At 38.5% G+C, this 230,686-nt stretch carries 232 protein-coding genes, 1 other RNA gene, 6 pseudogenes, 1 riboswitch and 2 other annotated features (1 of these 242 cut by a window edge); of the genes and pseudogenes, 51 read left to right on the plus strand and 188 right to left on the minus strand.

What is annotated here, in order from left to right; genetic code table 11:
* Window positions 1-124 precede the first annotated feature (124 nt).
* Complete coding sequence (locus ACIQAA_RS00005) at window positions 125-2,668, minus strand: PAS domain S-box protein (protein ID WP_402613425.1); 2,544 nt, start codon at window positions 2,666-2,668, stop codon at window positions 125-127.
* 299 nt (window positions 2,669-2,967) lie between these two features.
* Here ACIQAA_RS00005 and yhfH (ACIQAA_RS00010) point away from each other — a divergent pair, with 299 nt between their 5' ends.
* From yhfH (ACIQAA_RS00010) to ACIQAA_RS00025, 4 genes are all read left to right on the plus strand, one after another.
* Window positions 2,968-3,102 (plus strand): protein YhfH, encoded by a 135-nt coding sequence (gene yhfH, locus ACIQAA_RS00010; RefSeq protein WP_082799471.1) that lies wholly within the window; start codon window positions 2,968-2,970, stop codon window positions 3,100-3,102.
* Between the two features lie 80 nt (window positions 3,103-3,182).
* Window positions 3,183-3,317, plus strand: coding sequence for a protein YhfH (gene yhfH, locus ACIQAA_RS00015; RefSeq protein ID WP_402613427.1), 135 nt, complete (start codon window positions 3,183-3,185; stop codon window positions 3,315-3,317).
* A 104-nt stretch (window positions 3,318-3,421) separates the two neighbouring features.
* Window positions 3,422-3,592, plus strand: coding sequence for a hypothetical protein (locus ACIQAA_RS00020; protein ID WP_402613429.1), 171 nt, complete (start codon window positions 3,422-3,424; stop codon window positions 3,590-3,592).
* Between the two features lie 19 nt (window positions 3,593-3,611).
* Window positions 3,612-3,863: a transcriptional regulator SplA domain-containing protein gene (locus ACIQAA_RS00025; RefSeq protein WP_335533789.1), complete on the plus strand. Its 252-nt coding sequence runs from the start codon at window positions 3,612-3,614 to the stop codon at window positions 3,861-3,863.
* A gap of 44 nt (window positions 3,864-3,907) precedes the next feature.
* Here the strand turns inward: ACIQAA_RS00025 and ACIQAA_RS00030 are convergent, their stop codons facing one another.
* The gene (locus ACIQAA_RS00030; protein WP_179597069.1) at window positions 3,908-4,093 is read right to left on the minus strand and encodes a cold-inducible protein YdjO-related protein; all 186 of its coding nucleotides are present in this window, start codon (window positions 4,091-4,093) and stop codon (window positions 3,908-3,910) included.
* Between the two features lie 102 nt (window positions 4,094-4,195).
* Here ACIQAA_RS00030 and ACIQAA_RS00035 point away from each other — a divergent pair, with 102 nt between their 5' ends.
* Window positions 4,196-4,330 carry a hypothetical protein gene (locus tag ACIQAA_RS00035; RefSeq protein ID WP_335533787.1) on the plus strand — a complete coding sequence of 45 codons (135 nt, stop codon included), beginning with the start codon at window positions 4,196-4,198 and terminating at the stop codon, window positions 4,328-4,330.
* Window positions 4,331-4,355: 25 nt separating this feature from the next.
* On the opposite strand, the gene ACIQAA_RS00040 is transcribed toward ACIQAA_RS00035, so the two are convergent.
* Window positions 4,356-6,287 (minus strand): endonuclease MutS2, encoded by a 1,932-nt coding sequence (locus ACIQAA_RS00040; protein ID WP_402613431.1) that lies wholly within the window; start codon window positions 6,285-6,287, stop codon window positions 4,356-4,358.
* 702 nt (window positions 6,288-6,989) lie between these two features.
* Between ACIQAA_RS00040 and ACIQAA_RS00045 the strand changes: the two genes are divergently transcribed.
* The 3 genes from ACIQAA_RS00045 to ACIQAA_RS00055 all read left to right on the plus strand — a co-directional run bounded on the left by ACIQAA_RS00045 (window position 6,990) and on the right by ACIQAA_RS00055 (window position 10,415).
* Window positions 6,990-7,694 carry a Crp/Fnr family transcriptional regulator gene (locus ACIQAA_RS00045; RefSeq protein WP_402613433.1) on the plus strand — a complete coding sequence of 235 codons (705 nt, stop codon included), beginning with the start codon at window positions 6,990-6,992 and terminating at the stop codon, window positions 7,692-7,694.
* A 94-nt stretch (window positions 7,695-7,788) separates the two neighbouring features.
* Window positions 7,789-8,388 carry an SCO family protein gene (locus tag ACIQAA_RS00050; RefSeq protein ID WP_402613435.1) on the plus strand — a complete coding sequence of 200 codons (600 nt, stop codon included), beginning with the start codon at window positions 7,789-7,791 and terminating at the stop codon, window positions 8,386-8,388.
* A 404-nt stretch (window positions 8,389-8,792) separates the two neighbouring features.
* Window positions 8,793-10,415, plus strand: coding sequence for an ABC-F family ATP-binding cassette domain-containing protein (locus ACIQAA_RS00055; protein ID WP_402613437.1), 1,623 nt, complete (start codon window positions 8,793-8,795; stop codon window positions 10,413-10,415).
* A 287-nt stretch (window positions 10,416-10,702) separates the two neighbouring features.
* On the opposite strand, the gene ACIQAA_RS00060 is transcribed toward ACIQAA_RS00055, so the two are convergent.
* Entirely contained in the window at window positions 10,703-10,834 is a 132-nt protein-coding gene (locus ACIQAA_RS00060) for a YuzL family protein (RefSeq protein WP_307194872.1), read from the minus strand.
* Window positions 10,835-10,933: 99 nt separating this feature from the next.
* Here ACIQAA_RS00060 and ACIQAA_RS00065 point away from each other — a divergent pair, with 99 nt between their 5' ends.
* From ACIQAA_RS00065 to modB, 3 genes are all read left to right on the plus strand, one after another.
* Window positions 10,934-11,176, plus strand: a complete 243-nt coding sequence (locus ACIQAA_RS00065) for a YkuS family protein (RefSeq protein ID WP_283861101.1) — start codon at window positions 10,934-10,936, stop codon at window positions 11,174-11,176.
* A gap of 143 nt (window positions 11,177-11,319) precedes the next feature.
* Window positions 11,320-12,102 (plus strand): molybdate ABC transporter substrate-binding protein, encoded by a 783-nt coding sequence (gene modA / locus ACIQAA_RS00070; RefSeq protein ID WP_402613440.1) that lies wholly within the window; start codon window positions 11,320-11,322, stop codon window positions 12,100-12,102.
* A gap of 5 nt (window positions 12,103-12,107) precedes the next feature.
* On the plus strand, window positions 12,108-12,773 hold the full coding sequence (gene modB / locus ACIQAA_RS00075; RefSeq protein ID WP_402613442.1) for a molybdate ABC transporter permease subunit: 666 nt from the start codon (window positions 12,108-12,110) through the stop codon (window positions 12,771-12,773).
* Window positions 12,774-12,803: 30 nt separating this feature from the next.
* Here modB and ACIQAA_RS00080 read toward each other — a convergent pair whose 3' ends face one another.
* On the minus strand, window positions 12,804-13,949 hold the full coding sequence (locus ACIQAA_RS00080) for a D-alanyl-D-alanine carboxypeptidase family protein (protein WP_402613444.1): 1,146 nt from the start codon (window positions 13,947-13,949) through the stop codon (window positions 12,804-12,806).
* 240 nt (window positions 13,950-14,189) lie between these two features.
* Between ACIQAA_RS00080 and ACIQAA_RS00085 the strand changes: the two genes are divergently transcribed.
* The 5 genes from ACIQAA_RS00085 to yidC all read left to right on the plus strand — a co-directional run bounded on the left by ACIQAA_RS00085 (window position 14,190) and on the right by yidC (window position 19,228).
* Window positions 14,190-14,642, plus strand: a complete 453-nt coding sequence (locus tag ACIQAA_RS00085; protein WP_402613446.1) for a cupredoxin domain-containing protein — start codon at window positions 14,190-14,192, stop codon at window positions 14,640-14,642.
* 328 nt (window positions 14,643-14,970) lie between these two features.
* Window positions 14,971-17,196: a formate C-acetyltransferase gene (pflB, locus tag ACIQAA_RS00090; protein ID WP_402613448.1), complete on the plus strand. Its 2,226-nt coding sequence runs from the start codon at window positions 14,971-14,973 to the stop codon at window positions 17,194-17,196.
* A gap of 62 nt (window positions 17,197-17,258) precedes the next feature.
* Complete coding sequence (gene pflA / locus ACIQAA_RS00095) at window positions 17,259-17,999, plus strand: pyruvate formate-lyase-activating protein (protein ID WP_402613450.1); 741 nt, start codon at window positions 17,259-17,261, stop codon at window positions 17,997-17,999.
* 119 nt (window positions 18,000-18,118) lie between these two features.
* A complete protein-coding gene (locus tag ACIQAA_RS00100) occupies window positions 18,119-18,424 on the plus strand; it encodes a hypothetical protein (protein WP_402613452.1) in 306 nt (101 codons plus the stop codon).
* 18 nt (window positions 18,425-18,442) lie between these two features.
* On the plus strand, window positions 18,443-19,228 hold the full coding sequence (gene yidC, locus ACIQAA_RS00105; protein WP_402613454.1) for a membrane protein insertase YidC: 786 nt from the start codon (window positions 18,443-18,445) through the stop codon (window positions 19,226-19,228).
* 44 nt (window positions 19,229-19,272) lie between these two features.
* On the opposite strand, the gene ACIQAA_RS00110 is transcribed toward yidC, so the two are convergent.
* Together ACIQAA_RS00110 and ACIQAA_RS00115 are read right to left on the minus strand one after the other, a co-directional pair.
* On the minus strand, window positions 19,273-19,863 hold the full coding sequence (locus tag ACIQAA_RS00110) for a GNAT family N-acetyltransferase (protein ID WP_402613456.1): 591 nt from the start codon (window positions 19,861-19,863) through the stop codon (window positions 19,273-19,275).
* Window positions 19,864-19,914: 51 nt separating this feature from the next.
* A complete protein-coding gene (locus ACIQAA_RS00115) occupies window positions 19,915-20,121 on the minus strand; it encodes a DUF6501 family protein (RefSeq protein WP_402613458.1) in 207 nt (68 codons plus the stop codon).
* Window positions 20,122-20,336: 215 nt separating this feature from the next.
* Between ACIQAA_RS00115 and sda the strand changes: the two genes are divergently transcribed.
* Window positions 20,337-20,462: a sporulation histidine kinase inhibitor Sda gene (sda, locus tag ACIQAA_RS00120; RefSeq protein ID WP_402615531.1), complete on the plus strand. Its 126-nt coding sequence runs from the start codon at window positions 20,337-20,339 to the stop codon at window positions 20,460-20,462.
* Window positions 20,463-20,547: 85 nt separating this feature from the next.
* Here sda and mnmH read toward each other — a convergent pair whose 3' ends face one another.
* The 17 genes from mnmH to ACIQAA_RS00205 form a co-directional block, all read right to left on the minus strand.
* The gene (mnmH, locus tag ACIQAA_RS00125) at window positions 20,548-21,630 is read right to left on the minus strand and encodes a tRNA 2-selenouridine(34) synthase MnmH (RefSeq protein WP_402613460.1); all 1,083 of its coding nucleotides are present in this window, start codon (window positions 21,628-21,630) and stop codon (window positions 20,548-20,550) included.
* Between the two features lie 504 nt (window positions 21,631-22,134).
* The gene (locus ACIQAA_RS00130; RefSeq protein WP_402613462.1) at window positions 22,135-27,540 is read right to left on the minus strand and encodes a GH32 C-terminal domain-containing protein; all 5,406 of its coding nucleotides are present in this window, start codon (window positions 27,538-27,540) and stop codon (window positions 22,135-22,137) included.
* Window positions 27,541-27,600: 60 nt separating this feature from the next.
* Window positions 27,601-28,218 (minus strand): YesL family protein, encoded by a 618-nt coding sequence (locus tag ACIQAA_RS00135; protein WP_402613464.1) that lies wholly within the window; start codon window positions 28,216-28,218, stop codon window positions 27,601-27,603.
* A 31-nt stretch (window positions 28,219-28,249) separates the two neighbouring features.
* The gene (locus ACIQAA_RS00140; protein WP_402613466.1) at window positions 28,250-29,737 is read right to left on the minus strand and encodes a glycoside hydrolase family 32 protein; all 1,488 of its coding nucleotides are present in this window, start codon (window positions 29,735-29,737) and stop codon (window positions 28,250-28,252) included.
* A 21-nt stretch (window positions 29,738-29,758) separates the two neighbouring features.
* Window positions 29,759-30,745, minus strand: coding sequence for a PfkB family carbohydrate kinase (locus ACIQAA_RS00145; protein WP_402613468.1), 987 nt, complete (start codon window positions 30,743-30,745; stop codon window positions 29,759-29,761).
* Between the two features lie 68 nt (window positions 30,746-30,813).
* Window positions 30,814-32,451, minus strand: a complete 1,638-nt coding sequence (locus ACIQAA_RS00150; protein WP_402613470.1) for an ABC transporter substrate-binding protein — start codon at window positions 32,449-32,451, stop codon at window positions 30,814-30,816.
* Window positions 32,452-32,483: 32 nt separating this feature from the next.
* The gene (locus tag ACIQAA_RS00155; RefSeq protein ID WP_179596606.1) at window positions 32,484-33,398 is read right to left on the minus strand and encodes a carbohydrate ABC transporter permease; all 915 of its coding nucleotides are present in this window, start codon (window positions 33,396-33,398) and stop codon (window positions 32,484-32,486) included.
* Window positions 33,399-33,413: 15 nt separating this feature from the next.
* A complete protein-coding gene (locus ACIQAA_RS00160; protein ID WP_402615533.1) occupies window positions 33,414-34,364 on the minus strand; it encodes an ABC transporter permease in 951 nt (316 codons plus the stop codon).
* A gap of 191 nt (window positions 34,365-34,555) precedes the next feature.
* Window positions 34,556-35,530 (minus strand): LacI family DNA-binding transcriptional regulator, encoded by a 975-nt coding sequence (locus tag ACIQAA_RS00165; RefSeq protein ID WP_402613473.1) that lies wholly within the window; start codon window positions 35,528-35,530, stop codon window positions 34,556-34,558.
* Window positions 35,531-35,664: 134 nt separating this feature from the next.
* Window positions 35,665-36,477: a Cof-type HAD-IIB family hydrolase gene (locus tag ACIQAA_RS00170; RefSeq protein WP_402613475.1), complete on the minus strand. Its 813-nt coding sequence runs from the start codon at window positions 36,475-36,477 to the stop codon at window positions 35,665-35,667.
* Between the two features lie 213 nt (window positions 36,478-36,690).
* Window positions 36,691-37,668: an ABC transporter permease gene (locus ACIQAA_RS00175; protein ID WP_402613477.1), complete on the minus strand. Its 978-nt coding sequence runs from the start codon at window positions 37,666-37,668 to the stop codon at window positions 36,691-36,693.
* The gene (locus ACIQAA_RS00180; protein ID WP_402613479.1) at window positions 37,668-39,227 is read right to left on the minus strand and encodes a sugar ABC transporter ATP-binding protein; all 1,560 of its coding nucleotides are present in this window, start codon (window positions 39,225-39,227) and stop codon (window positions 37,668-37,670) included. Before ACIQAA_RS00180 ends, ACIQAA_RS00175 begins: the two co-directional genes overlap by 1 nt.
* Before the next feature lie 102 nt (window positions 39,228-39,329).
* Entirely contained in the window at window positions 39,330-40,298 is a 969-nt protein-coding gene (locus ACIQAA_RS00185; protein WP_402613481.1) for an ABC transporter substrate-binding protein, read from the minus strand.
* A gap of 340 nt (window positions 40,299-40,638) precedes the next feature.
* A complete protein-coding gene (locus ACIQAA_RS00190; protein WP_402613483.1) occupies window positions 40,639-41,400 on the minus strand; it encodes a DeoR/GlpR family DNA-binding transcription regulator in 762 nt (253 codons plus the stop codon).
* Between the two features lie 605 nt (window positions 41,401-42,005).
* Window positions 42,006-42,734, minus strand: coding sequence for a twin-arginine translocase subunit TatC (tatC, locus tag ACIQAA_RS00195; RefSeq protein ID WP_402615535.1), 729 nt, complete (start codon window positions 42,732-42,734; stop codon window positions 42,006-42,008).
* Window positions 42,735-42,814: 80 nt separating this feature from the next.
* A complete protein-coding gene (locus tag ACIQAA_RS00200; protein WP_402613485.1) occupies window positions 42,815-43,000 on the minus strand; it encodes a twin-arginine translocase TatA/TatE family subunit in 186 nt (61 codons plus the stop codon).
* A gap of 549 nt (window positions 43,001-43,549) precedes the next feature.
* A complete protein-coding gene (locus ACIQAA_RS00205) occupies window positions 43,550-44,773 on the minus strand; it encodes a NosD domain-containing protein (protein ID WP_402613487.1) in 1,224 nt (407 codons plus the stop codon).
* Window positions 44,774-44,937: 164 nt separating this feature from the next.
* On the opposite strand from ACIQAA_RS00205, the pseudogene ACIQAA_RS00210 reads away from it, so the two are divergent.
* Window positions 44,938-46,371 (plus strand): annotated as a pseudogene (locus ACIQAA_RS00210) (IS6 family transposase).
* A gap of 718 nt (window positions 46,372-47,089) precedes the next feature.
* On the opposite strand, the pseudogene ACIQAA_RS00215 reads toward ACIQAA_RS00210, so the two are convergent.
* The 8 genes and pseudogenes from ACIQAA_RS00215 to trpE form a co-directional block, all read right to left on the minus strand.
* Window positions 47,090-47,335 (minus strand): annotated as a pseudogene (locus ACIQAA_RS00215) (group II intron reverse transcriptase/maturase); the annotation flags it as partial.
* Window positions 47,336-47,925: 590 nt separating this feature from the next.
* Window positions 47,926-48,711, minus strand: coding sequence for a tryptophan synthase subunit alpha (gene trpA / locus ACIQAA_RS00220; protein ID WP_402613489.1), 786 nt, complete (start codon window positions 48,709-48,711; stop codon window positions 47,926-47,928).
* Window positions 48,711-49,913, minus strand: coding sequence for a tryptophan synthase subunit beta (trpB, locus tag ACIQAA_RS00225; RefSeq protein ID WP_402613491.1), 1,203 nt, complete (start codon window positions 49,911-49,913; stop codon window positions 48,711-48,713). The genes trpA and trpB overlap by 1 nt, the downstream gene beginning before the upstream one ends.
* A complete protein-coding gene (locus ACIQAA_RS00230) occupies window positions 49,888-50,535 on the minus strand; it encodes a phosphoribosylanthranilate isomerase (protein ID WP_402613493.1) in 648 nt (215 codons plus the stop codon). Before ACIQAA_RS00230 ends, trpB begins: the two co-directional genes overlap by 26 nt.
* Window positions 50,532-51,320 (minus strand): indole-3-glycerol phosphate synthase TrpC, encoded by a 789-nt coding sequence (trpC, locus tag ACIQAA_RS00235; protein WP_402613495.1) that lies wholly within the window; start codon window positions 51,318-51,320, stop codon window positions 50,532-50,534. Before trpC ends, ACIQAA_RS00230 begins: the two co-directional genes overlap by 4 nt.
* Before the next feature lies 1 nt (window position 51,321).
* Window positions 51,322-52,347 (minus strand): anthranilate phosphoribosyltransferase, encoded by a 1,026-nt coding sequence (trpD, locus tag ACIQAA_RS00240; protein WP_402613497.1) that lies wholly within the window; start codon window positions 52,345-52,347, stop codon window positions 51,322-51,324.
* Window positions 52,319-52,930: an anthranilate synthase component II gene (locus ACIQAA_RS00245; RefSeq protein WP_402613499.1), complete on the minus strand. Its 612-nt coding sequence runs from the start codon at window positions 52,928-52,930 to the stop codon at window positions 52,319-52,321. Before ACIQAA_RS00245 ends, trpD begins: the two co-directional genes overlap by 29 nt.
* Window positions 52,927-54,309 (minus strand): anthranilate synthase component I, encoded by a 1,383-nt coding sequence (gene trpE / locus ACIQAA_RS00250; protein ID WP_402613501.1) that lies wholly within the window; start codon window positions 54,307-54,309, stop codon window positions 52,927-52,929. The genes ACIQAA_RS00245 and trpE overlap by 4 nt, the downstream gene beginning before the upstream one ends.
* Before the next feature lie 67 nt (window positions 54,310-54,376).
* Window positions 54,377-54,629, minus strand: a binding site (T-box leader).
* A 35-nt stretch (window positions 54,630-54,664) separates the two neighbouring features.
* Window positions 54,665-54,917: a binding site (T-box leader), on the minus strand.
* A 169-nt stretch (window positions 54,918-55,086) separates the two neighbouring features.
* Here trpE and bcbE point away from each other — a divergent pair.
* Entirely contained in the window at window positions 55,087-56,373 is a 1,287-nt protein-coding gene (bcbE, locus tag ACIQAA_RS00255; RefSeq protein ID WP_402613502.1) for a bacillibactin exporter BcbE, read from the plus strand.
* A gap of 47 nt (window positions 56,374-56,420) precedes the next feature.
* Here bcbE and ACIQAA_RS00260 read toward each other — a convergent pair whose 3' ends face one another.
* The 4 genes from ACIQAA_RS00260 to ACIQAA_RS00275 all read right to left on the minus strand — a co-directional run bounded on the left by ACIQAA_RS00260 (window position 56,421) and on the right by ACIQAA_RS00275 (window position 60,528).
* A complete protein-coding gene (locus tag ACIQAA_RS00260; RefSeq protein WP_402615618.1) occupies window positions 56,421-56,546 on the minus strand; it encodes a hypothetical protein in 126 nt (41 codons plus the stop codon).
* A 70-nt stretch (window positions 56,547-56,616) separates the two neighbouring features.
* Window positions 56,617-57,471 carry a DUF362 domain-containing protein gene (locus ACIQAA_RS00265; protein ID WP_402613503.1) on the minus strand — a complete coding sequence of 285 codons (855 nt, stop codon included), beginning with the start codon at window positions 57,469-57,471 and terminating at the stop codon, window positions 56,617-56,619.
* Window positions 57,472-57,540: 69 nt separating this feature from the next.
* The gene (locus ACIQAA_RS00270) at window positions 57,541-58,122 is read right to left on the minus strand and encodes a DMSO/selenate family reductase complex B subunit (protein WP_402613505.1); all 582 of its coding nucleotides are present in this window, start codon (window positions 58,120-58,122) and stop codon (window positions 57,541-57,543) included.
* A 12-nt stretch (window positions 58,123-58,134) separates the two neighbouring features.
* Window positions 58,135-60,528, minus strand: a complete 2,394-nt coding sequence (locus ACIQAA_RS00275; RefSeq protein WP_402613507.1) for a DMSO/selenate family reductase complex A subunit — start codon at window positions 60,526-60,528, stop codon at window positions 58,135-58,137.
* A gap of 256 nt (window positions 60,529-60,784) precedes the next feature.
* Between ACIQAA_RS00275 and ACIQAA_RS00280 the strand changes: the two genes are divergently transcribed.
* The gene (locus tag ACIQAA_RS00280) at window positions 60,785-61,078 is read left to right on the plus strand and encodes a DUF6509 family protein (RefSeq protein WP_402615538.1); all 294 of its coding nucleotides are present in this window, start codon (window positions 60,785-60,787) and stop codon (window positions 61,076-61,078) included.
* A gap of 41 nt (window positions 61,079-61,119) precedes the next feature.
* Here ACIQAA_RS00280 and ACIQAA_RS00285 read toward each other — a convergent pair whose 3' ends face one another.
* From ACIQAA_RS00285 to ku, 4 genes are all read right to left on the minus strand, one after another.
* The gene (locus ACIQAA_RS00285; protein ID WP_402613509.1) at window positions 61,120-61,323 is read right to left on the minus strand and encodes a cold-shock protein; all 204 of its coding nucleotides are present in this window, start codon (window positions 61,321-61,323) and stop codon (window positions 61,120-61,122) included.
* Window positions 61,324-61,445: 122 nt separating this feature from the next.
* The gene (gene cspD, locus ACIQAA_RS00290; protein ID WP_402615541.1) at window positions 61,446-61,646 is read right to left on the minus strand and encodes a cold-shock protein CspD; all 201 of its coding nucleotides are present in this window, start codon (window positions 61,644-61,646) and stop codon (window positions 61,446-61,448) included.
* Window positions 61,647-61,889: 243 nt separating this feature from the next.
* Window positions 61,890-62,852, minus strand: coding sequence for a nucleoside hydrolase (locus tag ACIQAA_RS00295; protein ID WP_402613511.1), 963 nt, complete (start codon window positions 62,850-62,852; stop codon window positions 61,890-61,892).
* Between the two features lie 134 nt (window positions 62,853-62,986).
* Window positions 62,987-63,907 carry a non-homologous end joining protein Ku gene (gene ku, locus ACIQAA_RS00300; RefSeq protein ID WP_402613513.1) on the minus strand — a complete coding sequence of 307 codons (921 nt, stop codon included), beginning with the start codon at window positions 63,905-63,907 and terminating at the stop codon, window positions 62,987-62,989.
* A gap of 129 nt (window positions 63,908-64,036) precedes the next feature.
* Here ku and ACIQAA_RS00305 point away from each other — a divergent pair, with 129 nt between their 5' ends.
* A complete protein-coding gene (locus ACIQAA_RS00305) occupies window positions 64,037-65,869 on the plus strand; it encodes a DNA ligase D (RefSeq protein WP_402613515.1) in 1,833 nt (610 codons plus the stop codon).
* Between the two features lie 45 nt (window positions 65,870-65,914).
* On the opposite strand, the gene dapF is transcribed toward ACIQAA_RS00305, so the two are convergent.
* The 6 genes from dapF to ACIQAA_RS00335 all read right to left on the minus strand — a co-directional run bounded on the left by dapF (window position 65,915) and on the right by ACIQAA_RS00335 (window position 70,220).
* Window positions 65,915-66,895, minus strand: coding sequence for a diaminopimelate epimerase (dapF, locus tag ACIQAA_RS00310; protein ID WP_402613517.1), 981 nt, complete (start codon window positions 66,893-66,895; stop codon window positions 65,915-65,917).
* Window positions 66,896-66,957: 62 nt separating this feature from the next.
* Window positions 66,958-67,737 carry a hypothetical protein gene (locus ACIQAA_RS00315; RefSeq protein WP_402613519.1) on the minus strand — a complete coding sequence of 260 codons (780 nt, stop codon included), beginning with the start codon at window positions 67,735-67,737 and terminating at the stop codon, window positions 66,958-66,960.
* A gap of 165 nt (window positions 67,738-67,902) precedes the next feature.
* Window positions 67,903-68,682, minus strand: coding sequence for an ABC transporter permease (locus ACIQAA_RS00320; protein WP_402613521.1), 780 nt, complete (start codon window positions 68,680-68,682; stop codon window positions 67,903-67,905).
* Entirely contained in the window at window positions 68,679-69,587 is a 909-nt protein-coding gene (locus ACIQAA_RS00325) for an ABC transporter ATP-binding protein (RefSeq protein WP_402613523.1), read from the minus strand. The genes ACIQAA_RS00320 and ACIQAA_RS00325 overlap by 4 nt, the downstream gene beginning before the upstream one ends.
* Window positions 69,587-69,787, minus strand: coding sequence for a PLDc N-terminal domain-containing protein (locus ACIQAA_RS00330; RefSeq protein ID WP_402613525.1), 201 nt, complete (start codon window positions 69,785-69,787; stop codon window positions 69,587-69,589). The genes ACIQAA_RS00325 and ACIQAA_RS00330 overlap by 1 nt, the downstream gene beginning before the upstream one ends.
* Window positions 69,788-69,896: 109 nt before the next feature.
* A complete protein-coding gene (locus ACIQAA_RS00335) occupies window positions 69,897-70,220 on the minus strand; it encodes a DUF4870 domain-containing protein (protein WP_402613527.1) in 324 nt (107 codons plus the stop codon).
* A 174-nt stretch (window positions 70,221-70,394) separates the two neighbouring features.
* Between ACIQAA_RS00335 and ACIQAA_RS00340 the strand changes: the two genes are divergently transcribed.
* Together ACIQAA_RS00340 and ACIQAA_RS00345 are read left to right on the plus strand one after the other, a co-directional pair.
* Window positions 70,395-71,519 carry an amidohydrolase gene (locus ACIQAA_RS00340; RefSeq protein WP_402613529.1) on the plus strand — a complete coding sequence of 375 codons (1,125 nt, stop codon included), beginning with the start codon at window positions 70,395-70,397 and terminating at the stop codon, window positions 71,517-71,519.
* A gap of 308 nt (window positions 71,520-71,827) precedes the next feature.
* Window positions 71,828-72,391, plus strand: a complete 564-nt coding sequence (locus ACIQAA_RS00345; protein WP_402613531.1) for a GNAT family N-acetyltransferase — start codon at window positions 71,828-71,830, stop codon at window positions 72,389-72,391.
* 49 nt (window positions 72,392-72,440) lie between these two features.
* Here ACIQAA_RS00345 and ACIQAA_RS00350 read toward each other — a convergent pair whose 3' ends face one another.
* Together ACIQAA_RS00350 and ACIQAA_RS00355 are read right to left on the minus strand one after the other, a co-directional pair.
* Window positions 72,441-72,599 carry a hypothetical protein gene (locus tag ACIQAA_RS00350; RefSeq protein ID WP_402613533.1) on the minus strand — a complete coding sequence of 53 codons (159 nt, stop codon included), beginning with the start codon at window positions 72,597-72,599 and terminating at the stop codon, window positions 72,441-72,443.
* Between the two features lie 101 nt (window positions 72,600-72,700).
* A complete protein-coding gene (locus tag ACIQAA_RS00355; RefSeq protein WP_402613535.1) occupies window positions 72,701-73,483 on the minus strand; it encodes an SDR family oxidoreductase in 783 nt (260 codons plus the stop codon).
* A 148-nt stretch (window positions 73,484-73,631) separates the two neighbouring features.
* On the opposite strand from ACIQAA_RS00355, the gene ACIQAA_RS00360 reads away from it, so the two are divergent.
* Window positions 73,632-74,096: an Hsp20/alpha crystallin family protein gene (locus ACIQAA_RS00360; protein WP_402613537.1), complete on the plus strand. Its 465-nt coding sequence runs from the start codon at window positions 73,632-73,634 to the stop codon at window positions 74,094-74,096.
* 233 nt (window positions 74,097-74,329) lie between these two features.
* Here ACIQAA_RS00360 and ACIQAA_RS00365 read toward each other — a convergent pair whose 3' ends face one another.
* Both ACIQAA_RS00365 and ACIQAA_RS00370 read right to left on the minus strand, forming a co-directional pair.
* Complete coding sequence (locus ACIQAA_RS00365) at window positions 74,330-74,779, minus strand: FixH family protein (protein ID WP_402613539.1); 450 nt, start codon at window positions 74,777-74,779, stop codon at window positions 74,330-74,332.
* Between the two features lie 2 nt (window positions 74,780-74,781).
* A complete protein-coding gene (locus tag ACIQAA_RS00370) occupies window positions 74,782-75,069 on the minus strand; it encodes a hypothetical protein (RefSeq protein WP_402613541.1) in 288 nt (95 codons plus the stop codon).
* Window positions 75,070-75,165: 96 nt separating this feature from the next.
* Here ACIQAA_RS00370 and ACIQAA_RS00375 point away from each other — a divergent pair, with 96 nt between their 5' ends.
* Window positions 75,166-75,408 (plus strand): DNA alkylation repair protein, encoded by a 243-nt coding sequence (locus ACIQAA_RS00375; RefSeq protein ID WP_307194834.1) that lies wholly within the window; start codon window positions 75,166-75,168, stop codon window positions 75,406-75,408.
* 47 nt (window positions 75,409-75,455) lie between these two features.
* Here ACIQAA_RS00375 and ACIQAA_RS00380 read toward each other — a convergent pair whose 3' ends face one another.
* Together ACIQAA_RS00380 and ACIQAA_RS00385 are read right to left on the minus strand one after the other, a co-directional pair.
* Window positions 75,456-76,277: a hypothetical protein gene (locus tag ACIQAA_RS00380; protein WP_402613544.1), complete on the minus strand. Its 822-nt coding sequence runs from the start codon at window positions 76,275-76,277 to the stop codon at window positions 75,456-75,458.
* 74 nt (window positions 76,278-76,351) lie between these two features.
* On the minus strand, window positions 76,352-77,284 hold the full coding sequence (locus tag ACIQAA_RS00385; RefSeq protein ID WP_402613546.1) for a CobW family GTP-binding protein: 933 nt from the start codon (window positions 77,282-77,284) through the stop codon (window positions 76,352-76,354).
* Between the two features lie 117 nt (window positions 77,285-77,401).
* Here ACIQAA_RS00385 and ACIQAA_RS00390 point away from each other — a divergent pair, with 117 nt between their 5' ends.
* Window positions 77,402-78,112 carry an AlbA family DNA-binding domain-containing protein gene (locus ACIQAA_RS00390; RefSeq protein WP_402613548.1) on the plus strand — a complete coding sequence of 237 codons (711 nt, stop codon included), beginning with the start codon at window positions 77,402-77,404 and terminating at the stop codon, window positions 78,110-78,112.
* Window positions 78,113-78,178: 66 nt separating this feature from the next.
* Here ACIQAA_RS00390 and ACIQAA_RS00395 read toward each other — a convergent pair whose 3' ends face one another.
* The 4 genes from ACIQAA_RS00395 to deoD form a co-directional block, all read right to left on the minus strand.
* A complete protein-coding gene (locus tag ACIQAA_RS00395) occupies window positions 78,179-78,940 on the minus strand; it encodes an LCP family protein (protein WP_402613550.1) in 762 nt (253 codons plus the stop codon).
* Window positions 78,941-79,052: 112 nt separating this feature from the next.
* Window positions 79,053-80,549, minus strand: a complete 1,497-nt coding sequence (locus ACIQAA_RS00400) for a lmo1851 family serine protease (RefSeq protein WP_402613552.1) — start codon at window positions 80,547-80,549, stop codon at window positions 79,053-79,055.
* Window positions 80,550-80,823: 274 nt separating this feature from the next.
* On the minus strand, window positions 80,824-81,624 hold the full coding sequence (locus ACIQAA_RS00405) for a M15 family metallopeptidase (protein ID WP_402613554.1): 801 nt from the start codon (window positions 81,622-81,624) through the stop codon (window positions 80,824-80,826).
* 104 nt (window positions 81,625-81,728) lie between these two features.
* Window positions 81,729-82,433, minus strand: coding sequence for a purine-nucleoside phosphorylase (gene deoD / locus ACIQAA_RS00410; protein WP_402613556.1), 705 nt, complete (start codon window positions 82,431-82,433; stop codon window positions 81,729-81,731).
* A 156-nt stretch (window positions 82,434-82,589) separates the two neighbouring features.
* On the opposite strand from deoD, the gene ACIQAA_RS00415 reads away from it, so the two are divergent.
* Window positions 82,590-82,724 carry a hypothetical protein gene (locus tag ACIQAA_RS00415; protein WP_283861149.1) on the plus strand — a complete coding sequence of 45 codons (135 nt, stop codon included), beginning with the start codon at window positions 82,590-82,592 and terminating at the stop codon, window positions 82,722-82,724.
* A gap of 41 nt (window positions 82,725-82,765) precedes the next feature.
* On the opposite strand, the gene ACIQAA_RS00420 is transcribed toward ACIQAA_RS00415, so the two are convergent.
* From ACIQAA_RS00420 to ACIQAA_RS00435, 4 genes are all read right to left on the minus strand, one after another.
* Window positions 82,766-83,074: a YodL domain-containing protein gene (locus ACIQAA_RS00420; protein WP_402613559.1), complete on the minus strand. Its 309-nt coding sequence runs from the start codon at window positions 83,072-83,074 to the stop codon at window positions 82,766-82,768.
* Between the two features lie 99 nt (window positions 83,075-83,173).
* Complete coding sequence (locus tag ACIQAA_RS00425; RefSeq protein WP_402613561.1) at window positions 83,174-83,944, minus strand: sporulation protein; 771 nt, start codon at window positions 83,942-83,944, stop codon at window positions 83,174-83,176.
* A gap of 12 nt (window positions 83,945-83,956) precedes the next feature.
* Window positions 83,957-84,754 carry a serine/threonine protein kinase gene (locus ACIQAA_RS00430; RefSeq protein ID WP_402613563.1) on the minus strand — a complete coding sequence of 266 codons (798 nt, stop codon included), beginning with the start codon at window positions 84,752-84,754 and terminating at the stop codon, window positions 83,957-83,959.
* A gap of 356 nt (window positions 84,755-85,110) precedes the next feature.
* Complete coding sequence (locus ACIQAA_RS00435; protein ID WP_081954691.1) at window positions 85,111-85,284, minus strand: YozD family protein; 174 nt, start codon at window positions 85,282-85,284, stop codon at window positions 85,111-85,113.
* A 180-nt stretch (window positions 85,285-85,464) separates the two neighbouring features.
* Here ACIQAA_RS00435 and ACIQAA_RS00440 point away from each other — a divergent pair, with 180 nt between their 5' ends.
* Window positions 85,465-85,632 (plus strand): hypothetical protein, encoded by a 168-nt coding sequence (locus ACIQAA_RS00440; RefSeq protein ID WP_402613566.1) that lies wholly within the window; start codon window positions 85,465-85,467, stop codon window positions 85,630-85,632.
* Window positions 85,633-85,635: 3 nt separating this feature from the next.
* Here the strand turns inward: ACIQAA_RS00440 and ACIQAA_RS00445 are convergent, their stop codons facing one another.
* The 12 genes and pseudogenes from ACIQAA_RS00445 to ACIQAA_RS00500 all read right to left on the minus strand — a co-directional run bounded on the left by ACIQAA_RS00445 (window position 85,636) and on the right by ACIQAA_RS00500 (window position 95,903).
* Window positions 85,636-86,346, minus strand: coding sequence for a hypothetical protein (locus ACIQAA_RS00445; RefSeq protein WP_402613568.1), 711 nt, complete (start codon window positions 86,344-86,346; stop codon window positions 85,636-85,638).
* A 159-nt stretch (window positions 86,347-86,505) separates the two neighbouring features.
* A complete protein-coding gene (locus ACIQAA_RS00450; protein WP_402613570.1) occupies window positions 86,506-87,789 on the minus strand; it encodes a TRAP transporter large permease in 1,284 nt (427 codons plus the stop codon).
* A gap of 13 nt (window positions 87,790-87,802) precedes the next feature.
* Complete coding sequence (locus ACIQAA_RS00455) at window positions 87,803-88,372, minus strand: TRAP transporter small permease (protein WP_402613572.1); 570 nt, start codon at window positions 88,370-88,372, stop codon at window positions 87,803-87,805.
* A 33-nt stretch (window positions 88,373-88,405) separates the two neighbouring features.
* The gene (locus ACIQAA_RS00460; RefSeq protein ID WP_402613574.1) at window positions 88,406-89,422 is read right to left on the minus strand and encodes a TRAP transporter substrate-binding protein; all 1,017 of its coding nucleotides are present in this window, start codon (window positions 89,420-89,422) and stop codon (window positions 88,406-88,408) included.
* Window positions 89,423-89,563: 141 nt separating this feature from the next.
* Window positions 89,564-90,400, minus strand: coding sequence for an SDR family oxidoreductase (locus ACIQAA_RS00465; RefSeq protein WP_402613576.1), 837 nt, complete (start codon window positions 90,398-90,400; stop codon window positions 89,564-89,566).
* Entirely contained in the window at window positions 90,400-91,476 is a 1,077-nt protein-coding gene (gene uxuA, locus ACIQAA_RS00470) for a mannonate dehydratase (protein ID WP_402613578.1), read from the minus strand. Before uxuA ends, ACIQAA_RS00465 begins: the two co-directional genes overlap by 1 nt.
* Window positions 91,477-91,518: 42 nt before the next feature.
* A complete protein-coding gene (locus tag ACIQAA_RS00475) occupies window positions 91,519-92,538 on the minus strand; it encodes a zinc-binding alcohol dehydrogenase family protein (protein ID WP_402613580.1) in 1,020 nt (339 codons plus the stop codon).
* 68 nt (window positions 92,539-92,606) lie between these two features.
* A pseudogene (locus ACIQAA_RS00480) lies at window positions 92,607-92,681 on the minus strand (LacI family DNA-binding transcriptional regulator); the annotation flags it as partial.
* A 139-nt stretch (window positions 92,682-92,820) separates the two neighbouring features.
* Entirely contained in the window at window positions 92,821-93,462 is a 642-nt protein-coding gene (locus ACIQAA_RS00485; protein ID WP_402615544.1) for a bifunctional 4-hydroxy-2-oxoglutarate aldolase/2-dehydro-3-deoxy-phosphogluconate aldolase, read from the minus strand.
* A 12-nt stretch (window positions 93,463-93,474) separates the two neighbouring features.
* Window positions 93,475-94,424: pseudogene (locus ACIQAA_RS00490) on the minus strand (sugar kinase).
* 121 nt (window positions 94,425-94,545) lie between these two features.
* Window positions 94,546-95,205 carry a GntR family transcriptional regulator gene (locus ACIQAA_RS00495; RefSeq protein WP_402615547.1) on the minus strand — a complete coding sequence of 220 codons (660 nt, stop codon included), beginning with the start codon at window positions 95,203-95,205 and terminating at the stop codon, window positions 94,546-94,548.
* Window positions 95,206-95,681: 476 nt separating this feature from the next.
* Window positions 95,682-95,903, minus strand: a complete 222-nt coding sequence (locus tag ACIQAA_RS00500) for a YozE family protein (protein ID WP_402613582.1) — start codon at window positions 95,901-95,903, stop codon at window positions 95,682-95,684.
* A 115-nt stretch (window positions 95,904-96,018) separates the two neighbouring features.
* On the opposite strand from ACIQAA_RS00500, the gene ACIQAA_RS00505 reads away from it, so the two are divergent.
* On the plus strand, window positions 96,019-97,122 hold the full coding sequence (locus ACIQAA_RS00505; RefSeq protein WP_402613584.1) for an AI-2E family transporter: 1,104 nt from the start codon (window positions 96,019-96,021) through the stop codon (window positions 97,120-97,122).
* A gap of 34 nt (window positions 97,123-97,156) precedes the next feature.
* Here ACIQAA_RS00505 and ACIQAA_RS00510 read toward each other — a convergent pair whose 3' ends face one another.
* The 9 genes from ACIQAA_RS00510 to ACIQAA_RS00550 all read right to left on the minus strand — a co-directional run bounded on the left by ACIQAA_RS00510 (window position 97,157) and on the right by ACIQAA_RS00550 (window position 106,862).
* On the minus strand, window positions 97,157-97,435 hold the full coding sequence (locus ACIQAA_RS00510; protein WP_402613586.1) for a YokU family protein: 279 nt from the start codon (window positions 97,433-97,435) through the stop codon (window positions 97,157-97,159).
* 10 nt (window positions 97,436-97,445) lie between these two features.
* Window positions 97,446-98,879, minus strand: coding sequence for a lysine 2,3-aminomutase (gene kamA, locus ACIQAA_RS00515; RefSeq protein WP_402613588.1), 1,434 nt, complete (start codon window positions 98,877-98,879; stop codon window positions 97,446-97,448).
* A gap of 131 nt (window positions 98,880-99,010) precedes the next feature.
* Entirely contained in the window at window positions 99,011-100,396 is a 1,386-nt protein-coding gene (locus ACIQAA_RS00520; protein WP_402613590.1) for a sigma-54 interaction domain-containing protein, read from the minus strand.
* A gap of 53 nt (window positions 100,397-100,449) precedes the next feature.
* The gene (gene ablB / locus ACIQAA_RS00525) at window positions 100,450-101,304 is read right to left on the minus strand and encodes a putative beta-lysine N-acetyltransferase (RefSeq protein WP_402613592.1); all 855 of its coding nucleotides are present in this window, start codon (window positions 101,302-101,304) and stop codon (window positions 100,450-100,452) included.
* A 68-nt stretch (window positions 101,305-101,372) separates the two neighbouring features.
* Window positions 101,373-102,794: an aldehyde dehydrogenase family protein gene (locus ACIQAA_RS00530; protein WP_402613594.1), complete on the minus strand. Its 1,422-nt coding sequence runs from the start codon at window positions 102,792-102,794 to the stop codon at window positions 101,373-101,375.
* Between the two features lie 72 nt (window positions 102,795-102,866).
* Window positions 102,867-104,135 (minus strand): peptidase, encoded by a 1,269-nt coding sequence (locus ACIQAA_RS00535; RefSeq protein ID WP_402613596.1) that lies wholly within the window; start codon window positions 104,133-104,135, stop codon window positions 102,867-102,869.
* Between the two features lie 34 nt (window positions 104,136-104,169).
* Window positions 104,170-104,835: a 3-oxoacid CoA-transferase subunit B gene (locus ACIQAA_RS00540; protein WP_402613598.1), complete on the minus strand. Its 666-nt coding sequence runs from the start codon at window positions 104,833-104,835 to the stop codon at window positions 104,170-104,172.
* Window positions 104,820-105,512, minus strand: a complete 693-nt coding sequence (locus tag ACIQAA_RS00545; protein WP_402613600.1) for a CoA transferase subunit A — start codon at window positions 105,510-105,512, stop codon at window positions 104,820-104,822. The genes ACIQAA_RS00540 and ACIQAA_RS00545 overlap by 16 nt, the downstream gene beginning before the upstream one ends.
* On the minus strand, window positions 105,513-106,862 hold the full coding sequence (locus ACIQAA_RS00550) for an aspartate aminotransferase family protein (protein ID WP_402613602.1): 1,350 nt from the start codon (window positions 106,860-106,862) through the stop codon (window positions 105,513-105,515).
* Between the two features lie 143 nt (window positions 106,863-107,005).
* Here ACIQAA_RS00550 and ACIQAA_RS00555 point away from each other — a divergent pair, with 143 nt between their 5' ends.
* Window positions 107,006-108,370 (plus strand): TrkH family potassium uptake protein, encoded by a 1,365-nt coding sequence (locus tag ACIQAA_RS00555; protein ID WP_402613604.1) that lies wholly within the window; start codon window positions 107,006-107,008, stop codon window positions 108,368-108,370.
* A 24-nt stretch (window positions 108,371-108,394) separates the two neighbouring features.
* Here the strand turns inward: ACIQAA_RS00555 and ACIQAA_RS00560 are convergent, their stop codons facing one another.
* The 3 genes from ACIQAA_RS00560 to ACIQAA_RS00570 form a co-directional block, all read right to left on the minus strand.
* The gene (locus tag ACIQAA_RS00560; RefSeq protein ID WP_402613606.1) at window positions 108,395-109,369 is read right to left on the minus strand and encodes a S66 family peptidase; all 975 of its coding nucleotides are present in this window, start codon (window positions 109,367-109,369) and stop codon (window positions 108,395-108,397) included.
* Between the two features lie 157 nt (window positions 109,370-109,526).
* Complete coding sequence (locus ACIQAA_RS00565) at window positions 109,527-110,993, minus strand: NAD(P)/FAD-dependent oxidoreductase (RefSeq protein WP_402613608.1); 1,467 nt, start codon at window positions 110,991-110,993, stop codon at window positions 109,527-109,529.
* Window positions 110,994-111,171: 178 nt separating this feature from the next.
* Entirely contained in the window at window positions 111,172-111,324 is a 153-nt protein-coding gene (locus tag ACIQAA_RS00570) for a YjcZ family sporulation protein (protein ID WP_402613610.1), read from the minus strand.
* A gap of 119 nt (window positions 111,325-111,443) precedes the next feature.
* Between ACIQAA_RS00570 and ACIQAA_RS00575 the strand changes: the two genes are divergently transcribed.
* On the plus strand, window positions 111,444-112,034 hold the full coding sequence (locus ACIQAA_RS00575; protein WP_402615549.1) for a DUF502 domain-containing protein: 591 nt from the start codon (window positions 111,444-111,446) through the stop codon (window positions 112,032-112,034).
* 98 nt (window positions 112,035-112,132) lie between these two features.
* Here the strand turns inward: ACIQAA_RS00575 and msrB are convergent, their stop codons facing one another.
* The 3 genes from msrB to rsgA all read right to left on the minus strand — a co-directional run bounded on the left by msrB (window position 112,133) and on the right by rsgA (window position 114,390).
* Entirely contained in the window at window positions 112,133-112,567 is a 435-nt protein-coding gene (msrB, locus tag ACIQAA_RS00580; RefSeq protein ID WP_402613612.1) for a peptide-methionine (R)-S-oxide reductase MsrB, read from the minus strand.
* The gene (gene msrA / locus ACIQAA_RS00585; protein WP_402613614.1) at window positions 112,557-113,099 is read right to left on the minus strand and encodes a peptide-methionine (S)-S-oxide reductase MsrA; all 543 of its coding nucleotides are present in this window, start codon (window positions 113,097-113,099) and stop codon (window positions 112,557-112,559) included. Before msrA ends, msrB begins: the two co-directional genes overlap by 11 nt.
* A 220-nt stretch (window positions 113,100-113,319) precedes the next feature.
* Window positions 113,320-114,390 carry a ribosome small subunit-dependent GTPase A gene (gene rsgA / locus ACIQAA_RS00590; RefSeq protein ID WP_402613617.1) on the minus strand — a complete coding sequence of 357 codons (1,071 nt, stop codon included), beginning with the start codon at window positions 114,388-114,390 and terminating at the stop codon, window positions 113,320-113,322.
* A gap of 305 nt (window positions 114,391-114,695) precedes the next feature.
* On the opposite strand from rsgA, the gene ACIQAA_RS00595 reads away from it, so the two are divergent.
* Window positions 114,696-115,442, plus strand: coding sequence for a DUF4397 domain-containing protein (locus ACIQAA_RS00595; protein WP_402613619.1), 747 nt, complete (start codon window positions 114,696-114,698; stop codon window positions 115,440-115,442).
* Window positions 115,443-115,472: 30 nt separating this feature from the next.
* Here the strand turns inward: ACIQAA_RS00595 and ACIQAA_RS00600 are convergent, their stop codons facing one another.
* The 6 genes from ACIQAA_RS00600 to ACIQAA_RS00625 all read right to left on the minus strand — a co-directional run bounded on the left by ACIQAA_RS00600 (window position 115,473) and on the right by ACIQAA_RS00625 (window position 121,435).
* Window positions 115,473-116,051 carry a YpmS family protein gene (locus tag ACIQAA_RS00600; protein WP_402613621.1) on the minus strand — a complete coding sequence of 193 codons (579 nt, stop codon included), beginning with the start codon at window positions 116,049-116,051 and terminating at the stop codon, window positions 115,473-115,475.
* Between the two features lie 6 nt (window positions 116,052-116,057).
* A complete protein-coding gene (locus ACIQAA_RS00605; protein WP_402613623.1) occupies window positions 116,058-116,882 on the minus strand; it encodes an SGNH/GDSL hydrolase family protein in 825 nt (274 codons plus the stop codon).
* 107 nt (window positions 116,883-116,989) lie between these two features.
* Window positions 116,990-117,538 carry an SCO family protein gene (locus tag ACIQAA_RS00610; protein WP_402615552.1) on the minus strand — a complete coding sequence of 183 codons (549 nt, stop codon included), beginning with the start codon at window positions 117,536-117,538 and terminating at the stop codon, window positions 116,990-116,992.
* 102 nt (window positions 117,539-117,640) lie between these two features.
* On the minus strand, window positions 117,641-118,801 hold the full coding sequence (locus ACIQAA_RS00615; RefSeq protein ID WP_402613625.1) for a Ger(x)C family spore germination protein: 1,161 nt from the start codon (window positions 118,799-118,801) through the stop codon (window positions 117,641-117,643).
* Complete coding sequence (locus tag ACIQAA_RS00620; RefSeq protein ID WP_402613627.1) at window positions 118,785-119,906, minus strand: GerAB/ArcD/ProY family transporter; 1,122 nt, start codon at window positions 119,904-119,906, stop codon at window positions 118,785-118,787. The genes ACIQAA_RS00615 and ACIQAA_RS00620 overlap by 17 nt, the downstream gene beginning before the upstream one ends.
* A gap of 11 nt (window positions 119,907-119,917) precedes the next feature.
* Window positions 119,918-121,435: a spore germination protein gene (locus tag ACIQAA_RS00625; protein ID WP_402613629.1), complete on the minus strand. Its 1,518-nt coding sequence runs from the start codon at window positions 121,433-121,435 to the stop codon at window positions 119,918-119,920.
* A 203-nt stretch (window positions 121,436-121,638) separates the two neighbouring features.
* On the opposite strand from ACIQAA_RS00625, the gene ACIQAA_RS00630 reads away from it, so the two are divergent.
* Window positions 121,639-122,526 carry an MBL fold metallo-hydrolase gene (locus ACIQAA_RS00630; protein WP_402613631.1) on the plus strand — a complete coding sequence of 296 codons (888 nt, stop codon included), beginning with the start codon at window positions 121,639-121,641 and terminating at the stop codon, window positions 122,524-122,526.
* A gap of 27 nt (window positions 122,527-122,553) precedes the next feature.
* Here the strand turns inward: ACIQAA_RS00630 and ACIQAA_RS00635 are convergent, their stop codons facing one another.
* The 4 genes from ACIQAA_RS00635 to ACIQAA_RS00650 form a co-directional block, all read right to left on the minus strand.
* A complete protein-coding gene (locus ACIQAA_RS00635; protein ID WP_402613633.1) occupies window positions 122,554-123,396 on the minus strand; it encodes a DegV family protein in 843 nt (280 codons plus the stop codon).
* Between the two features lie 132 nt (window positions 123,397-123,528).
* Window positions 123,529-123,780, minus strand: coding sequence for a DUF2535 family protein (locus ACIQAA_RS00640; RefSeq protein ID WP_402613635.1), 252 nt, complete (start codon window positions 123,778-123,780; stop codon window positions 123,529-123,531).
* Between the two features lie 232 nt (window positions 123,781-124,012).
* Window positions 124,013-124,756 (minus strand): twin-arginine translocase subunit TatC, encoded by a 744-nt coding sequence (gene tatC, locus ACIQAA_RS00645; protein WP_402613637.1) that lies wholly within the window; start codon window positions 124,754-124,756, stop codon window positions 124,013-124,015.
* Window positions 124,757-124,879: 123 nt separating this feature from the next.
* Window positions 124,880-125,074 (minus strand): twin-arginine translocase TatA/TatE family subunit, encoded by a 195-nt coding sequence (locus ACIQAA_RS00650; RefSeq protein ID WP_335520601.1) that lies wholly within the window; start codon window positions 125,072-125,074, stop codon window positions 124,880-124,882.
* A gap of 309 nt (window positions 125,075-125,383) precedes the next feature.
* On the opposite strand from ACIQAA_RS00650, the gene ACIQAA_RS00655 reads away from it, so the two are divergent.
* Window positions 125,384-125,623, plus strand: a complete 240-nt coding sequence (locus ACIQAA_RS00655) for a hypothetical protein (RefSeq protein WP_283861197.1) — start codon at window positions 125,384-125,386, stop codon at window positions 125,621-125,623.
* A 34-nt stretch (window positions 125,624-125,657) separates the two neighbouring features.
* Here the strand turns inward: ACIQAA_RS00655 and ACIQAA_RS00660 are convergent, their stop codons facing one another.
* The 24 genes from ACIQAA_RS00660 to ACIQAA_RS00775 form a co-directional block, all read right to left on the minus strand.
* Window positions 125,658-126,386 (minus strand): lysophospholipid acyltransferase family protein, encoded by a 729-nt coding sequence (locus tag ACIQAA_RS00660; protein ID WP_402613639.1) that lies wholly within the window; start codon window positions 126,384-126,386, stop codon window positions 125,658-125,660.
* Window positions 126,387-126,670: 284 nt separating this feature from the next.
* Window positions 126,671-127,171 (minus strand): dihydrofolate reductase, encoded by a 501-nt coding sequence (locus tag ACIQAA_RS00665; protein WP_402613640.1) that lies wholly within the window; start codon window positions 127,169-127,171, stop codon window positions 126,671-126,673.
* Window positions 127,168-127,962, minus strand: coding sequence for a thymidylate synthase (locus tag ACIQAA_RS00670; protein ID WP_402613642.1), 795 nt, complete (start codon window positions 127,960-127,962; stop codon window positions 127,168-127,170). Before ACIQAA_RS00670 ends, ACIQAA_RS00665 begins: the two co-directional genes overlap by 4 nt.
* A gap of 56 nt (window positions 127,963-128,018) precedes the next feature.
* Complete coding sequence (locus tag ACIQAA_RS00675; protein ID WP_402613644.1) at window positions 128,019-128,723, minus strand: anthrax toxin lethal factor-related metalloendopeptidase; 705 nt, start codon at window positions 128,721-128,723, stop codon at window positions 128,019-128,021.
* Window positions 128,724-128,963: 240 nt separating this feature from the next.
* Window positions 128,964-129,542, minus strand: coding sequence for a TerD family protein (locus ACIQAA_RS00680; RefSeq protein ID WP_402613646.1), 579 nt, complete (start codon window positions 129,540-129,542; stop codon window positions 128,964-128,966).
* Between the two features lie 62 nt (window positions 129,543-129,604).
* Window positions 129,605-130,231 (minus strand): TerD family protein, encoded by a 627-nt coding sequence (locus tag ACIQAA_RS00685; protein WP_402613648.1) that lies wholly within the window; start codon window positions 130,229-130,231, stop codon window positions 129,605-129,607.
* Between the two features lie 41 nt (window positions 130,232-130,272).
* Entirely contained in the window at window positions 130,273-131,337 is a 1,065-nt protein-coding gene (locus ACIQAA_RS00690) for a toxic anion resistance protein (RefSeq protein WP_402615556.1), read from the minus strand.
* Window positions 131,338-131,373: 36 nt separating this feature from the next.
* Window positions 131,374-133,011: a YceG family protein gene (locus ACIQAA_RS00695; protein WP_402613650.1), complete on the minus strand. Its 1,638-nt coding sequence runs from the start codon at window positions 133,009-133,011 to the stop codon at window positions 131,374-131,376.
* A gap of 460 nt (window positions 133,012-133,471) precedes the next feature.
* Window positions 133,472-134,272, minus strand: coding sequence for an HAD family hydrolase (locus ACIQAA_RS00700; protein ID WP_402613652.1), 801 nt, complete (start codon window positions 134,270-134,272; stop codon window positions 133,472-133,474).
* Complete coding sequence (locus ACIQAA_RS00705) at window positions 134,269-135,390, minus strand: cysteine protease StiP family protein (RefSeq protein ID WP_402613654.1); 1,122 nt, start codon at window positions 135,388-135,390, stop codon at window positions 134,269-134,271. Before ACIQAA_RS00705 ends, ACIQAA_RS00700 begins: the two co-directional genes overlap by 4 nt.
* Window positions 135,391-135,402: 12 nt before the next feature.
* Entirely contained in the window at window positions 135,403-136,740 is a 1,338-nt protein-coding gene (locus ACIQAA_RS00710; protein WP_402613657.1) for a phosphoribosyltransferase family protein, read from the minus strand.
* On the minus strand, window positions 136,682-137,878 hold the full coding sequence (locus tag ACIQAA_RS00715; protein WP_402613660.1) for an HpcH/HpaI aldolase/citrate lyase family protein: 1,197 nt from the start codon (window positions 137,876-137,878) through the stop codon (window positions 136,682-136,684). The genes ACIQAA_RS00710 and ACIQAA_RS00715 overlap by 59 nt, the downstream gene beginning before the upstream one ends.
* Before the next feature lie 76 nt (window positions 137,879-137,954).
* Complete coding sequence (locus ACIQAA_RS00720; protein ID WP_402613663.1) at window positions 137,955-138,725, minus strand: TerC family protein; 771 nt, start codon at window positions 138,723-138,725, stop codon at window positions 137,955-137,957.
* Between the two features lie 74 nt (window positions 138,726-138,799).
* A complete protein-coding gene (locus tag ACIQAA_RS00725) occupies window positions 138,800-139,381 on the minus strand; it encodes a TerD family protein (protein ID WP_402613665.1) in 582 nt (193 codons plus the stop codon).
* A 99-nt stretch (window positions 139,382-139,480) separates the two neighbouring features.
* Window positions 139,481-140,074, minus strand: a complete 594-nt coding sequence (locus ACIQAA_RS00730; protein ID WP_402613668.1) for a YpjP family protein — start codon at window positions 140,072-140,074, stop codon at window positions 139,481-139,483.
* Window positions 140,075-140,188: 114 nt separating this feature from the next.
* Window positions 140,189-140,962, minus strand: a complete 774-nt coding sequence (locus ACIQAA_RS00735; RefSeq protein ID WP_402613670.1) for a class I SAM-dependent methyltransferase — start codon at window positions 140,960-140,962, stop codon at window positions 140,189-140,191.
* A gap of 45 nt (window positions 140,963-141,007) precedes the next feature.
* Window positions 141,008-141,442, minus strand: a complete 435-nt coding sequence (locus ACIQAA_RS00740; protein WP_179596231.1) for a BrxA/BrxB family bacilliredoxin — start codon at window positions 141,440-141,442, stop codon at window positions 141,008-141,010.
* A gap of 63 nt (window positions 141,443-141,505) precedes the next feature.
* Window positions 141,506-142,642: a conserved virulence factor C family protein gene (locus tag ACIQAA_RS00745; RefSeq protein WP_402613673.1), complete on the minus strand. Its 1,137-nt coding sequence runs from the start codon at window positions 142,640-142,642 to the stop codon at window positions 141,506-141,508.
* Window positions 142,643-142,668: 26 nt separating this feature from the next.
* On the minus strand, window positions 142,669-144,558 hold the full coding sequence (locus ACIQAA_RS00750) for an ABC-F family ATP-binding cassette domain-containing protein (RefSeq protein ID WP_402613676.1): 1,890 nt from the start codon (window positions 144,556-144,558) through the stop codon (window positions 142,669-142,671).
* Window positions 144,555-145,205, minus strand: a complete 651-nt coding sequence (locus ACIQAA_RS00755) for an HD domain-containing protein (RefSeq protein ID WP_402613679.1) — start codon at window positions 145,203-145,205, stop codon at window positions 144,555-144,557. The genes ACIQAA_RS00750 and ACIQAA_RS00755 overlap by 4 nt, the downstream gene beginning before the upstream one ends.
* A gap of 71 nt (window positions 145,206-145,276) precedes the next feature.
* A complete protein-coding gene (locus ACIQAA_RS00760; RefSeq protein WP_179596239.1) occupies window positions 145,277-145,417 on the minus strand; it encodes a hypothetical protein in 141 nt (46 codons plus the stop codon).
* A gap of 61 nt (window positions 145,418-145,478) precedes the next feature.
* Window positions 145,479-146,327: a DegV family protein gene (locus ACIQAA_RS00765; RefSeq protein ID WP_402613682.1), complete on the minus strand. Its 849-nt coding sequence runs from the start codon at window positions 146,325-146,327 to the stop codon at window positions 145,479-145,481.
* Between the two features lie 131 nt (window positions 146,328-146,458).
* Complete coding sequence (locus ACIQAA_RS00770; RefSeq protein WP_402613685.1) at window positions 146,459-146,992, minus strand: hypothetical protein; 534 nt, start codon at window positions 146,990-146,992, stop codon at window positions 146,459-146,461.
* 18 nt (window positions 146,993-147,010) lie between these two features.
* Window positions 147,011-148,693, minus strand: coding sequence for a formate--tetrahydrofolate ligase (locus ACIQAA_RS00775; protein WP_402615559.1), 1,683 nt, complete (start codon window positions 148,691-148,693; stop codon window positions 147,011-147,013).
* Between the two features lie 195 nt (window positions 148,694-148,888).
* On the opposite strand from ACIQAA_RS00775, the gene metA reads away from it, so the two are divergent.
* Both metA and ACIQAA_RS00785 read left to right on the plus strand, forming a co-directional pair.
* Entirely contained in the window at window positions 148,889-149,797 is a 909-nt protein-coding gene (metA, locus tag ACIQAA_RS00780) for a homoserine O-acetyltransferase MetA (protein WP_402613688.1), read from the plus strand.
* Window positions 149,798-149,926: 129 nt separating this feature from the next.
* Window positions 149,927-150,139 (plus strand): DUF3892 domain-containing protein, encoded by a 213-nt coding sequence (locus ACIQAA_RS00785; protein ID WP_402613691.1) that lies wholly within the window; start codon window positions 149,927-149,929, stop codon window positions 150,137-150,139.
* A gap of 35 nt (window positions 150,140-150,174) precedes the next feature.
* Here the strand turns inward: ACIQAA_RS00785 and mntR are convergent, their stop codons facing one another.
* The 3 genes from mntR to ACIQAA_RS00800 all read right to left on the minus strand — a co-directional run bounded on the left by mntR (window position 150,175) and on the right by ACIQAA_RS00800 (window position 153,433).
* Window positions 150,175-150,597, minus strand: a complete 423-nt coding sequence (gene mntR, locus ACIQAA_RS00790; RefSeq protein WP_283861222.1) for a transcriptional regulator MntR — start codon at window positions 150,595-150,597, stop codon at window positions 150,175-150,177.
* A 66-nt stretch (window positions 150,598-150,663) separates the two neighbouring features.
* Entirely contained in the window at window positions 150,664-152,847 is a 2,184-nt protein-coding gene (locus ACIQAA_RS00795; RefSeq protein ID WP_402613694.1) for a DNA topoisomerase III, read from the minus strand.
* 304 nt (window positions 152,848-153,151) lie between these two features.
* Complete coding sequence (locus ACIQAA_RS00800) at window positions 153,152-153,433, minus strand: hypothetical protein (protein ID WP_307310611.1); 282 nt, start codon at window positions 153,431-153,433, stop codon at window positions 153,152-153,154.
* A gap of 273 nt (window positions 153,434-153,706) precedes the next feature.
* Between ACIQAA_RS00800 and cspD (ACIQAA_RS00805) the strand changes: the two genes are divergently transcribed.
* Entirely contained in the window at window positions 153,707-153,907 is a 201-nt protein-coding gene (gene cspD / locus ACIQAA_RS00805; protein ID WP_026563856.1) for a cold-shock protein CspD, read from the plus strand.
* A 97-nt stretch (window positions 153,908-154,004) separates the two neighbouring features.
* On the opposite strand, the gene ACIQAA_RS00810 is transcribed toward cspD (ACIQAA_RS00805), so the two are convergent.
* Window positions 154,005-154,190, minus strand: coding sequence for a zinc-finger domain-containing protein (locus ACIQAA_RS00810; RefSeq protein ID WP_402613698.1), 186 nt, complete (start codon window positions 154,188-154,190; stop codon window positions 154,005-154,007).
* Window positions 154,191-154,212: 22 nt separating this feature from the next.
* Window positions 154,213-154,869: a reverse transcriptase-like protein gene (locus tag ACIQAA_RS00815; protein ID WP_402613701.1), complete on the minus strand. Its 657-nt coding sequence runs from the start codon at window positions 154,867-154,869 to the stop codon at window positions 154,213-154,215.
* A 193-nt stretch (window positions 154,870-155,062) separates the two neighbouring features.
* On the opposite strand from ACIQAA_RS00815, the gene ACIQAA_RS00820 reads away from it, so the two are divergent.
* Window positions 155,063-155,470 carry a reverse transcriptase-like protein gene (locus ACIQAA_RS00820; protein ID WP_402613704.1) on the plus strand — a complete coding sequence of 136 codons (408 nt, stop codon included), beginning with the start codon at window positions 155,063-155,065 and terminating at the stop codon, window positions 155,468-155,470.
* Between the two features lie 5 nt (window positions 155,471-155,475).
* A pseudogene (locus tag ACIQAA_RS00825) lies at window positions 155,476-156,402 on the plus strand (DMT family transporter).
* 34 nt (window positions 156,403-156,436) lie between these two features.
* Here ACIQAA_RS00825 and ACIQAA_RS00830 read toward each other — a convergent pair.
* Both ACIQAA_RS00830 and ACIQAA_RS00835 read right to left on the minus strand, forming a co-directional pair.
* Window positions 156,437-156,718: a DUF6123 family protein gene (locus tag ACIQAA_RS00830; protein ID WP_402613707.1), complete on the minus strand. Its 282-nt coding sequence runs from the start codon at window positions 156,716-156,718 to the stop codon at window positions 156,437-156,439.
* Between the two features lie 15 nt (window positions 156,719-156,733).
* Window positions 156,734-157,240: a divergent PAP2 family protein gene (locus ACIQAA_RS00835; protein ID WP_402613709.1), complete on the minus strand. Its 507-nt coding sequence runs from the start codon at window positions 157,238-157,240 to the stop codon at window positions 156,734-156,736.
* An 86-nt stretch (window positions 157,241-157,326) separates the two neighbouring features.
* Between ACIQAA_RS00835 and sspL the strand changes: the two genes are divergently transcribed.
* Window positions 157,327-157,464: a small, acid-soluble spore protein L gene (gene sspL / locus ACIQAA_RS00840; protein ID WP_034674074.1), complete on the plus strand. Its 138-nt coding sequence runs from the start codon at window positions 157,327-157,329 to the stop codon at window positions 157,462-157,464.
* A gap of 107 nt (window positions 157,465-157,571) precedes the next feature.
* Here sspL and ACIQAA_RS00845 read toward each other — a convergent pair whose 3' ends face one another.
* The 14 genes from ACIQAA_RS00845 to ACIQAA_RS00910 all read right to left on the minus strand — a co-directional run bounded on the left by ACIQAA_RS00845 (window position 157,572) and on the right by ACIQAA_RS00910 (window position 175,754).
* Window positions 157,572-158,348 (minus strand): TatD family hydrolase, encoded by a 777-nt coding sequence (locus ACIQAA_RS00845; RefSeq protein ID WP_402613712.1) that lies wholly within the window; start codon window positions 158,346-158,348, stop codon window positions 157,572-157,574.
* Window positions 158,305-159,093, minus strand: a complete 789-nt coding sequence (locus ACIQAA_RS00850) for an ABC transporter ATP-binding protein (protein WP_402613714.1) — start codon at window positions 159,091-159,093, stop codon at window positions 158,305-158,307. The genes ACIQAA_RS00845 and ACIQAA_RS00850 overlap by 44 nt, the downstream gene beginning before the upstream one ends.
* Window positions 159,090-159,857, minus strand: a complete 768-nt coding sequence (locus ACIQAA_RS00855; protein ID WP_402613717.1) for an ABC transporter permease — start codon at window positions 159,855-159,857, stop codon at window positions 159,090-159,092. Before ACIQAA_RS00855 ends, ACIQAA_RS00850 begins: the two co-directional genes overlap by 4 nt.
* Window positions 159,854-160,144: a thiamine-binding protein gene (locus ACIQAA_RS00860; RefSeq protein WP_402613719.1), complete on the minus strand. Its 291-nt coding sequence runs from the start codon at window positions 160,142-160,144 to the stop codon at window positions 159,854-159,856. Before ACIQAA_RS00860 ends, ACIQAA_RS00855 begins: the two co-directional genes overlap by 4 nt.
* 11 nt (window positions 160,145-160,155) lie before the next feature.
* On the minus strand, window positions 160,156-161,157 hold the full coding sequence (locus ACIQAA_RS00865) for an ABC transporter substrate-binding protein (protein ID WP_402613721.1): 1,002 nt from the start codon (window positions 161,155-161,157) through the stop codon (window positions 160,156-160,158).
* 128 nt (window positions 161,158-161,285) lie between these two features.
* A riboswitch (TPP riboswitch) is annotated at window positions 161,286-161,397 on the minus strand.
* A 220-nt stretch (window positions 161,398-161,617) separates the two neighbouring features.
* Window positions 161,618-162,511, minus strand: a complete 894-nt coding sequence (locus ACIQAA_RS00870) for a 5'-3' exonuclease (RefSeq protein ID WP_402613724.1) — start codon at window positions 162,509-162,511, stop codon at window positions 161,618-161,620.
* Window positions 162,512-162,566: 55 nt separating this feature from the next.
* Window positions 162,567-163,394 (minus strand): sulfurtransferase, encoded by an 828-nt coding sequence (locus ACIQAA_RS00875; RefSeq protein WP_402613727.1) that lies wholly within the window; start codon window positions 163,392-163,394, stop codon window positions 162,567-162,569.
* 18 nt (window positions 163,395-163,412) lie between these two features.
* Complete coding sequence (locus ACIQAA_RS00880; protein ID WP_402613730.1) at window positions 163,413-167,084, minus strand: dynamin family protein; 3,672 nt, start codon at window positions 167,082-167,084, stop codon at window positions 163,413-163,415.
* Window positions 167,085-167,382: 298 nt separating this feature from the next.
* Window positions 167,383-169,011, minus strand: coding sequence for an acetate--CoA ligase (locus tag ACIQAA_RS00885; protein WP_402613733.1), 1,629 nt, complete (start codon window positions 169,009-169,011; stop codon window positions 167,383-167,385).
* A gap of 130 nt (window positions 169,012-169,141) precedes the next feature.
* Window positions 169,142-170,323 (minus strand): iron-containing alcohol dehydrogenase, encoded by a 1,182-nt coding sequence (locus ACIQAA_RS00890; protein WP_402613735.1) that lies wholly within the window; start codon window positions 170,321-170,323, stop codon window positions 169,142-169,144.
* Between the two features lie 570 nt (window positions 170,324-170,893).
* Window positions 170,894-171,499 carry a TetR/AcrR family transcriptional regulator gene (locus tag ACIQAA_RS00895; RefSeq protein WP_402613738.1) on the minus strand — a complete coding sequence of 202 codons (606 nt, stop codon included), beginning with the start codon at window positions 171,497-171,499 and terminating at the stop codon, window positions 170,894-170,896.
* Window positions 171,500-171,755: 256 nt separating this feature from the next.
* A complete protein-coding gene (locus ACIQAA_RS00900) occupies window positions 171,756-172,826 on the minus strand; it encodes a phosphotransferase family protein (protein ID WP_402613741.1) in 1,071 nt (356 codons plus the stop codon).
* Between the two features lie 335 nt (window positions 172,827-173,161).
* The gene (locus ACIQAA_RS00905) at window positions 173,162-174,196 is read right to left on the minus strand and encodes a zinc-binding dehydrogenase (protein WP_402613743.1); all 1,035 of its coding nucleotides are present in this window, start codon (window positions 174,194-174,196) and stop codon (window positions 173,162-173,164) included.
* A 124-nt stretch (window positions 174,197-174,320) separates the two neighbouring features.
* Window positions 174,321-175,754: an aldehyde dehydrogenase family protein gene (locus ACIQAA_RS00910; RefSeq protein WP_402615561.1), complete on the minus strand. Its 1,434-nt coding sequence runs from the start codon at window positions 175,752-175,754 to the stop codon at window positions 174,321-174,323.
* A gap of 497 nt (window positions 175,755-176,251) precedes the next feature.
* Between ACIQAA_RS00910 and ACIQAA_RS00915 the strand changes: the two genes are divergently transcribed.
* On the plus strand, window positions 176,252-177,202 hold the full coding sequence (locus ACIQAA_RS00915) for an alpha/beta hydrolase (protein ID WP_402613746.1): 951 nt from the start codon (window positions 176,252-176,254) through the stop codon (window positions 177,200-177,202).
* 228 nt (window positions 177,203-177,430) lie between these two features.
* Here ACIQAA_RS00915 and ACIQAA_RS32405 read toward each other — a convergent pair whose 3' ends face one another.
* From ACIQAA_RS32405 to ACIQAA_RS01070, 32 genes and pseudogenes are all read right to left on the minus strand, one after another.
* The gene (locus ACIQAA_RS32405; RefSeq protein WP_483874184.1) at window positions 177,431-177,550 is read right to left on the minus strand and encodes an SDR family oxidoreductase; all 120 of its coding nucleotides are present in this window, start codon (window positions 177,548-177,550) and stop codon (window positions 177,431-177,433) included.
* Between the two features lie 99 nt (window positions 177,551-177,649).
* Window positions 177,650-177,829 (minus strand): annotated as a pseudogene (locus tag ACIQAA_RS32410) (SDR family NAD(P)-dependent oxidoreductase); the annotation flags it as partial.
* Window positions 177,830-177,970: 141 nt separating this feature from the next.
* A complete protein-coding gene (locus tag ACIQAA_RS00925) occupies window positions 177,971-178,171 on the minus strand; it encodes an SDR family NAD(P)-dependent oxidoreductase (protein ID WP_402613749.1) in 201 nt (66 codons plus the stop codon).
* 55 nt (window positions 178,172-178,226) lie between these two features.
* Window positions 178,227-178,634, minus strand: coding sequence for a hotdog family protein (locus tag ACIQAA_RS00930; RefSeq protein ID WP_402613752.1), 408 nt, complete (start codon window positions 178,632-178,634; stop codon window positions 178,227-178,229).
* A gap of 34 nt (window positions 178,635-178,668) precedes the next feature.
* Window positions 178,669-179,124, minus strand: coding sequence for an FAS1-like dehydratase domain-containing protein (locus tag ACIQAA_RS00935; protein ID WP_402613755.1), 456 nt, complete (start codon window positions 179,122-179,124; stop codon window positions 178,669-178,671).
* Window positions 179,121-180,680: an AMP-binding protein gene (locus ACIQAA_RS00940; RefSeq protein WP_402613758.1), complete on the minus strand. Its 1,560-nt coding sequence runs from the start codon at window positions 180,678-180,680 to the stop codon at window positions 179,121-179,123. The genes ACIQAA_RS00935 and ACIQAA_RS00940 overlap by 4 nt, the downstream gene beginning before the upstream one ends.
* A gap of 119 nt (window positions 180,681-180,799) precedes the next feature.
* On the minus strand, window positions 180,800-181,213 hold the full coding sequence (locus tag ACIQAA_RS00945; protein WP_402613760.1) for a nuclear transport factor 2 family protein: 414 nt from the start codon (window positions 181,211-181,213) through the stop codon (window positions 180,800-180,802).
* Between the two features lie 112 nt (window positions 181,214-181,325).
* Window positions 181,326-181,751: a nuclear transport factor 2 family protein gene (locus ACIQAA_RS00950; protein WP_402613762.1), complete on the minus strand. Its 426-nt coding sequence runs from the start codon at window positions 181,749-181,751 to the stop codon at window positions 181,326-181,328.
* 638 nt (window positions 181,752-182,389) lie between these two features.
* Window positions 182,390-183,658, minus strand: a complete 1,269-nt coding sequence (locus tag ACIQAA_RS00955) for a TRAP transporter large permease (protein ID WP_402613765.1) — start codon at window positions 183,656-183,658, stop codon at window positions 182,390-182,392.
* A 92-nt stretch (window positions 183,659-183,750) separates the two neighbouring features.
* Window positions 183,751-184,308: a TRAP transporter small permease gene (locus tag ACIQAA_RS00960; protein WP_402613767.1), complete on the minus strand. Its 558-nt coding sequence runs from the start codon at window positions 184,306-184,308 to the stop codon at window positions 183,751-183,753.
* A gap of 84 nt (window positions 184,309-184,392) precedes the next feature.
* Window positions 184,393-185,454 (minus strand): TRAP transporter substrate-binding protein, encoded by a 1,062-nt coding sequence (locus tag ACIQAA_RS00965; protein ID WP_402613769.1) that lies wholly within the window; start codon window positions 185,452-185,454, stop codon window positions 184,393-184,395.
* Window positions 185,455-185,520: 66 nt separating this feature from the next.
* The gene (locus ACIQAA_RS00970) at window positions 185,521-185,721 is read right to left on the minus strand and encodes a hypothetical protein (protein ID WP_402613771.1); all 201 of its coding nucleotides are present in this window, start codon (window positions 185,719-185,721) and stop codon (window positions 185,521-185,523) included.
* A 123-nt stretch (window positions 185,722-185,844) separates the two neighbouring features.
* Window positions 185,845-186,975 (minus strand): amidohydrolase family protein, encoded by a 1,131-nt coding sequence (locus ACIQAA_RS00975; protein ID WP_402613773.1) that lies wholly within the window; start codon window positions 186,973-186,975, stop codon window positions 185,845-185,847.
* A gap of 133 nt (window positions 186,976-187,108) precedes the next feature.
* Complete coding sequence (locus ACIQAA_RS00980) at window positions 187,109-187,486, minus strand: Rieske (2Fe-2S) protein (protein ID WP_402613776.1); 378 nt, start codon at window positions 187,484-187,486, stop codon at window positions 187,109-187,111.
* A 114-nt stretch (window positions 187,487-187,600) separates the two neighbouring features.
* Entirely contained in the window at window positions 187,601-189,187 is a 1,587-nt protein-coding gene (locus ACIQAA_RS00985; protein WP_402613778.1) for an AMP-binding protein, read from the minus strand.
* Between the two features lie 32 nt (window positions 189,188-189,219).
* Window positions 189,220-190,806, minus strand: a complete 1,587-nt coding sequence (locus tag ACIQAA_RS00990) for an AMP-binding protein (RefSeq protein WP_402613781.1) — start codon at window positions 190,804-190,806, stop codon at window positions 189,220-189,222.
* A 95-nt stretch (window positions 190,807-190,901) separates the two neighbouring features.
* On the minus strand, window positions 190,902-191,318 hold the full coding sequence (locus ACIQAA_RS00995; RefSeq protein WP_402613784.1) for a Zn-ribbon domain-containing OB-fold protein: 417 nt from the start codon (window positions 191,316-191,318) through the stop codon (window positions 190,902-190,904).
* 53 nt (window positions 191,319-191,371) lie between these two features.
* Window positions 191,372-192,541: a thiolase family protein gene (locus tag ACIQAA_RS01000; protein WP_402613787.1), complete on the minus strand. Its 1,170-nt coding sequence runs from the start codon at window positions 192,539-192,541 to the stop codon at window positions 191,372-191,374.
* A gap of 137 nt (window positions 192,542-192,678) precedes the next feature.
* Window positions 192,679-193,083, minus strand: coding sequence for a nuclear transport factor 2 family protein (locus tag ACIQAA_RS01005; protein WP_307194719.1), 405 nt, complete (start codon window positions 193,081-193,083; stop codon window positions 192,679-192,681).
* A gap of 122 nt (window positions 193,084-193,205) precedes the next feature.
* Window positions 193,206-194,267, minus strand: coding sequence for an LLM class flavin-dependent oxidoreductase (locus ACIQAA_RS01010; RefSeq protein ID WP_307194718.1), 1,062 nt, complete (start codon window positions 194,265-194,267; stop codon window positions 193,206-193,208).
* Window positions 194,268-194,872: 605 nt separating this feature from the next.
* Entirely contained in the window at window positions 194,873-196,021 is a 1,149-nt protein-coding gene (locus tag ACIQAA_RS01015; RefSeq protein ID WP_402613791.1) for a CaiB/BaiF CoA transferase family protein, read from the minus strand.
* 58 nt (window positions 196,022-196,079) lie between these two features.
* Entirely contained in the window at window positions 196,080-196,841 is a 762-nt protein-coding gene (locus ACIQAA_RS01020; protein WP_402613795.1) for an SDR family NAD(P)-dependent oxidoreductase, read from the minus strand.
* A gap of 48 nt (window positions 196,842-196,889) precedes the next feature.
* Window positions 196,890-198,104 (minus strand): acyl-CoA dehydrogenase family protein, encoded by a 1,215-nt coding sequence (locus ACIQAA_RS01025; protein WP_402613798.1) that lies wholly within the window; start codon window positions 198,102-198,104, stop codon window positions 196,890-196,892.
* Between the two features lie 41 nt (window positions 198,105-198,145).
* Complete coding sequence (locus ACIQAA_RS01030; RefSeq protein WP_402613801.1) at window positions 198,146-198,943, minus strand: alpha/beta fold hydrolase; 798 nt, start codon at window positions 198,941-198,943, stop codon at window positions 198,146-198,148.
* Between the two features lie 40 nt (window positions 198,944-198,983).
* Window positions 198,984-200,051, minus strand: a complete 1,068-nt coding sequence (locus tag ACIQAA_RS01035) for an LLM class flavin-dependent oxidoreductase (protein ID WP_402613804.1) — start codon at window positions 200,049-200,051, stop codon at window positions 198,984-198,986.
* A gap of 190 nt (window positions 200,052-200,241) precedes the next feature.
* A complete protein-coding gene (locus ACIQAA_RS01040) occupies window positions 200,242-201,228 on the minus strand; it encodes a 3,4-dihydroxy-2-butanone-4-phosphate synthase (RefSeq protein WP_402613807.1) in 987 nt (328 codons plus the stop codon).
* A gap of 18 nt (window positions 201,229-201,246) precedes the next feature.
* A complete protein-coding gene (locus tag ACIQAA_RS01045) occupies window positions 201,247-201,789 on the minus strand; it encodes an NADPH-dependent FMN reductase (protein WP_402613809.1) in 543 nt (180 codons plus the stop codon).
* Between the two features lie 66 nt (window positions 201,790-201,855).
* Window positions 201,856-202,356, minus strand: a complete 501-nt coding sequence (locus ACIQAA_RS01050; protein WP_402613812.1) for a flavin reductase family protein — start codon at window positions 202,354-202,356, stop codon at window positions 201,856-201,858.
* A gap of 55 nt (window positions 202,357-202,411) precedes the next feature.
* Entirely contained in the window at window positions 202,412-203,203 is a 792-nt protein-coding gene (locus ACIQAA_RS01055; protein ID WP_402615564.1) for an enoyl-CoA hydratase/isomerase family protein, read from the minus strand.
* Between the two features lie 47 nt (window positions 203,204-203,250).
* Window positions 203,251-204,021: a 3-hydroxyacyl-CoA dehydrogenase gene (locus tag ACIQAA_RS01060; RefSeq protein WP_402613814.1), complete on the minus strand. Its 771-nt coding sequence runs from the start codon at window positions 204,019-204,021 to the stop codon at window positions 203,251-203,253.
* Between the two features lie 51 nt (window positions 204,022-204,072).
* On the minus strand, window positions 204,073-205,224 hold the full coding sequence (locus ACIQAA_RS01065; RefSeq protein ID WP_402613817.1) for a thiolase family protein: 1,152 nt from the start codon (window positions 205,222-205,224) through the stop codon (window positions 204,073-204,075).
* A gap of 336 nt (window positions 205,225-205,560) precedes the next feature.
* Window positions 205,561-207,321 (minus strand): sigma 54-interacting transcriptional regulator, encoded by a 1,761-nt coding sequence (locus ACIQAA_RS01070; RefSeq protein WP_402613820.1) that lies wholly within the window; start codon window positions 207,319-207,321, stop codon window positions 205,561-205,563.
* Between the two features lie 279 nt (window positions 207,322-207,600).
* On the opposite strand from ACIQAA_RS01070, the gene ACIQAA_RS01075 reads away from it, so the two are divergent.
* Both ACIQAA_RS01075 and ACIQAA_RS01080 read left to right on the plus strand, forming a co-directional pair.
* Window positions 207,601-208,659, plus strand: a complete 1,059-nt coding sequence (locus tag ACIQAA_RS01075; protein ID WP_402613823.1) for a phosphotransferase family protein — start codon at window positions 207,601-207,603, stop codon at window positions 208,657-208,659.
* 170 nt (window positions 208,660-208,829) lie between these two features.
* Window positions 208,830-209,159, plus strand: a complete 330-nt coding sequence (locus tag ACIQAA_RS01080; protein ID WP_402613825.1) for a hypothetical protein — start codon at window positions 208,830-208,832, stop codon at window positions 209,157-209,159.
* Between the two features lie 694 nt (window positions 209,160-209,853).
* On the opposite strand, the gene ACIQAA_RS01085 is transcribed toward ACIQAA_RS01080, so the two are convergent.
* Window positions 209,854-210,429, minus strand: a complete 576-nt coding sequence (locus ACIQAA_RS01085; protein WP_402613827.1) for an isoprenylcysteine carboxyl methyltransferase family protein — start codon at window positions 210,427-210,429, stop codon at window positions 209,854-209,856.
* Window positions 210,430-211,518 (minus strand): type III polyketide synthase, encoded by a 1,089-nt coding sequence (locus ACIQAA_RS01090; protein ID WP_402613829.1) that lies wholly within the window; start codon window positions 211,516-211,518, stop codon window positions 210,430-210,432. It lies immediately after the preceding gene.
* A gap of 708 nt (window positions 211,519-212,226) precedes the next feature.
* On the opposite strand from ACIQAA_RS01090, the gene ACIQAA_RS01095 reads away from it, so the two are divergent.
* The 3 genes from ACIQAA_RS01095 to ACIQAA_RS01105 are packed head-to-tail and all read left to right on the plus strand — an operon-like array spanning window position 212,227 to window position 214,538.
* On the plus strand, window positions 212,227-212,376 hold the full coding sequence (locus tag ACIQAA_RS01095; protein WP_063251174.1) for a cytochrome c oxidase subunit 2A: 150 nt from the start codon (window positions 212,227-212,229) through the stop codon (window positions 212,374-212,376).
* Between the two features lie 21 nt (window positions 212,377-212,397).
* The gene (locus tag ACIQAA_RS01100; RefSeq protein WP_402613832.1) at window positions 212,398-212,874 is read left to right on the plus strand and encodes a cytochrome c oxidase subunit II; all 477 of its coding nucleotides are present in this window, start codon (window positions 212,398-212,400) and stop codon (window positions 212,872-212,874) included.
* Window positions 212,874-214,538, plus strand: a complete 1,665-nt coding sequence (locus ACIQAA_RS01105; RefSeq protein WP_402613835.1) for a b(o/a)3-type cytochrome-c oxidase subunit 1 — start codon at window positions 212,874-212,876, stop codon at window positions 214,536-214,538. Before ACIQAA_RS01100 ends, ACIQAA_RS01105 begins: the two co-directional genes overlap by 1 nt.
* Window positions 214,539-214,559: 21 nt before the next feature.
* Here the strand turns inward: ACIQAA_RS01105 and ACIQAA_RS01110 are convergent, their stop codons facing one another.
* The 4 genes from ACIQAA_RS01110 to ACIQAA_RS01125 form a co-directional block, all read right to left on the minus strand.
* Window positions 214,560-214,961, minus strand: coding sequence for a DMT family transporter (locus ACIQAA_RS01110; protein ID WP_402615567.1), 402 nt, complete (start codon window positions 214,959-214,961; stop codon window positions 214,560-214,562).
* A complete protein-coding gene (locus ACIQAA_RS01115; RefSeq protein WP_402613838.1) occupies window positions 214,940-215,095 on the minus strand; it encodes a hypothetical protein in 156 nt (51 codons plus the stop codon). Before ACIQAA_RS01115 ends, ACIQAA_RS01110 begins: the two co-directional genes overlap by 22 nt.
* A gap of 64 nt (window positions 215,096-215,159) precedes the next feature.
* The gene (locus tag ACIQAA_RS01120) at window positions 215,160-216,668 is read right to left on the minus strand and encodes a carboxypeptidase M32 (RefSeq protein WP_402613841.1); all 1,509 of its coding nucleotides are present in this window, start codon (window positions 216,666-216,668) and stop codon (window positions 215,160-215,162) included.
* A 342-nt stretch (window positions 216,669-217,010) separates the two neighbouring features.
* Window positions 217,011-219,374 carry a nitric-oxide reductase large subunit gene (locus tag ACIQAA_RS01125; protein WP_402613844.1) on the minus strand — a complete coding sequence of 788 codons (2,364 nt, stop codon included), beginning with the start codon at window positions 219,372-219,374 and terminating at the stop codon, window positions 217,011-217,013.
* A 219-nt stretch (window positions 219,375-219,593) separates the two neighbouring features.
* Between ACIQAA_RS01125 and ACIQAA_RS01130 the strand changes: the two genes are divergently transcribed.
* The 5 genes from ACIQAA_RS01130 to ACIQAA_RS01150 are packed head-to-tail and all read left to right on the plus strand — an operon-like array spanning window position 219,594 to window position 222,346.
* Complete coding sequence (locus ACIQAA_RS01130; protein WP_402613847.1) at window positions 219,594-220,286, plus strand: Crp/Fnr family transcriptional regulator; 693 nt, start codon at window positions 219,594-219,596, stop codon at window positions 220,284-220,286.
* A gap of 26 nt (window positions 220,287-220,312) precedes the next feature.
* Entirely contained in the window at window positions 220,313-220,546 is a 234-nt protein-coding gene (locus ACIQAA_RS01135) for a DUF2249 domain-containing protein (protein WP_402613850.1), read from the plus strand.
* A gap of 24 nt (window positions 220,547-220,570) precedes the next feature.
* Entirely contained in the window at window positions 220,571-220,777 is a 207-nt protein-coding gene (locus tag ACIQAA_RS01140; RefSeq protein ID WP_402613853.1) for a DUF2249 domain-containing protein, read from the plus strand.
* A gap of 14 nt (window positions 220,778-220,791) precedes the next feature.
* A complete protein-coding gene (locus ACIQAA_RS01145) occupies window positions 220,792-222,036 on the plus strand; it encodes a hypothetical protein (RefSeq protein ID WP_402613856.1) in 1,245 nt (414 codons plus the stop codon).
* Window positions 222,037-222,049: 13 nt separating this feature from the next.
* Window positions 222,050-222,346 (plus strand): metal-sulfur cluster assembly factor, encoded by a 297-nt coding sequence (locus ACIQAA_RS01150; protein ID WP_402613859.1) that lies wholly within the window; start codon window positions 222,050-222,052, stop codon window positions 222,344-222,346.
* A 37-nt stretch (window positions 222,347-222,383) separates the two neighbouring features.
* Here ACIQAA_RS01150 and ACIQAA_RS01155 read toward each other — a convergent pair whose 3' ends face one another.
* The 8 genes from ACIQAA_RS01155 to ACIQAA_RS01190 all read right to left on the minus strand — a co-directional run.
* Entirely contained in the window at window positions 222,384-224,309 is a 1,926-nt protein-coding gene (locus ACIQAA_RS01155) for an ATP-dependent DNA helicase (RefSeq protein WP_402613862.1), read from the minus strand.
* A 66-nt stretch (window positions 224,310-224,375) separates the two neighbouring features.
* Window positions 224,376-225,518, minus strand: coding sequence for a THUMP domain-containing class I SAM-dependent RNA methyltransferase (locus ACIQAA_RS01160; RefSeq protein WP_402613865.1), 1,143 nt, complete (start codon window positions 225,516-225,518; stop codon window positions 224,376-224,378).
* A gap of 314 nt (window positions 225,519-225,832) precedes the next feature.
* Window positions 225,833-226,237: RNase P RNA component class B (gene rnpB / locus ACIQAA_RS01165), an RNA gene on the minus strand.
* An 80-nt stretch (window positions 226,238-226,317) separates the two neighbouring features.
* On the minus strand, window positions 226,318-226,620 hold the full coding sequence (gene gpsB, locus ACIQAA_RS01170) for a cell division regulator GpsB (RefSeq protein ID WP_402613868.1): 303 nt from the start codon (window positions 226,618-226,620) through the stop codon (window positions 226,318-226,320).
* A 113-nt stretch (window positions 226,621-226,733) separates the two neighbouring features.
* Window positions 226,734-227,291 (minus strand): SLOG family protein, encoded by a 558-nt coding sequence (locus ACIQAA_RS01175; protein ID WP_402615570.1) that lies wholly within the window; start codon window positions 227,289-227,291, stop codon window positions 226,734-226,736.
* A gap of 102 nt (window positions 227,292-227,393) precedes the next feature.
* Entirely contained in the window at window positions 227,394-227,855 is a 462-nt protein-coding gene (locus ACIQAA_RS01180; protein WP_402613871.1) for a CotD family spore coat protein, read from the minus strand.
* A 438-nt stretch (window positions 227,856-228,293) separates the two neighbouring features.
* Complete coding sequence (locus tag ACIQAA_RS01185) at window positions 228,294-229,547, minus strand: ribonuclease H-like domain-containing protein (protein WP_402613874.1); 1,254 nt, start codon at window positions 229,545-229,547, stop codon at window positions 228,294-228,296.
* Window positions 229,548-229,564: 17 nt separating this feature from the next.
* Window positions 229,565-230,686: the final stretch of a DEAD/DEAH box helicase gene (locus ACIQAA_RS01190; protein WP_402613876.1), read on the minus strand. Its footprint extends 1,155 nt past the window's final position; the window shows 1,122 of its 2,277 coding nt (coding positions 1,156-2,277); its start codon lies off the right edge, out of view; its stop codon occupies window positions 229,565-229,567.

A 230,686-nucleotide genomic window follows, 5' to 3' on the forward strand; every position in this document is an offset into this window, starting at 1 on the left:
GATACTCGCACTACCTGTCAGCTATACATTTCCGCCACAACGGCATGTTAGGGACTTTCACCCATAAGAGCGATGCGCTGCCAAGCGCACATAAAAAAACGGAAGAGAGGATCTTCCGTTTTCATCATGCTGGTTTAGCCGGCAGAAGGATATTAAAAGTTGTTCCTTTATTTGGTTCACTTTCAACGAACACTTTTCCATTATGATTTTCAATAATTTTAAAACTTACCATTAATCCTAGACCGTTTCCATTTTTCTTCGTTGTATAGAAAGGTTCACCCAGCTGTTTTAGTTTTTCTTTTGGTATTCCGACGCCTGTGTCCTGAATCGATATTTGAACATTGTTATCATGAATCATGGTTTTGACATGTAATTCGCCGCCATTTGGCATCGCTTCGAAACCATTCTTAATAAAGTTCAAAAACACCTGCTTTAAGCGATTTTCATCACACTCAATCTGGATAATGTCATGAGGGCAATCAAATGAAAGCTTCACATGCTTCTTCCTAGCTTCAAATTCAAGCAGTGATACTACGTTTTTAATCACTGGAACGACATTCTTTTCTTCTAATTCCACCATCTTCGGCTTTGCCAATACCATGAAATCTTCCACAATGGTATTGACCCGTTCAATTTCGTCGAGAATGATATTCATAAATTCTAAGCGTTCAGGGTCCTTTTCATCTAATGTAAGGAACTCTGCATATCCTTTCATAGATGTAAGCGGATTGCGGATTTCATGCGCCACTCCCGCTGCTAGTTGACCTACTGCTGCCAGCTTATCCTGGCGATGGAGAACTTCTTCTGATTTTTTACGTTCTGTAATATCATTACGAATCGCTACATATTGGTATGGCTTCCCATTTTCATTTAAGAAAGGAACAATGGTTGTATCTACCCAATAGTAGGTTCCATCCTTTGCTTTATTTCTAATTTCACCTTTCCAAACCTTGCCTTCACCAATCGTTTTCCATAGATCTTTAAAAAATAGTTTGGAATGATGACCAGAATTTAATATGTTATGATCTTTTCCAATAATCTCTTCCCGGCTGTACTTTGAGATCTCACAGAATTTATCATTTACGCTTGTAATCATTCCTCTGGCGTCAGTAAATGCCACAATAGTCGATTGGTCAAGCGCAAAACGAATGTCTGTATTATCTTTTATTGATTCTGTTAAATGTTCTTCTGCTCTTTTTCGGTCAGAAATATCGGTTCGAATGGCAACATATTGATATGGCTTTCCATTTTCATTAAAAAAAGGAACAATGGTTGTATCAACCCAATATAGTGTTCCATCTTTAGCACGGTTACATATTTCGCCTTTCCAAACATCTCCCTGACCAATCGTCCGCCAGAGTTCTTTGAAAAACTCCTTAGAATGCACGCCAGAATTTAATATCCTGTGATCCTCACCAAGTAATTCATCACGACTGTATTTCGATATTTCGCAGAACTTATCATTTACGCTCGTAATTTTTCCCTTATGATCGGTAATCGCAATGATGGAAGATTGGTCGAGCGCGAATGTGATATCCCGTGTTTCTTTAATAGATTCCAACAGTGCCTTTTCCGCTTTCTTTCGATCCGTTATATCAGAACGAATAGCGACATATTGTACCGGATTACCTTTTTTGTCTAAGAATGGGACGATGGTAGTATCTACCCAATAAATCGAACCATCTTTTGCTTTATTTCTAATTTCTCCCCGCCATATCTTGCCGGATTGAATCGTTGACCACAATTCCTGAAAAAACTCTTTTGAATGATATCCTGAATTTAGCAGGCGATGGTTCTTTCCGATAATTTCTTCCTTACTATACTTAGAGATTTCTTCAAACTTATCATTCACAAATACAATCGTTCCTACAGGATCTGTAATGGCCACAATTGTCGAAGCATCTAACGCCGCTTTGATATCCTTCAAGTTCGTATCGGATTCGGCAAGCTGCTTACTAATCAATGTACTCGAGGCTATTAATCCGCTAATAATTAAAACTGTCACAAACAATACTAAATATATTAAAAATGCCTCTTCATTGATTGATCCATTCACTGTATTTTTTGTTGAAATTATCGTTGAAGCTCTTTTTAAAAGAAAATGCCCTTCTGCAATTGCACATGAAATAATTAGAGCGCTAATTGGTTTTAACCAAGTTTGACTACCTTTTGAGAACGTTTCTGAAGAAAAAAGTATCCATAAAGAAAATAAAAAAGATCCAAATATCAATAGCCCGGAAAATACAAAAAGCGGAACATTGTAATCAATCGTCAGGTTCATTGCGTATATACTTATTATATGAATAGCAAAAACGGCTGTGGTTAAAAACAAACTTCCAAAAAATAAATGAATGGATTTAATTTCTTTCCTAAATAAAGGAATGAAAGCCATTCCTGAAAAGGCAATCCCTATAAAGATAGACAAAATCGTCAGGGGTATTTGGTAGCTAGATAAGCGATTAAAATCAGCAGCGATTAAGCCGACGAAATTCATTACCCATATCCCAACCCCCATTGCTAAAGAACCGCCAAGAAATAAAAACCTTTTATTATTCTTTGAATTCTTTATCAAAGTAAACATATCTAAACCTGTATATGATGCCATGATGGTTAACCCGATGGCGATAACAATTAAAAATGGATGAAATTCCCCCGATACTGTATCCATTTACAGCATCCCCCCTATGAACTAAACTCTTTCTACTCTGATTGTAAAGTAAACAATTCCGGCCGGGAAGTGTTTTTGTTCATAAAATTGTCGAATTTATATTATTTTAACCAAATATTCAACATACATAATATGAACCCTGCCTGCACAAAATGAAAAGGCAGGTTAAATGTATCAATTTTCAAAAAAAATAAAATATTTTTCAAAAAGGACTACACAAATTTGTTTTTTTTGATTATACTGTACTACAACAGATGAAATGTTTATAAACTGTATTAAAAAAGGAGGAGGATTTTACAATGTTAATGAATCCAGTTGAATTTTTCCGCACTTTGCCAAAAAAGGAATGTCCAGAATGCGGGCAGCATATGGAAGAACAAGCAGAAAGCTACTTAATGGAATGTGACCGCTGTTTAGCAAAAAGAGAAGAATAATTAGAAAAAATTTTTAAACGCACTGTACTACAACAAATAAAAAGGTAATAAACTGTATTAAAAAAGAGGAGGTTTTACCAATGTTAATGAGTCCAGTTGAATTTTTCCGCACTTTACCCAAAAAGGAATGCCCACAATGCGGGCAGCACATGGAAGAACAAGCAGAAAGCTACTTAATGGAATGCGATCGCTGTCTAGCTAGTAAAGACGAATAGGTACAGTAACGATACTCCCCAGACTGGGGAGTTTTTTTGTTCAAAAATAAGGAAGGAATAAACCCGATGGAGAAAGCAAAAGCTTAAAAAAGGAGGTGTTTGTAATGGGAAAGGAATCTAGTTCATCCAAGAAGAAGCAAACATCCATACATGGAGGTATTTATCCTTCAGAAAAATATGTTCCAGGTGAGTCAGTTGATCAACACAAGGAACTTCAGGACGCAAATATCATGATAACCGGTGATGAAATTCGCCAGCAGAATGAAAATTTGTAATGAAGGATGGTAAATGGATATGGATATTGTTGATATTTCTAGTGCTAAGCCTGGAGACGAAGTGTTTGTGATCTATCGAAATCCACATGTACCAACTGTTGCGAATATCAAACCTGCAGAAATTGTCGCTCACCCGAAGGATCCCAATGCACTTGCATTATTCCTAAACGAGACCTTTCATGTAATTGAAGATGATGATGCGCTCTTTCCTACTTCTGAATCAGCACAAAAGGCATTTGAGGGTCATTTCTTTGATTTTGGAGATGAATAAAAGACTGTCATTTATTTTGACAGTCTTTTTGAATACTTTCTTCTTTATATTTTCGGAAGCTCTCTAATTTCTGCAGCCATTTCGTTACCACACATTGGGCAAAGCAAGTCGTCCGTTACAAAATCCTTTCTCATCCAGCCGATACAAGCATTATCCATACAAGAATAGATTTCAGTTTCAAGCATAATTACTTCAACTTCTTCATCCTTAGCCCTTTTACCATAAAAAATGGGAACCGCCTCCTTTTTTTATAGTATGTACCAAAAATGTCCTTTTCATTGCTAAAAAAACAATCTTTACCATAAACAATATAAGGAAGGAATAAAATCTATATGAAAACGAACGAAAAAAAACTAACTGTAGTTGGAACGGATATTGAAGAAGTAAAGAGATTAAATAACCAGTCAGGCTTAAGTTATAATCAAGTGAAACAGCTGCTTGCAGAAAAATATGCAAATAAAAGGTAGCCTTCCGATTCGGAAGGCTTACTCTTTAGTTATCGCTATGTTCAATAATGATTTCACCATCATGCCTTTTGGATAGTATTTTACTTTTCTTCCGGTTTTCTTTCGACTCAAAAATGATATCAAAATCATAATCATCGGGGTAAAGTTCCTCAGCAGCGATATATAGTTTAATTCTTTTGTGATTAATGGCTATTTTTTCCCCTTTTACTTGCACAATATAGTTTCCTAGCTGGTCAGGACCGCTATAAACAATCCCGAATTCATTTGTCGGTGAAATCCTCACATTGTCCCCTTGACTGTATTCAGTTATATTTCCGTCAGGATTAACAACAGCTTTTTTTCTATTTTTGTATTTATTAACAATGACTTGTTTTTCTAATTCCTTCTGTTTCCAAATATCAGTTTCTATATTGTCATAGGTTTTCATTTCTTTATACGTGATTTGATGTGCTCTCTCAATGATTTTCGGATGAATTCCTAGCTTTAAGGCGATGGCAAACGCTTGACTCTCTCCTCCTCTGCCTATATTTAGCCGATAGGTGGGGCTGAGTGTCTCAATATCGAATTCCATTGATCCATTAATAAATCCCGGATGTCCTTCCGCAAACTCTTTTATTTCACTATAATGGGTCGTAGCTAATAGCACTGCTCCTTTATGATATAGCTGTTCTAATATCGCGGTTGCAAGACCCATTCCTTCCCCTGGATCGGTTCCAGAACCAAGCTCATCAAGAAGAACCAAACTCTGGTCATTGGTATCCTTGAGGATTTCAATGATGTTAACGATCCGTGAGCTAAACGTGCTTAGATTCTCAGTTATACTTTGACCGTCCCCAATATCCACTAAGATACGCTGAAATATACTTAGGTTACTTTCTTCGGAAGCAGGGATATGGAGTCCGCACTGTACCATGAGTGTCAATAATCCTACCGTTTTAATACTTACTGTTTTACCACCTGTATTTGGACCCGTTATGACGAGTGCACTTTTTCCCTCCATCATCTCTAATGATAATGGTACGGCTTTATCACCTAGGAGCGGGTGCTTTGCCTGCATTAACTTTATCTGCTTCTCATCATTAACCTTAACCTTAGCGCCATTAATGGACCTGCTATATTTCGCCTTTGCAAACAAAAAATCATAATGGACCATTGTTTCGATAGCTATACGAATTTGCTGCTCTTTCTCTTCAACGAGCCCCGTTAAGTAAGTTAGAACCTTTTGGACTTCAACATCCTCATCTGCTAGCAGCCACGTTAATTGTTCTTGATAAACAGCAATTTCTTCGGGTTCAATAAATAAGGTTGAACCTGAAGCAGAAGTATCTAACACAGCCCCTTTAATTTTATTTCGGTATTCCTTCTTAATAGGAATAACATATCTTCCATCTCTTTGGCTGACAACATTCTCTTGTAAATAGGTTTTATATTTGTTGGAGCGAATAAGCTGCATGGTTTTTTCTTTTAGCCGATCCTCATGAATAGTGATCTGTTTTCTTATCTTCAATAACTCTTTGGAAGCATAATCATCTACCCTGCCATTCCGGATACAACGTATAATTTCCTCTGCAAGGTCTGGCAGCTCCTCAATTGCTGCGACGTATGATGAAACTCTTGGTGCATAGTATTCTTTATCCTTCATAAACCGGCGCATTTTCCCACAACAATCTAAAAAATCATACAGCTTGGATAATTGATCAGGACGCAGCGCAGTCCCTTTGTTTAATTTTGATAAGATTTGCTCCATCCCGCCCAGTCCATGGACTGGAACACTTGAGCTCTTCTTGAGTATTTCAACTGCCTCAGAAACTTCATCTAACCATGCTTCAATTTGCTTCAGATGTGTAGACGGAGCTAGATTATAGATTTTTTCTTTTCCTTCATTTGTTAAAGCAAATTCGGCTATTTTCTGTTTAATTTCTTGTACTTCCAATACCTTAAATGTATGTGTATTCAATGATTTCCCTCCAAAATAAAAATAAAAATAGCCGCAATGAACAATGTCATTGCGGCTAAGCTAAATAAAACGAGTATTTTGCCCCGTTTTTATATACAGTATTTATCCATAAAAAAACTGTCTACAGGATTGTACACAGCAGCACGGAAAAAATCTTGTATGCTTGGTATGCCCATTGTTCTTAACTTCATTCCAATACCATACTCAAATAAACCTTCATTCATACTAAAAAATGAACAAGGCTGCAAAGGAATGAAAATATCCAATTGATTGGATTAGTTAAGAACGACACCTAACATACAACATACTCCCTTTATAAGAAAATATTGATTCTTTTTAAAGAATACAATAATCAGAAATAAATGTCAAAATGAATTAATGATTCGCCAATATTTTTATTAGTGGCTGTGTTAAACTAGGCTGTTGATTTGCGCTCCAGGCGCTATGCTTTCCGCGGGCTCGCCCGTGAGCCTCCTCGGTCGTACCGACCTGCGGGGTCTCACTCAGCTCGTTCATCCCGCAGGAGTCAAGCGCCTTACGCTCCAATCAACAGGTTCCAAAATCATCAGTCTACTTTAACACAGCCTTATTATATGTAAAACGTCAAAAATGTTTAACAATATCGACGTTAATTTGGCTATTTCTTTACTTTTTTTACTCTTATGATTAGATTAGGCCAAATAATGAGAACAGGTGGGAGATATGACTAAGGATACTCAAACAGAGAACCTTCTTACCAATGAATTAATTGAACTTTTACATGCTGCCGGTAGAATCATTGAAGTAAAAAAAGGATCTTTTCTGTTTCAAGAAGGACAGGCTGCTTCTGAAATGTACCTTATCCTTTCTGGACGGATACAAATATCAAAAATGAATGCAGAAGGCCAAGAACTATATTTACGCTTATGTTCTGAGCATGACATAGTTGGGGAGTTAACCCTCTTTACCGAAGACCCGCGTTATGTTTTCAATGCCAGAGTGATGGAAGACAGTCATGTCGCGGGTATTCAATTAGACTTCCTCGAAAAGGCTTTATTTCAAAACAGCAATCTTGGCTACCAGTTTATTAAGTGGATGAACGACCATATTAGAAGGACAATGACTAAATTCAGAGATTTAGTGCTTTATGGAAAAAAAGGCGCTCTCTATTCTACATTAATTCGACTTTCAAACAGCTATGGTTTGAACAAAGAGGATGGAATACATCTCACCGTGCCTATCACTACTCAGGATTTAGCTCATTTCTGTGGAACTGCCAGGGAAATCGTCAGCCGAATGCTAACTGAGTTGAAAAAGAAAAAGATTATTTCAATTCACCATAAAAAAATCATCATTCATAATCTCGATTATCTTAAACGTGAAAATGATTGTGAAAACTGCCCTGTATCCCATTGTACGATTGACTAGATGGTGCCTTGACAACAAAATGCAATTTTGTTCACGAAATATCCACATCTTTTTATAAAAAAATTCTTTATCTTTATTGGTAGGGGGGAGAAACATGAAAAAAATCTATTTAATCTGTAGTTTGGCATTGTTCTTATTGATTACTGCTGGAATCTCTTATTTTCTCATTCGAGATGCAAGTGCAAAAGTACCAGCTAATATCGCTTTAATGAACCAAAATGGAGAAACTCGCAATTTTGGAGAAGATAAAAAACTAAAACTTGTCGAATTTATCTATACCAATTGTCCAGATATTTGCCCCACTACTACTCAAAAGATGGTGCAATTAAAGAGTGATTTAGAAAAAAGCAATGTTTTCGGTAAAGAAATTCAGTTTGTTACGATTACCATTGACCCTTACCGAGACACACCGGAAGTGTTACAAAAATATATGAATGCTTTTGAAATTACTAATTCCGACAATTGGATTTTCCTAACGGGTGACCAGGAAAATATCAAAGCTGATCAAAAAAAGATTAGGGAAGTTGCAGAATCACTGCAGTTTCAATATAAAGACCCTGGTAATGGTCAATTTGTTCATACATCCTTTACCTATTTAATCGATGAAAACAATAAATATGTTTCTAAGTTCCCAATGGGAGAAGAGTTTGATAAACAGGAAGTCTATGAAGAGATTATGGATGAAATCGAATAAGAGAAAATAAAAAAAGCGGTTAGTCCTTGGGATTAATCGCTTTTTAATACCTATTTTAATTCACGGATGAGGGAAACTTTTTTATTTGCTGTAGAGATAATAGGTAGTTAGACTTTGGTTTTGTTAAACTTGCTTTTATTCCGGCCTGTTTTAACTTATTAACAAGATCAGTAAGCTGCTTTTTCGACATACTTCTCACCTACTTTATTCCTTCACTTCTTCTTTAAATAATTCTACAACAAAAATATGAATAAAGTGTGAAAACTAGGAAAAAAAATTAGAAAAATTTTCTGCAATATTTTTTAATATTTCCCATTAAACACTTTCATTCAACAAAGAATTCGCTCTTCACCCATTTTAATGGTATAATTAGTAGATATTTTGCTGTTGGAGGATATTATAAAATGATAACTGTAAGTAACGTAAGTTTAAGATATGGTGACCGAAAGTTATTCGAAGATGTAAATATAAAATTTACTCCTGGGAATTGCTATGGTCTAATTGGTGCAAACGGCGCTGGAAAATCAACATTTTTAAAAATACTTTCTGGAGAAATTGAATCACAAACCGGAACGGTTCAACTTGGTCCAAATGAACGGATGGCAGTATTAAAACAGAACCACTTTGAATACGAGGAACATGAAGTTTTAAAGACCGTTATTATGGGTCATGCAAGACTTTTTCAAGTAATGCAAGAAAAAGACGCCATTTACATGAAGGAAAACTTCACAGATGAAGATGGTATGAAAGCTGCTGAGCTTGAAGGTGAGTTTGCGGAATTAAATGGATGGGAAGCGGAGCCAGAAGCAGCGATTCTTTTAAAAGGTCTTGGTATTGGTGAAGACTTACATTATAAGAAAATGGCTGAATTAACCGGTTCTGAAAAAGTAAAGGTCCTTCTTGCACAGGCTCTCTTTGGCAGACCTGACGTTTTACTTCTCGATGAGCCGACGAACCACTTAGATATTAAGGCGATACAATGGTTAGAAGAGTTCCTGATCAACTTTGAAAATACAGTCATTGTCGTATCCCATGACCGTCATTTCTTAAATAAAGTTTGTACCCATATCGCTGATTTAGACTTCGGTAAAATTCAAATTTATGTAGGTAACTATGATTTTTGGTATGAGTCTAGTCAATTAGCTACACGACTAACTTCTGATGCTAACAAAAAGAAGGAAGAAAAAATTAAAGAGCTACAGGCTTTTATTGCTCGATTTAGTGCGAATGCTTCTAAGTCAAAGCAGGCTACTTCTCGTAAAAAGTTACTAGACAAAATTACACTAGACGACATTCGCCCTTCTTCCCGTCGATATCCATTCGTTGGGTTTACACCAGAACGAGAAATCGGCAATGACTTGTTAAGGGTTGAAGGTTTAACAAAAACGATTGATGGGGTCAAAGTACTCGATAATATCAGCTTTTTCATGAACAAGGGTGACAAAATTGCTCTTGTTGGGACAAATGAAGTAGCCAAGACTACCCTTTTCAAAATATTAATGGGTGAAATGGAAGCTGACAGCGGTACCTTCAAATGGGGTATTACTACGTCTCAAGCTTATTTCCCTAAGGATAACTCCGAGTATTTTGAAAACAGCGATTTAAATCTGGTTGACTGGCTTCGTCAATTCTCTCCAAAAGATGAAAGTGAGAGTTTCTTACGAGGATTCTTAGGAAGAATGCTGTTTTCTGGTGAAGAGGTACTTAAGAAATCAAGTGTTCTTTCAGGAGGAGAAAAAGTTCGTTGTATGCTTTCAAAAATGATGTTAAACGGAGCTAACGTATTACTTCTTGATGAGCCAACAAACCATCTTGATTTGGAATCCATTACGGCATTAAATAATGGTTTAATAAACTTTAAAGGGTCACTTATTTTCTCTTCACATGACCATCAATTTATTCAGACCATCGCTAACCGGATTTTTGAAATAACTCCAAGTGGATTAGTTGATAAGCAAATGACTTATGATGAATATCTTGAAAATAGTGAAGTTCAAAAGCAAGTTGCGGAGATGTACAATAAGTAAAATATTGAAGCGGACACAACTCGTGTCCGCTTTTTTTCTTTCTAAATTGGTCTGTTGATTGGTGCTCCATGCACTTCGCTTTCCGCGGGCGGTCTGGGGAGCCTCCTCGGCGCTTAAGCGCCTGCGGGGTCTCCCCTGCCCCGTCCTCCCGCAGGACATTGAATTACTTCCTTGAATCTGCCCACGCACGAAGAAAATGCGATAGCATTTTCGAGGAGTCTTCGTGCCTTCCGCACCAATCAACAGAGTGCCAAAAATTAATTCTTTCAATAACACAGATTTTCTTCCTAGTCTTTCTTCTGTTTTCTGCGTGATGAAGAGGCTTCTCTTGCACCTGTTTCTGTTGTTGTAGTTCCTTGGCCTTCTACTTGTGGTGACGCTAAGCCAATGGTGGATGGATCCTTTTTACGCTTTCCCATGATTACACCTCCTTTTTTAGTTTTTGAAGATTATCGTGACTTATACAGAATAATTCACTGGAACTTTGGCATGATAATCTACAGGAGGAGGTGTTTTGTATGGCAAGAATTGGAGTAGAAGAATCACTCACAGATGTTCTAGAAGCATTAAGGGAAAAAGGTCATGATGTAGTGCAGCTTAGACAGGAATCAGATGCACAAAATTGCGATTGCTGTGTGGTAACTGGTTTAGACTCAAATGTTATGGGAATGCAGGATACCTTTACAAAAGGTTCGGTTATTGAAGCGAATGGGATGAGCGCAGAAGAAGTGTGTCAGCAGGTAGAAAGCAGACTTCAATAGGTTCAAACAACATAGGACAATGATAGATCATACTTAAAACTGCCGCCCAGGCAGTTTTTTTCTTATTCCATACTTTTAGGAAGAATATACATTCGTTATAATAGATAAAAGAAACTTTGATAGATTTTGAGAGGAAGTATTGAATGAAGAACCCTATTCTTGTTGGTATGGTCATCTGTCTGTTATTTGCCCTATCGGCATGTTCACCAAAAGAATCTAAACAGACTGAACCTGTAGAACTAACCATTTCTGCTGCAGCCAGCCTTAATGAAGCACTAATCGAAATAAAAGAGAATTTTGAAAACGAAAATCCGCAGATGAAAATTTTATATAATATTGGTGGTTCTGGTGCATTGAAACAACAGATACTCCAGGGAGCACCGGTTGATCTTTTCCTCTCGGCTGCACATGACCCCTTTAATGAATTAACTCAAAAAGGATTAATTGATAAAAAAACTCAGGTTGATTTATTAAGGAATCAACTAGTTTTGGTCACCAACAAAGACAATCCTGCAAGCATAAACGGATTTTCTGATCTGAAGAGTAACCAAATCAATAAAATTGCCATTGGCATACCAGAATCTGTTCCAGCAGGGAAATACGCAAAACAAACACTCGAAAATCTGGGGCTTTGGGACACCCTCGAACCAATCGTTATTCAAACGAAGGATGTCCGTCAGGCTCTAACATATGTAGAAACTGGAAATGTTGATGCGGGTATTGTTTATATGACAGATGCCTATGTATCTGATAAAGTAAAAGTCGTGGCAGCTGCAGATGAACAAACGCATGATGCTATTATCTATCCTGCAGGCATAATAAAATCGTCAGCTAATAAACATGAGGCTGAATCATTTCTTTCATACTTACAAGGGAAAACAGCAAAAACTATTTTCGAAAAATATGGCTTTATTGTATTGGATTGATGATTATGTTTACTAGCGATTTTTGGTATCCCCTAAGATTCTCTCTTGAAGTAGCAGCAATATCGGTTATAGTTGTGAGTATTTTGGGGATTTTTTTTGCGAGACTATTATATAACAAGAAATTTAAAGGAAGGATGCTACTAGAAACTTTCCTCATGCTCCCTATTGTTCTCCCGCCCACGGTTATTGGTTTTTTATTGATCTACTTTTTTGGAAGAAATAGCCCAATTGGTGCTTTTATTGAGGACTTTTTTCAACATTCCCTCATGTTTACTCCTTTGGCAGCAATCATCGCATCGACTACGGTTGCTTTTCCACTTATGTACCAAGCAGTAAAGTTAGGTTTTCAATCCGTCGATAGAGATATTGAAGATGCGGCCGGTGTCGATGGCGGCAGCAGAATGAAGGTATTCTTATTCGTTTCCCTGCCACTGACGCTTCCATCGATTATATCCGGAATGATTATGAGCTTTGCTCGGGCGCTCGGTGAGTTCGGGGCAACTTTAATGTTTGCTGGGAATATACCAGGAAAAACACAAACGGCGCCAACAGCGATATATGTTGCAATGGAATCTGGTAATATGAAATTAGCTTGGTCCTTTGTTCTATCAATGGTGATGATTTCTTTCCTAATGTTATTAATTTCAAATATCATTCAAAAAAAGCCATGAAGAGGGATTCTCTTCGTGGCTTTTTGCGGCTTATTGTTTTTTCACATGTCTTTTTTTAACTCCAATAAATAATCCTGCAAGTGCAAATACGATCATTCCGTAAAAGATATTAATACCGTTCTGCTCACTAGAAAGCAGCTTTTCCTTTTTTACCACCTTAATTGGCTTCGGTTCTTTTACTTCAAGTTGTATAGATTGTGAGACTTGACCATTGTTTACTACTTCAAGCACTCCTTGCTCTGTAATGACTTCTTCAGAATTATCGACGTGCTCGGTAATGACAATATCATTTTTAGGGTAAAATTCTTTTTTATTTAGGGCAAATAACTCGTTTTGTCTAATAATACGGTGCGTAAAGCTAGAAAAACCGTATTCAATCAGCTTTTTAGTGTCGTTATACGAAGCCTTGCTGCTATCCGCTTTTAAAACAATCGCGGTCAGGTTTATATTTTTATTCTCTGCTGTTGTTGCCAATGTATGCTTTGATTCATTTACGAAACCTGTTTTTCCGCCTGTTATGCCTTCTACAGGAATTTCACCTTTTAACAGGCGATGATGAGTGAGCAGTTTCGTTTCCCACGATTCACTGCTCCATCCTAGCTCTTTTGTTCCAAAAATCTCTGTAAAAATGGGGTTCTGTTTTGCATAATTCGTTATTAAGGCTAAATCTAATGCCGTTGTATAGTGATTTTCATTAAACAATCCATTGGGATTCGAAAAATGGGTATCACTGACACCGATCTTCTCGGCTAAATACTTATTTATATTGTCGGTAAACTGTTCAACCGAACCATCTAAATGTTCGGCAATGGCTACGGCCGCGTCATTCCCTGAGTTAATCAGCATTCCTTGGATCAGCTTTTTTAATGGCACCCTTTCCCCTTCTACTAAATAAACCCTAGTCCCTTCTTCCTTTACCGCCCTTGCACTTACTGTGACCACATCATCTACCTTTCCCTTTTCGATTGCATAAATGGCTGTAGCAATTTTCGTCAAACTAGCAGGGTATAATCTTTCATCACTATTTTTACTATATAAAATGGCACCTGTTTCTGAATCTACTAGTACAGCAGCTTCACTTTTTATCTCTAGTGGCGGATTTTCTGCTGCGTATGCGTTAACTTCGTTCGATAAGATAAGCATCAAGATCATAAAAAATGAAACTAATTTTGACAATTTCCAACATCCTTACTTTTCATTTATCATCTGATTTTATCAAAATATTTTAGAATGTAAATATTTATAGGAGAATTGTTATTCAACCGAAAAGAGTTTGGCGTTATTCTGAAATAATTGCAGCTAAACTCAACTAAATGACAAAGAAAACTAGCAATAGAAAAAATTTTAAAAAAGAGACAAGTTTCCCTCCCTTCTCTGCATAAACATGAAATAGGACAAATTATTGGGGGGTTAATAATGAAATTTTTAGTATTAAAGAAAGATACACTAGTTTTCATTTTAGTAACAGCTTTCCTGCTCGTAACCATTTCTGCTTGGTTTTTGCTAAAAGCAGGAGATACTACCGTGTTTAATCAAACCGCGAATGAAGATATTAGAGAAATTCATATGGTCACAGTAGAGTTTAACAGTAAAACGAAAGACGGAAAGGAAATTGAAGTATACCGATGGGATCCAGGTACTATTCAACTGGACGCTGGAGAAAAGGTGAATTTATACATTAGTGGTGTTAACGGGGAAGAGCACCCATTCTATATTGAAGGTACCGACATCAAGGGTACAGTCAAAAAAGGTGAAGAAACAATGGTCCCTCTTCAAATTGATAAAGAGGGTACCTATCGTTTAATTTGTGAAGTCCATGGTGACAGAGACCATAATGGCCCAATGATAGCTGACATCATCGTCGATTAAAAGCAGGAGTTTTCTCTCCTGCTTTTTTAATTGTAATTGGGTATCTGTTTCATAGGTTTACACTATAAACACGTTGGTATTAGTGTTTTTTTCTTATATAACAGTTTTCGTTTTTATGCAAATAATTATAGTACAGTTTATACATAAGCCTCATGCCAATTATCATTTCGGAAATTTAAAACCTTGATAAATCAACCATTAAATAAGATTCACAATATGTTAACAATATACGTAACTTCATCCACAAAAAATCTGTTACACTTTAGTTAAGAAATAACAGCAACACTGTTATATTAAATTTCATACAAACTTACGAGGTGAAATAATAATGGACCAATGGAAAGGTTTTATTAAAGGTACTTGGGCAAAAGAAGTTAACGTACGTGATTTCATACTAAAAAACTATAATCAATACGAAGGTGACGATAGCTTCCTTGCTGGAGCAACTGACGCAACAAACAAGCTTTGGGAACAAGTAATGGAACTAACAAAACAGGAACGTGAAAAAGGCGGAGTCCTAGACATGGATACAGAAACTGTATCTACGATTACTTCTCACACTCCTGGTTACCTTAATGAAGAACTTGAAAAAGTGGTTGGTGTTCAAACTGACAAGCCCTTTAATCGTTCTATGCAGCCTTTTGGCGGCATCCGGATGGCTAAAGCAGCATTAGAATCTTATGGATACGAGCTAAATCCAGAAATCGAAAGATTCTTTACAGAGTTCCGAAAAACTCACAATCAAGGGGTTTTCGACGCTTATACAGATGAAATGATGTTAGCACGTAAAGCAGCGATTATTACCGGACTTCCTGATGCTTACGGCCGTGGCCGTATTATCGGTGACTATCGTCGTGTAGCACTATATGGTGTAGATTTCTTAATTAAGGAAAAACAAAAAGATCAAAAAAATACAAGCAAAGTAATGACAGAAGACAATATGCGTCTTCGTGAAGAAATTGCAGAGCAAATCCGCGCTTTGAAAGAGTTAAAAGAAATGGCCAGCAGTCACGGCTTTGATATTTCGCAGCCTGCAACAACTGCACAAGAAGCATTCCAATGGCTGTATTTTGGTTACTTAGCAGCAATTAAAGAGCAAAACGGCGCTGCCATGAGTCTTGGACGTGTATCTACTTTCTTAGATATTTATGTAGAAAGAGACCTTCAAAATGGCACTTTAACAGAAGTAGAAGCACAAGAATTAGTTGACCATTTTGTTATGAAGCTTCGTTTAGTAAAATTTGCTCGTACACCAGATTATAATGAATTATTCTCAGGTGATCCAACTTGGGTAACAGAGTCAATTGGCGGTATGGCTCAAGATGGCCGTTCACTTGTAACAAAGAACTCATTCCGTTTCCTTCATACATTAGATAACTTAGGTCCAGCTCCGGAACCAAACTTAACGGTTTTATGGTCACCACAGCTGCCTGAAAACTTTAAAAAATATTGTGCTAAAATGTCAATCAAAACGAGCTCTATCCAATATGAAAATGACGATATTATGCGTCCTGAGTATGGCGATGATTACGGAATTGCCTGCTGTGTATCCGCAATGGAAATCGGTAAACAAATGCAGTTCTTCGGTGCTCGTGCGAACTTGGCAAAAGCTCTTCTCTACTCCATTAACGGGGGTATGGATGAAAAGTTAAAAATTCAAGTAGGTCCACAATATCAGCCAATTACTTCAGACGTATTAAATTATGAAGAAGTAATGCAAAAGTTTGATCAAATGATGGAATGGCTTGCAGGGCTTTATATTAACACCTTGAATGTTATTCACTATATGCATGATAAGTATAGCTATGAAAGAATTGAAATGGCCTTACACGACTCTCAAATCTTACGTACAATGGCAACAGGCATCGCAGGATTAAGCGTAGTTGCTGACTCATTAAGTGCCATTAAATATGGTGAAGTAAAGGTAATTCGCGATGAAAACGGTCTTGCCGTTGATTTTGAAACAACCGGCGACTACCCTAAATACGGAAATAATGATGATCGTGTTGACAGCATTGCGGTTGAAATCGTTGAAACATTTATGAAAAAATTACGTAAGCACCAAACCTACCGTAATTCGGTTCATACTATGTCAATCTTGACGATTACATCGAACGTTGTTTATGGTAAGAAGACCGGTAACACACCAGATGGACGTCGTGCCGGCGAACCATTTGCACCAGGTGCAAACCCAATGCATGGCCGTGATACAAAAGGTACACTTGCTTCCTTATCTTCTGTTGCTAAACTTCCATACAGCTCAGCAATGGATGGAATTTCAAATACTTTCTCTATCGTTCCAAAAGCACTAGGTAAAGAAGAGGAAAGTCAGGTTCGTAACTTAGTTTCTATCTTAGACGGATATGCATTAAAAACCGGTCACCATCTGAATGTTAACGTATTTAATAAAGAAACATTAATGGATGCGATGGAACATCCTGAACTATATCCACAATTAACCATTCGTGTATCTGGATATGCGGTTAACTTTATCAAATTAACAAAAGAACAGCAGTTAGACGTTATTAACCGGACTTTCCACGAATCACTGTAAATTAGATTGTGGGACTCCTGTCTAAGGAGCTACTGCTTTAAAAATAAAGGGGGATCATCATCATGAACGGAAATATTCATTCTATTGAAACATTAGGAACAGTCGACGGACCAGGCATACGATATGTTGTATTTACACAAGGCTGCCTATTACGCTGCCAGTTTTGCCATAACGCTGATACGTGGGAAATCGGCAGCGGCAAACATATGACCGTTTCCGAAATCATAGATGATCTCATGTCCTACCTTCCCTTCATCCAATCTTCTGGTGGAGGAATCACTGTTAGCGGCGGTGAACCACTTCTGCAAGTACCGTTCCTTACTGAATTGTTTAAGGAATGTAAAAAGAAAGGAATTCATACGACCATTGATTCTTCTGGAGGCTGCTTCTCACACTCTAAACTGTTTATTGAACAGCTAGAAGAGTTATTACAATATACGGACTTAATTTTACTCGATTTAAAGCATGTTAATCGTAAAAAACACATTCAACTAACCGGAATGGCAAATGACCATATTCTTGAATTTGCCAAGTTTTTATCTGACAGTAAAGTACCAGTTTGGGTACGCCATGTCCTCGTGCCTACTGTTTCAGATGATCCAGAGGATCTTCAAAAGCTTGGAGAATTTATAGGAACACTGAAAAATGTACAAAAGATTGAAATACTTCCTTATCATAAGCTCGGTGTTTATAAATGGGAAGCACTTGGATTAGAATATCCATTAAAGCATGTAGAACCACCGACTGAAGAGAAAGTCCAATTTGGTTATGAAATGATCACTGCACACTGGGACAAACAGTAATTGAAAATAGAATGCTGCTCTACGCTAGAGCAGCATTTTTTGATTTTTTGAATAAATTGATTCTTGGCCCCTTCTCCTTTATACTCAATTCTATAGCAATAAAAGCGAGGTGATTATTTTTGTACCAACTGCTCATAGATTTTACAGATGCAAATGCGTTAGAAACACTTTATTTAAGCCTTTACTTTGGAGTCATTCTTAAATTACTTTGGGCATGGAATGTGGAATATTGCTTTATGGGTGCCATAAGTGAACCTGCACATACAAAAATCAATCACCCACTGTTTCTTTATAAGAAGAAGTGTAGTTTAAACAGAAATATTATTTTAAACCGCATTTTTAACTATATTCGTAGAAAAGAATGTTCACAGGATGATACAGAAGAACCTATTTCCTCCTTCCTATTTAAACTAATAACCATATAAACATTCTTAGGAGGAAATATGAAAAACAAAACATCTTTACCGGTTGTACTACTTTTAGCATTGACCACTTTATTACTCTCAGCCTGTTCAGCAGCAGACGGAAAAGGAGATGGATTCTTCCATACCTATTTTGTTGAACCATTTATTGTTTCAATACATTTTTTAGCTGAGTTTTTCAACGGAAACTATGGATTATCTATCATTCTTGTTACCTTAATCATTAGACTCGTATTAATGCCATTTATGCTTAAGCAATATAAAAATCAAATGGACATGAAAGAGAAAATGGATGTCATGAAGCCAGAGATGGAAGCCATCCAAAAGAAAGTCAAGGAAGAGAAGGATCCAAAAAAGAAACAAGAGCTGCAACAGGAATTAATGGGGCTTTACCAGAAGCATGGGGTAAATCCATTGAATATGGGCTGTTTACCACTTCTAATTCAAATGCCAATCCTAACGGGTTTTTATTACGCCATTCGTGGTTCTGAAGAGATTGCCACCCACCGTTTCTTATGGTTTAGTCTGGGACACCCAGATATCATTATTACCATTATTGCGGGTGTAATCTATTATTTCCAATTTAAAGTTTCGCAGTCAAGCATGCCTGCTGCTCAGCAGCAGCAAATGAAATTCATGGGACTCTTGTCTCCGCTTATGATTGTCATGTTTTCGATAACTGCACCAGCAGCACTGCCGCTATATTGGGCTGTCGGCGGTACGTTTTTAATTCTGCAAACATGGGTAAGCCGGAAGGTATATCAAAATGGAAAAAACACAGAAATGAAAGCTAGCACCAACCAATAAGCAGATGCAAAGTAAACAAAGCCTGGCATAATGCCTGGCTTTGTTTACTTTTCGCTCAGTTTTGCTTCTAATTCCTTTTTCACCGTATCCCATTCATCTTGAAGGATACTATAGAAAACAGTATCACGAACATATCCGCCCGATATTTTTCGGTCCTTTCGAAGTGTTCCTTCTTTGACTGCTCCTAATCTTTCAATAGCATTTTGGGAACGGAGGTTTCGGGAATCGGTTTTAAGCTGAACTCGCCTAAGGTTCCAGGTTTCAAATGCATGTCTTAGCAGCAGGTATTTACATTCAGTGTTTACTCTTGTTCTCCAAACATCAGGATGATACCATGTAGAGCCGATTTCTAGACTTTTATGTTCTGGTAAAATATCCAAGTATCGAGTACTTCCAATTATACGATTCTCCTGATTGACCACAATAAAGGTATAATCCGTACCCTTTTCTCTCTTTTGGATAGCCGAAGCAATCATCTGCTCCATCTCTTCTTTACTTCTTACAATCGTAGCCATATAGGTCCAAATTTCATCAGGTTTAGCTGCATCCCATAGTCCATCAAGATGTTCAATGCTGATTGGAACTAATCTGACATATTCCCCATTTAACTCAAAAAGCTCATTCCACAACTTCATTCCCTATCACCCCGTTACATAATTAAAAAAGAGACTGGCAGGCATGGCCCATCAGTCTACATTTTGGAAGTATTCTTTGTAAAATCCGCCGACTTTACCAGTATTGTCGATAATATAATAAAACTCTTCTGTTTCATTTTTAACATCATAAATTTTTCCGGCAGTTAATGCGTTATTTACTATGTATTTTTTTGCATCCGTATGAACACATTTTACTTGCTTTATGGTCTCACGCTCACGCCATGTTAAATGAATCATCCTCGCACCGATCCTTTCCGTTAACTATTCCTTAGTATAATCAAAAGCAACACTGTAGTGCAACTAAATTATCATTGAGTCTTTTGACTTATTTTATCTGTTTTTAATATGTCAAATTTGTGAAAAAGGTTCTCAAATGGTTAGAAAACGATTACAATAATAAAAACTGAATATTCAATCCATTATTCCGAGGGAGGCTTGCAAAGTTGAAAATAATGAGTAACGAGCTGTTAGTGGTGACGTATCGGGATGCTTTAAAATCTGGAAAGGAAAAAGAATGGATAAAGATTTTAAAAGATGAAATAAAACGTCGTGGATTGAGGCCATTTAAGAATCAATAAATATGGATATGATTAAGAACCGCCAGCCCCACGGCGGTTTTTTCATGCAAAAAAAAGGCCGGGTTATCCGGCCCTTTACAGTGGCTTAAATTTGACGTTCAAAAACTACCTTGTTTTTTACCATTAGTTTATCTATTTCTGCCATTACCTTTATTCCAGCATCATCAAAATCATCCGCGAAAACATCGATAAAGTTTCCATCATATTCTAGGGTTGCATGATCATAGCGCGGATCATAATAATGTTCGAGTAAAATGCCGATCATCTCTTGATAGTCCTTACTTTCTAAAGATTGGACTAACACTTTTTTCATTTCATTGTCTTTTATTCTTCTTAGAATCTTTTCAATTCCAATCGAGATTTGATCGTGGTACCAAGGCTCATTCTGATAAGGTAAAACGTACTCGTTTACCAGCTGCTTTACCCTTTGCCCTAGAGGGGTGTGGATATAGATATTGATTCCCGTCATTTTTTTATCCATAAGCTCTTCCGGCTGGACAGCTTTCCCAATCCGTTTACTTTCTGCTTCCATAACAAAATAAGTAGAACCTTGTATATCCTGAAGTCCTTTGTATAAAAGAGAATCAAAAGTCTTCTGATTATTACCCTCTCCGAGCCCAATCGTTCCAAAAATGGATCCTCGATGCGCAGCCATTTCTTCAAGATCAAGTGTTGGGTGCCCAAATGCTTTTAATTTCTTCAAAACTTCCGTTTTCCCTACACCAGTCAGGCCATGCAATACAATCGCTTTTTCGGGAACCATCGTGGGGATTTGCTGAAGAATGTATTGCCGATATGCTTTATATCCGCCTGTTAGACGCATCGCATAAATGCCGGCAAATTCTAAAAAGGTTACGACCGCTTTACTTCGCATTCCCCCGCGCCAGCAATGGACGATTAACTCTTCCCCATTTCCCATTGCGGCTTTTATTTGATGAAGCAGACTAGGTATTTTTGGTGAGACAAACTCCATGGCTCTCCATTTGGCCGTGGCTTGTCCTTCATGTTTATAGATGGTTCCAATTTCCTCTCGCTCTTTATCTGTAAATAAAGGAATGTTGATTGCTCCCGGAATTGCACCATCCTTAAACTCAATAGGTGCACGGATATCAATAATGACCGGATGCTTTATCGTTTGTTGTAATTCCTCAACCGTAATTTCCTTCATTTATTAACACCTCTTTTTATCTATCTCAATAACAAACAAAACTTCCAAGAATGGAAGTTTATAAACAAGAAAAGGGATATCCCTAAAATATGATTAAAATGCAATGAAGCTCAGTAAAAGTATAGACTAATTATATAGGAGATATACGAGGGTATCAAGCAGACATTCCTGCCAATTTAAAAGGATCGGGCAACAACCGAAAAAAAATCATTGAAACATTCTTACAAGACTCCTTCGTTATTAAGGGGACCTAGAACTTTATAAGTAATCCCCTTAGCCTTTTATTAGAATTTGTCGACAGCTTGAAATAAAAAGCCTCCAAATATTATTATTTGAAGGCTTTAAAAATATCAGATCTTTACTTTCGTTTACCCACAGTTAAGTTCAAAATGAGTATAAGATTGTGAAGATTATAAGATTGTAATTTAAATTAAAAATTTTATTTTTTGCAGGAAGAAAGTCAGAAAATGTTGTTAATACTGCTTAAGTCTTGAAGATTTCTACTTAAGGCTTTTCTTCAATTTGAACTGGAACATTTACATCATCTAAATTAATGTGGCCCCAACCACCAGTATGCTTATCAACTACTTGAATATATAGGTTTTTACCTTTATACTCTGATGCATCCCAAAAGACACGCCGATAGGATTCACCATTATGACCAGTGGCTTTCATTAGAATTTCATTTGTTTCTGCATTTACAAGTGCAACATAGAGAAGCTGCTCATCTGCCCCTCCGGAGGTTAAGAAATCAATTTGACCATCCCCCCCAAGAGTAAAGTTTTCAGATTTCAATACACCTGTAGCAGAATCACCACCATGATCAGGGTTAAAGCCCCATAAATGGTACCTATTTGGGTCTACCGATGTTGTTGCCTGCCCGAATGGACCACCCCAGCCCCAATCGATTTTATTTGTAACATGGTCATCAGTGAACGTATTTCCTTCCACAATGGTCCAGCCTGACAAATCACCAGTTTGAAAATCATGATTTGTTAATTCACCATGTGGAATTTCTTCATGTTCGGATTCATCCCCATAATACGCTGGGACGACGTTGTCACTATAAGCTGAGCCCATCTCATTTACTTTCATCGATACAATTTTAGCTGTTCCATTTTGACTCCACAGCTCGATTCCTAAAGCGTCCGCTCTCGTTGGATATGCTCTTGTGGTGATGCTTTTTTCGCCATTAGCATAGGCTTCAATCATGGATCTGTCTAAGAAGATATGAAGCTTTATATTTTCCCCGTCTAAAGAAAGGGTTCCGGCGCTGCTTGTTTTAGAGATGTCAGGATCTAAACTCATTTTAGAAGCATCTACACCAAATTGTTCGGATGATTCATCAAAATATAAGTTTACTTCTTCCGATGAATCAGAAGATTGACGTACTTTAATACCATACTTTTCATCCGAATTCGCTTTAATCTCAAGTGTAATTTCTAACATATCACCTTTGATACTCGCTAACCGCTTGTTCGCTTTTGAAATAGTCGAATTTCTAATATTTATAAGTTTTTCACCACGAAGTGACTCAAGTTCCTTAATCGGTTCAACTCCAAGCTCACCATTATCTAATAAAGACAATTCTAACGGTAAACCCGCGTTATGGGCCCATCCAGCATCATAATGCTGCCCATCCGTTCTTCGGTCTTGCGCAATGCTATAGAGAATAGAACGTCCTTGTTCATCAATCATCCCACTGGGTCCTGTAAAATGTTCACCGTAATCAAATAATTTGGGCTCTTCGTGATCCGGAATAAATTTATTGTTTACTTTGTCCCATGAACCAACCCAATGGAATACATATTTTACGTTATGTTCACTATAGCTTTTGAACCAAGGATTGATAAAGAAGGCATACTTTTGTTCACCATTTTCATCTTTTCCAATTGGAAGGAAGACCGGTAATTCCCATACATCACCTGTTTTCGGATAAGCCTTGGAATCTCCAGTAAAGAATGGACCAACATACTCCCAATTTTCCAAATCCTTTGATTTGTAAAGTAATGCTGACCCACCAACATTCTCGATACCGGAACCAACAATTTGATACCAAGTATCTCCGTCCTGCCAAACGAATGGATCACGGAATTGACCATACATCACTTTTCCTTCCTCTGCTGGTAAATCAGGCTGTTGGATTGTGACAGGTTTTTCGAGCATTTCCCATTTCTTGAGCATTGGATCTGTCACATCCACAGGCTTTGCTAAGCCTGTCATTTGATTCGGAGTCTTGCTATCATCTCCTGCGGTAAAAAATAATGCTGGTTCGCCATTTTTATCAAAAGTTGCCGAACCTGACCATACACCGTCTGGTGAAACTCCTGAAGGTGCTAAAGCAACAGGTGCATCTTCCCAATGAACCATGTCATCACTTACAGCGTGACCCCAATGGATTTGGTGCCAATATGGCCCCTGTGGATTATGCTGATAAAAAATATGATATTTTCCATTGAAATAAAATGGAGCATGTGGCTCGTTCATCCAATGACCTGGTGAAAGAAAATGATATTGTGGTCGATAACGATCTCCATCATACACACTTCGATCAAACGATAAATCCGGACTAGGCAATTGACGATTTTCAAAGCTGTCAATTACTTGAGTATAATTCGTTTTAATTTCTTCATCAGATAATGCTTTATTATAGATTTTTAATTCATCGATCATGCCGTTAAACATATTAGCCGTGAACGCGCTTATTACGGCAGCTGTATTGTGTTTACCTATTAAAAGATCGTTTTCAGAGGCGGTGATCGTTGCATTTCGTGGAGTATCCACTTCTCCTGCTAGTTCACCATTTAAAAACAACTTCATCTTTTTCGTGTCTTGATCAAAAGTGGCAACAATATAAGACCATTGATCTTTTTCAAGCACTTTATCTTCTCTGGCCCACACTTCTTTCCATTCTCCGTTTAGACCAGCTTGAAAGGACCATTTACCATGTCGGCCCATTCCTAAAATAAAGCCTTCCCCGCGTGCTTTGTTATGCTGATTAACGATAGCAGAAAGCTGACCTAAATCTCCCCATTCATAGGAACGAGGTGCTACCCAAGCTTCGATTGTAATGGCATCACTAGGCTGGGCAGATTTTTTTACAGCCTGCTTCATATAGGTAGAATACCCATCAAATAAAAGCGCATTATTGACCACCCCTTTCCTCCAAAGAGGATCGGTAGAAGGCTTATACTCTGCATCATTAAAGACATATTCAACCTTTAAATTCTCATTTTTGACTGTATCAAGAGCGGTATTCCCTTCTTTTTCGTCAAATTTCAAATGACTTAGAATTCCACGGCTTTTCACTTGAAAATCATCGAGGTTTAAATGGCCAAATCCTCCAGGATGTTGGTCAACTACTTTAATAAAGACCTGTTCCCCTAAATAGTCTGCCGCATTCCAAGTAACACGATTGTAAGCCTCAGATTCCGGTCCTGTCGCCTTAAATAACTCCTTACCATCCGAAGCACGGACGAGCGCAACATATAAGTCGTATTTTGTTCCGCCATCCATTTCATCTCCTCCTCCTAAAAGGAACGAGATTTCTCCATTACCCGATAAAGTAAAGGTGTTGGATGTTAGGCTTCCCGTTCTTCTATCCGTTTCTTCTGGGACGTCACCATGAAAGCCCCATAAATGATAATTTCCTTTATGTCCAAACGGAATTTGAGTGTCCCAATAGGTTAATTGATCAGTAACAGTTCCATCAAATGCATTTCCTTCCGCTGACCATCCTGTTAGATCTCCAGTTTCAAATCCTGGGTTTATTAGGTCGTCTGGAACTCTCTCATCTACATTGTAGACATGAAAATCATCGACATTAATATGGCCAAATCCTCCGGAGTGATAGTCGACAACTTTGATATAAAGAGCTTCACCAATATACTCTGAGGCATCCCAAGTTATTCTGCGATATTTTTCGGTATTTGCCCCCGTTGCCTTCATTAGTTCCTTGCCGGTGGCTGCATGAACAAGGGAAACATACAATGTATTAAGATCCTGTCCTCCGCCGACTAAGAAGTCAATGACCCCATTCCCCCCAAGGACAAAAGGAGATGACTTCATCATTCCTGTTCGTAAATCAGACTTGTCGTCGTTAGTCGCTCCTCGGAACCCCCACGCATGATAAGTACCATGGTGCTCAAACGGACCACCCCAAAATTCAGTAATATTAGAGACTGGTGCTCTAAACGCGGAGCCTGTAACGGTCCATCCGGATAAATCACCCGTTTCGAAATCAGGATTTTCGATTGTATTGGATAGGTTACCGACATCTACATCTTCTACATACCTAGTAAAATTTGCTTCTTTCAACGGATAATAGGAGAGCGAATTTATCGTTACTTCTCCGTCTTTTGCATATAACTCTATATTTTTACTGGATTCGCTTGGGAAGATTTGATTGGTAAATACGGTTGTACCCTCTTCAGCAAATACCTCGACAGATGAGCGGTCAACGAGAAGTTTCATATTCAAGATCCCATCTTTTACGGACAAGTTCGTCTGCTGGACAGAAGGGAAGCCTGGATGAAAATCTGTCTTACCTGACTGTCTTCGGTCTACAGCCAATTTGCCTTCTGCGATATTATAGGAAATCGTCGTAGCTTCATTGTCGCTTTTACGCACATGAAATCCTAATTCTTTTGCTGTTGTTTCATTAAGATTAAATTCCGCCTCAATCTCAAACATTTCAGCTTGAATATCATTTAATAGATTTTCAGAAGTGAATTTTTTATTCTCAATCTTTACTTCATTCGCTGTATCTCGTAAACTCGTTAATTCTTCGATTGGCTGTTGTTTTAAAAAGATCCCTTCCTCTTTCTGGACTAACGATAGCTCACGAGGAATGGTGGCAGAACCACGCCAGGTTGAAGTTGGAATTTGTCCAGCATATTGAGCAGGATTATTCATCCACCCAAGCCATATCCGGCGACCATCTTCTGGTTGGTTAACGGTATTGCTCCATGTTACAGCCGCGTAAAAATCAGCTCCGAAGTCTGCCCACTTTAATTCTTCCGTGGTTTCACCAGGAGTAAATGTAGTTCCATTAAAATCTCCAACATAGTAGTGCATACCGGTTCCACCAGTTGGTGTGGGATTAATACTTACTGTTAAAACCCATTTTGAGCCGGTTTGGTTTCGATTAGCGTCATATACTGGCAGCTCGAATAAATCCGGACATTCCCAAAGTCCTTGTTCCGCTGCTTTTGGATCGGAAAATTCACTTACTTTTTTCCAATCTAATAGATTACTAGATGAATAGAAATCAATTCGTTTCCCGCTCGTTATGACAAAGATCCATTGCTTGCTTTGCTCATGCCAAAAAACCTTTGGATCACGGAAAACACCTGACCCCCCACTGCTTGCCTTAAGATCATTAGGCATTGTTAGAACTGGATTTTGAGAAAGTGTTGTCCAAGTTCTGCCATTGTCCACACTATAAGTAGCGCTTACATGTTGGTTATCACCGCCAAGTTCACTTGTATAAAGTGCTACCATTGGTGGATTTTCTTTTGTCCCCAAACCAGAGGTATTTTGATAATCCACTACAGCACTGCCTGACCAAGCAAAACCATTTTCATCTGGATAGATCGCAATTGGGTAATGCTCCCAGTTTACTAAATCCTTACTAATGGCATGCCCCCAATACATCGGACCCCAAACTTTATCAGTGGGATTATGCTGATAAAATAAATGATATTCTCCGTTATAATATACCATTCCATTTGGATCATTCATCCAGTTTTTTATTGGTGAAAAATGATATCCTGGGCGATAGTTTTCGTTATTTTCCACCGGAAGTGTAGCAGCTTTAACACTTGTAAAATACGGTATAAACGATTGAATCGTCAATATAACAATAATAAACACATGGAGAAGTCTGTTCCCCTTTATGATTTGATACATGCCATCACCTTTTTTAGGAAAATTTTCATTACGTTTTGCTCTTTCCTGCTGTGCTGAGTATCACAAATCACGGTTAGATTTCTTCAGGTCAAGGATCTGATTAAACCATATTTGGCATAGGTAATAAACCGCGTAGGCTGTGAAACTACCGATGAATAAAATCGTAACTGGATAAAAATAGATTAGAGTGAAACACACTCCTACAATGACCAATAAAAGAATCGTTAAGACTGGATTCATAAGTGAGAAGAAAAAGGCATTCCGAATAATGAGTTTCCAGTTTAGTTGAAAATGGACCATAATCGGAAAAAGATAAATGGATAACGAACAGAACAACAAAATGCCAATAACTAAGATGATATAAAGAATAAGTTGAATAATCGAGGATTCTGGCTGAATGAGACGATAATCAAATAACAAGAAAATGCCGATCACAGTCCAAAGGACCGAAAGGATTGAACTTTGTTTAAAATTTTCCTTTAACATTACAAAGAAATGTTTAAACAAACCGTCCGTCTCGTTTTGAAAGATTCGTTTTCGAACAACACCAAACAAGGCTGCAGTAGCTGGGAAAAAGGTAATTAAGGGAAGCGAAGTAATGAACCATAAGAAATTTAATAGAACTAAGTCTACAACTGTATTCAATGTCTGAAATAATCTGCTATTAAAAATTTTCATTCTAGTATCCCCCAATTACCATTTCTCTTAATTACCGCCAAATTGATTTTAAAATATATAACTCTAACGAATGTAACTTAACTTCACCATTTTTCACAAAGAGTTCCATTTGTTTATTTTCTTCGTTTGGAAAGATTAGGTCGGTGATTACGGACTCTCCGTCATTTCCAAATAATTCTATTGAAGACCGATCAACAAAAATATGAAATTTTATCATTTTTTGAGATATAAGATTGCTATCATGTTTTCCTGCGAAGGAATCGTGGAAAGATGCCTCACCTGATTTTGTTCGATCTACAAAGAAACTTTTATTTTTAACATCATACCCAATGATCGTTTCTTCCTTGCTATTCTTACAAACCTTGAACCCAAATTCCGTTGCAGACCCTATTTGAAACTCCGCAATGATTTCGAATGTATTACTATTAACGTTGGATAGAAGATTTCCACCAGGTTTTACTGCTTCGTTTCGTAATGATACATTTTCAACCCGAAGACCTTGTAATTCACGAATCGGGCTTTGTACAAGACGAATACCTTCTTCAGTGGTCTTTAGTTCAAGGACTCTAGGAATCGTCATCGCACTTCGCCATTCTTTTGTGGGGGTTACATTTGCATAGCGCCAGTTACTCATCCAGCCAATATAAATCCTTCTCCCGTCTTCGGCTGGAACATCAGACCAACTAACTCCCGCATAATTATCACGCCCATGGTCAATCCATAATACGGTTTCAGGTGAGTTTTCATTTACAAACGAATGACCATCAAAATTACCAATAAAATATTGCGTTCTAGAGCCTTCCTGTAAGCTAGGATCATCACCTATACTGACAAATAACACCCACTTTTTCTGATTATCATCACCATCAACAGGTAGTTGAAATAGGTCGGGACACTCCCATACACCATCATGTGATCCATGTCCTTCACCAAACTCACTGGCAAACTCCCATGAAGTTAAATTTTTTGAAGTATAAATTCTAATGGTTTGGCCAGCTGCTAATACCATTACCCAACGATTGGTGTCACGGTGCCAGAACACCTTTGGATCACGAAAGTCTATTATAATTTCCTCTTGAAGAACAGGGTTTCCCACATATTTCGTCCATGTACGTCCATTATCTTTGCTAAAGGCAATACTCTGACGTTGTCTTGGACGATTAGAATCTGGATAAGTATCTGCATGTGTAAAGATTGCTACTAATCCTGATTTCCCATCAAAGAAGCCACTAGTGTCATTCCAATCGACGACGGCACTGCCAGAAAATATCATTCCATGCTCATCCGGTGCCAAACCGATTGGAAGGTGTTCCCAATGAACAAGATCTTTACTTACAGCATGTCCCCAATGCATTGGACCCCATGTAGTTCCATTTGGATGATATTGATAAAATAGATGATATTCTCCATTATAGAACACCATCCCATTTGGATCATTCATCCAATTACTCTCAGGTGAGAAGTGATATTGTGGACGATATTTTTCGAGATAATTCTGTTTTTCTATGACATTATTCATATAATTTCGTTCTTCCTTTCATTAATAGTCATTCCAAAATGAATAACTATTATTCTTTTTCAAAAAATCAACCAGTTGTTCCCTTGAAGGAATACTCGGGATTCCACCTTTCCCTTCTGTTGTAAGTGCTCCCATTGCATTTGCAAACGTAGCCATTTCTTCAAAATCAGCATGATTTAATAAATCTAAAGATTTATTCATAGTAAGTAGTTTATATAAGGCACCCCCAACGAAGGCATCTCCTGCTCCCGTTGTATCCACTACATTTGCTTTAAATCCTTCTTTGTTGCCATAAACATGCTTATTTCTATAAAAGCAGCCATTAGCTCCTAAGGTCACAAAGATCATAGATGTACCATATTGTTCCTGTAAAATATCTGTCCCTTTTAGCACATCACGATAACCTGTCAAAAATTCGAGTTCTTCCTCAGACAGTTTCACGATGTCTGCATACTCAAATCCCTTTTTTATTTGCTGCTTTGCCTCTTCAAGAGATTTCCATAACGGTATACGCAAATTAGGGTCATACGAAATCAATACTTTATGTTTTTTTGCAAATTCTAACGCAGTAATAGTTGCTGTCGCTGACGGCTCATTTGTTAATGATAATGAGCCAAAATGAAAAATCCGAGATTGTTTTATCGTCTCCTCATTGATTTCATTTTTATCCAGCAAAATATCCGCTCCAGGATTTCGGTAAAAACTAAAAGATCGGTCACCTTTCTCGTCTAAATGAACAAAGGCTAAGGTTGTATTTACCGTTTCAGAGAATAAGAGATTACTAGTATCAATGTTTTGTTCCTGCAGAACAGCCTTCAAAAAGTGACCAAATTGGTCATTGCCTACTTTCCCGATAAACGCCGTTTTCATATTTAATCGGGAGAGTACAACCAATACATTGGCTGGTGCTCCTCCAGGATTTGTTTCAAATAAGATATTTCCCTGATCAGAATGGCCTGTAGGTGTGAAATCAATTAATAATTCTCCTAAAGCCGTAACATCATACATATCTATCATCCTTTTTCTGCTTATCGAAAAGAAAAGCCAGACGGGTAGGAAGTCTGGCTATATAAGAATTATTGTTTGTTATAACGATCCAAGCCTTTTTGGTAAACATCCATTAATTTTTCAAGTCCCATATCGTTTAATTGCTTAACATACGCATCCCATTCTTTCTCAATTCCACCCTCTATCAACCATTGAGCTTCTTTTTGCTTCACAAATGTTTTGATTTCTGGCTCAATCGTGTTAATAATTTCAAGTTCCTCAGGGGTAAAGAAGATAGATGGATAGTTTTCTTGGACCATATGTGGTCTGTAATACTCATCTAGAATTGCTAATCTTTCTTTTGCTCTTGGCTCCATGTCTACCACACTGCCAAAGTGATCTTTCAAGACAACAAATGGACCACCTGGGGCAACCTTTTGACGCAATTCACCCATTGCAACGCCGGCAGGAAGCTCTTTATTTACTAACATACCATTTGCATCTTCCTCATAAATTTCACCGATTGGACCCCAGTTAATTTGAGCAGACATTTTTGGTTCATACAATTCATCCACCCAACGCATAGTTAGCTCAGGGTTTTTGTTCGCTGACGTAATAACGAAGGCATCTCTACCATACTCAGAATAATTTGAACGACCGATGACAATCTTGCCATCTTTACCCTTTAAAGGTGGTAAAACAACGTAATCTTTCACTCGATCTGTTCCCACTACTTCAGTATTTTCCCACCAGATGAAAGAGCCTAACGTTGGATCTTCTGTCTTCCCTTTTGCAAAAATTTGTTCCGTTTTTTGCGTTGCTACTTCAGGGTCAATTAAACCTTCTTTCACCCAGCCATTATAATAATTGATCGCTTCTTTAAATTCTGGCTGTACTGCTGCATAGATTACTTTTCCATCTCTCACGACGCGATGATCTGCTTCAAAAGATGAATCTGGCAAGCCAAATAATCCAATTAGGTCTCCCTCGTTACCGCACCAGCCGTTATACCAGAAAGTTAAACCAATTTCGTCTTGCTTTCCGTTACCGTTCGGATCCTTTTCTTTAAATGCTTTTAACACATCATGGTATTCTTCCAATGTTGTTGGCATTGCAAGACCAAGTTTATCTAACCAAACTTTATTAATAAACATAATGTTAGGCATTCCAACTAAATCCATTTCTTCCGCACGTGGTAAGGAATAAATATGTCCATCTGGTGCGGTTACAACTTTTTTCAAATCCGGTCTTTGCTCGAATAGCTTCTTTAAATTAGGTGCATATTTGTCGATTAAATCTTCTAGGGGTATAATAGTACCATTCTGACCATACTGTATGAGATCATGATCACTAAATCCTGACGCATAGAACGCATCTGGCAGGTCGCCACTTGCCAGCATTAAATTTTTCTTTTCTTGATATCCATCTCCAGGGATATTATTCCATTTAATCTTAACGTTCGTTGCTTCTTGAAGTTGATCAAAAATGACCATTTCTGAATAATCAGGTGCTAAGGCTGCCTTTGGTGAAACAATGTTTAACGTAACTTGCTTGTCAACAATCGGTAAACCTGTTTTATTAAAGGCAACCTTTTCTGCTTTTTTTGAGCCAGCTGACTCATTGTTAGTACATCCTGTTAAAGCGAGCGAAGCAGTTAAGCCCAGAACCAAAGCCATTGATATTTTCTTCTTGTTCTTCACCATTCTCTTCTTCATCGATTTAAGCATTTTGTTTCCCCCTCAATTTTATAAATTTTTTATTAACCTTTAATTCCGCCAATCATAACACCTTTAACAAAATACTTTTGGACAAAAGGATATACGATTAAGAGCGGAACAGAAGCAACAATAATTACACCATATTTAATCAATTCAGAAACTCTTTGTTTCGCTGCTAACGAATCTAGATCACTAATCATCATGGTTGATGCCTGATTTTGAATTAAGATATTTCGTAATATTAACTGCAGCGGATATAAGTTTTCATTATTCAAGTAGATTAGTGCATCAAAATAGGAATTCCAGTGGCCAACTGCATAGAATAACACCATTACGGCAACAATCGGTTTGGATAGTGGTAGGACAATCTTCGCGAAAAATTTCGCATCGGAGCATCCGTCCATTTTTGCCGCTTCTAATAGTTCATTTGGAATGCTTGTCTCAAAATAGGTTTTGGCTACAATCACATTCCAAACGGCTACTGCCTTTGGTAATATCAACGCCCACATGGTATTCAGCAAGCCTAAATTTTTTACTACTAAATAAGTAGGAATTAATCCTCCTGAGAAAAACATCGTCATCAGAAATAAGAACATGAACACGTTTCTTCCATATAAATCTTTTCGAGATAAGGCGTAAGCAGCCATTAAAGTGAATGCTACATTTACGAACGTACCAACAACCGTATAGATAATTGAGTTCTTATAACCGAGCCAAATCTTACTGTCTCTGAATATCCGTTCGTATCCTTCGAAAGTGATTTCCTTCGGCAGCAACCATACCTTCCCTTCGTAAATCATATTAGGATCACTAAAGGAGGCAATGACGATAAAATACAAAGGATACACTACCAATATTAAGATCATCGCGGTTAAGAAAACATTGATGATATCAAAGACCCTGTCTTCCTTCGATCTTCTAGTAATCTTCTTATTCTTCAAAGCTAGTAAACTCATAATCGTTGCACCCCCTTACCATAATCCTGTCCCTGATAATTTTTTCGCGAACTTATTTACCGCTATTAATAAAATTAAGTTTATCACTGCATTAAATAATCCTACTGCAGCAGCGAAGCTATATTGTGCTTGTTGTAACCCCATTTTGTATACATACGTTGGAATGATTTCTGCAGATGGCTGGTTCATAGGTGTTTGTAAAAGGTAGGCCTTCTCAAAGCCGATATTCATAATGCCGCCCACAGACAGGATTAATAAAATGACGGCCGTTGGCATAATGGCTGGTATATCAACATGAAAGATTCGCTGCCATTTATTTGCTCCATCCATTACTGCTGCTTCATGTAGTTCGGGGCTGACCCCTGCAAGTGCAGCCAGGTAAATAATCGCGGCCCATCCTGTTTCCTGCCAGACTCCGGATGCTATGTATAATGGTTTAAACCATTCTGGTTTTGCCATAAACGATATCGGATCTCCGCCAAATAACAGAATAATATTATTAATCAAACCGTTATTCGAAAAGAAAACAAAGATCATTCCTGCTAACACTACTACCGAGATAAAATGTGGTGCATATACGACCGTTTGAACAAAACGTTTGTATTTCTCGCTTCTAATTTGATTTAACATAAGTGCAAGGAATATCGGTAGCGGAAAACCAACGATTAATTGGACCACACTAAGTCCGAGTGTATTTTTAATCAGTGTCCAAAATTGAAAGGATTCAAAAAACCTTTCAAAATGTTTAAATCCTACCCACGGACTTCCCATAATCCCTTTTGTGGCTACAAAATCTTTAAATGCAATTAGAATGCCATACATTGGGAGGTAATGAAAAACAATAAAATAAATTAATGCGGGTAATAGAAATAAGTAGAGCTGGTAATTACTAAAAATCTTTTTAAACTTTAATCCTCTTTTTACTTTGGCATGTGAATCGATAACAGAATTTGCCTTCCTTGCCATTTCCATATCCTAGCCTCACTTTCACGTTTATTTTGTTATTTCTGCGCCTCTTATCATTTTTTGAAACGTTTCCAAATTGATATAAAAAAATTTGGTCTGTAATGTTATTCGCACATTTTATAAAAAGTACCCGCTCAATCTACAATCCTTACAAATTGAAACGTTTCCATTAAAGACCAAAATATAAAACCCTACGTCGTTTCTCCTCTTCTATACATGACAGGGATTCGATAAATCTCTTGCTCTAACAATTCACCCTCAATCTTTCTTAAGAGTAGTTTTACAGACATCCTTGCCATTTCTTCGACTGGCTGTCGAATCGTTGATAAAATAGGACGAAACAGTTTATTATCTTGAATACCATCATATCCGATTACTTTAACATCCTCTGGAGTTCGTAATCCATATAGCTTAGCTTTATCAATATATTTAGCAGCAAGTATATCAGTATTAGCAAATATTCCATTTACGTTCTGGTGGTGAGGCAGATTAAAGAAATTTTCAAAGAATGAATCGTCTTCATATACTTCATCATGTTCCTCATAGGTACTAAATTCGATCCCTTGTATCTTTGCCTCATCAATAAAACCTGACTTTCTTAGTAAAACTTCACTATAAGCTGAACTGGTTACTCCTAAGTAAGCTACTTTTGTAGCCCCTGCCTTCACTAGCTCCTGTAAAGCAATTCGACCGCCTGTATAGTTATCAGAAGTGACGCAAGTGATTTTTTTTCCCAAATGCCGGTCCAAGCTAATAATCGGAATATCTGTACTGACACTATCTTCTATATCATTATAGGTAATCCCTATAATACCGGCTACTTTATTCTGATTGAGCATATCTAAATAATAAAGCTCCTTGTCAGGCCTGCCACCACTATTGCAAAGCATCAATTTATAGCCTTCCCGATCCAGCTCATCTTCAATATAATAGGCAAGTTCCGAGAAAAATGGATGCCATATACTCGGAAGTAATAATGCAACCATTGTTGATTTTTGCATTTTAAAGTTTCTTGCTACTTCGTTTGGAATATAATTTAATTGTTTGATTGCTACATTTACTTTCTCACGTGTTTCGGACTTTACGGCTGGATGATTGTTGATGACTCGTGAAACAGTGCCAACTCCAACTCCCGCTAGTTCCGCAACATCTTTAATACTTGGCACTACCATACCTCCAGTAATAAAGTGATTTATTATTCTTATTTTGGAAACGTTTCACCATTTCCATAAACCTATAATATCACCATATTGGAAACGTTTCAACGTTTTTTTTTCAGAAAAATAAAATAAATTCCTTTTTATGATAGGATGTATTTTTTTAAAGCCTCTGCAACACCGTCCTGATCATTAGATAGTGTGATATCATCCGCAATTTCTTTAACTTGTATTGGTGCATTTCCCATAGCAATGCCAAGTCCAGCGAATTCAATCATATTAATATCATTATAGTTGTCGCCTATAGAAATAATCTCACTTCTTTGGATACCAAATTCTTTGCACAAAAATTCAATGCCAGAGGTCTTGGATGCGTGATTGGGCATAATTTCTAAATATGTAGATTTTGAGGGATAAATATTTAAATGAGTAGAAAGATATTTTTTCAGTTCTACATCCAATTTTTGTATTCTGTTATAATCAGCCATACATAAAATTTTATTTGCTCCCGTATTTTCTTGCTCCCATATTGAAAATAAATTTCTAAAATCAGTGATATTCGGAGTAATTTTTGTTATTTCACTCTCTTGTTTGGCCCATTCATCAAATTCTTCTATAAACCACTCATCATCCTTGTATAAACTAATATGGATGCCCAATTTTTTAACTATGGTATATACCATCTTAACCTTTGAAACAGGTATTGTAATGTTCAACTGCTGGTCACCATGATTCCAAATAAGAGCACCATTGTAACAAATAATCGGCTGTACAATATTTAGTTCTTTCTGTATAAACAGAATTCCTTTAGGCATTCTTGCCGAAACTAAGATGACCGGAATTTGTTTTTCATTTACGACTTTACGAATGACTTGTTTTGTGTGTTCCGTAATCTCATGCCTCGAATTCAATAAAGTTCCATCAATATCTAAACACACCATTTTGAACGTTTTCAAAAGAAAACCTCCTTGTTACTAACAGAATACGTTTAATCGGAAATTAATTCCCATGTTTACAAATACTTTATCATTAATCAATTCTCGGGTAATTTTTCAACTCTTTTTCTCATATCATAAAATCGCATCTTACATGTGAATCTCTCTCGTTTAGTTGAAATTTTAAGCCAGAAGGAGGCTCTTCTGGCTTTGTGTGTTTGAAGTTAATCTAAGTTATGTTCTGCTGCGTAATCTATCAAGTAATACGGCAATAACGATAACTATTCCTTTTACAACTTGTTGCCAGTAAAAATCAACGTTAAGCAAAGTCATTCCATTTGTTAATACAGCTACAATTAAAACCCCAATAATCGTACCTTGTATACGGCCACGTCCACCTACAAAACTAGTGCCCCCCAGAACAACAGCTGCTATCGCGTCCAGCTCAAATGCTATGCCTACCATGGGCTGCCCTGAAAACAAACGTCCTGCCATAACAACACCACTTATACCTGCAAGTAAGCCACTTATGGAATAAACATGGATCAATGTGCGATTAACCTTTATTCCTGTAAGATGCGCTGCTTCCTCATTACCACCAATCGCATAAACATGTCGTCCGAACATTGTGTATTTCAAAACGATGAACATTATGATATAAACAATTAACATGACATAAATAGGGGTAGGTATCCCAAGAATTTTACCTGCTCCGATGAACTTGAATTGCTCTGATGCCAAAACGACAGGATATCCCCCCGTTATAACATAGGCGAAACCTCTCAGGTAGGTCATACTACCAAGTGTCACGATAAAAGATGGCAGTTTGGGGACAGCAGTTAAAAAACCATTTATGGCCCCTGCTACATATCCAACTGCTGCACCTGCTAACATAGCCGCAACTGTAGGAATTCCAGCGTTTGAAAGTAATACAGAGATGACACCTGCCAACGCTAAGGTTGAGCCTACCGACAAATCAATGCCGCCTGTTAATATAACGAGGGTCATCCCAGCTGCTAGGATGGCAGTAATCGAGCTTTGCTTCAATACGTTCAAGATATTACTTGAATCCATAAAATTTGGTGCAAAAACCATCATAATGAGTATCAATAAAGCAAGAATGATTAACATGCCTAGCTGATTAAAAATCTTTTTTGAACGATCCTTGAACGAAACTACAATTGGACTAGACGTTTGTATGTTTGTATTCATCATTTAACCTCTCCAGTAGCATAGTACATAATTTTTTCTTGTGTCGCTTCATCACGAGACAATTCAGCTCTAAGTTTCCCCTCATGCATGACTAAAATCCGATCACTTACTCCTAGAACTTCGGGTAATTCAGACGAAATCATTAATACCGCAAGCCCTTGATCGGCTAGTTTACTGATAATTTTATGAATTTCTGTCTTCGCTCCTATGTCTACACCACGTGTCGGTTCGTCGAGGAGCAGCACTCTAGGACCGATAGATAGCCATTTAGCAATGACAACCTTTTGTTGATTCCCACCGCTAAGGCCCATTATGTTTTGTTCCTTTGAGGCCGTTCTTACACCTAATTCTTCAATATATCGGTCCGCATCCTGATTCATTTTCTTATACTGCAACAATTTAAATTTCCGATACGTTGGTAATTGTGCCATCAGAATATTTTCTTTTACAGATAAATTCGGTAATAACCCCTGCTCCTTCCTACTCTCAGGAACATGGGCAATGCCAAGTTTCATGGCTTCAATGGGACTTTTTATATGGACCTGCTGGCCATTCATGATGATTTGACCATTTGACAAATCGGATAAGCCAAAGATGGTTCTTATAAGCTCCGTCCTTCCGGCACCGACAAGGCCTGCTAAACCTACAATTTCACCAGGGTATAGTTTCAACGATATATCTTTCACAAACTTTTTGTCAGAGACACCTTTCAACTCAAGCACTGGTTTCCGTTCCTCAGGCCTAACCATACTATTGATTTTTTCTCTTACAAACAGCTCATTTAACTCTCTTCCTACCATAAGCCTTACTAAGTTCTTGGGATTTGTTTCTGATATCGGACCACTAGTAACCCACTGCCCGTCTCTAAGGACAGTAAAGCGATTTGAAATTTTAAATATTTCATCCATTCGATGTGAAATATATACGATCGCTACGCCTTTTCGCCTTAATTCTTCAATAATACCAAATAGCTTTTCTATTTCTTTATCCGTAAGGGAGGCTGTAGGTTCATCCATAATTAAAATCTCAGAGTTAAGGGATAAGGCACGGGCAATCTCAACCATTTGTTGTTGTGCTACACTTAGGGTAGATACATCCGCTCGAGGATCTAAAGTTGATCCGATTGATTTTAAAACATGCCCCGCCTTTTCATAGATTTCATTCCACTTGATTAGGCCAAACCTATTTTTCCTAAAGGTTGTACCCATCATAATATTCTCGCCAATGGACAAATTGGGTGATAGGCTTATCTCTTGGTGAATAACACTAATTCCCTTATTTCTAGCCTCCATTGGATTATTCCAATGCACTTCTTGACCTTTATATACAATCATGCCAGCATCAGGCTGATACACACCTGCCATGATCTTCATTAAGGTAGATTTCCCTGCACCATTCTCTCCCATTAGTGCATGAACTTCCCCTTTATAAAGTTCTATATTAACGTTTTGTAACACCTTAACACCGGAAAATTGTTTGTTTACTGCCTTCATACTCATGATAGGTGATCGTGTTTGTGATTGACGATTGGTATGTTCCTGTATTTGAGATACTGCCATTTATTCCACTCCCTAGGTCACTTTTTATGTGTTTTTTCTAGGATGTAAATATAGTGCTCTAGAAAGAGCACTATATATTAATACACCACTAAGGGGTATGGATTACCATCCCTTATAGGAATCAACATTTTCCTGAGTGATAAATTCAGTTGGAATAAGAACCTCTGACTCGACTTTCTCTCCATCAATGATTTTTAATGCCAAAGCGACACCATCGATCACCATCTGGTTAGGGAATTGTGCGGAAGTACCCGCAAAGCTTCCACCTTTTTTCAAAGCATCCACCGCTGCAGGTGCGCCGTCCACACTTACCACGAAGAATTCATCTTGTCTGCCTGCTTGTTCTTGAGCAATTTGTACTCCGGTAGCTTCTTCATCATTGATGGTAAAAACGGCATTGATTTCTTTATTTGCAGTAAGGATACCTTCCATTACCGTTAGTGCCTTTTCACGGTTTCCTTCACCGTTTTGTTTTGCAACAACCTTAATGTCTGGATATTTGCTAATCACTTCGTTAAAACCTTTTATTCGGTCTGTTACTGCAGAAACGGGAGGACCATCAATAATTACAATGTTACCCTTTCCATCAAGTTGCTTCACAAGGTACTCTGCCGCTAATCTACCTGCTTGAACGTTATCAGACATAACGACTGTGTCAATGCCACCCTCTGCAAAACCATCAAGAGCCACAACCGGAATGCCTGCTGATTTTGCTTGAGCAACCGCACCTGCGATACCAGCAGAATCAAATGGGCTCAACAAGATTAAATCAACTTTCTTTGTAATGAAATCTTCGATTTGTGCTGTTTGTTTCGCGAGGTCATGATCCGCACTTACCGTGATGACTTCCGCATCATACTTAGAAGCCACTTCTTTAGCACCTTTAGACATCGCTACGAAGAACGGATTACCTAATGTTGGAACAGTTAATCCAATTTTAAGTTTTTTATCAGTATCGTTATTTTTATCTTTATTATCAGAACCGGAAACGTTTTCATTATTGCCACATGCACTTAATAAGAATAAAGTGACAATTACTAGTACAATGCTAAAAATTTTTATATTTTTCATAGTGTGCAAACCCCCGAATAATAGTTAGTAAAAGATTTTTAAATAAGTCAATCCTTGTAAAAAAATCAGTTATGCTCTACTATGAAAATGAGTGCTAAAATTTCATTGATTTTAGTCAAACTCAAGCAAAGGTGTGATTTAGGGCTAAATTCCATTTGGTCGTGGGAGCCTGAATCGCATCTTTTTTTGTAAATTTTTTCTCATTTTCATACCTTACGTAAGAGCTGTTCCTACCCTTATCTTTATAGGCCTCACCTCCTAAACTTCAAACAAACCCCTTTAAACCGTTTTCATTTCCAAGCACTTTCATTTATCTTGGTAGTTTACTAGGCCACCATGATTAGACAATATGAACCGTAATACCCGCTTCATTAATGCGATTAACTACCGTATTAGGTGCTGCACTATCGGTTATTAAATAATTTATGTCATGAATATCCGCAAACTTTGCAAAACTTACCTGGCCTATTTTGGTATGGTCGGTGATGAGAATTACCTTTTTCCCGCAAGCGATCATCTTCTTTTTTGTTGCTGCCTCAGTTAAATTTGGGGTGGTTAAACCATTTTCAACATCAACACCATTCGTAGCAATAAAGGTTTTGTCTACACGGATTTGATCAAAACAAATCTCAGCTAAAGGACCGACTAACGCTAGAGTTTCAGAGCGTAGACTTCCTCCACATAAAACTACTTCTATTCCTGGTACATCCTTTAACTCGTTGGCACAGAGGATTGAATTCGTTACAACCCGTAGGCTTGAAAAGTTTCGTAGTTCTTGAGAAAGATAATAAGTAGTAGTACCAGAATCAAGTAAAATGCTTTCTCCGTTTTCAATAAACTTAGCAGCTTCCTTTGCTATAGCCTTTTTCTCTTCCTGAAAAGTCACTTCTTTCTCATTGTAAGTCGGTTCAAACGTCACACTTTGGAAAAGGACAGCACCACCATGTGTTCTTTTTAACAATTGGGCTTCCTCTAGTTCCTTTAGGTCCCTGCGAATGGTTGATTCAGACAAATTAAAGTAGCGGCTTAATTCTTGCACATCCACTCTAGAATTTTTGTTAAGTAAATCTAAAATGGCAGATTTCCTTTCTATACCGTACACAAAATCAATTCCCTCGTATTTTTTTAGAATGTAATGATTATTTTAGATGATTTATTTGAATGAATTTGCTTAATTATGCTCACTTTTGATTATATGTGTATTTTTTTCAAAATACAATATAAATTTGGAAAATTCACAAAAAGTTAAAGTGTATTTTCACAATTTGAGTGACATTAGATTTTGTAACAGGATAATTGAAATACATCATAGATATAGCTTTATTAATTCCGAAGCTGGAGAGCCCCAACTAAACGTTTTATCAAATATCTATTAAATTTGTATTACCACCATAGATTTTGTGTCAAAGATTATAGAATCATGTATAAAGGCAAATGAAAAATCCTCCCCTGAGTAAGGAGAGGATAATGAAAATAGACTCCTCGTATAGGAGCCCAGTTATTCGATGATTGTAATCATTTTCGACATCATATGTAACCAAATGATTTTTGGCCAACCGGCTTAATAAAGCTTGATACATTTCAATACTTAATGGCAGCTTGAACGGTAGTGGTACCAATCGCAACAGTACCTTCTATTTTTTTATGACTATTTCTGCCATAAAAAAGCTGATTCCTTACCTTATTTTAAAGAATCAGCTTTTTATTTTAATACAGATTCGCTACCTCATTCTTATCTTTTTTAGTCCTTTGCTGTCTTTTATAAACGAATTTAGATAGGCTGATACTACTTTCATATAAGAGTAATAAAGGTATAACCACCAGGATATCTGAAAGAAAGTCTGGAGGCGTAATCAAAATTGAAACGAAGATTAACAGAAAGTATGCATATTTCCTAACTTTTTGCAAACGGTATGGATTTAAAATACCTAAACTTGTTAAAAACATAATGACAACGGGAAGTTCAAACAGAAATCCAAAAGGCAAAGTCATGTGTAGCAAAAATTGGAAATATTTCTCCGTTGTAAAGAAGGTAGTAAACATATCATTTGATAGCGACATTAAAAAATTTAGTACAAGAGGAAATAGAATAAAGTAACCAAAACTAATTCCTAATATGAATAGAATAAATAGGCCTGGAATATAAGCGATGGTAACTCTGCGTTCTTTTGGTGTTAACGCTGGATTTACATACAACCAAGCTTGGTACGCAGCAACTGGTATAGTAGCTGTAATAGCAACAACACTTGCAATCATTAAATAAACGAGTAAGATATCACTCGGTCCTAACAGAGCCAGCTTAAATGGCAAGTCTTTAACTAACACATGATAAATATCTTGGACATATATAAATGCTAGGACTAAAGACAGCAGAAAGGCAACTAAAGTGATAATAATGCGTTTACGTAATTCCTCCAAGTGCTGAACTAAAAGCATGTTTTGATTTTCCAACCTAATCACTCCATGGAAAAGAAGATGTAAGACAGAACCTACATCTCCTATTATTATTTGGTTAGTTATTCTTTCTTATTAGATGTTTCTGAATTTGAGTTATCTGTTACAAGATCTCTGGTAGACTTTTTAAATTCTCTTAATGTTGAGCCAAATGCTCTTCCTATTTCAGGTAACTTAGAAGGACCGAAAATAATAAGGGCGATGGTTAAAATTAGTATTAATCCTGGTACTCCAATATTTTGAAGCATAATATTTCCTCCTAATTTTTCAAATGATTTTTTTAGACGCTTATATCATTTTTAGAATAGCTTCAGCAAAAAACTTGTTTAAATCAATATTCTTACCGAGTTTTTTTATACTTTTCTTTACTTTCTTTTCTCTTCGATTAGACCTTGAGTAGAGTTTTTTTAATTCTTTTAATGTTGAACCCGCTGCTTTACCGTTCTAGGGGAATTTTGTGGTCTTAACAAGATTAATGATATAGCTATAATAAGGACAGCACATTTAGATCCAATGATTTAAATGTGCTCCTTAAAATTTAACAAAAAATGCAGTAAAGTACATGATTTAAAGTCCAATTGCGAATCCAGAAAGATTTCCATAAGACAGAGGGTTCCTTATGACTTTAATGATCTTGAATGAGCATTTTTGTAATGACATAAATGACTTGTAAGATCGCCCCCCGCTCCTTAAGGTAATTCAACAAAATGAATGAATGTGCCCTCGCTTTTTGTGAGTGGCCTAAAAAAGAACGAATCGTTGTCGTACCCCAAATGGAGTTATAGCAGAGCAATAAATTACCAAACGATTGTTGTATTCGAATTAGCTTTATCTACATCAAGCGATGACGCAGAATGAACAATACGCGTATCCACGCATGAACCATTGACTACAACTTTGCGATTCGAAGACCTACCATAAATCTTGGTATTAGTCACCCAGTTTCCATTACCACCCATAATTAAGATACGAGTGTGAGTTTCTGGTTGATCAGAATTGATAGATGATGCAGTGATATGATTATCATTTCCATCAACATGAATCAGTCCATAAAGACCATCACGCCCAATAGGGTCCTGTAACCAGTTACCCGAAGATCTGAGCGCTTGCACTTTTCCAGAAAACAAATTTCCATCTCCTTTAATAATAACAGCACCAGTATAGTAGCTTTGGATATTATTTCCTGTAAACGTACAATTTTGGGCTCCTTTAGCTTCTAAACATACATGTCCATCAGGATAGATGTTGTTACCTACTATATTTGCCCAGTTAGGATTTTCTAAATATATACTTCTTCCTCCCGGTTGTGCTCCAAAGTAGTTATTGGCTACTAATAATTGCTGAGAAGAACCGAGCGAATGAAGTCCATCATGAACTTCTGAAATCCAACAGCCTCTTACTGTGAATGCGTCAGCTCCTACTGATCGTAAACCCATACCTACGGCGATTATTGAAACACCAATAATACGAACTGCATCATTATCATGTTCGATATTAACAGCAATTTGACCTTTACCTGTTCCACGACCTTGAATCAAAAAGTTTTCCAGTTGAATCGAAGATACTCGTGGTGCTCCAACACGTTTTTCAGAAACAATACCTGTTTGACAGTTTGTACCTAATATAAGTTTACTTCCTCCACCTGGATGATTTAGACCTGGTTGTTCTTCGTTGTCGACATGCGAACGTGTACCCGCATTAACGCCTCTGATTGTCACATAAGAGCGATTAATTTTAATTGGAGAATGAATCCACATTTCTCCTGCTGGTAATTCAATGACTCCTCCAGATGGAGGCATATTATTAATAAGATTATTAATAATTGGTGCGTTGTCAAAATTGGGGGTATTTAACTGTGCTCCATAATCTACTGGGTAATAGATCGTTTCGTTGGCAGCGCTTACTTTTGTTGCCTTAAAAGGAAAACCGCTTAAAAATGCTAATAACCCAACAGATAATCCTACTACAATGTTCCGTCGTTCTTTTGAATATGGCATTTGAATAGATTTATTTGTTTCCATATTACCCCTCCTAAGGAATTTACGTATCGTCAAAACTTTTATAAGAAATAGGCAATAAAATACCTTGATAGAGGGCTTTACAAGCAAAAAAAATTGCCCCCCTGAAATCTAAGGATAATTTAGGTTACCAAACACCCAACAACCTTAGAAAAGGAAGTGACAATTTGTACCCTCAAATTATGACCAATTTATTAACTTATATAAACTTTCAAGAACAAATATTTCGAACATTACTTACTTTATTGATAGGTAAAAGTATGTTTGACAAGCCAACAGAACAGCCAGTGAATAAACCCTATCGAAAACTTCAGGAGATGATCTCCCAATCATTAAAGTTCCAGAAAAGCTTGATTATCAAATTCTTATCACTGAGTACATAAAGAAGAACGGGAAACCACTTATACCTGTTCAAAGACGTAAGAATGCTAAAGTTTCCGTACCTAAATCCATGAACTGTCCAAAGTGTGGTGCTCCATCGGATTACCTTTATGCAATAATGGGGACAAAGGGCAGTATCAATGCAAGGTATGTTCCTGCCTTTTCAGCGATACGAATCGTTTTTCAAAGGAGGCCATTCTTAAGTATCCTCATTGTTCCAAGACTCTCGAGAAGTTCAAAGAAGGAAAAGATTTTCATGTGTTGAAGTGCAAAAATGATGACTGTCCCTGCTATCAAAAGAAACTAAATGGGATGTCTTCTAAAGAGAGGGACGGTTTAAAAAGAACCCTCAGACATTTAAAATAAGATTCATTTTCCGACGGTTCACATTGACTTCCAGCCTTATCCAAGGACTCACCTGAGATGTCAGTAGTTGATTTATCTAAGATTTATGCTTCACCCCATTCATTAGAATTGATACTAACCTATCATGTAAACTATGGTCTTTCTGCCCGTGAGACAGCTGCCAATATGCAGGATGTTAACGGTGCTCTCATTTCTCACCAGAAGATATTGAACTATGAAAATAGTGTTGCACTTTTGCTTAAGCCTTACGTGGATCACTATCCTTATGAACTTTTTGACCAATTTTGTGGTGATGAAACTTACATTCGAGTGAACGGACGCAGGCATTATTTATTTTCCTTTTTTGACGCTGTGAAAAAGATTATCCTTTCCTATCCGGTGTCAGCAAATCGTGATACGATGTCTGCCATTCGTTCGATAGATGAAGTCTTACTGAAGATGAAACGTTTCCAGAGAACATTACATTCGTCGTTGACGGAAATCCAATCTATCTTCTAGCCCAACACTTCTTCGCTCAACAAGACATTTCATTTGATGTGAAGCAAGTAATTAGTCTTACAAATGAAGACCCAGTCTCAAAGGAATACAGACCTCTAATACAGATGACCGAAAGACTCAATCGAACATTTAAAAGCAATTATCGCTCGACTCATGGGTTTGGATCAGAAAAAGGGTCCTTTTCTTTTGCCACTTTGTTTGTGGCCTACTTTAATTTTTTACGGTCACATGCATCCCTTGAAGGAAAAGTACCCGTAATAAACCCCCAATTACAAGGGCTTCCTACCATGCCAGCACGTTGGACAAAGCTTATAGAGTTAGCCCAACAATGGATGATCGAGCAACGGGTAGTCTAACTTTTTGTTTAGCAGAGCCCTTGAACTAAATTAGCAATCGTGTCAGCGAACTCTAAACAAACCGAACTTGCCAGTGGTTTAAAATGGAAAAAACAAGGGCTTATTTGGCATGTCTTCTATTTTGTTCCTTTCGCCCTTGATATCCTTCTGGTAAACCATTGGCGTGTTTGTCAAGAGCGATGCGTAGGATCACCACCTAAATAGTGGATAAGTTCTTGATACTATAGAACTTTTGACCCTAGCGGAATTTAATTAATAAAAACGATACTCATAGCAAGACAAATATTGAAGAATGTGAATGTTAACGCTTACAAATCCGTTACTGTATCACCTCCCTTAAGACGTTCTATTATGAGTCATTTTCCTTAAAGATGTGGGTGAATCATTTTGATTAATCTTCTTGATAGGAACTTCTTTTTGTTAGCGGTTTCAAAGATGTGGTAAGTAGAAATAGTGATTTTTCGTGGTTTAATACTCTGTTAAAACTGATTAAATTTGCTTGAATTTGGATGTTCTTGATTGAATTTGATTATATTATGCTTCTCGATAACTGTCAATATATTTGAGGAATTGAGTAAATTATATTAATAATGTTAAAGGTTAACTCTTCTCCCTATTTACAACTAATTACTTTTTATAATTCCCTTTGCGTTTTTAAACTTATTAAACTTTAATTCTGTCGTTTTCAAAAAACATTTTATAAAAAACTTATTTTTGTGAATCTCAATGTAAAGGTAAAAATTTTTAATAGAATGTTAAGTTTCGGGATTTCGACACGACGAATAGGAGAAGGTTGATAGTTACCTGTTCTCAGAATTTCCCGAAGGGAATCCCAGTTTTCATAGAGATGTCGTCGTAGGAATTTTACGGACATTCCATCTATGCCGTGACTTCCTTTGTTCTGCTATATCCGTTTTAGGGCAGTTAAGAGATTTTCCCGTGACAAGATTCGTTCCATTAACATAATGTTATTCCTTTCTACGTGAACGAAGGTTCTGTTTATGCCGGCTCTTGCCCCACCCTCCTAAAGTCCCCAGCGGATTCAGCGCTTCCTCCCTTAGGTAAGTCCTTTCGGATTGTCTGTGTTCAATGCAATTACCGAATGCGCAGTTTTATTCTTTCTTAATAGTTCAGTCCTTCCCATTCTTTCTCGAGTTAGAATGGTACTATGACCTCTGCTGACTTCTGATTGTTCAGCTATCCATTACTGGATAGGTTACCAAGTGTACTTGGCATATCAATTAGACCTCCCCGTGTAAGAGTACAGTCTTTCCCTCCATCTAACTGCTTCATTTACTCTGTACCACCTTCGGCAGTAAGGACTTTGCTTTGTACTGCAAGCTCATCCAATGGTACCTAGCCTTATATGAAGTTCGTGTTCCTCAGACCGGAGGTTTGCCGTTCGCTTCCTTCAGATTCCGCGTCACCACGGACACCCTTGCGTTAAGCTAACCATCACTATTGTCTTCATGGTTCGGGACTTTCACTCTAGAGACTGCACCCAAGCCGGGCGCACAGTAAAAAATCCACTCGCAATGGAGTGGATTTCTATTCTTAAATGATGTTTTTTTCAGGTTTGAGTACTGACATAAAGCTTTCAAGACTATCTAAATCATTTTTATTGAATAAGTCGACAATCTTACTGCCAACAATAACTCCATCACAATGGGGGATTAGGTCATTAATTTGTTTTTCGTTTGAGATACCAAATCCGGCGACAACTGGAATAGGGCTAATTTCCTTTACTGTCTTTAAAAATCCGACTACTTCTTGATCAAATTCATTTCTTGTTCCGGTTATTCCTTTTACCGTAACGGTGTATAAAAAGCCGTTACCTCGATTCGATATTTCTTTTATTCTCTCTTTGGGAGATGTCAACGTAACAAGTCGAATTAATTCAATCCCCCTATCCTCAAGCTCTGCTGCTAGAAGTTCTTCTTCTTCCATCGGAAGGTCTGGAATAATACAGCCATCGACTCCGGCATTTGCGATATCTTGTGCAAATGCAGAAATACCATATGAATAGATAGGATTTAAGTATGTCATAAGTACGATAGGGATGGACACTACTTCCCTTGCTTTTGTAAGTTCTGCAATAATTCCCCTTAGAGTCGTTCCATTTTGAAGTGCTCTAATACCGGCTTGTTGAATGGTTGGACCATCTGCTACAGGGTCTGAAAAAGGAACACCTACCTCAATCAAGGTGGCACCGAATTTTTCTAACGTGAGCAGATGCTCTGTTAGGTTATTAAGTCCCCCATCTCCACCCATAATATAGGGAATAAAAGCCTTCCGCTCTTGGTCTTTTAACACCTTAAAACTTTGTTCAATTCTATTCATTATGCTCTCTCCCTTTCTAACCTTTCTTTAACAGCTGTTACATCCTTGTCACCACGACCGGACAAGCAGACTACGATATGCTCGGTTTCCTTCATTTCAGCAGCAAGTTTAACAGCAAAGCTTACAGCATGAGCACTTTCAAGAGCAGGGATGATCCCTTCTAATTTTGATAAAAGCTGGAATGAATCCAGTGCCTCACTATCCGTAATAGAGCGGTATTGCGCTCTGCCGCTGTCTTTTAAGTAACTATGTTCTGGACCTACACCAGGATAATCAAGACCAGCTGAAATAGAATGTGCCTCGATAATTTGTCCATCGTCATCTTGTAGTAAGTACATTAATGCTCCATGAAGGACACCCGGTCTTCCTTTTGTGAGTGAAGCAGCATGAAAATCCGTGTCTGTCCCCTGTCCCGCAGCCTCTACACCATAAAGACTGACTTCTTTATCCTCTATAAACGGATGGAACATTCCAATGGCATTGCTGCCGCCGCCTATACAGGCCACAACCGCTTCTGGAAGCTTGCCTTCAAGTGCCGTGAACTGCTTTTTTGTTTCCTTGCCAATCACACTTTGAAAATCTCTTACCATTACCGGAAATGGGTGAGGTCCCATAACAGAACCCAAGAGGTAATGTGTATCCTCAACATGTTCAACCCAATACCTTAATGCTTCATTAACAGCGTCTTTTAATGTTGCGCTGCCTGAGGTGACACTGACAACCTTAGCGCCGAGCAGCTCCATACGAAAGACATTTAATGCCTGTCTCTTGATGTCTTCTTCCCCCATAAAAATAATACATTCTAGATTTAATAAGGCACACACGGTTGCAGTCGCAACACCATGCTGGCCAGCACCGGTTTCGGCAACAATTTTCCTTTTACCCATGCGTATAGCCAGTAAAGCCTGACCGATTGCATTGTTGATTTTGTGTGCACCTGTATGGTTAAGATCTTCTCTTTTAAGATATATTTGAGCACCACCCGCGTATTTCGTAAGATTTTTCGCATGATAAAGCGGTGTTTCTCTTCCTACATATTCTGTTAAGTAACCATCAATTTCTGCTTGGAAACTTGGGTCCTCTTTTGCGATTTGGTAGGCTTCATCCAGCTCAAGAACAGCCTTCATAAGTGTTTCCGGCACGAATCTTCCCCCGTAAATTCCAAATTGCCCTTTTTCATTCGGCAGTGTATATGACTTCATTTCTTGTTCCTCCTGTATGGCTCCCTTTAGCCTTATTAATAAATGATTGGATTTTATCAAGGTCCTTTTTCCCTTCGGTTTCCACACCGCTGCTGACATCGACCATATGCGGGTTAATCAGGCTTATCGCTTCTTCAACGTTATCTTCATGCAGTCCTCCTGCAAGAATCACCCTTTTATTCTTAAATTCGTTTGCAGAAATACAGGTCCAATCAAACGCCATTCCGTTGCCTCCCCTGTATTTGCCTTTTGGGCCATCAAGCAAAACGTATTCACAAGAGTATTCTTCCATTCTCTTTAAACTCTGGTCGCCGTGAATGCTTATTGATTTTATAATTGGGTATGTTATGGAATCGCAAAAGTCAGGAGTTTCATCACCATGTAATTGAACATGGGTGAGACCGACACTTGAAGCAATTTCCTCTATCATCTCTTTACCTTCGTTCACGAACACCCCTACTTTTAACACCTCTTTTGGTAAATGGGCGATGATTTCTTTTGCTTTTTCTAGTGAAATCTTGCGCTTGCTTTCTGCAAAAACAAAACCAAGTGCATCCGCTCCATAATCAATCGCGGCTAATGCTGTAGTAAGGTCGGTAATCCCGCAAATTTTCACTTTCATTTTAAGGTACCTCCTGCCAGTGGCAGCATAAAATCTTGGAAGGCTTTTGGCAGGTCTGGACTTTTCATCAGTGCTTCCCCAACTAAAATTCCATTAGCGCCTGCGTTTCGTACACGCTCCACATCTTCCTTTTTGTGTATTCCGCTTTCACTAATCAGAAAGGCACCTGCGTCCTTGATGGACTTCGCCAACGTTTCTGTTGCCTCCAGAGAAACAGTAAAGGTCTTCAAATCACGATTATTTACCCCTATTAATTGGGCTCCTAATGTAAGCGCCTTTTCCAATTCAGCTTGATTATGAACCTCTACTAATACCTCTAAATCAAGACCTCTTGCATATTGATACAGATTTCTTAGTGTAATCTCATCTAATGCAGCCACGATCAGCAGGATGATATCTGCACCATTCTTTGCCGCCATATCAATTTGACTTGTATCAATCATAAAATCCTTACAGAGGATTGGTAGATTTACCACTTCTCTAACAGCTCTTAAATCTGAAAAAGAACCTTTAAAGAAAGTTGTGTCAGTTAGCACTGAAATAGCGGAAGCTCCTGCCTGCTCATATCGAACTGCCTGTTCTGCCGGTTCTACTCCGTTGTTAATAATTCCTTTTGACGGAGATGCCCGCTTAAATTCAGAAATAATGGCAATTTCTTCGGCTTCCTGTAATTTTTTGATAAGAGATCTTTTAGGTTTTGATTGTATGTTCAGCTGATTTTCTTCTCTAAGTTTTTGGACCTCTTTTCGTTTCTCCTGAATGATACGGTCTAATATGGTTTCCACTTTATATCGCCTCTCTTTGAGCTTTTCGAGTCACTTCAATTAAACGATGTAATTTTTCATAGGCGGCTCCTGAGTCAATAACTTCCCTGGCAATATTAATTCCTTCAGAAATGGTTTCTGCTTTTCCACTTGTATAAATTCCTATTCCAGCATTTAATAGGACTGTATCTCGACAGGCACCCTTTTCTCCTGAAAGGACATTCTTAAGAATGATTGCATTTTCTTTGGAATCCCCGCCCTTAATGGCGCTGTTATCATATTGCGGCAGCCCTACTTCTCCCGGTACAAAGCTTTGACTGGAGATTACACCGTCTTCTAGAAGTGTTAGATGGTTCTCTCCCTGAAGTGATGCCTCATCCATAAATCCTGCACCGTTTATAACAACGGCACGTTTGCGGCCTAGATTTTGCAGTACCTCTGCAAAAACAGGGAGTAAGTCCCTTCGATAGACACCGAGTAACTGATAATCCAAATCAATCGGATTGGTTAGAGGACCGATAAAATTGAAAATGGTTGGGATTTTCAGTTGTCTTCGAACCATCATGACCTTTTTAAGTTTTGGATGTACATGGGGTGCGAACAGGAAAGCAATACCAAGTTCATCGAGAATTTCTTCTGTTACATCTACAGGTAAATTTAAGTTGATCCCTAAATACTCCAGCACATCTGCACTTCCGGTTTTGCTTGATATACTTCGGTTTCCATGTTTTGCAACAGGGATGCCAGCACCTGCAATCACAAAGGCGGAAGTCGTACTAATATTAAAACTCGATGAGCCATCCCCGCCCGTACCGCAATTATCTAGAACATTCGGAAACTTCTTACGAAAAGGAAGGGTGTTCTCTTTGAGTCCTTTCACAATGCCAGTAATTTCTTCTACTGTTTCCCCTTTGGATTTTAAACCCATTAAAAAGGCAGCAATTTCACTTTCAGATACCTCTTCACCTAATAGTAAGTCCATTGCCTCTTTCATTTGAGGCTCAGTGAAAGATTCACCTTCAGCTAACTGGAGTAAAAAATTCTTCATTTTTCTTCTTCCCTTCTATTTCAGATAAAAAGTTTTGGAGCATTTGCTTTCCAGATGGTGTGCCAATCGATTCGGGATGAAACTGTAAACCGAATACTGGATAATAACGGTGCTTGAGTGCCATTATTTCTTGATCATCAAGTGAATGGGCAGCACATTCCAATTCGGGTGAAAGCTTCTCCTTATCCACAACCAAAGAGTGATAGCGCATCACTTCTAACGGAGACGTCAAATAAGTAAAAATTCCATTACCATTATGTGTGATTTGTGATGTTTTTCCATGCTTTATAAAATTGGCTCTCCTTATTTCACTGCCAAATGCAGCCCCGATTGCTTGATGACCTAAACAAATACCCAATATTGGAATGTCTTGATATAACTTTTGAATGACCTCAATACAAATTCCCGCATCCTCTGGTTTCCCAGGACCTGGAGAAAGGATAATGGCCTTAGGATTCATTTCCTTTATTTGCTCAATGGTAAGTTGATTATTTCTAATGACCGTTACGCTTTCTCCTAATTCCCCTAAATATTGATAAAGATTGAAGGTAAAAGAGTCGTAATTATCTATTAATAAAATCATTGTTCACCCTCCAAAAAGGCTTTTAATTTATTTATCGTTTCTTCATACTCTGACTCAGGATTAGAGTCGTGTACAATCCCTGCGCCTGCCTGAATATAGGCAGTTCCCTCTTTCAAAATCATCGTCCGAATCGCTAGGGCAAAATCAATATTTCCGTTGGCGGATAAATAACCAATTGCTCCGGAATAAAGTCCCCTTTTTGATTTCTCCAATTTATTAATAATTTCCATCGCCCTGATTTTCGGTGCCCCTGAAACAGTCCCCGCAGGAAGACATGCTCCCAAAGCGTCAAGATTGCTATGGTCTGTTGTTAACGTACCACTTACCTCCGATACAAGATGGATGACATGACGGAACTTTTCAACCTGCATATATTTATCCACCGTTACAGAGCCAAATTCACAAACCCTACCTAAATCATTTCGACCGAGGTCAACGAGCATTTTATGCTCTGCCAATTCCTTTTCGTCACTCTTCAATTCTTTTTCAATTAAAAGATCTTCCTCATTTGTTTTCCCTCGTTTTTTTGTACCTGCGATTGGATTTGCAAACACCTGAGTTCCTCTAGTCTTGATAAGACTTTCCGGTGAAGAACCGATTACCGTATATCCATTGAAATCAATATAAAACATATATGGTGTTGGGTTATGAGCACGGTGCTTGCGATAGAGTGATAAGGGCGATCCTTGGAAAGACGACTTCATTCGTCTTGACAGTACCACCTGAAAAATATCACCCGCTTTTATATGCTCCTTTGCAATTTCTACATTTTCGATAAATTGTTCCTTTGATGTTTCTGACTCAAAGCCTGAAAATTTAAATGGTGTGTCATCTTGATAGATGGCAGGCTGCTTCAATTCTTCTATCCTTTGCTCCATCCTCTTTTCAAGTGAATCTCTTTCGCTTCCTTTCGAAAGTGAGGTACTGCAAATCGTAATTTTTTCTTCAAGGTGATCAAAAACAATAACTTCCTCATAAAACATTAAGTGGACATCCGGCATATTCAGTCCATTGGGAAACTCTTCCCCAATTACTTCAAATTGACGGATAATGTCATAACCTACATACCCGACTGCTCCGCCAATAAATGGGAAAGGTGCTTCATCCACCTGCGGCAGCAATGTTTTAATAATTTCTAATGGATTTCCTTGTAAAACCTCTTGTTCGCCATTTCGATATACTATTTGATTAGAGTCCCCTCTGGATATTAGCTCAAACGCAGGGTCTGAACCAATGAAAGAATAACGCCCAGAGTCATGGTACTTATGTGAACTTTCTAATAAGAATTTTTTGTCTCCGCTGATCTTCTGCAAAATAGAGATGGGTGTGAATGTATCCCCTTTTAATTCTTTTAAGAAAAAGCCATTTTTTGTTTTCATGTATTTGCATCCTTTCGTAATAAATAAAAAAAATCGTCCTCTATATACATAAAAAGTCTTTATGCATATAGAGGACGATTCTTATAACCGTGGTGCCACCTCCATTTGAAGCTGCGATCTGCAGCTTCCTCTTTCAGATACTGGACGATATAAACGTCCGATATCCTATCCTTTTAACGGTGGAACTCCGTGCGGCCCTACTTATGTTCAGGCAGCCTCTCACAAGTCCATTCCACAAATCCATTCTTACCGGGCTCTCACCTTCCCCAGCTCTCTGAAAAGAATTAAATAAGTGTACTCCTCTTGATCAACGATTTCTTTTTATAAAATTAAAAACAAAAAGGGCCCTCCATCCAAAAAGGACGGAAGACCCGTGGTGCCACCTTCATTAGCCAAAAATCAGCTCACTTTACCGATATCGAAGCAATTATTTGCTTGAATATCTGCCCCTTGTAACGATGAGGTTTTCGCCAAAGCCTACTGACCCTATAGGAGGTTCGGTTTGGAGGCTCCGAAGTCCATTCACTAATACGTCTACACTGACTTGCACCAGCCGTCAGCTCTCTAAAGAATTCGTAAAAGTTACTACTCTTCATCATTGCCCTTCATTTATTGATTTTTATATTAAACCATTTTAAACCTTACTGTCAACATTAATTTTTAGAAAATTCAATTTTAGGATATTCCATTTAAAGGATTGTTGTTTGATAGTTATTTTGAAATAAAGATGTCAATATTAACGTTAGCACATCATAATGAAGGCGGGATAGTAGAGAAATGGATCATATTGAACGATTATGCCCGAGTTCAGAGGCTGTGAGAAATAAATCCTCTTCAGCTGAAAAAAAGAAAAAACCAGGGGAACTATCCAAGCAAAAGTGGGCAATACTCTCACTTTCATCCATTCCGTTAGTGATGACCTTAGGTAATTCCATGTTAATACCAGTTCTGCCCTCAATGGAAAAAGAATTAGCCATCACAGCATTCCAAACGAGTATGATTATAACGGTTTATTCCGTCGTTGCGATTTTCTTAATCCCTGTTGCCGGGTATTTATCAGATCATATTGGAAGAAAAAAAGTAATTATTCCAAGTCTTATTATAGCAGGAATAGGCGGTTTAATTTCAGGATGGGCCGCTTGGAAGTTGGAAAACGCCTATTGGGTCATATTAGCCGGACGCGCCCTCCAAGGTGTGGGAGCAGCCGGAGCTATGCCAATTGTACTCCCATTGGTTGGCGACATGTTCAAAAATGAAGATGATGTAAGCAGTTGTCTAGGTTTAATTGAAACCTCTAATACATTTGGCAAGGTTCTGAGCCCGATTTTAGGTTCCTTGCTGGCAGGATTTATTTGGTTTTTACCTTTCTTTTCATTCCCAGTCTTTTGTACCATTTCGGTCATCATGGTAATGTTTTTAGTAAAGAGTCCAAAGACTCGAAAAACACCAATTCCATTCAAACAATTTTTTACAAATGTAAAGAAAACCTTTACTGAAAAAGGGAAATGGTTATACGCTATCTTTTTTATTGGCGGAATCTTGATGTTAGTTCTATTTGGTATACTTTTTTACCTTTCGGAAATATTCGAAACCAAATATGGAATTAAAGATCTGAAAAAAGGTTTATTTTTAGCATTGCCGCTTGGAGCACTTTGTTTGGCCTCCTTTATAGCAGGAAAAGCGATCAAAAAAAATAAGGTCCTAATGAAATGGCTCACCTTCGGTGGAATTATTGCAGCTGCTGTATCTATCCTCGCTCTTTGGTTTTCGATTAAGCTCTGGTTCATGCTCACTATGTTTTTAATAGCCGGAGTTGGCATCGGAATCGGTCTTCCATGTTTAGATGCCTTAATCACTGAAGGAATTGAAAAGGAAGAGCGTGGAACGATTTCTTCGATTTACAGTTCGATGAGATTTATCGGAGTTGCAGCCGGCCCTCCGATTATTGCCTTGTTAATGAAACAAGCAACTCACTGGATCTTTATAACACTTAGTGGACTCAGTATCATTGCAGCTTTTGTTGCTTTGATCGCTATAAAGCCTGGAGCTAAAAGTCAGAACTAAAAACGAGCGCTGGGACTTTCCCAGCGCTCTTCATCTTTCCCTAACCATTATGTGTGAGGCTTTTCTTTCTTAGCCTTTTTATTTTGTGGAGTCATTTCATTTGAGAACTCTGAGTTCGTTAAGCTTTTTGCGGTCTGCAGTCCAGATTTTGTTTTTATATTCCGTTTTGTCAACATTCTCACCACCCATGCTCAAGATGGCTTTAATTTAACCAAATGGAGTTATATCATACGGTAAAAATTTTTAATATGGACTAAGCCAGTCTGGATCACGATTGGCACAGACATGACATTTCTCTGTTTCTTTCCCAAAGGTGTAAAAGCTATGTCCACAGTCTTTACAAGTGTTAGAATGTACAGGTTCAAATTGTTCTTTTTTCCTTTTAATATCTGGATTTATTTCAATCGCATTTTCAGAACAAACATCGGTACAAGAAGTACAATTTACACACTTTCCATTTTCAATTACAAGTTTGTTATCCTTAATTTGAAATACGTCCTCCGGACAGAGTGAAAAGCATGCCTGACAGAGTGTGCATTGATTCTTATCCATTTTAACAGAGTAAAATTGAAAGTCAGGAAAATATTTAGTTATCTTCCAGTCATCCTGCTCCATTTGCCAGGATGCAGGAGCCATCCTTTTAGTAAGGCGTTTTCCTTCCTTTTGAAAAGAACCAAAGAAAGCTCTTCGTGAAAGCACCTCATCTCTAACCTTGCCGAAAACCGCAATGGGACTTTCATTGAGTAATTGTAAATGTTCATTTGCATTAGCTAATACTGCTTCCCATTCATGGTTTAATGGATAGGCAGCTTGAATCGATGTCATTCCTCTTTTTTTATAAATGAGCAATTCTTTTAATGAAGGTGTGCAGCTTTCATCAAAGACTAAGCTTCCTTTTTCGAAATAACGGTTACTCGCAATGCCCTCAATGGCAGATAACGGACAAGCAATCATACATTCCCCACATAATGTACACTTATTTGTATCAATGAGTATGACATCCTTTATTTCAATAGCGTTGTGTTCACAGTTTTCTACACAGTAAGTGCAAGTTGATTTCCGGTTCCGTACTCTTAAACATTTAGTGGTAACGTTCATTTCTTCATGTAAGCTCTCAAGCCAATTTACGAGGATTTACATCTTTTCACCAACTTATTTTCGGTTTCTTTAAATTAACCTAGCGTCGCGATGAGGTGTAAACACGATGTTCGGTTTCGTTATCGTCGGGCTGGGCATTCCTTTTATTTGTCTGATATCTCCGAATTTTTTTCGAAGTTCTTCTATTGGTCCAAATTCAATAGCTCCTAATGGACATGTTGCAACACAGACGGGGTCTTCCCCCTTTTCCTGAAGGTCCATACAGAAATTACATTTGTTCGATTTAAAGGTCTCTTTGTTGTACTGTGGTCCGCCATATGGACAAGCCTTGACACATAGTTGAGCACCAGCACAAATCTCCTGATCAATGGTAACGACTCCATTATCATTATTCTTAGTAATCGCACCTGTAGGACAGCTTAATAGACAAGCAGGCTGTTCACAATGATTACAGGCAATTGAAAAATAATATGATTTCACGTTATGGACAACTCCGCCATTTGGCTGCTGCACATAGGCTCCCTCTTCTTTCGTGTAAACCCTGCGAAAGTTGATCCCTACTTCTGTATTGTTTTTATCTTTACAAGCGACACTGCAAGCCTTACAGCCTTGACAGATACTTTGATTGATATAAAATCCTATTTGTCCCAAAATAATCCCTCCTTAAGCTTTTTTCACTTCAACAAGGTTTGTTAATTGCGGATTTGATTTTGCTAGAGGAGTCGGCCGCTGGGATGTTAACACGTTTACCGATCCCCTTTGGTCTATGCCTGTTTTGTCAGGTGTATACCATGCACCTTGTGGAATACCAGCCACTCCCGGAGTGATACGAGTTGTTACCTTCACATCAATATACAAGCTTCCCCGCTCATTACATACTTGAACTCTATCTCCATCCTTGATTCCACGCTTCTCGGCGTCTTTAGGATTTAACCACATTTCTTGCTTCGCTGCTTCCTCAAGCCACGGCATGTTATCATAAGTGGAATGACATCTTCGCTTATAATGCCAGCTAATGAGCTGTAATGGGTACTTCTCAATTAATGGATCTTCCGGGCCTTCCCATGAAGATATATATTTAGCAATCGCTGGTATCTCTTCATGCTGATTCATATCCCAAAGTGTTTTAGAGAATAATTCAATTTTTCCTGAAGGTGTTTCAAAAGGATTATTTTCTAGGTCATCAATTTGCGCTTTGAAGCCCACAAGCGGTTCATCAAATTTAAAATGGTGAACACCTTTTTCCCTGAACTCTTCAAATGTAGGGAAGTTTGGATCTAGCTCCTCACGTGTTCTCTTAACACTTTCTTTTACCAGATCGAGTATCGTCCTGCCCTCAGTAAATTGTTCCTTAACCCCTAATTTATCTGCTACATCTGCAAATACATCATATTCATTTCGACATTCATAAAGCGGATCAATCGTTTTATCACCAAAAACGACGTAATCACCAAAACACCAAGGCACCCCTATATCGTATCTTTCAAAAAAGGTTGTGCCAGGAAGAACAATATCTGCATATTTAGCACTTGGGGTCAAAAAAAGATCACTGACACAGATAAATTCTACTTTGCTTTCATCCTCTAATAAACTTGTTGTTTTATTAATATCAGCGTGCTGGTTAACCAGCATATTCCCTGCCATATTAAAAATCATTTTAATATTCGTTGTTAATTTATCTGTTCCTTGAAGACCGTCTGCTGCTGTCATCTCCGTGCCTTGTTCCACAGCCTTTGTCCAGAGAAAACAAGGAATAGAAGCCTTTACTGGATTTTCTACTTTAAATGGATAAACAATATCAGCCCGGCTCCAGTACCCTGTTCCAGCTGCCCAGCCCCCAAGTTTGCCTACATTCCCTGTAATACAAGCAAGCTGTGCACCACCGCGCATAAATTGTTCACCATATGCCTGCCTTTGTGCGGCCCAGCCTTGAATAAGTGCTGCTGGCTTTATCGTTGCATAATTTCTTGCGATTTCACGGATTTTTTCAGCAGGCACGCCGCATATTTTTTCTGCCCATTCTGGTGTTTTCACTACTCCATCTTTTTCACCTAACAGATAGCTTTTCACTGACTCTTCTTTTGCGATTCCTTCAGGCATATGGTCGCCATCAAACCCTATACAGTACTTATCAAGGAATGCTTGATTATGTAATTTTTCAGTTACTATCACATAGCCCATTGCGTCCATCATCGCGTTATCAGTTGTTGGTTTAATTGGGATCCACTCATCAGCAAATGCAATAGCGGTATCCGTATATCGAGGGTCAATTAGAATAATTTTTGCTCCGTTTTTCTTTGCCTGCATTAAATAATCACGATATGGAGTCGAGAAAATCATTTCTGAAGGATTTTGTCCCCAAAGAATAATGTACTTAGAATGTAATAAGGAATCAAAGCTGCTTCCTGAATTGTTCGTGCCATAGGTATAGGGTGTTGCCACATTTCCTGCCCCGGAACTATAGTCATTCCGGTAATTTAAGTAGCCTCCAGTTAGTGCTAATACCTTTCGCGCACTATTTCTGCCGCTATGCAGCCCCCAGCTTTGTCCAGAAGCGTAATTGACATATCTTGATTCCGGACCATATGTATCACCAATTCGTTTAATCTCAGAGGCAATCGTATCTATTGCTTCTTCCCATGAGATTCTTTCAAATTTGCCTTCGCCCCGCTTTCCTATCCGTTTCATCGGATACTTAAGACGGTCAGGGTGATAAAGCAGATTACGATAATTTCGTCCACGGACACACGCTCGAAGTGCAGGAATGCTTGGATCACCGCTTTCCTGAGTGTCGGTTGCTACACGTACCACTACACCGTCCTTTACATATGCCTTTATTACACAGCGGCCTCCACAATTATTGATACTGCAGGTCGAAACAACCTTATCCCACTCACTGGCACTTGCAACGTTTTCTTCTTCTTGTTTGTCGAGCAATAATTTTGTTCCTACGCCTCCAGCGATAACTGGGACACCTATTGCCCCCGACCATTTTAAAAATTTCCTGCGCTGCATTTTATTAGCCAATAAGCTCCTTACAGGATTATCTTTAGACATTGATAATTGCCTCCTTTTTCTTTGATTGTGAAAATATTCACAAGTAAGAAATGCAGTTTTCACCTAATTCTTTCACGTACTCCTATAACTCAATTTTACTTTATAGTTATTAAATAAATATTAAATTTCACATCGTTCACACTTATTTCATAATAATCATCCATATTTTGATAACAATTTGAGGTCGAATAGTGTCATTTGTTTCTTGTTAATCCCGAAATATGTATATAATAAAAAAGAAAATATTTTGCAAAGGATGATTTCATTGAATATAACTGGTCATACAGTTGAAAAACTTGTAGATCCATTTGGATTATTATCGGGCGACCGCTATGAATTTTTTCTTGAAATAGAAGTAGAGGAAGAGGATGAACTTTTCTCTGAAAAAGGTGTTGGAATTAAGGTACTGTTAATAATAGATGAAAAGGGACCTAGAATTTCCCATTATCATCTTTATGAAAGAGGCACAGAAAAGGTTTTAGACTTTGCTCTTGAAGAAGACGAGGAATTAACCGTGTTTAATTATTGTAAGGAAAACATTAATTCATAAGAAAAAGCAGAGGAATTACCCCCTGCTTTTTCTTATGGTTATTACATAAAGTTTTTACTATGATTATGAATGACCTGTAATTCTTTAGAGGTAAGGCTCATTTCACTTTTGCATATTGGACAGAGGGGCACTTCAGTGCTCTTAAAATTGTCACGAATCCAGCATTTACAATTATCTGAATTACATTCCCAAATTTTAGTTTCTTCAAGCTTTACTTCTTCATCATTTCTTCTACCAAACGCCAAAATGATCACCCCTTGTACTTTTTGCAAGACTGTTTGACACTTTGATTAAGATAAATATAACATCTTTATAAAGATAAAAAGGTGATGCCTTATCATTGCACCACCTTTTTATTTTTCATGAATTAAGCTTTAACTACGTTAGCAGCTTGTGGTCCACGAGCACCTTCAACGATTTCAAAAGATACTGATTGACCTTCTTCTAAAGATTTGAAGCCTTCTGTTTGGATAGCAGAGAAGTGTACGAATACGTCTTGACCGCCATCAGCTTCAATAAATCCAAATCCTTTTTCTGCATTAAACCATTTTACTTTACCGTTATTCATCAATAGAACCCCCAAAGATTTGTTCACTTTAAGCACATAACCATTTAAAAAATCAAAAAGTCGTAATGCACTGGGTAATAGACATCACCCACACATCGTGCAGTTACGACTACTTTAAACCAATAAATATTTACACGAACTTAAAAGCGTACCTTAATTATACCCTTTATAAGTCTAAAAGTCAATTAAATTTACAGTATAGCATACTAGCAAGCCACTAACTATAAAAAAACAACAGGATATTTATTTTTTTTCATACTCCCCTTTTAAAAAGACTTCCATAAAGTTTTCGACAAACTTTTGGATGTCAGCTTCCATAGCGATGAAATCTATAGTTTCTGGGGGCTCCGAATCGGGTTTTGGACGAAAATCAGCGATACTCTTCCCTTTTGCATTTCCAAATTCCTCTACCCTTACTCTTCGCGGTATATATTTGAAAATATCAGGATTGGTTATTGCCATTAAGGGGACAACATCATGAATGGGAGCACCTTTAATACCGGGAACATTTTTTTGATAGGCTTTAAAATAATAATCAAATGTCGGTTTTAGTAATGACCTAAAAGGTGTTGGACTGTTTTCTGTAAGAATTTCGACTACATCCGGCGTTATGATGGCTCTATTCGTAATATTCAATGGATAAAGATAAACATTATGCGCCTTTTCCATAACGATTCTTGCGGCAATGGAATCTGAAAAAAAGTTAGCTTCCGCTTCTGCAGTTATATTTCCTGGAACGAGAAATGCACCACCCATAATATAAAAAGCTGTTACATCCTTTAAAGCATTGTCACCGTATAGGATGAACATAAGTGCAAGCTCTGTTAATCTTCCAACATTTACGATGATAAGGCTGCCCTTATATTGATTAATGATTTCAAGGATTTTGTTAAAGTCATGAACCTCTACATTTTGAAAAGAATCAGGCGGCCTTATTGGTCCCAACCCCTCTGGTCCATGAATTTCCGGATAATACTGAACAGGTTCTCCCGATAACGGACCCGCTGCCCCAGCAATGATGGGAATATCCTCTCTTCCACCTAAATCAACTAAATAAGCCGAGTTCTTAACAGATTGTTCTTTTGGTGTATTCCCGTATCCACTAACAATAGCAACAAGGTTAATATTTGGGTTTAATAGTGCATACATGATTGCAAAAGAATCATCAACCCCAGGATCTGCAAACAAAAGCACATTATAAGCCATTGCCTCTCCCCCGCACATCTTCATTTTTCTTCATTCTTTCATCATAATATGTAAGAACTTGGATTCAAAGTACTATTACCTTTAAGGCGAAAGTCTCAAAAAACCGACTCGAGATTTTCGAATCGGTTTTTTACTTATGCTTCTTTTTTTACTTTTGGTGCTGCTTTTTTCCTTGGAGCTGCAGGCTTTTTGGCTATTGTTTCTTTTTTCGGTGCCGTTTCCCTTTTTATAGCTGTTTCCTTTTTTATTGCTGGTTCTTTTCTTACAGCACCTTCACTTCTAGGCTTAGTCCTATCAATGGAAGCCTGTAGTGCAGCCATTAAATCGGTAACGTTTGAAGGTGTCTCTTTAGCTGTTGGGGTGACAGTTTCTTGTCCGGTTCGTTTTGCTTCGATTAATTCTAATAATGCTGTACGGTATTCATCTGTATATTTTTCAGGTTCAAATTCGGTTGTTAATTGATCAATTAACATAATTGCTGTATCTAATTCTTTATCGGTGACCTTATCATCCGCTGGGACATTGGGAACGTCTCCCGCACGGCGGACTTCGTCTGGAAAATGAATCGTCTCCATAACCAGTGTATTTTCATACACACGAATGACAGCCATTTGCTCTTTTGACCGAATAATAATTTTTGCAATTCCAACCTTTTGTGACTCCTGAAGAGCTTTTCGAAGCAAGGAATATGCCTTCCCGCCACCTTCATTAGGGGACATATAATAACTTCGGTCAAAGTAGATAGGATCTATTTCTTCCATTTTGACAAAATCAATAATCTCTACAGCTTTTTCTTCGTTCTCCTTCCGAAGCTTTTCGAGATCTTCCTGGTCAAGCACCACGAATTTCCCTTTTGTATATTCGTATGCTTTAACAATGTCTTCAGGTTTTACTTCCTGTTCACATACAGTGCAAATCTTTTCATATTTAATCGGTGCATGGCATTTATTATGCAAAGTCCGAAGCTTAATGTCTTTATCCTCAGTGGCCGTGTGAAGCTTGATTGGAATATTTACAAGCCCAAAACTAATACTGCCTTTCCACATTGTATGCATGATGTAATTCTCCAATCTTTTTACTATTATTGTGGGTTTTCCTTTTAAAGAAATTCCTAAAAACATTTGGTAAAGGATGAATCATCGTGGTTTGAAACAAAATAAAGGAAAAAGAGAGGAAATAAATTAATGAAACCGATGCTGCCAACGCTAACCTTTGACCTAACACTTCAACCTGATTGGCTGTACGAGGTTAAATATGATGGATTTCGGGCGATTTTGGATTGGGATGATAACGGGATTACTCTAACCAGCAGGAATGATAAGCCGTTGCTGCCACAATTCCCAGAAATAAAAGAATTTCTCGAGCCTCTAGAGAAATTATTTCAACCTTTTCTTCCTCTTCGACTCGATGGAGAGCTGGTTTTACTTGAAAATCCTTATAAGGCCAATTTCTCTGCCATTCAGGTCCGCGGGAGGACAAAAGCTGCTAAAAAAATTGCTGAACAAGCTGCTAAAGCTCCTTGTCGGCTAATGGTTTTTGATATCCTGGTCCTGGCAGGCAAACCCCTGCATTCGAGTACATTTGACGAACGAAAGGCGAGGCTGATCGAACTATTTAAGCAGCTTGATTTTCCACTGGAAGCAGACCCCTACAGCGAGAATTTGCTGCAGCTAGTTGAGGCCCATAAGGATTTTTCAAGATTATGGGAAAACGTCGTTCTTCATGATGGTGAAGGGATTATTGCAAAACAGAAAAATAGCCTTTGGGAAGAAGGAAAGAGATCCTTACAATGGTTAAAATACAAGAACTGGAAATATGTCTCCTGCTTTATTACAGCATTCGAAAAGACGAATGGGTACTTTTATGTGGGAGTGTATAAAGATGGAAATACTCAGGGCATTGGTCAAGTGTTATTTGGCTTTAAACCGGATGAAAAGCAAGCTCTTCAAAGTACGATCAAGCAGAATATGGTTAGTGAAGACAATCAATTTATCTACGTTGAGCCTGCTATTTGTTTGGAGATTAAATATTTAGAGCTTTACGATAATCAGCTGCGCGAACCACATTTTCACCGCTTTCGTTTTGATTTAAAACCTATGGAATGTACATACGAACAATTTATCTTTAAGCAAAAAAATTTACCCGAGGATTTGGATATTACCCACCCCGATAAGCCGCTTTGGAAAAACCATGACATTCAAAAGGCAGATTTCATTCTATATTTAAGGGAAGTATCACCTTATATGCTGCCTTTTTTAGAAAATAGGATTTTAACAGTCATTCGTTATCCGCATGGAATGTTCGGAGAGCCTTTTTATCAAAAAAATTGCCCAGACTATGCACCCGATTTTGTAAAGACACATGTATCCGAAGGAATTGATTATATCGTTTGTAACAACCTAAAAACACTCATTTGGCTCGGAAATCAGCTTGCAATTGAATACCATATACCATTTCAAACGATTCACAGTAAGGGAGCGAGTGAAATTGTCTTTGATTTAGACCCTCCATCTAAGGAAGAATTTCACTTAGCGGTAAAAGCTGCATTGTTAATTAAAGAGGTTCTTGATCAATTAAATCTAATTGGATTTATTAAAACGTCTGGTAATAAAGGATTACAAGTTTATTTGCCTTTGCCTGAGGACGTATTTTCCTTTGAAGATACACGTTTATTCACAAGCTTCATTGCAGATTATTTGATTTCGAAGGATCCAGACTCGTTCACAACGGAACGAATGAAAAAGAACCGCGGCAACAGGCTTTACGTTGACTATGTTCAGCATAGTGAAGGAAAAACGATTGTAGCACCCTATTCCATGAGAGGAAATGATCATGCTGGTGTAGCCACTCCACTATATTGGGAAGAAGTGGATTATTCTCTAAATCCCGTCGATTTTAACATGGAAAATGCATTACATCGAATTAGAAAACAAGGTGACCCGTTTAAAAATTATTTTCAAACCAAATCGATTCAGGCCTTTGGACCGGTGTTGGAAGTGTTAAAGGCTAAGAAATAGTTAAGGTCACATAGAATCTCTCTATGTGACCTTAAAATTTAAATATTACAATCCAGCTTTCTGAAGATACTCTTGAGCGTCTGCCTGCAGTTTCTCATAGGTTGTCTGCTCGGTAAATTCTTCTTTCAAACTCACAGAAAAGGTTACACGTTCAAGGTCAGCATTAACCTGTGCTTGGTACATATACGTTGCATTACCGATTAAATCAATGCTGTAGTTTTCATCGTTTTCATGTACTACACATTGCACTCTGCCGCCATTATTATACACATTAATAATTTCTTCAACGCTATTCAGTCCTTGCAGGCATGTCACTAATGAGGAGGCTGACATGGCTGTTCCGCAGGCATTTGTGAAGCCAACCCCGCGTTCAAACGTGTTTACGTAAATGCTTCCCTCTACCAAAGAATTAACAAAGCTGACGTTCACGCCGTCAGGGAATAACTCATTTGGATTATTTACCTTCTCGCTAATCTCTTTTTGAACCCCGGATTTTAATTGTTCCTTATTTACTATCGAGATTAAATGCGGATTCGGAACCGCAAGCGCAGAAAATGTTAACTCCTGTGAAAGCTCTGGAATTTTCTTATTTAGTAAATTGGGTTGATTTATTTTCAATGGCAGGTCTTCCAAAAAGAATGAAACCGGTGAAATTTCAACTTGGTAGGTTGTCACATTTGGATGGATATCCTGTTGTTTACTCACCTTTAGATCAGCCTTCATGGTTTCAATAATCGCTTCATTTAGCCCCTTCATTTCACAAACATATCGAGCCACTAACCGCAGACCGTTACCACACATTGAAGCTTCTGAACCGTCCGTATTAAAAACCCGCATTCTTCCATCAGCATGATTACTATTCATGATAAAAAGAATACCGTCTGCCCCTAAATCGGAATTTCTATCACATAACAATGTAGCAATTTTCGCTCTTTCATCTTCTGAAAAGGAATAAGAATTCGTTATTTCATCAATTAAGAGAAAATCATTTCCTGATCCATGACCTTTAATTAATTCAATTTGCACTACCAAAACCTCCGCGTTTTTTTAACTTATTCTATCAAATATTCACGGAGAATGACACTTCCTTATCTCTCAATAAAATATTCATTGATCAAAAAAGACATCGTTAAAAGCTTGTCCTTTTCAGATAGGTTTTCAAATAGCGTAAGTACTGGTGTATTAGGCTCAGGAAATCGACCGCTCCATTCAAGAGGCATCCATCCTCGTCTCAGCCGTCCTACCTGCTGCCTCGACTGATTTAAGACACATTCATCCATAAAATATTTAGAACCTTCTACCGAGCCAATAAATTTACCTGACTCATCCATCATTTCTTTCTTGGTTTTCAACCATGTTAATCTCTCTTTTTCATAACAGCCTAAATATTTCTTGTTTTGATCATAGACTGCAATCATTAATGGTGTTGATTTTTTTATTCTATAAAATCCAACAGCCCCACCGTGGTTATCATAGAGTGCATATATTCTTGGTTTTCTAAAAATGCCCTTTTGTCGATATCTTTTAATCATTCCTGCCTGGTGTCCATCAGGAAAGAAGAGATGTACACTAGATTCTTGCTGGTTCATATAAACAACAACGAGGTGTCTCGCTGAAAATATATTTTCATAATAGCTGGTCGATTGAGGCATATTTCGATCAATTGTAATAGCTTGTTTCATTCTAAAGAGATAGATTTGAAAGCTAATAAAGCTGTAAATAACAAAAGGTATTGTTAGTAACATAATTTGATTGTTTTGGAAAAAATATAAATTTCCTACACCGATTATGATAGCGGGAACGAGCGCAGCTATGCTTCCATTTAAGGTAATATTGGCACTGTCACGGTAAAATTCATGTATTTTCATCCTGAAAACTCCTTATCTGCCCCTCTTATCTATATTCTATTAAACGTGGGACAAAAAAATGATAGGAGTTTTTCTGTGTATCCTCTTAAAATTTATTAGAAAAAAAGAAGCCGAATTACTGGCCTCTTCATTTCGAATTCTCTATTTTCATGCCAGAACAGCTAATTAAGCGGCAAGCTCTTTTTTCTTAAACAGGAACACACTTAACCATAAAAGGACAACAATGAGCAAGAGCGTTGTTAAACTTGCAGGCAGTGTATCATCAGGAAGATCCCCCGCTATAAGCAAAGCACTTGCATAACTAGTTAATTGCGAAGGGCTCCATTCTAGTAAGTGAGAAAATGCACTGCTTAGGATACTTACTACGAGAGCGAGTGCCAATGAGATAAATCCTGCCATTCCGGTCGACAAAAGAGCAGCACTAAAAAATACTGTAACCGTTAAAATAACCGTCAGCCATAATCCATACAAAACGAATGATTGGAAAAATTCTCCGATAGGCACCCAATCAAATAACTGCCCCGTATAATACCAGGTTGATATGTACCCTATAAATAAAGAAATCCACACAAGTAAAAGACTACCCGCCCATTTAGAAGTAACATAGGAAAAATAAGAAACCGGCTTTACAAGGATCATCGCTGCTACTCCATTTTTTCTTTCTCCCGCAATGATACCCATTGTGCCAAGAATAATGACTAACACCCCGATAGTCGAGTATTGGCTAAGACCCGAAGCTAATACAGCCCCTGCTGTTGGTTTTGGTATTTCAAAAATCGCTCCATCCGGCAGATTGCCAAATGATTTGACGATTTGCGGTAAATAATAACTTGTTAATGGTTCTGAAACACCTAATAAGATAAAGGTAATTGGAACCCAAATCCATTTGAAATTTCTCCACATTTCAAGAATCTCTTTTTGAAAAAGCGTCAACCATTGGCTCATTTCCCCACCACCTTCATAAATATATCTTCAAGGGTCATACTGCTTAGTTCAAATTTATCCAATTGCCAGTCGTTTTCCGAAATTAGTTTTAATAACTCTTTCCTCGCCAGCTCCACATTTGTCACAAACATACTTATCCTATTTCCCTCTGCCAAAATGGATCTTGTTAAAGGATGATTTTTAAGCACACTCTCTATTTCCTCCGTTTTCTTACGGAAAATCAAGTCTATCTTTGCCTGCTGGTGCCGTTCACGCAAATCATCCATTGTTCCGGATTCCACAATTTCTCCATTATGTAAAAATAGGATTTCATCACAAACTTCCTCTGCGTCATTCAAAATATGAGTGGAGAACAGAATCGTGGTCTCCTTTTTCAATCCTTCGAGGAGCTCCAATACTTCTCTTCTGCCAAATGGATCTAATGCAGACACAGGCTCATCCAACATGACAAGCTGCGGACGATGAATAATCGCCTGTGCAATACCGAGCCTTTGCTTCATTCCGCCAGAGTATTTCCCTACTCTCCTATTCCTTGCATCACTTATCCCAACCAGCTCCAGGAGCTCTAAGGAACGTTCCTTGGCCTCCTTACTTGTTAATCCACCAAGCTTACCGACATATTGAAGAAATTCCAATCCTGACATCCAGTCATAAAATACAGGGAACTGAGGCAGGTAGCCAATTAAGTGGCGAATATCTCCATCCTTTTTAGCGTCGCTAAAAGAAATAGACCCCGCAGTTGGTTTCATTAACCCTGAAAGCATCCGGAGTGTCGTTGTTTTACCTGCTCCGTTGGGACCCAAAAGGGCAATACACTTGCCCTTTTCAAGCACAAAATCCAGCCCCTTAATCACTTCATTACCTTGAAAACTCTTCTTTAACCCTTTAATTTGGATGAGAGACATTAATCATTTCTCCTTCCAATTACAAAATATAAAATTGGTCCAATAATGTTTACAAACACAATTATAAACACCCAAAGCAACTTCGGGCCATTTGTCTTTTCGATTCTGAATAAGTCCACGAATGATACGATTAATAAGATAAGCTGGATAAAAAATAATGGCGCTATCAATCCCCAGTTCATTCCTTTTAATAATTCCATGCTATTGCCCCCTTGGTTTTTTATTTATATATTGATATGACGTTTGAACTACAAAAACGTTCAAAACCCAGCAAAAAATTATTTTGCTGGGCTGGCCGGTCTATTTTTATTAATTTATAACTCTAAAAATTAATGGGAATCGATATTCATTTCCTTCGTACGCCTTAACTGCTGCAATGATTGTAAATACCAGGGCCATAATACCCAAAATCCATAATAAGAAAATGCCTACAAAAAGGAAAATTAAAATGCCGCTTATTACGGAATAAACTGTGTATGAAATGAAAAAGTTAAAATATTCTCTTCCATGATAATTAATAAATGATGACTCATCCTTCTTTAGTAACCAAATAACTAGAGGACCTATAATCGGAAAAAATAGACTAACAACATAGAGAATGGCCGCAAGCATTCTTTCTTCGCTTTTTATCATTTATGATTCCCCCAACGGAAAATTTTTTCTATCTTTCCCTAATACTTACGCTGCCATCAGTAAAAGGTTTCATCATTTTTTTGAAAAATCATTTATTTTCCACTATCAACTCAATCCTCCAGTTGATAAAATAGTAAAAATAATATTACCAGCGTGTAGAAAGGTTTAATGTTCATGAAAATACTTTTAAAAAATGCAACAGTTTATCCCATTACATCTGAACCACTAAAAAACAGTGATGTTCTAATTAATAATGGAAAAATCATAAAAGTTGGAAAAAATCTTCCGACCGATTCGACCGTTAAAATCATGGAATGTAATCAACTCTATCTTTTACCAGGCTTTATTGATGTTCATACCCATTTAGGTCTATATGATGAAGGAACTGGCTGGGCTGGAAATGACGCAAATGAGACCGCAGAAGCAATGACTCCTCATATTAGAGCCATAGACGGCGTCTATCCTTTAGATCCTGCCTTTTCCGATGCCATTAAAAGTGGAATCACCACCGCTCATGTCATGCCTGGAAGTGCGAATGTTATTGGCGGCACCACATCTGTGATCAAAACAACCGGGAAAAATGTAAATAAAATGATCGTCCAGGAAATTGCAGGTCTAAAGCTTGCATTAGGAGAAAATCCAAAAAGAATTCATAGCCAGGGGAATAATGACTCGATAACACGAATGGGCATTATGGGAATGCTGCGGGAAGCGTTCTATAAAGCAATCCATACGGATGACCCAGATAATCTAAGAGTAGCACCACTGGTTATGGCTTTAAAGAGGGAAATCCCAGTTAGAATTCACGCTCATCGTGCAGATGATATTATTACTGCATTGCGTCTCGCTGAAGAATTCAACCTAGATTTAAGAATTGAGCATTGTACCGAAGGACATTTAATTGCCAGTGAGTTTTCTGGCATGAATTTAAAAGTATCCGTTGGTCCTACATTAACAAGAAGATCAAAAATTGAACTTAAAAATAAAACCTGGAAAACCTATCAAGAGCTCACAAACAATGGTGTCGAAGTATCGATTACAACCGATCATCCCTATACACCTATTCAGTATTTGAATATATGTGCGGGGATTGCAGTTCGAGAAGGTCTTTCGGAGCAAAAAGCATTAGAAGGGATCACCATTTTACCCGCGAGAAATCTAAAGTTAGACCACCAATTAGGAAGCATTGAAGAAGGAAAAGATGCAGACTTAGTTCTATGGAGTCACCATCCTTTTCATTATTTAGCAAAACCAAAATGGACGATGATTAGTGGTGAAATCGTTTTCTCAGAACAGTAGAAATATGTTGAAATTTGCCAATAAATAAACTCGAAAAAACAACAAAAAACCTATTTATTTTTTTTATTTTTTCTAGTATGATACTCTAAGTGAAACCGAAAAAGGCCTAAAAATCTGGGGGTAAATCACATTATTTTTGCAGCAAAAAAAATGATATAGGGAAGGCAAATGGTGCGCCACCAGTAATACCTGGTTCTAGTGGGTTCGATTCCCACCCCGAAATTTTTTAGTTTATCTGAATAAAAAATTTCGTGGGTGGGCCGCTTCTTTAGACATGGGATCGGATTGCCCAAATGGAGGGAAATTCAATGCTTAAGAAACGAGATCTTCATGACAGCCATGTATTATTTGAACTGATGTCGCACCCAGATGTCTTCCCTTTTGTGCGTCAAAAATGTTCTTCTTATGAAGAATTCATCTTTATGACGAAACAAACAATTGAGGCTGAAGAGCGCGGTGAATTAATTTCGCGGACAATCCTTGATGAATGGGGTGCCCCTATCGGGACCATTAACCTTTTTGATATCGAAGATAATGCAGGATTTTTAGGTACATGGCTTGGGAAGCCATATCATGGGAAAGGTTATAACGCCCCTGCGAAGGATGCCTTTTTCCAAGAAGTTTTTTATACCTTAGGAATAGAAACCATCTTTATGAGGATTCGTAAAGTAAATATTAGGTCTATTAAGGCTGCAGAAAAACTCCCTTACGTTGTTAAGGCAAATGAAACGAGAAAATCACTTTACGACCAGTTGAATGCTGATGGTGATGTGTATGATTTATATGAAATACCTAAAGATCAATATTCCTTCTACCTCATGCGCAATAATGGTTCTGTACAAGAAGAACCATCACATTTGTTAGAAGCATAAAAGCAACCGGCTTTAGCCGATTGCTTTTTTCGTTATAAAGAGAATTACATTAATCCGTTATGTTTGGTTCCGTTGCGGAATTAACCTCACTAATACCCATATGGAGCAAAAATTCTTCTAGTTCCTCGTTCGTTAATGTTTCAAAACGACCATCATGAAAAAATACTTGAGTTTGATTGGGATTAATACGATTCATGTTAAAACTCATTTTATTTTGCTCCTTTCATAGATGTGTTACATCTATTATCCACAAAAGGAACTTATATCATTCCAAAAAATAGAATAGTTCAAAAAATTGTAAAAGGAACATTATTTTGACTGACCTTTTTGAGAATAAACTTTTCCGAGGACATCCATTCCTCCAGTGACAGGAATGATACTTCCAGTTATAAAGTCAGACTTTTCGTCAACAAGAAAGGAAATGACTCGCGAAATATCCTCCCCTGTTCCCTGTCTTCCAACTGGCACGCTTTCACTAAGGATCGCTTCCCCGATACCTTTCTCCTTCCAAGGAGATATGATATCCCCAGGGCAAACCATATTAGCCGTTATACCGTTTGCTGCTTCTTCGATTGCAATGGTTCTTGTCAGTGATGCCAGCCCTGTTTTTGCTGCAGCAAAAGCTGAACGGTAAACCCATCCAGGAGTGGTTTCCACTCTTTCAAATCCCATTGTGATGATTCTCCCCCATCGCCTCTCTCTCATAATAGGAATAATGGCTTTCGATAAATAAAAAACGGCATTTAAATTCCCATTGATCATATAATTCCATTCATCGAACGAGTATTCCGTCAGTTTCTTTCTTTCACGTACATAGGGTCCTGCATTATGAATGACAACATCGATGGAGGTAAATTCCGAAATAACTGTTTCAACAATTCTTGTACAATTTGCCTGAATGGCAACATCTCCTTGAATACAAATAATATCACTCCCGAATTTCTCTTCAAGCTCTTTTGAAAGAAGTATTGCTTCTTGGTTACTGTTTCGATAGTTAATAGCCAACTGATAGCCTTGTTTTGCAAGCTGGCAGGCAGTTTTTTTTCCTAAACCAGTAGCTCCTCCAGTAATTAGAGCGGTTTTTTTCTTCACGAGCCATAACCTCACAATAATGTTTTCTAAAACTATATGTTTGGAAGGCTTGATTATATTTTCAAATTTCTAGTTATTTATAACGCCAGCACCCTATGCTGCATAGTATAAGGTATCAATGCCCAGTGTGCTGAAAGGTGGGGAGTCTATGTTCCCGTTTAATTTTTTTCCTTTTAATAAAGATATGAAGAATAAGCTTCAGCAAATGAAACCTGATGAAATCGACCAATTTATCAAAGGAATTTTGGGAAATGTCATGCCTGCTCAATCCGGAAGCACCATGAATTCTCATGAATTCGTCAATCATTTTCGCCCCCAGCCCTCTCAGCAGGCAAATTCATTAAACGCTGCATCCTTTGAAACGCATGATTCTGTTTTTGTCAGGATCCCAATTAAGGATGAATCACTCCTTAAAGATTTGCGGATCTATCATACTGCAAACCAGTTGATGGTCGAAAACGTACCCGAGCGAGATGATAAACATTCCATCACGCTTCCAGCAATGGTAAAAAAGAAAGGCTCATCTGCAAAATTTAGAGACGGAATACTCGAGATCAAATTAATAAAATCACATGACATTCAATATTCCCAGATTGATGTGTCAGAAATATAAAAAGGAAAAGACAGTATATAATCCCTCAGCTGTCTTTTCCTTTTGGCTGTGTTAAACTGGGCTGTTGATTTGCGCTCCAGGCGCTACGCTTTCCGCGGGCTCGCCCGTGAGCCTCCTCGGTCGTCCCGACCTGCGGGGTCTCACTCAGCTCGTTCATCCCGCAGGAGTCGAGCCCCTTCCGCTCCAATCAACAGGTTCCAAAATCAACAGTATCCATTAACACAGCATTCTTTTTAATGCCCTTCCATATTCATATCATTCTTCGATTCACTTGGATCTTCTGGTTCACTAGGTGTTCCAACAACGAATACTTTTTTAGGCATGTTATGCATGTCTCTAGCGGTAACGTGAGAAATAATGTAATAAGTCCCTTCTTGCTGAAATGATTTTTCTAAACGATAGATTCCATCTGTGGTATGTTCCACCTTGATTTTTTCGTGCTTTTCATCTTTGGAACGCCAAATTTCAAAGGTCACCTCATCGGCGTCTTCAACATTTTCAGCTCCTTGGGTTACCTTTGCTTCAAAAACCATGGGTTCATTGACATTTCCTTTTTCAGGGTTAACCGTCAAATCCACCTCTACAAAATCAGGCAGCTCATCAGCCTTTTTCTCTTTATTATTGCATGCACTGATGCTCAATACAGATACAATGATAAGAATTAGAAATAAGTACTTTCTCATCTTTATCCCTCCTTTATTATTTGCTCCATAGCACCATTATGCAATTGTATGAGTGCTATCTTTGCTTCATTTGAGATTGTTGACCGTGTGATTCTGTTAATAGCAGAATAATATTTCTCGAACTTATTTTTACGAATTCTCGGATGGGAATTTTCATCGAGCAGTTCTCTTTTCACTGCTTCCTTTAGTGTGACTTCACTGCTTCTATCACTGGCAGCAAGCAAACGATTATTCCAAATCATGCGATATTCAGCTAATAATTCATCATAATTGAAGTCTCTACTCGTCATACACAGCCACCTCCATATATCCTCAATTGCATTGTTACATACTTTCTAACATTATTGCAAAAAATAAATATAATAATATTGTGAAAGGAGATAATCATGTCAACACCTTATAAATGTCCAAATTGTAAAACCAATCGAAGCCGTTTCAATATAATCCAACAAGTTTCTCAATCTGTAAAACTAGACCCCCAATCCGGTGAGGTCGTCAGAGAATACAGCGAAAACGATTTAGAACCCTTTCATCTTCCTTATAACGGACCAGATTATCGAATTCAATGTGCCTCCTGCGGGTTAATTGAGGACGAGAGGACGTTCATTAAATTTGGCCAGCAGGCTTAACATGAAAAAACACCTTTTCTTATTCGAAGTAAAGGTGTTTTTTCATGTTATTTTAAATCATTTTCTTTTAAGAACGATACAGAATCTATCTTCCAGGCTTCCATCGTGGAAAACCGCATTAAATGGATTTCTCCCCTATAGTGGAGCCTTCCTCTATTTTTTATAAACCAGTCAATTTCCACAGGTACATCCATGCTTATTTCCTGTCTTAAATCTTCGGCAGGTAATATCGGCATCCTTGTTATTCTGACGTTCTCAATTTTGCCTAGTACTGGCTTCCAATTAATTTTTTGCGCGCTGATTAACTTAGAAATATACACATCCTGCTGCTTTAAACCAGCGATATATGCTTCAACTGTTTCATATGGCGAGGCCATACTTAAGTACTCTTCGAGTTTTCCAGACGCCTTAAATATCATTAACATATGTGAAAGGTCCATCGCATTTGTTCGATGGGTGGTACTTCCGTAGAAGTGGATACAAAAATGCCCCGGAAAGTTATTTTTTAAAGCCCCAGCGCCATGCGGCATACCGTGCATAGATCCCGCAATCCATTGGTCCTTTCTAATCACGATAATGGCCCGCCGTTTCCAGCTCCATTTTCCACCGTAGATTTTTTTCATAACTTTTGTATCCTTCTGAGTCAATGGCTGTACATCGGCATGATGACTTCCCGCACGTCTTTGAACTTTAAACTTCTTGCCGGTTTCAATATCCAGGACGGTAAACTTTGAATACTTTGGCAAAACTTTATTGACTTCTTCCCATGGAAGCATTTCAATTTTGTAACTAACATTTGTGGCAGCATGAATCCCTTGACTATATAGGAGGAAAAGAATTACCATCACAAAAACTGTTTTACTCTTCATCTAATCCCCCTTTTAATGTTAAAAATAACTACATTAAAAGAATTACCTGAAGAAGAAATGTTCATTCATTATTCTTATTGGATATTGAAGGCATTTTCAAGTCTTTTGAGTTTCTCTTCAAGCTCTAACCATCGAATATTTTCACCTATGAACACTAAATTTAATGGTAAATTCATTTCTTCCTTCATAAAAAAAGGCATTCCATAAGAGTATTGAAAGAGATATGGTTTTGATGAAGGGTCAAATTTCAGATATCCTTTGACTCGATAAATCCTCTCTGGTAAATCCTTCAAAAATTCTTCGAATCCTGTGTGACTTATTGGCCCTTGAAATTGATAAACGAAGGTAGTTAAATTTAAGGCTGATTTAGAGAATGATGAACTCGTTTTTTTATCAAATGATAAAGTAAGTTTTCTCAATTCATCAATTGAAACCTGTGAAAAAGTGGTTAATAAACAACGTGCCGCTGAATTTATTCCCTGAATTTCAAAAATAATTTTCGCCTGCTCAGATTCTGACAGTTCATCCATTTTATTAATCAGAATGAAATCTGCATGTCTGACCTGCTCAAGCAGTAACTGTTGAAGCTGAGGTCCTAACGCCTTCCGATCCCTCCATCTTAATCCATCTACTGTCGTTACAATGCCTTTTATCGTAAATTGATCGGCAAATAATGGTGAAAGAATGGCGTCTAGAACTTCAACTGGGTGTGCGGCACCCGTTGTTTCGATATAAATGACTTCTGGTTTTTCATTTATTAATAAGCCCTGCAGCTGCGCTTCAAGTTTGTCCTGAATTGAACAGCAGATACAGCCTCCTAACAGTTCTTTCAAAGCGATATCCTCATCTCGAGCGACTTCAGAATCAATCGAGACCTTCCCCAGCTCATTCATCATGACAGCCGTTTTTCTGCCTAATAAACGCTCATTCTCAAGTAATCGCTTCAAAAGAGTCGTTTTCCCGCTTCCCAAAAAACCTGATAATATATAAACTTCAGTGTTGTGCATACTGCTTACCTCTTTTTCATCTGATATTACTTTTATTATATCTGAAATTGGGCTAACAACTAGATACAAACCGCTTATAATAATAGTAAAAAGAATATTCAGAAAGGACTATTCCTCATGATCTATGAGTATGTCTACCCAAAAAGTCTGCTGCATTTCATTAAGAACCCTTCACATGAATCGTTAAAGGACCTGCTGCTTCACAATACGGGAGAAACGGATTTTCTAGACTTTAAAACCAAATGGACAGAATTTTCTAAGATGGCAAAACATGTTCTGGCTATCGCAAATTCGGGTGGAGGCTGCATTATAGTCGGCGTCAGTCAAAATGATGAGGGTGCTATTGCTTTAACTGGCATAAACGAAGATGACTTCTTAGATAAAGCAGATATTGACAACAAACTGGCCAATTTACTGCCAAAATACTTAAAATACCGGACAGAAGATTTTCATTATAATAAGGATCAACCAGCCTTGAGTAATAAACGGTTCCAGGTACTCATTATTGAATATGATCCAAAATATGTTCCCTATACTTCGGTTGTTCAACGAAACGAGCTCCGTTATGGCGCCATTTATGTCCGACAAGGAACAAAATCACTAGAGGCAACCAATGACAAGCTCGTTGAAATCATACTTCGCAAAGTACAGTCTGGAGGTTCTGGCGTGAATGAATATACCCTAAAAGAGCACCTTGACCAGTTAAAGGAACTATATGAAGAGATGGCCTCACAAAAAGATAGCGAATATGGTCAATTTATTGCAGAATTGATAGAACGTAAAAAAGAAAGAATTCGGCAATTATTAGATGTCCTTCCCGATAATTGAGAAGTAAGAGAAAGAATCATTCGCCTTTTGTTTTGGTTAATATAACTCTTGTTCGTCTTCCAACATTTAATTTACCTTTTCTAACTCACCTCTTTGATTAACCGCCACTATGTTTATTTGTTCAATTGAAGTAACAGGGTCTATCACCACAGATAATCCTAAATCCATTAATTTTCCTTTACCAATGTCAGTAGTGACACTCTTTAAAGTCTCATTAACGATTTGCGGAGCTAAAGTAAGTATTTTTTCTGGAGATATTTCATTGATGATTTCTTGTTTTAAGGCCATAAATATCGGAGATAATTCGTTTGAGGAAATAGGATTCAGCTTTAGCTGCTCCAAATACCATACAAAATCCTCGCCCTTTAGTGTTTGGGCTTCACCAGCTAAATGCCCTTCTTTGGTCATTTCAATACCATTTGGTGCAAGCAAATCGATGACAGTACCTATACTATTCGAATCAAAGAGGACACAATAATCAATATCTACTTGATATTTTTCTTTTACCGCACTTTTCAGCTCGTCGATTTCAGCTTCATGTTCAATCATTGGAAGCAAGATCGTCCCATATTCGATTTTTTTGTTAGCTTTATCATATTTTAAAAGCATTCCTGGTTCTGTATTGGATGAAAGTGGTTCTGTCCTCTTTTCCATAATAAGATAGGTTTCAACCTTCACTTCACCTTTTGATGAGTCCTTTAATTTTTCTAGGATGGGGATACTCTTTTTTCCTTCCCCGTCATTTTCTGTACCACTCTGAAAAAAAGACTTTAACGGACCAAATCCGAAAAACGATAGGACGATTACGGCAATGATTAATTTTTTCATATTTAAAGTTCACCTAATTTCCGTTTATTTCATCTCCATTGTCGGAAAAACAGGCAAAGATTATACTTTCTTCACACAAAAAAGCCTGAACCAAACGGTCCAGACCTCTCCATTATTTCATTTCCTCTTTTAGCACTTCCACTGCCTTTTGAAGCTGCGTATCATTTGTTTCAATCATCTCTCTCAGTTTTTCCATTAATTTAATAGTGGAATCCCCTTTTAATACTCCATCAGCCGGCAAATTATTAGCGGTTTGGAAACTGCTTACAGCCGCTTGGGTTTTTTCATCAAAGAATCCATCTTCACGACCTGGATCAAAACCGATTGCCTTAAGCATTTTCTGTGCTGATTCAACCTCAGTTGAAGAGCTGGATAGCTTCAGCTCTTTATCCGGGTTAATAATTGGTAATGATGCGTATTCCGGAAGCGGAACTTCGAAATCTGGCTTAATACCCTTTTTATGAATCCAATTACCATTTGGCGTCAGCCATTTAGCCGTTGTAAATTTGATATTTGATTTATCAGGGAAATCCTTGGCCGTTTGAACGGTTCCTTTCCCAAAGGAGATTTCACCTACAAGCTTTACTCCTGCAGATTCACTTACTGCACCAGCAAGAATTTCTGAAGCGCTGGCACTGCCTTTATCAATTAATACCACTAATGGGAATTCAGGATTTCCATCATTTTGTGAAGGGTACTCCTCCGTTTTTCCATTACGGTCTTCTACTTTTAATATCAACTTCCCTTTTGGAACAAACATACTTGAAATACTGATGGCTTCATCTAATAATCCACCCGGATTTTGGCGCAGATCCAAGACTAACCCTTTCATACCTTCTTTCTGAAGTTCATTTAACTTGGCTGTCAGGTCCTTAGATGTATTCGTAGAGAAACTAGTAATTTGAACCTTAGCAATACCGTCTCCAACCATCTCGCCATAAACCGTTTCAATCGGAATATCATCACGAATAATCGGAACCTTTACCGGTGCGTCTGTTCCTGGCCGTTGAATCGTCAGCTCAACCTTTGTCCCTTTTTTACCACGAATGATCATTACTGCTTCTGTTGATGTCATTCCCTGCAGACTTTTCCCGTCAACTGCTGTAATGGTATCATTCGGTTTTAACCCTGCTTTTTCTGCAGGTGATCCTTTGATAGGGGAAACAATAGTAATATGTCCATCTTTCTCTTGGATTTCAGCACCTATGCCTTGGAAAGATGAATTGATAGAGCTATGAAAGTTTTCTGCTTCCTCCACGCTCATATAGTCTGTATAAGGATCATCTAAGGCCTTTACCATACCATCAATAGCCCCATTGATCAGTTTTTTCTGGTCAAGTTCCTCAAAATAACCGCTCTTAAGCGTATCATAAGCAGTGTAAAGTTTTTCAAATTCTGATCTTTCCGTACCTACTGTAATGACTTTTTCATCTCCAAACGATAAAGCAAATGTAGTTATTCCGGTAGATAGTAATACAAGGAAAAATAGAATCAATATAAAATGGAATTTCTTAATGTGCACATATCCAGTTTTTTTGTCTGTTATTTGTTCTTGTTCATGTTGTTCTTGTTCAACATTTTGTTCATCCAAAGCCTTCACCACTTTCATTGTTGAAAAAATAATATGTAAAACTAGCCCTTAAAGATTAGAATAACATCTTTTATTAAAAAATAACAAAGAAATGTTATTCCTAGGCTATGAATAAATGTGCCTGTTGATTTCCACTCCAGGCACTTCGCTTTCCGCGGGCGGTCCGGGGAGCCTCCCGCAGGAGTCTTCGTGCCTTCCGCTCCAATCAACAGGGTGCAAATACCACGGTCTGTTTTCAAAACCTTTTAATAAAAAACAGGCACATCCTGCTTTAGGCGTGCCGTTTGTATTTTTACATTTTCTTTACTTCATTAAAATACTCCTCTAGTGTCCAATTATGCTCGTACATAATGGTTGCGGGTTTGATTCCGACATAGCGAAAATGCCACGGTTCATACATATAGTTAGTGATGTCGATTTTCTCTTTCGGATATCTTAAAATAAACCCAAAGCGATGGGCGTTATCCTTCAGCCATTTTCCTTCTGTTGTGTCAGCGAAGGCTTCATTTAGATAAAATTTATTTGATTTGCTGGAAATATCCATTGCCAGCCCTGATTGATGCTCACTTGCACCCGGAATTGCTACTGCCTCGGCAGCTTTTTCTATTCCAACTCTATTTACTTCAGCTTCAAATAACGTTTTTTGCCGGCTATATGAACGGTAACCTGAAATGGCATACAGTTCAATTCCATTATTTGCAGCAGCAGTGAACATTTTCTCTAATGCTTCAGCGGCTTCTTTTCTCATTAAACTTTTTTCTATTTCCACCTCACCAAATGAAAATGTTACATCTGGTCTTACAAGGTCTTCTGGAGTGTAATCTTCAGGCAAGTAAAATTCTTTGTTAACCAATGCCATGACATTGGTAGAGTTTTGAATCACATTTTTACCGTCTACTTCTTTTATATCATTGAAAAATATTGATTCCAAACTAAGTGGATCATCATTAGGAGTTACATCTTCTTGTGACTGCTGATTTTTACCGGAGTCATCTGCAGTAAACGGAAGCTTATTTAGAAGTGAATTAATTTCACTGCAGCCGCTGATTAAAATAGTTGAGATACCAATCGTTAATAACGTTTTCCAACCCATATTTTCACCTGTCTATCTTTCATCGTCCTTTTTGCACTATATCTATTTTTACCAAAAAGGTCAATAAGAAAACCTCTTTCAAGCATTGAAAGAGGTCGTTTTTCCTATTCTTTTGTGGCAGCTTCTAATGCAACTTCAATCATATCGTTAAATGTTAGTTGTCTCTCTTCAGCAGTTGTTTCTTCACCTGTTAAAATATGATCACTTACAGTTAAAACTGATAACGCTCTGCGGTTAAATTTAGCGGCTAGCGTATATAATGCTGTTGTTTCCATCTCAATAGCAAGAATCTGATACTTAGCCCATTTTTCAAGTTCAGCATTGTCATTATAAAAAGAGTCTGCTGTGAAAATGTTCCCTACTTTTAAATTTAAACCTTTTTCCACTCCTGCATCATAGGCCTTTCTGAGTAGATCAAAGTTAGCACACGGAGCAAAATCGACGCCTCCAAAGGTCAAACGATTCATGTTGGAATCCGTTGAACTTGTCATCGCTAAAATAACGTCGCGAACTTTTACATCCTTTTGAATCGCACCACAAGTGCCGACACGGATCAAATTTTGAACATTGTAGCTGTTCATTAATTCATTCACATATATGGAGATAGAGGGAACTCCCATTCCTGTTCCTTGAACAGAAATTCTTTTCCCTTTATACGTACCAGTAAAACCAAACATATTTCTTACTTCGTTATAGCATTTCGCATCCTCTAAGAAGGTTTCTGCAATATATTTAGCCCTAAGCGGGTCTCCTGGCAGTAATACCGTTTCTGCAATTTCATTTTCCTTCGCACCAATATGTACACTCATAAAAAAATCCTCCAATCATTTAAGTGAAGTCATTTCCTCACACTTGTCAATATATCATAACCATTTTCGATTGAAAAACCTTTGATTGAAATGGTCATGATTTTTTTTATTTGTGGGAAGCTATTCTTAGATTATCCAAAGGAGGGACATTACATTATGGGAAAGAAGCATAGAGCACAAACGAATCGCCCAAAGAAAAATAATCACATTCCACCCGAGGCAATCATAGCAGAACATGAAGCACACGCAAAAGAAAATAGTGCTGCTGGCGGAAGAAAGAGCAGAGGTTAATTCACAAAACAAACCTAAGGAATTGCTCCTTAGGTTTTCATTTATCTTATAAGAATTCGATTTATAGACTGCCAGCCGCCGGGCTTTAATTGATAATAATGCTGTCCGCCGCGACCTTCATCAATTAAAACGATATCTCCAGTAGTTAGAAATCTTCCCTTATAATTCGATGGTATTCGATCGGTAACATTAAAGAGACTAAATGTTTCCTCCAAACAACTATCATGGTTACCTGCACGTATGAAGGTACGATAAACTTGTTTATACCCTTTGTATTCTCTGTACTTTGGAGTTTGAAAGATTGTCACATCATATTGAATATTAGCTCTTCTGGTTATCGCCTTGATCATCTTATCCCCTCCAATCATTAAAATAATTGTCATTACTTTAATAATTAGAGATGAACATAGGAGAATCCTTCAGAGAATTTCTTTTTTTTTTGTCGACGATTAAGAAAATCTCTGAATAACGCTTTGAATTTGCTGTTGAAGGTTTGGAATATCAGCAGATGTTACCGTAATTCTTACATTGGTTTCATCTAGACCTGCTGCTTCTGCAAATAATCCTCCCAATCCACGTGCACGACGATCAACCTGTAAAAGTAATTCGATTGCACCACTTCCCGATGGCCGCATTACTACTTCAAGCTCATCTAATCTACCACGGAAAGGTCCGGAGGTTGGTACATATTCAAATTCCTGTACAAATGGCAGGCGGCCGCGTACTTTGTATGAAGCTTCTTCACAATCTGCTTCACGCAAACGGAATCCAAGACCGTCCACTGCATTAAAGATTGCATTCATTAATTGATTCGGTACAACTTGAATATAGTCTTTATCACCAGGATCCACTGCGTTTTTAATATCTAAGCCTGTTGTAACCCAGATTTTAGACCTTCCAATGGACAGCGGCGTGTCTAGTGGAAGCTGAAAGGAAAAAGGAATTTCCTTTCTTTCATTTTTTCCAATTGTAAATGGACTGGTAATTCGGAAACGATCAATAGTAGCTGTGACATTATACTTTTTATCATCTGACTCTTTCAAATAGGTAGTATTTAATGATAAATATATATCATCTACCTGCTGGTCTACCTTTCCACCTCTGATTTCTACTACACCGTTAACCGTCTCCCCTGGCGTATACGTATCCCTCTCTAGCTTTGTGTCAACCGTAGCAGAACCTATTCCTACACTAGCAAATACCTTGTCAAAAAAAGACATTCTCATTTCCTCCTATTTTTCAATTAATGTATTTATATCTGACCTTACTTGTGCGCAGCTCTCATAGCAGTCTTCTATTTGTAAAAGCTTGCTTATGATACGCTTTGCCTGATGTGATATCTCCAATTCTTCTTCCCAGCTGCTTTCTTTCTTCTTTTTTGGAAAGGAATGGTTAGAGTATAATAAAAACAGCAAAAAATGACCAAGACCATAAAAGTCTGCCTGCGGATTTACCTCTTTTCGTAAATTCCGTTTTGTTTTTTTGTTTATACCACAGTCTTGATCACATTGCCGAGCAAGCCCTAAATCGATAAGGACAATCTCAGAACCATTTGCAATTACATTAGGAATCCGTATATCTCTGTGAATAAGCTGCTGTTCATGTAAATAGTTTATGAGCGCTAGAACATCATTGGCGATTTTAAAAGCCTCTTGTTCAGAATACTTATGGCCATCTTGAAAGATTAGCTGTTCAAAATTCTTTCCTTCAATATACTCCATCGTATAAAACGGAATACCTTTGTAACTGCCATCCTCGAAATACTGTGGAAACCCACGGTGCTTGATGGATTGAAGCAGCTTTTTTTCAATCTCAAATCCACTTTTGCCAGACATCGTGATTCTTTTATGGATACGTAACGCTTTTAACACTTTCTTTTGTTGTGACAATTGATCAAATACTAAGTAACTATTTCCGTAGCTTCCCACACCAAGATGGTCAATCACCTGGTAGCGGTGAGCGATGATTTCATTTTGAAGAAATCGGCTTTCTATTATGTTAGCCGCAAATAAGGTCAGTCTTTTAAACATATAAGTTTCTAACTGCTGAAAAAGCTCGAAAAGAAACTGCCGCTTTTATGCTTCTTTTTGTAGTGTTTATGGCCTAAGTGTTTATGTTTGTTGTGGTTCATTTTTTTCCAGGCATTACTTGAATGTGAATATTTTTGATGATGAGATTTGCTTCCTAGAATTGACTTTAAAATCTTTTTTAGCATCATCATTCCTCCTCAGCCTTGTTGTATGTAATACGGTAGAGAAATAGGAAAGTTTCACCCATTAAAGAAAATAATAAAAAAAATTTTCGCAAACAAAAAGCGAGCAGGTTCAAATGCTCGTCTTTCGTTACTTCTTATTATAAAGATGAATAAAGCATCGTGATATTTTACCTATTCATCTTCTACTTCTTCGTCGATAATACTTTTCTCGATGAGATACTCGAAGGTGATATCAGCGATTTCTTCCAATTCTTCTTCCGTAGGAACGTATCCTCTTTTCACCAGCTCATGAAAGAAAAATTCAGCAATCTCTTCCGTATCAATAAATACTTCAATTTCTCTCATAGCATCGCCCCCTTTTTACAGAATGTATGATGAATTCTGCTCATTCATGCTATTTACTTCTAGAAGAATCGGTAAATATTCTGCAGCTTAAACATAGAGAGCAAAATAAAAGATTAAATATGTCTTTTTTTCTTAGGACAAGCATAGGATGAATAAAAAGAACGATTATGAGGTGATAGTATGTCAAATCTACAAGCAAAATTTGAAGCTATTATTGAAGACGTCAATCAGGAGGATGGATTGATCATCACTGCCTATGAGAAGATTTTAGACGGTCTATTTTTTCTAATAAAATGGGGCGGGATTCCTTTGGTCATTTTCTTATTCGTCTCCATATCAAGCTGGTAGAAGCTAGACATGGCTTTTACCATCGTCATTTACGACACTTTTTAATTTTCTAAGAATGACACGCATAACTTGATAATACTCTTGGTCGTTGAACATGGTATATAGAATTTTGTAATCATTAAAAATATCTAATAAATTATCGATTAGCTGTTTTTTTTCCTTTTTTCGTTCGATTTCTTCAAGTTCTGCTTTTCTGACGATGTTTTTTTGTGTCTTAGAAATTGCGACCTGCTGCTTCTCTTCATTATTTACTAAGTAAAGAAGCCCTAACTTTTGAATAAACGTGTCCGCACTTTCAGCGTCAGCCACGAGTGTCATTTCTTCTTCACCCGCTTCTAGCCATTCCCCATCACTAATCCTTGAAAGTTCGTAGATTACATCTTCCCATGCATCTTCTTTGTAGCGCCAAATTTCTGTTCGAAACCCGACAATCTTAAACAAATCGGAGCCATAACCAGCGACCTGAACTAAATCTCCGAAAAAGAATTTGTATTCGATATCTATTTGTTCCTGTTCCACCAAAGTCCCTTCATATTCTGAAAGAAGCTGAAGTCCTGATTCAACAAAAAGACCATCACTTTTATTCACTTCGTATACATAATTTCCATCAATCAACTTGACATCTGTTACCTTGCCAACTGTACCATACATCGTTATCACGACCGTATCACCGACCTTATACTTCGGTATATTCCTTCTTTTCATATCCTCCATCCTCTCAATGATGAGTCGTGAATTTTGATTACAATAGTATATGCACACTTTGATGTATCGCGCACAATGGAGAAAAAGAAAAATCGCCTCTTTTTGCAGAGGCGATTTTCACTTATGTGATTAACTTTCTCACTTTTAGGGGTATGACCCCATGATGGCTTATTCCCCAGAGAAAAACTCCATTGGAACAGTTACTAATTCTGGAATAAAAATTAATAAGAATAAGATAACGATTTCGACAATCAGGAACGGGGTGATGGCCCTAATCAAACGTTCCATACTTATTTTACCTGCACCAACCGCAACATTTAGAACGGTTCCAACTGGTGGAGTTAGAAGTCCAATAACATTGTTCAATACAAATAATAGACCAAAATAGACTGGATCGATTCCTGCTGCTTCGACAACAGGCATTAACACTGGTGTTAAAATCAAGATGGTTGGATTTACGTCCATGGCCATACCGACCAATATAATAATGATATTAATCACGATTAAAAGAAGCAACGGTCGATCAATGAACGGGCTTAAAATCTCAGAAATTTCTTGTGGTACATTCCCTACTGCCATCAACCATGCAGATACCATCGCAGCCGCTGCTAACAACATAATAACACTTGATGTTTTCGCAGAACTAATTAAGCTCTCCATGACATCTTTTGGCTTCAGATCCCGATAGATAAACATACCGATGACCAAAGCGTATACAACAGCAACCACACCGGCCTCTGTAGGAGTAAAAATCCCACCTCTAAGACCAATTAATATACCAACAGGCATTAAAATCGCCCAAACCGCATCCAAACAAGCCTTCGCCATTTCTTTAAAACTAGCACGCGGCAGCGGTTTTACCTTGTCCTTACGTGCAACCCAAGCCCAAACAAGACATAGAGCAATGGCAATATATATCGAAGGAGCAATTCCTGCAATAAATAAATCCGTTACAGATACTCCTGCTGTTACCCCAAAGACAATCATTGGAACAGATGGAGGCATAATCGGCGACACAATGTTACCGCTTGCAATCAAAGCCGTCGAACGGCCGCGGTCATATCCAGCTTGTGACATCATTGGGATTAAGATGGCTCCTAATGCCGCAGTCGAAGCAACAGCCGATCCTACTAAACTAGCAAATAATAAAATGGCTAAAATAGAAACATATCCTAACCCGCCGCGAATATGCCCAACCATAGCAGTGGCAGCACGAACAATTCTTAGCGTTAGTCCGCCACGGTTCATTAAATCACCGGCTAAAATAAAGAATGGAATCGCCATTAAGGAAAAGCTATCGGCTCCAACAAACAAATTTTGTGCAATAATCTGCGTATCAAAATCCCCTAGGAAAAACATCATGAAGACACCGCTTAATAGCAGTGCAAAGGCAATTGGCATCCCTAAAGCCATTGCACCAATCAGACTTACTAAAAATACTCCCATTGTCATTGCCCATTCCCCCTTAGATGCTCATTTTTTTTTCAGAGTTGGTTTTATTGTCACTGTTAACCTGGTCAACAATATCATCCTCTTCCGATTCATGCAGAGTAACAAGTTGATCAATTTTATTTGGATCTTTAATCACCTTAACGATGTTCGCAATACAGTTAATTCCAATACACACAGCAGTCACAATCATAATGCTGAAAAGAACGGATAATGGAATTCCCGTTGCAGCAGCTCTTGCTTCCACACTCTGAACGACCATCGAATAAGTTCCTTGAACAAGCATACCCATGACAACAAGAATTAAAGCTTGATTGAGAAAATAGGCACCAATCTTTCCTTTATGCGGCAAACGTCGGACAACAATATCCATTCCTAAATGAGAATTGGATCGCATCGCTCCAATGGCACCAATAAAGGTAATAAACACAAACAAATAACGAGCAAGTTCTTCTGACCACACGAGCCCTGAATTAAATCCAGCACGTAAAATGACATTTAGAAATACGAATCCAACCATCAACGCCATCATGATGCCCAATAAATAATCTACATTTTTGAAAAGCTTATCTAAAATATTAGACATTTTCCTTCCCCCCTTGTTCGAAAACAAATTCTCCTACTCAACTGCCTGAATTCGTTTAATCAAATCTTTTGCCCAATCATATTTTTCATAAAGCACTTCATACACTGGCTCCATCGCCTTCACCAATTGCTCTCTGTCCTCTTCCGTTGGAACAACATAAGTTAAGCCTTCTTCCTCGAGGAACTTTCGATCTGCTTCGAGACTTTCTTCATATAAATCCCAGCTTTTATCCGATGTTGCATCCGCGATCTCTTGGAAAATTGCCTTTTCTTCCTTCGTCAACGTCTCCCAAAATTCATTGGACATCAACAATTCAATTGAGGATACCATATGGTTCGACTCATAAATATGATCTTGAACGTTATACCAGCCTTCTTGTCTAACCGTGGAAATTGGGTTGTCCTGGCCATCAACCACATTTTGTTCTAATGCAGTAAACACTTCCCCAAAATCCATAATTTGTGGATTTGCTCCGAGAGACTGTGCAACCTGAACGTGAATCGGGTTATTTGGCATTCTCAATTTAAGTCCTTTAAAATCTTCTACAGAGTTAATCGGTTTGCTAGAACTAAAAACACGTGCACCATTTGGATGCCATGATAAAAATTTAAGAGACTCCTGTGATTCTAAATTATCTGCAATATACTCTCCGACTTCTCCTTGATATACTTTTCTCGCATGCGCAACATCTCTAAAAATAAATGGAAAGTCAGGGGTCGACATCATTGGAACTTCACTCCACATAACAGTACCAACCGCTGTAACTTCCACGATACCGCTGCGAGTAAAATCATATAATTGCTTTTCTCCACCTATCTGACCAGAATGATAGATTTCCACATTAAATTTTCCATTTGTCTTTTTTTCAATTTCTGGTTCAAATACCTCCAACAATGCAACACTCACTGGATGTGTAGGTGCAAATGGTGTCCCCACTTTCACTAAAGTACTTTTGCTTGCCCCAGCAGCATTCGAACTACATCCTGATAGCGCAACCATTCCTGTCAATAGTGCAACCCCTAATAAACCCTTTACGAATTTCTTTTTCATTCCTTATTCCCCCCATCGCCTAACTCTGTTTAAAGCGCTGTCAATTCCACTCAAATAAAAAACATATTTTTTGAATTTTCTATCTTCTTTATCGAGAGCAGAATATAGGGGTTGACCCCTATATTCCAATATTTCAAATACCTATACCCCTGAATAGGCCATAAACCCGCCATCGACAGGAACGGTAATCCCTGTTACAAACCCTGAACATGACTCATCAACAAGCCAGATCAATGTTCCAAGAAGATCTTCAGGTTTTCCAAATCGTTTCATAGGTGTATGCGTAATAATTTTGTTTGATCGTGATGTAAGTGATCCATCTTCATTCAATAATAGATTACGATTTTGCTTCGTTAAGAAAAAGCCTGGTGAAATACTATTCACACGTAAGCCTGTTTCAGCAAAGTGGACAGCCATCCACATCGTGAAATTGTTGATGGCACTTTTGGCTGCACTATAAGCAGGTACCTTTGTCATCGGTGAATACGAACTCATAGATGAGATATTGATAATCGATGGAGCATCTTGTTCCAATAGTGCTTCCCCAAACACTTGGCTTGCTAGAAATGTCCCTGTAAAATTGCTCGCAAAAACCTGTGAAAAACCTGCTTCATCAAGATCAAAAAAGGTTTTGCCTCCCACTTTTTCTCCAAAGGTTTCATTTGCAGTAATGGCATCAGGATGGTTTCCACCGGCACCATTTATTAAAATATCAATTCTGCCAAATTGTTCAATGATTTCATCTCTTGCCTTTTCTAATGAGGAACGATCAAGGACATTCGCTGCTAACGCAATGACACTCCCGCCATTAGAGCGGATTTCTTCCGCGATTGTTTCCCCTTTTTCAACCGTACGATTTAAGATGGCGACTTTTACTCCGTGTCTTGAAAGTTCTCGGCACATTTCTGAACATAAAACACCACTTCCACCAGTGACAACTGCCACTCTTCCATTTAGCTGTTCATGTATAGGTAACATTACACGTTCTCCTTTCTCATTTTTAAATAGGCATCCCATAGACCGTTCAAATACATAATTCCAAGTGCTCGATCGTACAATCCATATCCCGGACGGCAATCTTCCTCCCATATATGCCGACCATGGTCAGGTCTTACATACCCCTCGTAATCTTGCTCAGCAAGCTCTTTGACCACTCCTGCAAGGTCAACCGAACCATCTGCAGTAAAGTGAGACGTTTCAATGAAATCACCATTATCAAATATTTTCACGTTGCGAAGGTGAGAAAATGGACAATACTTAGCATATTCCTTTGCAAGGGCCACCATATCATTTTTCGGGTTTGAACCTAAGGAACCTGTGCAAAAGGTAATTCCGTTTGCAGGAGAATTAGAAATGGATATTAGTTTTTTCAAACTTTCTCCCCCTGTCATAATACGCGGGAGCCCAAATAAGCTCCAAGGCGGATCATCCGGATGGATCGCCATTTTAATGTCACACTCTTCACATACAGGGAGAATTTCTAATAAGAAATAACGGAGGTTGTCCCAGAGTTTTTCTTCATCAATCTCTTTATACCCCTCAAACAATTCTTGAGTTGCTGCTAATTTTTCAGGTTCCCACCCAGCTAACGTCATTTTCGAAGAAGCACTCGTAAAGGTTTCGATTAACTCGTTCGGACCAAGAGTATCAAGCTTTGCTTTCTCATAAAATAGTGCTGTTGAACCATCTGGAAGCGGGTGAAATAAATCAGTACGGATCCAGTCAAAAACAGGCATAAAATTATAACAAATCACTTTTACGTTAAACTCACTTAAATTTCGAATGGTTTGTTTGTAATTTTCAATATAATAATCACGCTCTTGATTACCAAGCTTGATTGATTCATGGATATTTACACTCTCAACTACATCCGCATGAAAACCATATGATTGGATATAGTCGACTTCTTCTCGAATTTCATCAATCGTCCAAACTTCACCAACCTGTTTTTTATGTAACGCCCAAACAATTCCCTTTACATTTGGGATTTGTCTTATTTGTTCAAGTGACACGGTATCATTATCCCTGCCATACCAACGGAATGTCATATTCATAAAAAGGACACCTACTTTTTTAAATTAACTCTTTTGAAAAATCTACTCAAAAACGATAAGCGCTTTTCTTACAATGTCTGGATTTTTCTCTACAAAGGTAAAAGCTTCTTGTACATCACTTAACGCAAATTTATGAGTAATCAAGCCATTTTCCTTAAGTTTGTTTTCATTTAATAACGAAACAACTTTCTTAAATTGATATGTTTGAAGGCGGGACCCAACAATGGTTAATTCCTTCTTTGTGATTGGTAATTGTGGAATTTGCGATGGGCGCTCATCAAAACCAAGAACAACAACGGTACCTGCAACAGATGCGACTTTCAAACTCAACTCAAAAGTAGCTGGTAAACATACGGCATCAATGACAACGTTTGCACCTTCACCTTTTGTAAACTCCATTATTTTCTCTTCAATGGATTCGCTTCCGACATTAATCACAAAATCAGCGCCATTTTCTTTCGCAAAAGCAAGTCGTTCTTCTTTTAAATCAGACATGATGACTGTTGCTCCTGCAAGCTTCGCCAATTTCAAGACACAAATACCGATCGGTCCTGAACCCTGTATGAAAACAGTATCCCCATCTTCCACATTACCGCGCCATACAGCTTGAGCACCAATGGTATAAGGCTCGGCCAACACAATTTCATCCCAGTCCAGTGATGGATCAACAGCATGAAGCTGATTTTCAGGAAGAACAATAAACTCACGCATTCCTCCATCCTCATGAACTCCAAATACAGAAAGTTCGTTACATACATTTGGCCGTCCTTTACGACATGCATAACACTTACCACAATAACGGATTGGCTCTACGACAACATGATCACCCGGTTTTAGATTGGTTACAGCTTCACCAACTGTCACCACTTCTCCCGCCACCTCATGACCAACCACTCGCGGATAGATGGCAAGAGGATTGGTTCCATGGTAAATATGCATGTCAGATCCACAGATTCCTACTCGTTTGATTTTTACAAGTACTTCATTCGGACTGCAAATCGCAGGTTTTTCAACTTCTTCTAAAACAATTTCCATTGGCTTTGGAATACGAACAGCTTTCATTTACAAACACTCCTATTCTACTAATCTTTTGAGGAACAAAGTAAACTGCTGCACAAAGCAGCAAAGGAATTTATATACTGAGAAACCGTACTCTTGGAAACTCCCGCTTTTCTAGCAACATCTTTCATTGTGACTTTTTCAATCAGCATCATTTCAAAACCGATTTAGTAAATCGATTTAGGTAAAGTATAGATGAAAACACTTTCATTAAAAAATAACTTATTTATCTTGGTTATCTACTTGAAATTTTAACCATTATACTAAAATAACGATAGATTACTTTTATTGCTTTTTTGCTTCTTTAAATGCTTGACTGTAGGCACGTGCTGTCTCTTCTAACTGTGCTAGGTACTCCTCATTGATTTCCCGCTTTGTATTCACAAGGTTACTGCCAATCCCCGCCGCAACCGCACCGGCTCTCACAAAATCACCAATGTTTTCAAGATTTACCCCGCCAGTAGGCATTAACGGAATTTGCGGAAGCGGGCCATGGATATCTTTTAAATATTTTGGACCAAAAGCATGCGCTGGAAATACTTTGATTAGATCTGCCCCATTTTCATAGGCAGTTAAAATTTCTGTCGGTGTTAATGCTCCAGGAATACTAAGTACGCCATATCGCTTTGTCAACTTAATCGTTTCTATGTTCACCGTTGGCGAAAAAACAAATCTTGCACCTGCCATAATTGCTGCTCTTGCTGTTTCCGGATCAAGGACAGTTCCTGCCCCAGCAATGACTTCATCTCCAAGTTCAACCGCTAACTTTTCAATCGCGGAAAGAGCTCCAGGTGTTTCAAGCGTAATTTCTAAGGCTGTCACGCCGCCATTTTTTAACGCATTCGCAATTGGGATAATATTTTCTTCGGATGCACCACGAATAACGGCGACAATCCCCGTCTCTTTTATTTGATCTAGTAAAATAATAAAATCACTTTCCTATCGAATTACATCGTTTTCATTTTTAGTTGAAATTTGCTCGATTTCAAATCGGTCTGGCAGGCCTTCGACATATCCCTTGACCATGATTACATGTGCACCTACTGCATTTGCACGTTTAACGGCCTGTTCAATCGATAAGCAGTCTATCATTCCTGAAAGGAACCCTGCTGCAAAGCCATCACCCGCTCCAACTGGATCAACCACGTGTTTGACTGGGAAACCTGATACTTTTCTTGTTTCATTTTCCGTAAAATAAATAGCTCCCTCGCCCCCTATCTTTAACACAACAATGGAGGCACCTAACTGTAAAAAACGTTTTCCTATTTCTTTAGGATCATCGACCCCGAACATAAATTGCCCTTCCTCAATGCCTGGCAAAATAATATCTGCTTGGGAAGCAATTTTCAGCAAGACTTCTCTCGCTAAGCTTTCGACCCATAGTTTTTTACGAAGGTTTGGATCAAAAACGACCTTTACATTTCTCTCTTTTGCTATTTTGATTGCTTCATAGACCGTTCATGGCAGCTCTCGCTTAAAGCAGGAGAAATTCCAGTAATATGGAGATATTTTGCCTGACCAATATACTCTTTATCTAAGTCGTCCTTTGTCATCGTACTTGCCGCAGAACCTTTTCGATAATAATAAACATTGATCGCGCCTTCACGTTTATGTTCTTTAAAATACAACCCCGTTGGAGCTTCATCTGTTAGCTGAACCGTACGAACATCTACCCCTTCACCGCGGATAAACGAAAGCATGCCTTTCCCAAATTCATCATTTCCTACTTTGCTGATCCAGCCTGCCTGATGGCCAAGCCTTGCTAAGCCAATACCTACATTCGACTCCGCACCGCCATACTTCCTCGAAAACTGCTGTACAAACCGCATTGGGCCTTCCGTATCCGGAGTAAACAGCACCATCGTTTCTCCAATTGTTACAACGTCCAACGCTTTAACTCCCACCTTCGCCTATCACTTTTTTCATACACAAAAGACAGCGGATACAAAACTATATAAAATTGATGATCATAAAAATTATGCAATTTTCAATTTTATACTTTTTAGTTTGTTACTTAAAGTAAGTAGGATACTCTTTTCTAAGTTTTTCTTTATCCAAAATAATCATGGTTAAGTGTTCCTTCATCATATTAACAGCAGCTTCCTCCATGTTATTTTTAATGAATTTCACAAGAAGTAAATGCTGTTGATAGATGTTATCCCAATCTAAATTGGTGGCTAGGCGTAACATTCGTAATCGTTTAAAATGAGTGTTCATACTTTGAATCGAATTCCAAATATTGTTTTTATTGCACCCTTCAAATATGGTTTGATGAAATTCTTCATCTAGTTCAAAAAGCTTTTCATAATCTTTTTCCTTTATGGCCTTGTCTTGTCTCATTAAATTCATTTCTAACGAAAATTGCTTTTCCTCCGGAAAGGATTGACAAGCTAACTGAATAACCGCAACCTCTAAATGCTCTCTCATGAATCGTGCTTCTTCCACCAGATTTAAATCAATTAACGAAACGCACGTCCCCTTTTGAGGATAAATATCTAATAATCCATCTTGTGAAAGCTGAATGAAGGATTCTCTAACTGGTGTCCGGCTAACTTTAAATTTCTCCGAGATTTCTTTTTCAGAAATTTTATCGCCTGGTACAAGACGGAATTTTAATATTTCTTCCATAAGAAGAGAATAAATCTGTTCCCTAGTTGTACCCGCTTTCATTTTTGTATCTATAATTTTCAAATAATTTCTCCCCTTACTACCACACTACCATACTAGTATGTCGTTGATTGTAACATATCCATTTTCATTTGAGAAGCCGTTTTTTGAAAAAATTCAAACTATTCCTTTTTCCATCCTATTAAGAATAAAAGTAGAGGTAATTGTCCCCTACTCTCATACAACCTTTAATCACTGTATTCATGAAAAGCACATTGTTAATCTTAGTGACCATATTAGAGCCATTCTATTACAATGGTAACTTCAGCAGCTTCTTTTTTTGTATCATGATCTGCCAGTGTATTAGATGAGAACCAGATTTTTTTAATAAATGTTTTAAGGAAAGTATTACAATCTTCAGGATCAAGAATATCAATACTAACCAAGGTTGCAATGCTTTGTTCTATCGCGCACAATGGAGAAAAAGAAAAATCGCCTCTTTTTGCAGAGGCGATTTATAGGCATTTACATAAATTCAATTAACTTTCCGATAGCACATAAAGCTCCCAGGCTTCATCAAATATAGTCATGGACTCTAGATAATGACCATTAAATTCGAGGTAGGAACTGAGCTCGTGATAGTCTTCAGAGGTTTTTGGAAAGCTATGATCCAAAAAAGCCTCATTTGCAAACACACTGATGGCATCCTTTGGTTCCGGGTGCCGGTATTTCATTAAAAAGTGATAAAATGATTTATTCATACATAGCGCCTTTCTTTCTATCCTGCGACAAAAATTGATTTAACTTAAAGATACTATAACAGAAAAAGATTTGATATAATTTTACCAAATATATATAGAAACAGAGGTACATACATTGGCAAAGAAAAAATTTCAATATTGGTTAATTCAGGTCTTGTTAATTTTAACCATCATTTGGGTTTCAACTAAGATTTCCTTCTTATTTGAACCAATCGGAATCTTTTTTTCAACCATCTTTTTCCCCATTTTGATTACGGGCTTTCTTTATTTTTTACTTAATCCAGTTGTCAATTTTCTACAGCGTCATAAAGTTCCCAGGCTATTAGCCATCATTATCATTTATGTCGTCTTTATACTCCTTTGTGTCCTTGCGATTGGAAATTTAATTCCTGCTATTACAAAACAATTTACCGCACTAGCTAACGAACTTCCAGTATATGCAGACAAAACCATGAAATTTATTGACAGTGTCATGAAATCATCTGAATTTAAATGGATCATGGATGAGCAAAAGGATATTCTTGAGACGGTACAGGAAAGGCTTATAGAATTTGCCAATACCCTGCCAAACACGATTACTGGCAGCATTACGAACATTCTAGGTGTAATCACCAATATTGCGATTATTCTCGTTACAGTCCCTTTTTTATTATTCTATATGTTTAAAGATGGGCACAAGTTCCCTACAGCGATCTCGAAATTTCTTCCTGCAGCATACAGGCAGGAAGGTTTATCGATTCTGAAAGAGACTGGAGAGACACTCTCTGCCTATATTCAGGGACAGGTTACTGTAGCTTTGGCAGTGGGTACACTGGCATTTATCGGGTACCTGATCATTGATTTACCATTTGCACTCGTCATGGCCTTAATCGTAGCATTTACCAACATTATTCCTTATATCGGCCCAATTCTTGGAGGAGCACCAGCAGTAATTGTTGCTTTATTTGATTCACCTACGAAAGCATTATTAGTGGTTGTTGTAATTCTCATCGCGCAGCAGATTGAAGGAAATGTATTATCACCGCTTATTCTTGGAAAGAGCTTAGATACGCACCCAGCAACGATTATCATTATTTTACTGGCTGCCGGAAATTTGGCCGGAGTCCTTGGAATGGTGCTCGCAATCCCATTTTACGCAGTCATGAAAACCATTGTATTAAACCTGGTTAAATTTTTACGAGCAAGAAAAAACGCTGCCAAATCAATTCAAACTGAATGATAAAATAACCCCTATCGGATGATAGGGGTTTTGATTATGAAAAGTCAAAGTAATTTCTCTTCAAAAGTCTAGGAAGGGACATCAACTCTTTATAGCTGATGCTAGTTCCGATTTTCTTTGTATCAATTAGGAATAATTGATCTTCAATTTCCTTTGTTACCTCATCTGTTTGATAAACCATCTTACACTCCTCGCAAACAACCGCCGGCGTTTCGGTAATCTGAATCGCTCTTGTGCCATCTGGAAGCTCCCAATAGACGGTATTCTCTCCTTTTTCGGCCTCCTGACCACACCATTCACATAATAATCCCATATTGATCCCTCTATTCCTCCTGAGGCTGCGTTCCATCAGAATCATTTTTTTCAGCAGCTGCTGGTTTATTTTGTAATGCCTGCAATTTCTTCTCCTTCATTTCATCACGTTTGCTTCGTTTGTCCTTTAGTGTGGAATGATTAGGATTTTGATTGTATTCTTTACGGCGGTCTAGTCTTGTCAGACCCTCTGGAACAAGATTGAAATGCTGGTCATTCATAATCCCTGCAATGCCAATATTTGATCGTTTTTCCTCCATATTCGGATAAACCTCTTTAAAATAGGCTTCTGCTGTTCCAGGCTTATAATTTTCTGGTTCTGGATAGGAGGTAATCACTCCTTCAAAGTTCCTGAGGACAACCTTTTCTGCACTTTGTGAAATTAAATAATTTGGCTGAAGTGAAATTTTCCCGCCGCCGCCAGGACCATCCAAGACAAAGGTTGGCACTGCATAGCCGCTCGTATGACCACGCAATCCTTCGATAATTTCAAGACCCTTGGAAACGGGTGCCCGGAAATGCCCAATCCCTTCGGACAGATCACATTGATAAATATAATAAGGACGAACACGGATTTTAACGAGATCATGCATGAGTTTCTTCATAATCGGAACACTGTCGTTGATTCCGGCAAGGATGACCGATTGGTTCCCGACTGGGACACCTGCATTAGCGAGCATTTCACAAGCCTTTTTCGACTCTTCTGTTATTTCAATTGATGTATTAAAATGAGTATTCAACCAAATTGGATGATATTTTTTTAAAATGTTACAAAGGTTCTCCGTAATCCTCTGCGGAAATACGACAGGCGCTCGCGTTCCAATTCGAATAATTTCTACATGATCAATTTCACGGAGGTTTTTCAAAATATATTCAAGGATATTATCATTAATGAGAAGACCATCTCCGCCAGATATTAATACATCTCGTACTTGCGGCGTTTGACGGATATAGTTAATCGCTGCATCCAGCTGTTTCTTTGGAACGCCCATTCCGATTTGTCCCGAGAAGCGTCTCCTCGTACAATAACGGCAATACATCGAGCATTGATTGGTGACGAGAAACAGAACGCGGTCTGGGTAACGGTGTGTTAATCCCGGAACTGGTGAATCTTCATCCTCATACAAAGGGTCTTCAAGGTCATATTTTGTTTTGTGGATTTCTTTAGAAATCGGAACAGACTGCATCCTTATTGGGCAGCGCGGGTCATCAGGGTTCATTAATGAAGCATAATACGGTGTTATATTCAGTGGAATCGTTTTTGTTGAGATTCTAACTCCCTCTTCTTCATCTGGAGTTAAATTGATCACCTTTTTTAAATCCTCCAGTGTGCGAATGGTATTGGTCAGCTGCCACAGCCAATCATTCCACTGCACTTCCGTTACATCCTTCCATAGCTCTATATCTTTCCAATGCCTATCTGGCTTATATAATGTTTGTTTCATTTGTATTTCCTCCTTACCCTGCTTTACTAAAATATTATGCAAGAATTATGCCAATGCACTTAGTCCGGGTAAGGATGGGTTATTTTGGTTTTCAGTTGAGATTTACAAAAAAACCGCCGAAATTTCGGCAGCTATTCTCGTATCTTTTTGATTTTATATTGTAAGGTTTGTCTTGGAATCTCTAACAGCTTGGCTGCTTGTTTGATATTTCCCGCTGACTGATTGAGTGCTGTGTCGATCAGCTGTTTTTCTAGCTCCTCGACATTTTTCCTTAGAGATAAATGGTTTTCACTATTTTCATTTCCTGCTGCCAGCTGTTTCATCATAATTGGCAGGTCTTTCAGCTGCAGGATTTCGTTATCGCAAACATTCATCATGTATTCAATCGTATGCTTCAGCTCCCTTACATTCCCTGGCCAAGAATGATTTAAAAAGAAAGCTTCCACTTTTTGCTCGGCTCCAAGAATCCGTTTATTCAAAGTCTTATTAAAAAACTCAATAAAATAATGGGTCAAAAATAGGATATCTTCTTTGCGTTCCCTAATAGGCAGCAGCGAGAAGGTAAACACATTTAGACGATAGTAAAGGTCGGAGCGAAGCTTTTGACTTTGAAGCGCTGTATTTGGATGGACATTCATCGCTGCGATGACACGGACATCAACCGAAATGTTTTGTGAGCTTCCGACCCTTCGTACCATGCCATCCTCTAAAACACGCAATAACTTTGCCTGAAGCTCCATCGGCATCGTATGAAGCTCATCGAGAAACAATGTTCCTCCATCTGCCAGTTCAAATAGCCCTTTTCTCTCAACTGCACCTGTGTAGCTGCCCTTTGCGGTACCAAAAAGAATACTTTCAAGCAGTGTTTCTGGGATGGCCGCACAGTTTTGTGCAATGAACGGCCCGTCACCGCGAAGGGATTCTTGATGAACACCTTGCACAAATAATTCCTTTCCTGTACCGCTTTCGCCATATACAAGAATGGGAGAGTCTGATTTTGCCAGCTTTTTAGCTTCGTCCTTCAGGCTCTGGAATATCGGATTAACCGTTTTTAAATCATCTAAGGTATACTTGATGTTTTTCGCTGTTTTTTTCTTATTGTTTTTATTCACACTCTTTTGTAAATCTAGTAGACTTTCTGATAGCTGCTTCAACCGAGTATAATCTTTTGCAATCTCAACCGCACCAATAATTTGCTTATCAACAAAAATAGGAAGTGTGGTATTAATGGTATCAATTCGTGCTCCATGGATGTTTACATAAACCTGTGTCTGATTATAGATAGGTTTACCCGTTTTAATTACCCTGAGCAGCGTACTTGAATTCTCAGTTAAGGAAGGAAAAACATCCAGCAGGTCTTTACCCTGAACTTCCTTCACATTCATTCCATCATGCCTAGCCGCAACCTCATTATAGAAAATGGTTTTCCCTTCTGTATTGACCACATGAATTCCTTCATCGATGGTTTTCAGGATGGCTGAAAGAACTTCCTGCGTTAACGCAGTTAATGGAACCATTGCTTCACCTCCCTTTAAAAGGTGCCGAAAATTCAGCACATATAGCCGAAAAATTAGCAGTTTGCCAGATTTTTTACCCACATATTCATATTCTCCAGCTTGTCATAAATATAGCAGTTATTCATTAGCCGGCCGCGATACTTATAACCGAGCTGGTATAACACCGCATTCATTCCAAAGGATAAACTCCTTGCTATTGAATACGCACAGTATATTCCCTGCTGCTTAAGTTCACCCTCTAACTCGCGGAGGATAATTTTCATTAACCCATATTTTCGGTGTTCCTTTAAGGTTGCACAATCCGTTAATTCGGCATTTTTGTAAAAAGAATTGACTTCAGCAGAAGCCGCACTGACAATTTTCCCCTGATGAAAGAAAACATAATAAACGGTTCCTTCCTTCATGGTCTTTTTCACATAATCCGGGTCATGTAATGGTGTAGGGTATATTTGAAACACTTCGCGGTACAACCCCGAAAGCTCTTCTGCACAAGATTCATCTGCTTTCTTTAATTCATACTCCTTTGGCGGAAAGGGTTTGTCGAAGCTATTGTCTAATTGGTAAATGCTGTGAATCATTCCGTCTTCTGTAATCCAATGGTCATTTTTCTGTCGTTCCACTGTATAATACTTTGAAAAAAAATGGGCATCAGATCCGAGAAAATAACGATCCACTACAGCTTCCGGCTGTAAGCCTTTTTCAAATAGGTGTAAAAAATCTTCTGACCGCGCTTTTATAATTAATTTTTCCGCTTGGTGCCTGCGTGCTAACTCCTCCGCTTTTTCCAGCACTAGTTGAGTATTACCGCGATAATCGTCAATGCGAATTCTTTTATTAAAAGGGTCAAGATAAACTTCTAGAAAGAAATTATCTTCCTTGATATGAATGGTGGAAGCACTTTGATTCATCATTTAGACTCCTTTCCGAAAAGCAGGTGAAAAAAATGCCTGACTGGAAATCAGCCAGACATTTTCTTCTACTTTGTTTTAAAGCTGATCAGCTTTAGTTCAGTCATTTCTTCCACTGCATATTTAATGCCTTCTCGGCCCATTCCGCTCATTTTCACTCCGCCATATGGCATTTGGTCAACTCGGAATGTAGGGATTTCATTTATCATGACACCACCCACCTCAAGTTTTTTTGCTGCTTGAAGTGCTTTATGAATATCATTCGTAAAGATTCCCGCTTGAAGCCCATATTTTGAATCATTCACCAAATTGATCGCTTCATTAAATTCATTGAATGTATTGATATGAACAACAGGTGCAAATACCTCTTCACAACTTACTTTTTCAGTAGATGGAACATTTACGAGAACGGTTGGCTGGAAAATTCCTTCTTCCGCTCTGCCGCCCAGCCTCAATTCAGCGCCATTCTTGACAGCTTCATCAACCCAGCTTTGTGTCCGCTGTACATCTCCACGAGTAATCATCGCTGAAATGTCCGTATCTTCCTCTAATGGATCTCCAGCCTTCAACTTTTGCGTTTCCCGTACGAACTGCTCCACAAAAGTCTCAAATATGTTTTCATGAACAAATATCCTTTGGATGGAAATACAAACCTGCCCTTGATAGGCAAAGGCTCCATTAACAATCCTAGGGATGACTTGATTTAAACCTGCCCCTTCGTCGACAATTAATGCCGAATTTGACCCTAACTCAAGTGTTACCCGTTTTAATCCAGAATTTTCACGGATATAGCGCCCCACTTCAGGACTACCCGTAAAGGTAATCATTTTGATACGGTCATCTTTCATTAGTATATCTCCAATTCTGCGGCCGCTTCCGGTGATGACATTCAGTGCACCAGCGGGAAGCCCTGCAAGGTGAAAGTATTCAGCTATCTTAAAAGCAGATAATGGTGTTTGACTCGCGGGCTTTAGAATCACACTGTTTCCAGCTGCGATGGCTGGACCCACTTTATGTGCAACTAGATTCATAGGGAAATTGAACGGGGTGATCGCTGCTATGACACCTAAGGGTTCCCGGACTGTAAAAGCGAGCCTCCCCTGCCCCCCAGGAGCGGCGTCCATTGGCACGGTTTCACCATGAATTTTTCTCGCTTCATGAGCTGCAAAGGTATAGGTCATAATCGTTCGGTCTACTTCTGTTCTAGCTGCTTTTAGTGGTTTTGCCGCCTCCAACGCGATGATTCTTGCACATTCTTCACGGTCATCCTTAAGAAATTGTACTACTTTTTCTAGTATTTCTGCCCGTTCAAAGGCAGGCAGTTCTGCCATTCTTACTTGAGCTTGTTCGGCGGCGTCGATTGCAGCCTGAACATCCTCATGGCTGGCTATACCTACCTGTGCCAGGCTCTCTAAGTTAAATGGATTTTTCAGCTCCATATAGGAAGAAGCACTTCGATATTCGCCGCCTATCCATAAATCTTTTTTCATCCCAATCCCTCCAAATGAAAGATTCATTTTTTACTATTGTACCAAATTCTGCTAGAGCGAAGGGATTTCCTCTTACTCACTGACTTCACACCACTTTAATAGTGTTAGAGCAATAATCTTGCTTGCTGCAAACATATCCTCCAAAAGAATGTGTTCATTGGCGTCATGTGCCAAGGCAGTTATTCCAGGCCCAAAAACAACCACAGGTGTATTTCCAACATTTGAGAGAATACCACCATCCGTCCCCCACGGGCTTGCTTCAATGACTGGCTTCTCTCCTTTAATTTCTACAAAACTCTCAGATAGTGTCTTCATTAATGGATGATCCACTTCAAGGTTCCCAGGAAGCCATCTTCCCCCAAACCATTCAATCCCAAGTGGATTCTCTTGGAACCATTCATCTTGTTGATTGAGTTCATCCAATACAGCTGCCATTTCCCCTTGAGCGGCCGAAATTGTCTCTTCAGGGGATACACCCATTCTCCCTTCAATTACAGCCAGGTCAGGAACAGATGATGGCCACTCACCGCTATTTATTTTTCCAATGTTAATTGGGATTGGAATTGGAATGCTGTTAAATAGCGGATCCGTGATTTTAATATTCCGATTCTTCTCTAATTGCTGCAGTTTTTGGATCACCAATACAGCTTTTTCGATGGCGCTAATACCTTCATATCTCGTACCTCCGTGTGCTGCCCTGCCTTTTACAGTAATTCTAAACCACATCGAACCCTGCTGCTTCGGAAATATTTTCATTCCCGTTGGTTCCGGGATAATCGCCCCGTCCGCCTGGTAGCCTCTTAGGACGGCAGCAAGCGTACCAGCCCCGCCGCTTTCTTCTTCTATGACACTTTGAAAAATAATATCCCCTTTAAGCTTGATTCCCGTAGCAATAATTGCCTCAATAGCCATAATAAGTGAGGCAGTCCCGCCCTTCATATCTGTGCTTCCGCGGCCATAGAGTTTACCGCACTCAATATGACCGCTAAACGGATCGTGTTCCCAGTTCTTCTCATCACCGACTGGTACCACATCGATATGTCCATTTAGGATGATTGATTTCCCGCCTCCCGTTCCTTTTAAAACAGCAACCACATTTGGATTTCCTTCAAAGCTCTGACGGTCACAGCAGAATGCCTCATGCTCTTTTAAATCCTCCTTGTCAATTTCCCAAATATCAAGATTCAACCCTAACTGCCGGCATTTTTCAATGATGACAGCCTGTGCACTGCTTTCATTTCCTCTTGTACTATTCTCTTGAACTAGTATTTGTAAAAACCGGGTTCCTCTAGCACGATTGTCCTTCAGCCATTGCTTGATTAATTCTTCATGATTATTCAATATTTTCACTCCTTCTTCAGAAGAATGGGTGAGATTAATAGGTTATTTTTCGGATCGTATCACTTACCGTAAAATCACACTCAGTCTTATTGGCGACTATCTGCAAATCGTATGGCGCGAACAATTCTGTTAACAGTAATCCTTCAGGAGCCACCTTGAATACTGCCAATTCTGTTATGATCATATCCACACAAGCAGCAGAGGTTAGCGGTAACGTGCAAGACGTGACAATTTTCGGATTTCCTGCCTTATCACAATGATTCATTAAGACAATTACTTTTCTTGCTTTTTGGGCCAGTTCCATGGCACCGCCCATTCCAGGGACTTTTTTTCCAGGAACAATCCAGTTAGCCAAGTCCCCCTGTGCGCTGACTTGAAGGGAACCCAAAATCGTGATATCCACCCGTCCGCGTCGTATCATCCCAAATGCCACAGCGCTATCACAATAAGAACCACCTGAATTCAAGGTAACCGGAAAGCCGCCGGCATTACATAAATTCTCATCTTCCTTCCCTTTTTCTGGGCTTGGTCCCATTCCTGTAATCCCATTTTCAGCATGGAACATGACCATCATGTTCTTCGGTAAATGGTTGGGAACTAATGAAGGAATTCCAATACCAAGGTTTACCACCATTCCATTACGGATTTCTTCTGCTGCTCTTCTTGCAATAGTATTGCGAAAATCTACTCCCAAGCCCATTTCCAGTTCACTCCCTTCGAAGGAATAATATGGTCGACGAACACACCAGGAGTAATAATCTCATCAGGGTCAAGGCTTCCGAGCGGAACGATTTCCTCTACCTCTGCAATGGTAATATCTCCTGCCATTGCCACAAGTGGATTCGTATTCCGAGCACTTTTGTCATAAATTAAATTTCCATAGGGGTCTGCTTTTTTAGCATAAACGATTGATACTTCTGCGGTTAAAGCTGTTTCAATTAAGTAGTCCTTCCCGTTGAGGAGAAAATGGGGCTTATTTTTTGATACGAGTTCATTGTCCATTCCAATATCACTTAGAATTGCTGGTAGACCGACTCCTCCAGCACGAATCCTTTCTGCTAATATCCCTTGCGGCGAAAATTCTACCTCAAGCCTTCCTTCATGCATGAGTTTACCGGCAATTGGATTGGAACCAATATGCGAGGCAATCACCTTTACTGCCCTTTCCTGACTCACTAGTTTTCCAATGCCGATATGTGGAAATCCAGTATCATTTCCAATTAATGTGATGTCCCGTATCCCTTTTTCGAGGATTCCATCAATCAGTGATGGCGGGGTTCCAACACCGCCAAATCCACCAAACATTAACGTCATTCCGTTATGGAAGAGTTCCAAAACCTTTTCTAAAGTTGTAACTTTTCCAAATGGGTTCTCCATCTAAACACCACCACCCGACTTCATTTGCTTTGAAAAACCTTCAAACGTTTCTGCTAACAGGGAAACTAATTCTTCTATTTCACTTTTCGTAATCGTTAATGGCGGCGAAACGATAATTGAGTCACCATTTACCCCATCAATACCGGCCCCTGCCGGATAAACGAGCAGCCCTTTTTCTTTTGCAAGAGCAATCATGGTTTGGGTGATTTGTGCAATTCGAGGAAAAGGAGTTTTATTGGCGGAATCCTCGACAAATTCAATTCCAAGCAATAAGCCTTTCCCCCTAATATCACCGATAAAGGAATATTGATTTTTTAATGGGAGCAGGAGATTCATTAGGTATTCTCCCTTTGATTCTACCTCACTGACAATCTTGTTTTTTTCTAAATATTCCAGTACGGCAAGAGAAACGGCGCAGGATTGTGGATTTGCACTTAAGGTATGTCCGCTCATCACTACTTTTGTCCCCGCTAAAATGGGCTCAATGACCTTTTCACTTGCAAGTGCCGCTGCTATTGGAGCATAACCTGCACCCATCCCTTTACCTAATGCCACAATATCTGGAATAACTTCATATTGTTCCATTGCAAGCATTGATCCCGTTCGACCAAAACCTGTCATAACCTCATCCGCAATAAAAAGGATGTCATTTTCATCACAGATTTTTTTGATTACTTTAAAATAATCCTTAGGAGCTGCAATAGCACCGCCGGCGGCTCCGATTACTGGTTCTGCGATAAAGGCCGCAATATGCTCCGCACCAATGCGTTTGATTGCATGTTCAAGCTCCTGTGCACAAAGAAATCCACAGGAAGGTGCCTCAAGGCCGTAGGGGCAGCGGTAGCAGTAAGGGGGATTGACTACTGGAAAATCTTCGAGCAGCGGAACAAATCGCGCTCTTCTTCCTGTGTGCCCGGACAAAGAAAGTGCACCTAAAGTGATTCCATGATAGCTGACCCACCTTGATAACACCTTCGTTTTGGTTTGTATGCCTTTTTCCTGCCAATATTGAATGGCCATTTTCATTGCCGTTTCGACCGCTTCAGAACCGCTATTAACAAAGAAGCACCAATTTAGGTCTCCTGGAGTTAGGGATGAAATTTTCTCAGCCAGTTTTTCGGCTGCTTCACTTGTAAATTGAGAGCGGTAAACAAATGATATCTTTTTTGCCTGTTCCTGCATCGCTTCGAGGATTTCGGATACTCCGTGGCCAATATTTGCGGTGACAGCGCCTGAGGCACCATCAAGATATTTCTTTCCTTCCCGATCATACAAATAAACCCCTTTGCCGTAGTCAATCATCGGCAAAGTATCATCGAGTGATGGTTTTATTAGATACGTACGTTCCAACCTGACACCACTTCCCCTTTTAGTTCATTGTATGAGTGAAGATTTTAATACTTTCATCTTATTTATATTGTGAGAAAACTATCTTTTACTTTTCAGGGTAGTTCATATAGAATAACACTTAGATTTACATAAGGATGGATTAAATGAATAAATCGAATAAGCCAGTATCTAAAAAGAGAGTTTTATCAACGATTCAATTAATTGTAATTTTTTACTTATCTGCTTTAATTATTTCGACATTGCTTTTGTTAATACCATGGGCACATCATGAAAATGCATCCATTAGTTTTATTGACGCTTTATTTACGTCTGCTAGTGCTGTCAGTGTAACTGGCCTAAGTGTCATCTCAATAAAAGATACCTTTAATAATTTGGGAATATTTCTGTTGTGTATCATCCTCCAAATAGGTGGATTAGGTGTGATGTCACTGAGTACCTTTCTTTGGATTATGATAGGAAAAAAGGTAGGATTAAAGGAACGCCAGCTGATCATGGTGGACCAAAACCAATCCAACTTATCTGGTTTGGTGCAGCTGGCAAAACGGATTTTCATTACCATCATTTCATTTGAAATTATTGGCGGGATCATTTTAGGTATACGTTTCTTGAAATACTTCGACAGCACCTCAGCTGCTTTTAAACATGGATTTTTTGGTTCCATTAGTGCCACGACAAATGCAGGCTTTGATATTACGGGTGGATCATTAATACCTTTTAGTGATGACTACTTTGTTCAAACGGTAATTATTTTGTTAATGATTATTGGAGCGATTGGATTCCCCGTTATCGTTGAGGTTTATGAATACTTTTTAAGTTTAAAAAGTAAAAGAAGATATCATTTCACTTTATTTACAAAATTAACTACGGCAACATTTGTCATCTTAACCATTGTCGGCGGCATTATTATTTATTTACTCGATAGTTATCATTTTTTTGCCGATAAATCCTGGCATGCTGCCTTCTTCTACTCCCTATTTAATTCTGCCACGACCAAAAGTGCAGGGTTGGCTACGATGGATTTGAATGAATTTACAACGAGCAATCAAATTTTCATGTCGGTATTAATGTTTATCGGCGGTTCTCCGAGCAGCGCCAGCGGTGGGATCAGAACCACTACATTTGCCATTGTTTTACTCGCTATTTTCTTTTATGCAAGGGGAAAAGGGTCAATTAAAGTATTTAGAAGAGAACTGCATACGGAGGATGTGATTAAATCCTTTATCGTGATATCAACTGCGGCCACCCTCTGTTTAGTCTCGATATTAATCCTATCCATTACGGAAAAAGGTACCTTGATCCAGGTGGTGTTTGAAGTAACATCTGCGTTCGGAACAAATGGGTTATCAATGGGCTTGACACCGATATTAACGACATTCGGGAAAATCCTCATTATCTTTTTGATGTTTATCGGAAGATTGGGAATTGTAACTTGCTTGTTGATTTTAAGAGGTAAAGATAATAGCCAGGAGAAAATTCATTATCCAAAAGAAAAAGTTACGATTGGTTAAAGGGGGATTTCGGTCCCCCTTTTGTTATGCGTTTATGGTAATAGTAGTGGTTGTTCCTTTAGCTGAAATCCCTGCATTTGCTCCCATTGGGATAGTGGCAATAGGCTGGGCATGCCCGAAATTAACATTCGCGATTACTGGAATATTTCGAAGTTCTGTTTTTGTGGCGATGACTCTCTTTATCGCGGAATCCGTTACGTTTGAATCCTTCTGAAACCTGCCAATGAGAATTCCTCTTATACTGGCTGCATTAGGCAGCTGAAGCAGTGATTGAAGCACGCGGTCAAAAGAGTGAATATGTGCTTCATTATCCTCTTCGATAAAAAGAATACAATCCTTTAGTGACGGCATGTATTCTGTCCCCTGCAATAGGTGCAGCGTACTTAAATTCCCACCAATCAGTTTCCCTTCTGCTTTGCCTTCATGGATGACCAAATAGTTTTCCTGTTCTATGAAGGTACGTTCCTCCTGATCTAGATACCACTTATCATCACTCCATACAGGTGAAGGATTCACCTCATATGGTGCATCATTGGTTACAGCTTCTAAGAACGATTGAAGCGTATAGTCTATGCCATATTTCACACCAAACGTTGAGAACAACGGTCCCGAATAGGTGATTAAACCTGTTTTTTGATAGATTGCAGCATTTAATGCTGTTATGTCGCTGTAGCCACAAAACACTTTAGGATTTTTTTGGATTAAATCGTAATCTATGTAGTTTAATAACTGGTTTGCATGATAGCCGCCGAGTGCTGTTAAAATCCCTTTCACATTTGGATCTCGGAAGGCTTCGTGTAAATCTTCAATCCTTTGTTCGATCGAAGTCGTGAAGAATTCATCGTGATCCTCCACATGTTTCGCAAACGTGACGGTAAAACCCAGCTGGTTTAACCGCTGAGTCGCGAGTTCCACTTGCTTCCCTTTGATGACCGCCATACTCGTAGATGGCGCAATCACCCTAATTTCATCCCCGGGAGATAATCGATTTGGCAGCATAATATATGTGTCCTCCTTTTTTTAAATAGTTTACTACAAAAATGCGGGATATGGGGACAGCCCGATATATTTGCTTTAACGCGGATAAAAATTAATTATCGCGGATATCTGCTTTCGCACCCCCAAAACAAAAAGAAAACCCGCTATTTTAGCGGGTTTATGCCATAACAACTTCCTTCTTTCGTTCTGTTGTTGCTTTTTTGATGATGTCTCTGGCAATCCAGACACCGCATGCGCTTGCTTGGGCAAGTCCGCGGGTAATTCCTGCGCCGTCGCCGCCAACGTATAAACCACTGATTTCTGATTCAAACTTGTCATTGAGTTTTGGTCTCGCAGAATAGAATTTCGCTTCCACTCCGTAGAACAATGTGTGTTCTGAAGCTAATCCTGGCGTAACTTGATTTAATGCTTCGGTCATCTCAATTAAACTCTTAAGTGTATTATATGGAAGTACTAGACCAAGATCCCCTGGAACCGCCTCTTTTAGTGTCGGTTCTATGAATCCCTCTTTAATTCTTCTTTCTGTTGAACGGCGTCCTTTTAAAATATCTCCATACTTTTGAACGATTAGACCGCCATTTGAAAGAGCATTCGCAAGTCGTGAAACTTCGTGTGCATATTCAGTCGGTTTATCAAAAGGCTCTGAAAATGTATGTGATACAAGCAAAGCGAAATTGGTATTCGGGCTTCCCAGCTTCGGATCCTTGTATGCATGCCCATTGGCAAGCATGATACCTGAATGATTTTCAACGACAACATGGCCTGAAGGATTGCTGCAGAACGTACGCACTCTTGTTCCAACGGATGTATTGAAAACAAATTTTCCTTCATATAAATTCTCATTGATTTCCTGCATAACGATGTCGGACGTTTCCACGCGAACGCCGATATCTACTTGGTTGCTGGTCATTTTTAGACGGCGTGCCTTTAATACTTCAGTCAGCCATTTCGAACCATCACGTCCAGGAGTAATGACAACCTTATCTGCAAAAAGGTCTTTGTCACCTTTCAGTTTGATCCCTTTTACAACATGCCCTTCAGGTGTTTTTTCAGTGATTAAATCCTGTACTTCTGTTTTGAAAGACATCTCAATTTTATCGTTTAAGTATTCAAAGATACTTTTCATAATTTCTAAGTTTTGCTCTGTTCCAAGGTGACGAACTTGAGCACGTAATAATTTTAAACCAGCTGCAAATCCGCGGCGCTCGATATCCTTAACCTTATCTGTTAGTGGATCTGTAATACTGTCGGTTGCACCATGCTTCAAGTTAATTTCATCCACATATTTAATCAAATCGACAACTTGAGAATCTGGGAGATAGTCAGTCATCCATCCGCCAAATTCACTCGTGATATTAAACTTTCCATCAGAGTACGCCCCTGCACCACCGAATCCGCTTGTAATCGAACACGCCGGCAAACATCCTGCATACTCTTTCCTGCCCGCTGCTGGAGGACATTTCTCAATTTTATTTTGTAATATTGGACAATTTCTCCGATAAATATCATGCCCCTTGTCCACTAACAGCACCTTTGCGTTCGGCATTTTTAGTGTAAGTTCATAACAGGTAAAAATCCCCGCTGGGCCTGCACCCACTACTATAACATCATATCTATTTTCCATTGTCCAAAACCTCCAAGACGTATTTGCTTAACCCTTGGTAAATATATCAAAGATATTTCTATCCGTCAACAATAAAAACGAACTATTTATAAATTTAAAACATCATTGTTCGTGTTTTGCTTGTTTTTAGAAAATAACAAAAAAAAAGACTCAGGACTTTTACCTGAGTCTTTTAGGTTCAGCAATAGCTAGCACCGATGATGATTAATAAAATAAACAACACCACAATTAATACGAAAGTGCCATAGCCGAATCCGCATCCACCTACTTGTGCTGGAAAGCCATAACCACAGCAATCTTGACCAAAACCATGACCATATTGTCCGTACATACCTATTCACTCCTTGAGTTTTTGTCTGTTAACACTCTTAATTTATGTAATAGGTACTTGACCTGTCTGTGCATTCGCCTATATTATGAGAATCAATGAAGAAAATGTAGGTGATGAATTTGAAAACTCTCTTGAAGAGCTTTGTTAACGGTATTTTGACCATTGTTCCCATTATTCTTGTAATCTTTGTTATTTACAAAACGTTTCTTTTTCTCGATGGACTGCTCGGAAATACATTAAGACCTTATCTTCAGGAAGATTACATTCCCGGTATCGGTTTGCTAACCACGATTGTATTAATCACCCTGCTAGGCTGGTTATCTACAAAGTTTATAACTGGCAGCATTATTAGACTGATTGATAAATGGCTGGAAAAAATTCCAGTTGTAAAAACAATCTACTCTGTTATAAAAGATACTGTTCAATCCTTTTTAGGTGAGAAGAAGTCTTTTTCAAAGGTGGCTCTTGTTGTCATTCCAGGAACCGAGATGAGGAGTATGGGGTTTATTACTTCCGAAGAGCTGGAGGATTTCTATAGCCCGCTTAAGGATCATGTGGCGGTCTACGTTCCACAAACATTTCAAGTTGCCGGATTTACCTTTTTAATCCCGAAAGAGCAAGTAGAAATTATTGACGTTAAACCCGAAGATGCCATGAAATTTATCCTTTCAGGTGGAATGACCTCCACTTCAAAAGCAAAAGGGAATTAAGAAAAATCCCCTCCAAGTATAAGTGTACCACCGACAATAACTATTGTGGTTTTTTTACACTGTCTACTTAAAGGGGATAATATCAAATCCGCGGCTTTTTAATTTTCGTCAAACAGCTTCTTATAGGCTCCATATCCTTCTTCATCAAGCTGATCTTTCGGAACAAAGCGTAAGGCTGCTGAATTAATGCAATATCTCAGTCCATTTGGACCTGGTCCATCATCGAAGACATGACCTAAATGAGAATCAGCGGTTTTACTTCTTACTTCTGTCCGAACCATAAAATGGCTATAATCTTCTTTTTCTACAACTTCTTCCTCTATAATCGGCTTGGTAAAACTCGGCCAGCCGCAGCCTGCATCGTATTTATCAAGAGAGCTAAATAACGGCTTTCCAGAAACGATATCTACATAAATGCCATCTCTCGTTTCATTCCAATATTCGTTGCGGAATGGAGGCTCTGTTCCGTTATTTTGGGTTACTTCATACTGCATCGGTGATAATTCTTTTTTCAGTTGTTCCTTATTTTTCATTCTTCTCCCCCCAATGTGATTTGATAAATCCTGCTCTCCCAGAGCCTACATGGTATCCTTCATAGTGCACTTTATTTTTCTTATAGTAATGCTGATGGTATTCTTCCGCTGGATAGAAAGGTTTCGCAGGAAGAATTGGCGTTACGATTGGTTTTGTGAAGCGGCCACTCTCCTGTAATGACTTCTTAGATTGTTCCGCGAGCTCTTTCTGTCTTTCATCATGATAAAAAATAGCTGTTTGATACGACTGGCCGCGGTCATAAAATTGACCGCCAGGATCAGTAGGGTCAATTTGCTGCCAATATAGTTCAAGCAGTTTTTCATATGGAAAAATTTCTGGATTAAAGGTAATTTGAACGGCTTCATAATGACCAGTTGACTCCGAACAAACCTGTTCATATGTAGGATTTTCAACATGCCCTCCGGTATATCCAGAAATAACACTAATAATACCCGGCTGCTCATCAAATGGCTTCACCATACACCAAAAACAGCCGCCGGCAAAAGTTGCCAGTTGTTTCGTTTCCTCCACAATTCCCACCCCTTTGGATTTTATTGCTATGACTATGAGTATACCGAATCTTTAACAAGAAATACAATTTGCTGTTTTTCGCCTCAAATAAATTATATCTACGTTAATTTCAATATATCTGCGTCAAATGGAATATATCTCCTTAAATTCAAAAATATCCGTGATTGGCCAATTTCCCAATTAAAAAGCCGAACCACTTCCCGGGTTCGGCTGCAATTCTCTATTTGATTTTCTTTTTTTGCCTTGACTGTTTGGTAATGTTTTTCCACTTTTTCTGTTCTTCGGTTTGCGCACGTTTGTCAGCTTTTCTTTCGATATAGGCGAGTTCTTTTTGGAGCTTGTTGTAGCTGGTTAAACGTCCTGCATCTAAGGTGCCTTCTTCAATGGCCTCTTGAACAGCACAGCCCGGCTCATCCTTATGCTTACAATCCCGGAATTTGCACATTTCACCTAATTCGTCGATATCAGAAAACGTTTCCGTTAAACCATCCGCACTTTCCCAAAGTTGTAATTCTCGCATTCCTGGGGTGTCAATTAACACGCTGCCATTTGGAAGCTGAATCAGTTCACGGTGAGTGGTGGTGTGGCGTCCTTTATCATCACCTTCACGAATTTCCTTGACGGCTTGCTTCTCATCACCCAGGAGCAAATTGGTCAAGGTTGATTTCCCCACCCCTGATGACCCCAATAATGCAATGGTTTTTCCAGGCTGTAAGTAAGCTTCAAGCTTTTCAATTCCGCTCTTTAACTCTGCACTAATCGCGATAACCGGAACACCGCCAAATGCGACCGCTTCGACTTCAGCAAGCTTTTCATCAATATTGTTACATAGGTCCGCCTTACTTAAGACAATAACAGGATTCGCTCCACTTTCCCATGTTAGCAGCAGATAACGTTCGATTCTTCTTAAGTTGAGATCGTCATTTAAAGAGTTTACAAGAAAAACAGTATCAACGTTTGCAGCAACGATTTGCTCTTCAGCTGTTCTCCCAGCCGATTTACGAGAAAATTTACTAAAGCGAGGCATGACTGAATAAATGGTTCCTTTGCCTTCATCAACACGCGGTTTCAAGATCACCCAATCTCCTACAGCAGGGTAATCCTCACGACTTAACGCTTCAAAGTTAAACTTACCAGAAACCTCACAAAGTAAATCTCCATGCTCCGTCCATACACGATACATATGTTTATGTTCCAAGGCCACCCGGCCAATAATCATCTCATTACTTTGTTTTAAAGATTGAAAGTCATTAATTATCTTTTCTGTCAATCCAATTGTATTTAAATTCATCCATCTTCCTCCAAAAATTGTAAAATAAAAAACCATAGGCAACACAGCCCATGGTTTTATTCACGAAGGAAAAATGGGTATAGATTCCCCTAAATGGTGAATCCGCGGGCTGTGCAAGGGATAATGAAATTAACGGCAATTAACGTATTTACATTTAACATTACACTTCACCCGCCTTCCGACTTATTTGTATTAAGTATATGACAACTATATCCATTTGTAAACAAAAAATCCAAATATAGACACCCACCTAAACATGCTTGAATAAATTAATTTGTAAAGAACGAAAGAAAGGAGCAAATGGTATGTCTGGAAATAGAAATCATTCTGATTATCTTCAACGGGCTGCAATGTATGATTTGCTGGCTCACAATTTTAAATACTCTAATCCAAATCTGCACATGCATTACTATCTGAAACATTTAAAATATATGAATAAAGCGATGATCATGCGTAACATCCAACAAAGCCAGGCCGAAGGCAGGGTCCGGTTCCTTCACACCTCACCTGATTCCCCCGATGTTGATATTTATATTAATGGGCAAATGCAAGTGAAACGCCTCCCATTCAGAGTGGCAAGCAACTATTTAGCATTAAAGCCTGGTAAGTATCACATTGATATTTACCCAACAGGAAATTCGGTCGATAGTGTTCTTAACAAGAGAATTACGGTTGAGCCTGGTAAATCATATACACTAGCTGCCATCGATTCTGTGAAAAAAATGCGCCTGCTTCCTTACCTAACTCAACCGGAAGTGCCACCAAACGAATCTAAAATACGTTTCCTGCATTTATCATCCGATACAGGTGTTCTGGATATTGCCGTTAAAGACCGAGATGTTGTCTTTCCAAACGTTTCATACAAACAGGCTACCGACTATTTAGGAATCATGCCGATGACCGTAGATTTAGAGGTGAGAGAGGCTGGAACGAAAAATGTGGTCCTCCCATTGCCAAAAGCACAGTTTCGTCCAAATGAAACCTATACTGTTGTATTGCTAGGTCTTTCAAATGGGGAACCTGCCTTTCAAGCAATGATTTTAAAAGATTAAAAAAAGGTGGTTCACATTATGTGAGCCACCTTATTCAACGGGTACCAGTATCGTAAAAGTAATATCATCTTCTATTAAATCAAATGTTTTTACTTTTATTCTAACATCACTTTTTAACTCTAATTGCTGCATGTTCACGTGGACAATTTTTTCATTAGGATGAATTTCTACACCATTTGGCAGCTTATAATTTTCTTTGATGAATCTCAGTACATAGGCAACAGGTAAATGCAGGCTCCCAACTGAGATTGACTTTTGCTTTAGAACCAAATCACCATTATCTAATGCCTCAGGTTCGAAGGTAAGTTTTAAATCTACTTCTTGACTGAAAAATTGTAAGGTTCCATACAACTCAACTTCATCCTGTAGCTGTACATTATATTTTATGGGGGAATCGGCCGCTTCCTTTTTAATATACTGGTTTATTAATACATTGAGGTCAGCCTTATTGGATTTAACCTCGAAAGAAACATTTTTGTTGTCCGGTAAAGTTTGTTGGATCCTGCCTTTTTCATCTGCCGGTATCATGATTAAAGATAAAAGAATAATAACAATAATGACAATGAATCCTAATAAAAGAAAGAATCCTGTTTTCCATTTATTTTTCATAGAAAGCTAATTCTCCTCTTTGCTGACCATATACGCTTTTTTAACGAGATCAGGTAGTGTTCGTTCTTCTAAAGTTTCGTTTAAACGCTCTGCAATCAATTCATACCCCTTATCGTTTGGATGGAAGTTATCCGTATGCAATAAACTTTCTGCTGGGTTTATAAATAAATCTTCAATCCCAACAAAATAGGCATTTGAATAATTCGAAACAACCCTTTGGCTTGCCTCGTTCCAATTCGAAACGATTTGGTCGAGCTCTTGTATATCAGAAAACCATTGTGAAAAAGGATTGTATACTCCAACCAAAACAATATAGGCTTCGGGATTCACTCGAATAATCGAATTCATGATTTCAATCAAATGGTTAATGTATACTTCTCTTTCCTTTTCAAAAACGGATAGCTGAAGATTCGAGATATTATCCCTTACTACCTTCATAATGTCATTACCGCCAATTGTTAAAATCACCAAATCAGCAGCAGCCAGTGTTTCTTTCATGTCTTCTGTCTGCAGTCTCTTTAATAATTGCGGGGTACGATTACCTTTTACACCGAAGTTATAGAAATCAACTTCCTTAATTCCCTTTTCTTCCTCGAGCAAAGTTCTTAAGTAAGGCAGGTATCCTCCAGTTTTTGTACTATCGCCTACACCTTCTGTTAATGAGTCCCCAGCGGAAATAATCTTTAGTTCCTTTGGGACAAAATCGGCAGGAATCTCTTCGTAAACAACGGCCGAAGCCGTCCGCTCCTTATGCAATTCCAACCGATCGGATTGACTGCAAGAACTTAAGAAAAATGTCGAAAGAATGAGAAGGGTGAAAACTTTTTTCATTCGATTCACCACCTCTTACTAATGATATTATAACAGAACAAAATTAATACAAAACAAGCTAGTACAATATCCTATTCATTTCCAAAAAAATAGACCCGGAAAAAGGTCTATTGTAATGATTTTATATCACTAATCATTTCATCATATGGTACTTCCTCGTACCCATCGTAAATTTTCTTAACCTTTTCATCTGGTCCCACCAAGAAAAAATAAGTCTGATGAATAACCTGGTCACCTTCTTGTGGTTTTTTCACTAAGGTTTTGAATGTTTCTCTCGCATAAGTCTCAATAAATTCCTGTGAATAGCCTGTTAAAAAAGTCCAATTATCATCCTTCAGCCCGAAGTTCTTCGCATATTCTGTTAGTTTTTCAGGTGTATCGACAGTGGGGTCGACACTAAATGATACGAACTCTACATTTTCCAACTTTTCGTCATCGACCAATTTTTGCAGCTTGGTCATATTAGCCGTCATTGGAGGACAAACATCAGCGCAATTAGTGAAAATAAAGTCAGCAACCCATATTTTTCCGTCTAAATTCTTCTTTTCAAATGGTTTATTGTCTTGTGTGACAGCAGTAAAATCATTTACTGGGTAATCGAGCGGATTCTCAATTCCTTTTTGTCCACAAGCAGTCAACATAAACAAACTAATCATTAAAATGAACAAAAATCGTTTTTTCAATATAATCACCCACAGCCTTCTTATCTTGTGATTAGTGTAACAAAGAATCACAAAAGAAGAAAGAAAACAGCTTTTTTAATCCATTGTACCTGTTCTGGAAATCGTATTATTTACTTGAACATCAAATTTAGCATTCTTATATAATTCTTTCCATTCCTTTTGTGAAATGATCTTTCCTCGGACATGAGCCATATACTCATTTCCTATTCCAACTGGGTCCACTTGATTTTTTTGGAAGAATAGCAGGAGTTTTTTAATTTGATTTTCCATCTCTTTATTTACTTTTTTCTCTATAAACTTCATGTTACCTGGTTCACTTAATTCTAAATAATTTGTGGTTTCCAGCAATCTAGAATCCATTTCTACCTCAACTTTAAAACGAAGATTCTTTTTGTCCACTAAGTTTATTTTTGTATTACTGCGCAAAGTATCTAGACTTATAAATAATTTGTTATATACTTCTCCAAAATTCCTACCACCCTGTGTGTTGATTATTTTCGTAAATTCGTCGCGGTCAAATTCTAATTCCTTGGATCCTGTTCGATATTCATCTGTTAACAGTTTTAAATAAAAGAGCTTATCATTACTTAATTTTGCTGCCATTTTGTCATCATTGAATAACGCAACCCCTGAAATCGCTACCTTGTCTTTCTTTACTTTTAATATTGGCAGCACCGGATCCTGTCCGTAATCAAAAAATTTATGATTAAATTCATGAAGGGTCGGAGAGATGAGAAGTTCCCTTTCCACATTTTGTCTAATTAAATTATATAAATAGGTTCCTATATTTACCTTTATTTTCTTCTCGTTCATACTAATGATGGAAACAGCATCCTCATCAGCAATCGTTAAATAAACCATATTCCCAACCGTCGGATCACGATTAAGAGCATTTACGAGCTGAATAATTCCTTTTTCCGCCAATTCCTTACTGTAGATAACACACCTAAGCTGACCCATTTCAAGTCTTTGGTCGGTTGCAAGATTTTCCTCTGCTCTTAAAGTTTGGAGTGTATTCGCGTCTGCTGAAATCAGGTTGGTCATAACTTTGGCCATCGGATCAAATTTTGTTACTGCAACTGTCCCCGTAATCTCATTTTCCTTCTTTAAATCAAATCCAATTGCTGTTATGAGTCCCAATCTTTCCAATTGCTTCGTTTCTACTCCACAGCTTGTTAGTAAAAAGAAAGAACTAACCCCAATCACCATTTGCAGCCATTTACGACGTTTCTGCATGCTTACTCTCCCTCCTTTTAAACCATTTTTTTATGAATACAATAATAGCAAGAAGGACTGGATAGCAAAACGCAAGGTAAAAACCTGCCTTTGCCATTAAATCCGTAATCGTATTCATTTGGTATCTAGACTTAATAAAGAAGGTAGCTGCAAAGGTAACAATGGCAATAATCCAAACACCCCATTTTTGTTTTTTCCTTAAGATTCTAGAAAAACCCTTTGAGGCTGCCCAAAGATAAAAGCACATATTTGGCAAAATAATCAGCATCCAAAAAGAAACAGCTATAAATTCAAACCTTTCCAGGTTAGGTAGTCGAACGATTTTAAACATCGATAAAACCGGCCAGATTGTTTTTTCCAAGCTATTTGAAGCGAAGAATACAATAGAAATGAGCGTTGCAATAGTAAACATAATCGTTGTTAGCATATTCCCAATTTGAACAAATAACATTGCCTTTTGCTTTTCTTTCACAAAGGGATAAACAAACATGATGATTTCAAAACCCATCATGGAAAGTGTTGTACTGTGGGCACCCATTAATAATTGTTTCGTATTCGCATTCATAATTGGAAATAAATGAGTAAAATCACCGAATTGCAAGGGTACAAACATGACTACAGCAAGCCAAATGGTGCCGATAACAGATAGAAATGCAACTCCAACAACAACCCTTATGCCACCATAAACTGCATAAATAACCAACAAAATGAGAACAAGGGAAAGCTGCCAAGTTGGCAGAGTAGGGAATATCCACACTTGAACAATTTCAACGTAGTTCATTAATATGATAAAAAAAGTAAAGGTCATATAAATCATGTAGATAAAATTCAAAGAATGCCCTGCCCATTTTCCGAATACATCAACATGGATACCATATAAATCTGCACTGTCATATTGTTTAAGCATTTGGACCATAAATACCAAAACAACAGAAGTTACGATTCCCGCTAGGAAGACAGAAATCCAAGCGTCATGCTTTGCTTCTAAATAAACAACTCTAGGAAGCCCAGCCAATCCAACTCCAACCTGTACGCCGTGGATAATAAAAACGAGCATAAATGCATTAATCAATAATCCTTCTTTTGGATGTAAATTAATCTTCATTTTGTTCGCTCCTATTCATCTACATCCTTTTTTTGTTTTGCCTGCTTTTTAGGGAAGCGCTCCTGGTCTTCTGTTCGGTTGGTTAAGGGACGAAATGAAAGATATTGCGGTGGCAGCTTGAAAAAACTATATCCAATATCCTTTAATCTAATAGGGTAAACGGGTGTAAGATAAGGACCGCCAATTGTCTCCAATTTGAGTAAATGAATAATAAAAAAGCAAAAAGCAATCATGATTCCAATCCCTCCCCATAAGCCTGCCATTAATATGATTGGGAACCGAATAATTCGTATCGCAGTACCCATTAAATAACTTGGTGTCGTAAAGGATCCTAGAGCACTAAGACCAAGGATGATAATCAAGATATTGCTAGTAAATCCAGCCTCAACTGCTGCTTGCCCAATTACGATACCTCCTACAATACCCATTGTCTGACCCACTTTTGTCGGCAGCCTGGCCCCTGCCTCCCGTAATAATTCGATAACAAATTCGAGTAATAGTGCTTCCAAGACGGGTGGAAAGGGAACTCTCGCCCTTGATTCCCCCAACGACATTAACAATGGGGAGGGAATGACTTCATAGTGATACGTCAAAACAGCCACATAAGCAGGCGTAAGTAATACAGATAAAAAAGTAGCCACTAGCCGCAGCATCCGTAAAAATAAGCCCATGTTCCAACGCATATAAACATCTTCCGTTGATTCGAAAAAGGCGAAAAAGGATGTAGGACCATAGAGTGCATCAGGACTCCTGTCCAATAATACCGCCACTTTTCCTCTGTATAACGCTATTGATACACGATCAGGGAGTTCTGTAGTCATCAACTGCGGAAAAACGGTCCAGCTGTTGCTCTCAATATATTGACCTAGCACCGTAGAACCAGGGACATAATCCAAGGTGAGGTCCTGAACCCTCTGCCTAAACGTGTTTATTATTTCCTCATCAGCAATACCTTTTATATAAACAAGTTTCCCTTTTGTTTTTGACCTTTTACCAACTGTTAAGTCTTCCGTACATAAATCTTCATCCTTAATGTTGTTCCTCAATATATTTAGGTTACCTTGAAGTGATTCCGTAAAAGAAATCTTCGGACCATAAACAAGTGATTCTGTTTCAGCTTTTTCAAGACCACGTACAAGATTGTTACTAACATCTGCTAGGATTCCATAGGGCTGCCCTTCCGCGTAAATATACACTTTTCCTTGGTTAATTCCCTCAACTACTTCACCTAACTGATTAACAGCAGTAATCGAGACCATCGGTAAAACCTTTGCAATCGCTTCACAAGTCCATTCTATTTCCTTATGGTTCATAATCGAACGGATTACGATATCATCGAGCCTTGTAGTATCAATTAAACTTTTCATCAAGCAGAAAATAAGTTTCTCCCCGTCTCTTTCCATTATCCTAAAGACAAGGTCAGAACCAACATTCAATTCGGTTTTAAGCTGCTCTTTTAATTCTTCCAAGTCTAAACTATGAGCTTTTGGCGTTTCTTCGTTTTTTTTCCCTGACAACCATTTGAACATAGGCAACACCTTTTTAATTCAATTTTTTTTAGCATTACCAAAAAAGCTATTTTTACCCAATAGCAAACTATTTTATATCGATTTTTCACCTAGATCCAGGTAAGAAGGTTTATGGAATGGAGAATATATGGTATTATGAATGAGTATTCATTCATAATGCAGAAAATTTTGAAAAAAGATTGTAGTAATGGAGTGGTGTTAAGTTGAGACGAATCGGTCCCATTATGATCATTGAAGGAGCTAATAATAGTAAGGTTCCCTTCTCAAGAAGTTTGTACATTAATAGTAAAGATAAGGTTCTGATTGATACGGGAGCAGATCCAGTTGAACTTCGTGCACTTGACGATCAATACGGAGTTGAATTGGTTGTTAATACCCATTACCATCCTGATCATACACTGCATAACCATTTGTTGCGAAATGCAGAAAAATGGATTAATCCACTTGAATTTGAAACCATTCAATCAATCGAAGGAATTGCCAGAGGGAACGGGGTATACCAGGAATGGGGTACCGAGGGTGTAGAAGCATTGAGGAAGCACCTGCCAAAGGAATGGGTGCAAAACCTCGGAGAGATTTCTGGAACTTATCAATATGAAGAAGAATACAACTTTAGCGGTGTAAAGGTAAACTTTCTACATACACCTGGACACACAAAAGGATACACCTCTCCCTACTTTCCGGAATTAGGTGTAGTTTACGTCGGAGATTTCGATATGACATCGTTTGGACCATGGTACTTCGGAACCGATGGGGATATAGACGAGTTTTTTGCCTCAAGTACACAGCTGCTAGAACTGGATGCCGAAACCTATATCACAGGCCATCAAAAAGGGGTTTTTACTAAACAGGAATTTACAGAGGCAATGGGGAAATTTTTAGCGATTATTGAAAAACGTGATGAAGTCATTGAAAAACATGTTCGAGAGGGGATGAACTTCGAAGAACTCACCAACATCGGAATCTTCTATCCGAAAAAAATGCTGGAAGTTCTAATCCTTAGGACATGGGAACGAAGTGGAATTCGCAAACACTTGCAGCGACTTGGGTATAATGTGCAGGGATCTGAAATTCAGTTTGTCAACAAATAAGGATGGAGCTACTGCCCCATCCTTATTTCATTCATAGTAATACATGATGGCAATCGTACCCGGTCCTGTATGAGTACTGATTGTTGGACCTGTATAATCAATAGAAATATCGTTGTAGCCGGTTAATTCAATGATAGAGTCTTTTAATTTTGTGGCCAACTCATGTGCCTCTGCATGAACAACGCCAACACGTTTGACAGTTTTCCCTTTTACATCCTCTACAAATTGTTTGGCGAGCCATTTAACCACTTGTGAATGACTTCGGACCTTTGCAACTGGATTGTATTCGGCACCTTCTAAAGAAGCAATCGGCTTAATATTGAGTAAAGAGCCAATGAATGCCTTCCCCTTCCCAATCCGTCCGCCTTTTACCATATTCTCCAATGTATCGATCATTAAATATAGCTTCGTATTTTCACGGACATGTTCAAGTCGGTCAAGGATTTCCTCTACACTATTTCCCTGCTTCGCCATTTCAGCCGCTTCTCGAACCTGAAACTGGAGTGCCATTGAAATAAACTTAGAGTCCACAACGGTTACCTTCGTATTCGTCATTTGAGCAGCACTTTCAGCAGAGCGAACGGTTCCGCTCATTTTACCTGTCATATGTATGGAAATTACTTCATAGCCCTCTTCCCCAAGTCTGTCGTACACTTCAAGGAAAGTTCCAGCTGATGGCTGGGAGCTTTTCGGTAATTCTTCTAGACTTTTCATCGTTTCCATAAATTCAGCAGGCTGAATTTCTACACGGTCTAAATAGGTTTCTCCATTTATTGTCACGGACAATGGAACGACGACAACACCTAATTGCTCTGCCTGTTCTATTGTCATATCCATCGTTGAATCCGTGACAATCTTAATCTTGCTCATTTACTCACATCCCTAGGATTTACTCCATAGTATTATACCTGTTCCTAATTCTTTAAGATATAAATTCCCCTATTTTCACGAAAATAATTGTGAAAAATAAAAGAACACCGGTTTCCCGATGCTCGTAGGTTATTATGCGTTATTCTTTAATTCTCCTACTTTGAACAATGCTTCATAATCAGGCCACTTCATAACCTTTTTCAAATACTCTTTAAACGAATAGCATTTTTTCGGTTTCTTTACCTGATAAAGCGCATTAATAAAATTTTGTAAACGGACTTGGATCATGAATTTATAAGTGCTGTTTTCCTCCAATACAGGAATATCAATAACTTTAACCTTCTGTCCAACATCATTTTTGAACTCTAGGCTTTTGACTAACAAAATATCAATCCTCTTTTTCACCCGTTTCCCATATTATACACCTAAGAGCACTCGAAAAGTGTCTAAATCTGCATTGATTTAAAAATTTTTAGTAACATTTTTTAATAATTCTTATCTATTAGGAATAAAGAACAGGTTATTGAAACTACAGTTATTAACTTAAAAATATTGTTATTTTACAAAAAAGGACCTCCAGAGAAATGAATCTCTGAAGGTCTTGTATCACTGTTAATTATACATTTGCAAATTCTTCTTCCTCATCCTGCATCTTTTTCATTCGTTTTTTGTAAACAAATTTCGATAAGTTTATAGAGATTTCATAAAGAAGAAGTAATGGTAGAGTTACTACAAAATCCGACATGAAGTCCGGTGGAGTAATGACGATTGCAATTAAGATTAACACAAAGTATGCATATTTACGGATTTTCGAAAGCACGAATGGGTTAATGATTCCTAATGCTGTTAAGAACATAACGACTGCTGGAAGCTCGAACAATACTCCAAACGGAAGTGTCATATTCATAAGAAAGCGGAAATATTTTTCGGCTGTAAAATTGGTTACAAACATGTCTGCACCCATATTGACTAAAAACTCGAGTACCATTGGGAAAATGATGAAGTAACCAAAAGACAGACCAACGATAAATAATATAAACAGTGCTGGAATATATGATAAGGTAATTCTTTTTTCAATAGGTTTAAGTGCCGGCTTTACAAACATCCATAGCTGGCTGGCCAATACTGGGATGGTACCCGCAATCGCAATAACTGTAGCAATCATGAAATAAACCCAGATAATATCGCTCGGTCCGAGTACAATCAATTTAACATCAAGATCTCGAACGATCCAATCGTAGATATCGGTCACATAAATGAATCCAACAATAAAAAAAACAACGAAAGCAACGGCTGAAATAATGATCCGTTTACGCAGCTCATCTAAATGATCAACTAATTGTAATTCTTTATCTTCCATGTATTTCCCCTGCCAATTTCAAAGGTTGAGAATGAATCCTTCTTATAGTAAAAGTTATTTACACCATTTTTATAGTTTAAAAGTCAATTGAAGAAAAAAAGGTGCAAGAAAGAATCTTACACCTTATTTAGTCAATTTTTGTTTTTCATCATCGATGTCCTTCATCACATCATCGGTTAATTCACGAGTTGATTTCTTGAATTCCTTTAATGTTTGTCCGAAGGCGCGGCCAATTTCTGGCAGCTTCTTAGGGCCAAAAATAATGAGGGCTAGTGTTAAAATAAGGATTAATCCTGGTATTCCAATATTTGAGAACATTGATTTACATCCCCTTTAGTTAATTATCTTTCTACTACGATTATAGTATTGATAAACACTTTTGAGTAAAATATACGCAATAATTCATATTAAATTCACATTATCTAAGAAATATTACCTAGATGTGATTTTTAGCATTTATTTCTCTACTATTTACTCTTAACAATTTACCAAGAACCACCCCTGAAGTCAATGTAATTTCCTATTTTAAATTGTAGAAATATTTTGACAATTGGTCATTTAACATTTATAATTTCTTAAAGAGAAACATATACTATTAGAAACTTATAAGGAATGGATGTGATGAAGATGGAATTTTCACTCAGTAGTTTTGATGGAGCCCTGCCAGTTGAAGTAACCATCGATGAAGAGAACGGCAGGTATATGATTCGCAAAAGCGATAGCAGCGGGGAATACTTTAACAGCCCTAATGAATTAATTGAATGGGTGAAAGCACATTTCCATGAGGAAGACTTCTGCCATCCAGATGAATTTAGAGGTATGCTTGATAAATTAGCTGATTATGAATTAAACGGTTCCTATTTTTAGAAGAAGGAAGCATCGCAGCCGATGCTTCCTTTCTTTATGATGCAATGTTCCTGGCTTCACGGTTAGTAATAATGATTTGACGTATTTCTTCTGTTAACTCTTTATAGTCTTTATGGAAATGAACTTTAGGATCCATATGGTGACCAATGGTTACTTTAATATGAGCAGGTTTTATTAACCGTCCATTTTTCTCAAAAACATCCGCGGTCCCTTTAATCGCAATCGGTACAATTTGCACCTCAGCATCTTGTGCCAGCCGGATGCCCCCAACCTTAAAGGGCAGGACAGGTCCTCCCATGCTTCTCTTTCCCTCAGGAAAGATAACAAGCGAATGACCTTCTTTGAGTAATTTAACACCTTCCTGCATGCTGTTAAGTGCTTGTTCACGGTTTTTACGATCAATGAGTATACAGTTAATGGCGTCGAGCCATGAAGAGAGGATCGGCACTTTTTTTACCTCTATTTTTGAAACAAAACCGAATGGTTTATCGATTGTCCCGAGAAGAACGGGAATATCAAAATCACTTTCATGATTTGCAATGAACACAACCGGTCCTTCTGGAATCAAATCCAACCCCTCAACACTTACCTCAGAGCCTGTCAATTTCATAAATGTCTTCGAAAATCGTTTTGGGTATTCATGGGCTATTTTATCACGTTCGTTAACTGGTAAATTACTCGATTTTTTTATTCTTACTAGCTGCGGAATGCTATATAGTAGAAAACCGCTTATATACAAAAAGCATGTGATCAGTCTAAACACTGTTGCCTCCCTTTTGCGTTCTAAAATATTATAAAGCAGGAGAGGAAAAATTGTTTAGGTTAAATGATATTTTTTTAAAAGGCTGTGTTAAACTTGCCTGTTGATTTGTGCTCCAGGTGCTTCGCTTTCCGCGGGCGGTCCGGGGAGCCTCCTCGGCGCTAATGCGCCTGTGGGGTCACCCCCTGCCCCGTCCTCCCGCAGGAGTCTCGCACCCTCCGCACAAATCAACAGGGTTTCAAAATCAATAATATCCTTTAACACAGCCAATAAAAAGACAGCCAAAATTAATGGCTGCCTTTGGTAATGCGATCATAAATTCTATATTCGTACTTATAAGGATTTTTCTCATCTTTTATTCCTTTTTCACAGGAGATAAGCTCCCATTCACGTTCATTGAACTCCGGGAAGTAGGTATCTCCCTCAAACTCTTCGTAAATATGTGTTATGTAAAGACGGTCTGCGAAAACAAACGTTTCTTTAAAAATTTCTGCACCGCCAATTACGAAGATTTCATCATCCTGATTTCGGCAATATTCCACGAATTCCTCCATCGAGTAGAAAATGGTCACATTGCTGCTCTTATAATCAAGTTGACGGGTAATTACGATATTTTCTCTTCCTGGCAGTACCCGACCGATGGATTCATGCGTTTTCCTGCCCATCGCAATCGGGTGCCCCATTGTCGTGCGTTTGAAGAATTTTAAATCCTCCGGCAGATGCCAAGGCAATTCATTATCCTTGCCAATGACTCTGTTTTCATCCATGGCCACAATAAAAGAAATCATACAGAGACCGCTCCTTTAATATGTGGATGGGGGTCATAACCTTCTAAAGTGAAATCTTCAAAGGCAAAGGAGAAAATGTCCTTAACGTTTGGATTAATGTTCATTTTTGGCAATGAACGCAGATCTCGCTCCATTTGCATTTTCACTTGTTCTATATGGTTTTGATAGATATGAACATCACCGAATGAGTGAATAAATTCACCCGGCTCCAAGTCACAAACCTGAGCAATCATCATTGTCAATAATGCGTAAGAGGCAATATTGAATGGAACGCCAAGGAATACATCTGCTGAACGTTGATACAACTGACAAGATAATTTCCCATCGACAACGTAAAATTGGAACAGGCAGTGACATGGTGCTAAAGCCATTTTATCAATCTCCGCTACATTCCATGCATTCACAATAAGTCTTCTAGAGTTTGGATTGTTCTTGATTTGATCAATCAATTCACTAATTTGGTCAACAGTCGTACCATCAGCACCCGTCCATGAACGCCATTGATGTCCGTATACTGGCCCTAGTTCGCCGTTTTCATCAGCCCATTCATTCCAAATCCGCACACCATTTTCCTGCAAATATCGGACATTTGTATCGCCATTTAAAAACCATAGCAATTCATAAATGATCGATTTTAAATGAAGCTTTTTTGTGGTTAATAAAGGAAATCCTTCTTGTAAATTAAATCTCATTTGATAGCCAAAAGTACTGATCGTCCCTGTTCCGGTACGGTCTCCCTTTTCATGACCATTTTTCAAAACATGCTCGCATAGCTCTAAATATTGCTTCAAAACTGACACTCCCTCTGTAAAACATTCATGTTTTTCATTTTACCATAATGAACCGTTTATTGCAGAGTCTGAATGAAGTCATACGTCTGAGGAGCTAGTTTTTTCAATTGTACTTTTGTTTCTTCGTTTAGGTAATACATGGCAAAGGTTTCTGCAAAATACTCCTCTGCATGCAGGATGAAATAAGAGTTTCCTGGAAATAAAATTCCTCTCTCTTCTTCCCAAATCAATTGAAATTCATTATTTTTACTAACATTTTGGAATACTAGTTTATCAATTGAATGAGCCATTTCGTGCAGCTCTAAATTAACAGAACCATGCCCTTTTCCTTTTTCACTATGACCTATTTTCACCAAAACCACCTGCGAGCCGCCAATTCCAGGTACTTCATCCCACGTTGTTTGGGAATTGTAGCCACGTGGAATTTGCCCAGTTAAGTATCGAGCTGTTTGGTTATCTGTTAATTTTCCAGTAAACAGTTTAAGGGTAATGTCTTGATCGTTGATTTTTTCTAAAAGTGCTTCAGGCAAATTTGAAATTCTAGTAATAATACTTGCAGCCGCTTTTTCATTAAAAAGGCTTTTTGGCAACAAAATCATTTCGTTTAATTGTTCGAGATTGATTTCATTATTAATTAATTGATAGAGTTCGGAGTTTCTTGGATAATCACCAAGTTGAATGCTATCAAATGAGGCTTGCGAAGTGGTGATCATCGACAAAAATAATCCAGCAATTATGGAGGAAACAACCCATTTACGCATATTATCACCCTCCTAGTAAAATAGATTCTTTACTAGAATTATAACATGGTAGAATGAGCTGAAAAATTGGTAATTAATTGGTGGAAATCGGGGCATCGCCGATATATTTCAATTAACGCGGATAAATCTCATTTATCGCTGATATAATTTCCAAAGTACCCATTTTATTAAACCAGTCTTATATTTTAGCTTAAAACACAAAGAAAAGCTGCTCAAAAAACGGCAGCTTTTCGAAAAACTCTATACTTGAAGTCCATAATTCCGGCAAAGTGCTGCCAAACCGCCTGAAAATCCGCTGCCGATGGCGTTGAATTTCCATTCACCGTTGTGACGATAAAGCTCACAAATAACCACGGCGGTTTCTACGGAAAAGTCCTCGCCAAGGTCAAAACGGAGAATTTCACGATTGGTTTCTTCATCAAATAAACGGGCGAACGCATTGGAAACCTGTCCAAAGTTTTGGTTCCGTGAATCTGCATCGTGAATCGTTACAGCAATCGCAATCCGATGGACGTGTGCTGGAACCTTGCTGAAATCAATTCTTATTTGCTCATCGTCCCCGTCACCCTCACCGGTGCGATTATCTCCTGTATGCTCCACTCCGCCTGAAGCGTGAACTAAATTATTATAAAAGATAAAATCTAAATCCTGTGTTACCCTGCCATTTGCGTCTGTTAAAAACGCGGAAGCGTCGAGGTCAAAGTCGTGTCCGCCATGGTAGCGGTTCGTATCCCACCCAAGACCAATTATAGCCCTTGTTAATCCAGGATTTGTTTTTGTAAGATCAATTCTTTGTCCTTTAGATAAATTGATGCCCAACTAGATCACCTCTTTAGAACTAAAATTTTAGAAGGAACAAGCATAGCTTGTTCCTGAAGACATTAACTGTATGAACGCACTACTTCACTTAAGCTTGCAGCGGTTGTACCAGTTCCAACTGCAGCGAACTTCCACTCTGTGTTGTGGCGGTAAATTTCTCCAACCACTAATGATGTTTTGCCGCTGTAATCATCTGATAGGTTATAACGAATCATTTCTTGACCATTAGATGGATTTACTACACGAATAAATGCATTGCGGATCATGCCGAAGTGCTGTTTTCTTTTTACACAATCATAAATGTTAACAACAAATACAAGCTTTTGAACGCTTGCTGGAACGCGGCTTAGTTCTACCATTACTTGTTCGTCGTCACCGTCTCCATCACCTGTTAAGTTGTCTCCAGAGTGCTGCACACTGCCGTCTTTGCTTTTCAAATTACCAAAGTAGATAACGTCATTGTTGTTTTGAATTTTATCGTTGTCACCCAGCAAAATAACAGAAGCGTCACAGTCCACATTGGCACCGCCGCCAGCTCCTCCGCCGCCAAACAATCCACCGAAGAGACCGCCGCCTCCGCTCTTACCGCTTTGAACTGGGTCCCAGCCCAAACCTACCATGATTTTAGATAGTCCTGGATTACCTTTTGTTAAATCTACTCTTTGACCTTTTTGTAAACTAATAGCCATAACTTTCACCTCATAAATAAATTTTTATAATTAACAATCAATTAGTATTGTTGTTTCAATTTTTTAAAGTTGTCCTGCAGTTGTTCTAGACGCTTGGTTCCTTCAACGCGAAGGCGCTTATTTTCTTCTTCAATGGCTCTTGTTTCCTGCATACCTTTAATGATAATGTTCCAGGATTCTTCGATGGTCTCGATTTTAATACTTGGACCGCCTGCGAGTCTTGCAATATCTGTGCTTTGTTTCGAAATATTTTGCGCATTCTTCAAAAGCATTTCATTTGTTCGGCGGTCAAGTTCACTCATTGAATCCGCGACAAGCTTTTGTCTTTTTGCTGCAACCGCCTGAATGAGTCCATTCTTAAAGATTGGAATCGTTGTTACAAAAGCGGAATTGATTTTTCCAATAAGTTTTGTATTTCCTCTTTGCAGCAAGCGTATTTGCGGTGCTGTCTGCAGCGCGACCATCTTTGCCATTTCAAGGTCATAAATTCGCTGCTCTAAAGCCTCAATCGCATTTTTCAAAGTATCCAATTGCATGGAAGCAATCTGATCACCTGCAGCAACACGGGCTTCCAGCTGTGGCAGTTGATTATTTTTAAGTTCTTCTACCTTTATTTCGCCGGCAACCACATATTTTTCCAGCGTCATATAATATTGATAATTCTGCTCATACATTTGTTCGAGCATTTTTGTGGAATCAACCATTTCATGCTGATACTTGGATATTTCCACATATACCTTATCAATTTCAGAGCCCATCGTTTGGTATTTTCCAAATACCTTTTCAATCATCTTTTCGCCCTTTTTAAAGAGCTTTCCGAAAAATCCGGGAGAAGTTTTTTGAAAGTCCTTTGGATCGAACTTATCCATTATTTTGGTAAGCTGCTTTAGAAGCTCTCCGGAATCTTCGACCTTCGTGGTGCGCATATTACCTAAGATTTGATCAGAAAAACGGGAGATTTGTACAGCAGGCTCTTTCCCAAACTCTAAGATTTTTATCTGGTCCCGTTCATCAATTGATCTCGCCAGATTTTGAACTTCTGTTTCCTTTCGAAGGGCAAGCTTAATGTCTGAAATCTTTGCTTCACTTAGTGTTTCCTCAGTCATTAAGTTAGCAGATTGATTTTGTGGTAGATTCACTATTTAATCTCCCCTTAAATTTTTTATAATTCCTTGAAAGAACTTTTTTTTCAGTTTGAAAGGTTCTTTATATTCTAATTCAAAAACAACATCCTCAAGCCAGTGCGTATCAAATAAACTATCATGAAGGAAATTTTCAATATCATTATGGCCTGGCGGATTATATACGATAATATCAATACCAAATTGGTTTAAAAGCAGGATAAGGGCAGCGTCTGATCTTGATAGCATACCGCGGCATTCATTGTTATAAATGATTAACTTCGGTACATGCTGTGAATAATCAAATTTCTCCATTAACTGGATGATTTCTTTCGGTGTAAACATCGCCTGACTAAATAAATAGATGCTTACCTCTTCCATGCTTTCCCCTGGTAACGACTTTAAACCCGGCTTTTCACAAATTCGTCGAATGGCATTCGCGATCCCCTTTTGTAATCCAGTTGGTAAGAATGAATACGGCCAATAATGTGCCTGCATCATCATTTCTGGATTCAGCAATCCATCTCTGCCAAGTGCATTTCGGTAGTGAAAACGAAAATCGTTAGAGCTTGACCATGTAAACGGTAATTGGCGAATTAACAGGCTATGTTCGAATTCTGTGAGATTGTGAATTCGCTCCCAATACTCTTTCCGGTTTTTACTCACGCCCTGAATTTTAGCGAACAGGGAAGGAATTTTGACTTGTCCGTTCTCTACTTCAAAGCCTGGCCGAACCATTGCGATTTCTTTTCCGAGTATAAATAATTCATCATAGGTTGTTTTTAAGGTAATAGAAGATGGCGTATACTCCCGTAATTGCCACGGTTTATATAAACCTGAGCCCTCCTGATTGAGAATCGTCTCAATCTCTCTCGAGGCACGATAGGCAACAGTGGTTTGGCGGTTTCTTCTTTCTTTTGGAAAAGGTTCTGCTGGTTGTTTATTTGGGTAATGATGCGTAAAAAATACCGCATCCTGAAATCCAGCTAAAACATCCTTGCCTTCTGGATGAAAGATGACCAAATCGCAGCCAAGCTTCATTAAAAAATAGACAAAATAAGGCTGACTTCGTTTCATATCGCCATACCATAAGAATTTGGGCATTTCCTTTTGCAGGTCAACGGTATCTAATAAAGGATTTAAGTGGTTCATCGACCATTTAATTATGTCGACTAAAACCCTTCTTAGTTCGTGATTCTTTAACCCGTCCTTTTCACGCTGAGTAAATAATTCGAGTGTACTTATCATCGCTTCCCTAATTTTCCGATGAATGGCTGGGATATCTGACTTATACAGCAGCCGCTCACCATCTAGAAAAGCGGTGAATCGATTAATAGAAAGCTTCTGTTCTTGACTGATATTAAGTACCTTTTGAATCGATTGAAAGTGCTGATTATCAATATTTTTATTTAGTGATTCCTCACTTAACAAATGTAAGCGTGTTTCTGAGGAAGACACATACTCAAAAAGCTGATTGTAGTACTCATCACTGTCAATCGAAATTCCAAGGAATTTCGCCAGTACTTGCCCAATCTGAATACTTCCCTGCTCTAGTGAAAATTCTGGCCGTTCTGACAGGGGCATTTTTAGCATATCAAGCCAATTTTCAAAAGAAAGGGATACAGGTCGGACATTCATTTGGTTGTATGGTAAATTCATTCATAATCCCTTCCCTCAAAAAAGCGAAAGATTTTTAGTACGTAACAGTTAAATTATGTAAGGGTATTCTTTACCATCATATCACAGTTAAATAATTGGTTCATTGTTTATACGAAAGTAATCGTAAAATGTTTCATATTAAAGGTAATTTCCTCATTTTTCACCTTTTTCCTTGTCCTTACATATGATTGAGTACTCAGATATAAGTAGGTGACTAAATGAGGTTTATATATAAGCGGCCAAGAATGGAAGATGTTAGCGAGGAATTAAGTATCATTATGGATTTAATGGTCTCGAAAACCTTCGTTATGATCGATTTGTTCTGGTTATGCTTACTTTTTACTCTGTTTCTTTCTCCAGTTCTTGCCAGTGTCAGCATGTCTGTGTTATTTTTTTGCGGTTCGTTTGCTTTGTTCAGTTCCATCTATTTTTATTTCTTTTATCCCTATATAAAAAGCAGTTAGATTTTGAGTGTTAAAGCCTTTAGGAAATGCTGGAGTATTTCTTCACCAGCGGCAACGCCGAGCTGGTTTGTCAGCGTGAAATCAGCTGGTCCCTTCACTTTTAGGAGCTCTCCATGGCTTGGGACGAATCGATAGCGGCAATTCTTTAGAAAATCCCAATCTAAAACAGAATCACCTGCGCCCGCCATTGCTTCCATTCCTTCTCGGTTACAAATATATTCAAGTGCCTTCCCTTTGCTAATGGCAGTTGGAATAAAGTAGAGTTTTCTGCCCTGAAGACTCATTTTCCATCCATAATTGGCTGTAAGCCCACGAATTACTGAGAGTTCTGATGGGGTCGGAAGACAGTTTAATACAAAGTAAAAAAATAGGTTTTCAGCCTGCTTTCTTTCCCCATCCAAGGTAATTCCAGCCCTTTTTAAGGCGGAGAGTAGATCCTCCTCAGGTGCACATCCATTTTTCAATTGAATAATTAAATGTTCCGACCACTCTTTTAAAGGTTCCCCATTATACAAAACATGTGCTCCATTTGTCGTAATCGCGTAAGACAAGGGTATTTCTTTTTCAAAAATCACAAACCGTTTAAATTGTTCTGTTGTTCTCGTTGTAACCGGTATAAACAAGCTGTGCTGGTTAACTTCTCTCAACATGGAAAAAGCAGCTTCCGTCATATACCCAGCCCATTTGCCCTTTATCATTTCAACCGGCTTCAACACAAGATCCGCTGGTATTCCGAATTCCTCGATTGCTCGATCAGAATACATGAGTGTGCGGTCAAGATCCGATGCAGTTATCATTCACTAGTCTCCTTAACTAATTTAATTAAGCCCATACACAAATAATTCATTTCTGGATACGTCACTATTTCTACTCCTTTTTCTTCAGCGAGCATAAGGATATGTCTCACATAAGGGCTTGAAGGATCGCGCATGAGGATTTTCCATGGGATTCTCCGAAGAAGTACTCGAGTGGTTTCGCCGACTCCTGGTTTGATATAATTCGTGCTTCCTATTTCAAATTGAGCTTGGATGGTTCTAACATCCTGCAAACCTGTAAATTCTACATTAATTTCCTCGTGTTCTCTTTGTAAAGCGATTTCCTCTGCTTCTTGACAGATGGCAGAAAATTCACCAGCAATCAATTCAATATATTCATTCGAAACATCACTTGGGAGAAGTTCCAGGTAATACTTTGCTCCGTGAAAATCGTTTTTACCAATATACGTGTCATTTAATACCGTACGGCTTACAAGTCCTGAGACGGTCGAATTTAAGCAGGCACTTGGAATGAGAAAGTCTTCTCTCGTTCCAAAAAGTGTCGTACAATGGCCAGGGTCGGCAATGACCGCAAGTTCATCATCAAGCTGGATTTGATACTTTTTTTCAAACTGTCGGCATGCCTTTGTTAATTCCAGCGAAATGGCTCCTTTTCCGGTCCAGCCATCCACGAACTGAATGTTACCCTTTGGGTGTTTTTTGAGTATATAGTGCAGTGCATTTTCGTCAATACCTCTGTCACGGATAATCGAGACACTATAATGTGGTAAAGAAATGCCGTAGCGGAATTTAATATACCTTTTAACCAGAATTCCAACCGGCGTTCCAGCCCTGGCAAGAGATACGAGGATGGTTTGATTACCCTTATTGCGATAGATTTGCTCAGCCACAATACCAACACATAGTGCCACTTTTAATTTATAATCATTGGCGGTACTCCAAAACAAATCAACATATTGCTCTGGCGGCTGGTATTCTATCGGCAATGATTCACTATAATGCTGACCAGATTGAACTCTCATTTCGCGATTCACGGTTGAGTCTTCAAGCTGAATATTACTCAAATCCTTTAATAGAAAAAGAACATCATCCTCAGAATAGCTTCCCATTTTAGCTGGCTGATTAGTTATCATCGACATTCTTCACCCCTATTACTCTGAGAAAAAGACGATTTTAATCGACTTTAACTGTAATTTTTCCATTTGTTTTAATAATGGCTGAAGATTTTCAGCAGATACTTCTCTCTCAAAGAAAACAAATAATTCATCATATTCACCTGGAGGAATATTGTAAACGAAATGAGCCACATCCTGATCCTCTGGATTAGGAAAACCGATACCGTATCTTGCCCCATACCCTTGGATGTTTTGAATATAGATTGGACTTCTAGTAGTAGATTGATAGAAAACATTTTTACCCATTTCTGCAGCTAACTTCATAGGGATATACATGAACTCCCCGGTCCCTAGACATAGTGTGTTTGAACCCGTTCTGCCTTGTCTCAACACAGAGGCAGCGTCATTTATTTTCTGATGAAGAACAAGATTGTTTTTGCTATCTATTCCAAAGCGGCCAGTTTCCTTGATATAGGGAGTCTTATTGCCAGTGCCGGCAAATTCTTTTTCAAAATAAGCGGATAAAGATACTACTTCCAATGATGTGTTTATTTCTTTGTATGTATCATGCTGCGGTTCTAGTTCTTGAAGCTTATCCATCTCATTTACTTGTACCATACCGCTCATTAAACTTACGACATTTATATTAATCCCTAGTGTTTTTTCTAGCTGTTTAAATTGTTGTTTATTATGTTCCGACCGCCAATCCAAAATAGAGACAACGGTATAGTCTTTTCTAGGAAACTGTGAATGGATCGATTCGATAATATTGATTGCCGTTTTCCCAGTGGTCATTTCATCATCTACCAAAATAATTTCACGCTCATTATCAATCATGTCTATCGGAATATAACAGCGATGAGAAGTAGCATGCGAATGCTCTTCTTCAAAGGTAATACAAGGTGTTAGATGATCCATCTCTTCTCTGGTTGTATGGAAATACTCTGCTTCTTCAAAGCATTCAAAAAAAGCGTGTCCGAGTGATGTAGCTGTCTCTGCAAATCCAATCACAACAGGATTAACAGACTTGGGGATAAAAGAAACGCTTTGAAAATCTGCCTCTTTTTGCCCAAAAGATCTGACCAAACTCTCTGATATTTGGCATTCCAATTTTCTTATACTCTCTGCATATCTAGCTGCAAGTAAAGCAGCAGTTAAAAGACCTTTTTGCGGTTGTATCGGTAAATGTTTTCCAAGAACCTTACTAACAAACAAAAACGACCGTTTTTTATTGATTCTTGCTGCCATTGTAAACAGTTCTTCAAGAGGTAACTGATATGGATTAGCAGTTACTTCAATGTCAACAGTAATTTTGTCAAGAATTGTATACGTATACGTCTTTTTTGATAAGGTCGATATTTGTGTATCCTTCATGCAGCACCCCGTAAAGCTGAGATTTTATGATGGTCTTTTTCGCCCAAAACAAATGAGGCTTTATTTCATTCATCTTATTGGAAAAATCACTTTTCTTAACTCCATTTTTTCCGTTTTCTGCTTCAACAATGGAACAGGCATCAATATATTCCTCGTATGTTACAACGTTTAGTGCCTGCACGGCTTTAATATGAGTAGGATGAATGATGGTTTTCCCCGTTAGCCCGTTAGCAATATCCATTAACACTTCTCTAATTAAACCATCCATATTCTGGTCAATTAATTCTGCCCGCCATTTCAAGCCTTCATCTCCATAACGCTCGCGAAAAGGAGTCTGTCTAAGCTGAGGTTTTAACATCCTTGGTTTAGATGAGAAATACTCCCAGACCGGACCTGAAATCACATAGGGACTTTCTGATCGTTGGAAAACATTGATAATATCTGCAATGCAATCTCGTAAAACAGCAATCTCGTAAACAGTGGTATCCACACTTCTGCGAATTCCATATAATCCACAAAAATCAGTAGCCCCAATGCGAACATTTAATATATTATCCTTATAGCAATCAAGCAGATGTTTTATCGCCATTAATTCTGTCATTCTAGTTTCTTTATGTATTATTTTATCACTTTCAAGAATAGGCATGGCATAAAAAGGCCTTTGGTCTGTGTGGATACTAACTACCTCTGATAATAATTCCCCGCCAGACTCTGCATTAAATTTTGGTAAAACTACTCCCGTTAACAACTGGGTAGCATTTCCTAGTTGTTCCTTGATTCTTTTAAGCTGCTCAATATTCCGAATCCGGATAAACATAAGAGGCAGGTCGTCAATTGTTAAATAATTTTTATTGATTTCACCATATAATTTTAGCAGTTCCTCTACAAGCTGCTCTTCCGCTTTTTCAACCTCAATATCACCAACGGCATCCTCTAGGTCAATGACAAGGGAAGTTAACCCTTCATGCTTTTTTGAAAGGAGATCTTGATGAATATTTGGCCGAGTTGCCGGCATGTATAGAGTTGCCCCAAGTCCATATGATAAAAGCTCCCGATCACTATACTTATTAAAGTCCTTTGGCTTTTGAAAAAATAATCCCTCAAGCTCATTTTCATAAAAATAGGTAAAATGCTTCATTCTAAATGACTCCTTTAATAAAAAAGAATGGGGACTGACTTTCGTCTGCTCCCCATTTTATGTCGTGCGTCGATAATTATGATTCTTTGCCAACTTCTTTCTTCTTGTTCATGTAATGAACAACAAAAGTAGCTCCGAATGTAAGTAAAATGATAATAAAGAAAACTGCGTGTGGTACGTGAATACCGAAAACCGCTACAAACATTTTTGCTGCGATTAAAAGAATTAAGACATAAGCAGATGTTTCAAGCTCCGGGATACGGTCAATTAATTTTAAGAATACTCCTGCAACACCACGCATCATAAGTACCCCAAGTACACCACCGAGTAATAACACCCATACCTGTTCACTAACACCAAATGCTGCAAGCACACTGTCAACGGAGAATGCAATATCCATTAATTCAACGGCAACAACCGTTCCCCAGAATGTTCCAAACAAACGGATAAGAAGACCGTTTTGGTTGATTCCATGCGCTTCTTCCTCTTCGCTTTGTGCTGCTTTACGTTTATCCATGAAATACTTAATAGATAACCAAGCAAGATACCCTGCACCTAAAATCTTTACCCACCAAAGTTTAATTAAGAATACCCCTACTCCAATAGCGATAAAACGGAAAACATAGGCGCCTAATAATCCATAAAAAAGAGCTTTTTTACGCTGATCTGGTGGTAAGTGCTTTACCATAACTGCTAAAACCAGTGCGTTATCAGCGGAAAGTAAACCTTCTAGAATAACCAATGTACCAATTAGTCCCCATGCGACTGGGTCTGTTAGAACCTCAGCCCACATTGACCAGTTAAAAAACTGAGAATACGTATCAATAATTCCTTGCCAAACAGACATAAAAAAAATTCCTCCCGGATGTTATATGTTTTTTGTTCAAAGACCCAGCGCAGGCTGGGTCTTTATTCTAGATGTTATCCTACTGATAATCCAAAGTCTGTTGCAAGAGCTGCTAAGCCGCCTTGGTAGCCGCTTCCAATTGCGCTAAACTTCCATTCGCCGTTATGACGATATAGTTCCCCAACCACAACCGCTGTTTCGATAGAGAAATCTTCTCCTAAATCATAACGGATTAATTCTTCACCAGTTGCTTCATTGAAAATACGTGCATATGCATTAGAAACTTGACCAAAGTTTTGGTTTCTAGCTGCTGCATCATGAATTGTAATCGTAAAAGTAACACGTTGAATGTTAGCAGGAATTGCTGTTAGATTGATGTTTACTTGCTCATCATCACCATCACCTGCACCAGTACGGTTATCTCCATTATGTACAACAGCACCATTTGCACCTTGTGGATTATTGTAAAATACAAAATCTGTTTCGTTTGTAACCTTGCCATTTTCACCTAATAAGAAAACGGATGAATCAAGGTCGAAATCATTACCGCCATCATATTTATTCGTGTCCCAGCCTAAACCAACTACTACATTTGTTAACCCAGGATTTGTTTTTGTTAAATCAACTTTTTGTCCTTTTGATAAACTAATTGCCATTTTTTCATTCCTCCATTTTAGGTAATAGTCTATATACGAGCTTCTCTAGGAAAGGTTTCAATAATTATAATAAAATTTTTACTATTGTTTCGCAAATCCTTAACTCATCCATTTAGGCGGGGTATTTTTATCCCAATAAATAGACCCTAGCTCATGATGGCTTTGAAACCCATCATGATAGGTATGATAATGAAAATTAAACCAGAAACCAGCTTGGGGCGGATTATCTCTTCTCACATGAAAACGAAGAACATCCATATTTGTTTCACTATTTTTGATATTAAAGATTTTTTCTGATTGTCCTTTACCTGGAGTCTCCGTAATAGCTAAATTTAATAAATCCTCAGTAGGAAACTGGGCAGCTGTCTCCTGCAAAGCCTTTTCGATATTTGGCATAATGATCTCCCGAAACTCATTTTCAATTACAGGTTTAATTCTTGTACCGAATTTTTGATAGGATTGCAGCTCTGCCTGTTTAATTAGCTCTTCGAGGAACTTTTCTTTATCTACTACTTCTTCTGTCTCAAAAAAGCTGTTTTCCTGAGCATAGCCTCTTAACAGCGCAGCTTCAATCGTATCTCTCTCTGTAGGTTTCTCTGCATTTACGTTATTTATTAGTTGAGTCGGAGTAATAAGGCCAAATGTTAAGAGTGAAACGAGTACGACAAACGATTTACGAATCCATTTATTCATCTATATTCCCCTTTGTACCTGGAAGAATTCCGATATTTTTTGACTCTTAACAATTATTATACTTCTTTTGCTGTCAAAATGGAAAAATCATTTCTTACAGAATGGTAGAAATTCTTATTTTTCTAGGTACCCAAAGTGAAATTTAGCCGTTTTTCTCCGTAATACATGGAAACCATATTTTTCAAATCGTTTACTTTTATAATGATCCTTTAACATGACTCTATGATTTGTTACTCTCAACGCTTGCTCTATCGTTTCCTCATTTAAATCATCATAAAGAGCAATTTGACCTAACGCCTTTATCCCGTCTGATTCGAGGATAGCCTCATCAAACATCGGGTCAAAATAAACGCAATCGATTGAGTTATCCGGCAAAGACTTTAAATATTCAAGTGCATGACTGTGAACAACCTTTATTCTAGTCATTGCCCTATTCATATCGGAAATTTCCGAATCCCACGTTTTAAGTCCTTCCTCGACCATGAAAGCCAGATACTTTTGACCCTCGGTGCCTGTCACCATCCCCTTATCCCCCACTAAGTAACTGGCTACAATTGAATCGGAGGCAAGACCCAGTGTACAATCGAGAAATGTCATTCCCTGGGTAAGCTGTGCTGCATCGGCAAAGGGGTCATGTTCACCGTTTGCCAGTCGCTTGATTCGAAACATCGCTGAATTTGGATGAAAAAAGAAGGGCTGCTCCGCTCCCAGCGAAAATAGTTCCAGCCTTTCCTTTCCTACAACAATACACTCACTGTTCGTTTCTTTTTGTAAAGTCTGAATCGACTTCTTTCTACGCGGTATGTACGGCACTGCTAATTTATCTGCGAGTTCCATGGCTTTTTCTATCATTTGCTGATTGGTTCGTCCAGCTGTGGTAACAAACATGACACTCAAAAACCTCCAAAAAAAAGGACGTCGAATGACATCCTTTTAGCAATTGGCATCAAATGCAGCCTTTAAATTATCCATAATGGATTCCATTGGCATTCCTTCAATATCATGACGCGGAATAAAGTGAACCACCTTATTTCCCTTCAATAAAGCCATTGATGGTGACGAAGGCTCAATTCCTTCAAAATACTCACGCATTTTCGCTGTTGCTTCCTTATCCTGTCCAGCAAATACGGTTACAAGATGGTCAGGCTTTTTCTCGCTCGTTAATACTGCCTGTGTTGCAGCAGGACGAGCAAGTCCAGCAGCACATCCGCAAACTGAGTTTACAACAACAAGTGTTGTTCCACTTGCATTTTCCATATAGTTTTCTACTTCTTCAGCTGTTGTAAGTTCTTGAAATCCTGTTCTTGTTAACTCCTCACGCATTGGTAAAACCATTTGTCTCATGTATTCTTCGTATGCCATTGACATCATAAAAACCTCACTTTCTATATTTGCAGTGTACTATATCTAATTTACTAAGTGCAATTCCAATTAACTTTCTGTTTTGCGTGCCTCAGTCATTTGCTTCCATACAGAACCTTTTGCAGCCTCGCCGCCTTCGATTCTTTCGATCGCCATCTTAATTTGCATGCTGACCTCAAATTCAGGATCATTTTCGGCTGCCTTTAATGCTGGCAATACCGTTTCATCACCCACTTCATACAAAAACATCGCAGCCCGCCAACGAACTAATTTGCTTGAGTCTTGAAGTGCTTTCGCCATCTCTTCACTTGCTTCAGGGAATCCAAGGTCAGATAAGCAGTCACCCGCAGTCCTGCGAACGGTCACTGTCTTATCCTTTAATGCTTTATATAAATAAGGCAGAACACCTTGGTCCTTAATCATCCCTAAATAAACGGTCGCGAGTCTGCGTATAGATGGCTTATCATCTGCTAATGCTTTTTCTAATATCGGTAAATCTTCTAGCTCAGGATCATCCATTTGCTCAAGCAATTGATAGCGAGTCTGCCAATCCGGATTCTCTAATGATTCGATTGTTACCTTTTTGCGTTCTCGTATGGGCTTTGGTTTAGCAGCGGATTCCTTTATTTGTGCCCTGGATACCAGGTCCTCAAGCCGTTCAGCAGGATAAGCGGCAATTAATTCCTCTACGACTTCTTGACCAATTTCATCGAAATCTCCATAGCGGACGCCTTGTTGATCCCATGTGCGGAGCAGAATATAATTTTCGTCAGGAAGCTGTGCTCGTTCTCTAGCTTTTAAAAAGTATTCAGGCATCCCAAATCGTTTTTCTTTGGTGCCATCTGTCAGCTTAACCTGAAGAGGAATATCCTTAAACATTTGAACCTCAACCTTGATTTCCCCAAAGTGTTCATCTATTTGGCTGGGGCTTTCCGTTGATTGCTCTGATGTTTCCCCAAACGCCTTACGGACTTGCGGCAGCAAATCCTTCCAGTCGTATTTCGCATTGCGTTCAACCGCTAGGAAATCTGCTACATGATAGACACCTTTAATTCCCTCCATTTGAAGGATGTTCTGGATAACACCTGGTGCATTTGCAGCTGTTTCTTTTTTATAATTATGGCTTTTGCCCATGGGCAGTTCTTGGTCTAAGATAATTTTCATTGTATTTGGGCTTGGAGTTGGTTCAATACCCTTAATTTTCATGAAGTTCACCTAATTCTTTAGTTTTTCTACTCACTTTCCGCTAATTCAGCTAAATATTCCCATCTTTCGATTAAATACTCGAGCTTTTCGTTTAATTCTGCTTCTAGTTTCATTAATTCTTGGGCTTTGGTGAAGTCGCTGCCTGTGTTTCCCATTTCTTCGGCAACTTCTTCTAGTCGAGTTTCCGTTTTAGCGATCACTTCGTCTATTTCTTCCCACTCTTTTTTCTCTTTATAGGTCATTCTTTTCTTTTTTTCTTTTTCAGGAGCTTTAGCAGGTGCAGGCGTAGTAGATACCGCCTTTTTCGCTTCGACAGCTGATTCTTTTTCAAGGTACTCGCTATAATTTCCGTAGAATGAATCGATGTGGCCTTCACCACGCAAGACAAGCAGCTGGTCTACAACTTTATCAAGGAAATAACGGTCATGGGATACTGTAATTACCACTCCGGGAAATTCTTCTAAATAATCTTCTAGAACGGTCAATGTCTGGGTATCTAGGTCATTCGTCGGCTCGTCCAGTAAGAGAACATTTGGTGCGGTCATTAATAGCTTCAGCAAGTATAAACGACGCTTTTCTCCTCCGGATAATTTACGAATTGGTGTTCCATGAGAAAATGGCGGGAATAAAAAGCGTTCAAGCATGAGTGCTGCTGATAGAGTTTTACCATCAGACGTCTCCACCACTTCAGCGGTTTCTTTAATGTATTCTATCATCCGCTTGTTTTCGTCCATGTCTTCGCTTTCCTGTGTATAGTAAGCGATTTTTACTGTTTGACCCATGATGAACTCACCTTCATCAAGCGGAAGCTTTTTAGCCAGGATGTTCAACAATGTTGACTTCCCTGCCCCGTTCCTGCCGATAATCCCAAGCCGGTCTCCTGGTTTTACAAGTAACTGAAAGTGATTCAAGATTGTTTTTTCCCCATACCGCTTTGACGCGTCCTTGAGTTCGAATACCTGTTTCCCAAGCCTGCTTCCGTTTAAGGAGATATCTACCTTTTCACCTGTCGGCTTCCCGCCCGAAAGCTTATCTTCTAGTTCATCGAACCTCTGAATCCTCGCTTTCTGCTTGGTTGTTCTCGCTTTTGCACCGCGCCTCATCCACTCAAGCTCACGTCTAAACAGGTTTTGCCTCTTTTCAAATGTAGCAGCCTCATTTTCTTCACGGATCGCCTTTGCTTCTAAAAATGCTGCATAGTTTCCTTTATAGCTATAGAGGTTTCCGCCATCAAGCTCAAACATTCTGTTTGCAACCCGGTCTAAAAAGTAACGGTCATGTGTAACAAGAAGGATAGAGCCGCTATATCGGCTTAAATAATCCTCCAGCCATTTTACAGAGTCAAAGTCTAAGTGGTTCGTAGGCTCGTCGAGTATAAGTAAATCAGGCTCAGCAATAAGGACTTGAGCTAACGCTACACGTTTCTTCTGTCCCCCAGAGAGTTCACCAATTTTCTTCGTGAAATCCTCAATTCCGAGTTTCATTAAAATCGATTTTGCATTTGTACTGGCATCCCATGCATTTAAAGCGTCCATCTGCTTTTGTAATTGGAATAGATCCTCTTGAACCTTCGTATCATCTGGAGATGTATTCAAAAGTAATAATGTTTTTTCATATTCGCGCATTAACCTTAGAATAGGTGCTTCACCATGAAAGACCTGTTCTAGAACTGTTTTAGCTGGATCTAAGTCAGGCTGTTGGTCTAGAAATGCAATCGAGTAATCCTTGCCTGTGATAATTTTTCCATCATCCGGCTGATCCAATCCGGCAATAATTTTTAAAAGTGATGATTTTCCCGTCCCGTTAATGCCAATTAAACCGACCCGCTCTTTTTCGCCGATGGTAATGGAGATGTTATTAAATAACTGCTTTTCTCCATACGTTTTTGTTACATTTTCTACTGTCAGCATTTTCATCGGTCTTGACCATCCCATTCTAGATAGAATTGTTCTAAAAAGTCCACCATCGTTTGATGGCGGCTTTCTGCCATTTCTTTTGCAGTATCTGTGTTCAATAAATCCTTCAACTTTAGCAATTTTTCATAGAAATGATGAATGCTCGTTGATTTCCCTTTGCGGTATTCTTCTAAACTCATTTCCTCTCGCACACTTATGCTGGGGTCGTAAATGGGTTGTCCTTTTTTACCGCCATAAGCAAATGTTCTCGCAATGCCAATCGCACCAATGGCATCCAACCGGTCCGCGTCTTGAACGATTTTTGCTTCAATCGTCTTCAGCTCGGTTTTACTTCCACCTTTATATGAAATAGAATCAATAATTTCCACAATAGCGTTTTGTACCTCTTCAGGCAATGCAATACTTTTAAAAAATGAATTCAGTTTGTTTTTCCCTGCTTCCGCACTTTCATTAAGCTTTTCATCAGGGATGTCATGCAAAAGTGCAGCCATTTCAATAATAAATGGGTCACCGTTTTGTTCTTGTTTGCAAATATGTAATGCTGTCCGTCTGACGCGGTTAACATGGAACCAATCATGTCCTGTTGCGTCTTCACCTAATTGACTACGGACAAACGTATTCGTTTGTTCTATAATTTGATTCTTCATGTAAAACACCTTCCTTCACCCAAGTATTTTAACATGAAAAGCAAACAAAAAATAACCCCGAGAATTCGGAGTTATTTTTTGTTCGCCTGACGGCCGCTCTTTTTCTGGCTTTGAGACTTGGTGTTACCAATTGTATACTCGCCGCCGAGTTCCACATCATTTTTTTGGTCCTGCTTCTCAATCTCTTCACGTGTCAAATTTTTATTTTTCATGGTAATTCCCCCCCTTAACTAAAATGAACTGCCATTTTAGTATGCTCACATGGGGATAAAGTTATTTCAACCCATTATGCCAGCTGATTCCAAGCGTGTTTTCACCTGCGTGGACTCCAATTACCGCACCTAACGGACAGGTAATAACCTTTAACTCAGGATATAGTCTTTCTAATTCGACTTTCCATTCATTTGCATGTTCCTGGTGTAACCCATATAAAATATATACTTCTTTAAATTTATTTTTTTCATAAGAGGATTTAAAGTAGTCTAAAATCCTTTCCTTCGCCTTCTTATCGCTTCTCACTTTTTCTTTTGTGTTAAGGGCGCCTTCATCGATTGATATGATAGGCTTCACGTTAAGCATGCTCCCTAAGAAAAACTGTAAACCGGACATCCTGCCGCTGCGATGAAGCTGCTCCAAGCTTCCAATTAGAACATACGTCTCATTTGTTGTCTTCAATGATTCCAACTGATCCATGACAGATTCAAGGCTATTACCTGCCTCCATTAATTCCATACCTTTTTTTAATAAAGCAGTCATTGGTGCAGTTAGAACGTGGGAATCAAAGGTTCTAACAGGAATATCAACAAGCTTTGCTGCCTGTTCGCTTGAAGAGACGGTACCACTAAGTTTTCCTGATAAAAGAACAGCTGCGACTTGGTCATAATCCTTAGAAAGTTTTTCGTATAATTCCTGGAAAACACCTACAGCAGGCTGTGAAGTTTTTGGCGGTGCCTTAAGTTCTTTTAATCTAGCAAAAAGCTGTGCCGCTGTTAAATCAATTCCGTCTGCAAATTCCTCACCGTCTAATAAAATCGTTAATGGTATTGTATACAAATCAGGATGATTTTTTAATTCTTCATCTAAAAATGCAGTACTGTCTGTTACCCATGCCGTTTTAACCAATGTTATCTCCCCTTAAAATTGGTATGAGGTCCTAATATCTAGTTAAAATAATCGTACCTGGAAATCGTTTTCTTGTAAATATTTATCATGATAAAAAAACCAGCTAAAAAATATAGCCGGTTTCAACCTGTTTAACTAATTTCTTTAAGGTATGATTGTAATTGTTCAATGGAAGTCATTATAAAATGGATCATTTCAACCAAATCATCCATTTGGTCCTCGCTGATCAGTCTGTCGAATTCAATGGAAATACAATTTTGAATCAGTGATGTTGAAGGTGTAATCGTTACAGATTGACTAATCTGTCTGGTTTCCCCCCAAATATCAAGGAAAATCTCTCGTATTTTTTTTAATTGTGCTTCATCTGTTGCACCATAATGAAAAAATTGCAGTTTTATTGTACATCCAGATCGTTTCTGTGACAAAGAGTTTGGCAGTAACTCGGCTGCAAGATTAATCAAATCTGCATGCAATTCCAAATTTGCCGTAACGTTACCTTTGTGAGTTGAAGAGTTTCGAAAGTGAATATCAAAACTCCGGGACATTTTCGCCATATTCACGATATCATTCCGGTCTGTAATAACAATTTCTCCCGCTAAATCTAAATCATATAATGCCCCTTCAATGACTACTTTCATATTATCGAAAGCCGTAGGATCAAACATTCAACTCACCTCAATCTGTTAGAACAGCCCTAATGCCTTGCCCGTTTCATCCACATCCATATTCAATGCTGCAGGTTTTTTCGGTAATCCCGGCATGGTCATAACCTCTCCCGTTAACGCCACGATGAAACCAGCACCAATCGATGGTTTGAACTCTCTTACGTTTACAATAAAGTCCGTTGGTCTTCCTAATTTGGCTGGATCATCAGACAAGGAATATTGCGATTTTGCCATACAGATCGATAAATTAGACCAGCCGAATTTTTCAAAGTCCACTAGCTGCTTCTTCGCTTTAGCTGAGAATTCTACGTCTTTTCCCCCATATACTTTTTGAACAATCGTTCTCACTTTGGTTTCAAGGGAATCTGATACATCATATAAGTACTGAAAGTTATTTTCTGCTTTTTCCATTACAGACAACAATGTTTCTGCAAGCTCAACGCCGCCGGCACCGCCTTTTTCCCAGACCTCAGTTAAAGAAACAGGAACACCCTCGCGCTTGCACCATTCTAGCAATGTCTGAACTTCGAGTTCTGTATCACTGATAAATTTATTGATAGCCACCACTACTGGTAAACCAAAGGCCTTAATTGTTTCGATATGTTTTTGCAGATTCGCAAAGCCCAACGTTAAGGAAGGGATGTTTTCCTTTGCCAAATCCGATTTTGCAACCCCGCCATGCATTTTTAAAGCCCGGATGGTTGCAACGATTACCACTGCTTCTGGTCTAATACCAGCACTTCTAGCTTTGATATGTAAAAACTTTTCTGCTCCTAAATCAGCACCAAAACCGCCTTCTGTAATGACAAAGTCAGCAAGCTTGGCCGCAGTACGGGTGGCAATGACACTATTACAGCCATGCGCAATATTCGCGAATGGCCCGCCATGCACGAGTGCAGGAGTATGTTCGATCGTTTGTACGAGATTAGGCTTAACCGCATCCTTAAGCAATAAAGTAAGTGCCCCTTCAACCCCAAGATCACCCACTGTAACAGGTTCCTTTTTATCATTATAGGCAACAACCATTCGGGCTAACCGCGATTTTAAATCCTTCAAATCTGATGCCAAACATAAAACTGCCATAATTTCTGAGGCAACCGTAATATCAAAACCATCTTCTCGAGGGACTCCTTGAAGCGGTCCGCCAAGACCGATAATAACTTTTCTTAGTGCACGATCATTTAAATCAACCGCACGTTTCCAGACAATCCGCCGCTGGTCAATTTTAAGCTCATTGCCTTGCTGTATATGATTATCCAGTAATGCAGCAAGGGCATTATTTGCTGTCGTTATCGCGTGCAAATCTCCGGTAAAATGCAAATTTATGTCTTCCATCGGCAAAACCTGAGAATAGCCTCCGCCGGTGGCACCGCCTTTTATTCCCATTGTAGGACCCAATGATGGCTCGCGCATCGCAATAATGGCATTCTTGCCAATGCGTTGGAATGCGTCACCAAGACCCACTGTTACGGTTGATTTCCCTTCACCAGCAGGCGTAGGATTGATGGAAGTAACAAGGATGATTTTCCCACTTTCATTTGTTTCAATATTCCTAAGCGCTTCATACGAGATTTTTGCTTTGTATTTTCCGTATAATTCGAGGTCATCTTCCTTTAAACCAATTGATTCAGCAATTTCAACAATTGGCCTCATGGATGATTCTTGTGCAATTTCAATGTCGGACTTAACTGATGTTTTCATTTGCAAAAATAATCCCCCGCATTCACATAGAATTTATAACCACTTTTATTGTATCAAATCATGGTTTTTTTTCGTGTAATATTTTTCACAAAACTTTATTCTTTTCTGAAATTAAGATAATGTTTATAATGTTATTGACCAAATATTAAAAAAATACTATATACTTAACAGATTAGAAATAAGGGGGAGTGCACCATGCCTATTAACATTCCAAAGCTGCTGCCAGCACGAGAAATACTCGAACATGAGAATATATTTGTTATGGACGACGAACGGGCCATCAGCCAAGATATCCGTCCATTAAAACTTCTTATTCTCAATTTAATGCCTGAAAAAGAAAAGGCAGAAACGCAGCTATTAAGGCTATTGGGAAACAGCCCGCTGCAAGTAAATGTCAAATTTTTAAAAACTAATTCCTATGAATCTACACACACAAGCAAACAGCATCTTGAACAATTTTATACTACTTTTTCAGAGGTCAAAAATCAAAAATATGATGGTATGATTATTACAGGTGCGCCTGTTGAGCTGATGGAGTTTGAGCAAGTAAAGTATTGGCAGGAACTTACAGAAATTATGGACTGGACGAAAACCAATGTTACCTCTACCCTGCATATTTGCTGGGGAGCACAGGCCGCACTATTTTATCATTATGGGATTGATAAATTTGAACTGTCACGGAAATGCTCGGGAATATATGAGCACCAGATTTTTGAGCAAAATGATTTACTTCTACGTGGCTTTGACGATCATTTTTATGCTCCCCATTCTCGATATACAGATGTATCGATTGGTGAAATTCATGAGAACCCTGAACTTACGCTGTTAGCAGCGTCTGAGGAGGCGGGCGCCCTGCTTATTGCCTCACGTGATCGAAAACATGTGATGATAACTGGACATTTGGAATACGAATCTGATTCCTTGGCGCAGGAATACAATCGTGATATTAGCAGAGGGCTTGAAATTCATATTCCAGAAAATTATTTTCCTAACAATGATCCAACACAACCGCCCATTAACCGCTGGCGTTCCCATGGACACTTATTCTTTTCAAACTGGCTTAACTACTACGTATACCAAGAAACTCCTTTCAATTGGGAGTAAACAAAGAAGCATCGGACCGATGCTTCTTTTCTTCGTATTTTATTGCTTATTTATGGTTAAATACCTATTCCCTTATCGTTTATTTTTCGTAAATTATAGAAAGAATATCGAGCAAAGGGGGGAAACGTTATGGAAACAGTAGTAGGCCTGCATCGAAACCACTTTGGTAATATTATTAGCTTTGTTACATCCGGAGGCCGGGTCATCTCCTATCAAAAAGCGTTAATGGAAGCAGCAAACGGCGTCATCCAGGGTATTCAAGCAACCGAGGATCACGATGGGAAACTTGTTCTAAACCCTGAGCAGGAACAATCCTTTGACCATTATCCTAATTTATTCTAAAAAAGCACCTGGGGATTCCCAAGTGCTTTTTGCATTTATTCGGCTTCGTTTTGTTTTTGAATTTCTTTTAATGCTTCTATCCTTGATTCATCTTCTTGAAAAAACTGAACGAGGTCAACGATTCTTTCAATCGAATCCCAGCTTAAGTGGTGCTCGATTCCTTCAACATCTTTATATATGTTTTCATCTTTAACTCCGATGATTTTTAAAAATTGTTCCAGCAGATCATGTCTAAATACGAGGCGCTTTCCAATCTTATTCCCTTTCGTGGTTAAGCTGAAGCCTCTGTATTTTTCATAGACAAGGTATTCATCTTTGTCTAGCTTTTGAACCATTTTTGTTACTGAGGAGGGATGAACAGATAATGCCTCTGCAATATCTGAAACTCGGGCGTATCCTTTTTCTTCAATTAACATATATATTTGCTCTATATAATCTTCCATACTCGGTGTTGGCATCCCGTACCTCCAAAAAAATTACTCTCTTAAAAGTTTACTATAGAAAAAAAATAGTGACAAGTTGAATTATGACTTTGTCACAGTTTTGGTATTCTGTTCTTCGAATAAAAACTTAACCCTATTCTCCTGCTCATCTAGAAAAAGCCTTGCATTAAAAGTTTTATCTTTATTTGTAAAACCTTCAATTAACTCCGTTTTCCCTTCAGATAAAAGAAGTTTCACATTCTTTTGGGTAATGTTTTTCCCAAGAATTTTTTTAGATATCGTGAAATTACATTGGTTTTTTTGATAGTTAGAACACCCGTAAAAGCTACCCTTATCGACAATGGAGCCATCACATTTTTTACATTTGCCCAGTTTTGTACCGCCTTTACCCTTTGTCATCTTTTTACTTGGGGTGAAATTTTCGCGTACATTTTCTGAAAAGACCCAATTTGCAGAATGTCCTACTCCTGAAGAGATTAAGTGGTACACCATTTTATTGGTTTGTTCCATGAAATTCTTGGGAGAAGCTGACCCCTCTGATATTTCTTTTAATTTCTGCTCCCATTTGGCTGTCATTTCCGGAGAGGCTAGAATTTCCTGTCCAATTGCTTCAATTAGGATTCTTGCTTTTGCTGTCGCATACACTAGGTTCTTGGTTACATCGATATATTTTCTGTCCTTCAGCATGGTAATAATTCCAGCTCTTGTTGCCTCAGTGCCTAAACCTTCCGTTTTCGACAAGATTTTCTCCATTTCCTTGTCTTCGATGTGCTTCCCTGCTGTCTTCATTAACGTAATTAACTGACCTTCGGTATAGCGTTTTGGAGGCTGGGTTTGGCTTTCTTTTACATCAACCTTTACCGTACGGCCTTGTTCTCCTTTTGCTAATTGCGGAAGAGCCGGTTCATCCTCTTTTTCCTTTTGGTTGATGACCTTCCGCCAGCCTTCTTCGATTTGAACCTTACCTTTTGATTGAAAAACCGCCCGTCCATCTACCAAAGTTGTTACCGTTGTATATTCTGCAATGGCTTTTGGGTAGTGTGCCGCTATTAAACTCGTAACAATGAGATCGTAAAGTTTTTTTTCATCGGGATCAAGCCGGTCTACATTTGGAATTTGTTCCGTAGGAATAATGGCATAGTGGTCGGTAACCTTTTTCTCATTTACATACCGCTTGTTATCGGCAATCGATTCAATTGGCAGTGGAAAAAATTTATCATAACCATTAATATGACTTAATTTAGTCAGAATTTCTGGAAAAGTGGCCGCTTCTTCTTTTGTTACATATCGCGAGTCAGATCGAGGATATGAAACATTCCCTTTTTGGTAGAGTTTTTGCAGCACATCTAACGTCTTCTTCGGTGAAAACTTAAATCGTTTATTCGCTTCAGCCTGAAGAGCTGATAAATTATAAAGTAATGGCGGCAAAAACTCTTTTCTTTCCGATTGTACATCTGATACTTCTGCAGGCTTTTCTCGGCAAAACGCGGCAACCTTCTCAGCCATTTCTTTTGTTTTTACTCGGGTTTCTCCATCATTCTGCCATTTGCCGCTATATTTCTTGCCATCCATGTTAAAATGGGCAATTACTTCCCAGAAGGGTTCAGACTTAAAATTCTCAATCTCTAATTCTCTTTTTACAATGAGAGCCAATGTGGGGGTCTGTACCCTGCCAACTGAAAACACATCAGAAAAGCCTTGTTTTTGCAAAAGCAAGCTATAGAGTCTTGAGGCATTCATTCCAACTACCCAATCAGCGCATGCTCGGGTGTATGCTTCATAATATAGATTTCTAGTATGGTCTTCATCTAATAACTTATTAAAACCTTCACGAATTGAATTTGGTGTTAAAGATGATATCCATAGTCGTTTCATTGGCTTTTTACAACCGGTAATCCGAAGAATATTACGGATAATTAATTCACCCTCACGCCCGGCGTCGCCTGCATGGATAATTTCTGTTACCGCAGGATTATTTACAAGCTTTTGGATAACGGTAAATTGTTTAATTTTATCCTTCGTTACTTCATATTGGAACTGAGCAGGTATCATTGGCAGATTATCTAACGACCATTTCTTCCATCCTGGTTCATAAGCTTCTGGGTTCACCAACTGGCATAAATGCCCAATTGCCCATGTAACGTATGCACCATTTGTAAAAGTTTCGTTTGGAAAAATCTCAATAAAACCATTTTGTTTTTTATTTTTAAATATAGAAGCCAATGTTGAACCTTGGTCTGGCTTTTCCGCAATAATTAATTTCATTATGATTGCTCCTTTTGATAAAGCATCAGCATTCATTTTCCCACTTCATTTGTCTTTTTGTAAAGGATAAAAAAATTACAATTACAAAGTACCCCATTTGTTTAACATATTTATAGTTTTCTTTACAGGTATTGGATTGGTAGATTCAAAAAAGGAGGTGCTCGTGTCACATGGGGGAAATCAGAGGATTTCTTTCAAGCATATCATAGCAGTTATTTTCATAAAAAATTAGATTGCATTTGTCAAAATTTTAACAATTAACATAAAAAGAAGCGGTCATTTCTGACCACCTTTTTGAAACTCATTATTGTATAAGTTTTAAATTTGAATCCTGCATATACCAATTTTCTTCTGGAATAATGTTAGATACGGTTAAAATAAATGATGGAATTCTTTCAACGTCAAAAACGATCGCACCTATCTTCTTTGTAAACATAAGAAAGGCATCACCATGTGAATATGATGATAAATCATTTCCGATTTGAAGCAATGACATCAAGACAACTTGTTTTTCTTCAGCTTCAATGTATATTTGCGGCGAGAATCTTAAAATCCATTCATCTCCCTCAATCGAAAATCGGTACATTACTCCTCACCCTTTATCAACCATTTTTATAAGAATATGAGGCTGATAAAATTTTATGTTCAGATAGATTTATTAATTTTGAATATTGCATGATAATACAATTTATCGGCTAAAAAAGCGCTTACTTTCCTTGACTGCCCAAAAATATTCATGTATATTAAAAGCGTCATGTATCATTAATTGAATAGTATTTATATTATCTTTGTGGTCATGATAATATTTATCTTTGGCACTTTTACAAGGTGTCCTGAAAGGCTTAGGAGGAAATAGTAGATGCAAAACGGTAAAGTAAAATGGTTCAACAATGAAAAAGGTTTCGGTTTTATCGAAGTTGAAGGCGGAGACGATGTATTTGTACACTTCAGCGCGATTACTGGCGAAGGCTTCAAGTCTTTAGAAGAAGGCCAAGAAGTTTCTTTTGAAATCGTTGAAGGAAACCGCGGACCACAAGCTGCTAACGTAGTAAAACTTTAATCATTATAACAACCAAAGGCTGGCGTAAACCGTCAGCCTTTTTTCTATTTCCCTCAGGCCCCCGGCAGGTATATCCACATCAGCCGAGAACTGCTATTCATGTCAGCCTTTTCCCATATTCTTGCAGCTTTTCCCCTACTGTACATTGTGAAATACAAAAACGATGTGCAAACCTCCTGCCGCCTTCTTGTTTAAACTGTTGATGGACAAAGCAGCCATTACAATAGTGAGCCAGCAGGGTTTCAACATGATTAAACAGTTCTTTTCTGCTTGAATTTTTCACGAGTCTAGAAGCACCCCGTTTCTTAAATGATTTGTGTCTTTGCGAATATTTCCTTCCCCTCTAACGCCTGTGTCGCCAATTTATCTGCCTCTTTATTGTCATTTCTTGGAATAGGCGTGTACTTTGGTATAAGAGACAGCGCTTTGATTTTTTCTTCAATCCTATCGAGCCAGGCATTGAGTACGTCTTCATAGCATGGCCATTCTCCCTCCAGTTGCTTTAACACAACCTGCGAGTCCCCTTTGAATTCACATGGCAGATGATGAACCCCTAATTCTTCTAAAATTGTTAATGCATAATAAAAAGCTGCATATTCAGCTTCATTATTTGTTTCCAATTCATCGAATACTTCATTCGCCCTAATGCGATATTTCTTTTTCCCTTGTTTAAAAAAGATTACCACGCCAAGACCAGCAGTGTTGGTTTCCTTTTGAAAACCACCATCAAAATAAACGGTTATTTCATGAGGATCGTCTTCAATTTCAGTGACTAGCTTTTTCAGTTCTTTTAAGATCCACGAGGTACCAACTTCATCATAAAAATAAATATCACTTGCTTTTCCTAGCTTTTCAAGCTCTTCACCAGCTTGTATTGCCAATTCCGTAGATATCCAATCAGAGGTAAATTGTATTTTTTCATTTTTTCCTGTTTTATAATTCCACTCAAGTTTATATTTCATGATTTTCAACCTTCCTTAAAAAATTTCTGAGTTGAAAAGTAAGAATGAATGATTGGCACTTTCTTACAATATGTTTAAACATCTAATCTTAGCATACCCATATCAACAAAGTAGAAATATGAAAAATATATTTCCTGCGTTTTGTGTTAGATTATGATAAACTTTCAATTAATATGAAACTGGAGGGTCTGCTTTGATTGAAGTTTATATCGACGGTGCCAGTGCTGGTAACCCTGGACCAAGCGGTGCTGGAATATTTATTAAAGGGAATGGAACAGCAGAAAAATATTCCATCCCACTCGGCATGTTGTCAAATCATGAAGCAGAATATCATGCTTTTATAAAAGCGTTAGAAATCTGCTTAGAAAAAGGATACGCGCATTCAGTTGTATCCTTTCGAACTGATTCAGAATTAGTCAATAAAGGCGTTGAAAAGGAATTTGTAAAAAACAAATTGTATGCCCCGCTGCTAGAAAAAGCATTACAGCTATCCAAACAATTTGATTTATTTTTTATGAAGTGGATTCCAAGTATCGAAAATAAAACAGCCGATGAATTAGCGCGTCTTGCAATCCGAAAAAATACATTGGAGGAAGAGTAATCTTCATGAGAAAGCCTATTTTTGCTGAGTTCAGCTTACTATTTGTCACATTTATTTGGGGTACAACCTTTGTTCTTGTTCAAAATGCAATTAGTTTGCTCGAACCATTTTCCTTTAATGGAGTCCGCTTTCTGGCCGCAGCAGTCATGCTTTTATTCTGGCTATTCCTCTTTGAACGAAAGCAGCTAGCTTTATTGAATATAAAAATGCTTGCCTCCGGTGTATTTATTGGTTTCTGACTATTCCTTGGCTACGCAACTCAAACGATCGGACTATTATATACTACCACTTCTAAAGCAGGATTTATTACGGGGTTAAGCGTAATTTTCGTCCCACTGTTTTCGATGTTTTTGTTAAAACAGTTTCCAACCAGAAATGCAGTAATTGGAGTTTCGATTGCAGCCATTGGCTTATTTCTGCTTACGATGACAGACGTTTCCTCTTTAAATATTGGAGATGGTTTTGTGTTTATTTGTGCGATTAGCTTTGCTCTTCAAATTATTTTCACGGGAAAATTCTCAAGCAAATATCCAGCCTTATTGTTAACGGTCATTCAAATTTCCACAGTGGCCGTATTATCAATCCTATCCGCCTTTATTTTTTAGGATTGGAGAAAATCACTTAATCCTGAAATTATACTCTCACAAGATGTGATTGTGATTGTGGCTCTAATGATCACCAGTGTGCTGGCTACGGCCCTAGCGTTTTTGATTCAAACGAATTTTCAAAAATACACTACAGCTACAAGAGTGGCATTAATATTCGCAATGGAGCCTGTATTTGCAGCCATTGCCGGTTATTACTGGGCTGATGAACGCTTATCTGTCAGCGCGCTATTTGGCTGCTTGCTTATCTTTGCAGGAATGATTTTTGCAGAGCTTCCTGCCAACAGATTTCCTCTGCTTAGGAAAAACAAGAGCTTTCAAGGGTAAAACAAAAATCCTCCTTTCTAGGGAGGATTTTTGCTTATATTGCCACTAGTTCTCTTTCTTTAACGAACTTTAGGGCCGCATTTCTTGTTTGTATTTTGCTCGAAACAAGGGTTTCTAATAATGACACATAAAAGCTGCCATCAAAGGTTTTCTGGGCTTTTAATGTGATCTCTATTGCGGAATTAATCAATTCATCGGAAGCATTCGTGTATTGTTTTCCGAAATAAATAAAACCGATTGCATCCTCTTGAAATTGAAAACCTTTTCCTTCCAAATAATGCAAGTACTCATCAACTGTCCGCACTGGCTTCTCCATCCCTCTCCAAGCAATCTAAAACCATCTACTATCCGATTTTAACTTAAAATTCGACATTTTTCTACTATTTTTTGTGCATATATGCCCAACCACTCCTACTAATGCCCCAAGGAGTGCACCACCGATTACTTCTTCGGGCTGATGTCCTAACATTTCCTTCAACTTTTTTGGAGCTTCTTGTTCAAATTCTACACTTTCTTCTTTATCTACTTTTTCCATTAAATCATGCATAGAATTCACCTTTAAGGTAAGTTCACCTGTCTGCCGCCGAATACCTTGAGCGTCATACATAACAATCAGCCCGTAAACTAGGGATAGGGCAAAATCAAATGTTGGTAGCCCTCGTTGTAAAGCAATATAGGTGGTTAGTGTAGAAACTCCGGCTGAATGGGAGCTTGGCATTCCACCCGTTTGGAAAAAGAGGTCTGGGCGCCATTCTTTCTTTTTATAGTAATGAATGGGGATCTTTAAGCCCTGTGCTAAAGCAATACTTGATAGGGCTAAATAAACACCTTTGTTCATTTTTATCACCTCTTATCTTTATTGTTTAGAAAGTTGAGTTTTATTATTCCGAGTGGAAATACTAAAAAAATGGGAGGTGAACAGCGGTGAGTAAACACGGTTCAAGAAATCGCGGTGTCAAGGCGCCTGGAGTTAATCCACAAGGCTATGGTCAGGATGCTGAAATGACAGAAGATCCTAAAAGTAAATTAGAAAATGCTGCTAAAAAAAGCAACACTAAATAAAAATGGAAAAGGCTGTCCCATCTATGGGACAGCCTCATGTTTCAGGATTAAAACATTTACCCTTTTATAAAGAAGATGTAATGAATCCAATATTAGCACCAATTAATCTATATATTAAAAAATTTTTTTGTATTGTTTCGAATCTCCGTATTTATATCACGAAAATTCATACCTTTGATTTCCGCTATTTTTTTAAGCGACTCCTTCATCATAAGGGGGTGTGTCCTTTTTCCAGAAAATGGACCTCCGAAAGGCCATGGGCCATCTGTTTCAACCATAATTTGATTAATCGAATAATTTCGAACTAAAGTGACGTTTTCAGGTTCTTCCATGGCAACCTCCGGAGTAACTGAAACAAAGTATCCGTTTGCCAACATTCTCTCGGTTGTCCGCTGATCCCCTTTAAACCAGTGAAAATGAGCCTTAGAAACAGAATGCTTTTCGAGAAGATCACAAACAACTGGGGCATCAGCATAGACTGCATGAAGAGAGATTGGCTTTTCCCATTCTTTCGCTAGATTCACAAATACTTCAAGCAATTCAATATAGCGGCCATAGTCCTTTTTTGTGACTTTATTTTCTGCCCTCATAAAAAATGGCAGCCCTATTTCGCCTACAGCAATCATTTTGTCTTTGTTAATTCTCATCCAGTTTATTAGTTCATCAAGTTCTTTTTCTGTTGGCAGAAGCTGCTCAGGGTGAAAACCAAATGCTGGTTTTACGATAGGAAATTGTTCCGATAAAACTAGATTCCTTTTACAGGAATCCAGATTCATCGAAACTGAAACCAGTGCTTCAATGGTTTCATTCTCCTCAGCTAGCGCGGCAATTTCACTGTCATCATATTGATCTAAATGAATATGTGCGTCTATTAGCTTCCCCATCGTTGTCACTTCCTACGTTTTTTAATGAATAAGTAACAGTCCGCTTCCATTTTAGAAATTTATCATCTAAAAACAAGCTTTCATCCCGCGGGCGTTTGAACGGGACCTCGAATTCCGCTGCCACTTTTGTTGGCTTTGCGGAAATCACAATGATCCTGTCCGATAGAAACAATGCTTCTTCTATCGAATGAGTAACAAACAGCACGGTCCGGCGAAAATCCTCCCAAATCGAAAGAAGCCATTTTTGCATCTCTAATCTTGTTAATTCATCAAGCGCCGAAAAAGGCTCATCAAGACAAATAAGAGATTGGGGGCTGAGAAGGGCGCGTATAAACGCGACGCGCTGCTTCATTCCGCCGGAGAGTTCTTCCGGACGAGCATGAACATAGTCAGCAAGACCGGCTTTATGAAGCATTTCGATCGCTTTATCACGATCCTTTTTACCCTGCAGTTCAGCTCCGAGCAATACATTTTGCAAAACAGTCCGCCAAGGCAGGAGGGAAGACGTTTGCGGCATAAAACTAATCGAGCCGCGTTTCCCAATAATATTATTCCCTTCAAGTTGAATGACGCCTTTATCGGGAGTCATGATCCCGCCAATTAAGTTAAAAATTGTACTTTTTCCACTTCCGGATGGACCTATAATGGTAACAAACTCTTCTTTTTCAATCGAAAAAGATAAATCTGAAAGAACCTCATTTGGTCCAAAACTTTTTACAATGTGATCAACCAGTAAATGACTCACTCCACGCTGCCTCCCTTGCTTTGCCAACGAATGAAATACTTTTCGGCTGCAACTATAACTGCAAAAAATAAGAGACTTAGTACCATGATCGATAGAATGGCAACGAATACCTTGTCTGTCCTAAATGAAGAAGACGCTAAGGTCATATAAACACCAATTCCTTTTTCCGCTCCGAGCCATTCAGAAATGACAGCCCCCATAACACTATAAGTTGCTGAAATTTTTAAGCCCGAAAAAATGGATGGGAGTGCATATGGCCATTCCAGCTTCCAAAACAATTGAGACTTTCCAGCCCCAGCCATCAACATATAATGTTTATGGGAATATGGAACTTGTTTAAAACCGTCTAAAGCTGCCACAGTGATTGGGAAAAAACAGGTAAGGGTAATTACAATTATTTTAGGTAATAATCCAAATCCAAACCATATGACGAGCAGGGGGGCGAGGACAATAATCGGAACATTTTGTGATAAAATAAGTAACGGATACACTGAGTCTCGGATCCAAGGGACCAAATGCAGCAAGACAGCAACAACTAATCCAACAGTAGTCCCTGCCAAAAACCCCTCTACCGCAATTGTCGCTGTTGAGATTAAATCTGGATAGAACGATGTCCAACCTGAAATAATCTCATTCAATATCTTTGTAGGTGCCGGTAAGAGCCAATCTGGTACTTTCGTTATCTTTACAATGATTTCCCATAAAATGAACAAAAGAAGGAGAACCGCAATCGGTCTCCATCCTTTACTAATTAAATAGTTCATCGATATTTTTCCGTCAGGGTTTCTAGCGTAATACCTGCTGGCTGGTAAAGTACTTTAATTTGAGAAATCACATTTTTACTGCCCATTTCCATCATCCGTTCGTTCATTTTTTCAATGATTGAAAACAAATGGGATAACTCGCCTTCCATTGTTGTCTCTAACGGATGGACCTCATATTTAACCCCGGACTCAGCAATCACTCGAATTGCTTCGTCCACATATGGAATTACATCTCCACCATCAGACGGCTTCGGGATAATTTGTATACTGACTAGTGCATTTGCCATAGTAACCTCTCCTATTCAGGTAAGAACTCATTCGTAAAAGCTTTTTTAGCTTCTAATTCTTTTTCTAGTAATCCATTTTCAAACATCCAGGAAGCATAGTTCTCCCAAACCTCAAGCTTTTGTTCACCCCAGCGTGGTGCATCATCCTGGTATTTAGGCGCTAACCATTCTTGACTCTTTTTCACTAGCTCCGGATCTAAATCTGGCGCTGCTTTTAATAAAATATCTGCTGCATCACCTGGGTTTTCGATAGCAAATTCATACCCTTTAGCAGCTGCTTTAACAAAAGCTTTTACCGTGTCAGGGTTTTCTGAAATCATTTTTTCATTTGTTGTTAATACAGGCGTGTAATAATCTAGTTTTTCTGAGTAGTCTGTTAAATATACCATGTTTATTTTCTCACCGCGCAGCTCTGCCTCAACTCCGGTCCACCCATAATATATCCAAGCAAAATCAATATCTTTTTTAACCGCGGTAAAGAAATCCGTGTCTCCAATATTGATAATTTTCACCTTCTCAACATCGGCATTTTCTGTTTTCATTAATGAATCGATTACAGATTTTTCTGCAGGTGATCCCCATCCGCCATATGTTTTACCTGCAAAATCCTTTGGTGTAATAATGTTTTTATCTGCAGGAGAGGCGAATCCAGATGTATTATGCTGAATTACAGCTGCAATTGAGACAAGCGGGACACCTTGAATCCGAGCCTGTGTTACACCTTCTTGATAGCCAACCCCAAATTGTGATTTTCCGGATGCAACTAATTGGTCAGCACCTGCTTCACCCGGCATAATAATATTGACATCAAGGCCTTCTTCTTGAAAATAGCCTTTTTCCTTCGCAGCATATAACCCTGTATGGTTCGTGTTTGGTGTCCAATCTAATACAACCGTAACTTTTTCTAGGTTCTTTTTATTGTCTTGCTCACTTCCCTGTGAATTTTCCTTAGTATTTGTACCACAGCCTGCAATTAACAAGACAGATAGTAACAAACTAAACCATGTCTTCACTCTTATCATCCTCTTTTATGTAATTTGCAGGAAATAGGCTTGGATAACATTTCACGTTTTTCACTTAAAAGGACGTCTTTAAAAATAAAAAAGCGCCCTAGTTTTAAGCATGGGCGCACACTAACAAAGATCGTTTGTTAAATATGTTCCCTCCGCTGGTGTTAACCAGATCAGGTTCAAAGGGTCATTATCTCATGGATAACCTCTCAACCGGCAACACCGGCTCCCCTATTTTTTAGTCAATTTCCTACCATCCTTTATATTATAATTGCATTTTAGCGATTATCCTATTAAAAAGCATTATAAAAAGTTTTTTTCTCCGGAGTCACCAATATATTCTCACCAACGAAATGAAAGCCTATTTATTAATATTTCTCGCGTCTTTCAATAAAGAAATCCCGACGCTTAATAAGTAAATTATATGGAAGGAGGCTGTCCCTAGTTGGGACAGCCTCGGATTTTAGGAAACAAACGATGCTTCAAGCGGCAGCAAGCGCTGCAAGCCGCGAAGTTCCAGTTCATTTAATTTATTTAAAGCTTTTTCTTTCTCAATCTTCAATCCGGCTTCAGTAAGGTTACACGTTACAGGGACGTCACACTTAATTTCCGCAAGCATACGTGATAAGTGGAGCATTTCTAAATCCTGCTCAATTTTTGTTTTATGAGATTTTGAAAGACGATCAAGATTGGATATGATCCCCTCAACATGCTCAAATTCCTTTAAAAGCTTAAGAGCCGTTTTCTCACCAATTCCCTTCACTCCAGGATAGTTGTCACTAGGATCTCCCATTAAAGCTTTTAAATCGATCATTTGGCGCGGTTTGATTCCTTTCTCCTCAAAGAAGGTATCAGGAGTATGAACAAGGTAATTCCCATAGCCTTTTTTCAATAAAATGACCGAAATACTTTCATCCAACAGCTGAAGGATATCTTGGTCACCCGTTAAAATGGAAACATGTGCATGTTCCCTGGCTTGATATGCAATCGTTCCTATGCAATCATCTGCTTCATAGCCCGCCAACCCGATGTTAGGGATGTCAAAGGAGGAAACTACTTCTTTAACTAAATCAAATTGAGGGATTAATTCGACTGGTGCTTCACCGCGATTCCCTTTGTAGGCGTCAAATAATTCAGAGCGAAATGTTTTACTGCCCATATCCCAACAAACTGCTACGTGAGAAGGATTAAAGTACGAAACCGCAGTAAATAAATGTTTTATGAATCCGTGAATTCCATTCGTCGGAATTCCTTTTGAATTTATCATAAACTGACCTGTTACAGCCGTAGCGTAAAATGCACGAAATAACAGCGCCATTCCATCAACTAGCATAAGTGAAGGTTTTTGATTTTCCAAGGTATAGACCTCCTATCGTATAAAAACAATACGGCTAATATTATAACATAAAAACTTACTCTATTTTGTTTTCTTGATAGGAAATCCAGTCGCTAAAACTTCCCAAGTAAAGTTTTACCTTTTCAAAACCTGCTGCCTTTAATGCTAGATAATTGGGTGCAGCCGTAACGCCCGACCCACAGTAAACAATGATTTCGCTTTCAGGATTAATGTCTGTAAAGCGTTGTTTTTGAATGTCTGCAGGCTTATAGTATCCGGCATTTAGACCTTCAAACCATGGCTTATTAATTGCTCCAGGGATTCGTCCGGCTTTTTTATCAATGGGTTCCTCTAAGCCTAAATAGCGTCTTTCTTCTCTCGAATCAATTAAGATTGTATTTGTATCCTGTTCATCCGCCACTGCTCTTACTTCATCTATACTTGCAAGCATGGCGAGATTAATCTCGGGTTTAAAGGTGGTTTTTTTGAAAGCAGGGACATCTGATGTTACCGGGTAATTTCCTTCCCGCCAGCCTTTAAAGCCGCCATCCAAAACAAATACTTTTTCATGTCCGAGATATTGCAGCAGCCACCAAAACCTTGCAGCAAACGCACCTTCACCTTGATCATAGGAGATTACTGTTGTGTTTTCATCAATACCTGCATGTTCAAGTTTATCACTAAACGCTTCGATGTCAGGCATTGGGTGCCGGCCGCCGTGTTCAGCGGCCTCGCCCGATAAATCTCCCTCAAGATCAAAATAGCAAGCACCAGGAATATGAATGTTTTCATATTCCTGTCTGCCTTTTTTAGGGTCGGCTAAAGAAAAAGTGCAGTCCACAATACGGACATTTTGCTCATTTAAGTTTTTTAACAGCCATTCTTTGTCGATTATTAGATTCATAGCCATCCCCCCAATGAATTAAAACTTAGACTCTTCAAGCTTTTGGTAAACTTCTTGTAATTTTTCGATGGATACGCCGCCATCTAAGGCGGTAAGAAGACTTAAATAAAAATCCTCTGCCTGCTGCTCTATTTGGGTGATTAATTGTTCAAATTGGCCGGACACAATACCGGAGTAATATTCAGCTAGTTTTTGACCTTCAGATTTCAGATAATCATCCGCAGGGACATTTAAAACTTGATATAGCTCATCACTCATATGCTTCTTTTCATTTTTTTCAAAAAAGGATTTTGGATTTTTAAAATAAGACAGTGCTTTTGTAAACAGCTGTTTATTTAAATCACTGAAAGCTAGAGGAAACTCAATCTCCTCTTCATGTTTCATCTCAAAAGTTGAAAATGATAAGTCTTTATTTATTTCCTTCATGCTTCGAGTTAGGCCAGTATAATAATCCGCTAAAACTTTTCCAGCAAAAGAGTCTAGTCTAACTGTTGTTGCTCGCAGCTCCTGTGCGAAATCGAAGCCTAGACTTTCCAACAGCTCATCCAAAGCTGATTGTAACGCCTTCTTTAAATTTCTTCCGTCATCTCTTAACAAAGCAGGATTAAAGGATTCTTTAAAAAAGTCACCAAACCGGAGGAATACTCTTTGTTTAATATAGTAAAGAAGTTCTTCACACTCCTGGGTTATTCTTTTTTGTAAACCATCTGGTGTTTGCTTTTCCAGTAAAGTTTTAATCATCGCTTTTTGTTTTTCAATTTCAGTACGTTTTTTGTCCTTAACGGATTGGTCTTCTTTCGAATTCTCAACTAGTTTTCCTACTAATTCATAAACACGATTTAATTCGTTACCTGCTGATGTAAGAGCCATTTCCGTTAAATCATTTGAAATAAAATGATAGAAATCCCCTTCAAAATTCCCCATGCCCGACTTTGCATTTGTGTTTGGTTCTAATTTTTCCTTTAGGGCCAGCAAGCTAGATAATGGATAGAGGTGTGGTTTCCGGATCCCATATTTTATTAATTGCTCCGTTACATATTCCGCAACGGTTTCCTTCTCTTCTTCATTTTCAGCTAAGTCAATCGCATTAATAATAAAGAACATTTTATCGAGCTGGAAGGATTCCTTTACCCGGCCGAGCTGGATTAAAAACTCTCTGTCCGCTTTTGAAAAGGCATGGTTATAATACGTAACGAACAAAATCGCGTCAGAATTCTTAATATAATCAAATGCTACTCCAGTATGTCGGGCATTAATCGAGTCCGCCCCTGGTGTATCAACGAGGGTAATCCCTTTGCGAGTCAATTCACAATCATAGTACAGCTCAATCCATTCAACAAAGCAGGACTTTTCTTCCAGCGCCACGAAATCAGCAAATTCGTTTAAGCCCGTTTCCAAGACTGTTCCGAGCTGCTTTCCATGGAGGAGAAAGCCCTTTTTAAATGCTTGTAAAAATGCATAGTGTGTCTTTTCTGCTATTCCTTCCTGCCCCTTTTCAAGCATGACCTTATCTATCTCTTTTGCAGCGCCTTCTAAGGCAGATGTTTGCAGGTCAAATAATTTTAATGAACGGTTTACGTCCTCGAGCAAGGCGTTTTCTTCCTTAAATTTCACAAGCACCGTGCCATGCTGATATTGATCGGTTACAGGCTTAATTTTATTAATGGCCGCAGTTGTCGGATTAGGCGAAACCGGAAGTACCTTTTCCCCCATAAGTGCATTGGCAAAAGAAGACTTTCCGGCACTGAATGCGCCAAATAAAGCAACAGTAAATCCTTTATGAGCCAATCTGTCAGCTTTGTCTTCTAATTCCTTAGCGAGCTTTTTAAAACCAGGCAGACTGTCAATAAGCTTTGCAGATTGATCTAATCGAGCTACCATGCTCTGTAAATGACTTCTTGCTTTTTCGGTTTCATTTTTCTTAGTTACAATATTTCCCGCCTGGGTTACAGATGGCAGAGGCTTGCTCTTCTCAACGGCTTCTCTCTCCGGAAGTGCCTTCCCATGTACGACTTCAGCCTCTTCCTCCTCCTCTTGATTAAATAGCAAGTGATCGTCACTTATGGTTTCCGTTGATTCATTTAAAAACCTGCTTACGGCAGCTTCTTTTCTTGCTGTTTCTTCTTCAAAATTGTTCTTTTCAGATAGTGCACTAACATATTTTTCAATACTTTTAAACTCTTCTTGAAACATTTCGGTCAATGTTTTTGTCTTTGCTGCTAATACAGGCATGAGCGCAAGTTTAAAATCTAGAACACCCTCGCGTGCTATTCTTTTAATTCCGTTCGCTAAGTCCTCTGTGTAATGAAGCACATATTCACCAGATAAACGGGCTCCCTGCTTAACTGTTTGAACAATTAAGTCGAGCGGAACTTCGATAGAAAAAGATTGTGCTTTATTTTGCAGCTCCTGTTCATCTAAACTATTGTTCTTTAGAATCGCGATTAAATATTCACGCAGGTGCCATTCAAGCTGTGATTTTGTTTTTTCCTGAAGGTCCTGGTACAGCCGCTCCAGCCGTGCATTCTTTTCCTCAAGTGTTTTTTGTTTTGAGAAAAGGAACCCTACCTTAAATTCTGGCTGTGAGGCTTCAAGAAATGCTTCCGCTAATTCTCTTGTTTGAAATGGCATTAAATAAGCATTGTTTAAAATCTTTGCTATTTCATTGTCCATTTCCTTATCTGTTTCCTCGACGCCTTTTTCAAGAGTTTTTAGGTTTGTGCTGAGGGATTGATAGGTTTGTGTTAATTGCTGTTTATCTTCCTCAGGCAGCTCATTTAGCACTTCAAAAATAGGCTGAAGTTCCTCTTCCCGTCTATTTCGTTCTTGATCTAGATGATCTTGTGCTATTTTTTTCAAAGAATGAAAAATGGATTGATGCAGAAGTTGATCCTTATTCTGCAATTTCTGTGCGATAAATGCTTTTAATTCAGTAAATTCATTCAATTTATGGTCTTGGTACTTTAATGAAGTATAAAAGATACGTGCTGGCTTGACTCCCCAAGCAGCAAAAGAATCCGTGACGCTGTCTTGAAATTGAGCGAACGAGAGCTCCTCTTCTTTGTGCTTATCCACCTGGTTAATAACGAGATAAACTTCTTTTCCAGCTTCCGTTAACTCTTTTGTGAATAAAAAGTTCAGCTCTGCTTGAACATGGTTATAATCCATCACGTATAAAACTAAATCTGCCAGGTGAATCGCGGATTCTGTTGCGACCTTATGTGCGTCATCAGCAGAATCGATTCCAGGTGTATCCATAATAACGGTATTAGCAGGCAGCTGGGAATCTGCATGGCTGATTTCGATTTCCTCGATTTGGTCACCGTCCTTGCAGTAATTCTTTACTAATTCATAATCATATGGTGCTAAGTACACCCGCGGCTTCTCATTTTTGAAAAAAACCTTCGCATATTCCTCACCTGATTTTACCTTTACGAGGTTCGCACTGGTGGGAATCGGGCTCGATGGCAGCAAATTCTCGCCGACCACTTTGTTAATCATCGTTGATTTTCCAGCTGAAAAGTGACCGCAAAATGCAATCATAAACTCCCTATTTTGCAGTTTCTTTGCTAACTGCTTTGTTTTTTCTGCGTTTTCCGTATCACCTTGTTCAATAAGATAGTCATATATAGCAAGGATCTTATTTTTGAGTGATAGAATGGTTTCTTGTTTATTAGCCGTTTGCACCATAGTCTTTTTCCCCTTGTTCACAACTTTGTAATATTTTATATTTTATACGATAATTCAAACTTTTCCTATCGTGAAAACTTAAATTGTTAACATAATATTCACGCATTCTTTTTTCTGCTCAGGTACTATTGAATTATTAGATTAAGAAGGAGGTAGAAAATGGTATATAAGGAACGTGTTACTTAGATTCAGAATCAGCTAGGTCAAATAAAAAGAAGCGACACCGAGACAAAAAGAGAAGCTACCCACCAATTTGAGCAGCTCATTAGAAAACAATCTATATTAAATCCAGCAGCTTTTATTTACTAGCTGTTTGCTCATTCGCCCTCAAAAGGTAGCGCTGAATTTTTCCACTTGGTGTTTTAGGAAGGCTATCTATAAATTCAACTTCTCTAGGGTATTGATGTTTAGATAATTTGCTTTTAACAAACAGACTTAATTCATTTGCTAGTTCGTCAGAAGGTTGATAGGTCGGATTTAGGATTACATAGGCTTTAACGATTTCCCCTTTGGTAGGATCTGGTTTTCCAATAACAGCTGCTTCTGAAACTGCAGGGTGCTCGATCAGGCTGCTTTCTACTTCGAAAGGACCAATCCGGTATCCTGCACTCGAAATAATGTCATCCGCGCGACCTTTGAACCAATAGTACCCATCTTCATCCTGGCTCGCGAGGTCTCCTGTTAACAGCCATTTTCCCTTTATTTTTTCTTCTGTTTTCTCAGGATTATTCCAGTATCCTAGGAAAAAATATGGAAATGCAGTTGTATCAACCGCAATTTGTCCCACTTTCCCTTTCTCAACTGGGTTCCCTTCTTCATCGATCAATGCAATATTAAACCCAGGAGACGGCAGACCCATTGATCCTGGTTTTACCTCCATGTCTGTTACATTAAAATTGTCGACAATCATCCCTGTTTCTGTACAGCCATAGTGATCATAAATCTCTCTTCCGAAGGTGTCTTTAAAGAAACGGACCACTTCCGCATTTAACGGCTCACCCGCACTGCTGAACTTTTTCACACGGATGTTATATTTCTTCGCAAGATCATCACCATAGGTCATCATCAATCGATAGGCTGTTGGGGCATACGCAAAGTTCGTGACCTCGTATTTTTCCAATAAGGAATACACCTTTTCAACATTAAAGGAACCTTTATAAACAAGAATTGAAATGCCAAAGCTTAAAGGAACGAAGGTACAATTAATCAGCCCAAATGCCCAACCTAAATCTGCCCCTCCATACATGGTGTCATCGTCCTCGACGCCGATTCCGTAGCGAACGTATGGGTAAGAACTAAGTAAAATTTTATGTGCCCATGCTGCGCCTTTCGGCATTCCAGTCGATCCAGATGTATACTGAATCACGCATGGGTCCATCACGTTTGTTGGTTCCGTTTGATGCTCATCTGAAAAAGAATCAATGAACTCCCAAAAGGTTGATCCATTAGCTGTTAATCCGTCTATCAAAAGAAGTTGACTAGGAACCGATACTTTTTCTAGTTTCAGTCCTTGTTCTTGATTTGTTACTAATATTTTACAATCACAATCTTCTAAGCGGTATTTGATCGCATCATGAGCAAAAGCTGTAAACATAGGGACATAAATGGCCCCTATTTTCCATGTTGCGATTACCGTAATAATTAATTCCATGTCCTTCCCGAGAAGCCCTGCCACTCGGTCCCCTTTCTGTACCCCAACGGACCTAAGTGCATTTGCCATCTTATTCGATTGTTCTTTTAGCCTTTTGTAGGTCCATACATCTGTGTTTCCCTCTGCATCTTCCCAATAAATTGCAATCCGATTCGGGTCTTCCGCCCAGCGATCACAGCATTCATGTCCCATATTAAACTTTTCTTGTACGTTCCAGTCAAAAGTTTTAACAACCTTTTCCCATGAAAAACCATCTAGGAGTTCTTGATAATTCATTTTCCATCACCTCGTATATGTGAGTCTATTTTTTACTTCCCATAAAGATAAAACGCTTTCAATTAAGGGCCAATGAATCTTACAACTACCTAGTCTATGATTATGATTTTTCCATCTTGTTGGTTTGTCCCTACCATACTTCTTCTAAGAGGCTTGTAATCTTTTCCTTTAAATCGTCGGTACCCAAAACAAAGGAATTGTCTTCGCCACGAATATCCGTCAGAATATTTTTTACGACTAAAGGGATACTTTCTTTTGAAACATCAAAATCTCTTAATCGATGTGGGATTTCAAGTTCTTGTATTAGCCCATTAATGAGTGTCGGAGCGATCCTTGCATTATCTGCTACCGTATTAGCCTCTTTACTAAAACCTAATGCTTCTGTAATTTGAGCCTGTTCATTCGTCGTTCTAGCTAAAAGAAACTTCATTACATGTGGCAGCATAATCGCTGAAGTCATTCCATGAGGGATGTCATAGGTTGCCCCTATTTGATGTCCAATACTGTGAGATAATCCTAACTTAATATTGACGACGGAAAATAGGGAGAGCCACGCTCCTACTTGACATTCTAGTCTGGCCTCTAAGTTTGTGGGATCTTTCTTAGATCGTGGTAAGTGCTCATACAACTTTTTTAACGCCTGTAAGGCTAAACTCGTGTTAATTGGATTTGGAACAGGAGTATAGAGAGTCTCAACCGCATGATCGACTGCCCGAATACCTGTTGATATCCAAAGCCAATCTGGGGTTTCCGTTGTGAAAACAGGATCTAAGAAAACGAATTTCGGCGTCATATTTAAATGAGAAAACTTATACTTTACATGGTCCTTCTCATTTGTTGTACCAGCGATGCTCGTAAACTCAGATGCAGAAAGGGTTGTAGGAATCGCGATATGAGGAAGATACTCCGACATAGTCGGAACCTTTTCTTTTCTATTCTCTGAAAAAGGGTATAATTCCTCCTCTGACTGGATGTCCTCAGCTAAAACTAATGAAAGGATTTTAGCCGCATCAATCGGACTCCCCCCACCAATGCTTAAAATAAGTTCAGGGTTAAATTGTCGGATATCTGTTAAATCCTTCAATAGTATGGTCCCAGGTACATGCTGTTTTGAACAGGTTACGTAGGTTTCAATCTGGTTTGCATGAAGGGTATCCAACATCTGGTTATACGCTTTCGTTTTTAACAAGCTATTGGTTGTGACTATTAATAATTTCTTACCATTGAACTTGGTTATTTCATTTACAAGCTGTTCTTCAACGCAATTGATCCCGTAATGGATCCGTTCTACAGGAAGATACTGATAAATCATTCTGGTACCCCTTTCCATTCTTTTGCAATACAAAAAGGAAAAATCACCTCGTAACTCACTAAAAATCAAACAAATGTTCGATTATAATAATATACTAATTATTATAATTTATATATAACTTTCGGAATATTAGGAAAATTGTTAAGAGACGAATCTATTTTATTCATAAAAGTTTACCCATGTTCTGATTGTTAGGGCTCAGAGGACAGAATAAAACCCATAAAAAACAGTGAAGAATGCGAAGGAAACCTCACTGCTGATATAAAATCTCTTGTTGGTTTTAGAACGATCATTTTTATTAAAATGTACTAAAAGCTCTTTCATCTTAAATACCAGCGCCCACACTTGTTTATGAGCACTCCACTGCTTTTTAACTTTCTAAGATATCTATTTACCGTATCGGTTCTGATATTAAAATCCATATTTTTTTGACATTTGCTTAGGATATTTTTGGCGGATAATCCAGGAGAAGTTCGCAGTAAGTCTTTTATGATCTTATCCAATGGAGGCACCTCCTAAATTCTTAAACACGTTTCATATAGGGATTAATGGCTTTATTTACAGAGTATTTCAGGACTTTTTCCAAACTCCTTGAAGGACAAATGCATTAAATTGTGTAGAGATTTCATCAAATGTATACTTGTTGTCTGGTGAATACCAGCGCTGCATATAATTATAGACACCAAAAATGGCAAAAGTTAAAAGTTTTGGATCTAAATCACTACGAAATTCTTCCTTTTTAATTCCCTCAATTATAATTTTTCGAAAAAGGCGATCATATTCATCCCCTACTGTTGCTATTTCTCCCCCGAACTCCGACTTGAACCATTCAATCGATATCCAAACGAATAACTCGCTTTGGTATTTTTCAAAACTTAAAATATGACTTTTTAAGGCTTTTTCTAATTTAATAGAAGGTGAATCAGCTGAATTGACAATCACTTTTAAATTTTCCGTCATTTCACTCAGTGGTCTTTCAACTACAGCATATAATAAATCATCTTTTTTCTCGATATAGTAATATAAGCTGCCTTTGAGCATACCTACTTCATTCGCAATATCCTCCAAAGTAGCCTCTTTATATCCTTTTTCTCGAAAAATCTTTGCTGCTGCATTTACAATTTTATTGAATTTTTCAATCGATTTATTTGTTTTTTTAAAATTTGGTTTTCCCATCATCCTCTTCCCCTCACCCATCCAACTGCTTAAATATTCTATAGTAATATTATACAGTAAAAGTTCCTTTTTAAACAGACGACTGTTTGAAAAACAATCCCCATATTTTTCTACAATAAAGAGGAAAAAAATGATTCCCCTTGGATGGGTAAAGTCATATAGTTGTACTGTGTTTAATCTTAGATAAAAGCTTGATCTTTTCCCTTATCCTGGCTCTTATTGCCTTACTAATTTTGTTATTTTGTATCTATTCCCATTAATATTTGCCTGTTTCAGCTACTTCACATGCCGATAACATCAGATTATTCACTCTCTCAATTAAGTTTGAGAAGCGGTTATCCTTTGTCTGTCCAACCTTCCAACGATAATAAATTTGTTGTAAAGCAACGGCTAATTTAAAATACGTAAAGGCGATATAAAAATTCAGAGGCGGAATATCAAACCCTGTTTGAAGCGCATATCTTTGGATAAAATCGCTTCTCTTAATGAAACCTGGTTCTGTTGTTACAGTTGGGAGGCTCTTTTTGAGATAATCTGGGTCGTTTGGTTCCAACCAATACCCTAACGCTCCTCCTAAGTCAAAGAATGGATCAGCAGTAGTGGCCATTTCCCAATCTAAAATCGCTTCAATCCTTGTAAAATCTTTTGAAAAAAGCATATTGTTTAACTTATAATCATTATGAAGCAAGCTGGTATAACGGGAGGAAGGAATATTCTTCTCCAACCATTTTGCGATTTTATCAAAATACGGAATCTCATCTGTTGTGTATTTGATATAGCGTTGGATCCAACTATTCACCTGTCGATCCAAAAATCCCTCTGGACGACCAAATTGAGCTAAGCCAGCCTTTTCATATTCAACCGTATGCAGTTGCGCCAACGCATCAACCACTGCATTCGATATTTCAATTCGAAGCTCCTTTGTCACGTGAAATCCTGGGGGAAACTGTGCGTCTAATACCACTCCTTGTTTTCTTTCCATCACATAAAATGGAGCACCTAACACCTCTGTATCTTCACAAAAAACATATGGCTTAGGAACAAGAGGGAAAACCGGATGTAGTCTTGTTAATAAGTCTGATTCTCGTTTCATATCATGTGCTTTTGGCGGTAGCGGTCCAGAAGGCGGACGACGCATAACGGCTTCCCACTCCCCACAGCGTAAAAAGTAGGTTAGATTAGATAAACCTGTTGTAAATTGTTCAACCTCGAGCTTTTTATTAGGGAAATCGCTTACGTGTTGAGCCAGATAGTTTCTTAAAGCTTTTCGATCAAAATCTTCTCCTTTTCGTACCGGAATTGTATCATTTTTGTCTATATGACCCATAAGACTCACCTCCAAGAAATAAAAAACTAAACGTTTGTTTGATTTTTATTATAAATGCAGTTAGTAGACATTTCAATATATATATTAAATATTCTGAAAAAATCAAAACTTGGAATAGGTAATTGTATTTGAACAAAGTGATAAAATGGAAAATAACGGAAATATAATCAAAGACTTTTCGGTAAAATTCCTACAGATTTCACTAAAAGGAGGAGAGAAGATTGCTCCCCCCTCCCCCAACATAGTACCCCACGGTTTCTATTTAGTGATCTAGAAAGCTATTAAAGATAGAACCCCCGTTACCTGTGACTTAACAAGGAATGACCGTTGAACCATTAGTCAAATTTTGTTATGACATAGGTTCCTGTATTTGAGAAATTCGCCATATCTTCAAAAATTCGATTTACATCAGATAGAGCAATCTCACCCGAAACCATTTTTCCTGGCTGCAGGTCACCTTGAGCCACAGAAGATAGAAGTTTATCAAAACGATGAACTGGGAGACCTAAAGTCGTATACAAATGAATTCCTTTCATCAGCATCTCATCGATCGGTATCGAAATATAACCAGACTCTGCTTTCGATGTCACCCCGATTTGTAAATGTCTTCCGCCTTTTCTTAGGCTATGAATCGCATTCACACATGTTTGGGCAATCCCGAGGGCATCAACGGATACATCTGCTCCACCTCTTGTTAGTTCTTGGACTGCTTCGATTGGATCATTTTGTTTCCCATTAACGGTATGAATCGCGCCCATTTCTTTTGCTAAACTCAGATTTGATTCATTTATATCAACGCCAATTACATGCGCCCCTAATGAGTTTGCAATGTGAATTGCAGACAACCCAATTCCGCCGCAACCATATACCACAACCGTTTCCCCAGGGCGAACCTTAGCAATATCCACAATTCCATGATAAGAGGTCATGACCCGGCAACCTAGAGCGGCACCATCACGAAAACCAATTTCTTCCGGAAGGTGAACAAGATTTCGATCCGCATGAGGAACAGGAACGTATTCTCCAAATCCGCCAGAATAGGTGAAACCTGGGATATCTGGAGAGTCACATAAATGAACCTGGCCTTTTAAGCAATGAGGACATGAGCCCTCGCTCCCAGAGATTGGTACAATGACGCGGTCTCCTTTTTTGAAGTTCTTCACATCACTGCCTACTTCTTCAATGACACCACATAATTCATGTCCTAACACGTTGGATCCTGATGCAAGTTCTCCAGCCCAAACATGCCAGTCACTTCGGCATACTCCATTCGCTTTTACATTTACAATTACCCCATTTTTATCAATTGTTGGATCCGGGACATTTGTCAAAACCAATTTTCTAGTATCTTCTAAAACAAGTGCTCTCATTTTACATTTCCCCCTCATTCATTATTATTTGGTTAAACGAAAAAGAGATCAGGCCGATCCCTTTTACAATTCAATACATAAGATCAAAACCTAAATGCAGATTTTCAAAGCGAAAAGAGTAGAATTAATCTAAGTTCACCCAAACATTTTTAATTTCTGTATACGCGTCAATCGAAGCTGCACCATTCTCTCTTCCTAGTCCACTTTGTTTATATCCTCCAAATGGCGAACCAGGTTCAGTAATATTGTAAGTATTGATCCATACATTTCCTGTTCTTAATACATGGGCAACCTTATGTGCTTTACGAAGATCGGTTGTACAAATTCCTCCACCTAAACCATAGACTGTATCGTTCGCCTGTTTAATAACCTCGTCAATGTCATTGAACGGCATAGCCCCAACGACTGGACCAAAGATTTCTTCTCTTGCAATCCTCATCTCATTGTGAACATTTGCTAAAACGGTTGGCTTGACGAAATGACCATTTGCCAAATCAGTCTCTGTTGCATCCCCACCAATGACGACTTCGGCTCCTTCTTTTTGTCCAATTTCTAAATAATTCAAGACACGTTTTTTCTGTTTTGCTGAAATAAGAGGTCCTATGACCGTCTCTTTGTCGAAACCGTTTCCAACTTTGTAATTTTTAGAGTAGTCTGCTAGATCGGCCAAGAATCGATCATATATCTTACCTTCAACAAATAACCTTGAGCCAGCAAAGCAAACTTGTCCGGAATTAAAGAAGATGGAATTCGCAGCATTGGCAAGGGCTGTTTCATAGTCAGCATCTGCAAAAATAATATGTGCAGATTTTCCACCTAGTTCAAGGGTAACTTTCTTAATATTTGATGCACTATTTTGGATAATTTGTCTTCCAGTGATCGTTGATCCGGTAAAGGCAATTTTATCTACATCAGTGTGAGAAGCTAGTGCTGAACCCACAGTCGGACCATAACCAGTTACAATGTTCACAACTCCATCAGGGAACCCAGCCTCTTGGACAAGTTCAGCGAACCTTAATAGACTTATAGGCGTTTCTTCAGATGGTTTAACAATGACTGTATTTCCAACTGCAAGAGGAGCTGAAACTTTCATGATGGCATTCATTAATGGTGCATTCCAAGGAACAATACCGGCACAAACCCCAATTGGTTCACGAATTGTATAGTTAAAGATATTACCTGGTGTTGATGAAGGAATGGTTTCTCCTGTAATTTTTGTTGCCCAGCCTGCGTAATAACGGAAATTGTCAGCTGCTGCAGCTGCAAAACCGGAAGTTAATGAAACCGGCTGCCCATAATCAAGTGTATCTAAGTGAGCTAACTCTTCAGCATTTTCTTCAATAAGATCAGCTAGTTTTAAGATCAATCTAGCACGCTCATTTGGTTTCATTTTTGGCCAAGGACCTTCTTCAAATGCTTTTCTAGCTGCTGCAACAGCGCGATCCACATCTTCTTTGTCGCCTTCTGCCGCCGTTGTGATTAATTCCCCAGTGGCAGGATTTCTTATTTCTGTTCGTTTACCCGAAATCGCGTCTACCCATTTGCCACCAATAAACATTTTTAATGGTTTCGAAGTGAATTCTACCGCCTCTCGATTTAACGCAATTAATGTCGTCAATCAATCTTCTCCTCCTTTTTTATTAAATAACATATATAGGAAAATCTAAGAGGTCATTTCATTAAAACTATATTCAAATTATTATGAATAATGGAAGTTAATGACTGTCTTCGCCCAACCAATCCAGCACATTGATGGAGCCAACCCTCAATCATAAATCCTCCAACCATTCCCTTTTTAATGGAATGTCGAATCAGTTCATCACACAAAAGTCTTTTATCAAACTAACAACTGTTTGATTTTATTTTATCAACCTCGGATGCTAAAGTCTATATTTATTTTTATATTATTCCGAATTTTCATACAACTAAACAATTTCTTGTTCATTGTGCAGAAAATACAATTTAGAATTTTCCGAATATTGTGTTGCGTTCTATTTTACTAGCAACTATAATATAAATGAAAACGATTTCGAATTTAGATAGGAGGATTTGAGTATGACATTACAACCAGCGGTAAAGAATCTATTAAATCAGATTAATGCGGCCTTTGAATCGGGTGTACCAAAAATTGAAGAAATGTCCGTGCAAGAAAATCGGGACGGACTCTTAGCTTTTTACAAAGATTTACGTGGTGAAGTGCAAGAGGTTGCCAAAGTTGAAGATGTTCAGATTCCTGTAGATGGATCAGAGATTACGCTTCGTTTATACACTCCTGAAGGACAAGGTCCATTTCCTGTTATCATGTTCTTCCACGGAGGCGGTTGGGTACTAGGGGATCTAGAAATCGTAGATCCAATTTGTCGTTCGCTTGCAAATTCTACCGAATGTTTGGTTGTTTCTGTCGATTACCGTCTTGCTCCTGAGTATAAATTCCCAGTTGGTATTGAGGACTGTTATGCTGCCACAAAATGGGCATCTGAAAACATTGCAAAACATAATGGCGATCCAAGCCGTATCGTCACATGTGGAGATAGCGCTGGCGGTAACTTAGCGGCCGTTATTCCATTAATGGCCAAAGACCGTGGCGGTCCAAATATTGCCTATCAGATTATTCTATATGGAGTAACAGATTTCTCCTTCAGTACAAAATCCTATCTTGAAAATGGCAAAGGTTTCTATTTAGAAACAACTGCGATGCGTTGGTTTGCCGATCAATATTTTAATAATGAAGAAGAGAAGTTAAACCCTTATGCGTCTCCTATCCTTGCAAAGGATGTGTCTGGCCTACCACCTGCTTTAGTTTTCACGTGTGAATATGATGTCCTTCGTGATGAAGGCGAGGCATATGCTAATAGATTAAAAGAAGCTGGTATTCCAGTAGAGGTTGTCAGATATGATGGTCAAATCCACGGTTTTTTCTGGATGCCTGTCCTAATGGATGACGCGAAGGATGCAATGAACAGAATTACAAATGCAATTAAAAAACAATTTTCAGCGTTTGTATAATTACAATTTTTAATATTCGTTCAGTCGAGTCTGTAAAAGATAACTCTTATCTTTTATAGCCTCTTTATATGAAAAGGAGGCGAACCGTTGATAAAAGTACCTACTGTTATGAAGAAAAACAGCCTTAGGCTCGTTTATAAATGCCTCTAGCTTATCTCACTTTAAAACAAATAGCGGAGAATGGGATTGGCCATTCTCCGCTATTTTTATATAAGATTAGATTACCTGCTAAACAACTGCACGTCCACCGTCAATAATATGATTCTGACCCGTTATATAGGGTGAATCATCCGATGCTAGAAAAAGAGCTAGTTTTGCTACTTCCTCAGGCTCCCCAAGTCTGCCAATTGGGACTGTTCAGCAAGAAAATCTAACATCTCGTCAGTAAACCCGTTAAGTAAGGGAGTTTTACATGTCCCTTGGTTTATTGAATTGACACGAATGCCTTTATCGATATATTGCATGGGCAGCCTGTTTTGTTAGCATAACCATTGCTCCCTTACAAACAATATTGGCTGAAGACCCAGGTGTAGCTCTAAAGCCTCCTCTTGATCCTGTGTTTACAATGGAACCGCCGCCGCTTTCAAGCATCATTTTAATTGATTCTTGTAGAACAAGTTGGGCATCTTGAACGTTTACCTAAATACTCTATCCCATTCATCAAGAGGAATTCGTGCAATGGAGTCTCTACTAACGCAGTAATTCCTGCATTGTTACATAGGACATCTAACCTACCTTAAGTTTGACGACATTGTTTAAAGGCGGATGCTACTTGGTTAGGGTCAGATATGTCTGCTTTAAATGTATAAATTCACCATCTACTTCTTCTATTAGCTTTTCAACTGATTCATCGATATCAATAGCAAAGATTCTAGCGCCCTCTTTTGAAAACCCTTTCACCATTGCCCTTCCAAATCCAGAAGCAGCTCCTGTTATAATCGTGACCTTACCATCTAATCTTTTCCCCATAGGAATACTCCTAAAGATAATTTCTTGACTTATCTAAATTTTTTTATGTAATGCACTACAAACAGACAACTGCCAATCCCGGAGCAATCACTTCGCCGGCTGTATTTTTTATATAAACTTCAATTTGGGCTTCACGCTTTTCTTCATTATAAGAGATTATCTTCCCACCAGAATGAAGGGGTTCCCCTACATAAGCAGCTTTTCGATTTGAGTAATCAATAGAAGCTAGATGTCCCTCTTCACCCAGCCATTCATTTATACATTGATTCAGCCAATCACCAAGTAAAGGACCAGGAACAACCAGATCCGGGTAATTTTCCACTTCTGTCGTATAAGGGTAGTCAAAATGAATGCGATGGGCATTAAACAAGACCGCATTATAAAGAAATAATTGTACACTATCAGGCTTGAATTCACGTTGAGGTAACGTATCGCCAACCTTGATCTGTTCTATTTTTGACATAGCTCGCTCCTCTCTTAGTGGCTATTGCGACTAGTTAGCGTAAAATTCTTGTTGTTATTTCCGTTAGTACCTTTTCTCCACTCCCATTTACAACCTCTATTGTGATCTCGTAAAAAATGAGCGGACCTTTGGACCCTTGCTTTTCATAAATATCGGTTAATGTCCGCGTAGCCGTTAACCAATCACCAGGAACAATCGGCTGATGGTATTCAATTTTCAATCCTCCAGCCATGGCTTTTTTTAACGGAAATTCCGGTAAAAGCGGATCAATAGAAACACCGTCAGGACTAAGTTGATCCATCTCGACTACATCCCAAAATAGAGACACATGAAACATCGGCGGAGCTTCATCTCCCTCAAGATATTTCTTCCGTCTTTGTCCGGTTGCGATTGAATACTTTCTTATATCGCGGCGGGTCACAATTTCTTTTCTTGTCTGTGACGATCGGCCAATATTTGCAAGCAATTCATCTGATAATAACTGACTCATACTTTATTCCCCCGTGTATTCTGATATCTTTCTCTTAGCTCACGCTTAAGAATCTTGCTCGTTGGTGATTTAGGGAGGCTATCGACGAATTCAACAGAACGTGGTTTTTGATAAGAAGCTAATTGGTTTTTAGCTGTTTCAATAATTTCTTGCTCTGTCGCTGTCCTTCCTGGCTTCAGAACAACGGCGGCTTTTACTAGCTCCCCCCATTCATCATCAGGGACACCAAAAACGGCCGCTTCAAGAACAGCGTCATGTTGGTAGATGGCGTTCTCAACTTGTGTACTATAGATATTTTCTCCACCCGAAATGATCATGTCTTTCGCGCGATCGACAATAAATACATACCCATCTTCGTCCCATGAAGCGACATCTCCTGTATATAACCAACCATTCTTTAATGTCTTTGCAGTAAGATCAGGTCTTTGCCAATACCCAATCATATTCGCATCCGACTTAACAATGATTTCTCCAGCTGTCTTCCCATCCCTAGGTACAAGATTCCCTTGTGGATTGACGATTTGAACTGAAGTCGTGAACGCCTCTCGACCACAGGAAGATAATCGTTCAGGATGTATTCCCTTGATTGCATTTAAATGGTCCTCCTGGGATAGAAACGTCATGCCCATTCCTTCTGTTTGGCCGTAACCTTGGATTAACGTACAAGGAAAAGCATCAAGAGCAGCTTTTACGACTTTCTTTCCCATTGGTCCGCCGCCGTATTGGATGTTTCGAAGACTGCCAAGATCATAGCTCTCAAAGTTATCAACTGACATCATCCAGTTCAACATGGTTGTAATCCCTAGGAACGCGGACACACGCTCTTGTTGGATGACCTCAAGCGCTAATTTTGCTTCAAAATTGATCAGAACTAATGGACGGCCATGGGCCATATAATTAATCGCAAGAACGATCGGGATGTGGAACATCTGTCCTGTCAGCATATAGACATCCGTAGGAACAATCCGTTCACCAACGGTCTGATTTAGCATGCCAGCATAAAAGCCTTTATGGGAATGGAGGGCTCCTTTAGACTCCCCAGTTGTCCCACCTGTATAGAGAATGAGCATTGGGTCATCATCCCCGACGGTTGCCGATTGCTTCGGTTCTTCAGTAGAAGCAGCCTCAACCAGCCGTTCATAAGAACCATCCCCATCTTCTCCGTACTCTAACCAATGATCGATATCTACAAGATTTTGAAGCTCTTGACGTACTTCATGGAACTCACTTGAACTAACAAGGACAGAAGGTTTCCCATCTGCTAAAATACGGCTTAATTCACCAGTACCTAAACGCCAATTAAGCGGCTGAATAATCAATCCAACACGTGCACACGCATAGTAATTTTCAATATACTCGACACTGTTTTTTGAAATAACCGCAACACGATCACCTTTTTTAAGTCTTAAATCATTCATATACCCATTTGCTAATCGGCGAACCCTTTCATCTAAGGTGCCATAATTCAATCGACGGTCATTTGGTATATCAATTAATGCTGGCCTTGTTGGATCAAGTTTTGCATATTTTGCTGGAATTTGTCCGATATTTACCAAATCCGTTACCTCCTTAACATGATCTGCTTTTTCCCTACCATTCATTAATAGAATAATCGTTTACAAAGCTAGTAACTTATGATTTTTCATATGATAAAAACGGTTTAAAGAGTAACACGTTAGAACGGTAACTCCAAATCTAGATGTCGCTTTGATATCTTCCAGCTCCCACCAACTTTGACAACCTCATCTCGATAAATACCCGTCGTTAAAAGTCTAATGCTTCCATTTTCAACCGCCGTCAATGTTAAGCTTGAAAGGACAGTTGCCGCTTCATCAGCTTCTTTTTCAAAGAATATATTTGATATATTATGGAGTCGTGTGTCCATCTGACCTTCCATTGCACCGGTCATCAACTTCATGATTTCGTTTTGACCTTCAAAAGGACCAATTAAATCTCCATCAGTAATGCGCATTGACATTAACGCTCCCTCTGCAAAACAGTCTGCTAGCATATCAACATTGCGTGAATCATACCCATAAGCCGCCTTATTTAATAATTCATGAATCGCTAATTTATCATTTGACTTCATCCTTATCCACTCCCTTATTAATAGACCACCTAATCTTCCATTAAAAACTAATTTATTTTATAAAACTAAATATTAAAATAACTTATGGTGTATTTCTGTTTCGACAAAGTCTTTAAACAGGAAGCTCAATATCCAAATGCCGTCTACTTATCTTCCAGCTTCCATTTACCTTGACTACTTCATCGCGATAAATGCCGGTTGATAGGAGTCGACAAGTTTCATTATCTGTAGAAAACAAAGTCAAGCTTGATAGCGCGACGGCTACCTCTTCCCCTTCTTCTTCAAAAAAAATATTAGAGATTTGATGCAAACGTTTATCAGTCTGTCGTTTCATTGCACGTTTCATAAAATTTAAAACGGCCTCCTGACCATCATAAGGACCAATCAAATCTCCGCCGCCAACACGTATCGTCATCACCGATTCCTCTGCAAAACATGCTGTAAGCATCTCGACATTGTGCGCATCATACCCATGTGCTGCTTTGTATATTACTTCATGAATCTCTAATTTTTCTTCCGGTTTCATTATTTTGTTCACTCCTTTTCAGACTGAATCTCATAGAGTGCCTCTATTAAGTCCTTAACGCTCCAAACCTCATTTTCGATAGGTTGCGATGATACTCTGCTGCCTTTTTTTCGACTCAATCTGCGCTTCCGCAGAATTATTAATTCCTTTTATGGTAAATATTAAGCCAAGGTTACAATATTACCAATGGACAATATCGCTACCCTTTCTATTGTAAATTCAATCCTTTGCCCACCATTTTCATAACTATAAATTTCACCAAACCTTCTGAATAACCAACTCTTACATTATCTAGTCGAAACCATGCCACCATCTACCGAGATGATTTAAGCCCCCAAGATTACCAACTCCAACCTCGAAGACTCTTTCGACTTCATCACGGTTCGAAATATGACAATGAAGAAAGTGGACAGAACCTGGACCACGCTGACTAGCTTCCTCAGCTACTTTTTTTTTCCCTTCTCATCAAGAACATCTAGTGAAACTACTTGCTCCTTCTTTAGCAAATGCATGTACCGCTGTGGCCCCCAACCCTCGCGCCCCTCCAGTTACAATGATTCGTTTCCCTTTTACCTGCATGATCTTCCTCCTCATGCAGTCTATTTAATAAATATTTGCTTTGATTTATTGATATTGTTGAGGCAACTTTTTTATTGGAATAAAAAGAGACTTAGCCATGGAATATAGATAAGGACAAGCATCCCTACAATCAAACCTACTAAATATGGATTTGCCCCCCTTACAACTACACCCATGTTTTCTTTGAAATGTCCGCTGATCGCATATAAACAAGAGCCAACTGGAGGTGTAATCTGACCGATCATTAATGCCGCAACAGTAATAATCGCAAAGTGAATCGGATCATAACCTAAAGAAATAACGACAGGGTATAAGATCGGGAGCGTAATATATAAAATTGGAATAGCATCTAAGAACATTCCGAAAATAAGGAATAATAATACAATAATTAACATAATGACCCAACCTGCAACATCAATACTTACAGCGAATTCAGTAATCATTTGAGGAACTTGGATATAGGTCATCGCAGTAGCAAATAATTTTGCACCACCTAATAGGATATAGATGATAGAAGTTGTAACCATGGTATAGAGTAAACTCTTCTTGAAGTTATCAAACGTACATTCATTTCTATTAAATAAGAAGCTTATCAGGAGCACATAGACAACAGCAATTGCAGCTGCTTCTGTAGGCGTAAAAATCCCGCCATAAATTCCCCCCAATATCACTACAGGCATAAATAAGGAAGGAATAGCCTCAACAAACGATTTGCCTATTTCCTTAATGCTGCTTCTCTGAGGTCTTTGTTTCTCTTCCTTTAAGCCAACAATAATCGCAACAATGACTAATACAGCAGCTAAAAATAATCCCGGCACAATCCCCGCCATAAAGAGCGCTCCCGGGTCAAGTTGTGTAGATGAAGCAAATAATATCATAAAGATACTTGGCGGAATCATTTGTCCTAACGTTCCTGATGCAGCTAAAACGCCATAACTATTTTCCTTTGAATAGCCCATTTTAATCATTTGAGGAATGGCCATCGATCCAACTGCTACAACGGTAGCGACAGAGGAACCAGAGAGTGCCCCAAAAATGGCAGAAGTAACGACAACAGCAGCAGGCATTCCACCTGGCAAATGTCCGACTAGATTATTGATAAATCGAAACATTTTACCGGCCGGACCCATAAAAGTCATTAAATTTCCTGCAAGCAGGAAGTAAGGTACCGCTAACAAAATCCATGAATCTGTTGCAATGAAATATTGAGAGGCAATACTTTCGACAGGTAACCCCATTTGAACCAATAACCAATATCCTCCGCTTGCTCCTAGCGCTAACCAAATTGGCGCACCTATTACTAAAAGAACAGCAAAGATAATCAAACCTACAGCGAGCATTTCCTTCTCCCCTTTCATTCACTAAGGATTTCCAATTTAAAAGTCAACCCATTTGTTACCTAGGATTTAAGTGCCGTTTGAGCACTGTCAAATTACACGAGCTGATTTGAAGAACCTGTTTCCATTTCAATGGAAGTTTCATCTTCAGTTGTTTTATAGTAACGCAAGATATAAACATCATGAATGATCTGGATGAAAGCGTATAGCGACCCCAAGAGCATCCCAATCGGAATCGCAAGTGCTGGAATAAACATCAACATAATGCCAGATACAGTCATCACATTCAGACTTAATAACGACAACGACCAAATAATACAAGCCCAGCTAAGGTAAACAAATGCAGCAAATAAAAGAATACTAATCAATAAATTATTGATCGATTTACTCTTTCCTTTTAGAAAGCCTTGCAGGATATCCATTTTTAGATGATCACCTTTTTTAATTAGTGGACCAACATATAGAAAAGCACCATATATGATTGCATAACGACAGATCTCTTCGATAATCTGATAGGACATATCTAGTACATAACGTAAAAAGACATTAATAATCGCACCTAAAACACTAATGATTAAACAGACGAGGGCAGCCGCTTCCAAACCTCGATCAAGATGCTTTGTGGCAGAATCAAGTTTCTGTAATTTTTCCATTTACTTTCAACCCCTTTTTAGAAAATCCGAGCTCAATAAACATAAATTGAACTCGGTAACAAATATCCATATGTTTAGCTATATTTACTCAAGTGCCTCTAATAGCTCTGCTCCTCCTTCTACTTGATTAACAAAAACTTCCCTGACTGGTTTAGTTGCTTCTTCCCATTCAGCAATCTCATCTTCTGTAGGATAATAAATTTCCACACCTTGACTCTCTAAATTGGTATAAGCTGTTTGTGCTTCTTCTAATACCGATGCCATAATATGTTTTTCTAAATCCTCTCCCGTTTGAACAAGAATTTCTTGAAGATCTGCAGGGAGCGACTCAAACTTATTAAGTGACATAACCAATGGTGTCACACTATTAAACAATGGAACAACTGAAAATGACTTGACAGGCAACTTAGCTTGAGATGCGTATATTGGCGTTGTTAGCAATCCATCAACGGTCTTTTGCTGTAAAGCTGTAATCACTTCAGCTCCAGCTATGGTCACACTGCTCGCTCCAATCGCTTGTGCCGTTTCCGGTCCAATCATTCCTCCTGGTGTTCTAAGCTTTAAGCCATTCGCGCTTTCCGGTCCAGTAACTAAATTGTCAAGATCCGTCGTATACACAGACCCAAACATGTCAACAAATCCAAAAGATAAAATTTTCAGCCCTTTTTCTTCCATCATTTGGGAAATAATTTGACCACCGTTTTCACTTTTACTAAATGCCATACGATTCTCTAAGAAGACAGCCGGATCTTTTGGATCATAGTCAAAAATAAAAGGGAGTTCATAGAAATTCCAAATCGGATCAAAGCTGGTTAGCACTGGAGACGATGAGTGACTCATGTCAATTTGTCCTTGAAGGATTGCTGGCATTTCTTGATCGACTGGCATCAGCTGACCACTCGGATAGATATCAATCGATAATCGTCCTTCGCTGCGCTTTTGTAGTTCTTCATTAAACCACTCCATAAAGGTATGCATAAACGATGTGGTAGGATAGCCATGTGCAAGCTTCAAAACATATTCCTCTTTTTCGGGTGAATCTGAAGAATTACCTCCTGTAGCATTTTGATTCGATTGAGTTGTGTTTCCGCACGCGGCTATAAATAGAACTAGTAAAAGACACAGAGCTATTCTATACTTTTTCAAACTAATCCCCCCAATTTCATCTCTTATTTTTGAATTTGCTCTAAACTCAGTAACTATTACTCTAATTCAGCTAGTGCTTCTAAAGCTCTTTTCCACCTTCAACTTCTTTTTCAAAAATATCTCTGCCTGACCTTGTTGATTCTTCCACTTAAAAATCTCTATTTCAGTAGGATAGTAGGTTTCTACTTCTTCATTTTCCAAAGTTGTGTAAGCTGTTTTTGCATTATCTATAACCATTTTATTTCCATATTTTTCTGCATTTTTCATATCTGAACAAGCATTTCTTTGAAAGCGATTACAATAGTGAAACTACAGTTGTTTGAAAAAGAATCATTTATCCTCTCACCTTGGAAAGAGTGTACACAGATGAGAGGATTAGGATTTATGAGGTTATTTCGTTGGATCTGGAAATCCGTATACTTTCATTGCATTTTTATAAAGAATTTTTTCTTTTAGGTCTTTTGGAATCCTGGCAAAAGCGGCATGTGGTGCGTCAAATTCCCAATGCGGATAATCACTCGCAAATAGAATTCTGTCTTCCCCTATCATTTTGATAATCTGTACGACATGTTCTTCATCTTCATGACGCTCAGGTTCAATAAACGGTTGTGTACCAAACCACATTTGTTCTCTAATTTGCTGACTTGGCGGACGCTTTACCCAAGGGACTTCTCGTTTCAGATTTCTCCAATGAGTATCCATGGTGTACATCAAGTTTGGTAGATAAGCAAATCCGCCTTCAACGAAGACCATTTTGAGATCTTGGTATTTTTCTAGTACACCGCCAAATACGATGCTATTAATTTGTGCTTGATAGGTTAATCCATTATTTGTTTGCGCTTCAGGATAATAGTTTCCTATAACTGGTCCCTGCCTAAATAGCCCTCCTGGAACCGATACATGGAATGTACAAACAAGTCCATTTCGAATCGCCGCTTCCCATATTGGATGATAGCGTTTATCTCCCCATCCTCCATATGGTGAATGAATCGATAATCCAACTTGAACCATTTGCGGATGACTTCCCACACGATCTATTTCGCGTGCAGCAGCTTCTGGATCTTGTGGGGCGATGATAACAGAACCACGAAGGCTAGGATCCTTAGCTAACCAAGTATCAATTTGCCAATCATTGTAAGCGCTCGCCACTGCTGTTGCCATTTCATGCTGCGCTGAAGCTGCTAACATAAAGCTTGAATCCGGGAAAAGGATTGAGTTCGCATAATTGTATTTATCAGCCACTTGTTCTCTATAGAACTCCAGAGAAGAACAACCAAGGCCCCCTTCAGGAGGAATACTGTCCATGCGATGACCAGCATTAGCCACGATTGCCATAATTGGAATTCCTGGAAATACGCCTTTCCATTTACAATCCGTTAAGAAATCTCTCCAGTAATCACTTAAATATGGATTAAGGTCTTCATAGCTTTTAGGATTTGGATGAACATCGCAATCGATTACAGGAATTACCTTACTATTAACAGCTGATTGTACTTTACTTTTTTCAAGTGTTTTACTCATTTTTTTATCCCCTTTCAACATTTGGCACTTTTTTATGCGCCTTCAATCTTTTTTAAAACAAATAGTAGTTTGATTTGGAAATAATAAAATAACCGGTTGTTTGATTTTATTAATAATTAAGTGCTCTTTTATGTTAGGCGTAAACAATAACCTCGTCATTTTCTATTTTTACATCAAATGTTTTAATTTTTGTGTTCTCAGGGTCATGCATTGAGCACCCAGTTTCTACATCAAAACTCCAATGGTGCCATGGACAATAGATAAACCCACCTGGTTTTTCATAACAGATTTCTTTAATCTCCGTTGTTGCTCTTGCAGCTCCTCTTAAAACTCCCTTTTCAAATTCTGCACCTTGGTGAGGACAAGCATTTCGAACTGCATAAAACTCATCGTCTTTTCGAACAACTAGAATGGACATTCTCCTAACTTGAATCACTTTCTTATCCCCTGGCTGCATCTCATCTTTTTTACAAACTACACTTCTTTCTAAGTTCTTCGCATTTGATTTCAAAGATGATTCCTCCTTTTTTGTTAATATCTTTACTTCCTAGCTATCTGTCCACATTATAATCGCGTTATTTCTCTTAGTCAATTCAAAATATTCATAATATTTAAAAAATGTAATTTATCTCCTCACTTCATACCCAACACGTTCTCGATCCCATGTATCTCCTGTAATTCCTTCCTGACGAAGCTTATACTTCTCCACTCTTTGAGAGGTGTTTTTCGGTAATTCTTTCACAACGCGAATAAAGCGGGGTACCGCAAAGTGAGCCATACGATCTTGACAGAAATCAAGTAACTCCTCTGGTTGGAGCTCCACACCTTCTTGGAGAATCACTACTGCCATCACTTCTTCCTCAGAAAGTTCAGATGGCACACCGATAACCGCTGATTCGAAAATGTTTGGATGATCATTGAGGACTCGTTCGATTTCATAAGACGATATATTTTCCCCTCTTCTCCGGACAACATCTTTCTTTCTGTCGAGAAAATAGAAATAACCGTCTTCATCCATTTTTCCAGTATCCCCTGTATGGAACCACAGATTTCTCCAGGCTTCAACGGTTGCCTCAGGCATGCCATAGTATCCTGAAAAAAGAATATCAGGTTTTTTTGGACGAACGACAATTTCACCCGCAACTCCAGGAGGACATGGATTGTCATTTTCATCATGAATTTCGACCTCATAAACTGGAACAGGGTAGCCACAGGATCCTTTCTTAAATGAAGCAGCTGGGTTATAGAGGACTGTACCTATTTCCGTTGAACCATATACTTCGGATATTTGGACTTGAAATCGAATTTGAAAATCATCATAAATTTCAACCGGTGTTGGTGCCCCAAATGCTTTTTTCACTGGGTTATCTGCGTCATTCAGACGTTCAGGCTGCTTTATAAGCATCGTTAAGAGAGAGCCCATAAAATTGAATGCTGTTACTTTTTCTCTTCTCATAATATCCCAGAACCTAGATGCAGAAAAACGACTATGCATCACGACATCACAACCTACTAATAAAGCTACTAAAATCGACGTATAACGAGCGTTCACATGGAACAATGGAAATGCCGTAAATAACCGATCTTCTGGTCCATACTTCATTAACTCACATGCCGTTTTCGCGACACTAAAAGTCGACGTATGGCTGAGAATTACCCCTTTTGACGGGCCTGTTGTTCCAGACGTGAACAGAATAAGGGCGGTGTCCTTAGGCTCCACTTTTACATCAAGTAATGCATCGCTCGCCTTAGCAAAAAGGTCCGTATAAGAATGATAGTTTAGTTGAGCAGCGATTGCCTCATAATCTTCTCCAACAACGATGACATGGCGAAGATGGGTAAGTTCACTCGAAATTTGATTCACACGTTCTACCCATTGTGAAGACACAACAATGGCTTGACACTCTGCTTTATTAAGAATATACGTCAGAAGGTCTCCTCTAAAAGCAGTATTAATTGGTACTTCAATCACACCAAGGCGGGACAAACCTAACCACGTCGCTAGAAACTCAGGACTATTCGGAAGCATGACCGCACATGTTTGGCCCTTTGACAATCCTAGTGAAGCGATAAAATTTACCACTTTGTTGCCACTTCGATGAAACTGGTCATAGGTCAGATCTTTATCCTCAAAACGAACAAACCGAGCATAGGGTTTTATTTCCGCGCGGTGCTCAACAATCTTTCCAAATGTTTCGGTTCCTTTATACATATTTTTCCACTCCCTTCTGTACATTCAAGGTCTTAACGATGAACTTTGTAGCCTACCAAATCACGATCCCAGGTATCTGGAGTAATTCCTTCCGCACGAAGCTTATATTTCTCAATTCGTTGCGACGGGGTTCTTGGAAACTCCTTTACAAATCTGATATATCGAGGGACAGCGAAATGAGCCATCCTCGGCTGGCAAAAGTCTAATAGCTCTTCTGGCTCTAGCTCTTCACCCTCCCGCAAAATCAAAACCGCAAGTACCTCTTCCTCTGAGAGCTCAGAAGGAACACCGACGAGAGCAGCTTCCTGTACCTTCGGGTGAGTATTAATGACCCGCTCAATTTCGTATGAGGAGATATTCTCCCCTCTTCTACGAATGACATCTTTTTTTCTATCAATAAAGTAGAAATAACCATCATCATCGACACGGCCCCGATCTCCAGTATGGAACCAAAGATTTCGCCACGTTTCAACCGTTGCTTCAGGCATTCCATAGTATCCTGAAAATAATACTCCTGGTTTCTTTGGTCGTACAACAATTTCACCCACTTCTCCAACAGGGCAAGGTTGATCGTTCTCATCATGAATTTCAACTTCATAGACCGAGACAGCCTTTCCGCAGGAGCCTTTACGGAATGATTCAGCACGGTTGACCATCGCTAAACCAACCTCCGTCGATCCGTAAGCTTCCGTAATTTTCAGATTAAAACGTTTTTCAAAGTCTTCGTATATTTCTAAGGGTACAGGGGCCCCTTGGATCATTCGAACCGGATTGTCCCCATCATCATGTCGTTCAGGCTGCTTCATTAGCAACGTCAGTAGCGAGCCCATATACGTAAAGCTGGTAATTTGCTCCGTACGGCAAATATCCCAAAACCTTGATGCAGAAAACTTTTCATGCATGACAACATCACTACCTGAGATTAATGCAGGCAAAATTGTCGCATAACGCGCATTGACATGAAAAAGTGGGAAAACTGTAAATAAATGATCTGTCGGTCCATAATTCATCAACTCGCAACAGGTTGATGCGAGCGCAAAATTTGCTTGATGGCTTAAGATTGCCCTTTTAGATGGCCCCGTCGTACCGGAAGTGAAAAGAATAAGTGATGGATCATTCGGTTTAATCTCAACATCCACCGGCTCGTCACCTGCATTATCCATGAGCTTTTCATAGGAGTGACACATAATTGGACGAGGCAAAGAATGATCATCTTCCCCTACAACAATCACATGATGTAAATGTGTCAGTTCGCTCGAAATTTCTCCTATTCGCTCAACCCATTTGGAGGAAATGACAATTGCTTGACATTCCGCTTTATTCAGGATGTAAGCCAATAGATCTCCACGGTACGCTACATTAATTGGTACCTCGATGACACCAAGCCGGGCAAGGCCGAGCCAGGTGACGAGAAATTCCGGACTATTTGGAAGCATCACTGCACAAAGTTTCCCCTTATAAAGTCCTAATGAAGTCATCACATTTGCTAATTTGTTGCCGTTTTGATGGAACTCACCATAAGTTAGATCACTTTTTGAAAAACGGACAAACCGTGACTCAGGATTCTTGTCAGCACGGTATTCAACAATTTTTCCGAAGGTTTGAATTCCTTTATACACTACGATCCCCCTAACATGACATCTCTACCTAACTGTTGTTTGTTTAATTTATAAACCATTTAAACAAATTGAGATCGTTGTTTATCTCAATCTACTCACAGTGAAGTCGGTTTAAATTTAGGAATCGAAATCTCTTCAGACCAATCCTCAAAAACAACTTCAACCTCCATCCCTATTTCTACGTTTTCAAGCTCACATTGAACTACATTACTCATCATCGTTGGGCCTTCTTCAAGTTCTATTAAGGCAATGACATACGGTGCTTCGGCAAGATACGCTTTCGTAATCGCACGGTGCATAATTGTAAAACTTTTTACTTTTCCTTTGCCTGATGCAGGCACCCACTCCATACGAGGACTAGAGCAATCTGTACACATGATTCTTGGATAAAATTGATGGTGGCCACACTCTTTACATTCCTGAATTAGCAATTCGTGGTTATGGCATCCTTCCCAATATGGGGCTGTTTCTATCGTTGGGCGGGGGAAGAGCTTGCCTGAATGACCCAACATGAGTTTTCACCTCGCATTTTTCGTTATCTAAATTTATTCTGAAATTCTTTTCCTTAGACTCGGTCTCTACCAAGGATGAGTGTCGTGTGACTAGACATGATTCCACCCTGTCCATGGACAAGCCCCACCTCTGCCCCCGGAACTTGGCGCTCCCCAGCCTGATGGCGAAGTTGAAGAACACTTTCAGTCAGGGCAAACATTGAACCTGGATTACCGGGATGACAATGGGACAACAAGCCACCATGGGTGTTCACAGGTAGTTTCCCTCCTAGTTCAATCGCCCCATTTTCAACGAAAGCCCCTCCTTCTCCTTTTTTACAAAAACCGAGATCTTCTAATTCAATCAGGACTGTAGGCGTAAAACAATCATATAGCTGGGCAAAATCCATCTCTTCCGGTCCTAACCCGGCCATTTCATAGGCCCGTTGTCCAGCTTCAACAGCTGCTGAAATGGTAAGGCTGCGTGCCTGGCTAATATGCTCATGACCATGGCCTTCACCAACACCCAGTATGTAAACTGGCTCGTTTGGAAAATCCTTGGCCCTTTCTGCAGAAGTAAGAATAACGGCGGATCCCCCATCTGAGATTAATGAGCAATCCAAAAGATGTAAGGGATCGGCAATCATTCTTGAATTCACCACATCCTCTACCGTTATCGGCTTCCTCATCTGAGCAGTTGGATTTAGACTTGCGTGTTTGCGACAAGCAACGGAAATGGCGGCAAACTGCTCTGCTGTTGTGCCGTATTTTTCCATATGTGCTTTGGCAATCAGAGCATAAAGCGATGGCACGGATGGACCATAAGGTAATTCGAACTGGGCATGGCCGGCAGACACCTGCATACTCATTGCCTGTTCCGGAGATAATCCACTTTTCAGACTATCAGCCATTGTAATCAACACGGTCTTACACATTCCTGATAAAATGGCAGAGGCTGCGTGATGTAGGGCAGAAAAAGTCGTCCCCCCTCCTGTATTTACACCCAGACAAACGCGCGGGAAGATTTGCATGTACTCAGCAATTGCCTCAGCATGATACATGAAAGGTTCAGCAAAAGAATTACATGTGATCAAACCATCAATCTGGTCTTTGCTTATTCCGGCGTCTTCTATTGCACGGAGTCCTGCGTCAACACAGAGCTGTGTTGCGCTCATGTGAGGAACAACACCTACTTCCGTGTCTGCTGCTCCGACAATAGCGACTTTGCCACGTAATGAATCCATTTCTTTTCCCCCTTATGAAGCCAACCAGCAAATTACTCTCTCCAATCAAAGACAGGGTAAATGTCACTTCCATTCACCCTGTCTTGTTTGTTCTATTCATCTAACTTTTACCTTACACTTGTTTTTTCAAAACATCCTTATCCAAGGAAAACTGCTCGTGTATGTTCTGTATCAAGATATTCTTTTACTTTCTGAATCTTTCCGTCTTCCACCACGAATAGGAAATGGTACAAATTATTATAGACACGGCCATTATTTAATTCACAATATGACTCTGTCTCTACGGCAACACGGTTGCCTTCTGCTGTTATCGCAAGAGGAGTTAAACGAATCGCTCCAGTTTTAGTCGTGCTAGCGATTCCTGAATTCATTTCTCTAAATTCCTTCATACCCTTTTCTCCAGAAATCCCCTCAATGTTACCTGCAACCCACCAAGTTGCCGAATCAGACAGGTAGGACATAAATGCATCAATATCCCCTGTAGAGAATGTTTCCATAAAGTTTAGGATTAATTGTTTATTGGTTTCTTCAATTTTACCCATTTTGTAACCACCCCTTTTTAAAAGTCGATAGGATCGATCATGTCCAAGGAAACATATTCATACTACTTAACTTAGCTGAGTCATTCCAATGTGTTGTATGGCCAATTCCTTCTATATAAAGATTAGATTGTTACCTTTTTAGCAGGGGATTTAAAGTAAGGCATTACTTCATCCGCAAAACGTTTCATCGCTCTCATAACTTTGCGGTGTTCCATGTCTCCCATACGGAACCAGCAAGACATGCTGTCAATACCAGATTCCTCAACTACTTCAAGTCGATCAACTGCTCCCTTTGGACCATCTAATAGTGCAACACCGGATTGGTTGAGGGCACCAACATTTAGCGGACCATCGAATTCTTTTGCTACTTCAGCAAAGCGCTCATACGTTTTAGGAGCTTGGGTACCTTTTGCACCAGGGATTAATTCAAGTACCTTATTAAAATAGACTTTCATCTCGTTTTCTACATTCTTAATCGCTTGGTCAGTGTTATCAGCAATATTCATTTGGAGATTCATATGAATCTTAGGGTCAATTCCTTTTTGAAGTAAACGCTCTCTCGTCCGTCTTGTATACTCTAGTACGTCATCCATAACCATAAGGGTCGGTGTTACCATAAATTCCTGTGCATTTTTCTCTACCATAAGATCAAAAGATTCTGGGCTGATACATGCATGATAGAAAGGAATTCTCTTTTGAACAGGTTTTGGAGTTAGTTTTAGATTATCAAAGGAATAGAATTCCCCGTTATAGCTAAATGTGTCATTGCTCCACAAGCCTTGGATAATGTCTACATATTCCCAATACCGTTCTCTCGTTTTTTCTAAACTAATCCCAAGACCTTTTGCCTCCATCGGCTGATAACCACGGCCAGCACCAAACTTTAAACGTCCTTTACTTAAGACATCCACCATCGCATAGTCTTCTGCGACTCGAACGGGATTGTCAAAGTTAAGAATACTAATGCCAATTCCAATATCCATTTTTTCTGTAATTTGTGAAATAGCTGCCGCTGCAACTTGCGGAGAAGGCATACTTCCATATGCACTAAAATGGTGTTCTGCTAGCCATACACTTTCAAAGCCAAGTTCTTCACCATACTGAATTTGCTCTAGCATTTCACTATAAGCACGATCATAGTTTTCATCATGACACTCGTTTACATAGAAAAGACCCATTTTCATTCTACATACACTCCCTTAATGGTTTTTATATAAATTAATAGAACTACCATTGACATCATACAAACGAAGTATGAAAATTATAACCACAAATCAAACGTTTGTTTTAAAAAAACGTTAAATTTCCTATTTTAACATTTTTCCCGATCCATCACTCCTTCAAGTAATTAAATAGCAATCTATTGGGTATTGCATTAAACACTTAATTCAACACAATAAACTAAATCCTAATAATAGGAAAAGATGAATCATGTTCTTTATTGTTGAAGAGGTTTTTTGATCTGGTAAGAAGTTTATTGCACAACTTTAGGTAACGATTAACCCTCTAAGAAGTTAGGCAAATGAAGTGAGCTGATTCGGTGAGGTGATTTTTCAACTAGTTATTAAGCGCTTACAATCTAATCGTTCATGCTCGTGAGGAAAATTTCCCGTAATCTTGAAGTGGTTTTTTTCTGCCGCATTATAACCAACTTTAAGATTTACTGAGAGTTCTAAAAGGAAAAGAAAACTATAATACAAAACAAACAAACAACCATTTGATTCATATTATAGCTGGTTTACTCTAATTGCGCAAGAATATTCTGAATATTTTTTTAGTTTTTTAACTGTTAATCTTTTTCCATTTTCACATACATTCCAAGCATATCAAGAATGTCTTTATTGTGTTCTCCTAATTTAGGTGCTTGCGAATAAATAGACCCAGGTGTATCCGAAAGTTTGATTGGGATCCCTATTTGTTTTCCGATTAGACCAGGATAATCTTTTATCATTTGGCGATCTTTTATTTGAGGATTATTTTCCATTTCATCAAAAGTTATCACCGGGGACACGCAGGCATTATAATGGTTAAAGATTTCTACCCACTCTACTAATGTCTTACCTTGGATGATTTTACTGATTTCCGTTTTCATTTCATCCTGTATATTTTGAGGTGCATTTAGAGAATCGATTAAATCCTCCCTTTCGATTGCTCGACAAAACTCGCTCCAAAACTTTAACTCTAAAGCACCAACCGCTAAATAACGTTGATCTAGGGTTTCATATACTTCATAACATGCTTTTTGACCCGATAATGGTAATTCTCCTCTGTTCGGAAGGATATTATTTGCTAGATAATTTGGAAGTGTGGTTTGTAACCACGATATAGCTCCATCCATCATCGATATATCGACAAACTGTCCTTTTCCCGTTAGATTCCTCGCCTGCAGTGCCATTAAAATCCCAATTACTGCATTTAAAGATCCCCCACCAATATCGGCAATCTGAACGGCTGGTGGAACTGGTTTTTGATTACGCTCCCCTTGCAGATTTAGTAATCCAGCGTAACTTATATAATTGAGATCATGTCCAGGCAATTTTGCGTAAGGACCAGTTTGACCATAACCCGTAATCGCACAATAGATTAATTTTGAATTAATGCTGCTTAGGGTCTCATAAGCCAACCCCAAACGCTCCATCACACCTGGTCGAAAAGACTCGACCAGTACATCGGCCGTTTTTACAAGTTCTAAAAAGATTTGTTTTCCTTCTTCCGATTTCAGGTCAATCGTAACACTTTTCTTATTTCGATTTAAAGATGAGAAAATGGCGCTGTTTGTTCCAAGTTTTGGCTCATCCCATCTAGCATAATCCCCGACAGTCGGTTCCTCTATCTTAATTACTTCGGCACCAAAATCCGCCAGGTACATGGTACAATAGGGGCCAGGGAGTAAGCGTGACAAATCTAGAACTCTAATCGATTGAAGTGGAGTATTCAAATGGATTCACCCCCTTTGTATATTTTAGTGATTCTATTAAAAACATGTTAATTTTCCTTTACTCCGAAAGCGTACCGCCATCAATATAAAAAGTTTGGCCGGTAATATAATCGGCTGCATCCGTTAGGAGAAACAAGGCAATTTGTGAGATGTCTTTTGGCTCCCCTAACCGCCTTAATGGAATTGCTTTTACGGCACCTTCAAGCCATGCCTCATTTTCTCTTTCCTTAGCATTGATTTCCGTGCCAATTAGTCCTGGAGCAATGGAATTCACGCGGATATTGTAACGTGCCCATTCTGCAGCCAAAGATTTCGTTAAATGAATAACGGCTGCTTTTGAGGCTGTATACGGCGCAATTCGTTTGTATGGTTTCGCACCGCCGACCGAAGAAATATTTATGATTTTCCCCGAATCCTGTTGGATCATGATTTTTGCTGCTTCCTGACAGCAGAAAAACAACCCTTTTATATTTACATCATAAATAAAATCCCATTCATCCTCAGTAACCTCTACTGCATATTTGGTCACATTTGCACCCGCATTATTAACGAGAACATCGAGTCTTCCAAACTCTTCCATTGTCACTTTAAATAAATTTCGAATATCAGATAGTTTCGCTACATCACATGAAACCGTTAGGACTCTTCTTCCTATTTCACGAATTTCACGGGCAACAAGCTCACAACTTTCCCTATTCCTGCTCGCAAGTACTAGATCAGCCCCTGCTGCAGCAAACTCCCGCGCCATTTCTGCCCCAATTCCGCGGCTTCCTCCAGTGATTAACACAACCTTATCACGAATTTCGAGTACCTTTCCCACCTTTTCACCCCCTTATTAATTTTGACTTCTTTTCATAAAGGAAATGATTTATGAAGAATGAGCCTCTGTTAATTCATTACTCATTTTATTTTTGTGTTCCTTTAAAAATCGCTTCGCCACAACCATCCGATGGACTTCATCCGGACCATCATAAATATGTGCCGCCCTCGCTTCACGATAAAATGCTTCAAGTGGTGTGTCCTTCGAATATCCTAAAGATCCATGTACTTGGATTGCCCGACTAATCACATCATTTAGGATTTTTGCTCCATAAAACTTGATTAAGGCAATTTCCTTTCTAGCATCTTCCCCTTGATCCATTTTCCAGGCAGCATGAAGAGTCATCAGTCTACATGCAGAGATTTCAGCTGCTGAATCCGCAATGAAATTTTGGATTGTTTGAAACTCAGCTAAAGGTTTCCCACGCGTTTTTCTTTTATGGGCATAATCAAGCATTAAATCGAAACTGCGGTTCATAACCCCTAACCAGCGCATTGCATGTGTAATACGACCAGGTCCTAATCTCATTTGGGCAAGTTTAAATCCTTCCCCTACCTTACCTAAGATGTTTTCAGAAGGAATCCGACAGTCGTTAAAGTGGATTTCCCAGTGACCACCCTCACTATAATCCCCCATAACACCAATATCCCTTATCAAATCAAAGCCTGGGGTTCCTCGTTCAACAAGAAACATACTTGCACGTTCATGTGGAGCTGCCTCAGGATCCGTAACAGCCATCACAATTGCAAAGGTTGAAAGCGCAGCATTGCTTATAAACCATTTTTTTCCATTTATTACCCACTCATCCCCGTCTCTCACTGCTCGCGTTTGTAATCCGGTTGGGTCGGCACCTGATACATCTGGCTCTGTCATTGCAAAGCAAGAACGAATCTCATCGTTAATAACAGGTTTTAAAAAGCGTTCGATTTGTTCTGGCGAGCCTGCTTTCAATAGAATCTCCGTATTTCCTGTATCAGGAGCAGCTGTACCAAACACTCTAGGGCCAATTGGACTAGAGCCCAATAATTCATTTAATAATCCTAAAAAGACATTCCCTAATCCTAATCCACCAATTGCTTTTGGAAGATGGGCCGCCCATAGATTTTGCTCTTTCACTTTTCGTTGAAGGGGTTTCAGAATTTCATCAGGAAGCCCTACACCAGGAACAATGTATTTCTCAGCTGGATAGACATCCTCTTCCATTATTTTCTTTGCCCTTGCTAATAACTCTTTTTGCTCTTCTGTTGGACTGAAATCATACATATTTGTCTCTCTCCCTACTTGAAATGATTATTTTTTTAAATTTATGATTGAATAAATGAAGCCAATTCTTCATTGAAACGTTCCAGTTCCTCGAGGAATGGGGCGTGGGAACTGTTTTCAAATGCAACCAACTTCGCTCCAGGCACTTCTTTGGCGGAATATTCAGATAAAGAAAACGGTACAACTCCATCTTGAAGGCCATGGAAAAAGGCAACTGGAATCGAAATTTCCTTTAATTGTTCACGTAAATCAATTACACCTAAGTCCGCCATTGTCTTTTCCGTTAACCAGGATTGCTCCATGAAGTTATTAAAGAGCCAATCTTTCATTGGTTGACCTACATCTTGGTGAAAACACCCATCCGCAATGGCACGCGCTACTGCTGGTCGATTTGCTCTCATCGCTGTTAAAGTTGCCTTCACATTTTCTAGTGGAGCCCCAAGATCAAAGCCCTCTGTTGATGTATACCGCGGTACGGCCCCACCTACAGAAACCACCTTTGTTACAGCTTCTCCTCCATAGCGACTGATGTAATCTACTACAATGGTTCCTCCAGCGGACCAGCCAACAAGAGTGGCATCTTTTAAATCTAAACTTTGTATTACTTGATTAAGATCATCTGCTAGTTGCGAAATTTCATAGCCATGTGCAGGTTTATCTGAGTTCCCACATCCTCGGCAATCGATAGTAATGACTCTGTATTGGTCACTAAAATCCACAACCTGTCTTTCCCAAACTTTACGATTCGCTCCCCAACCGTGAACAAACACAATTGGTTTTCCTTGGCCTACATCCTCATAATAATACTGAACCCCTTTTTCTACCTCAACATATGGCATTAAAAAATTCCTCCTTTTCGTTTCATTTTGACCTTTATTTTTATTGGCCCACTCTTTGTTTACGTTGTACCGCTTTAAAATAAGGTAAAACCTCATCAGCATAGCGCTTCATCGCTCTCATTACTTTACGATGTTCCATTCCCCCCATGCGGAACCAACAAGATAAACTGTTAATACCGGCGTCTTCAGCTGCCTCTAGGCGATTAACAGCTTCCTTTGCATCTGCTAATAAAGCAATACCTGATTGATTTAAGCCACCAACATCTACAGGACCTTCCATTTCTTTTGCAACTTCAGCAAATCGTTCATATGTTTCTGGAGCTTGTGTTCCTTTAGCACCTGGGATGATATCCAATACTCGGTTAAAATAAACATTCATTTCTTTTTCTACATTTCTAATCGCTTGATCTGTATTATCAGCAATATTCATTTGCAAGTTTAGATGAACAGAAGGATTGATTCCCTTTTGTTGCAAACGTTCTTTTGCCCGTTTCGTATAAGCAAGAACATCATCCATTACCATGAGGGTTGGTGTGACCATAAACTCTTGAACCTCTTTTTCTACCATTAAATCAAATGACGCAGGACTAATACATGCATGATAAAATGGAATTCTCTTTTGAAGAGGTTTTGGGGTTAATTTTAAATTCTCAAATTGGTAGAACTCTCCTTCATAACTGAAAGTGTCATTAGCCCACAACCCCTGAATAATTTCGACATACTCCCAATACCTTTCCCTTGTTTTTTCCATACTCACGCCAAGACCTTTTGCTTCATGAGGCTGATATCCACGTCCTCCTCCAAATTTCAAGCGGCCTTTACTTAAAATATCAACCATCGCATAGTCTTCGGCAATTCGAACAGGATTGTCAAAATTCAGAATACTGACTCCAATGCCAATATCCATTTTTTTTGTAATTTGCGAGATGGCCGCAGCAGCAACTTGCGGAGAAGGCATACTGCCATATTCATTAAAGTGATGCTCTGCAAGCCAGACACTTTCAAATCCAAGTTCCTCTGCATACTGTATCTGTTCTAACATTTCTGCATAAGCTCTCTCATGATATCCATCATGACATTCGTTTACATAAAATAGACCTGTTTTCATCCGACCATCAACACTCCTTTTTGAATGTTCCTTCTATCAAACGATCAACTAGTTAGTTAGATGACATCAATTTTAGAAATCAACCGTTTGTTTGAATTTATTATAACAAGATTATAAACAGCTTTCAATACTTTTTTAAATTTTCTGAAATATTAAACAAACCTAAGGCAATTATTTTTTCAGCAAGCATTTATTCTAATACAAATAAATTAAATCTGTTTTTGACCGATTTAATATCCTTGTTTATTTGAGAGACCAAGTTAGAAATACTAGGAAAGGAGATTTCATTTCTTAGGTAAAAACATACCTTGACCTCAATATTTTTCCAATATAGATCCTGATCGAAATCCAGGATATGGACCTCATAATGAATGGATTCTCCATTTTCATTAAATGTTGGTCTTGATCCAACATTCATAACGCCAATAAATTCTTGACCTTCAATATAAACCTTCACTCCATAAACCCCTTTAAACAAATCTACAATTTGTTCTTGCGGATTAAGATTGGCGGTAGGAAAACCGATACTTCTGCCAAGTTTCCTTCCATTTATAACCATTGCCTTAAATGAACATATTTCTTGGTCTTTTGTCATTTTAAGTACTTCACTCATTTGTATAATTGGTAAACCATTTACCCTTGAAACCTCTTTAACCTCTATCTTACTTGCTACATCCCCATTTATATTTAAAATTTCTGACATATAGCCAATATGAATATTTGATACCATCTTGGTCAGATCAATAACCGCTTCTGTTAAATCAACACGCTCCACTAAACCTCTGCCTTTACTTATTAAAGGAAAAATATGACCTGGTCTTTTGAAATCATTTGCTTGGACCTCATCAAAAGTTAATGCTTTAATTGTATCCGATCGTTCAAAGCTGGATATTCCAGTTGTTGTGTCTTTAAAATCAATTGAAACAGCGAACGGTTTAGTATCATCCATGTTATCATCCATTTTAGGAATTTCTAATTGTTTAGCTCTTTCCTCGGTAATACAAGCATAAACCAACCCCCTGCCAATTTTTGTCATTAAATTAACTTTCTCCGCATTTACGTACTCCCCTAAACCAACTATGAACCCGATGTGCGTTTTTATATCATCATACATGATTATTAATCCGCCATCTTTAAATTGGCTTAACGGAAGCTTAACCTTCGACAACACACTCATACTCTACCATCCACTTTCTTATTTAGAGTAAATTAATTTATCGTGCATGTAGACAATCTGATGAGAAAGCTCTCCAATCTGTTTCAATAATTCCTGATCTTTTATTTCATTTTGATCATTAAATTGCTCATTATGAGCAAATACGAAACTTGGGGTCACATAGGCATTTAAATAGCTTGCGATTGGCTTTAATTGATTTTCAATCACAAGATAATGCTGGTGGTTCCCTCCTGTAGCAACGAATCCCATGACTTTATTTTTAAATTCAGCTGGAGGCACCAAATCAATCAAATTTTTTAATGCCCCGCTGAAGGATCCTTGGAAAATAGGGGTCCCAATCACATAGGAATCAGCAGAGGATATTAAGTCAATCACTTTCTTCGTATCACCTGTATACTCTATGGGTGGACGGCCATCACAAAATTGAACATTAAACTGCTTAAGGTCTAGTATTTCAGTTTCTGCTTCAGGGTTTAGCTTTTTTATTTCTTCTATTACCTTCTTGATAACAATTGATGTCTTAGACCCGGTTATCGTTCCCGAAATCCCTAATATTTTCATTCATCACTACTCCCCTAGTTTGAGATTTTTGGGACCTATTCATGTTTTAAGTGACTAAGCTAATCTCTATTTCTCAGGCCAATTGGCTGGAATCGGAGCTATATTTCTATTGTAGTAAAGCAATGGATTCTTATCTGCTTTCTTTAATTCAATTATTTCACCAAGCAGGATGATATGGTCCCCTGCATCGATTTGTTGAATCGTTTTACACTCTAGTGTTCCTAATGAATCTGTAATAACCGGCAGACCATTCTCAGAAACCTTCCAATTTACCTTCGAAAAACGATCCGCTTCTTTTCCGGCAAATGCCCAACACGCATCAATTTGATCCGTTGCTAATGTGTGTACTGCAAACCCCTCTGCCTCTATAAATGCATTTAAAGAGGAGACTTTTTTATCAATACTCCATAGTACAATAAGGGGATCAAGCGAGACAGATGCAAAAGAATTGACTGTTAGTCCAGCTGGTTTTCCTTCTGCATCCATCGTTGTTACAATCGTTACCCCTGTCGGATATTCACCCATGATTTGCTTAAAAGTATCTACTTTATTAATAGTTTCCGTCATAATATATCACCTTTCCTTTTGTTTATTTAATCATGGCAATGATTGAATCACCTTTCTATTTATGTGTAAATTTCGCAGCACGTTTTTCAATAAACGCTTGAACTCCCTCGCGAACATCCTCTGTACTAAAAATATCTACAAAAAGATTTAATTCAAGTTCAAGGGCTGAATCTAAAGGTTGATCCGCTCCCTCATTCACTGCCTTCTTGATTCGGCTTAAAGCCTGCAACGACTGGCCAGCAATTTTTTGGGCCATAGATTTTGCCGCTCCCATGCCTTCTCCCTTAGGTACAACTTGGTTCACTAGTCCGATACTCAAGGATTCATTTGCTGAGATTGCTTCTCCTAAAAACATGATTTCCTTCGCTTTTGCCGGTCCAACCAGTTTAGGCAGCCTTTGAGTACCTCCGGCTCCAGGGAATAAACCTAAATTCACCTCTGGTAAACCAAGTTTTGCATGTTCTTCTGCAATTCGAATATCGCAAGCCAATGCTAATTCGCAACCTCCGCCTAATGTAAAGCCGTTTAACAAAGCAATGGTGGGCTGTCGAAGATCTTCAATCAAATTGAAGACTTCATGATTCGCCTTCGCAATCTTTCTTACCTCTTCTTTCCCTAATTCAATCCAACCTGGAAATTCCTTGATATCAGCTCCGGCCATAAATGCCCGATCTCCATTCCCTGTTACAATGACAGCAATAACCTCTGGATCCTCTTTTATCTGAAGGAGAACATCTTTTATCGCTTGAGCTACATGTGTACTTAATACATTCATTGGTGGATTATCAATTGTTACCGTAGCAACACCATCTTGTTTTGTAAGTTGAACGAGTTTACTCATTCTGATCCCCCTTTTCTTAATCAATTAATCAAATCTCTCATCCAACTAGTTTCTTACTTAGGCTGCATGCGAATCGCACCATCTAAACGGATTACCTCACCATTTAGCATTGGGTTTTCGATGATGCTTTGGGCAAGCTGCGCATATTCAGCTGGGTATCCAAGACGGGATGGGAATGGTACCATGGCTCCTAGGGAATCTCTTGCTTTTTCTGGAAGCGTATCAAATAACGGTGTTTGGATAAGACCTGGTGCGATTGTCATCACCCTGATTCCATATCGAGCTAACTCCCTTGCGATTGGCAGCGTCATAGCTACGACTCCACCTTTTGAAGCACTATAAGCAACCTGACCGATTTGTCCTTCAAAAGCAGCAACAGAAGCCGTATTGATAATTACCCCGCGCTCACCTTCACTATTCGGTTCATTGTTTACCATTTTCTCAGCTGCTAATCGAGTAACATTGAACGTTCCAACCAAATTCACCTGGATAATTTTGTTATATCCAGCAAGATCATGAACACCATCACGACCCAATAATTTTTTAGCCGGTCCGATACCAGCACAATTCACCACTGTATTGATTTGACCAAACTTTTCAACTGCCTGTGATAACGCTTGCGAAACTTCTTCTTCATTTGAAACATCTGCTTTTGTAAATAGGACATTATCTGATCCTAATTTTTCAATAATAACTGCTCCTCTTTCCTCTGATAAATCAATAATGACCGCTTTTCCACCGTTTTCAACAATTCGTGTTACCGTTGCCTCTCCTAAACCAGAACTCCCTCCGGTTACAACTGCAATTACATCTTTCATATTCATTAAAAATTCCTCCTTCAAAAATTTATTCTTTCTATTCATCAATTTTTTCAGTTACTCAATTCTTTCAAGAATGGTTGCATTTGCCATCCCGTTTCCTTCGCAAATCGATTGAAGGCCAAACTTACTACCTGTTCTCTCCATCTCATGGATTAGGGTAATCATTACTCTGGCTCCACTTGCACCTAAAGGATGGCCGAGAGCAATTGCCCCACCATTTGGATTCAACTTAGATGGATCCGCTTTAATCTCTTCTAGCCAAGCCATAGGGACAGGAGCAAACGCTTCATTTACTTCAAAAATATCAATATCGGAAACTTCCAATTTTGCCTTCTTAAGTACTAGTCTCGTTGCTTCAATCGGACCCGTTAACATTAAGGTTGGATCGGAGCCAACTACAGTGCGGGCTAAAACTTTAAAACGGGGCTGAAGACCCAATTCTAACGCCTTTTCTTTTGACATAAGTAGTAATGCAGAAGCTCCGTCACTCATCTGACTGGCATTTCCCGCACTAATGACTCCGTTTTCAATAAAAGCTGGTTTTAAGCTTCCAAGCTTTTCAATTGTCGTGTCTTTACGCGGACCTTCATCATGTGTAATCACTTGCTTAGTCCCGTCTTCTAATATCACTTCAATTGGCATGATTTCTCGATCAAACCGACCTTCTTCTTGAGCTTTTAATGCTTTTTTGTGACTTTCTAATGCAAATTCATCTGCCTGTCCGCGAGTAATTCCCCATTTTTCGGCAATTCGCTCTGCTGACAATCCTTGATGAATGATTTCATGTTGAGAGGTAAGCTTTTCACTCCACGAAGTTCCTGTAAAATTTGACATCATCGGAACTCGTGTCATGCTTTCAACTCCACCTGCAATCACGATATCCATATCACCACTTAAAATCGCTTGGGCCGCAAAATGAACAGCCTGTTGACTGGAGCCACATTGGCGATCGATGGTCGTCCCAGGTACATGTATTGGGAACCCAGCGGTAAGTGCAGCTGTACGGGCGATGTTTACTCCCTGCTCTCCAACTTGGGTGACACAACCTAAAATAACGTCCTCTATTAAATCGGGAGACACTCCCGCTCGGTTCACCAATTCTTTTAACACTTCAGCTGCTAAGTCATCAGGACGTATATTACTTAACACACCTTTTCTTTTTCCAACAGGGGTTCGAACCGCTTCCACTATCACTACTTCACGCATACTTTTCCTCCTTCTACAAAATAAATGACAAGATTCCTATTTACAAAATTAAATTGTCTTAGCCGGTCACTAATAATAATGCAAAATCTGTGCCAACTATTAATTTAATCCCAATTTTTTTAAAAAGATAACCTATCCTTTGATAAAAGACTCACCAAGACTAGTAATTAAGGTGAAGGGAAAAAGTAAACATCCGAAACAAACGACGAGCAAGTGTAGGAAGAAGATTGATATTTGTGTTTGAAAATCAAACAGGTGCTAGATTGATATGTATTGGTGACCAACAAAAAAAGCACATACATGTGCTTTTTTTAGAGGATTTATCGTAAATCAATATTAGGGTATTTTTATATCATCGTATTTTTTTAGCTTATCATAAAGCACTGAACGACTAATGCCTAGTAGTTTACATGCTTTACTTTTGTTTCCATCCGATTTCTTTAAAGCTACTTTTATCGCCATCTCTTCGGCCTTTTCTAGCAATGTTTTATCACAGTTTTCATTCTCTTCTTCTAGAAATATACTCATCCCGATTTTCTTTAGTAAATAATCAGGTAAATCTTCTAAGGAGATCATTCCATTTTCTGCAAAAACCATTGCCCGTTCAAATACATTGCGGAGTTCACGAACATTACCTGGCCAATCATATTCCATTAAAGCTTGTTCTACTAATGGATCCCAACCAATAATACTGGTGCCATTTTGTTTATTTAATTCACTAATAAAGGCATGACTTAACTGCAAAATATCTTCCTTTCTTTTTCGAAGAGAAGGAATCTCAATCGAAATGACATTTAACCGATAAAATAAATCTTCTCTGAATTTTCCGGCTTCCACCATTTCTTCTAATTTTTGATGAGTCGCTGTAATAATTCGAACATCGACGGATACTCTGTTTGTCCCACCAACACGGTAAAACTCTCTTTCTTGTAACACACGGAGTAACTTTGCCTGAAGCTGAAGAGACATATCTCCTACTTCATCCAGGAAAAGGGTTCCCCCATCCGCCATTTCAAATTTCCCAACTTTCCCTTTTTGTTTTGCGCCTGTAAAAGCACCTTCCTCATATCCAAAAAATTCTGACTCTAATAAATGCTCCGGTATAGCGGCACAGTTTACAGTAATGAACGGGCCATTTTTCCGATTGCTTGCACTGTGAATCGCGTGGGCAAAGAGTTCTTTTCCTGTACCACTTTCACCGCGAATCATAATGGTGGTCTTTCCTTTAGCCGCTTTCATCCCGCTTCGAAACAATTTTTCCATTTGAGAATTGTGGGAGAGAATTTCATCAAAGGTAAATCGTGATGTTTCAGCCTTCTTCGTTGCAACATCATTTTGTTTTTCCAATTTTTCATAACTTCTAAATCTCTCACGAACCTCTTGAAGCTGACGATAAACAATTTTTCCGATGGCACCGATGATTTGATCTTCCTGGTACACAGGAATTCGATGGACAATGTAGTTAATTCCTTTAATTTCCATAAAATCACTTATTTCCGCAATCCCCGTTTTAAATACTTTTGTTAATTCAAAATGAGGAAAAATAGAGTCAATGGGAACTTCTTCGATTTCTTTTGGGTTAAGATCAAAAAGTTCTATTAAGGAAGGGCTTACAAAAGTGATGTTTCCTTTTTCATTTACCATGACAAAGCCATCGTATGAGTTCTCAATCACTGTTTGAAGCAGGCTTTTCCATTTTAATTGCTCTGTAAGCAGTTGTGTCTTCTGAAGATAACTTTTGACAGCATCCGCTTTATCTATGACCCCAATCGGCTTTCCAGTTTTATCTACAACAAAACCAGTACCCACTTCACTTACTGCAATCTGTTTTTCCAGTTCTTCCACAGTAATGTCTTCGGAAATAGTACCGATATCTTTTTTAATAAATTTCCCGATGGATGTTTCCATTTCTTTATTTAATAAAAGCTGTTGATATAAAACACTCCGAGTAAAAACGCCAATGAGTTTTTCTGACGCATCAACTACCGGTAACGTATTCAACCTATATTTATTCATAAGGATGATGGCGTCATGTAGGGTTTGATTTGGTTGTAAATATTCTTGAATTGGGGTCATAAGGTCCCTAACGTTTTCCAAATCATTCATCTCCTTTTTCATCCATATATTGTATTTCCCTAAAGTATCTGTTGAAAAAGAGTAATAGTCAAGGTAAAAGACTCCTCAACGCCCTAAACTGTTTGATATCGCTACACACTAAATAGGACTTTGTCTGAAAAGTAATCAACGGAAGGTTAGGATGGTACGATCCAAATTCCATATCAATCCCGTAGATACCTTTTATATTCCAAGATTTAATGATTGGCATGGTTTTTGCATGAATTTATATAAAGTGAAAGTTTTTAAGGAGGTTTAAAAATGTTAACACAAAAAATTAATGTTTCGGCTCAATCTGAAAATGAAATTAACTGGACGGAGTTTGAAACGTATCTTAGGAGTCAAATCCAGCTTGATACAGCACAAATGGAAGTCAAACAATTTTCAGAAGGATATTCAAACTTAACATTTCTTATTAAAGTAGGAAAATGGGAAGCGGTCATGAGACGGCCCCCTTTTGGTAAAATCCCGCCTAAAGCTCATGATGTTGAAAGGGAGTATCGTTTGCTAGAGAAAATCAATCCAGTTTTCCCGCTTGCTCCAAAACCATACTTTTGTGAGCACAATCCTGAAATTATGGATAAGCCATTTTATGTAATGGAGAAAAAAAATGGGGTTGTTCTTGACGATACGATCCCAGCTGAATTTAGTACTATACCAAATATTAAAAAAACCATTTCTGAATCGACCGTTGATACATTGGTCCAACTTCACGATATTAATTATAAAAAAACTGGATTGCAAGATATGGGGAAACCAGATGGCTATTTAGAAAGACAAGTACATGGATGGATCAAAAGATATCACAATTGTAAAACCGATGAAATTAAAGTTTATCCTGCTATTGAAAAGTGGATTATGGCAAACATCCCGAATTCACCAAGCCCAACCATCGTCCACAATGATTACAAGCTTAATAATATGATGCTTTCGACAACCAATCCTGGAAAAATTGTTGGGGTCTTTGACTGGGAATTGTCTACGATTGGGGATCCTCTTACTGATTTAGCATCTGCAATTGCTTATTGGAAGGATGAAAATGACCCATTTACTGCCATTAATTCTGTAACAACATTAGGCGGATTTATTTCTAGGGAAGAGTTTATCGACCGATATGCTAAGCAAAGTAATAGAGATCTTTCTAATTTTCCTTTTTACTTAGCTTTCGCCTATTTTAAAATTGCGGTCATTTTACAGCAGATTTATTACAGATGGAAGGAAGGATATCTAGGAGATGATCGATTTACTTCTTTAAATGAGGGCATTCACAATTTAATGACATTATCTCATGATGTTATTTATTTGAATAATAAAAAATAAGAAAGAAAACAGAAAATAGAATAATTGATACTTTTGAACAGCTAGTTAAACAGCTGAAAAATGACATTGACTAGTTAAACAAACAATTTCTTCTTGCTGAAAAAGTAAATAAATAGCTTCGTCTAGCAAATTGTTCGCCTTTTATATCACAAGTTTGGAGGAGTCTTGTAATGATGGAATCTCAATCAGAGGAAATCTTGCATATGCCGGATTTGCTTTTTGCAAAGCTTTGTGAGGTAAAATATGAAATTAATAAAGGAGTTTACAATACGATTGATAGTTGGCTTTATAAGAAAGGTTTAAGTCAAATCTTAGAAAGACGAAAAACGATTCTATCTTTTTTTAAATATATCCGTCTAACTGAAAATCAAGGTAAGAAAGTCAAGTTCGGTCCTGGAGGATTAATCACAAGATTGGAGCATTTTTATGGAACAACCAGTCGGACGATTCAATCATACAGCGATTTAAACAGGGATTATCTCAGATATGCAGAAAAATAAACTGAATCATCGAGAAGATGTTTATGGTATCGCGGTGCAGGTCAAGGAGTGATGATCAATTGTGAAATAGCGATATCTGTTATTCTATTTTGCAGTGTTAGCTTCTTATAAATCACCACTAACTAGAATGATAGTTGGTCTATTGGTATCAATGTATTTTTTATTTAAAAATCTTTTGATAGGAGGGGATGATAATGCACTTGTTTGAACTATTTATTTCTATTGAAATATTAAAGTATTTTGAAGAGGAATCTAACTTTTTAAATACACAACAAAAAAGTCGCACCGCTCTTTAACAAAATTCAATTTATTTGAACAGAAAAATAATTGGTTTCTTTGCTGTCGAAGGAAATAATTCAGATTTGGTGCTTTGCAGTGACCGAAACTACTTTAATTTATGTTATTCGGTCACTCCAGCCTACCTGGAGTGACCCAATGCCTTCTCTGAATGCCCTTCGGTCACTCTAGCAAAAAATAAGCCAAGGAATTTCTCCTTGGCTTATGTACGTATCCTTTAACGAGTTACATTTTTTAAGACGTGCTTCATGACAAATGCGTATATGATTACCGTTCCACCTACAAATGCAAAAGCCATAGTAACACCTTCCTATCCGCTCAACTGTGATGAGAATGATTTTCATTCTTCCTTAAAATTAGGATATCACAACTGATAATCATTTTCAACACACAAAAGTTAATTGTCATATTTATTTAACAATTTTGGCAGAAACCGATTACAGCTTCCAAAGCTTCCTTCGTATTCAGTCAGTTCCCGCAGTGCTTTTTCCTCTGCAGGAATTCTGATTGACAGCATGATTATATTTAATATCGTAAACAAGCAAGCCGTCATGTATGCACCCAACATCAATGGTACGACCAAAAGTTCAATGGAGACAACCAAATAATTGGGATGTTTGATAAAACGGTATGGACCTCTTCTAACCACTTCAACATTAGGTAAAACTATAATTTTAGTATTCCAATAACGTCCAAGCGACGAGATTGCCCAAACTCTAATCAGCTGCGCACAAACAAACACCGCTGCCAACAATGGCCAGAAAGCTGAGAACTCACGTGAAAAGGTAATCTTCTCAAAAAGTAAGACTACAAAAAACATAGAATGCATGATCACGATAAATTGATAATGCTTCATACCAAATTCTAGTGCACCCTGTTCCTTCATCCACTTCTCATTTTTTCGAGCAATCACTAATTCAAGTAAACGTTGAAAGATCAAAACTGAAATAAATATAATAAAAGGAATCATCATTTACCCCCATTTCAGTAAAAGCAATTCTGAACTAAATCCCGGACCTAGAGCGGTGCAAAGTCCATAAGACCCTTCTTCACCACCTATTTCCATAAATCGCCTAAGTACATATAGGATGGTTGCCGACGACATGTTTCCAAATTGTTTTAACACATCCAGTGAAATGTCAGTCATTGAAACAGGTATTCCTAATGATTTGATATAAGCTTCAATCACCTTTTTCCCGCCAGGATGTGCAATAAAATGGTCAATCTCAGCCAGCTTGAGTCCATTCTCATTTAAAAATTTACTAACATTTGGTTTTAGCCACTCCTCAATAATACTCGGGATATCTCTGGAAAAGACTACAAATAGGCCTTGATCTCTTATATCCCATCCCATAACATCTAAGGAATCTGGCATTAACGTAGATTGAGTATTAATAATCGCTGGCACAGTCTTTTTAGCAGAAAGATTCTCAACGTTTACCTCATTTCCACAAATCAATGCACACGCCACGCCATCCGCAAATAGTGAGGTTCCAATTAAGTTACTCTTTGAAAAGTCGTTCCTTTGAAAGGTTAGACTGCAGAGTTCAACAGAAAGCACCAAAACCTTGGAATCAGGGCAGGCATTGCAATATTCAAATGCGCGCGATAATCCGGCAGCACCTCCAGCGCAGCCAAGCCCCCAAATGGGAATTCTTTTTGTGTCCTCCCGAAATGGCATTAGGTTCATGATTCTGGCCTCAACACTGGGAGTTGCCATACCCGTTGTTGAAATATAGAATATCGCGTCAATTTCTTCACAATGTATTTCTCTCGTTAAAAATATCTCATTTTTAAGGCAAGCCTCAATTGCCCTCATTCCTAGTGTCACAGCAGATTCGATATAAGCATTGTTTTTCACACCAAAAGAATGGTCTTCTCTATACCAGACGATATCTTTAACGATGTGTCTTTTTTCGATTTGCCCGTTTTGGAAGGCTTTAAGCAGCCTTTCGATATCCTTAAACCTTTCCGAAAAAAGTTCTCTGGCAAAGTCTATTGCTTGCTCTTGTCTTATTTCAAACTCCGGAACAGCTTCTGCTACTGAAAGAATCGTTGGCATTGGTTTATTCTCCTTCAATGTAGGTAATGGTATTTTTACCAAAATAAGGAGATTTATGTACAAAAAAAAGCTTCCCTGCTAGAGGGAAGCCAACGTTTTGAAGGTTGTTGTTGTTGTGCTCTTTGATTATAACTGAGAAGCTGCAGTTAAATCATTACGAAAACTTTTCCATTTTTCTTAAGGCTGTTTTCGGAAAGGTTGTAGTTAAAATCTTAAAGCCGATTTAGCGCTTTATCATTTTTTGTCAGATTGGGCTTGAACCTCAATTTTGATCTTTTTATCAGCTAAGGATCCACAGACTTTACAATATTCGATTTTGTCATAGAGGAGACGGCATGGTTCACAATAATATTTTTCCATAAGTAACACGCTCGCTTCTCAAAATTTTGATGCATCTATATCATTCTATTAAAAAAGTCTCAAAATTGTGACAACTGTTTAAAAAACAGGCTTTTTTCATCATATAAGACATATTCAATTACTTTTATCACAGGTAATAAGTGATAGTTCACATTTTATTCACAACTTCACCACTACTATTGTGATATAAATCACTGTTATATCAATTTATTACTATTAACATAGTACTTATCTAAGGAATGAACATTTTGTGAACTGTCGATTTTGTTATTTTTTCTCCACAATTGTTTTGTATTATGAAAGAGAACTTATTATTTAATTTAACTATTCTGAAGGGGGTCTTGGGGGATGGCGAAAGCGGAACTGAAAACAAACAAAAAAACAGAAATTGAAGACAGCTCTTCTCTTAAAGGGACATTAGCGTCCGTTTTCTTTTTGGGAATCTTTTTAGTTGTCACATGGGTAAGTGTCTACTTCTTATTTTTAGACCGTTTTTAGAGAGGGAAAGGGGAAAAAGCCATGCATATGCATAAGTTTGAAAAAATTTGGCTTATATTCGGTATAGGCGCACTAGTGGTTTTCTTATCAGTTGTGGGTGTAAGCGCTTTTTATTTAGGAAACAAGCCACCAAGCTGTTTAACCACTATTGATCCAAAAAAAGTTGATACTCAGGCTCCGTTCGATAAGCCTGGATTAAACAAAGTTGAAGGAAAAGAATGGGACTATGAATTAGTGTATGTGGCTTCTGCCTTCTTCTACAATCCTGCAGAAGTGGAAGTTCCATTAGGAGCAAAAGTAAAGGTTATTGCTACAACAAAAGACGTTGTCCATGGTTTCCAAGTAGCTGGTACAAATATCAATATGATGCTAGAACCAGGTTATGTAAACGAAATTGTCACAACGTTCGATAAAGAAGGCGAATACTTAGTGGTTTGTAACGAGTACTGCGGTACTGGTCATCACTTAATGAGTTCAAAGATAAAGGTGGTTAAATAATGATTAGCCAAACAGCAAAATTAAAAGTTGATCCACGTGATGGAAAGCTTGCGATGGCACACTTTTATGTTGCCTTTATCGCACTAGCTTTAGGCGGTCTAATGGGATTACTACAAACCCTTGTCCGCTCTGGTAAATTTGAACTTCCATGGGGTATTGATTATTATCAAATTTTAACCGTACATGGTGTTTTAATGGGTCTTGTTTTAACAACGTTCTTTATTATGGGATTTCAATATGCGGCTGTCAGCCGGACAGCAGGTACTCACTCTCCAGCAGCGCGCCGGATTGGCTGGATTGGCTTTTGGGTAATGACTGTCGGAACCATCATGGCTGCAACGATGGTTTTACTTAAAGAAGCATCTGTTCTTTATACATTCTACGCACCACTGAAAGCTCACTGGATCTTTTACTTAGGTATGACATTCGTAGTTGTGGGAAGCTGGCTTGATGGAGCTGCCCAAATTATGACTTATGCCAGATGGCGTAGAGAAAACCCGGGTAAACCAAGTCCATTGTTAAGCTTTATGGCTATCATAAATACAGTAATGTGGATTGTAGCAACATTAGGCGTAGCGTCAACCGTACTATTCCAGTTACTGCCATGGTCACTTGGCTTAGTAGACACAGTTGATGTCCTTGTTAGTCGTACATTGTTCTGGTATTTCGGACACCCACTCGTTTATTTCTGGTTACTTCCAGCATATATGTGTTGGTATGCAATCATACCAAAAATTATTGGCGGTAAAATTTTCTCAGATTCATTAGCACGTCTATCGTTTATTCTGTTTTTACTTTTCTCCATTCCAGTTGGTTTCCACCATCAATTAACGGAACCTGGTATTGATCCAGCGTGGAAATTTTTACAGGTAGTTCTAACGTTTATGGTTATCATTCCATCACTGATGACTGCATTTTCTTTATTCGCAACCTTTGAGAGATTTGGCCGTTCTAAAGGGGCAACAGGACTTTTTGGCTGGTTCAAGGTTTTACCTTGGAATGACGCTCGTTTTACCGTTCCATTTATCGGTATGGCAAGCTTTATTCCAGCAGGAGCTGGAGGTATCATCAACGCTTCAAACCAAATGAACCAAGTAGTCCATAACACGATTTGGGTAACAGGCCACTTCCATTTAACTGCTGCAACCTCTGTTGTCTTAACGTTTTTTGGAATTACTTTTTGGCTTGTTCCGCATTTAACGGGTCGGAAATTAACGAAAGCAATGAACAAACTAGCAATTATTCAAGGCTGGGTTTGGTTTATCGGAATGGCGTTTATGTCAGGTGCCATGCACTTCCAAGGACTTCTTGGCGGTCCACGACGTTCTGCCTACTCAACATATGGAGATTCAGCACAAGCAATGGAATGGATTCCTTACCAAATTGCACAAGCGGTGGGCGGGTCGATTTTATTCCTAGGAATCATTTTGATGATTATCATCTTTGTAAATCTTGCATTCTTTGCACCTAAAGGAGAAGAAGATTTCCCTGTAGGTGAAGCAGAGAATTGGGAAGAAAAAGCACCGATGATATTTGAAAACTGGAAATTATGGCTCGGTATTACTGCAGCCCTAATCCTTTTCGCTTACACCATACCGTTTATCGATATGATTCAAAATGCACCTCCAGGCTCACCAGGATTTAAAACTTGGGGTTCTTGGTAACAAACGTCAAAAAGGCTTCATTTATACTGAAGCCTTTTTCGCATTTATTTTATAGGTTGTTTTCGGCAAATTTATCAGAATAACTGATAACAAAATAATAACAGTTCCAACAAATTGAAGGATCCCAAAGTTTTCATTATACAGGAAGACACTTAGTAATGTAGCAGCCACTGGCTCCACCGTCGCGATAATCGATGCTTTACTGCTCTCCATTTTCTCTAGTCCCTTTGTATATAATAAGTAAGCTATAACCGTTGGAAATAAGCCCAAACCTAATACGTAAAGGATGACTTCTCCGCTTACTAAAAGACTTCCTTTTTCAAGAAGATTTGTAAATAGAAGTAACGTGATAGCAGCCACTACAAAGGTATAAAAAGTAACTGTGAATGGGCGATATTTTGCTAACGCAAATTTACCGAAAATAGTGTATAGAGCCTCAAGGTGACAATCTCCATTGAAGTAAAACCTAAAAGTGCCAGCTTTCTAACAAAAATGGCTATGATTCCCCACAAAGCTGCACTGACAGCAATCATCATGATTGGACCAATTTTCCCCATCACACACACACCTTTATGAATTAAAGAAGAAGGGAAATGTTCTTCCCCTTCCTTCGTCTTCTATTCATTTTAATTGATAGACTTTCCCATATTTCTCATACAAATAATCGATTAGATACTGCGCATTTAAACCTTCCCCTGTTACATCATGAAGGATTTCTAATGGCTTTTTCTGCTTACCGTATTGGTGAATATTCTGCGTCAGCCAGTCCTTGATTGGCAGCAAATTACCTTCCTCTAACAGTTGGTTAAAGTTAGGCAGATCTTCAAGCATTTTGTTCTTAAACTGCGCAGCATACATGTACCCCAATGCATACGACGGGAAATATCCAAAACTTCCCCCTGCCCAGTGAACATCCTGAAGTACACCTTTTGCATCGTTCTCTGGAGTAATGCCTAGATATTCTTGATATAATTTATTCCAAACCTTTGGAAGGTCCCTCACCTCTATCTCACCATTAAATAGACCTTTTTCAATTTCATAGCGAATAATGATATGAAGAGGATATGTTAATTCATCTGCTTCAATTCTAATCAGCGAAGGCTTCGATTCATTTACAGCCCGGTAAAAATCTTCAATTGACACATCATCGAACTGACCCGTTGCATAGGTCTTCAATAGTTCATAGTTATTTTTCCAAAAAGAAAAACTGCGCCCGACAATATTTTCGTAGAAAAGGGACTGTGATTCATGGATACCCATTGATGTTCCCGTGCATAATGGCGTACCAATTAAATCTGTTGAAATATTTTGTTCGTATAACGCATGGCCGCCTTCGTGAATGGTCCCGAAAACAGCTGTACGGAAATCCTGCTCATTATAATTGGTTGTAACCCGGACATCTCCTGGATTTAAGCCGGTTGCAAAGGGATGCACGGTTTCATCGAGTCTGCCAGCATCGAAGTTATAACCCATTTTCACAAGAATTTCCAAGCTTAATGCCTTCTGTTTATCTTTTTTAAAGGTTTCAAACAAAAACTCTGTTTTAGGTTTATTAGGAGAATCAGCAATTTGCTTGACCAGCGGTACAATTTTCTCTCTTAAGTCTCCAAAAACCTGGTCAAGGACTTCTACTGTCATACCGGGTTCATATAAATCCAACAACACATTATATGGATTTCCTTTATGACCCCAATAAGTAATAAAACGTTTTGTTGTTGCAACCAGTTTCTCTAAGTAAGGTCTGAACAACTCAAAATCGGACTCTTCCTTTGCCTGTTCCCAGACTGTTTCTGCCTTGGATTGGAGAATAACATATTCCTTATACTCGTCCGCAGGAATTTTTTTGTTGCGTTCGTATTCTTTTTTACATTCCTGAAGTATTTTCATTGTCTTTTCAGATAGTTTATTTTTCGAAAGCGTTGCTATGTATGCGGCCATATCTTCAGAGGTAGACATTTTAAAAACTTCAGAGGAAAGCATGCCTATGACTTCAGACCGCTGATCCATTCCCTGCTTTGGAGCCCCAGTCCGTAGGTCCCAATAAATCAACCCAAGCGCTTCATTATAGGCACTCATTTTCTTAACATATTCTAAAAACTTTTTTTCTACTTGCTCTGGAGTCATTCTCATAATAAATCCCCCTTTTTACTAACCATTTGTATTTTATCATATTTTTCTGAAAATCCATGGATAAAAAAAACAACAGAAGATAAATTCTGTTGTAAAATGAATTTAGGGAAAGAGGATGTTTTTATTATAAAAAATATGTCTGGCATTGCGACCGGAAGGAGAAAAATAAGGTGAAAGAATTGATAGGCTTTTGCAGCTCATGCGCAAAAGAGATTTATTGTTTAGAAGGCTTCTTTAACGGCATACAAACTGACGACCGAAAGATCTATTGCTTTGAATGCTATGAATCTAAACAAGAAAAAAATCCGCAAAATTAGCCCTTGCGGATTTTTTCATATATGACTAGTCCTCGTCCACCGCTAAATCTTTCACTGGGAGCTGCTCTTCTTCCTTATGTGTTGGCTTACGAAGATTAAAGAGTGCCTTCAAACTGAAAGCGAGTAACACCACAACACCAATTAAGAAGATTGTATCTGGAACTGCACGCCATGTCAAAATGCTTTGCACAATATCCTTTTGAAGGAATTCAGCTGACCGAGAAGCGGCATAACCATGATCATAAGCTTCTTTTAATTGGATGATTCCAACCGGTAGAAGTGATACGAATACCATACCTGCAAGACCAACGTTGAGTGCAATGCAGCTGATTTTTACCCATTTATCGTTCCATGCTTCTGGTTTCACGATATTTCGCAATGAGTACAATAAGACCGCACAAGCGAACATTCCGTATACACCCATCATTGATCCATGGCCATGGGCAGGCGTTAAAAATTGTCCGTGCTCTAAGAAACTTACAGCAGGCAGATTGATTAAGAACCCCAATACCCCTGCTCCAACTAAATTCCAGATACCAACAGAGATCAAGAACCAGAAAGTACCTTTATAAGGGAAGTTATTTCCGCCATCTTTCATTACCTTATAATGCTCATAAGCTTCTAGGATTAGGAGCGTTAAGGGAATAACCTCCAGAGCAGAGAAAACGGCACCAAGGGCAATCCAAATTTCTGCGGAACCGTTGTAATAGTAATGGTGTCCAATACCGATGACGCCGCTTCCTAATAGTAAGATTAATTGGAAATATAGTGCTTTTACTGTAGAGCTCTTCGTTACAAGCTTCATTTGAACCATTAAGAATCCGATCACAACCACTGCAAATACTTCAAAAATACCTTCTACCCATAAGTGAATAATCCACCAGCGCCAGTAGTCTGCAAAGGTAAAGCTTGTATCAGGGTTGATTAATAAGGCAAAAATGTAGAATGCCGGTACAGCGATCGCAGAGTAGTACAATAAGTGGATGAGTCCACCTTTATCGCTTTCACGCTTTAAGCCGCTCTTAAGTCCACGATAGACGATGAAAAGCCAAATGAGCATTCCTGCTATCAAAATAATCTGCCATAAACGTCCTAGCTCAATATATTCCCAGCCAGTGTGACCAAGAAGGAACCAATTGTTTCCCAAGTATCCATTTGCACCCAGCCACTGTCCACTCATACTTCCAACAACAAGGACAACTAATGCCCAGAATAAAATATCTACCAATAATCCTTGTTTCTTAGGCTCGTAGCCGCCAACAAGCGGTGCTACATAAATACCCATTCCTAACCAAGCTGTTGCAATCCAAAAGATTGCCAGCTGCAAATGATAGCCTTTTGTGATATTAAATGGAAGGATGTCATGAATCCATTTAATTCCAAAGAAACTATCTGGTTCTATATAATAATGAGCTAATAATGCACCGAGCATAGCCTGGATAAAGAATAAAGCCACAACGATGACAAAGTACTTTCCTGTTTTTACTTGTGACAGCGTCAGTGGAATCTTCTTCAGGTCGATTTGCGGGAAGTTTCCTTCCTTATATGCCTTGTCCATGTCTAAATGATAACGATAGAACACCCACAATATAATACCAATAAAGAGAATTAATAACGTTACACTGACACCGCTCCAAAGGATGGCAGAGAACGACATTTGATTACCTGCGTCTTCATAATATGGCCAGTTATTTGTATAAGTGATTTCATCCCCTTGACGAACAGTGCTTGAAAGCCATGCCGTCCAGAAGAAGAAGTCCGCAATTTGTTCTATCTGATCACCTTCAGCAACATAGGCACGATCTTTTGCCGGCATATCTGATTCCTTGATCAAATTCTCTTTTAATCCCCAGCCATCACCTTTAGTGAAGATCTCCTTATAGTATTCTCTCACTTTTTCAAGACCAAAATCTTGAGCATTTGTTAGTTCCATTGTATCCGTGCTGCTATCATAACGATTTTCACGCATTTCTTTGATAACATTATTTTTAATGATAGACTTCTCATCTTCAGATAAGGAAGCATAGCTGCTTTCAAATTTTTCATTAGCTCTGAAGTCTTGCATTCCTTCTGTATAAATTTTCAAAGCTTCAGCTGTATAATCTGGACCCATATACGATCCATGACCTAGTACTGTTCCGTAATCCATTAAGCCATACTTTTGGAAGACTGCTTGTCCTCCCATAATACTTTCTTTCGTAAAAAGCACTTCGCCGTTTTTATTGGTTATTTCTAAAGGTCTTGGTGCCTGCTCCTTGAAGATCCAATAACCGCCAGCCAACAAAACGGTAAAGCTAAGTAATATTGTTATAATTAAAATAGACTTTAGAAGTGCATTTCGATTTGCCTTAACCACTTGGTTCGTTTTTGTTCCCCGCTGTATTTCCATTTTTGTCATCCTTTCTCGTTTCATTACCTACCGTATTCTAGCGTTCACAAGAAAGACACAAAGTGAAACTTCTCATTCTTGGCATGTGAAATTTAGCACACACTCCACTGAGAATAATTTTCAAATAAATTTGCTATCTATGATGGAGGTCACATAATTGCTTTTCAATCACTGATAAAATGAAGGTAATCAAGAATTACTATTACGAAGGTGATGTTAATGAGGCAAGAGGACATAAATAAAAGATTATCTGATGTCCCTCTATTCAAAGAATTATCAGATAAGGAGCTGGAACCCTTCATAAAAATTGCATTGACTCGCTTTTATAAGCAGAAGATGTATGTATTTATGCAGGATGATCCACTTGATCGGGTATTTTTTATCCATTCTGGAAAAATCAAAATCTATAAAACAGATTTTTCCGGGAAGGAACAAATTGTTTCAATACTCGAACCTGGTGAGATGTTCCCACATGCAGGTTTTTTCCGGGAAGGAAACTTTCCAGCACATGCCGAGGTGTTGGAAGAGGCAAATCTTATTGTCATACCAATAGATAAATTTGAAGAAACGCTTATTGCGAATCCGGAACTCTGCATTAAGCTTTTTAAAGTGTTAGGAGAAAAAATTGTTGATCTCCAAGGAAGGTTAGAGGCACAGGTCCTCCATAACACCTTTGAACAAATTGTATTACTTCTTATTCGGCTTTGTCAGTCAAATGGTGAACAAGTTGGCAGCAGGTATCAGCTTACAACACAATTTACCAATCGTGAGCTTGCAAACATGATTGGCACCTCTAGGGAGACTGTCAGCAGAACGATCAACCATTTAAAAAAGAAAAACTACATTAACCAGTGCGAAAATGGCTTCTATCTAATTGACCGCGATGCACTGGAACAGGAATTATTCTATTAACCAAATCATTCAGGGAGCTGTTGAAAATGGAACAGAAGATTATTGAGCTAGATGTGAGAGAAGATTTAAAGAATAAGATTGAACCATTCCAAAAAATTATGGAAACCATCAAAGAAGTAAAAGAAAATGATATTTTTATCCTCCACACCCCTTTCAAGCCTGTACCCTTGTTTGCTGTATTAAAAGCAAAAGGCTTTACTCATGAAGCAGAGGAAATTGAGGCAAAGCACTGGAAGGTTACCTTTACAAAGAATGCCTAAATGAGAGTATGAAAGGTGATTAAAATGATGTTAGATAATAGAGGTTTAGAACCGCCGCAGCCAATGATGAGGACTCTTGCCGCCTTAGAAAAATTAGGTGAAGGTGAAGTACTAACGATTATTAATGATAGAAGACCGATGTTCCTTTATGAACAGCTTGAGGAACTTGGCTACAAGCAGCGAACAGAACAACAAAACGACGGAAGTTTCAAAATTGAAATCTTTCTATAAGAAGGTGAACCATTATGCTTCCTCAGACAATGGGAAGTGAAACAAATATTAAGCTTCCATTCTCCTTTATTATTTTCAGTTTACTTGCGCTTGTGTTATCTCAGATTCTAGTTTTAGTGAATGGACAAATGGTCGTGAATGGCAGTTTTCGCATACCGGCCATCTGGTCAGCCGCCCACTTACTGGTCTTGGGCTGGGCTTTAATGGTGGCAATGGGTGCCATGTATCAGCTTGTACCAGTTGCTTTCTTAACACCCATTTGGAATGAGAAATTTGGTTTTATCCAGTTTTTTGTTACAGCAATTGGGATTGCAGCATTTTCCTGGTTGTTATATGTCTCTCCACAAAACGCATTGATTCCAGGAATTCTAATGCTGTTGGGGATCTTAATGTTTTTATTTCAAATGTTTATGACCCTAAGAAAGCAGGCAAAACCTAATATCCTAACAGCCTTTGTTGGAAGCGCGCTTGTTTGTTTATTCTTAACGATATTCTTAGGGATAACATTGATTTATTCACTGCAAACAGGCTTTGCTGCTGAGTATTATCAGGCTATTTTTAAAAGCCATCTTTTAATGGGCGTAACAGGCTGGTTTACACTATTAATTTTCGGTTTTTCTTATAAAATGGTTCCGATGTTTTCATTATCACACGGGTTTCCAATGGTACATGCTCGATATGTATATGGACTTTATATAGCCGGTCTTATGATTACATTACTTTCATTTTTTAACGGGAATGCATTACTATTAAAAGCAGGATTTTTCTTACTGCTTGTTGGTTTTTCAGTTTTCAGCTGGCATATCTCAATCATTATCAAAAAGAGGCTGAAGAAAAAACTTGATCATTCATTTAGATTTGCATTAGTTGCAATTGGATTAGGGAACATCCTCCATTTAGCAGCTTTCATTGCTTTATGGAGTGAGCGAAATTCAGCCCTATTGGGTCCATTTGTTTACTTATATTTATTACTGTGGATTGTCCTGAGTATTATGGGATATTTATATAAAATTGTTCCGTTCCTGTGGTGGACACATAAATACAGTAAGGAAATCGGCAAAAAATCCGTTCCATCCTTAAAAGATATGATGAATGAAAAAATTGTTGTTCCCTTATTTTCCTTATTTGTAATTGCCGTATTTGCTGTTTTCTTTTCAATCGTCTTTGAATCCATTCTGATTTTTAATATCGGACAATTTGTTCTATCAATTGTGTTTATCTTAATTGCCATTAGTATTTTAAAAGTCCTAAAAAAATAAAGAGGTGTTTATCATGAATCTAAAAGATAAAGTGGTTGAAGCATTAAAAAGTGTATATGACCCTGAATTGAATATTAATGTTGTCGACTTAGGATTAATTTATAATGTTGATGTAACGGATGATCATGACGTAGAGGTTACGATGACGTTAACCACACCAGGCTGCCCTCTTCATGACAGTATTACAAGAGGAGTACGCTATAGTATCGAAGGTATCGAAGAAACAAAAAATGTTGAAGTGAATCTTGTTTGGGAACCGGCATGGTCACCTGAGAAAATGACAGCTGAGGGACTTCGTTTATTAGGCTGATAAGAAAAAGGTCAGCATACGGTGCTGACCTTTTTGCTTATACTTCTACTGCTTCTGTCGGCAGAACATCTTTAATTTTCTGCAATAACGCTGGCTCGATATTTTCATTTAGCATGATATGAACACTGCCTCGATCGTTTTCACTTCGAATTAATCGACCTATCCCCTGTCTTAATCGCAGCAGCATATATGGTAAATCTACTTCCGTAAATGGGTCACTAACCCCATTTCGCTTAGCCGTAAACACAGGATCATTCGGCGGGAATGGGAGTGAAAAAACGATAACATTCTCTAAAGATCGGCCAGGAATATCTAAGCCTTCCCAAAGATGAATGGTGCAAAGAATGGCGTGCTCTTCATTTTGAAACTTTGAAACAAGCGTGCTTATTTCTTCATCCCCTTCAAAGTAAACAGGGTACGGAATATTCCCTGAAAGCTTTTCTTTTAGGCTTTTTAATTCATTTTGATTGTTTAGAAGAATCAGTGCCCGGCCTTCCGATTGAACAATCTTACTGATGACATAATCAAGTTTATCATCCAACGAGTTTGGATTGAATCGAGGAAGGAAAACTTCCATTTTTTCTTCGTAATCAAAAGGTGAATCAACAGAAAAGGATAAATACTCTTTAATTCCCAAGCTATTTGCGATGTAATCAAACTTCTTTTCATTCGATAATGTCGCAGAAGAAAAGATGAACGGTTTCTTTTGGGAGAATACTTCATCTTTCATGACTTCTTCTACCATTTTCGGCATAATGACAAGTGTCCGTTCATAACCTTTTTCTTCGAACCAAGTAATTCCATTCATTTCTTTAAGGAAGAGTGATAACGAGTACGTAATCTGCTCCAAATATTCTTCTACAATTTTCAAATCATATTCATTAATTACATACAATTCGCTCTCAAAGACAAGCTCCTCTTCGATTGCTTGGAGCCTATTAAGCAGCGTTGTACCATATTGTATTAAAGAAGGATGCATGGCAATCATTTGTTTTTCTGAACCTTCTGACGGGACAGCATGCTGTGAAATAGCACTAAAAAACTTATCATTATCTAAAAGAGCTTCCTCAATGGTATATAACGTTTTTTCACGTACTTCATTTTCCATCAGCCTTGTTAGTAAGGTCTCTAGTGTTGAATCAGTGAAGCGGTAGCTTAACGCTTTCTGTGCTGCATATTCGAGTAAATGTCCTTCATCAAAAACAACGGAAGAGTGTTCAGGTAATAACGGCAGCTGCCCTTCCCGTTTACGTGATTCTTTTGTCCAAATGTGCTCCATATAAAAATCATGTGAACAAATAATCAAGTCCTTCGCGTGACGGTAAAAATCACGATTTAGAGTGAGCCCGCAACGGTGTCTTTTTTCACAAGAAAAACAGTCCTGAACCATATCCCAGTTAATTTTCCCCCATGAATCATCGGACAACGAAGGATAATCCCGGCGGTCGCCATATCTTTCAAATTTTTGCATGGAGCCATCACTATGGACGAAATCTGGTAATTCCTCATAGATTCCGGCAATATCGTCGTTAAAGTCCTCATGCCTAACATAATCAAGCTTTTTTAAGCAAAGATATTGATCCCTTGATTTTGCCAATCTAACATCAATATTGAGCCCAAGTACTTTTTCAAGCTTGGCAATGTCACCTTCTTTTTTTACTAGCTGCTCGATTAATGTTTCATCCGCACAGGCAATGATGGCTGGCCTATTGGTATATCTGGCGTACATAATCGCGTAAAGTAAGTAAACGATGGTCTTTCCGGTACCAACTCCCGCTTCTGCAAACATGACCTTTTTTTCTTTAAATGCTTTTTCCAGCTGGAAGGCCATAAAGATTTGTTCATCTCGTAATTCAAAACCTGCCTCTGGTAAAATATCATAAAATAAGTCACCAATCCATTCACTCAGCTTGTCATAAAAGGATTCTGTTTTAGATACTACAAATGGAATACGGTCTTGCATATAACCACTCCTATAAACGAATTAAATGGAGCCTTTTCGGGCAGGCTCCAATTGTTCTAATCAGTACTATTCAAGTGTACGGGGAGGTCTTTTTCCCCAATATTGATAGAGGTCTGTGCGGATAAAGCCATTAAACAGCTTTCGCTTTTTGGTAGCTGGTTTCCCATAAAATTGCTCAAATTGTTCATTAGAAGTCATGATATAGATGGACCAGGTATCAAGCTTACTAAAAGCCTGTCCCATTTCCTTATACATATGCTCCACGGCTTGTTTCTCACCAAGTCTTTCGCCATATGGAGGATTGCCAACAATAACACCATATTCCTTGGTGGTTGTAATATCTCTTACTTGCATTTGTTTATATTGGATGAGATCACCAAGACCTGCCTCAAAGGAGTTTTCTTGAGCTATTTTGATCATACGATGATCAATATCAGTCCCCATAATATCCAATGGCTGGTCATAATTTGCTAAATCCTCCGCTTCGGTTCTAGCATCGTCCCATACTTTTCCCGGAATCCAGTTCCAATTTTCTGACACAAATTCTCGGTTAAAACCGGGAGCGATATTTTGACCAATCAAGGCAGCTTCAATTGGAATCGTACCAGACCCACAGAAAGGGTCGATAAACGGTTTATTAGGATTCCAATTTGTCAGTGAAACCAATGCAGCCGCGAGCGTTTCCTTTAATGGCGCTTCTCCTTGATCCACGCGATAACCGCGTTTATGTAGTCCTTGACCGCTCGTATCAATTGTTATTGTAGCGACGTCCTTTAACAATGCCACCTCAATTCGAAAATATGCCCCTGTTTCCTCAAACCAAGAGCTCCGCTTATAATGACTTTTCATTCGATCGACAACAGCTTTTTTTACGATGGCCTGACAATCGGAGACACTGAATAACTTTGATTTTACCGACTTCCCGGTAACGGGGAACTCTGCATCCTCCGGAAGGTATTTTTCCCATGGTAATGCTTTCGTCTTCTCAAATAGTTCATCAAAGGTATAGGCTTTAAATTCACCGACTTTTATTTTTACTCGGTCTGCCGTTCGCAGCCACAGATTGCTGCGCGCGATGGCATGTTCGTCACCTGAATAGATTACCTTGCCGTTTTCTACTTCACATTCATAACCGAGAGCACGTACTTCTTTTGCTACTAATGCTTCCAGACCCATCGCGGCGGTTGCAATTAATTGATATTTTCCCATTTCGTCCACCCTTAACTTTTTTACCTTATTATGTATGAATAGTTGCTGGTCTATCATACCATTATAGACCAAAATCAGTAAGCCCATGCAATCAGGATGTTGATTGGAGCTCCAGGCACTTCGCTTTCCGCGGGCGGTCCGGGGAGCCTCCTCGGCGCTTTTGCGCCTGCGGGGTCTCCCCTGCCCCGTCCTCCCGCAGGAGTCTCGTGCCTTCCGCTCCAATCAACGTGGTAAATAATTACAGACTAAAAGTAAAAAGACTCTCCTCGTAAGGAGAGTCGATACCGTTAATTTTATTATTGACATTAATAACGTTCTGTAAGCCATGTTCTGTACCATAGTACTGCAAACGACGTTACACGCCTCGTACTTAGGTGGTAATCATCTATCTACAGATTCAGGTGAATCTGTCCTTCTCCTCGTTCAATTCCTTAGAGAAAGTGCCCCTACCATTATTTGGGTTTCTCGCTCGTGGGGTTTACCTCGTTCCACCCTTTTCATTTCTGAAAAGGCTCCGTCACTGTGGCACTTTTATAGGTATTCATACCATATCCGACTCGGACTTAGGTATTTTCCCGGCCGTCAGCCAAGCCATTGGCTCAAGGCTGCCCTAGCTTATGAATTGGCTAGGCACGAACACTACGAGCATCGCAGCTCGTGCGAGCATGGACTTTCCTCTACAAGCAGGCAAATGCTTCTTGCAGCGATTACCCGAACGTTATTAATGAGTACTTTACTATTATATGCATTTGTAATTTATTAATCAATGGTTTTAATTAGGAAATCAAGGTACTATCTGTTAATCGTATAGTTTATTGCCAAAAACATGTTTTTCAAGATTTGATAAACGCTTTAAAATATCAAAGTTCGTCGTTCCTGCTGGTTGTGTTACTGGCTGTCTTCTAGTTGTTTCTTCCAGCTGTTTACGCAAGCGGAGATTTTCTTGCTGCAGATCTTCTATTTCCTGTTGGAACATTTCATAGTCCTTGATAATCAAGTCCAAATACTTATCAACATCTTCTTGTTTATAGCCTCGGACACCGGTCTTAAATTCTTTCTCTAAAATATCCTTAGCAGTTAATTTTACTTTATCGGACACCATTCTATTTCACCTCAGTATTCGCCAATCATTACCTATTATTTTTTCAAAAATAAGCCGTTTTGTCAATTTTTCTTTCTTATCCTATTTCATCGTTAATAATTTGGTGCACAGCATTAAAAATCCATACGTTTTAATTCTTCTTCTTCAACAATTACTTGTAAATCATAAAATGTGATGAGCTGGATAGGATATGAATGATTGCTTTGATAGTGTACTGCCATTTCGTATATGTATTTTGGGCTTCCTTCTTTCTCTTGATCATATAAAAGGAGCAGTGCGTCGCTTTTTTCAATAAAGAATTGATTTTTCAAACGAAACTGCCAAGGTTTTTCATACCCTTTTTTCGTTACTGAGTCGATGAAATCTGCTTGGGCCAGAATAGATTTATACCATTCCGTATTGTTTTCACTCCAAGAGGATTCCTGGTCTAAAAATGGGGTAATAACAGCGAGTTTTACATCAGGAAATTCTGATTTTAGTTCAAAAACGACTTCGGCAGCCCAAAGCTCGACACCTAATTGTCCGCTAATCAAAACCCACTCTAATCCAGCTTCCATCATTGGGATTAACTCTTTCTTAAAAGACGCTTTAATAAACATAACAGCAGGATGATCGTTTTTAAAAATTCCTAATTCAAACGGTTTGTAGCCTGAAACGGCTAAAACTTTAATCAAAATTATTCTCCTTATTGGCAACAGATGAGAGCCATCTTTTTTATAAACATATCAAAATAAATAAAAAAAACAAGGGCAGATTTGCCCTTGTTAGTATTGTTATCCCCAGAGTCGTCGCGGACGAGGGAATTGACCTGGCGCCATGCCCGGTCCCATTCCTGGTGCCATACCTGGTCCCATCATGCCTGGTCCCATTCCTTGACCCATGCCCGGTCCCATCATGCCTGGTCCCATTCCTTGACCCATGCCCGGTCCCATCATGCCTGGTCCCATATTTGGCATGTTGTTTCCAGGAGGTAATGCATTGCTCTGAGCTCCAGCAACAGCTGTTGGAGCAGGTCCAGGCATAGGACCTGGGCAGCAGTTAATGTGCTGATGACAACATTCCTCTGCACAAGAAGCTGTCTGAGGACAATAGTGTTTATGCTGGAACATATGATGATTAATTGTTGTTGTATGTGTTGGATGAATATGCGGAACCACTGTTGTTGAGAAAGTATGGTTCACTATTTGTTTAGTCGGATGAATGACTGGCGGCGCAAAATTAGTTCCAAGATACAATATAAGCTCTCCCTTCGATACTTTATTCTGTTTACATTAACAGCCTATGATAGGAGAGTAATTCTTGTACTAATGAAAATACCTATTTTTCATATTTCTAATTAAGATTAACTTCACTTAGACAACTGTCTAGCTCAAGTACCTCGTGATACGTGTCTATATTTTTCAGAATGGGCACTCTAACTTTTTATAGCATCGAATATAAGTTATCTTTTAAGCTTGAAAAAAGTACTGCAGTCAAACAAACGACAACAAAAAATAAATACAAGATTGCTTTATACATAGTATCTACTCCATTATTGTTTTATAGTCGTTTTTTACTCACAGTTTAATATTTTACATGTTTCAACTATAAGAAACAATATGGTAAATCGAATATTTCAGTTATTAAATGTGAAATTTTTGTTACAAATAATCGAGAGTTCACGAATGTTGGTTTTACCTGGGAAATTTAGCGAATTTCCCCTCTAAACGGAGTAGCCTTGTTTCAAGCTGCTGCAGAACTTTTTGCATTGGAGTATTGTTATTCTCCACTATTTCCAAAGCCTTTAGGCAATAATCCAAGGCAAGCTTATAATCTTTAATTTTATGCTCATATATTTTAGAAGCTTCAATGCATGCTTCAATACTCACCGTGGAATTTTCGGCGTCCGCCACTTCAATAAATAATGGTAAACTAATTTCCCAGTTTTGTTCTTTTTTAGATTGATAGGCTAATGCCAGCTTAGCTTGTAAAGATGTAAAGTCACTGCCTTCTACAAGCTTCGTTAATACCTTAGCAGCTTCGTCCTTTTCCCCCAAAGCAGCATACCAGCGTCCGACTTCAAATGATTCCTTCCGTGTTTGGTTGTTGTCTATTCCACAGAGTTGAAAGGTTAGATGGGTATATAAAGTAACAAGCGATAATATATCGATTTCATTGTGCTTTATGATTCCAAGCATTCCATCAGGCTGTTTACTGTCAATGAAATCAAAATAAATCATCGGAGCTAAGTAACCTGGGATATCATCATGCCGTTCTATCCCTAAGACGTCTTTTTCGACTACCGCTAACTTTAAACGATCTAATTTATGCTTCCAAAGTCTTTTTGCTGCATGAAATAAATCAAAATGGCCAAAAGCAGGAAGCTTAGGTACATGATCCCTTACCAAGGTGTGCCTGGTTTTCACTTGCGGCCAATCAAAGGATTTTCCATTATAAGTGACTAAAGTTTTATAGTTTACATTCTCTAAAAAGCTTTGATATAACGGGACTTCCGCACCTGGATGTGGGAGTATATGCTGCCTTAAAACAAGATTTTCACCGATTACACTCGCATAACCAAGTAAAAAAATCGTATTTCCTACTCCACCGCCAAGTCCTGTTGTTTCTGTATCAAAAAAGAATAATTCTTCTGCAGAATGCCCTTCGGCTGATAATGGATGGCTAATAGGCTGCTTATTCCAAATATCAACAGCTGTAAGAAAATCATGAAAGTGATAATGACCATGCTTTTGTGACAACGGATATTTTACTTCACGAATGAGACAGTAATCCTGATCCAAAAAATAAGGGGACACATTTTCACTTTCCCATTTAGGAAGGAATGGTATCTCGATCCTTGCAGATTCAGAAGGAGGAGTAGTGCTTTTTTCTGCTGCTCCTCCGGTAATATGCGGTTTTAGACGATTTAATTTATTTTTCAATGACATTTCAGCACTTCCTCGTTTTAATTGGAAGGGTTTAAAAAAGCTTCGATTATTTTTAATGTATCCCTTTTTGCGGTCTCACCTGCTGCGTCGGTTCCAATACATGATGGACACCCCGTTTGACATTTACAGTTATCAATCATTTTTTTCGTTTCCGCAAATACCGCTGACATTCCGGAATGAATTTTCTCGCTTAAACCAATGCCGCCAGGATAACGGTCATAGAAGAAGATAGTCGGTTTTTCGTTATGATCCGCTTTAACTTGTGGAATCACATGGATATCTTGTGGATCTGCCATGACAAACAATGGTGCAATATGATTTAAGGCATGTGCCGTTCCAACAAGCCCCTGCTCTAATCTCTCCTGTCCCATTTCTGCGAACGACTTATTTAACGAAATCCATGCTGCACTCGTGTGGAGCTCCTCTTCAGGGAGATGGATTGGTCCAGAACCGATATTTTCATGTGTCTCGAATTTGATTTTTTTAAAGATGGTCGCCATTGCCCGGACGCTTACATCTCCATAGCCAACCTCTGCATACTCCAACTGATTCAGCTTGTCCTCTTCCAATACCTTCAGTTGAACGGCTAAATTGGCATCTGTGAAATAATCAACATCCACTTCCCTGACAAATGCCTTTTTTTCTTCCCAATCCAGCTTTTCCACCTGAAATTGGGTTCCTTGATGGAGATAAATGGCTTCATCATGAAGCAGTGTCATAGCTGAAAAGCGGTCCATTTCACCGATTACTCTTGCATTTGCGACATCTGACTGGTCCACAATAATAACATTTTCCTGGGATGCAGAGCGCAAACTAATATTATGTGCAGGGAAAGAATCATTCATCCAATACCATTTATCTCCGTTCTGGTACAGAATCCGCTCCTCAGTCAGATATTCTAGCAAATCCTCTGTTCCAACGTTTCCAAACTGCTCACCAGCTTTAAAAGGCAGTTCGAAAGCCGCACATTTCATATGATCAATTAAAATAATCAGGTTATCAGGATTAATCCTTGCTGTCTCTGGACTTTTATTAAAAAAGTATTCAGGGTTCTGGATAATGTATTGATCGAGCGGACTAGAACTCGCAACCATAATAACAAGCGCTTCCCCATGCCTTCTTCCTGCTCTCCCTGCCTG

The organism is Neobacillus sp. NPDC093182 (genome assembly GCF_044754045.1).

Coding starts and splice junctions, on each gene's coding strand:
- ACIQAA_RS00050 (WP_402613435.1), top strand. CDS start 7,789: ATGAAAAAAATCTATTTAATCTGTAGTTTGGCATTGTTCTTATTGATT.
- ACIQAA_RS01185 (WP_402613874.1), bottom strand. CDS start 229,547: ATGTCATTGAAAAATAAATTAAATCGTCTAAAACCGCATATTACCGGA.
- trpD (WP_402613497.1), bottom strand. CDS start 52,347: ATGAAGAATTTTTTACTCCAGTTAGCTGAAGGTGAATCTTTCACTGAG.
- trpA (WP_402613489.1), bottom strand. CDS start 48,711: ATGAATAGAATTGAACAAAGTTTTAAGGTGTTAAAAGACCAAGAGCGG.
- ACIQAA_RS00460 (WP_402613574.1), bottom strand. CDS start 89,422: ATGAAAAAGAAATTCGTAAAGGGTTTATTAGGGGTTGCACTATTGACA.
- tatC (WP_402615535.1), bottom strand. CDS start 42,734: ATGCTTTTAGTTCAGCACTTGGAGGAATTACGTAAACGCATTATTATC.
- bcbE (WP_402613502.1), top strand. CDS start 55,087: ATGGATCATATTGAACGATTATGCCCGAGTTCAGAGGCTGTGAGAAAT.
- pflB (WP_402613448.1), top strand. CDS start 14,971: ATGGACCAATGGAAAGGTTTTATTAAAGGTACTTGGGCAAAAGAAGTT.
- ACIQAA_RS00500 (WP_402613582.1), bottom strand. CDS start 95,903: ATGAATAAATCATTTTATCACTTTTTAATGAAATACCGGCACCCGGAA.
- ACIQAA_RS00425 (WP_402613561.1), bottom strand. CDS start 83,944: ATGTCTTTTTTTGACAAGGTATTTGCTAGTGTAGGAATAGGTTCTGCT.
- ACIQAA_RS00385 (WP_402613546.1), bottom strand. CDS start 77,284: ATGCACAACACTGAAGTTTATATATTATCAGGTTTTTTGGGAAGCGGG.
- ACIQAA_RS01120 (WP_402613841.1), bottom strand. CDS start 216,668: ATGAGAATGACTCCAGAGCAAGTAGAAAAAAAGTTTTTAGAATATGTT.
- ACIQAA_RS00955 (WP_402613765.1), bottom strand. CDS start 183,658: ATGCTCGCTGTAGGTTTGATTATCTTTGCTGTTCTTTTAGTAATAGGT.
- ACIQAA_RS00945 (WP_402613760.1), bottom strand. CDS start 181,213: ATGAAGTCAAATGATAAATTAGCGATTCATGAATTATTAAATAAGGCG.
- ACIQAA_RS00655 (WP_283861197.1), top strand. CDS start 125,384: ATGGAATTTTCACTCAGTAGTTTTGATGGAGCCCTGCCAGTTGAAGTA.
- ACIQAA_RS00935 (WP_402613755.1), bottom strand. CDS start 179,124: ATGAGTCAGTTATTATCAGATGAATTGCTTGCAAATATTGGCCGATCG.
- ACIQAA_RS01140 (WP_402613853.1), top strand. CDS start 220,571: ATGATGTTAGATAATAGAGGTTTAGAACCGCCGCAGCCAATGATGAGG.
- rsgA (WP_402613617.1), bottom strand. CDS start 114,390: ATGAATTTAAATACAATTGGATTGACAGAAAAGATAATTAATGACTTT.
- ACIQAA_RS00365 (WP_402613539.1), bottom strand. CDS start 74,779: ATGAGAAAGTACTTATTTCTAATTCTTATCATTGTATCTGTATTGAGC.
- ACIQAA_RS00180 (WP_402613479.1), bottom strand. CDS start 39,227: ATGGCAGTATCTCAAATACAGGAACATACCAATCGTCAATCACAAACA.
- yhfH (WP_082799471.1), top strand. CDS start 2,968: ATGTTAATGAATCCAGTTGAATTTTTCCGCACTTTGCCAAAAAAGGAA.
- ACIQAA_RS00140 (WP_402613466.1), bottom strand. CDS start 29,737: ATGAATAATGTCATAGAAAAACAGAATTATCTCGAAAAATATCGTCCA.
- ACIQAA_RS01090 (WP_402613829.1), bottom strand. CDS start 211,518: ATGCCAACGATTCTTTCAGTAGCAGAAGCTGTTCCGGAGTTTGAAATA.
- ACIQAA_RS00045 (WP_402613433.1), top strand. CDS start 6,990: ATGACTAAGGATACTCAAACAGAGAACCTTCTTACCAATGAATTAATT.
- kamA (WP_402613588.1), bottom strand. CDS start 98,879: ATGAAACAAACATTATATAAGCCAGATAGGCATTGGAAAGATATAGAG.
- ACIQAA_RS00710 (WP_402613657.1), bottom strand. CDS start 136,740: ATGAAGGATACACAAATATCGACCTTATCAAAAAAGACGTATACGTAT.
- ACIQAA_RS00540 (WP_402613598.1), bottom strand. CDS start 104,835: ATGGGCTTGGGAGTAGATTTTCGCAATACTATTGCAAGAAGAGCAGCA.
- ku (WP_402613513.1), bottom strand. CDS start 63,907: ATGCATACAATGTGGAAAGGCAGTATTAGTTTTGGGCTTGTAAATATT.
- ACIQAA_RS00895 (WP_402613738.1), bottom strand. CDS start 171,499: ATGGGAAAACCAAATTTTAAAAAAACAAATAAATCGATTGAAAAATTC.
- ACIQAA_RS00360 (WP_402613537.1), top strand. CDS start 73,632: ATGTTCCCGTTTAATTTTTTTCCTTTTAATAAAGATATGAAGAATAAG.
- ACIQAA_RS00795 (WP_402613694.1), bottom strand. CDS start 152,847: ATGAAATTAATTATTGCGGAAAAGCCAGACCAAGGTTCAACATTGGCT.
- ACIQAA_RS00005 (WP_402613425.1), bottom strand. CDS start 2,668: ATGGATACAGTATCGGGGGAATTTCATCCATTTTTAATTGTTATCGCC.
- ACIQAA_RS01100 (WP_402613832.1), top strand. CDS start 212,398: ATGCATATGCATAAGTTTGAAAAAATTTGGCTTATATTCGGTATAGGC.
- ACIQAA_RS00720 (WP_402613663.1), bottom strand. CDS start 138,725: ATGTCTGTTTGGCAAGGAATTATTGATACGTATTCTCAGTTTTTTAAC.
- mnmH (WP_402613460.1), bottom strand. CDS start 21,630: ATGAAGGAAATTACGGTTGAGGAATTACAACAAACGATAAAGCATCCG.
- ACIQAA_RS00740 (WP_179596231.1), bottom strand. CDS start 141,442: ATGTCAATGGCATACGAAGAATACATGAGACAAATGGTTTTACCAATG.
- ACIQAA_RS00725 (WP_402613665.1), bottom strand. CDS start 139,381: ATGGCAATTAGTTTATCAAAAGGACAAAAAGTTGATTTAACAAAAACA.
- ACIQAA_RS01145 (WP_402613856.1), top strand. CDS start 220,792: ATGCTTCCTCAGACAATGGGAAGTGAAACAAATATTAAGCTTCCATTC.
- ACIQAA_RS00745 (WP_402613673.1), bottom strand. CDS start 142,642: ATGAAAATTAAGGGTATTGAACCAACTCCAAGCCCAAATACAATGAAA.
- ACIQAA_RS00995 (WP_402613784.1), bottom strand. CDS start 191,318: ATGTTGGGTCATTCAGGCAAGCTCTTCCCCCGCCCAACGATAGAAACA.
- ACIQAA_RS00615 (WP_402613625.1), bottom strand. CDS start 118,801: ATGCAGAAACGTCGTAAATGGCTGCAAATGGTGATTGGGGTTAGTTCT.
- ACIQAA_RS00375 (WP_307194834.1), top strand. CDS start 75,166: ATGTCAACACCTTATAAATGTCCAAATTGTAAAACCAATCGAAGCCGT.
- ACIQAA_RS00885 (WP_402613733.1), bottom strand. CDS start 169,011: ATGAATTATCAAGAACTCCTAGATGGTTTTTCATGGGAAAAGGTTGTT.
- ACIQAA_RS00160 (WP_402615533.1), bottom strand. CDS start 34,364: ATGGCAAGGAAGGCAAATTCTGTTATCGATTCACATGCCAAAGTAAAA.
- trpB (WP_402613491.1), bottom strand. CDS start 49,913: ATGAAGTCATATACACTGCCGAATGAAAAAGGGCAATTTGGAATTTAC.
- ACIQAA_RS00975 (WP_402613773.1), bottom strand. CDS start 186,975: ATGAGTAAAACACTTGAAAAAAGTAAAGTACAATCAGCTGTTAATAGT.
- ACIQAA_RS00265 (WP_402613503.1), bottom strand. CDS start 57,471: ATGAACGTTACCACTAAATGTTTAAGAGTACGGAACCGGAAATCAACT.
- ablB (WP_402613592.1), bottom strand. CDS start 101,304: ATGAATCAAAGTGCTTCCACCATTCATATCAAGGAAGATAATTTCTTT.
- ACIQAA_RS00370 (WP_402613541.1), bottom strand. CDS start 75,069: ATGACGAGTAGAGACTTCAATTATGATGAATTATTAGCTGAATATCGC.
- ACIQAA_RS00830 (WP_402613707.1), bottom strand. CDS start 156,718: ATGGAGAAGCCAGTGCGGACAGTTGATGAGTACTTGCATTATTTGGAA.
- ACIQAA_RS00625 (WP_402613629.1), bottom strand. CDS start 121,435: ATGTTCAAATGGTTGTCAGGGAAAAAAAACGAAGAAACGCCAAAAGCT.
- uxuA (WP_402613578.1), bottom strand. CDS start 91,476: ATGAATATGACATTCCGTTGGTATGGCAGGGATAATGATACCGTGTCA.
- ACIQAA_RS01050 (WP_402613812.1), bottom strand. CDS start 202,356: ATGACGGAAACTATTAATAAAGTAGATACTTTTAAGCAAATCATGGGT.
- ACIQAA_RS01160 (WP_402613865.1), bottom strand. CDS start 225,518: ATGGGAAAATATCAATTAATTGCAACCGCCGCGATGGGTCTGGAAGCA.
- ACIQAA_RS01065 (WP_402613817.1), bottom strand. CDS start 205,224: ATGCGTGAAGTAGTGATAGTGGAAGCGGTTCGAACCCCTGTTGGAAAA.
- ACIQAA_RS01045 (WP_402613809.1), bottom strand. CDS start 201,789: ATGAAAATATTAGGGATTTCGGGAACGATAACCGGGTCTAAGACATCA.
- ACIQAA_RS00115 (WP_402613458.1), bottom strand. CDS start 20,121: ATGATTCATTTAACATGGCGTGAGCGTGAGACCATAAAGCAAGTAAAA.
- ACIQAA_RS00430 (WP_402613563.1), bottom strand. CDS start 84,754: ATGTTTAAAAGACTGACCTTATTTGCGGCTAACATAATAGAAAGCCGA.
- ACIQAA_RS00530 (WP_402613594.1), bottom strand. CDS start 102,794: ATGAAAAAAGATTTATGGATAGGCGGCGAATATCGAAGTGCTTCTTCC.
- ACIQAA_RS00245 (WP_402613499.1), bottom strand. CDS start 52,930: ATGATTTTATTAATAGATAATTACGACTCTTTTACCTTCAATCTTTAT.
- ACIQAA_RS01000 (WP_402613787.1), bottom strand. CDS start 192,541: ATGGATTCATTACGTGGCAAAGTCGCTATTGTCGGAGCAGCAGACACG.
- cspD (WP_026563856.1), top strand. CDS start 153,707: ATGCAAAACGGTAAAGTAAAATGGTTCAACAATGAAAAAGGTTTCGGT.
- ACIQAA_RS00605 (WP_402613623.1), bottom strand. CDS start 116,882: ATGAAAAAAGTTTTCACCCTTCTCATTCTTTCGACATTTTTCTTAAGT.
- ACIQAA_RS01060 (WP_402613814.1), bottom strand. CDS start 204,021: ATGAATATGAAAGATGTAATTGCAGTTGTAACCGGAGGGAGTTCTGGT.
- ACIQAA_RS00150 (WP_402613470.1), bottom strand. CDS start 32,451: ATGCTTAAATCGATGAAGAAGAGAATGGTGAAGAACAAGAAGAAAATA.
- ACIQAA_RS00400 (WP_402613552.1), bottom strand. CDS start 80,549: ATGAAAGTGGTGAAGGCTTTGGATGAACAAAATGTTGAACAAGAACAA.
- ACIQAA_RS00320 (WP_402613521.1), bottom strand. CDS start 68,682: ATGAGCCAATGGTTGACGCTTTTTCAAAAAGAGATTCTTGAAATGTGG.
- gpsB (WP_402613868.1), bottom strand. CDS start 226,620: ATGGTGTCCGATAAAGTAAAATTAACTGCTAAGGATATTTTAGAGAAA.
- ACIQAA_RS00880 (WP_402613730.1), bottom strand. CDS start 167,084: ATGGTGCAAACGGCTAATAAACAAGAAACCATTCTATCACTCAAAAAT.
- ACIQAA_RS00595 (WP_402613619.1), top strand. CDS start 114,696: ATGTCTGGAAATAGAAATCATTCTGATTATCTTCAACGGGCTGCAATG.
- ACIQAA_RS00350 (WP_402613533.1), bottom strand. CDS start 72,599: ATGAGTTTTAACATGAATCGTATTAATCCCAATCAAACTCAAGTATTT.
- ACIQAA_RS00750 (WP_402613676.1), bottom strand. CDS start 144,558: ATGAAAATGCTGACAGTAGAAAATGTAACAAAAACGTATGGAGAAAAG.
- ACIQAA_RS00405 (WP_402613554.1), bottom strand. CDS start 81,624: ATGGGTTGGAAAACGTTATTAACGATTGGTATCTCAACTATTTTAATC.
- ACIQAA_RS00695 (WP_402613650.1), bottom strand. CDS start 133,011: ATGAATTTACCATACAACCAAATGAATGTCCGACCTGTATCCCTTTCT.
- ACIQAA_RS00735 (WP_402613670.1), bottom strand. CDS start 140,962: ATGTTTGTTACCACAGCTGGACGAACCAATCAGCAAATGATAGAAAAA.
- metA (WP_402613688.1), top strand. CDS start 148,889: ATGCCTATTAACATTCCAAAGCTGCTGCCAGCACGAGAAATACTCGAA.
- ACIQAA_RS00295 (WP_402613511.1), bottom strand. CDS start 62,852: ATGGCTTATAATGTGCTTTTGTTTGCAGATCCTGGGGTTGATGATTCT.
- ACIQAA_RS00815 (WP_402613701.1), bottom strand. CDS start 154,869: ATGAAATATAAACTTGAGTGGAATTATAAAACAGGAAAAAATGAAAAA.
- ACIQAA_RS00325 (WP_402613523.1), bottom strand. CDS start 69,587: ATGTCTCTCATCCAAATTAAAGGGTTAAAGAAGAGTTTTCAAGGTAAT.
- ACIQAA_RS00055 (WP_402613437.1), top strand. CDS start 8,793: ATGATAACTGTAAGTAACGTAAGTTTAAGATATGGTGACCGAAAGTTA.
- ACIQAA_RS00275 (WP_402613507.1), bottom strand. CDS start 60,528: ATGTCTAAAGATAATCCTGTAAGGAGCTTATTGGCTAATAAAATGCAG.
- ACIQAA_RS00600 (WP_402613621.1), bottom strand. CDS start 116,051: ATGAAAAATAAATGGAAAACAGGATTCTTTCTTTTATTAGGATTCATT.
- ACIQAA_RS00620 (WP_402613627.1), bottom strand. CDS start 119,906: ATGAAGATTAATTTACATCCAAAAGAAGGATTATTGATTAATGCATTT.
- ACIQAA_RS00835 (WP_402613709.1), bottom strand. CDS start 157,240: ATGAACAAAGGTGTTTATTTAGCCCTATCAAGTATTGCTTTAGCACAG.
- ACIQAA_RS00020 (WP_402613429.1), top strand. CDS start 3,422: ATGGGAAAGGAATCTAGTTCATCCAAGAAGAAGCAAACATCCATACAT.
- ACIQAA_RS00610 (WP_402615552.1), bottom strand. CDS start 117,538: ATGATTAGTTTGTTTATGTTGACTGCTTGTGGACAAAAAGGAATTGAG.
- ACIQAA_RS00555 (WP_402613604.1), top strand. CDS start 107,006: ATGAATAAATCGAATAAGCCAGTATCTAAAAAGAGAGTTTTATCAACG.
- ACIQAA_RS01040 (WP_402613807.1), bottom strand. CDS start 201,228: ATGAGTGTGTTGTCGAAGGTTAAGCTTCCGTTAAGCCAATTTAAAGAT.
- ACIQAA_RS00185 (WP_402613481.1), bottom strand. CDS start 40,298: ATGAAAAATATAAAAATTTTTAGCATTGTACTAGTAATTGTCACTTTA.
- ACIQAA_RS00280 (WP_402615538.1), top strand. CDS start 60,785: ATGATTTCATTGAATATAACTGGTCATACAGTTGAAAAACTTGTAGAT.
- ACIQAA_RS00340 (WP_402613529.1), top strand. CDS start 70,395: ATGAAAATACTTTTAAAAAATGCAACAGTTTATCCCATTACATCTGAA.
- ACIQAA_RS00060 (WP_307194872.1), bottom strand. CDS start 10,834: ATGGGAAAGCGTAAAAAGGATCCATCCACCATTGGCTTAGCGTCACCA.
- ACIQAA_RS00970 (WP_402613771.1), bottom strand. CDS start 185,721: ATGAAAAATGCAGAAAAATATGGAAATAAAATGGTTATAGATAATGCA.
- ACIQAA_RS00855 (WP_402613717.1), bottom strand. CDS start 159,857: ATGAACTATTTAATTAGTAAAGGATGGAGACCGATTGCGGTTCTCCTT.
- ACIQAA_RS00685 (WP_402613648.1), bottom strand. CDS start 130,231: ATGGCTATTAGTTTACAAAAAGGTCAAAGAGTAGATTTAACAAAAGGT.
- ACIQAA_RS01075 (WP_402613823.1), top strand. CDS start 207,601: ATGTTAACACAAAAAATTAATGTTTCGGCTCAATCTGAAAATGAAATT.
- pflA (WP_402613450.1), top strand. CDS start 17,259: ATGAACGGAAATATTCATTCTATTGAAACATTAGGAACAGTCGACGGA.
- ACIQAA_RS00960 (WP_402613767.1), bottom strand. CDS start 184,308: ATGGAAAAATTACAGAAACTTGATTCTGCCACAAAGCATCTTGATCGA.
- ACIQAA_RS00770 (WP_402613685.1), bottom strand. CDS start 146,992: ATGTTTGATCCTACGGCTTTCGATAATATGAAAGTAGTCATTGAAGGG.
- ACIQAA_RS01030 (WP_402613801.1), bottom strand. CDS start 198,943: ATGCCATATGTTGAGGTAGAAAAAGGGGTTCAGTATTATTATGAGGAT.
- ACIQAA_RS00155 (WP_179596606.1), bottom strand. CDS start 33,398: ATGAGTTTACTAGCTTTGAAGAATAAGAAGATTACTAGAAGATCGAAG.
- ACIQAA_RS01130 (WP_402613847.1), top strand. CDS start 219,594: ATGAGGCAAGAGGACATAAATAAAAGATTATCTGATGTCCCTCTATTC.
- ACIQAA_RS00890 (WP_402613735.1), bottom strand. CDS start 170,323: ATGATTTATCAGTATCTTCCTGTAGAACGGATCCATTACGGGATCAAT.
- ACIQAA_RS00565 (WP_402613608.1), bottom strand. CDS start 110,993: ATGGAAAATAGATATGATGTTATAGTAGTGGGTGCAGGCCCAGCGGGG.
- ACIQAA_RS00875 (WP_402613727.1), bottom strand. CDS start 163,394: ATGAATCTAATAATCGACAAAGAATGGCTGTTAAAAAACTTAAATGAG.
- ACIQAA_RS00440 (WP_402613566.1), top strand. CDS start 85,465: ATGTCAAATCTACAAGCAAAATTTGAAGCTATTATTGAAGACGTCAAT.
- ACIQAA_RS00130 (WP_402613462.1), bottom strand. CDS start 27,540: ATGTATCAAATCATAAAGGGGAACAGACTTCTCCATGTGTTTATTATT.
- ACIQAA_RS01005 (WP_307194719.1), bottom strand. CDS start 193,083: ATGGGTAAAATTGAAGAAACCAATAAACAATTAATCCTAAACTTTATG.
- ACIQAA_RS00315 (WP_402613519.1), bottom strand. CDS start 67,737: ATGAAAATACATGAATTTTACCGTGACAGTGCCAATATTACCTTAAAT.
- ACIQAA_RS00110 (WP_402613456.1), bottom strand. CDS start 19,863: ATGAAGTTGTGGAATGAGCTTTTTGAGTTAAATGGGGAATATGTCAGA.
- modB (WP_402613442.1), top strand. CDS start 12,108: ATGTTTACTAGCGATTTTTGGTATCCCCTAAGATTCTCTCTTGAAGTA.
- ACIQAA_RS00455 (WP_402613572.1), bottom strand. CDS start 88,372: ATGTCTAATATTTTAGATAAGCTTTTCAAAAATGTAGATTATTTATTG.
- ACIQAA_RS00760 (WP_179596239.1), bottom strand. CDS start 145,417: ATGAAAAATAAAAATTTGACACGTGAAGAGATTGAGAAGCAGGACCAA.
- ACIQAA_RS01115 (WP_402613838.1), bottom strand. CDS start 215,095: ATGGGGAAAATTGGTCCAATCATGATGATTGCTGTCAGTGCAGCTTTG.
- ACIQAA_RS00420 (WP_402613559.1), bottom strand. CDS start 83,074: ATGATCAAGGCGATAACCAGAAGAGCTAATATTCAATATGATGTGACA.
- ACIQAA_RS01035 (WP_402613804.1), bottom strand. CDS start 200,051: ATGAAAACAGGTCTATTTTATGTAAACGAATGTCATGATGGATATCAT.
- ACIQAA_RS00715 (WP_402613660.1), bottom strand. CDS start 137,878: ATGAAGCATTTTACCTATTTTTATGAAAATGAGCTTGAGGGATTATTT.
- ACIQAA_RS00415 (WP_283861149.1), top strand. CDS start 82,590: ATGGGAAAGAAGCATAGAGCACAAACGAATCGCCCAAAGAAAAATAAT.
- ACIQAA_RS00635 (WP_402613633.1), bottom strand. CDS start 123,396: ATGAGCAAGATTAAGATTGTCACGGATTCAACGATGGATATGACAATA.
- ACIQAA_RS00305 (WP_402613515.1), top strand. CDS start 64,037: ATGAAACCGATGCTGCCAACGCTAACCTTTGACCTAACACTTCAACCT.
- ACIQAA_RS00730 (WP_402613668.1), bottom strand. CDS start 140,074: ATGAATAAATGGATTCGTAAATCGTTTGTCGTACTCGTTTCACTCTTA.
- ACIQAA_RS00435 (WP_081954691.1), bottom strand. CDS start 85,284: ATGAGAGAAATTGAAGTATTTATTGATACGGAAGAGATTGCTGAATTT.
- ACIQAA_RS01085 (WP_402613827.1), bottom strand. CDS start 210,429: ATGATGATTCCTTTTATTATATTTATTTCAGTTTTGATCTTTCAACGT.
- ACIQAA_RS00545 (WP_402613600.1), bottom strand. CDS start 105,512: ATGGAGAACCCATTTGGAAAAGTTACAACTTTAGAAAAGGTTTTGGAA.
- ACIQAA_RS00145 (WP_402613468.1), bottom strand. CDS start 30,745: ATGTATGATGTTACGGCTTTAGGAGAATTATTAATTGATTTCACACCT.
- ACIQAA_RS00755 (WP_402613679.1), bottom strand. CDS start 145,205: ATGAAGAATCAAATTATAGAACAAACGAATACGTTTGTCCGTAGTCAA.
- ACIQAA_RS00800 (WP_307310611.1), bottom strand. CDS start 153,433: ATGTACCGATTTTCGATTGAGGGAGATGAATGGATTTTAAGATTCTCG.
- ACIQAA_RS00650 (WP_335520601.1), bottom strand. CDS start 125,074: ATGTTCTCAAATATTGGAATACCAGGATTAATCCTTATTTTAACACTA.
- ACIQAA_RS01025 (WP_402613798.1), bottom strand. CDS start 198,104: ATGTATGATTTCAGTCCAACAGAAGAGCAAAAAGAGTTATTAGCAAGG.
- ACIQAA_RS01095 (WP_063251174.1), top strand. CDS start 212,227: ATGGCGAAAGCGGAACTGAAAACAAACAAAAAAACAGAAATTGAAGAC.
- ACIQAA_RS01010 (WP_307194718.1), bottom strand. CDS start 194,267: ATGAAAATGGGTCTTTTCTATGTAAACGAGTGTCATGATGAAAACTAT.
- ACIQAA_RS00390 (WP_402613548.1), top strand. CDS start 77,402: ATGATCTATGAGTATGTCTACCCAAAAAGTCTGCTGCATTTCATTAAG.
- ACIQAA_RS00675 (WP_402613644.1), bottom strand. CDS start 128,723: ATGCGTAAATGGGTTGTTTCCTCCATAATTGCTGGATTATTTTTGTCG.
- ACIQAA_RS01150 (WP_402613859.1), top strand. CDS start 222,050: ATGAATCTAAAAGATAAAGTGGTTGAAGCATTAAAAAGTGTATATGAC.
- yidC (WP_402613454.1), top strand. CDS start 18,443: ATGAAAAACAAAACATCTTTACCGGTTGTACTACTTTTAGCATTGACC.
- cspD (WP_402615541.1), bottom strand. CDS start 61,646: ATGAATAACGGTAAAGTAAAATGGTTTAATGCAGAAAAAGGATTTGGA.
- ACIQAA_RS00065 (WP_283861101.1), top strand. CDS start 10,934: ATGGCAAGAATTGGAGTAGAAGAATCACTCACAGATGTTCTAGAAGCA.
- ACIQAA_RS00380 (WP_402613544.1), bottom strand. CDS start 76,277: ATGAAGAGTAAAACAGTTTTTGTGATGGTAATTCTTTTCCTCCTATAT.
- ACIQAA_RS00570 (WP_402613610.1), bottom strand. CDS start 111,324: ATGTACGGACAATATGGTCATGGTTTTGGTCAAGATTGCTGTGGTTAT.
- modA (WP_402613440.1), top strand. CDS start 11,320: ATGAAGAACCCTATTCTTGTTGGTATGGTCATCTGTCTGTTATTTGCC.
- ACIQAA_RS00345 (WP_402613531.1), top strand. CDS start 71,828: ATGCTTAAGAAACGAGATCTTCATGACAGCCATGTATTATTTGAACTG.
- ACIQAA_RS00775 (WP_402615559.1), bottom strand. CDS start 148,693: ATGAAAACATCAGTTAAGTCCGACATTGAAATTGCACAAGAATCATCC.
- ACIQAA_RS00450 (WP_402613570.1), bottom strand. CDS start 87,789: ATGACAATGGGAGTATTTTTAGTAAGTCTGATTGGTGCAATGGCTTTA.
- ACIQAA_RS00860 (WP_402613719.1), bottom strand. CDS start 160,144: ATGGCAAATGCACTAGTCAGTATACAAATTATCCCGAAGCCGTCTGAT.
- ACIQAA_RS00925 (WP_402613749.1), bottom strand. CDS start 178,171: ATGGGGAAAAGATTAGATGGTAAGGTCACGATTATAACAGGAGCTGCT.
- ACIQAA_RS00905 (WP_402613743.1), bottom strand. CDS start 174,196: ATGAGAGCACTTGTTTTAGAAGATACTAGAAAATTGGTTTTGACAAAT.
- ACIQAA_RS00785 (WP_402613691.1), top strand. CDS start 149,927: ATGGAAACAGTAGTAGGCCTGCATCGAAACCACTTTGGTAATATTATT.
- ACIQAA_RS00495 (WP_402615547.1), bottom strand. CDS start 95,205: ATGAAAGCGGGTACAACTAGGGAACAGATTTATTCTCTTCTTATGGAA.
- ACIQAA_RS00200 (WP_402613485.1), bottom strand. CDS start 43,000: ATGCTTCAAAATATTGGAGTACCAGGATTAATACTAATTTTAACCATC.
- ACIQAA_RS01125 (WP_402613844.1), bottom strand. CDS start 219,374: ATGGAAATACAGCGGGGAACAAAAACGAACCAAGTGGTTAAGGCAAAT.
- deoD (WP_402613556.1), bottom strand. CDS start 82,433: ATGAGTGTACATATTGGTGCGAAGGAAAATGAAATTGCAGAAACGGTA.
- ACIQAA_RS00135 (WP_402613464.1), bottom strand. CDS start 28,218: ATGAAAATTTTTAATAGCAGATTATTTCAGACATTGAATACAGTTGTA.
- ACIQAA_RS00175 (WP_402613477.1), bottom strand. CDS start 37,668: ATGAATACAAACATACAAACGTCTAGTCCAATTGTAGTTTCGTTCAAG.
- ACIQAA_RS00560 (WP_402613606.1), bottom strand. CDS start 109,369: ATGCTGCCAAATCGATTATCTCCCGGGGATGAAATTAGGGTGATTGCG.
- ACIQAA_RS00465 (WP_402613576.1), bottom strand. CDS start 90,400: ATGTTACCTATACATGAACAGCTAAATGGAAGAGTGGCAGTTGTCACT.
- ACIQAA_RS00085 (WP_402613446.1), top strand. CDS start 14,190: ATGAAATTTTTAGTATTAAAGAAAGATACACTAGTTTTCATTTTAGTA.
- ACIQAA_RS00985 (WP_402613778.1), bottom strand. CDS start 189,187: ATGTATAAAGGAACCGAAACATTTGGAAAGATTGTTGAGCACCGCGCG.
- ACIQAA_RS00475 (WP_402613580.1), bottom strand. CDS start 92,538: ATGAAAGCTGTTCGTATTCCAAAGCCAATGGAAATTGTTTTAGAAGAA.
- trpE (WP_402613501.1), bottom strand. CDS start 54,309: ATGAAAACAAAAAATGGCTTTTTCTTAAAAGAATTAAAAGGGGATACA.
- ACIQAA_RS00900 (WP_402613741.1), bottom strand. CDS start 172,826: ATGGGTCATATAGACAAAAATGATACAATTCCGGTACGAAAAGGAGAA.
- ACIQAA_RS01135 (WP_402613850.1), top strand. CDS start 220,313: ATGGAACAGAAGATTATTGAGCTAGATGTGAGAGAAGATTTAAAGAAT.
- ACIQAA_RS00520 (WP_402613590.1), bottom strand. CDS start 100,396: ATGGTTCCATTAACTGCGTTAACGCAGGAAGTTCTTTCAGCCATCCTG.
- ACIQAA_RS00330 (WP_402613525.1), bottom strand. CDS start 69,787: ATGGAATTATTAAAAGGAATGAACTGGGGATTGATAGCGCCATTATTT.
- ACIQAA_RS00665 (WP_402613640.1), bottom strand. CDS start 127,171: ATGATTTCTTTTATTGTGGCCATGGATGAAAACAGAGTCATTGGCAAG.
- ACIQAA_RS01105 (WP_402613835.1), top strand. CDS start 212,874: ATGATTAGCCAAACAGCAAAATTAAAAGTTGATCCACGTGATGGAAAG.
- sda (WP_402615531.1), top strand. CDS start 20,337: ATGAGTAACGAGCTGTTAGTGGTGACGTATCGGGATGCTTTAAAATCT.
- ACIQAA_RS00395 (WP_402613550.1), bottom strand. CDS start 78,940: ATGAAAAAATTAATCATTGCCGTAATCGTCCTATCGTTTTTCGGATTT.
- ACIQAA_RS00445 (WP_402613568.1), bottom strand. CDS start 86,346: ATGGAGGATATGAAAAGAAGGAATATACCGAAGTATAAGGTCGGTGAT.
- ACIQAA_RS00205 (WP_402613487.1), bottom strand. CDS start 44,773: ATGGAAACAAATAAATCTATTCAAATGCCATATTCAAAAGAACGACGG.
- ACIQAA_RS00025 (WP_335533789.1), top strand. CDS start 3,612: ATGGATATTGTTGATATTTCTAGTGCTAAGCCTGGAGACGAAGTGTTT.
- ACIQAA_RS00690 (WP_402615556.1), bottom strand. CDS start 131,337: ATGACTGAGGAAACACTAAGTGAAGCAAAGATTTCAGACATTAAGCTT.
- ACIQAA_RS01080 (WP_402613825.1), top strand. CDS start 208,830: ATGATGGAATCTCAATCAGAGGAAATCTTGCATATGCCGGATTTGCTT.
- ACIQAA_RS00335 (WP_402613527.1), bottom strand. CDS start 70,220: ATGATAAAAAGCGAAGAAAGAATGCTTGCGGCCATTCTCTATGTTGTT.
- ACIQAA_RS00930 (WP_402613752.1), bottom strand. CDS start 178,634: ATGTCAAAAATAGAACAGATCAAGGTTGGCGATACGTTACCTCAACGT.
- msrB (WP_402613612.1), bottom strand. CDS start 112,567: ATGAAAAATAAGGAACAACTGAAAAAAGAATTATCACCGATGCAGTAT.
- ACIQAA_RS00910 (WP_402615561.1), bottom strand. CDS start 175,754: ATGTTTATTGGTGGCAAATGGGTAGACGCGATTTCGGGTAAACGAACA.
- tatC (WP_402613637.1), bottom strand. CDS start 124,756: ATGGAAGATAAAGAATTACAATTAGTTGATCATTTAGATGAGCTGCGT.
- mntR (WP_283861222.1), bottom strand. CDS start 150,597: ATGCCAACACCGAGTATGGAAGATTATATAGAGCAAATATATATGTTA.
- ACIQAA_RS00700 (WP_402613652.1), bottom strand. CDS start 134,272: ATGATAACTGCATCGGATCTTGACCGCACACTCATGTATTCTGATCGA.
- ACIQAA_RS00845 (WP_402613712.1), bottom strand. CDS start 158,348: ATGGGGAAGCTAATAGACGCACATATTCATTTAGATCAATATGATGAC.
- ACIQAA_RS00510 (WP_402613586.1), bottom strand. CDS start 97,435: ATGGGATTATTATGTGAATGGTGTGGTCAGGAGGCCGAAAAAGGAGAG.
- ACIQAA_RS00915 (WP_402613746.1), top strand. CDS start 176,252: ATGACATTACAACCAGCGGTAAAGAATCTATTAAATCAGATTAATGCG.
- yhfH (WP_402613427.1), top strand. CDS start 3,183: ATGTTAATGAGTCCAGTTGAATTTTTCCGCACTTTACCCAAAAAGGAA.
- ACIQAA_RS00705 (WP_402613654.1), bottom strand. CDS start 135,390: ATGTCGATGATAACTAATCAGCCAGCTAAAATGGGAAGCTATTCTGAG.
- ACIQAA_RS01155 (WP_402613862.1), bottom strand. CDS start 224,309: ATGCAAGACCGTATTCCATTTGTAGTATCTAAAACAGAATCCTTTTAT.
- ACIQAA_RS00230 (WP_402613493.1), bottom strand. CDS start 50,535: ATGAAAGTGAAAATTTGCGGGATTACCGACCTTACTACAGCATTAGCC.
- ACIQAA_RS00035 (WP_335533787.1), top strand. CDS start 4,196: ATGAAAACGAACGAAAAAAAACTAACTGTAGTTGGAACGGATATTGAA.